Source organism: Paraburkholderia sp. DHOC27 (genome assembly GCF_003429005.1).
Taxonomy (GTDB): Bacteria; Pseudomonadota; Gammaproteobacteria; order Burkholderiales; family Burkholderiaceae; genus Paraburkholderia.
Map to the genome: position 1 here is coordinate 57,672 of NZ_QVQV01000002.1, position 230,686 is coordinate 288,357.

Annotated in this window: 175 protein-coding genes, 3 tRNA genes and 2 pseudogenes (2 of these 180 only partly in view); 74 read left to right on the plus strand and 106 right to left on the minus strand. The window is 63.1% G+C overall.

The features are described 5' to 3' along the window. Nucleotides 1-291, plus strand: partial view of an MFS transporter gene (locus D0B32_RS08645; RefSeq protein WP_117333563.1) — the 3' end only. It extends 972 nt beyond the left edge of the window; 291 of the gene's 1,263 nt are visible here — the last part of the coding sequence; its start codon lies beyond the left edge, outside the window; its stop codon occupies nucleotides 289-291. 111 nt (nucleotides 292-402) lie between these two features. Here the strand turns inward: D0B32_RS08645 and D0B32_RS08650 are convergent, their stop codons facing one another. From D0B32_RS08650 to D0B32_RS08660, 3 genes are all read right to left on the minus strand, one after another. After that, nucleotides 403-1,260: an ATP-binding cassette domain-containing protein gene (locus tag D0B32_RS08650; protein ID WP_117333564.1), complete on the minus strand. Its 858-nt coding sequence runs from the start codon at nucleotides 1,258-1,260 to the stop codon at nucleotides 403-405. Further along, nucleotides 1,257-2,237: an ABC transporter permease gene (locus D0B32_RS08655; protein ID WP_117333565.1), complete on the minus strand. Its 981-nt coding sequence runs from the start codon at nucleotides 2,235-2,237 to the stop codon at nucleotides 1,257-1,259. Before D0B32_RS08655 ends, D0B32_RS08650 begins: the two co-directional genes overlap by 4 nt. A gap of 71 nt (nucleotides 2,238-2,308) precedes the next feature. Next, a complete protein-coding gene (locus D0B32_RS08660; protein ID WP_117333566.1) occupies nucleotides 2,309-3,346 on the minus strand; it encodes a sugar ABC transporter substrate-binding protein in 1,038 nt (345 codons plus the stop codon). Nucleotides 3,347-3,478: 132 nt separating this feature from the next. Between D0B32_RS08660 and D0B32_RS08665 the strand changes: the two genes are divergently transcribed. After that, entirely contained in the window at nucleotides 3,479-4,516 is a 1,038-nt protein-coding gene (locus D0B32_RS08665) for a LacI family DNA-binding transcriptional regulator (RefSeq protein ID WP_117333567.1), read from the plus strand. Here the strand turns inward: D0B32_RS08665 and D0B32_RS08670 are convergent. From D0B32_RS08670 to D0B32_RS08690, 5 genes are all read right to left on the minus strand, one after another. Further along, a complete protein-coding gene (locus tag D0B32_RS08670) occupies nucleotides 4,482-5,381 on the minus strand; it encodes a sugar phosphate isomerase/epimerase (protein WP_259294943.1) in 900 nt (299 codons plus the stop codon). The genes D0B32_RS08665 and D0B32_RS08670 overlap by 35 nt on opposite strands. Then, a complete protein-coding gene (locus D0B32_RS08675; RefSeq protein WP_117333568.1) occupies nucleotides 5,378-6,631 on the minus strand; it encodes an NAD(P)/FAD-dependent oxidoreductase in 1,254 nt (417 codons plus the stop codon). The genes D0B32_RS08670 and D0B32_RS08675 overlap by 4 nt, the downstream gene beginning before the upstream one ends. Further along, on the minus strand, nucleotides 6,628-7,002 hold the full coding sequence (locus tag D0B32_RS08680; protein WP_117333569.1) for a non-heme iron oxygenase ferredoxin subunit: 375 nt from the start codon (nucleotides 7,000-7,002) through the stop codon (nucleotides 6,628-6,630). Before D0B32_RS08680 ends, D0B32_RS08675 begins: the two co-directional genes overlap by 4 nt. 59 nt (nucleotides 7,003-7,061) lie before the next feature. After that, nucleotides 7,062-8,129, minus strand: coding sequence for a fatty acid desaturase family protein (locus D0B32_RS08685; protein WP_117333570.1), 1,068 nt, complete (start codon nucleotides 8,127-8,129; stop codon nucleotides 7,062-7,064). Between the two features lie 557 nt (nucleotides 8,130-8,686). Continuing rightward, nucleotides 8,687-9,454: a tetratricopeptide repeat protein gene (locus tag D0B32_RS08690; RefSeq protein ID WP_117333571.1), complete on the minus strand. Its 768-nt coding sequence runs from the start codon at nucleotides 9,452-9,454 to the stop codon at nucleotides 8,687-8,689. Nucleotides 9,455-9,844: 390 nt separating this feature from the next. Between D0B32_RS08690 and D0B32_RS08695 the strand changes: the two genes are divergently transcribed. Continuing rightward, complete coding sequence (locus D0B32_RS08695; RefSeq protein ID WP_117333572.1) at nucleotides 9,845-11,011, plus strand: porin; 1,167 nt, start codon at nucleotides 9,845-9,847, stop codon at nucleotides 11,009-11,011. Nucleotides 11,012-11,013: 2 nt separating this feature from the next. Beyond that, the gene (locus D0B32_RS08700) at nucleotides 11,014-12,945 is read left to right on the plus strand and encodes a tetratricopeptide repeat protein (protein ID WP_147329508.1); all 1,932 of its coding nucleotides are present in this window, start codon (nucleotides 11,014-11,016) and stop codon (nucleotides 12,943-12,945) included. A gap of 5 nt (nucleotides 12,946-12,950) precedes the next feature. Here the strand turns inward: D0B32_RS08700 and D0B32_RS08705 are convergent, their stop codons facing one another. Genes D0B32_RS08705 through nirB form a run of 3 tightly spaced genes read right to left on the minus strand, consistent with a single transcriptional unit; the run spans nucleotide 12,951 to nucleotide 20,169 of the window. Beyond that, nucleotides 12,951-17,228, minus strand: a complete 4,278-nt coding sequence (locus D0B32_RS08705; RefSeq protein WP_117334134.1) for a bifunctional nitrate reductase/sulfite reductase flavoprotein subunit alpha — start codon at nucleotides 17,226-17,228, stop codon at nucleotides 12,951-12,953. After that, the gene (nirD, locus tag D0B32_RS08710) at nucleotides 17,225-17,572 is read right to left on the minus strand and encodes a nitrite reductase small subunit NirD (RefSeq protein WP_117334135.1); all 348 of its coding nucleotides are present in this window, start codon (nucleotides 17,570-17,572) and stop codon (nucleotides 17,225-17,227) included. The genes D0B32_RS08705 and nirD overlap by 4 nt, the downstream gene beginning before the upstream one ends. Nucleotides 17,573-17,619: 47 nt before the next feature. Beyond that, nucleotides 17,620-20,169: a nitrite reductase large subunit NirB gene (gene nirB / locus D0B32_RS08715; protein WP_117333574.1), complete on the minus strand. Its 2,550-nt coding sequence runs from the start codon at nucleotides 20,167-20,169 to the stop codon at nucleotides 17,620-17,622. Between the two features lie 704 nt (nucleotides 20,170-20,873). On the opposite strand from nirB, the gene D0B32_RS32250 reads away from it, so the two are divergent. The 3 genes from D0B32_RS32250 to D0B32_RS08730 all read left to right on the plus strand — a co-directional run bounded on the left by D0B32_RS32250 (nucleotide 20,874) and on the right by D0B32_RS08730 (nucleotide 22,538). After that, nucleotides 20,874-21,425, plus strand: a complete 552-nt coding sequence (locus D0B32_RS32250; protein WP_147329509.1) for a hypothetical protein — start codon at nucleotides 20,874-20,876, stop codon at nucleotides 21,423-21,425. 377 nt (nucleotides 21,426-21,802) lie between these two features. Beyond that, complete coding sequence (locus D0B32_RS32885) at nucleotides 21,803-22,069, plus strand: glycoside hydrolase family protein (RefSeq protein WP_259294944.1); 267 nt, start codon at nucleotides 21,803-21,805, stop codon at nucleotides 22,067-22,069. Further along, entirely contained in the window at nucleotides 22,053-22,538 is a 486-nt protein-coding gene (locus D0B32_RS08730) for a lysozyme inhibitor LprI family protein (RefSeq protein WP_117333576.1), read from the plus strand. Before D0B32_RS32885 ends, D0B32_RS08730 begins: the two co-directional genes overlap by 17 nt. Before the next feature lie 438 nt (nucleotides 22,539-22,976). Here D0B32_RS08730 and D0B32_RS08740 read toward each other — a convergent pair whose 3' ends face one another. Further along, nucleotides 22,977-24,377, minus strand: a complete 1,401-nt coding sequence (locus D0B32_RS08740) for an MFS transporter (RefSeq protein WP_117333577.1) — start codon at nucleotides 24,375-24,377, stop codon at nucleotides 22,977-22,979. 781 nt (nucleotides 24,378-25,158) lie between these two features. On the opposite strand from D0B32_RS08740, the gene D0B32_RS08745 reads away from it, so the two are divergent. Continuing rightward, complete coding sequence (locus tag D0B32_RS08745) at nucleotides 25,159-26,664, plus strand: MDR family MFS transporter (protein WP_117333578.1); 1,506 nt, start codon at nucleotides 25,159-25,161, stop codon at nucleotides 26,662-26,664. A 289-nt stretch (nucleotides 26,665-26,953) separates the two neighbouring features. Beyond that, nucleotides 26,954-27,691 carry a methyltransferase domain-containing protein gene (locus D0B32_RS08750; protein WP_117333579.1) on the plus strand — a complete coding sequence of 246 codons (738 nt, stop codon included), beginning with the start codon at nucleotides 26,954-26,956 and terminating at the stop codon, nucleotides 27,689-27,691. Nucleotides 27,692-28,192: 501 nt separating this feature from the next. Here the strand turns inward: D0B32_RS08750 and D0B32_RS32255 are convergent. Next, complete coding sequence (locus D0B32_RS32255) at nucleotides 28,193-28,375, minus strand: hypothetical protein (protein ID WP_147329510.1); 183 nt, start codon at nucleotides 28,373-28,375, stop codon at nucleotides 28,193-28,195. A gap of 3 nt (nucleotides 28,376-28,378) precedes the next feature. Here D0B32_RS32255 and D0B32_RS08755 point away from each other — a divergent pair, with 3 nt between their 5' ends. The 3 genes from D0B32_RS08755 (at nucleotide 28,379) to D0B32_RS08765 (ending at nucleotide 31,289) form a co-directional block, all read left to right on the plus strand. After that, nucleotides 28,379-28,945 carry an acyloxyacyl hydrolase gene (locus tag D0B32_RS08755; protein ID WP_117334136.1) on the plus strand — a complete coding sequence of 189 codons (567 nt, stop codon included), beginning with the start codon at nucleotides 28,379-28,381 and terminating at the stop codon, nucleotides 28,943-28,945. Nucleotides 28,946-29,243: 298 nt separating this feature from the next. Further along, nucleotides 29,244-29,609 carry a hypothetical protein gene (locus D0B32_RS08760; RefSeq protein WP_117334137.1) on the plus strand — a complete coding sequence of 122 codons (366 nt, stop codon included), beginning with the start codon at nucleotides 29,244-29,246 and terminating at the stop codon, nucleotides 29,607-29,609. 348 nt (nucleotides 29,610-29,957) lie between these two features. Further along, nucleotides 29,958-31,289, plus strand: coding sequence for a TAXI family TRAP transporter solute-binding subunit (locus D0B32_RS08765; protein ID WP_117333580.1), 1,332 nt, complete (start codon nucleotides 29,958-29,960; stop codon nucleotides 31,287-31,289). A gap of 27 nt (nucleotides 31,290-31,316) precedes the next feature. Here the strand turns inward: D0B32_RS08765 and D0B32_RS08770 are convergent, their stop codons facing one another. Next, a complete protein-coding gene (locus D0B32_RS08770) occupies nucleotides 31,317-31,517 on the minus strand; it encodes a hypothetical protein (RefSeq protein WP_147329511.1) in 201 nt (66 codons plus the stop codon). A gap of 520 nt (nucleotides 31,518-32,037) precedes the next feature. On the opposite strand from D0B32_RS08770, the gene D0B32_RS08775 reads away from it, so the two are divergent. The 4 genes from D0B32_RS08775 to D0B32_RS08790 are packed head-to-tail and all read left to right on the plus strand — an operon-like array spanning nucleotide 32,038 to nucleotide 41,507. Beyond that, the gene (locus D0B32_RS08775; RefSeq protein ID WP_117333582.1) at nucleotides 32,038-33,387 is read left to right on the plus strand and encodes an efflux RND transporter periplasmic adaptor subunit; all 1,350 of its coding nucleotides are present in this window, start codon (nucleotides 32,038-32,040) and stop codon (nucleotides 33,385-33,387) included. 18 nt (nucleotides 33,388-33,405) lie between these two features. Next, the gene (locus D0B32_RS08780; RefSeq protein WP_117333583.1) at nucleotides 33,406-36,576 is read left to right on the plus strand and encodes an efflux RND transporter permease subunit; all 3,171 of its coding nucleotides are present in this window, start codon (nucleotides 33,406-33,408) and stop codon (nucleotides 36,574-36,576) included. Further along, on the plus strand, nucleotides 36,573-39,905 hold the full coding sequence (locus D0B32_RS08785; protein ID WP_117333584.1) for an efflux RND transporter permease subunit: 3,333 nt from the start codon (nucleotides 36,573-36,575) through the stop codon (nucleotides 39,903-39,905). Before D0B32_RS08780 ends, D0B32_RS08785 begins: the two co-directional genes overlap by 4 nt. A gap of 6 nt (nucleotides 39,906-39,911) precedes the next feature. Continuing rightward, complete coding sequence (locus D0B32_RS08790; RefSeq protein ID WP_404935538.1) at nucleotides 39,912-41,507, plus strand: efflux transporter outer membrane subunit; 1,596 nt, start codon at nucleotides 39,912-39,914, stop codon at nucleotides 41,505-41,507. Here the strand turns inward: D0B32_RS08790 and D0B32_RS08795 are convergent. Together D0B32_RS08795 and D0B32_RS08800 are read right to left on the minus strand one after the other, a co-directional pair. Then, nucleotides 41,497-42,192: an HD domain-containing protein gene (locus tag D0B32_RS08795; RefSeq protein ID WP_117333585.1), complete on the minus strand. Its 696-nt coding sequence runs from the start codon at nucleotides 42,190-42,192 to the stop codon at nucleotides 41,497-41,499. The two genes, D0B32_RS08790 and D0B32_RS08795, sit on opposite strands and share 11 nt — an antisense overlap. 127 nt (nucleotides 42,193-42,319) lie before the next feature. Next, nucleotides 42,320-42,577, minus strand: coding sequence for a hypothetical protein (locus tag D0B32_RS08800; protein WP_117333586.1), 258 nt, complete (start codon nucleotides 42,575-42,577; stop codon nucleotides 42,320-42,322). A 363-nt stretch (nucleotides 42,578-42,940) separates the two neighbouring features. On the opposite strand from D0B32_RS08800, the gene D0B32_RS08805 reads away from it, so the two are divergent. Together D0B32_RS08805 and katG are read left to right on the plus strand one after the other, a co-directional pair. Continuing rightward, complete coding sequence (locus D0B32_RS08805; RefSeq protein ID WP_117333587.1) at nucleotides 42,941-43,417, plus strand: OsmC family protein; 477 nt, start codon at nucleotides 42,941-42,943, stop codon at nucleotides 43,415-43,417. 334 nt (nucleotides 43,418-43,751) lie between these two features. Continuing rightward, nucleotides 43,752-46,013 carry a catalase/peroxidase HPI gene (gene katG / locus D0B32_RS08810; RefSeq protein WP_117333588.1) on the plus strand — a complete coding sequence of 754 codons (2,262 nt, stop codon included), beginning with the start codon at nucleotides 43,752-43,754 and terminating at the stop codon, nucleotides 46,011-46,013. 116 nt (nucleotides 46,014-46,129) lie between these two features. Here the strand turns inward: katG and D0B32_RS08815 are convergent, their stop codons facing one another. From D0B32_RS08815 to D0B32_RS08825, 3 genes are all read right to left on the minus strand, one after another. Next, nucleotides 46,130-46,813, minus strand: coding sequence for a lytic transglycosylase domain-containing protein (locus D0B32_RS08815; protein WP_117333589.1), 684 nt, complete (start codon nucleotides 46,811-46,813; stop codon nucleotides 46,130-46,132). Between the two features lie 549 nt (nucleotides 46,814-47,362). After that, the gene (locus tag D0B32_RS08820; RefSeq protein WP_147329512.1) at nucleotides 47,363-48,958 is read right to left on the minus strand and encodes a hypothetical protein; all 1,596 of its coding nucleotides are present in this window, start codon (nucleotides 48,956-48,958) and stop codon (nucleotides 47,363-47,365) included. 519 nt (nucleotides 48,959-49,477) lie between these two features. Beyond that, nucleotides 49,478-50,593, minus strand: coding sequence for an NAD(P)/FAD-dependent oxidoreductase (locus D0B32_RS08825; RefSeq protein ID WP_117333591.1), 1,116 nt, complete (start codon nucleotides 50,591-50,593; stop codon nucleotides 49,478-49,480). A 255-nt stretch (nucleotides 50,594-50,848) separates the two neighbouring features. Between D0B32_RS08825 and D0B32_RS08830 the strand changes: the two genes are divergently transcribed. Further along, nucleotides 50,849-51,541, plus strand: a complete 693-nt coding sequence (locus D0B32_RS08830) for a TetR/AcrR family transcriptional regulator (protein WP_117333592.1) — start codon at nucleotides 50,849-50,851, stop codon at nucleotides 51,539-51,541. A gap of 35 nt (nucleotides 51,542-51,576) precedes the next feature. Here D0B32_RS08830 and D0B32_RS08835 read toward each other — a convergent pair whose 3' ends face one another. The 3 genes from D0B32_RS08835 to rsgA form a co-directional block, all read right to left on the minus strand. Continuing rightward, entirely contained in the window at nucleotides 51,577-53,235 is a 1,659-nt protein-coding gene (locus D0B32_RS08835) for a ShlB/FhaC/HecB family hemolysin secretion/activation protein (protein ID WP_181969762.1), read from the minus strand. Nucleotides 53,236-53,354: 119 nt separating this feature from the next. Next, complete coding sequence (locus tag D0B32_RS08840) at nucleotides 53,355-62,642, minus strand: YDG domain-containing protein (protein ID WP_181969763.1); 9,288 nt, start codon at nucleotides 62,640-62,642, stop codon at nucleotides 53,355-53,357. 514 nt (nucleotides 62,643-63,156) lie between these two features. Then, entirely contained in the window at nucleotides 63,157-64,245 is a 1,089-nt protein-coding gene (rsgA, locus tag D0B32_RS08845) for a ribosome small subunit-dependent GTPase A (RefSeq protein ID WP_117333595.1), read from the minus strand. A gap of 760 nt (nucleotides 64,246-65,005) precedes the next feature. On the opposite strand from rsgA, the gene D0B32_RS08855 reads away from it, so the two are divergent. The 5 genes from D0B32_RS08855 to D0B32_RS08875 all read left to right on the plus strand — a co-directional run bounded on the left by D0B32_RS08855 (nucleotide 65,006) and on the right by D0B32_RS08875 (nucleotide 69,906). Further along, on the plus strand, nucleotides 65,006-65,494 hold the full coding sequence (locus D0B32_RS08855; RefSeq protein WP_117333597.1) for a GNAT family N-acetyltransferase: 489 nt from the start codon (nucleotides 65,006-65,008) through the stop codon (nucleotides 65,492-65,494). A 254-nt stretch (nucleotides 65,495-65,748) separates the two neighbouring features. Continuing rightward, a complete protein-coding gene (locus D0B32_RS08860; RefSeq protein ID WP_117334139.1) occupies nucleotides 65,749-67,194 on the plus strand; it encodes an NAD-dependent succinate-semialdehyde dehydrogenase in 1,446 nt (481 codons plus the stop codon). Between the two features lie 240 nt (nucleotides 67,195-67,434). Then, nucleotides 67,435-67,887 (plus strand): MarR family winged helix-turn-helix transcriptional regulator, encoded by a 453-nt coding sequence (locus D0B32_RS08865; RefSeq protein ID WP_117333598.1) that lies wholly within the window; start codon nucleotides 67,435-67,437, stop codon nucleotides 67,885-67,887. Nucleotides 67,888-68,018: 131 nt separating this feature from the next. Next, nucleotides 68,019-68,582: an isochorismatase family protein gene (locus D0B32_RS08870; protein ID WP_117333599.1), complete on the plus strand. Its 564-nt coding sequence runs from the start codon at nucleotides 68,019-68,021 to the stop codon at nucleotides 68,580-68,582. Between the two features lie 40 nt (nucleotides 68,583-68,622). Further along, the gene (locus D0B32_RS08875) at nucleotides 68,623-69,906 is read left to right on the plus strand and encodes an MFS transporter (RefSeq protein WP_117333600.1); all 1,284 of its coding nucleotides are present in this window, start codon (nucleotides 68,623-68,625) and stop codon (nucleotides 69,904-69,906) included. Here the strand turns inward: D0B32_RS08875 and D0B32_RS08880 are convergent. After that, complete coding sequence (locus tag D0B32_RS08880; protein WP_117333601.1) at nucleotides 69,903-70,820, minus strand: LysR family transcriptional regulator; 918 nt, start codon at nucleotides 70,818-70,820, stop codon at nucleotides 69,903-69,905. The genes D0B32_RS08875 and D0B32_RS08880 overlap by 4 nt on opposite strands. A 25-nt stretch (nucleotides 70,821-70,845) precedes the next feature. Continuing rightward, nucleotides 70,846-75,939 carry a response regulator gene (locus D0B32_RS08885; protein ID WP_117333602.1) on the minus strand — a complete coding sequence of 1,698 codons (5,094 nt, stop codon included), beginning with the start codon at nucleotides 75,937-75,939 and terminating at the stop codon, nucleotides 70,846-70,848. A gap of 314 nt (nucleotides 75,940-76,253) precedes the next feature. Between D0B32_RS08885 and D0B32_RS08890 the strand changes: the two genes are divergently transcribed. After that, the gene (locus tag D0B32_RS08890; RefSeq protein WP_117333603.1) at nucleotides 76,254-76,571 is read left to right on the plus strand and encodes a thioredoxin family protein; all 318 of its coding nucleotides are present in this window, start codon (nucleotides 76,254-76,256) and stop codon (nucleotides 76,569-76,571) included. A 233-nt stretch (nucleotides 76,572-76,804) separates the two neighbouring features. Here the strand turns inward: D0B32_RS08890 and D0B32_RS08895 are convergent, their stop codons facing one another. After that, on the minus strand, nucleotides 76,805-79,597 hold the full coding sequence (locus D0B32_RS08895; RefSeq protein WP_117333604.1) for an ATP-dependent Clp protease ATP-binding subunit: 2,793 nt from the start codon (nucleotides 79,595-79,597) through the stop codon (nucleotides 76,805-76,807). Between the two features lie 388 nt (nucleotides 79,598-79,985). After that, nucleotides 79,986-80,366 (minus strand): TraR/DksA family transcriptional regulator, encoded by a 381-nt coding sequence (locus D0B32_RS08900; RefSeq protein WP_117333605.1) that lies wholly within the window; start codon nucleotides 80,364-80,366, stop codon nucleotides 79,986-79,988. 246 nt (nucleotides 80,367-80,612) lie between these two features. Between D0B32_RS08900 and D0B32_RS08905 the strand changes: the two genes are divergently transcribed. Further along, the gene (locus tag D0B32_RS08905; RefSeq protein WP_117333606.1) at nucleotides 80,613-80,927 is read left to right on the plus strand and encodes a DUF6566 family protein; all 315 of its coding nucleotides are present in this window, start codon (nucleotides 80,613-80,615) and stop codon (nucleotides 80,925-80,927) included. A 315-nt stretch (nucleotides 80,928-81,242) separates the two neighbouring features. After that, the gene (locus tag D0B32_RS08910; protein ID WP_181969764.1) at nucleotides 81,243-82,988 is read left to right on the plus strand and encodes an NPCBM/NEW2 domain-containing protein; all 1,746 of its coding nucleotides are present in this window, start codon (nucleotides 81,243-81,245) and stop codon (nucleotides 82,986-82,988) included. Between the two features lie 119 nt (nucleotides 82,989-83,107). Here the strand turns inward: D0B32_RS08910 and D0B32_RS08915 are convergent, their stop codons facing one another. Next, nucleotides 83,108-83,362, minus strand: a complete 255-nt coding sequence (locus tag D0B32_RS08915; protein ID WP_117333608.1) for a hypothetical protein — start codon at nucleotides 83,360-83,362, stop codon at nucleotides 83,108-83,110. Nucleotides 83,363-83,776: 414 nt separating this feature from the next. Between D0B32_RS08915 and D0B32_RS08920 the strand changes: the two genes are divergently transcribed. After that, entirely contained in the window at nucleotides 83,777-84,148 is a 372-nt protein-coding gene (locus D0B32_RS08920; protein ID WP_117333609.1) for a hypothetical protein, read from the plus strand. Nucleotides 84,149-84,223: 75 nt separating this feature from the next. Here the strand turns inward: D0B32_RS08920 and D0B32_RS08925 are convergent, their stop codons facing one another. Continuing rightward, entirely contained in the window at nucleotides 84,224-85,462 is a 1,239-nt protein-coding gene (locus D0B32_RS08925; protein ID WP_181969765.1) for an alpha/beta hydrolase, read from the minus strand. A 134-nt stretch (nucleotides 85,463-85,596) separates the two neighbouring features. Continuing rightward, entirely contained in the window at nucleotides 85,597-86,301 is a 705-nt protein-coding gene (locus D0B32_RS08930; protein WP_117333610.1) for a Crp/Fnr family transcriptional regulator, read from the minus strand. Between the two features lie 138 nt (nucleotides 86,302-86,439). Here D0B32_RS08930 and D0B32_RS08935 point away from each other — a divergent pair, with 138 nt between their 5' ends. After that, a complete protein-coding gene (locus tag D0B32_RS08935) occupies nucleotides 86,440-87,204 on the plus strand; it encodes a class II aldolase/adducin family protein (protein ID WP_117333611.1) in 765 nt (254 codons plus the stop codon). A 101-nt stretch (nucleotides 87,205-87,305) separates the two neighbouring features. Continuing rightward, nucleotides 87,306-88,349 (plus strand): 2-dehydropantoate 2-reductase, encoded by a 1,044-nt coding sequence (locus D0B32_RS08940; protein WP_117333612.1) that lies wholly within the window; start codon nucleotides 87,306-87,308, stop codon nucleotides 88,347-88,349. Here D0B32_RS08940 and D0B32_RS08945 read toward each other — a convergent pair. After that, on the minus strand, nucleotides 88,322-89,020 hold the full coding sequence (locus tag D0B32_RS08945) for a glutathione S-transferase C-terminal domain-containing protein (RefSeq protein WP_117333613.1): 699 nt from the start codon (nucleotides 89,018-89,020) through the stop codon (nucleotides 88,322-88,324). The two genes, D0B32_RS08940 and D0B32_RS08945, sit on opposite strands and share 28 nt — an antisense overlap. 118 nt (nucleotides 89,021-89,138) lie before the next feature. Here D0B32_RS08945 and D0B32_RS08950 point away from each other — a divergent pair, with 118 nt between their 5' ends. Continuing rightward, nucleotides 89,139-89,861, plus strand: a complete 723-nt coding sequence (locus D0B32_RS08950) for a hypothetical protein (protein ID WP_117334140.1) — start codon at nucleotides 89,139-89,141, stop codon at nucleotides 89,859-89,861. A gap of 58 nt (nucleotides 89,862-89,919) precedes the next feature. On the opposite strand, the gene bla is transcribed toward D0B32_RS08950, so the two are convergent. Both bla and D0B32_RS08960 read right to left on the minus strand, forming a co-directional pair. Beyond that, entirely contained in the window at nucleotides 89,920-90,855 is a 936-nt protein-coding gene (gene bla, locus D0B32_RS08955) for a class A beta-lactamase (RefSeq protein ID WP_117333614.1), read from the minus strand. Nucleotides 90,856-90,910: 55 nt separating this feature from the next. Beyond that, complete coding sequence (locus D0B32_RS08960) at nucleotides 90,911-91,771, minus strand: LysR family transcriptional regulator (RefSeq protein WP_117333615.1); 861 nt, start codon at nucleotides 91,769-91,771, stop codon at nucleotides 90,911-90,913. 128 nt (nucleotides 91,772-91,899) lie between these two features. On the opposite strand from D0B32_RS08960, the pseudogene mdtD reads away from it, so the two are divergent. Beyond that, nucleotides 91,900-93,351: pseudogene (mdtD, locus tag D0B32_RS08965) on the plus strand (multidrug transporter subunit MdtD); the annotation flags it as partial. Between the two features lie 30 nt (nucleotides 93,352-93,381). Here mdtD and D0B32_RS08970 read toward each other — a convergent pair. The 3 genes from D0B32_RS08970 to D0B32_RS08980 all read right to left on the minus strand — a co-directional run bounded on the left by D0B32_RS08970 (nucleotide 93,382) and on the right by D0B32_RS08980 (nucleotide 97,990). Further along, the gene (locus tag D0B32_RS08970; RefSeq protein ID WP_117333617.1) at nucleotides 93,382-96,555 is read right to left on the minus strand and encodes an EAL domain-containing protein; all 3,174 of its coding nucleotides are present in this window, start codon (nucleotides 96,553-96,555) and stop codon (nucleotides 93,382-93,384) included. Further along, the gene (locus D0B32_RS08975) at nucleotides 96,552-97,370 is read right to left on the minus strand and encodes an ABC transporter substrate-binding protein (RefSeq protein ID WP_117333618.1); all 819 of its coding nucleotides are present in this window, start codon (nucleotides 97,368-97,370) and stop codon (nucleotides 96,552-96,554) included. Before D0B32_RS08975 ends, D0B32_RS08970 begins: the two co-directional genes overlap by 4 nt. 473 nt (nucleotides 97,371-97,843) lie before the next feature. Beyond that, the gene (locus D0B32_RS08980; RefSeq protein WP_117333619.1) at nucleotides 97,844-97,990 is read right to left on the minus strand and encodes a DUF3096 domain-containing protein; all 147 of its coding nucleotides are present in this window, start codon (nucleotides 97,988-97,990) and stop codon (nucleotides 97,844-97,846) included. Nucleotides 97,991-98,160: 170 nt separating this feature from the next. Here D0B32_RS08980 and D0B32_RS08985 point away from each other — a divergent pair, with 170 nt between their 5' ends. Further along, nucleotides 98,161-99,075 (plus strand): LysR family transcriptional regulator, encoded by a 915-nt coding sequence (locus tag D0B32_RS08985; protein ID WP_117333620.1) that lies wholly within the window; start codon nucleotides 98,161-98,163, stop codon nucleotides 99,073-99,075. Nucleotides 99,076-99,189: 114 nt separating this feature from the next. Here D0B32_RS08985 and D0B32_RS08990 read toward each other — a convergent pair whose 3' ends face one another. Next, on the minus strand, nucleotides 99,190-99,441 hold the full coding sequence (locus D0B32_RS08990; RefSeq protein ID WP_117333621.1) for a DUF1488 domain-containing protein: 252 nt from the start codon (nucleotides 99,439-99,441) through the stop codon (nucleotides 99,190-99,192). Between the two features lie 396 nt (nucleotides 99,442-99,837). On the opposite strand from D0B32_RS08990, the gene D0B32_RS08995 reads away from it, so the two are divergent. Then, nucleotides 99,838-100,785 (plus strand): SH3 domain-containing protein, encoded by a 948-nt coding sequence (locus D0B32_RS08995; RefSeq protein WP_117333622.1) that lies wholly within the window; start codon nucleotides 99,838-99,840, stop codon nucleotides 100,783-100,785. 25 nt (nucleotides 100,786-100,810) lie between these two features. Then, entirely contained in the window at nucleotides 100,811-101,350 is a 540-nt protein-coding gene (locus tag D0B32_RS09000) for an ankyrin repeat domain-containing protein (RefSeq protein ID WP_117333623.1), read from the plus strand. A gap of 145 nt (nucleotides 101,351-101,495) precedes the next feature. Here D0B32_RS09000 and D0B32_RS09005 read toward each other — a convergent pair. The 5 genes and pseudogenes from D0B32_RS09005 to D0B32_RS09025 all read right to left on the minus strand — a co-directional run. Further along, nucleotides 101,496-102,143: pseudogene (locus D0B32_RS09005) on the minus strand (glycosyltransferase); the annotation flags it as partial. Beyond that, complete coding sequence (locus D0B32_RS09010) at nucleotides 102,140-102,739, minus strand: SAM-dependent methyltransferase (RefSeq protein ID WP_117333625.1); 600 nt, start codon at nucleotides 102,737-102,739, stop codon at nucleotides 102,140-102,142. The pseudogene D0B32_RS09005 and the gene D0B32_RS09010, both read right to left, overlap by 4 nt. Nucleotides 102,740-102,797: 58 nt before the next feature. After that, on the minus strand, nucleotides 102,798-104,051 hold the full coding sequence (locus tag D0B32_RS09015; RefSeq protein ID WP_259294946.1) for an acyl-CoA dehydrogenase: 1,254 nt from the start codon (nucleotides 104,049-104,051) through the stop codon (nucleotides 102,798-102,800). Between the two features lie 316 nt (nucleotides 104,052-104,367). Then, entirely contained in the window at nucleotides 104,368-105,585 is a 1,218-nt protein-coding gene (locus D0B32_RS09020; RefSeq protein ID WP_117333626.1) for an acetate/propionate family kinase, read from the minus strand. A gap of 4 nt (nucleotides 105,586-105,589) precedes the next feature. Next, nucleotides 105,590-107,992 carry a phosphoketolase gene (locus D0B32_RS09025; protein ID WP_117333627.1) on the minus strand — a complete coding sequence of 801 codons (2,403 nt, stop codon included), beginning with the start codon at nucleotides 107,990-107,992 and terminating at the stop codon, nucleotides 105,590-105,592. Between the two features lie 411 nt (nucleotides 107,993-108,403). Here D0B32_RS09025 and D0B32_RS09030 point away from each other — a divergent pair, with 411 nt between their 5' ends. Further along, nucleotides 108,404-108,694, plus strand: a complete 291-nt coding sequence (locus tag D0B32_RS09030) for a nucleotidyltransferase family protein (protein WP_117334142.1) — start codon at nucleotides 108,404-108,406, stop codon at nucleotides 108,692-108,694. A 77-nt stretch (nucleotides 108,695-108,771) separates the two neighbouring features. Here D0B32_RS09030 and D0B32_RS09035 read toward each other — a convergent pair whose 3' ends face one another. Both D0B32_RS09035 and D0B32_RS09040 read right to left on the minus strand, forming a co-directional pair. Continuing rightward, nucleotides 108,772-109,443 (minus strand): HAD family hydrolase, encoded by a 672-nt coding sequence (locus D0B32_RS09035; protein WP_117333628.1) that lies wholly within the window; start codon nucleotides 109,441-109,443, stop codon nucleotides 108,772-108,774. Between the two features lie 662 nt (nucleotides 109,444-110,105). Next, on the minus strand, nucleotides 110,106-111,080 hold the full coding sequence (locus tag D0B32_RS09040) for a MerR family transcriptional regulator (RefSeq protein ID WP_181969766.1): 975 nt from the start codon (nucleotides 111,078-111,080) through the stop codon (nucleotides 110,106-110,108). Between the two features lie 813 nt (nucleotides 111,081-111,893). Between D0B32_RS09040 and D0B32_RS32490 the strand changes: the two genes are divergently transcribed. Further along, on the plus strand, nucleotides 111,894-112,052 hold the full coding sequence (locus D0B32_RS32490; RefSeq protein WP_181969767.1) for a hypothetical protein: 159 nt from the start codon (nucleotides 111,894-111,896) through the stop codon (nucleotides 112,050-112,052). Nucleotides 112,053-112,126: 74 nt separating this feature from the next. Here D0B32_RS32490 and D0B32_RS09045 read toward each other — a convergent pair whose 3' ends face one another. Both D0B32_RS09045 and D0B32_RS09050 read right to left on the minus strand, forming a co-directional pair. Further along, nucleotides 112,127-113,029, minus strand: a complete 903-nt coding sequence (locus tag D0B32_RS09045; protein WP_117333630.1) for an MOSC domain-containing protein — start codon at nucleotides 113,027-113,029, stop codon at nucleotides 112,127-112,129. 100 nt (nucleotides 113,030-113,129) lie between these two features. After that, nucleotides 113,130-113,711, minus strand: a complete 582-nt coding sequence (locus tag D0B32_RS09050; protein WP_181969768.1) for a cytochrome b — start codon at nucleotides 113,709-113,711, stop codon at nucleotides 113,130-113,132. A 240-nt stretch (nucleotides 113,712-113,951) separates the two neighbouring features. On the opposite strand from D0B32_RS09050, the gene D0B32_RS09055 reads away from it, so the two are divergent. From D0B32_RS09055 to D0B32_RS09065, 3 genes are all read left to right on the plus strand, one after another. After that, complete coding sequence (locus D0B32_RS09055; RefSeq protein WP_117333632.1) at nucleotides 113,952-114,359, plus strand: heme-binding protein; 408 nt, start codon at nucleotides 113,952-113,954, stop codon at nucleotides 114,357-114,359. A gap of 131 nt (nucleotides 114,360-114,490) precedes the next feature. Beyond that, nucleotides 114,491-116,665: a malate synthase G gene (locus D0B32_RS09060; RefSeq protein ID WP_117333633.1), complete on the plus strand. Its 2,175-nt coding sequence runs from the start codon at nucleotides 114,491-114,493 to the stop codon at nucleotides 116,663-116,665. Between the two features lie 39 nt (nucleotides 116,666-116,704). Next, complete coding sequence (locus D0B32_RS09065) at nucleotides 116,705-117,361, plus strand: phosphoribosyltransferase (protein WP_117333634.1); 657 nt, start codon at nucleotides 116,705-116,707, stop codon at nucleotides 117,359-117,361. Here the strand turns inward: D0B32_RS09065 and galU are convergent. Together galU and D0B32_RS32495 are read right to left on the minus strand one after the other, a co-directional pair. Beyond that, nucleotides 117,342-118,235, minus strand: coding sequence for a UTP--glucose-1-phosphate uridylyltransferase GalU (gene galU, locus D0B32_RS09070; protein ID WP_117334143.1), 894 nt, complete (start codon nucleotides 118,233-118,235; stop codon nucleotides 117,342-117,344). The genes D0B32_RS09065 and galU overlap by 20 nt on opposite strands. 159 nt (nucleotides 118,236-118,394) lie before the next feature. Continuing rightward, complete coding sequence (locus D0B32_RS32495) at nucleotides 118,395-118,550, minus strand: hypothetical protein (RefSeq protein WP_181969769.1); 156 nt, start codon at nucleotides 118,548-118,550, stop codon at nucleotides 118,395-118,397. Between the two features lie 272 nt (nucleotides 118,551-118,822). Here D0B32_RS32495 and D0B32_RS09075 point away from each other — a divergent pair, with 272 nt between their 5' ends. Further along, the gene (locus D0B32_RS09075; RefSeq protein WP_117333635.1) at nucleotides 118,823-120,046 is read left to right on the plus strand and encodes an acyltransferase; all 1,224 of its coding nucleotides are present in this window, start codon (nucleotides 118,823-118,825) and stop codon (nucleotides 120,044-120,046) included. Nucleotides 120,047-120,250: 204 nt separating this feature from the next. Here the strand turns inward: D0B32_RS09075 and D0B32_RS09080 are convergent, their stop codons facing one another. The 3 genes from D0B32_RS09080 to D0B32_RS09090 form a co-directional block, all read right to left on the minus strand. Continuing rightward, complete coding sequence (locus D0B32_RS09080) at nucleotides 120,251-122,770, minus strand: glycosyltransferase family 4 protein (RefSeq protein ID WP_117333636.1); 2,520 nt, start codon at nucleotides 122,768-122,770, stop codon at nucleotides 120,251-120,253. Further along, nucleotides 122,767-124,233 (minus strand): oligosaccharide flippase family protein, encoded by a 1,467-nt coding sequence (locus tag D0B32_RS09085; RefSeq protein ID WP_117333637.1) that lies wholly within the window; start codon nucleotides 124,231-124,233, stop codon nucleotides 122,767-122,769. The genes D0B32_RS09080 and D0B32_RS09085 overlap by 4 nt, the downstream gene beginning before the upstream one ends. A 244-nt stretch (nucleotides 124,234-124,477) precedes the next feature. Beyond that, nucleotides 124,478-126,685, minus strand: a complete 2,208-nt coding sequence (locus tag D0B32_RS09090) for a hypothetical protein (protein ID WP_404935539.1) — start codon at nucleotides 126,683-126,685, stop codon at nucleotides 124,478-124,480. A gap of 498 nt (nucleotides 126,686-127,183) precedes the next feature. Here D0B32_RS09090 and D0B32_RS09095 point away from each other — a divergent pair, with 498 nt between their 5' ends. The 4 genes from D0B32_RS09095 to ppk2 all read left to right on the plus strand — a co-directional run bounded on the left by D0B32_RS09095 (nucleotide 127,184) and on the right by ppk2 (nucleotide 131,183). Continuing rightward, nucleotides 127,184-128,329 (plus strand): acyltransferase, encoded by a 1,146-nt coding sequence (locus D0B32_RS09095; protein WP_117333638.1) that lies wholly within the window; start codon nucleotides 127,184-127,186, stop codon nucleotides 128,327-128,329. Nucleotides 128,330-128,342: 13 nt separating this feature from the next. After that, a complete protein-coding gene (gene gmd, locus D0B32_RS09100) occupies nucleotides 128,343-129,386 on the plus strand; it encodes a GDP-mannose 4,6-dehydratase (protein WP_117333639.1) in 1,044 nt (347 codons plus the stop codon). A 260-nt stretch (nucleotides 129,387-129,646) separates the two neighbouring features. Beyond that, nucleotides 129,647-129,901 carry a YdcH family protein gene (locus D0B32_RS09105; RefSeq protein ID WP_117333640.1) on the plus strand — a complete coding sequence of 85 codons (255 nt, stop codon included), beginning with the start codon at nucleotides 129,647-129,649 and terminating at the stop codon, nucleotides 129,899-129,901. A gap of 250 nt (nucleotides 129,902-130,151) precedes the next feature. Continuing rightward, complete coding sequence (ppk2, locus tag D0B32_RS09110; protein WP_117334145.1) at nucleotides 130,152-131,183, plus strand: polyphosphate kinase 2; 1,032 nt, start codon at nucleotides 130,152-130,154, stop codon at nucleotides 131,181-131,183. Nucleotides 131,184-131,277: 94 nt separating this feature from the next. Here the strand turns inward: ppk2 and D0B32_RS09115 are convergent, their stop codons facing one another. The 10 genes from D0B32_RS09115 to D0B32_RS09160 form a co-directional block, all read right to left on the minus strand. Beyond that, nucleotides 131,278-132,444 carry a glycosyltransferase family 4 protein gene (locus D0B32_RS09115; RefSeq protein ID WP_117333641.1) on the minus strand — a complete coding sequence of 389 codons (1,167 nt, stop codon included), beginning with the start codon at nucleotides 132,442-132,444 and terminating at the stop codon, nucleotides 131,278-131,280. Then, nucleotides 132,441-133,799: a glycosyltransferase family 4 protein gene (locus tag D0B32_RS09120; RefSeq protein WP_117333642.1), complete on the minus strand. Its 1,359-nt coding sequence runs from the start codon at nucleotides 133,797-133,799 to the stop codon at nucleotides 132,441-132,443. The genes D0B32_RS09115 and D0B32_RS09120 overlap by 4 nt, the downstream gene beginning before the upstream one ends. Then, nucleotides 133,800-135,308: a glucose-6-phosphate isomerase gene (locus D0B32_RS09125; protein ID WP_117333643.1), complete on the minus strand. Its 1,509-nt coding sequence runs from the start codon at nucleotides 135,306-135,308 to the stop codon at nucleotides 133,800-133,802. Between the two features lie 3 nt (nucleotides 135,309-135,311). Next, nucleotides 135,312-136,457 carry a glycosyltransferase family 4 protein gene (locus D0B32_RS09130; protein ID WP_117333644.1) on the minus strand — a complete coding sequence of 382 codons (1,146 nt, stop codon included), beginning with the start codon at nucleotides 136,455-136,457 and terminating at the stop codon, nucleotides 135,312-135,314. 65 nt (nucleotides 136,458-136,522) lie between these two features. Continuing rightward, entirely contained in the window at nucleotides 136,523-137,446 is a 924-nt protein-coding gene (locus D0B32_RS09135; RefSeq protein WP_117333645.1) for a glycosyltransferase family 2 protein, read from the minus strand. A 98-nt stretch (nucleotides 137,447-137,544) separates the two neighbouring features. Beyond that, on the minus strand, nucleotides 137,545-139,743 hold the full coding sequence (locus tag D0B32_RS09140) for a polysaccharide biosynthesis tyrosine autokinase (protein WP_117333646.1): 2,199 nt from the start codon (nucleotides 139,741-139,743) through the stop codon (nucleotides 137,545-137,547). A 102-nt stretch (nucleotides 139,744-139,845) separates the two neighbouring features. Continuing rightward, complete coding sequence (locus D0B32_RS09145; RefSeq protein WP_117333647.1) at nucleotides 139,846-141,084, minus strand: polysaccharide biosynthesis/export family protein; 1,239 nt, start codon at nucleotides 141,082-141,084, stop codon at nucleotides 139,846-139,848. Continuing rightward, entirely contained in the window at nucleotides 141,078-141,554 is a 477-nt protein-coding gene (locus D0B32_RS09150; RefSeq protein ID WP_117333648.1) for a low molecular weight protein-tyrosine-phosphatase, read from the minus strand. Before D0B32_RS09150 ends, D0B32_RS09145 begins: the two co-directional genes overlap by 7 nt. 22 nt (nucleotides 141,555-141,576) lie before the next feature. Further along, nucleotides 141,577-143,034 carry a UDP-glucose/GDP-mannose dehydrogenase family protein gene (locus tag D0B32_RS09155; protein ID WP_117333649.1) on the minus strand — a complete coding sequence of 486 codons (1,458 nt, stop codon included), beginning with the start codon at nucleotides 143,032-143,034 and terminating at the stop codon, nucleotides 141,577-141,579. A 60-nt stretch (nucleotides 143,035-143,094) separates the two neighbouring features. Further along, nucleotides 143,095-144,501 carry an undecaprenyl-phosphate glucose phosphotransferase gene (locus D0B32_RS09160; RefSeq protein ID WP_117333650.1) on the minus strand — a complete coding sequence of 469 codons (1,407 nt, stop codon included), beginning with the start codon at nucleotides 144,499-144,501 and terminating at the stop codon, nucleotides 143,095-143,097. A gap of 606 nt (nucleotides 144,502-145,107) precedes the next feature. On the opposite strand from D0B32_RS09160, the gene D0B32_RS09165 reads away from it, so the two are divergent. Beyond that, nucleotides 145,108-146,685 (plus strand): mannose-1-phosphate guanylyltransferase/mannose-6-phosphate isomerase, encoded by a 1,578-nt coding sequence (locus tag D0B32_RS09165; protein ID WP_117333651.1) that lies wholly within the window; start codon nucleotides 145,108-145,110, stop codon nucleotides 146,683-146,685. A gap of 98 nt (nucleotides 146,686-146,783) precedes the next feature. On the opposite strand, the gene D0B32_RS09170 is transcribed toward D0B32_RS09165, so the two are convergent. Both D0B32_RS09170 and D0B32_RS09175 read right to left on the minus strand, forming a co-directional pair. Continuing rightward, nucleotides 146,784-147,953 (minus strand): transposase, encoded by a 1,170-nt coding sequence (locus D0B32_RS09170; RefSeq protein ID WP_117333652.1) that lies wholly within the window; start codon nucleotides 147,951-147,953, stop codon nucleotides 146,784-146,786. Nucleotides 147,954-148,507: 554 nt separating this feature from the next. Next, entirely contained in the window at nucleotides 148,508-148,804 is a 297-nt protein-coding gene (locus D0B32_RS09175) for a YciI-like protein (protein ID WP_117334146.1), read from the minus strand. 598 nt (nucleotides 148,805-149,402) lie between these two features. Between D0B32_RS09175 and D0B32_RS09180 the strand changes: the two genes are divergently transcribed. From D0B32_RS09180 to D0B32_RS09190, 3 genes are all read left to right on the plus strand, one after another. Further along, nucleotides 149,403-149,693 carry a PsiF family protein gene (locus D0B32_RS09180; RefSeq protein ID WP_117333653.1) on the plus strand — a complete coding sequence of 97 codons (291 nt, stop codon included), beginning with the start codon at nucleotides 149,403-149,405 and terminating at the stop codon, nucleotides 149,691-149,693. A 202-nt stretch (nucleotides 149,694-149,895) separates the two neighbouring features. Beyond that, nucleotides 149,896-150,342 carry a hypothetical protein gene (locus D0B32_RS09185; RefSeq protein ID WP_117333654.1) on the plus strand — a complete coding sequence of 149 codons (447 nt, stop codon included), beginning with the start codon at nucleotides 149,896-149,898 and terminating at the stop codon, nucleotides 150,340-150,342. A 411-nt stretch (nucleotides 150,343-150,753) separates the two neighbouring features. Continuing rightward, the gene (locus D0B32_RS09190) at nucleotides 150,754-151,341 is read left to right on the plus strand and encodes a YSC84-related protein (RefSeq protein WP_117333655.1); all 588 of its coding nucleotides are present in this window, start codon (nucleotides 150,754-150,756) and stop codon (nucleotides 151,339-151,341) included. 250 nt (nucleotides 151,342-151,591) lie between these two features. Here the strand turns inward: D0B32_RS09190 and D0B32_RS09195 are convergent, their stop codons facing one another. From D0B32_RS09195 to mltG, 10 genes are all read right to left on the minus strand, one after another. Beyond that, nucleotides 151,592-152,680 carry a glycosyltransferase family 4 protein gene (locus tag D0B32_RS09195; RefSeq protein ID WP_117333656.1) on the minus strand — a complete coding sequence of 363 codons (1,089 nt, stop codon included), beginning with the start codon at nucleotides 152,678-152,680 and terminating at the stop codon, nucleotides 151,592-151,594. A 313-nt stretch (nucleotides 152,681-152,993) separates the two neighbouring features. Next, nucleotides 152,994-154,175, minus strand: coding sequence for an AAA family ATPase (locus D0B32_RS09200; protein ID WP_117333657.1), 1,182 nt, complete (start codon nucleotides 154,173-154,175; stop codon nucleotides 152,994-152,996). A 154-nt stretch (nucleotides 154,176-154,329) separates the two neighbouring features. Continuing rightward, nucleotides 154,330-155,742 (minus strand): alpha,alpha-trehalose-phosphate synthase (UDP-forming), encoded by a 1,413-nt coding sequence (gene otsA / locus D0B32_RS09205; RefSeq protein ID WP_117333658.1) that lies wholly within the window; start codon nucleotides 155,740-155,742, stop codon nucleotides 154,330-154,332. Between the two features lie 71 nt (nucleotides 155,743-155,813). Continuing rightward, nucleotides 155,814-156,170, minus strand: coding sequence for a Rap1a/Tai family immunity protein (locus tag D0B32_RS09210; protein WP_117333659.1), 357 nt, complete (start codon nucleotides 156,168-156,170; stop codon nucleotides 155,814-155,816). Between the two features lie 136 nt (nucleotides 156,171-156,306). Beyond that, complete coding sequence (locus D0B32_RS09215) at nucleotides 156,307-156,972, minus strand: ankyrin repeat domain-containing protein (RefSeq protein ID WP_117334147.1); 666 nt, start codon at nucleotides 156,970-156,972, stop codon at nucleotides 156,307-156,309. Between the two features lie 235 nt (nucleotides 156,973-157,207). Further along, nucleotides 157,208-158,008 (minus strand): TatD family hydrolase, encoded by an 801-nt coding sequence (locus tag D0B32_RS09220; protein ID WP_117333660.1) that lies wholly within the window; start codon nucleotides 158,006-158,008, stop codon nucleotides 157,208-157,210. Between the two features lie 157 nt (nucleotides 158,009-158,165). Further along, the gene (locus tag D0B32_RS09225) at nucleotides 158,166-158,675 is read right to left on the minus strand and encodes a GNAT family N-acetyltransferase (protein WP_117333661.1); all 510 of its coding nucleotides are present in this window, start codon (nucleotides 158,673-158,675) and stop codon (nucleotides 158,166-158,168) included. 152 nt (nucleotides 158,676-158,827) lie between these two features. Continuing rightward, nucleotides 158,828-159,862 (minus strand): DNA polymerase III subunit delta', encoded by a 1,035-nt coding sequence (locus tag D0B32_RS09230; RefSeq protein ID WP_117333662.1) that lies wholly within the window; start codon nucleotides 159,860-159,862, stop codon nucleotides 158,828-158,830. Nucleotides 159,863-159,992: 130 nt separating this feature from the next. After that, nucleotides 159,993-160,613 (minus strand): dTMP kinase, encoded by a 621-nt coding sequence (gene tmk / locus D0B32_RS09235; protein ID WP_117333663.1) that lies wholly within the window; start codon nucleotides 160,611-160,613, stop codon nucleotides 159,993-159,995. Continuing rightward, nucleotides 160,613-161,623 (minus strand): endolytic transglycosylase MltG, encoded by a 1,011-nt coding sequence (gene mltG, locus D0B32_RS09240; RefSeq protein ID WP_117333664.1) that lies wholly within the window; start codon nucleotides 161,621-161,623, stop codon nucleotides 160,613-160,615. The genes tmk and mltG overlap by 1 nt, the downstream gene beginning before the upstream one ends. A 77-nt stretch (nucleotides 161,624-161,700) precedes the next feature. Between mltG and D0B32_RS09245 the strand changes: the two genes are divergently transcribed. Both D0B32_RS09245 and D0B32_RS09250 read left to right on the plus strand, forming a co-directional pair. Next, nucleotides 161,701-162,753: a folate-binding protein YgfZ gene (locus D0B32_RS09245; protein WP_117333665.1), complete on the plus strand. Its 1,053-nt coding sequence runs from the start codon at nucleotides 161,701-161,703 to the stop codon at nucleotides 162,751-162,753. Between the two features lie 60 nt (nucleotides 162,754-162,813). After that, nucleotides 162,814-163,674 carry an NRDE family protein gene (locus tag D0B32_RS09250; RefSeq protein ID WP_117333666.1) on the plus strand — a complete coding sequence of 287 codons (861 nt, stop codon included), beginning with the start codon at nucleotides 162,814-162,816 and terminating at the stop codon, nucleotides 163,672-163,674. A gap of 48 nt (nucleotides 163,675-163,722) precedes the next feature. Here the strand turns inward: D0B32_RS09250 and D0B32_RS09255 are convergent, their stop codons facing one another. The 9 genes from D0B32_RS09255 to D0B32_RS09295 form a co-directional block, all read right to left on the minus strand. After that, on the minus strand, nucleotides 163,723-164,685 hold the full coding sequence (locus D0B32_RS09255) for an alpha/beta hydrolase (protein WP_117334148.1): 963 nt from the start codon (nucleotides 164,683-164,685) through the stop codon (nucleotides 163,723-163,725). Nucleotides 164,686-164,774: 89 nt separating this feature from the next. Further along, nucleotides 164,775-165,650 carry an SDR family oxidoreductase gene (locus D0B32_RS09260; protein ID WP_117333667.1) on the minus strand — a complete coding sequence of 292 codons (876 nt, stop codon included), beginning with the start codon at nucleotides 165,648-165,650 and terminating at the stop codon, nucleotides 164,775-164,777. A gap of 92 nt (nucleotides 165,651-165,742) precedes the next feature. Beyond that, nucleotides 165,743-166,741 (minus strand): NADP-dependent oxidoreductase, encoded by a 999-nt coding sequence (locus D0B32_RS09265; protein ID WP_117334149.1) that lies wholly within the window; start codon nucleotides 166,739-166,741, stop codon nucleotides 165,743-165,745. Nucleotides 166,742-166,857: 116 nt separating this feature from the next. Further along, nucleotides 166,858-167,310 carry a PaaI family thioesterase gene (locus D0B32_RS09270; RefSeq protein WP_117334150.1) on the minus strand — a complete coding sequence of 151 codons (453 nt, stop codon included), beginning with the start codon at nucleotides 167,308-167,310 and terminating at the stop codon, nucleotides 166,858-166,860. A gap of 126 nt (nucleotides 167,311-167,436) precedes the next feature. Next, nucleotides 167,437-167,739 (minus strand): Dabb family protein, encoded by a 303-nt coding sequence (locus tag D0B32_RS09275; protein WP_181969787.1) that lies wholly within the window; start codon nucleotides 167,737-167,739, stop codon nucleotides 167,437-167,439. A 278-nt stretch (nucleotides 167,740-168,017) separates the two neighbouring features. Further along, complete coding sequence (locus D0B32_RS09280; protein ID WP_117333668.1) at nucleotides 168,018-168,815, minus strand: BPSS1780 family membrane protein; 798 nt, start codon at nucleotides 168,813-168,815, stop codon at nucleotides 168,018-168,020. A gap of 119 nt (nucleotides 168,816-168,934) precedes the next feature. Then, the gene (locus tag D0B32_RS09285) at nucleotides 168,935-170,104 is read right to left on the minus strand and encodes a DUF1700 domain-containing protein (protein WP_117333669.1); all 1,170 of its coding nucleotides are present in this window, start codon (nucleotides 170,102-170,104) and stop codon (nucleotides 168,935-168,937) included. Beyond that, nucleotides 170,101-170,442, minus strand: coding sequence for a PadR family transcriptional regulator (locus D0B32_RS09290; protein ID WP_117333670.1), 342 nt, complete (start codon nucleotides 170,440-170,442; stop codon nucleotides 170,101-170,103). Before D0B32_RS09290 ends, D0B32_RS09285 begins: the two co-directional genes overlap by 4 nt. A gap of 100 nt (nucleotides 170,443-170,542) precedes the next feature. Then, nucleotides 170,543-171,460 (minus strand): LysR family transcriptional regulator, encoded by a 918-nt coding sequence (locus tag D0B32_RS09295; protein ID WP_404935540.1) that lies wholly within the window; start codon nucleotides 171,458-171,460, stop codon nucleotides 170,543-170,545. A gap of 163 nt (nucleotides 171,461-171,623) precedes the next feature. Here D0B32_RS09295 and D0B32_RS09300 point away from each other — a divergent pair, with 163 nt between their 5' ends. After that, entirely contained in the window at nucleotides 171,624-172,610 is a 987-nt protein-coding gene (locus tag D0B32_RS09300; protein ID WP_117333672.1) for a zinc-dependent alcohol dehydrogenase family protein, read from the plus strand. A gap of 9 nt (nucleotides 172,611-172,619) precedes the next feature. Here the strand turns inward: D0B32_RS09300 and D0B32_RS09305 are convergent, their stop codons facing one another. From D0B32_RS09305 to D0B32_RS09325, 5 genes are all read right to left on the minus strand, one after another. After that, complete coding sequence (locus D0B32_RS09305) at nucleotides 172,620-173,210, minus strand: YSC84-related protein (RefSeq protein ID WP_117333673.1); 591 nt, start codon at nucleotides 173,208-173,210, stop codon at nucleotides 172,620-172,622. A 315-nt stretch (nucleotides 173,211-173,525) separates the two neighbouring features. Continuing rightward, a complete protein-coding gene (locus tag D0B32_RS09310; protein WP_117333674.1) occupies nucleotides 173,526-174,704 on the minus strand; it encodes an acetyl-CoA C-acyltransferase in 1,179 nt (392 codons plus the stop codon). 149 nt (nucleotides 174,705-174,853) lie between these two features. Then, complete coding sequence (gene pncA, locus D0B32_RS09315) at nucleotides 174,854-175,480, minus strand: bifunctional nicotinamidase/pyrazinamidase (RefSeq protein ID WP_117333675.1); 627 nt, start codon at nucleotides 175,478-175,480, stop codon at nucleotides 174,854-174,856. A 111-nt stretch (nucleotides 175,481-175,591) separates the two neighbouring features. After that, nucleotides 175,592-177,676, minus strand: coding sequence for a 3-hydroxyacyl-CoA dehydrogenase NAD-binding domain-containing protein (locus tag D0B32_RS09320; RefSeq protein ID WP_117333676.1), 2,085 nt, complete (start codon nucleotides 177,674-177,676; stop codon nucleotides 175,592-175,594). 224 nt (nucleotides 177,677-177,900) lie between these two features. Next, nucleotides 177,901-179,547, minus strand: a complete 1,647-nt coding sequence (locus D0B32_RS09325; RefSeq protein ID WP_117333677.1) for a 3-(methylthio)propionyl-CoA ligase — start codon at nucleotides 179,545-179,547, stop codon at nucleotides 177,901-177,903. Between the two features lie 227 nt (nucleotides 179,548-179,774). Between D0B32_RS09325 and D0B32_RS09330 the strand changes: the two genes are divergently transcribed. The 5 genes from D0B32_RS09330 (at nucleotide 179,775) to D0B32_RS09350 (ending at nucleotide 183,658) form a co-directional block, all read left to right on the plus strand. After that, nucleotides 179,775-181,331: a YdiU family protein gene (locus D0B32_RS09330; RefSeq protein ID WP_117333678.1), complete on the plus strand. Its 1,557-nt coding sequence runs from the start codon at nucleotides 179,775-179,777 to the stop codon at nucleotides 181,329-181,331. Nucleotides 181,332-181,459: 128 nt separating this feature from the next. Continuing rightward, nucleotides 181,460-181,879: a peptide-methionine (R)-S-oxide reductase MsrB gene (gene msrB / locus D0B32_RS09335; RefSeq protein ID WP_117333679.1), complete on the plus strand. Its 420-nt coding sequence runs from the start codon at nucleotides 181,460-181,462 to the stop codon at nucleotides 181,877-181,879. 133 nt (nucleotides 181,880-182,012) lie between these two features. Then, nucleotides 182,013-182,546, plus strand: coding sequence for a septation protein A (locus tag D0B32_RS09340; protein WP_117333680.1), 534 nt, complete (start codon nucleotides 182,013-182,015; stop codon nucleotides 182,544-182,546). Nucleotides 182,547-182,553: 7 nt separating this feature from the next. Continuing rightward, the gene (locus tag D0B32_RS09345; protein ID WP_117333681.1) at nucleotides 182,554-182,868 is read left to right on the plus strand and encodes a BolA family transcriptional regulator; all 315 of its coding nucleotides are present in this window, start codon (nucleotides 182,554-182,556) and stop codon (nucleotides 182,866-182,868) included. A 10-nt stretch (nucleotides 182,869-182,878) separates the two neighbouring features. Then, the gene (locus tag D0B32_RS09350; protein ID WP_117333682.1) at nucleotides 182,879-183,658 is read left to right on the plus strand and encodes a peptidylprolyl isomerase; all 780 of its coding nucleotides are present in this window, start codon (nucleotides 182,879-182,881) and stop codon (nucleotides 183,656-183,658) included. A gap of 148 nt (nucleotides 183,659-183,806) precedes the next feature. On the opposite strand, the gene purL is transcribed toward D0B32_RS09350, so the two are convergent. Beyond that, nucleotides 183,807-187,916 (minus strand): phosphoribosylformylglycinamidine synthase, encoded by a 4,110-nt coding sequence (gene purL, locus D0B32_RS09355; RefSeq protein WP_117333683.1) that lies wholly within the window; start codon nucleotides 187,914-187,916, stop codon nucleotides 183,807-183,809. 294 nt (nucleotides 187,917-188,210) lie between these two features. Here purL and D0B32_RS09360 point away from each other — a divergent pair, with 294 nt between their 5' ends. The 3 genes from D0B32_RS09360 (at nucleotide 188,211) to pgi (ending at nucleotide 193,165) form a co-directional block, all read left to right on the plus strand. Then, nucleotides 188,211-189,512 (plus strand): FAD-dependent oxidoreductase, encoded by a 1,302-nt coding sequence (locus tag D0B32_RS09360; protein WP_117333684.1) that lies wholly within the window; start codon nucleotides 188,211-188,213, stop codon nucleotides 189,510-189,512. 192 nt (nucleotides 189,513-189,704) lie between these two features. Continuing rightward, entirely contained in the window at nucleotides 189,705-191,315 is a 1,611-nt protein-coding gene (locus D0B32_RS09365) for an NAD(P)H-hydrate dehydratase (protein ID WP_117333685.1), read from the plus strand. 227 nt (nucleotides 191,316-191,542) lie between these two features. Beyond that, nucleotides 191,543-193,165 carry a glucose-6-phosphate isomerase gene (pgi, locus tag D0B32_RS09370; RefSeq protein WP_117333686.1) on the plus strand — a complete coding sequence of 541 codons (1,623 nt, stop codon included), beginning with the start codon at nucleotides 191,543-191,545 and terminating at the stop codon, nucleotides 193,163-193,165. Between the two features lie 269 nt (nucleotides 193,166-193,434). Here pgi and D0B32_RS09375 read toward each other — a convergent pair whose 3' ends face one another. Continuing rightward, the gene (locus D0B32_RS09375; RefSeq protein ID WP_117333687.1) at nucleotides 193,435-194,127 is read right to left on the minus strand and encodes an ABC transporter ATP-binding protein; all 693 of its coding nucleotides are present in this window, start codon (nucleotides 194,125-194,127) and stop codon (nucleotides 193,435-193,437) included. Between D0B32_RS09375 and D0B32_RS09380 the strand changes: the two genes are divergently transcribed. Continuing rightward, nucleotides 194,126-194,806, plus strand: coding sequence for an arylesterase (locus tag D0B32_RS09380; RefSeq protein WP_117333688.1), 681 nt, complete (start codon nucleotides 194,126-194,128; stop codon nucleotides 194,804-194,806). The genes D0B32_RS09375 and D0B32_RS09380 overlap by 2 nt on opposite strands. 114 nt (nucleotides 194,807-194,920) lie before the next feature. Then, complete coding sequence (locus tag D0B32_RS09385; RefSeq protein ID WP_117333689.1) at nucleotides 194,921-195,259, plus strand: hypothetical protein; 339 nt, start codon at nucleotides 194,921-194,923, stop codon at nucleotides 195,257-195,259. A 177-nt stretch (nucleotides 195,260-195,436) separates the two neighbouring features. Here D0B32_RS09385 and D0B32_RS09390 read toward each other — a convergent pair whose 3' ends face one another. The 8 genes from D0B32_RS09390 to tig all read right to left on the minus strand — a co-directional run bounded on the left by D0B32_RS09390 (nucleotide 195,437) and on the right by tig (nucleotide 204,697). Continuing rightward, nucleotides 195,437-197,371 carry a SurA N-terminal domain-containing protein gene (locus D0B32_RS09390; RefSeq protein ID WP_117333690.1) on the minus strand — a complete coding sequence of 645 codons (1,935 nt, stop codon included), beginning with the start codon at nucleotides 197,369-197,371 and terminating at the stop codon, nucleotides 195,437-195,439. A gap of 85 nt (nucleotides 197,372-197,456) precedes the next feature. Further along, nucleotides 197,457-197,533 (minus strand) — tRNA-Asp (locus D0B32_RS09395). Between the two features lie 36 nt (nucleotides 197,534-197,569). Then, nucleotides 197,570-197,645, minus strand: a tRNA-Val gene (locus D0B32_RS09400). Nucleotides 197,646-197,817: 172 nt separating this feature from the next. After that, nucleotides 197,818-198,090 (minus strand): HU family DNA-binding protein, encoded by a 273-nt coding sequence (locus D0B32_RS09405; protein WP_117333691.1) that lies wholly within the window; start codon nucleotides 198,088-198,090, stop codon nucleotides 197,818-197,820. 364 nt (nucleotides 198,091-198,454) lie between these two features. Next, nucleotides 198,455-200,872, minus strand: a complete 2,418-nt coding sequence (lon, locus tag D0B32_RS09410; RefSeq protein WP_117333692.1) for an endopeptidase La — start codon at nucleotides 200,870-200,872, stop codon at nucleotides 198,455-198,457. A gap of 183 nt (nucleotides 200,873-201,055) precedes the next feature. After that, the gene (gene clpX, locus D0B32_RS09415) at nucleotides 201,056-202,327 is read right to left on the minus strand and encodes an ATP-dependent Clp protease ATP-binding subunit ClpX (RefSeq protein ID WP_117333693.1); all 1,272 of its coding nucleotides are present in this window, start codon (nucleotides 202,325-202,327) and stop codon (nucleotides 201,056-201,058) included. A 201-nt stretch (nucleotides 202,328-202,528) separates the two neighbouring features. Continuing rightward, nucleotides 202,529-203,182 carry an ATP-dependent Clp endopeptidase proteolytic subunit ClpP gene (clpP, locus tag D0B32_RS09420; protein WP_117333694.1) on the minus strand — a complete coding sequence of 218 codons (654 nt, stop codon included), beginning with the start codon at nucleotides 203,180-203,182 and terminating at the stop codon, nucleotides 202,529-202,531. A 165-nt stretch (nucleotides 203,183-203,347) separates the two neighbouring features. Beyond that, nucleotides 203,348-204,697, minus strand: a complete 1,350-nt coding sequence (tig, locus tag D0B32_RS09425; RefSeq protein WP_117333695.1) for a trigger factor — start codon at nucleotides 204,695-204,697, stop codon at nucleotides 203,348-203,350. Between the two features lie 465 nt (nucleotides 204,698-205,162). Here tig and D0B32_RS09430 point away from each other — a divergent pair, with 465 nt between their 5' ends. Continuing rightward, complete coding sequence (locus D0B32_RS09430) at nucleotides 205,163-206,308, plus strand: glycerate kinase (protein WP_117333696.1); 1,146 nt, start codon at nucleotides 205,163-205,165, stop codon at nucleotides 206,306-206,308. 65 nt (nucleotides 206,309-206,373) lie between these two features. Beyond that, entirely contained in the window at nucleotides 206,374-206,826 is a 453-nt protein-coding gene (locus tag D0B32_RS09435) for a MarR family winged helix-turn-helix transcriptional regulator (protein ID WP_117333697.1), read from the plus strand. A gap of 158 nt (nucleotides 206,827-206,984) precedes the next feature. On the opposite strand, the gene D0B32_RS09440 is transcribed toward D0B32_RS09435, so the two are convergent. Both D0B32_RS09440 and D0B32_RS09445 read right to left on the minus strand, forming a co-directional pair. After that, on the minus strand, nucleotides 206,985-207,971 hold the full coding sequence (locus D0B32_RS09440; protein WP_117333698.1) for a 2-dehydropantoate 2-reductase: 987 nt from the start codon (nucleotides 207,969-207,971) through the stop codon (nucleotides 206,985-206,987). A 124-nt stretch (nucleotides 207,972-208,095) separates the two neighbouring features. Next, nucleotides 208,096-208,929, minus strand: a complete 834-nt coding sequence (locus tag D0B32_RS09445; RefSeq protein ID WP_117333699.1) for a squalene/phytoene synthase family protein — start codon at nucleotides 208,927-208,929, stop codon at nucleotides 208,096-208,098. Between the two features lie 231 nt (nucleotides 208,930-209,160). Here D0B32_RS09445 and D0B32_RS09450 point away from each other — a divergent pair. Then, nucleotides 209,161-209,247 (plus strand) — tRNA-Leu (locus D0B32_RS09450). 87 nt (nucleotides 209,248-209,334) lie between these two features. Here the strand turns inward: D0B32_RS09450 and D0B32_RS09455 are convergent. The 3 genes from D0B32_RS09455 to D0B32_RS09465 form a co-directional block, all read right to left on the minus strand. Beyond that, complete coding sequence (locus tag D0B32_RS09455; RefSeq protein ID WP_117333700.1) at nucleotides 209,335-210,570, minus strand: DUF1501 domain-containing protein; 1,236 nt, start codon at nucleotides 210,568-210,570, stop codon at nucleotides 209,335-209,337. Nucleotides 210,571-210,598: 28 nt separating this feature from the next. Continuing rightward, the gene (locus tag D0B32_RS09460; RefSeq protein ID WP_117334152.1) at nucleotides 210,599-212,068 is read right to left on the minus strand and encodes a DUF1800 family protein; all 1,470 of its coding nucleotides are present in this window, start codon (nucleotides 212,066-212,068) and stop codon (nucleotides 210,599-210,601) included. A gap of 383 nt (nucleotides 212,069-212,451) precedes the next feature. Next, nucleotides 212,452-212,784, minus strand: coding sequence for a hypothetical protein (locus tag D0B32_RS09465; protein ID WP_117333701.1), 333 nt, complete (start codon nucleotides 212,782-212,784; stop codon nucleotides 212,452-212,454). Between the two features lie 228 nt (nucleotides 212,785-213,012). Between D0B32_RS09465 and ompR the strand changes: the two genes are divergently transcribed. The 4 genes from ompR to D0B32_RS09485 all read left to right on the plus strand — a co-directional run bounded on the left by ompR (nucleotide 213,013) and on the right by D0B32_RS09485 (nucleotide 216,637). After that, nucleotides 213,013-213,747, plus strand: a complete 735-nt coding sequence (gene ompR / locus D0B32_RS09470; protein ID WP_006048917.1) for a two-component system response regulator OmpR — start codon at nucleotides 213,013-213,015, stop codon at nucleotides 213,745-213,747. Between the two features lie 44 nt (nucleotides 213,748-213,791). Continuing rightward, the gene (locus D0B32_RS09475) at nucleotides 213,792-215,141 is read left to right on the plus strand and encodes an ATP-binding protein (protein ID WP_117333702.1); all 1,350 of its coding nucleotides are present in this window, start codon (nucleotides 213,792-213,794) and stop codon (nucleotides 215,139-215,141) included. 347 nt (nucleotides 215,142-215,488) lie between these two features. Continuing rightward, entirely contained in the window at nucleotides 215,489-216,037 is a 549-nt protein-coding gene (locus D0B32_RS09480) for a peroxiredoxin (protein ID WP_117333703.1), read from the plus strand. A 75-nt stretch (nucleotides 216,038-216,112) separates the two neighbouring features. Next, on the plus strand, nucleotides 216,113-216,637 hold the full coding sequence (locus D0B32_RS09485; protein WP_117333704.1) for a carboxymuconolactone decarboxylase family protein: 525 nt from the start codon (nucleotides 216,113-216,115) through the stop codon (nucleotides 216,635-216,637). 851 nt (nucleotides 216,638-217,488) lie between these two features. Here D0B32_RS09485 and ispF read toward each other — a convergent pair. Both ispF and ispD read right to left on the minus strand, forming a co-directional pair. After that, complete coding sequence (ispF, locus tag D0B32_RS09495) at nucleotides 217,489-217,968, minus strand: 2-C-methyl-D-erythritol 2,4-cyclodiphosphate synthase (protein WP_117333705.1); 480 nt, start codon at nucleotides 217,966-217,968, stop codon at nucleotides 217,489-217,491. A 61-nt stretch (nucleotides 217,969-218,029) separates the two neighbouring features. Next, on the minus strand, nucleotides 218,030-218,740 hold the full coding sequence (gene ispD / locus D0B32_RS09500) for a 2-C-methyl-D-erythritol 4-phosphate cytidylyltransferase (protein WP_117333706.1): 711 nt from the start codon (nucleotides 218,738-218,740) through the stop codon (nucleotides 218,030-218,032). A gap of 122 nt (nucleotides 218,741-218,862) precedes the next feature. Here ispD and mfd point away from each other — a divergent pair, with 122 nt between their 5' ends. The 4 genes from mfd (at nucleotide 218,863) to mscL (ending at nucleotide 225,451) form a co-directional block, all read left to right on the plus strand. After that, nucleotides 218,863-222,342 (plus strand): transcription-repair coupling factor, encoded by a 3,480-nt coding sequence (gene mfd / locus D0B32_RS09505; RefSeq protein WP_117333707.1) that lies wholly within the window; start codon nucleotides 218,863-218,865, stop codon nucleotides 222,340-222,342. Nucleotides 222,343-222,499: 157 nt separating this feature from the next. Beyond that, the gene (gene argE / locus D0B32_RS09510) at nucleotides 222,500-223,747 is read left to right on the plus strand and encodes an acetylornithine deacetylase (RefSeq protein ID WP_117333708.1); all 1,248 of its coding nucleotides are present in this window, start codon (nucleotides 222,500-222,502) and stop codon (nucleotides 223,745-223,747) included. A 131-nt stretch (nucleotides 223,748-223,878) separates the two neighbouring features. Then, entirely contained in the window at nucleotides 223,879-224,901 is a 1,023-nt protein-coding gene (locus tag D0B32_RS09515) for a threonine/serine dehydratase (protein ID WP_117333709.1), read from the plus strand. Nucleotides 224,902-225,004: 103 nt separating this feature from the next. Then, nucleotides 225,005-225,451 carry a large conductance mechanosensitive channel protein MscL gene (gene mscL / locus D0B32_RS09520; protein ID WP_117333710.1) on the plus strand — a complete coding sequence of 149 codons (447 nt, stop codon included), beginning with the start codon at nucleotides 225,005-225,007 and terminating at the stop codon, nucleotides 225,449-225,451. A gap of 87 nt (nucleotides 225,452-225,538) precedes the next feature. Here the strand turns inward: mscL and D0B32_RS09525 are convergent, their stop codons facing one another. The 3 genes from D0B32_RS09525 to D0B32_RS33105 form a co-directional block, all read right to left on the minus strand. After that, nucleotides 225,539-227,527 carry a response regulator gene (locus D0B32_RS09525; RefSeq protein ID WP_117333711.1) on the minus strand — a complete coding sequence of 663 codons (1,989 nt, stop codon included), beginning with the start codon at nucleotides 227,525-227,527 and terminating at the stop codon, nucleotides 225,539-225,541. An 89-nt stretch (nucleotides 227,528-227,616) separates the two neighbouring features. Then, entirely contained in the window at nucleotides 227,617-228,096 is a 480-nt protein-coding gene (locus D0B32_RS09530) for a response regulator (RefSeq protein ID WP_117333712.1), read from the minus strand. A 191-nt stretch (nucleotides 228,097-228,287) separates the two neighbouring features. Then, nucleotides 228,288-229,919 carry an ATP-binding protein gene (locus tag D0B32_RS33105; protein WP_117333713.1) on the minus strand — a complete coding sequence of 544 codons (1,632 nt, stop codon included), beginning with the start codon at nucleotides 229,917-229,919 and terminating at the stop codon, nucleotides 228,288-228,290. A gap of 465 nt (nucleotides 229,920-230,384) precedes the next feature. Between D0B32_RS33105 and D0B32_RS09545 the strand changes: the two genes are divergently transcribed. Continuing rightward, nucleotides 230,385-230,686, plus strand: partial view of a hypothetical protein gene (locus tag D0B32_RS09545; protein ID WP_117333715.1) — the 5' portion only. The gene runs 196 nt beyond the window's last position; only the first 302 of its 498 coding nucleotides appear in the window; the start codon lies at nucleotides 230,385-230,387; its stop codon lies off the right edge, out of view.

Below are 230,686 nucleotides of genomic sequence, written 5' to 3' on the forward strand. Positions count from 1 at the left end.
CAGGCCTTCGTCGTCGCATGGTGGCAACTGGCGGCGCTGCGCGTGCTGATGGGGATGACGCTCGCCGGGTTGCTGCCGTCCATCGCCAAGCTGGCGCGTCAATCGGTGGACGAAAGCAAGACCGGACAGATGCTGGGCTATCTGCAGTCCGCGCAGTTCAGCGGCCAGGTGGTCGGGCCGGTGATCGGCGGACAGATCGGCGTGATGTTCGGACTCGACGCCGTGTTCTTCGCCACCGGCACGCTGCTGGTGGCATGCGCCGGCCTCGCGCAGTGGGCGCGAAGCCGGTAGGCGTTGTAGTTGCGATGTGTTGCTATAACGGTGCTCTTGCCGCCACCGCTGTGAGCACCGTCGTGACCATCGTCGAGACCATCGTCGAGACCGCAACCGCAAACGCCCCACTCAAAGCAGTTCAGTGACCTCTTCGATCGAGGTCTCACTCACGGCTTTGTCCAGCACCACTTCACCGCGTGCCATTGCCACGATCCGGTCGCACGAATGAAACACGTGCTGCAGGTTGTGGCTGATGAAGATACCCGTCACGCCCTGCGCCGACAGACCGCGCACGAAGCCGATCACCTTGTCGGTCTCCTTAACCGAAAGATGATTGGTCGGCTCATCGAGAATCAGCAGCCGCGACTTGAAGTGCATCGCGCGAGCAATCGCCACGCCCTGCCGCTGACCGCCTGAGAGTTCGCCGAGCAGCGCGTCGGCGGAGCGCAGATGCAGATCCACATTGGCGAGCGCAATCTCCGCATCGCGGCTCATGCGCGCCTGATTCATCGGCCCAATGCCGCACAGCGAAAAACGCAGCGGCTCGCGGCCAATGAACAGATTACGTGCAATGGAGAGCGTCGGCACCAGTGAGTTGTGCTGATGAATCGTCTCGATGCCAAGCTCCATCGCCTGCTTCGGCGAGCCGATCTGCACGCGCCGCCCTTCGAACATGATCTCGCCCTCGTCGGGCCGGTGCACGCCGGAGAGAATCTTGATCAGCGTGGATTTGCCCGCGCCATTATCGCCGAGCAGTCCCACCACCTCACCGCGGCGAAAATCCAGGCTGACGCCCTTCAACGCATGCACACCCGAGTACCACTTGTGCAGATTGCGCACGCCGACCAGCACCGGCGCAGCGTGTGCACCGGCGTGTGCCTGGGTTGGCGATGCGGCGTCGGCGTGCGTGGCTAACCCGGCGGCCGGCGCGCTGAAGCCGGCAGCGAAAGAATCGGAAGCGAGTCCAGCGGAAGAGGCCCGGTTCATAGTTGCACCTTCATTCGGCGCGCCGTGCGGCGCATCCATGCATTGGCGACGACCGCGATGATCGTCAGGGCGCCGACGGCGAACTTGAACCAGTTCGCGTCGACCTGGGTGAGCACGAGGCCATTGTCGATCACGCGGATCAGCAGCGCGCCGACCACCGCGCCCAGCACGTTGCCTATCCCGCCAGACAGTGCCGTGCCGCCGATCACCGCCGCCGCGACCGCCTGCAGTTCCATGCCGTCGCCGATGGAAGGCAGCGGCGTGCCGAGCCGGAACACCTGGATCATGCCGGCGAAACCCGCCAGCATCGCGCACTGCACGAAGCAGAACAGCTTCACGCGACGCGCCGGCACCCCGCTCGACACCGACGCCTCCAGAAAACCGCCGGTTGCCTTGATCCAGTTGCCGAGATTGGTGGCCGAGAGCAGCAACGCAGCCAGTGCGCCGATGCCGAGGAACCAGAAGAACGACGCGCGAAACAGGCCAGCGGGACCAATGAAACGCGTGAACAGCTCGATCGGCATATGGCCGGTGGGCAGGCTCGGTGGAAAGCCGCCGCTTGCCACCACCGTCAGCGAACGGACGATGAACAGCATGCCGAGCGTCGTGATGAAACTCGGTATGTTGAACATCAGCGTAATCACGCCGTTGGCAAGACCGATGCCGGCCGCGATCGCAAGGCCGATTGGCAGCGCGATCCAGAACGGCACGCCGGCATTCACCAGCAGCGTGATGGTCATGGGCGTCAGTGCGAATACCGAGCCCACCGACAGATCGAACTCGCCGCAGATCATCAGCAAGGTCACGCCAATCGCCACCAGTCCCGCTTCCGGCAGCACGCCCAGAATGCCGCGCAGATTTTCGGCGCTCAGGAACGCCGACTCCGAGCGCACCTGGAAGATCGCCACCAGCACGACCAGCAGAACCACACCGGCCAGCTCCGGTTTCTGCAAATAGATTTTCAACAGCTTTTTCACGTCAGCCTCCAGCAGTGAATGCACGCCATCCCGTCAGGACCTGCCCGTTCGCCACACACGCTACGGCCGCGCTAGCGCATGCCGCGCTCGGACAGCGCCAGCACGCCCGCGGCCTGTGGCGGCGTGACGATGGCGTCGCCGGTGTTGACGTCAGCCGGTGCGAGGCCAGCCGTCTTCGCCAGATAGACTTCCATCACCGGCAAAAAGCCCTGCATGTACGGCTGCTGATCCACTTCTGCCTGGATGTAGCCGGCCTTCATCATGTCGAGCACCTGCGGCACGATGTCGAAGCCCGCCAGCAGCACCTTGCCGGGCGGCACGCCGCGATCTTTCAGCACGTGTGCCACGGAGGCATGAAAGAAGCCCGTATCGAAGTACGCCGTGGTGTCCGGATGTGCGGTGAGGTAAGCGCCCACGCGGTCCCCCGTCACCGACAGATCGGTGCCGGAATCAATGCGGTCCACGGTGAGCTTGCGCGTGGGGTTGGCGCGCTTCCAGTCGTCGAGGCCATCCATCACGCCCTTGGCACGTTGTTCGGACCAGTTCTGTCCTGGCGCGCTGACGCCGATCAGCACCCGCACCGGGCCGTCCTTGGGAAACTTCGCGCTCAGTTCATGCGCCAGATTGCGCCCCGCCGGCACGAAGTTCTGGCCGATGAACGCCTCGCGTTGCGCGGCGCCCGCCGCACCGCCGCTCTGGTCCACGTTGAACGCAATCACCATCACGTTCTTGCTGCGTGCGTCGTTGATCATTGGCGTGAGCGCCTTGTCGTCGACGATGGTAGTCAGGATCGCGTCAGGCTTGCGGGCGAGTGCCGTCTGGAAGTTCGAGCTTTGCTGTTCGATCGAGCCGTCGTTCTGCGTGAAGACCATCTGGCAATGCGCCTGCACTTTGGCGCAGGCATCGTCGAAGCCTTTTTTCACGGCCTGCCAGAACGAGTTGGTGGCGGCGCCATGCGTGAGCATCACGATGTTCAACGGCTGCCCCGTGTCCGCGGCCACACTGGTATTGACGAGGCCGAACAGCAACGCCGCGCCGCACGCGGCCGCCGTTATCCAGCCAGCCCGCTGGGCGCCCTGAGCGCCGGACTTGTGGGATTTCGCATTCATCTCCTGACTCCTTGTGGTTATCGCGGACCATGCAGTCCACGCTTGATATCGCGCCGGTCTTGATGCGATCATGCAGCCGACGTCGTCGCCCACGCGCTCACACCCTTCACCTCTCGCGAGTCCTTCTTATCGATGTCGTCCAGTTCGCAACGTAAAACCAGCATGGCGGATGTCGCCAAAGCCGCGGGCGTCAGCGAGGCCACTGTCGATCGCGTCCTCAACGGACGCGGCGGCGTGGCACGCGACAAGGAAGCGCGGGTGCTGGAGTGGGCGCGCAAGCTGAAACTCGACCGCGCGCTCGGTGCGGTGCCCGCGCGCTGGCTGCGTATCGCCATCCTCATGCAGCAGCCTGCAGCGCCCTACTTCGTGAGCCTGAAACGCGGCTTCGAACTCGCGCAGCAGTCGTTCGAGGCCCAGCGCGCCATCTGCGCGGTCACCTACTTCGACAATCTCGACCCCGCGTGCATCGTCAACACGATCCATCGCGCCACGCAGAAGGCGGACGCGCTGGTGATGGTGGCCTACGAACATCCGGATATCAGCGCGGCAGTGCGCAAGCTGAGTCCGACCATTCCCGTGATTACCGTGGCCAGCGATCTGCCCGGCACCGGGCGGCTCGCTTACGTCGGCATCGACAATCGCGGCGCGGGCCGGGTGGCCGGCGAGCTGATGGGACGCTTTCTCGGCGACGCCGGCGGAAAGGTGCTCGTCATCACAGGCATGCATGATTTCCTCGCGCACGAAGAGCGTGAAAACGGCTTCCGTTCGGTACTGCGACGCTGGTTTCCGCGCTGCGATATCGTCGAAACCGTCGAAAGCCTCGAACGGCCCGAACGCACCGAACGTCTGACACGTGACGCGTTTGCCCGCTATCCGGACCTGCGCGGCATCTACAACATCTCGGTTGGCGACGAGGGCATCAGCGCGGCGCTTCATGCGCTCAACCGGGCCCGCTCCACCGTGCTGATCGGCCATGAAATCAATCAGCTTTCCCGGCGCCTGCTGATGGACGGCACGCTCGACGCCGTGATCGACCAGAACCCGGTGGCCGAGGCCATGCGTTCAGTAGAACTGATCTTGCGGCACTATCATCGGGAGCCCGGGGCGGCACCGCCTCAACAGATACCCGTTACCGTTATCCTGCGCGAGAACCTGCCGCCTGAAGAGTGACGGCGGCTTGCTCGCGCTCTTGACACCGCTGTTGCCAAACCTCCTGCCACACCTCACGAATCCAGTCGCGCATCAGCAGGGACTCCTGCCAGCGGTCCGTCGTATCGTTGCCGTCGCGGCCAATGATCGCGTACGGCTTCGGACCCAGTTCGCAGGTGAAGGTCAGGCTGTCGTTCGCGCCGGCACGTTCGCACCACGAGGCGAAGCCATAGCGCCACCAGTCGAGAAACAGATCAACCCACATGCGGTGCGGCGCGAACGACAACTCAATCTGTACCTGTTCGCGGCTCGCCACGCGGCCATGAAACGCCCACGACGCATCCAGGATGCGGTGCATCAGCGCGTGATTCTCGGCTGAGACCGGCCACGCAAATTCACGTCCGACGAGGTAATGCGAAATATCGCCGAGCAGCTTGAGATCGGGCCGCGCATCGAGCAGATCGAGCGTGAAATACAGGTCGGTGGTCATGCGATCGCGATGCGTTTCGATGTACACCGGAAAGTCCACCTGTTCCGCGAGGCGCGTCCAGCCGTCGAGCAACGTCAGCGCTTCATTCAGCGTGCGTGGGCGCACATCGGGTTGCAGATCGATGTGGTGCACGCCCGATTCCGTGGCGTTTTCCAGCACCGGTTGCAGATCGTCGATGCTGCGCGGAAAGCATTGGCCTTCGGCATCGAGTCCGTGCGTCTTGCGCAACGCCGCGAGTTGCCTGACTGCATCGCGGTGGGTGTAATCGGCGCTGACGCCGTCGAAATGCGCGTCGGCGATCATCTGCAGGTTCGCTTCGAGCGAGCGTTCGAAGCCGTCCGTGTAGCGCCGCTCCATCGCCCACATGGACTGGAACACCAGCAAGCGTTGGCTCATAGCGCCTCCGCCGTGAGCAGCGACTTCAGTTTCGCCGAGCGGTCCGCGAGCAGCGCGGGCTCGACACGGGCGCGGCGCGCAATCAATTCCTGTGCGACCCGTACTTCTCGCGCAATTTCCCCTGTCTGACCGACACCACTGGCGCCGACCAGAATGCCGTCGCGATCCAGCGCAAAAAATACTCGGGATGCCGAACCAGTTTCGCGCACCACACTGGTGGTACCGAAGGCGGGCATGCCGGCAATCTGGATGGTCATGTCGTACTGGTCGGACCAGAACCACGGCACGGCGGAATAGGTCTCGCCGTATTCGAGCATGTTGCGAGCGACGACCCGCGCATGATCTTCCGCGTTCTTCCAGCATTCGAGCCGGATGCGGCGCCGGAACAGGCGGTGCGGAAACGAGCACACGTCGCCGGCCGCGAAAATGTACGGGTCGTTGGTGCGCAGCGTATCGTCGACGGCGATGCCGTCCGCCACGTCGATGCCCGCCGCTTCGGCAAGCGCGGTACGTGGCGTCACGCCGATGCCGACCACCACCGCGTCGCATTCCACCGTCGTGCCGTCCGCGAGTTTGAGGCCGGTCACACGCGACTCACCGAGCACACGATCCACCTGCACCGCAAAGCGCACCGTTACGCCCATCTGCCGATGCCGTTCCACCAGATAACCAGCCACCACTTCCGGCACCGCCCGCATCAACGCACGCGAAGCCGCCTCGATCACCACGACTTCACAGCCGCGTGCGATGGCAGTGGCCGCGATTTCCAGGCCGATGAAACCCGCGCCGACCACGGCGATGCGTTTGCCGGGCGCCAGTTCATCGACGATCGCCAACGCATCGGGCACGCCGCGCAGCACATGCACGCCAGGCAGCGTCGAACCCGGCACGGTCAGGCGACGCGGTTGCGAGCCGGTGGCAATCAGCAGGCGCCGGTACGAGACCGAGCGGCCCTCGCCTAACATCACGCGGCGTTCCACGCGGTCAATTGCGGTAACGGCTGAATCGACGCGCAGATCGATGCGGTTGTCGCGGTAGAAGGCCTCGTCATACAGCGCACATTGCGCGGCGGTCTTTTGTCCGAGCAGCACGCCTTTCGAGAGCGGCGGCCGGTCGTAAGGCGCGAGGCCTTCGTTACCCAGCAGCGTAATTTCGCCGTCCCAGCCGTTCTCGCGCAGCGCCTGCGCGGTGCGCGCGCCGCACTGGCCCGCGCCGACAATCACCATCGCGCCATGTTCAGCGGTTTTCATGCGGCATTCCTGGTAGCGTCCTTGCCGGCACCTTCAGCGGTGGCCGGCAGGCCGATCAGCACGCGCTGTCCCTCTACACGCACCGGATAGGTTTTGAGCTTGACGCACACGGGTGGGCTGAGCGGTTTGCCGCTGATGATGTCGAAGCGTCCCTGATGCAGCGGACACTCGATCTCGCCGTTCACGACGAAGCCGTCCGCAAGATGCGCCTGCTCGTGCGTGCACCAGCCGTCCGAGGCGTGAAAGCCCTTCGCCAGCCGGTACACCGCGTAGCTCGCGCCTTCGTGATCGAAGCGCAGCACGTCTTCTTCGTCGATGTCGTCGGTTGCACACGCAACGACCCACTTCGTGTTGTCGGATTCGACTGCCACGATGCCTCCAGATAGACCAGAAAGGATAGTTAAAGCGTTCGGCGCAAAGCGTGCCGCGATTACGTGCTTGGCTGCGCGGTGAAGTTCGGCTGCGAGCCGGATGCGGACTCAGGCAAGGTACGCTGGATCACGTGCGCCGGATCACGCCGCTGTCTCCACAACGCCGGGATCATCTCGCGGTACGTCGCATAGAGGCTCGGATAAGCCGGCGGCAACTGATCCTTGATGGCGTCGTGCAGACGCGGCAAGGCATGGAACGGCACCATCGGCAGCAGATGATGCTCGAGGTGATAGTTCATGTTCAGGTACAGGAAGCGGAACACCGGGTTGATATACACAGTGCGCGTGTTGAGCCGGTGGTCCTTCACGTTGACGCCAAGCCCCGCGTGCTGCGTGAGTCCCAGCAGTTGATGCAGCCAGCCGCCGTAGAAGCGCGGCGTCCACACGAACATCAGCGGCAGGAAGCTGTGCAGGTAGACGGCGAGCACGATGGTGGCCACGATCACCGCCAGATAGATGCGCGACGACCAGATCATCTTCGGCTTTTCGCTGGCGGGCAGGAACGCTTCGGTCGCGGCGTCGATACGGCCAAACGCGTGACGGATCGTCTTGCGGATTTCGGCCACGCCGCCAATCAACGCGAAGAAGTCGAAGAAGATGGGCAGCACCTGCGTGGGACGCGCCACCTGAATCTCCGGGTCGCGTTCCTGGAAGTACGTATGCGTGTGATGGCGCGCATGACTCCAGCGCCACCAGTAGGCCTCGCGGATCGTCATGAACGACGACAGGTGATAGAACGCGTCGTTGAGCCAGCGCGTCTTGAACGGCGTGCCGTGCGCGAGTTCATGCCAGCGCGCGTCGCTCGACGAATAGATCGTGCCGTAGACGAAAAACGCCGGCACGGCCCACCATGTTCCCCACGTCAACCCCGCCACCACGCCCGAGGCAATCAGCAGCACGAGCCACAGGGCGAAATTGCGCAGGCCCTCGGCGTCGCTGCGTTTCATCAGTTCCTTGAGGACAGCACGCGGAATGCGCGGCTGATACCACTGTTCGCTGATGCGATCGTCGAACGTCTCGTCTGTCAGGCCGGGTTTGAACGTGCCGGGCGGGGGCGTCGATGACATGCTTGTCTCCTGTCGACCGATGCTGGCGCTTGGCACGCCAGTCACCGGCTCCGATCTTGTGCAAGGCGGTCTGCTCTCGCGTGCGGGCCGCCGTGTGAGTGACCCGGCGGTGAACGCCGCGGGTTGGATCAAACAGTACTTGATCGACCGTCTTTCGGCATCGTCAGAATTGATGGGATTCCATCAATGCCGGACGCTGGTTTACGCCTGGATTCGCGTTGCGCGAACTGGCCGTGCGAGGGTGAGCGCGCTCATCAAGCCGCTCATCAACCGTCAGGTAGCGCCAAATCTCCCGTGCGTTCTCGCCATTTGCCCTCTGATGGGGCACAGATGTGTGCGAAACAGCGCTTTCGGGGTAATTACGGCTGGCTAAGCTTGCCTCGCGATGCGCTCACCCCGATGCGCGTCGTGTTTTGCTCCTTCGCGTGCCCGCCCGTCTCCGCGGGCATCTTTTTTGGGCGTCCGGTTTTGTCTTTGGATCGTTTCGGACACCCAACTTCGTGGTCATGCTTTTGCCGCTCTGAACGTGCGCGACGTCTACGGATGGGCAGATCGCGTCACGACCGCGAACTCATTCCCGCCAACGCCGCTTGCGCCCGCTCGAGCCATTCACGGTTGTGCTCACGCGCGTGACGCGGCCAATGCCGGGCATCCTGGGTGATATCCGCATACAGGCTGCGGGCGCGTTCACGATCCGCCGTGTCGGGCTGCGCTGCGAGCCAGTCGGCAAACAGGCAGCGCGGCGCGGCATCGCTCGCGCAGCTCAGAGCCTGCTCGAATGCGGCACGTGTGCCGGCTGAACCGAGGGCGGCCTGCGTGCGTGCATAGAGCAAGGCCGGTTCCGGTTGCTGACGGGTCTCCCTGTGCGCGGCAAACAGCGCGTTCAACGTGGTGTCCGCGGCTGCGCTATCGCCCGTGGCGAATTGCGCACGCGCGAGACCCATCAGCACGGCAGGGTCGGTCGCGAACGGTCCCTGTGCAGCGTACTGATAGTGCTCCAATGCCTCACGCGCCTCGCCTGCCTCCAGCAACGCTGCGCCAAGACGCAGGCGATGCTGGACCGTGGGCGCGCGATCGAAGTCGGCGCGTGCCTCGCGCACCGCGCGATTCGGATCGACCCATTGCGTAATCGCACGCGTCGCTGCGCGTCCGCCGCGCGACTGACGCAGGCTCGGCAAATAAATGGCGAAGAAATAAACGACGCTGCCGAGTAAAGGAAAAATAAACAACAGCAGTAGCCAGTACATGTTCTGGCCCGTGCGTACCGCGTGCACAGCGAAAAAGATCGCAATGATGACGTGAAAACCGATTCCCAGATATGGCATACAGATTCGACCCGAGGTCCCAGATAGACAGGGGCCGGGCGCAATCGGCGCCCGCCCCTGCGTTTGTCCAAGCCGTGATCGTAAACGATCCGCCGTGCGGATTTGCAATCCATCAGTGCCCGTGCATTGGAAAATGAATCTGCCAATGAATTCGCCCGGCCTGCATGCTTCGCCCACATGGAGTTTTTTTACGCTCTACAATTGCACTGGCCGATGTGGCGTGCGAGCGACGATGCGCTCCACGAGCTGCATCGACACATGTGTCGACCCACTATATGCAAGGTATCCCGCACCCAACGAACCCGTGTGTTCGCGCGCGGATACCGCTTTTCAGGCAACGCTTTCGCGTGATCCTCTCGTAGCCTTTGCTCAATCACGGAGCTTACAAGAATGAAAAAATCACTACTGGCCATCGCCCTCACCGGTGTCTATGCCCTCTCGGCGCACGCACAAAGCAGCGTGACGCTGTACGGCCTGATCGATACCGGCCTCGTCTACACCAACAACCAGGGCGGTCACTCCAACTGGCAGGAAAACAGCAGTTCGACGCAGAACACGGTGTTCGGGCTGAAGGGCTCCGAAGATCTGGGCGGCGGACTGCATGCGATCTTCAAGCTGGAACAAGGCTTCAACCTGAACAACGGCAGTGAAGCGTTCCCCGGCGACGGCTTCGGCTCGCAGGTATGGGTCGGGCTGCAAAGCGACCCGTACGGGACCGTGACGCTGGGCCGCCAGTTCGACGTGCTCAACGACCTGCTCGGCCCGCTCACCGCTGAAAGCAACACATGGGGCGGCAATCTCGCGGCGCATCCGTTCGAAAACGACAACCTCGCCGCCGATTCCGTGGTGCTCAACAACATGGTCAAGTACGCGAGTCCGGAGTGGCACGGCGTGACGTTCGAGGGCATGTACTCGTTCAGCAATGCCGCGGGCGGCTTCGCGAACAATCGCGCGTACGGGTTTGCCGCGTCGTTCTCGCAAGGTCCGCTGAATCTCGCGGGCGGCTATCTGCAGTTCAACAATGCAGGTGGCGGCGTACTCGGCACCAACAACAACGGTGCGATCTCGCAGAACGACGGCAGCGCGGACTTCGTCGCGCAGCGTCAGCGCATCTGGGGCGCGGGCGGCAATTACACCTTCGGCCCGGCCACCGTGGGTCTGGTCTGGAGCCACACGCAGATCGACGACATGGCGAGCGTGTTCTCGTTCGGTCTCGGCAACTATTTGCCGCTCGGCGGCACGCTGCGGCTCGACAACTACGAAGTGAACGCCAAGTACGCGCTCACGCAGGCCTTGACGGTGTCCGGCTCGTATACCTTCACCAACGGCGCGTATGGCGACGGTGCCACGAGCGCGTCGCCCATCTGGAACTCGGTCATGCTCCAGACGGATTACTCGCTCAGCAAACGCACGGACGTCTACCTCGAAGGGGTTTATCAGCACGTGCATGGTGCGCCGGCCGGCTCGATTCTGGATGATGCGATGATCAATACGCTGTCGCCTTCGTCGACCAATTCACAACTTGCGGTCACCGTGGGGCTGCGTCACGTATTTTGAGCGTGCCCTCGTCTCCCGTGTCTCTGGACGCCGCGTCGCAGGCGCATCAACTGATGTTGCAGGGCGCGGCCTGTTATCAGGCCGGCCAGCGTGAGCAGGCCCACGCGCTCTGCAAGGAAGCGTTGCGGATCGCGCCGCGCTGTTTCGAGGCACTGCTGTTGCTGGCGTTTATCGCGCTGCATGACGGCGATCCGCACGCGTCCATTGAGTGGATCAACCAGGCCATCGCGCTTAACGATCGCCATGCGGACGCGTATTTTCTTCGCGGTGAGGCCGAGCAGCGGCTCGGGCACTATCAGGCTGCTGCAGCGAGCTATGACACCGTGCTCGCGCTCAACCCCGCGTACGCCGAGGCGTTGAATAATCGCGGTAACGTGCATCTTTCGCTCGGCCTTCTCGAGCGGGCATTGGAAAGTTTCGCTCGCGCCATTGCCTTGAAACCGGTGCAGGCGTCCTTCCATAACAACCAGGGGTTAGCGTTCAAGGCGCTGGGGCAGCATGACCGCGCCATTGCCTGCTTCGAGCGTACGCTCGACCTGCAGCACGATTACGGCCTCGCGTATTTCAATCGAGGTCTTTCGCTCTTCGCCGTCGGCAAGTTTGCCGAAGCGGCCGCGAGCCACGCCAAAGCGCTGAGTGTGATGCCGGATCACGCGGCGTCGCATTGGGGCCTAGCGGACGCCCTGCGCGCGCTGGGCGAGTACGAAGCCGCACTGGCTTCCTACGATCGTGCGCTTTCGCTCGATCCCGGCAACGCAGATGTCCTCAACAATCGCGGCCTCGCGCTGCATTACTCGGGTGCGCATGCGCTTGCGTTAGCGGACTACGACGCAGCGCTCCACCTGAATCCGCATCATGCAGATGCCTTTTGTAATCGCGGCATGGCGCTCGATGCGCTAGGGCGTCACCACGACGCCCTCACCGCCTACGACGCCGCGCTCGCGCTCACGCCCGAGCATGCGGTGGCGCAATTCAACCGCGCGCTTTGTCATCTCACGCTAGGCAACTATGAAGATGGTTGGCGCGCATACGAATCACGCTGGAAAACCGAGCAACTTCGCACGTCTCGGTTGCGTTGCGTGCAGCCGCTCTGGACCGGCAAGGAAGCGCTGCATGGCAAGCGCATTCTGCTGCACGCGGAACAAGGACTCGGCGATAGCCTGCAATTCTGCCGCTATATCCCGCTGGTGAGCGCGCTGGGCGCACAGGTGTTCGTGCAGGTTCAGGCCCCGCTGGTCTCGCTGCTTCAACAGATGGACGGTGTGGCGCAAGTGATTGCACAAGGCGAGCCGTTGCCCGCGTTCGATCTGCACTGCCCGTTGATGAGCTTGCCCCTGGCGTTCGGAACCACGCTCGATTCGATTCCGCGCCCTTCGCGTTACCTCTCGCCATCGCAGGCCCTTTCTGATGTATGGGCTGAGCCACTCGGCCCGCGTGGCTTGCCTCGCGTCGGCCTGGTCTGGGCCGGCGCACCGCATGTTTCGTGCGCCGTGCAGCGGCCGGTCGATCAACGACGCTCCATCCCACTGGAAAAATTCGCGGCATTGCGCGGCCTCGACGCGCAGTTCTACAGCCTGCAAAAAGGCGCGGCCGCAGTCGCACAGTTACGCGCGCTGGAAAGTGGCAAATGGGGCGGGCCGCCCCTCGTCGATCTCACCGCCAGTCTGAACGACTTCGAAGACACCGCCGCGCTGATCGATCAACTCGATCTGGTGATCTCCGTGGATACCTCAGTGGCACACCTGGCGGGCGCGCTCGGCAAGTCCGTGTGGCTGCTCAATCGCTTCGACACGTGCTGGCGCTGGTTGAATGCCGGCGATCATAGTCCGTGGTACCCGTCCATGCAGATTTTCCGTCAGCGGGCGGCTGGCGAATGGGACGATGTCATCGCCCGTGTCTACGCGCAATTGCAGCGCTTCGTCGCAGACGCTTGAACGCTTCAATACACATCCCGCACATAGCGCTTGTCACGCGCCAGGCGGTTCACGTACTCGGCGGCCCGCTCTTCGCTCATGCCGCCGTGTGTCGCCACCGCGGCTTTCAGCGCTGCATCGACATCCTTCGCCATGCGGCTCGCGTCACCGCAAACATAGAAGTACGCGCCCTCTTCGAGCCATGCCCACAATTGCGCCCCCTGCTCGCGCATGCGGTCCTGCACGTAGACCTTCTCGGCCTGATCGCGTGAAAAGGCCAGATCGAGCCGCGTGAGCAAGCCGTTTGCGTGCATCGTCTCCAGTTCGTCGCGGTAGTAAAAGTCCGTGGCGCGATGTTGCTCGCCGAACAACAACCAGTTGCGTCCCGTGTCGCCGCGCGCCTGGCGTTCATGCAAAAAGCCCCTGAAGGGCGCAACGCCCGTGCCCGGTCCCACCATGATCATGGGCGCGGCGCCGCTGCGCGGTGGCCGGAAATGAGTGGACTTCTGCACGAACACAGGCACGCTCACGTCACCGGCGCGATCTGCGAGAAACGTGGACGACACGCCTTTACGCTGACGCCGGCCGTTGTTGTAGCGAACCGCGGCCACCGTCAGATGCACTTCGCCTTCATGCGCCTTGGGGCTCGACGCGATCGAGTAGAGCCGTGGCTGCAGGCGCTTCAGCGTGCCAAGCAATTCCGGCGCGGACAGATGTGCGGGAAACTCATGCAGCACGTCGGCTAACTGCTGGCCCCACAGCCATTTCTTCAGGTCGGCCTTGCGCTCTTCGGTGAGCAAAGTGCCGAGCGCGCCATTGGTGCTGCGCGCTGCAATCAACGCCAATGCTTCGACACTGGGACGGGCAATTTCATAGTGCTTGCTGAGTGCATCGGAGAGCGGCATGTCACCCACGCCGCTCACGTTGACCACCGTTTCCGTAGCGAGCCCGCTCAAACCGATCAGTTCGTCGACGAGTTCAGGACAGTTGCTCGGCCACACGCCGAGCGCATCGCCCGCTTCGTATTCGAGGCCGGAATCGGCGGTGGACAGCGAAAAATAGCGCGTGTCTTTGGTCGCGCCTTGCTTGTTCAGCCGCAGATTCGTCACGAGACGTGAAGCGGCGGGACGCGCTTTGGTGGGGAATGCGGTGGGCGATGCCACGGTCACGGCTGCGGCCGATGCACCATGCGACGTGCCCGGCGTCCGCGCCGGCAGCACAGCGGGAATCATCCCTTCGGCAGGCACTTCGTGCAGCGCTGCGTCCTCTTCCTTGATGCGCGCAATGACGCGTTCGAGCCAGGCATCGGCGGCGGGCTGAAAATCGGTGTCGCAATCCTGACGTGGCAACAAACGCTGCGCGCCCTGCTCCGCGAGACGCGCGTCGAGAGTGCGGCCGTGTCCGCAGAACTCATCGTAATTGCGATCGCCAAACGCCAGCACGGCATAACGCAGATCGTCGAGACGCGGCGCATTCGCTGCCTTCAGCGAGGTCCAGAAACCCATGCCGTTGTCGGGGGCGTCACCATCGCCGAAGGTGCTCGTCATCAACAGCACGTATTGCGCTTTGGCGAGCGTAGCAACGTCGTAATCCTCCATGCAGGCCGTGCGGATTTCGAAACCGGACTCCAGCAACTGCATGGCATATCGCTCGGTCAGCGATTCGATGTTGCCAGTTTGCGAGGCCCACAGCAGCAAAACCTTCGGACGTGTGTGAGCAATCCGTACTGTCGATGCCGCGACGCTTTCCGTCGTCAATGACGATGCTGAAGCCACGCTGGCCGAGGCACGGCTATAGAGCCCCGCGAGCATCCCATCGAACCAGAGCCGCGTGCTGGCTGCCAGCGGCGCGGACAACGGCATGACCGGCACACCGTCCAGGGTGGCATCGTTTGAGCGCAGCGCGCTGATAAAGCCTGATACATAGGCCTTTTCTGCTTCGTTGAGAACCGGCGCGGGCTGCGCCGGCATGCCGAGTAAGGTGGCGAGCGCGTCGATGCGGGACATAACCGTTTCCTGATGCGAACCGGCGGACGCTGCATGAAATGCCGCCACCGGTTGGGGGTCTACCTGCGCTGCGATCGTAGTGAGGTCGTCCAGCACCGCAAGCGGTTCGGGCGCGACGCGGCTCAGCGCGACCGCGCAGAATTTGAGTTCGGGCTGCTGCGAGATCGGATCGACGGCGTCGCTCGTCACCGCATTGATGCAGAGGTCCTCGCCGAATACGTCGTTCCAGTGCATCGGCGCAAAGCACGAACCGGCCCGCACCCGATCGGTCACGACGGCCGGCAAAATCGCGCGGCCGCGGCGTGAGCGCACTTCGACGCGATCCTTGGCCTCGATGCCAAGCGCCGCAGCGTCTTCCGGATGAATCTCGACGAACGGCCGCGGATTCAGCTTGTTGAGCATCGCGACCTTGCCCGTCTTCGTCATGGTGTGCCATTGATGCTGCAGGCGTCCCGTGTTCAGCACGATGGGAAACTCGCGCACAGGCATCTCCGCCGGATCCACGTGCGGGCGCGCGAAGAAAATCGCTTTGCCGGATGCGGTCGGAAATGTCAGCGCCGGGCGCACACCGTCGGGCGTTTCCCTGAGCGTTTGACTCACGCCATCGTTCAGATAACGCAGCGGATTGCGGTCAAGTTGAGCGTCCGGCGCATCCGGCGATTCCGGTGAATTCGGTGCACAAGGCCATTGCAACGGCGTGTCGCGCAGACGTGCATAGCTTGCGCCGCGCAGGTCGTAGCCGGTCCTGGGGTTCGTCGCACGCGTGATCTCGGCGAAAACCTCTTCCGCCGACTCATAACTGAACGCATCCGCGAAACCCATTGCGCAAGCGACGCGCGCGATGATCTGCCAGTCGGGCAGCGCCGCGCCTGCCGGTTCGATGGCCTTTTGCATGAGCGTCAGATTGCGCTCGGAGTTGATCATCACGCCTTCGGCCTCGGCCCACAATGCGCCGGGCAGCAGGACATCCGCGTAGCGATTGGTTTCCGTGTCGAGAAACGCGTCCTGCGCGATGACGAGTTCTGCCGCCTGCAAGCCGGCAATGACGTTCTGCCGGTTCGCGACGCTCGCGACCGGGTTGGTACAGATGATCCAGCATGCCTTGATGGCGCCGCCCGCCATGCGTGTGAACAGGTCGATGGTGCCCTGCCCGCTTTCGGCGCGCAGCGTGCCAGGCGCGATGCCCCACAGGTCTTCGACAAAAGCCCGATCTTCCGCGACCAGCACGGAGCGCTGACCCGGCAGGCCCGGCCCCATGTAACCCATTTCGCGGCCGCCCATCGCGTTGGGTTGGCCCGTGAGCGAAAACGGTCCGCTGCCAGGGCGACATATTTTGCCGGTGGCAAGGTGCAGATTGCAGATGGCGTTGGTATTCCACGTACCGTGTGTGCTCTGGTTCAGGCCCATCGTCCAGCAGCTCATCCACTCGGGCGCATTGCCGATCCATTGTGCAGCAGTACGAATCGACTCTTCCGACAAGCCCGTTATAGCGGCGACCTTGTCGGGCGAGTAGTCGTCGAGAAACGCGGGCATTGCGTCCCAGCCTTCGGTGTACGTCGCGATGAAATCCGCATCCGTGTGGCCGTTTTTGTGCAGCAGATGCAGCAGGCCGTTCAGCAATGCCAGGTCGGTGCCCGGTTTGATCTGCAGGAACAGGTCGGATTTCTCGGCGGTGGTGTTGCGGCGCGGGTCCACCACGATCAGTTTGGCACCGGCCTTCACGCGGTCCATCATGCGCAGATACAGGATCGGATGACAGTCGGCCATGTTGGCGCCGATCACGAAGAACACGTCGGCCTTGTCGAAATCCTGATAGGAACCCGGCGGGCCATCCGCGCCCAGCGAGAGCTTGTAGCCGCTGCCCGCGCTCGCCATGCACAGGCGCGAATTCGATTCGATCTGATTGGTGCGGACAAAGCCCTTGGCGAGCTTGTTGACGAGATACTGTGCCTCGATGGACATCTGCCCGGAAACGTAAAACGACAACGCGTCGGGACCGTGTGTATCGAGCAACGCGCGCAGCCGCCGGCCGGTGTTGGCGATGGCTTCGTCCACCGGCAGCGGCAACGGATCGCTATGACGTTCGCGGCGCTGAAACGCGCCTTCGAGACGCCCCGACTTGCGCAGCGCGACGTGTGCCGATGAGCCCTTGGTGCACAGCCGTCCAAAGTTGGTGGGATGCTCCTTGTCGCCGGAGATCTTCACCACCTGGCCGTCTTCGACTTGCAGCACCATGCCGCAGCCCACGCCGCAGTAGGGGCACACCGTCTTCACGCTGGCGCTGCCCGTGCCGTTCATGCCGCGATCCACACCTGTCCGTCCTTGACCTGCGCGGCAAACGCATGCACGGAGTGCTCCGGGGCTTCGAGACACTCGCCCGTACGCAGATCGAAATGCTGCTTGTAGATCGGCGAGGCGACCACGATACGTTCGCCGAGATTGCCGATCAAGCCGCGCGAGAGCACCGCCGCGTGCGAGCAGGGATCGTAGTTGTCGATCGCGTATACCTGCGGCTCCTCGGCCACGACGTTAAATACCGCGACCTGTCTGCCGTTGACGAGCGCGCACACGCCCGTGTTGGGCACGATGTCCTCGAGCGCACAGACCGGCACCCACGCGGGCGGAATTCGATCGTTGTTCATGCTGGCTTCCTTGATTTTGCTGGCTTGATACGGTGACGACGCGACGCTCAAACGGTTTCGGCGACCACCGCAACCGGGAACGGCTTTGCGGCCTGCCGCTCTTCCGGCGTCGCGGGACGGATCTGACCGCGTTCCTCGACGAAGGTGACGTTCTCGTCGGTCTGTTCACTGTTGACGAAGTGACGGAAGCGCTTGCGGGTTTCCGGATCGGTCACGGCCTTCTTCCACTCGCATTCGTAGGTGTCGACCACCTGCTGCATCTCCGCTTCCAGTTCAGCCGCGAGTCCGAGCCTGTCGTTCACCACGACATCGATCAGGTATTCCAGACCGCCTTCGAGGTTGTCGCGCCATACGCTGGTGCGTTGCAGACGGTCAGCGGTGCGCACGTAAAACATCAGCACGCGGTCGATGTAACGCACCAGCGTGTCGCGGTCCAGATCCGCGGCCAGCAGTTCCGCGTGACGCGGCTTCATGCCGCCATTGCCGCACACGTAGAGATTCCAGCCCTTTTCCGTGGCGATGATGCCGATATCCTTGCCCTGCGCTTCCGCGCATTCACGCGTGCAGCCCGACACGCCGAACTTGATCTTGTGTGGCGAACGCAGGCCCTTGTAGCGGTTTTCGAGTGCGACAGCGAGCCCGACGGAATCGCCCACACCGTAGCGGCACCATGTCGAGCCGACGCACGACTTCACCGTGCGCAGCGATTTGCCATACGCGTGGCCCGATTCGAAGCCCGCGGCAATCAGTTCTTCCCAGATCAGCGGCAACTGATCGACGCGTGCGCCGAACAGATCGACGCGCTGACCGCCGGTGATCTTCGTATAGAGGCCGTACTTCTTCGCCACCTGGCCTACCGCGATCAAGCCTTCCGGCGTTACTTCACCGCCCGGCATGCGCGGCACCACGGAATAGGTGCCGTCGCGCTGGATGTTGGCGAGGTAGTAATCGTTCGAATCCTGCAGGCTGGCATGTTCTTTCTTCAGCACGAACTCGTTCCAGCACGACGCCAGAATGCTTGCCGTGACCGGCTTGCAGATATCGCAGCCCAGACCGCGCCCGTGTTTTTCGAGCAGTTCACTGAACGTCTTGATGCGCTCGACACGCACCATGTGATACAGCTCCTGACGCGAAAACGGGAAATGCTCGCAGACGTGGTTGTTGACCGCCATGCCCTGCTTCTTCATTTCGGCTTTCATCACCTGCGTGACGAGCGGCACGCAGCCGCCGCACGAGGTTCCCGCACAGGTGGTGCTCTTGAGTGCGCCGATACTCGTTGCACCGGCGCCGACCGCTGCGCAGATCGCCCCTTTGGAGACGTTGTTGCACGAGCAGATCTGCGCGGTATCGGGCAGCGCGTCGACGCCGAGGCCGGGTTTGGCCTTGCCGTCACCGGCGGGCAGAATGAGGAATTCCGGCGCCTCCGGCAGGTCGATGCGGTTCAACATCATTTGCAGCAAGGTGCCGTATTCTGTCGCGTCGCCCACCATCACCGCGCCGAGCAACTGCTTGCCGCATTCGGATACCACCAGCTTTTTGTAGACCTGTTTGCGTTCGTCGCTGAACTGGAAGGTGCGGCTGCCTGGCGTCTTGCCATGCGCATCGCCGATGCTCGCCACGTCCACGCCCATCAGCTTGAGCTTGGTGCTCATGTCGGCGCCAGCGAAGGCCGCTTCGTCGCCAAGCAGTTGCTTCGCCGTGATACGCGCCATGTCGTAGCCTGGCGCAACGAGGCCGTACACCATGCCATTCCATGCAGCGCATTCGCCGATGGCGTAGATGTCGGGGTCGCTGGTGCGGCAGGTATCGTCGATGGCGATGCCGCCGCGCGGGCCGAGATCGAGACCGCAGGCGCGCGCGATTTCATCACGTGGACGAATGCCGGCTGAGAACACGATCATGTCGGTGTCGAGATGCGAGCCGTCCGCGAATTGCATGCGGTGCGTGCCAGCTTCACCGTCGACGATCTCCAGCGTCTGCTTGCCGGTATGCACCTGTACGCCAAGTTCTTCGATCTTGCTGCGCAGAATGCGGCCGCCGCCGTCATCCACCTGTACGGCCATCAAACGCGGCGCGAATTCCACGACGTGCGCAGCGAGGCCCATATCGCGCAGCGCTTTCGCGCACTCGAGGCCGAGCAGACCACCGCCAACGACAACGCCCGTCTTCGCCTGCGCGCCGCAGGCCTGCATGGCTTCGAGATCTTCGATGGTGCGGTAGACGAAGCAGTCGCGGCGGTCATTGCCCTTGATGGGTGGCACGAATGGCGACGAGCCGGTGGCGAGCACGAGCTTGTCGTAGGAGAGCGTTTCGCCAGTGGAGATGCTCACCGTGCGCGCGGCGCGGTCGATCGCGATTGCCTTGGCATTCAGCTTTAGCAGGACGTTTTCGCGGTCGAAGAAACCTGGTTTGACAAGCGAGAGATCGGCGGCGGATTTGCCGGAAAAGAATTCGGACAGGTGCACGCGGTCGTAAGCGGGGCGCGGTTCTTCGCATAGCACCGTGACGTGTAGCGCTGCGTGCGCCTGTTCGTCGTCCATCAGGCACTCCAGAAGCTTGTGGCCAACCATGCCGTGGCCAATCACCACTACGTTCATGATGTTCTTTCCTTCCTGGGAGGCTGTTGGATTTGACATTGCTGTGGGCTCTGCGCTTTTCGTTCGGCAAATAAAAAGCGTCCCGTTGCGGTCCAGTCGTTTTTCGTTGACTGGATGCTCGGGGACGCCGTTGTCCTTTGGTGATGCTGTGTTGCTGCTGGCTGTTGCTGTTTGTTGCTTGCGCTTGCGCGCGTGGATCGTCGTTGATCCGGTTGGTCGTGTTTGTTAATGCAAGGGGTGTGCCAGTTACCTCAGTTTGTGTTGAGGCTCGGTGTGGATTGCGTTAGGCGGTATTGACCGCGGTTTGCAGGCGGTTTTTGTGATGCTGTTTGATGCGCGATGGCACTTGAGTGGTGCCCCGGGGCACCTGGTTCGTGCGCTTTGTCTTTACCTCGGATATCGGACTAGTCCGATGTACACCCGCGCTGCATATCTCTAATCATTCTGACTAGCGTTGGCAACGCCTGACGCGCGACGCCGGTCGTTTTCGTGGCCGGCCGTCAAATCGACTCCGGGAGACAAGAAATGTCGGATCAGAATGAACCAAAACGCAATCTATACACATCCGCAACGTCAGGCTCGCACACAGTACGTCGCGTTCAGGCCACTCGAACAGCTAGTGGCCTACGCTGCGACCAAAGCACTCATCCCCGCACGGATAAGCCGGTAAGTGAGCCCCGGACGCGCGTCGAAGGAAAGGCAGCATGATCCGGATTTTTCTTGCCAAAGGGGATCGGGCTGGTGAAGCGGAAATCATCCAGGGACTGAGTTCAGTCACTTGTTCCAATCCACCTCCAACCGTACAGATCGCCACGCTTGGCATGCAAACGTATTGCAGAGCCTGCAGACAGGTCGGCTACATCGCACCACGCGGGCCGCGCAGGCCCGGGACAGCACCGAACGGAAAGCAATGGGCATTAAGCGGTGACGTCAATATATGTGGATGTATGCCCGAGCCGGTTTTCTATCCCGCCGGAGAACGCCGTTTGGCCATGAGTTTTACTTCGGAGGAAGTGGCAGCGCTCATGGCTCCGCCTGGAACATCCGCCGAGCAGGTCCTCACGCCCCGCACCCATGACGAACAGTTCACGTTACTGGACGCAAACCATAAGGCGTTAGCACACACCTACTACACCATTGGCAAATCTGATGGATCACTGGTCCACGGGGTCACGGATAGCAAAGGCGTAACGGCCCGTCACAAAACGATTGGCGCGCAGACCATCGCGATTTATCTCGGGCACCGCGAACCGTAAGTCTCGGTCGGCTTGACAAGGTGACTGACCTTGGATGGCGCGTGTAATGAATCACAACTTCATTCTTTGCCGCATAGAACAGATATGACCGATCCACTTCACCAATGTATAACCAATACAGACCCGAATTCGAATCTTGCTGTCTATACACGGCGTTACTGCAAGCCATGGCGGATTTCGGAGAGCGGTGTCATATTCCTCGAAGGCTGGGAACAGTTTAGTGCATCAATGTATGACAGAGACGGCAGCGCGTTGGGCAACGCAACTGTTGGATATGGGCATCTAGTGCATGTCGGGAAGATCTCCGGGGCGGTGTCAGAAAAGCCTTTCAAAGCGGTATATCTGAATCGCAAGCAGAGAATCTGCTTAGAGAAGATTTGGCGTGGGCGGAAATCACAATCAACAGCAAAGTCGCCGTTCCCTTGTTTCAGTTCGAATACGACGCTTTAGCATGCTTCATGTATAACCTGCAGCACCACGGCGATGGCCTCCTCGACTTCGTCAATACGGGTGACTACGACAATGTGGGCAACAAGATGAGGCGGTACGCAACGTCGAAGGGGCACGTCGTCAAAGGTTTGCTTAAGCGGCGTCACCGTGAGGCGGAAATGTTTGAAGCGGGGATCTATGATTCGTCACACTAGATTTCTGTATTTGCTCGCTCTACTCCCTGTCTTTTCGATTGCGAAGACTGTGTATTCGGGAGAGTTCGACTACCACTATTTCAAGTCTCCTGAAGCGTATTTTTCCGGACGCACGGCGGCGGAGGTCGCACGTATGTGTAACTCAGGTGAGCACGCAAGCAACGATGATTTAGCGCAGTGCTCACATCTGAAGTTCAACAAAACCAGTAGGCGGCTCGAAAGCAATCTCAAGGCGGTACGTATGAAAAACGCGAGTGTCGACAAGTCGCTTAGAGCGAGTGGTAACCCGCAGGCGTCGCCGTTCTTCGAAAAGGCGCAGAGTGCCTGGGAAGCATACCGCGACAACGAGTGTTATAGCGAAACGTACGCGATGGGTGGCGCCGCTGAGCGGGAAATATTCTTTTGGGAGTGTATGGCGAGTATTACTGATAGCCGCGTGAAAGAACTCGATCAGTTGTTGACGAATTGATCGATCATTACTGGCGTTCCGCGTACCGTATAGGATGGGCAATGTTTCTTTGTGCATTTTTTTACTTCGCCGCGGCGATCGGCTTCGGGCACTAACGAGGTCGGATGTTCTTTTTGCCGGCGGTGCTTCTTGATACGCTGCGTCTCTTGGTGTTCTCTTGTTGGCCTTTCCCTGTTTTCTTATCGGTGCGCTTGTGTTGCCCCTGTGCGGGGCGGCACCTACTTTCTTTGCCGCCGCAAAGAAAGTAGGCAAAGAAAGCGGGCTCACACCGCCAGTGCTTAGATAGCCACCTCTGTTTATAAAACTTAGTGGTCCGAACACAAGACCTGTTCTCGCACTCTATGCGTTTATGACAAGGCCGTCATCCGCTCCAGCGTTGCGCTGCGCGCCCCGCCGTTGGGCATAACCGTTCGTGGTCCTCGCACCACACCATTCCCCTCACGCATTCCCATCCACCCGTACCGCCGCGGGTTGCATCGCGCCCGTCGCCACCATCGCCTCTGGCGGTAGCGCCCACGCCATCCAGCGTGTGCGATGCAGGACCACCAGTGCAAAGGCAAGCGCCGCTATCGCGCCAAAAGTTGCGAAGCCCATCTGGTAGCTGCCTGTGCTCTCCTTCGCCATGCCCATGATCACCGGCAAATAGAAGCCGCCAATTCCCCCCGCGGCGCCAATGATCCCTGACATCAAGCCTGTCTTGCCCTTCCAGCGCTGTGGCACCAGCTGGAACGTCGCGCCGTTGCCCAGTCCAAAGCACAGATACGTGGCCACCAGCAACGCGATGCCGGCCGGCAGCGGTGGCATCCACGCGGCAAACGCGAAATCGCACAGTGAAATGCCCGCCAGCAAGATCACCAACGCTCGCACGCCCGAGATGCGGTCGGCGATCAGGCCACCCAGCGGACGCACCAGTGCACCCGTAAATGCAAGCATCGACATGAAAAGACCGGCCTCCAGTTTGGGCAACTGATACAGCGAAATCAGCAGCGTCGTCACGTACGACGACATGCCCACGAAACCGCCAAACGTAATGCTGTAAATCAGCATCACCACCCACGTGTCGCTCTCGGCCAGCACGCTGCGGTAATGCTTCGGCAGCACTGCGATGGCAAGCAGTGCACCCAGCACCGGCAGAAGCAGCACGCCTGTCTTGCCGCCGCCAAACACGCCTGCGTGCACGGCCAGCACCAGCACGATCAATCCTGCCAGGGTCACGAAGAAGCTGCGGAACGCGCGCGGGGCGCTGCCTGATTTCGGACCCAGATCCTTTGCCCAGAAGAACAACGCTACTGCGGCCAGCCCCAGCAGCGGCAAGGCTGCGCCTGCGGCCTTCGCCCAGCCGAAGTGATCGGCGATGCCCGGGAACATGAAGCCGTCCAGCACCGCGCCGATGTTGCCCGCGGCTGCGAGTCCCAGCACCAGGCCCTGCACCTTCGGCGGATAGTTGCTGCCGGCCATCGGCAGCGCCACCGCGAAACTCGCGCCGCCCACGCCAAGGAAGACGCCCAGCACCAGCAGCATCACGTAGGACGGCGCGACCGGTGAGAGCGGCAGCACGATCGACGGCAGCGCCGACAGCGCCACGCCCATCAACGCAATGCGCCGGCCGTCGTACGCCTGGTACAGATTGCCGAGCGTCACGCGCAGGATCGCCGCACCCAGCACCGGCACCGCGACGAGGAAGCCCAGCTCCGCCGGCGACATCGCGATGTCCTTGTGGATAAACGGCGCAAGCGGGCCGAACATCACCCACACGGTGAAGCCCGTGTCGAAGTACAGGAAACACGCCAGCAACGCACGCCAGTTGCCGGCGGTCAGCGAATTCAAAAGATGTTTCATGGGTCTCTCGCAGCGGTGAAAACCAGGCGCAAAAAAAAGCGTCCCGAGTGCCCACGCCCCACCTCTCATGCCCAGGTGTGCGTGTGGTACTCGGGACGCCGTTGTCCCTGCGGGTCGTCTTGTCCAGACGCCCCATCAAGATTCGATACGCTGAGGCCGTCGTTGACCTCGCTGCGTTCTAATGCAATAGGTATGCCATCGCGCCTCGCGTCGCCCTGCAAAGTCATGCAATTCGCGCCTGCTTCGTGCGCCGTTGCGGCGCGAAGGAATTACATGAGACGCTCGGCAAACGCTGGCGGTATAAGGCGTCACGCGGCGCCGACCTGCATAGAAACGAAGGCCGTTTCGCCTCCCGCAAAAAAATCGTACGTCGCCACAACAGACCCTTGGGGCGCCCGTGAACCTCATCGCCAATACGCGTGACAAGGCGCGATTGCGGCGCGTCGATGAATTGACTTGGTGCAAGTGCGTGGTGCGCCGCACCATGTTCTGGCACGCCCAGGAGCGGGCTTCATTCCACGCTGCGCCCATATCCCTCGTGACGGTGGGGTCAAGCAGGCTTTCGAACGGCGCGGTAACATCCGCGCTGTCACATCCGATCCCGCGCTAAAGCGCCACCGCGCCAGCAGCGCGCCGCATGACCGGAACGCCGTGCCCACGATGCCGGCGGTGAGCGTCGACGCTTCGCGCCGAATCGGTCCGTGGTATCCCCGCGGTATCCCGTCATACCTGAACGCGGCTCGAAGAAGCCGCGCGACACTCTCCTACCCTGCAAAACTGCATGTCACACCATCCAAAGACAGTTCGGCCTCTCGTAATCGCCTCGGTCATGGCTTCCATGGCGATGGTCGCCATCGAGGCAACCATCGTCTCCACCGCCATGCCGCAGATCGTCACGCAACTCGGCGGCCTGCATCTGTATAGCTGGGTGTTCTCGTCGTTCCTGCTCGCGCAAACCGCGATGACGGTGGTGTTCGGCAAGCTCGCCGATCTGTATGGCCGCAAACCGGTGGTGCTGATCGGCATTGCGATCTTCCTCGTGGGTTCGCTGCTCGCGGGCTTCGCCTGGTCGATGCCGGCCATGATCGTGTTCCGTCTGATCCAGGGGGTCGGCGCGGGCGCGATCCAGCCGGTGACACTGACCATCGTCGGCGACCTGTACCCCGCCCGTGAGCGCGGCAAGATCCAGGGCTATCTGGCGAGCGTCTGGGCCATCGCGGCCGTGGTCGGGCCGATGGCGGGCGGCCTCCTGATCCGCGACCTGTCGTGGGCGTGGATCTTCTGGATCAATATCCCCATTGGCCTTTTGTCGGCTGCGGGCTTCATGGTTTATCTGCACGAGCACGGCAAGCACCAGCGGCCTTCCATCGATCTGGCCGGCGCCGCGCTCTTCACGGTCTCGATCGGCGCGCTGATGATGGGCCTCACCGACGCCGGCGAATCCAGCAACGCACTGGTGCTGTTCGAGTTTGGCCTGTTCGTCGTCACGGGCGTGCTGTTCGTGCTGCAGGAACGCCGCGCCGCCGATCCGATGATTTCGTTCGCGCTGTGGGGTCATCGTCCCATCGCCGCGAGCAACGTCGCGACGGTGCTGTCCGGCATGGCGCTGATGGGCCTGACGAGTTTCCTGCCCATGTACGTGCAGGGCGTGCTGGGCCGCTCACCGGTGGTGGCGGGCCTCGCGCTGACCATGATGATGGTGGGCTGGCCGAGCGGCGCGACCTTCGCCGCGCGTTCGCTGCACCGGCTCGGCCTGCGCCGTACGTTGATCGGCGGCAGCCTGTTCCTGCCGCTCGGCGCCATCTTCTTCGCGACGCTCAATCCGCAAAGCACGCCGCTTGCAGCCGGCATCGGTTCGCTGATCATGGGTCTCGGCATGGGCATCGTCAGTGTCAGCTCGCTCATCCTGATCCAGGAAATCGTCCAGCCGTCCGAGCGCGGCAGTGCGACAGCGTCCAATCTGTTCTCGCGTAATCTGGGCAGCACGCTCGGCGCGGCCATGTTCGGCGCCGTGCTGAACTATGGGCTCGCGCACTCGTCGCGGCTCGCCGCCGTCACCTCCGATCAACTCCGGCAGATCCTCGACGCCACGCCCGGCAGCGCCGCTGCCAGCGCCGCCAGCAATCCGGCCACGGCGGCCGCCGTGCGCTTCGTGCTGCATCAGTCGTTACATCTGACCTTTGCGTCGATCCTCGTGATCTCCGTGATCTCGGTCGGCGCGCTGCTGATGGTGCCCGCCATCAAGCTCGGCCCGGCGCAGCCTGCCTCGGCGAACTCGGGGGCTTGACCGAGGCTCGGCAACTAGCCTGGGCCAGCCTGGCAATAAACCGCACCCGCAAGCCTGGCAAATTAAGGCGGTAAATAAGGACCGCAACCAGGCGTTGTTATTGCGCATCAGGACGGTGCGGCGCGCGCTTTACGATTACCCAACGCGCCGGCCGCCTCGAGCTTGACCAGCCTTTGTCCCTGGGCGCCGCTGCTTTTCTGCTGACCAGGGATGGCTAACATCGCCAAGTATCTGGCGCACAAACACTAAGTTCCGCGATTGCGAAACGGGGTCCAACCCGGCACCCTGAATGCGCCGTGCCTTTCGCGCGGCTGACACTGTGGCAATCCAGGGGACTAGAACAATGCGCGATATTTCCTACGAAGAACAAACAGTCAACGCGCCAAATCCGTTGGCGCGATTCGCTCACCGCACCCGCATGGTGGTAGCGCTGGACCTCGCAATCCAGGCCTGCCCCGAACACGCCACGGTGCTCGATTTCGGCGCGGGCCCCGGACTCTTCCTGCATACCCTCGGTCAGGCACGCCGCGACGTGCATCTGATCGGCCACGATCCGTTTGTCGCCTCCGGCTTTCCGGAGATCAAGTACGCCGACTCGTTCAACCGTATCGACGACACCTCCGTCGACGTGCTCACCGCCTTCGAGGTGTGCGAGCACCTCTACCCGCAAGAGATCGATCAACTGCTCGAGGACGCCTCGCGCGTCATGAAGCCCAACGCCACGCTGATCATTTCGGTGCCGATCATGTACGGCGTCGCGGTGATCCCCAAGGTGCTCAACTGGATGGTGCGTCATCGTAAATCGAAGACTGAATACAGCGTGCCGGAGATCCTGCAGTCGGCCATCGGCACCCGTGTGTCGCGGCCGGAGAATCCGCGCGGCACGCACAAGGGCTTCGACTTCCGCGAGTTGCGCGACACGGTCGAGCAGCGCTTCACGGTCTCGGCCGTGCGCCACAGCCCCGTCAAGTGGCTGCCCTGGTGGCTAAGCTCCCAGTACTTCATGATCTGCCGCAAGGCGGCCTAGCCGCCGCGTTTCGCTACGCCAGCACTCGCTACCTACCGCCGCAGAGTATTGCGGCGGTTTGCTTTTCGGCGTGCGGGCCGTATGTGCGATGTCATGCGAGCCGCTTTTAGCACCTTCTTTGGCGGCTGGTTTAGCGCCCTCGCCCGGCGGCTAGTCGGCGCCTGGGCAGTGCCTAAGACAGCGGCCCGTTTAGCCACCGTTCAGCGATTGGCTTAGTGCGCATTTCACGCCGCATTTCACGCTGCGCTGAACGGGCTGTTCGGTGGCGGCCTGGTCGCTCCGTCGCGGCGATTCAATGGCCCTCTAGCGACGCCACAAGCTCGCCTTCGACGCTGCCTCAAGCGGTTCGCCCAGCGCTCCACGCACCGCGGCTACCCGGGCATCCGCTTTGCTAAAGCACGTCGGCGACGCGCTTCACGCTGCTCTTCGAACCTTGCGTATGGCAACGCCCGTTACGGAAATGTGCATGTTCCGTGCAGACAGTTGCTGAATCTGACATAGTCATTTCTCGCGGCAAGCATTTGCGCTGCGGGCGGTCGGCTCTAACTTTGTACGCCGTTTTGTCTGACCCATTGCCACCAGCAACGGGCAGCGCCGGCAAAAACCATCGGAGACACTTTCGACGGCAAAAACAACATGCAAAGCGTTTCCTTCAATAAACAAACCAATAAAGTTGTCGGACACTTCATGCACCCAAAACCATCCACCCTAAAAGCAAACACGTTGCGCGTCCTCCTTGTTGGCGCGCTTTGCCTCGGTTCCGCCTGCGCCCGCGCCGACCAGTTCGGTGTCCAGTTCGCCGGGGGCGTCGCGGATCACGACATCAAGAAAGCCGACCTCGGCCTCGTCTGGGATCCGGGTCTCAGCTGGTGGGAACTCGGCGGCTACCACTTCACGGTGGTCGGCGAGGCGCACGCGGCCTACTGGGACATCCGCGAAGACCACGCCGCGCATCCGGACATCTGGGAATTCGGCCTGACGCCGGTGTTCCGTTTCATCAAGAGCAGCGGCTGGTTCCGGCCGTATGTGGAAGCCGGCGTGGGCATACGGTTCCTGTCACACGTGCGCGAGACCGACGACCGCACCTTCTCGACCTCGTTCCAGTTCGCCGACATGGTCGGGATCGGCGCGCAGTTCGGCTCGCATCAGCAGTATCAGGGCGGCTTCCGCTTCCAGCACATCTCGAACGCCAGCATCAAGGACCCCAATCCGGGGGAGAACTTCAGCGAAATTTACGTGCAGTACAACTTCTGATGGCGGGGTGCGCGCGGCCGTTTGCGGCGCGAAAGATCGGCGTGGATCACGGCCAGCAATCCGGCTATCAATCGGGCTGCCGACCAGGCTACGAACCCGGCCACCAAAGCGGCCATCAACGCGGCCCGGTTTAGGCTCAGTAACAACACGTGTTCCGCATTATGGCAAACGCGTGATATGGTTGAGTTGCATCAAAGAAACGGCTCATGAGCCGCTTGACGGGCCATTCCGCGAGGGATAGCGCGCCTGGTGGTTCGCCCCCATGAGTCGCACGCAACTCATCGTAGAGAGCCTCGACATGAGTGATGTACGCCTCCATCTGAGCCCACGCGATCGCGTGGAACTGCTTTGCTGGCTCACCTGTGGGAGCCTTGGCGCCTATTACCTGAACGAGACCTGGCCAGAACCTTCCTTTCACGTCCAGACCGCGCACAAGTGGCTGGACCGCCACTTACGGGAAGCGGACTGGCTGAGCGTGGCGCGCCTCTCGGCCCTGGCGCTGGAAATTGCCAACCGGCACGCACGTTTTGTCGAAACGGACTGGGCTCGCGACGCCGTCGAAGAAATCATCGACACCGACGATCTCAACTTTCAGGCGCGGCTGGTCCTGCAGGTGCTGACCGACTGCGAACGCGCGCTGGCGGACAAACGCATCGCCGACTGAGTCGACTGAGCGGCGATCCTCCGGGGCGACGGCAGGACGGCAGGCGGTGCGGGGGATGACGGGACGGGTGCGCCGCGCGCGCAGCCGGTGCCGCGCCTCTGCGTCTGCGTCTGCGTCTGCGTCTGCGGTTGCGGTTGCCTCTGCGTCTGTGTCAGCGTCTGCATCCGCGCATGCGGCGTGTCCTGCCTGCGCCCCGACGCTTGCAGTGTCGCTCACACACGGCACGGAGTTGATCAGGGATGCTGATCAATTTCCGCGCAAGAACGCGCATCAGACCACACACCACGGTGCACACCTGAACCGCCTCGCACCCCATACAATAAGCCCCGCCATCCGAACGGAGCCTCCATGAAACATCCGCGTCCGCGTCCCCCGCAGTTTTCCGGCGAGCACTCGCACGCCGACCTGCGTGATCTGACCTTGACGTTCGCACCCATCGCGGTGCTGGTGGTGGTCGTGGTGACGCTGATCGTCTGGCTTGTGAATCCGGCGCCGCCGCGCACCATCGTCATGAGCGCCGGGCCTCACGACAGTTCCTTCCTGCTCGCGGCCAATCAGTACAAGACCATCCTGGCGCGCAACGGCATCACCCTCAAGGTGCTCGAGTCCGACGGCTCGCTACAGAATCTGCGCCGCCTGCTCGATCCCAAACAGCATGTGGATATCGCGCTCGTGCAAGGCGGCGTGTCGGACGGTCTGCCTGTTACGTCGCTGATGTCGCTTGGCAGCGTGTTCTACGATCCGCTGGTGGTGTTTTATCGCGGCAGCGGCATCAACGGCCTCGCGCAACTGGAAGGCAAGCGCATCGCAGTGGGCCGCGAAGGCAGCGGCACGCGCGAACTGGCGCTCAAGCTGCTGGAGGCGAACGGCATCCGGCCTGGCGGCGACACCCCGCTGCTGCCGTACGACGGCCTGCAGGCCGCCACCGCGCTGGTCTCGGGGCAAGTGGACGCGGCCCTGCTGAACGGCGATTCGGCCACCCGCGCGCTGATGCTGCGTCTGTTGCGCGTGCCCGGCGTTTCGGTGATGAACTTCGACGAAGCCGCCGCCTATACGCGGCTCTTTCCCTATCTGGACGAAATCGATCTGCCGCCCGGCGTGCTCGATCTCAAACACCGCATCCCGCCCGACACCATCCACCTGATCAGCCCGATCGTGGAAATCGTCGCCCGCAGCGACCTGCATCCGGCCATCTCCGATCTGCTGATCGAAGCCGCCCAGGAAATCCACGGGACGCCCGGCCTGCTGCAACACGCCGACCAGTTCCCCAACCTCACCCCGCGCGAATATCCGATCAGTGAAGACGCGCAGCGTTACTACAAGACCGGTAAGAGTCTCCTGTACCGCAGCCTGCCGTTCTGGATTGCCAGTGTCGTGGACCGCACGCTGGTCCTGCTGGTGCCGCTCGCCGTTCTGCTGGTGCCGGGCCTGCGCCTGCTGCCGGCGCTTTACCGCTGGCGGGTCCGCTCGCGCATCTACCGCTTTTATGGCTCGCTGATCGCCATCGAACGCGAGGCGCTGAAGAATCCGACGCCGCAGGAACGTAAAGTGCTATTCGGAGAACTCGATCAGATCGAAGCGGCCTTGAACGAGTTGCGCATGCCGCTGGCGTACGCGGACGCGTTTTACGTTTTGCGGGAGCACGTGGGGTTCGTGCGGGCGCGTCTGATGGAAGAATAAAGCACAGGCAAAAAGCGTCACGCGGCGTCATGCACGCGTGATCCAATAATGACTCGACAACCACAGTCTTTCGATATGCTTACGAATAATCCGGCTGCTGAACATGGCAGAAATGTCAGCCTCGATGCCGTGAAACGCGCGCCCTGCCTTACTTTGCGCCTGAAGCGTTACTGAACTTTGCACAGCGCCCTCGTCGTAATCCACGGTAATCTGATTACGGTTTGTCATGTCCGGAAATCGGGGCGCGCACATTACACTGCACCGCATGACTCATTATTCCAATCGTCGGGCGCCTTGTCTGGTCGCGCCACGCTACTACGCTACGCTGCCTTGCCTCGCCATCTCCGCGGATTTGCGTGGCTCGCCACACGCTGTCCGGATGCCGATCGGGACGGCAGCCGGCACGCACTGCCAGCAACGCGCCGTCATGTCAACGAAGGCGTCGCATGGTGACAAGTCGCGCGAAACGTGGCAATTTTCCGCAGTTGTGTGCGGAGCAAGTGTGTCCGAAGCGAAGCGCGCGGCAAGCGGGTCGAGATCGACTTGCGACTCGACCCGCAGTTCAACCCGCCTTCGCACGAATGTCGTACTTAAGCTGCGCGTCAGGCGCGGACCGAGAGAATAGAACCAGAAACACCCCACATGGCAGGCGAACTGCCAGTCCGGGCGGGGCAGCGCCGCGCATGATCTGCGCCGGGCCAACCCAACAATTCCTAACAGCACACCCGTCTAGTTTTCGGAGATTCATATGAGCGAAGCCGTGTCCAAGCAGCCCAGGCGCTCCCGTGGCAGGATCATCCTGCTCGTCATCGTGCTGGCGCTGGTCGCGATAGTGGTCATCCACCTGCTTCGCCAGAAGAAGCCCGCTCCCAAGGCGGCGCCGCAAGTCGTCACGGTCGCCGCGGCCTTCAACGGACCGATGCCGGTGGTCCTGAACGAACTGGGCACGGTCACGCCGATCGCTACCGTGACGGTGCTGCCGCAGCTGAGCGGCTACCTCACCGCGGTAGGCTATCAGGAAGGCCAGGAGGTCAAGAAGGGGCAATTCCTCGCCCAGATCGACCCGCGCCAGTATCAGATCTCCAAACAGCAGGCGCAGGCGCAACTGGCCAAAGACCAGGCATCGCTCGCCCAGGCGCGCTCCGACCTCGCGCGCTACACCGAGCTGAACCAGCACAAGTCGATTGCCGAGCAGACCTTCGCCGACCAGCAGTTCCTCGTGCAGCAGGACGAAGCCGCGGTCAAGTCGGATCTGGCGAACATCGCCCAGTTCGATCTGGACCTCGCCTATTGCCACATCACGGCGCCGGTTTCCGGACGCGTGGGTCTGCGTCTGGTCGATCCGGGCAACTATGTGACGGCATCGTCCTCGCCCGGCATCGTGGTGATCACCACCGTCAAGCCGACCACCGTGCAGTTCACCGTGCCGCAAGACTCGCTCGGCTCCGTCATGCAGCGTCTCGGCACGGGCGCCTCGCTGCCCGTCACCGCGTATAGCAGCGACAACAGCAAGCAGATCGCCACCGGCACGCTGTACGCCGTCAGCAACCAGATGGCCACGGCCACCGGCACGGTGACCCTGCGGGCCACCTTCGCGAACGACGACGAAGCGCTGTTCCCGAACGAATTCGTCAACATCAAGCTGCTGGTGGACACCATGCAGAACGCGGTGCTGGTGCCGACCCCGGCCGTGCAGACCGGCGCGCCGGGCGACTATGTGTACCTCGTCAACAGCAACGACACGGTCTCCGTGCACAAGATCACCATTGGACCGAGCGACGGCAAGAACACTGTCGTGCTGTCCGGTCTCGTGGCCGGCAACACGGTCGTCACCGACGGCATGGACCGCCTGAACGACGGCGCTTCGATCAAGCCCGCCCCGGCCAAAGCGGCTTCCGGTGCAGCGCCCGCTTCGGCGCCGGGCGCCACGCCGGATGCCGCTTCAGGAACGTCCGAAGCCTCCAGCACGGCGGCCGCCGCCGCGCAAGCCGCGCCCGCTTCGGCGGATGCCGCCAGCGCCACGCCCGCCCATCACAAACATGCCCACGGCGGCGCCTCGGGCGCAGCCGCTGCCTCGGCAGCTTCCGACGCATCGTAGCCGCAGACCGACGCGCCAATGAATATCTCCCGTCTGTTCATTCTCAGGCCAGTCGCCACGCTGCTGCTGATGATCGCCCTCGTGCTGGTGGGCCTCGTCGCGGTACGCGTGCTGCCGGTCTCGTCCCTGCCCAACGTCGACTATCCGACCATCCAGGTGCAGACCTTCTATCCGGGCGCGAGCCCGGACGTGATGGCCACCACCGTCACCGCGCCGCTCGAGGTGCAACTGGGTGAGATTCCCGGCTTGCAGCAGATGACCTCGTCCAGCTCGGACGGCGCCTCGGTCATCACGCTGCAGTTCGATCTCTCGCTGAACCTCGACGTCGCCGAGCAGAACGTCCAGCAGGCCATCAACGCCTCCAACAGCTACCTGCCGAGCGGCCTGCCCGCGCCGCCGACCTACGCCAAGGTCAACCCGGCCGACCAGCCTATCCTGACGCTCGCGGTCACCTCGAAGTCGATGTCGCTGACCCAGCTTCAGGACACCGCCAACAACCGCCTCGGCACCAAGATTTCCGAAGTCTCAGGCGTGGGTCTCGTGACCACGGCCGGCGGCAACGTGCCCGCCATCCGCGTGGAAGCGGACCCGCAGAAGCTCGCCGCCTACGGCCTGAACATCGACGATCTGCGCACCCTGCTCAGCTACGTCAACGTCAGTCAGCCGAAGGGCAATTTCGACGGTCCCGACCTCGACTACACCATCAACGGCAACGACCAGATCTCGGATCCGAAAGACTATCTGAACACGGTCATCGCCTATCAGAACGGCGCGCCGGTGTTCATGCGCGACGTGGCCCGTGTCACCTCCGCGGCGCAGGACGTCGAACAGGGCGCGTGGTACAACGGCACGCCCGCGATCGTGCTGAACGTGCAGCGCCAGCCGGGCGCCAACGTGATCGCCACCGTCAACCAGATCATGAAGCAGTTGCCGCAGCTCGAAGCCACGCTGCCGGCCGGCATGAAGGTCACGGTGGTGTCGGACAGTACCGGCGTGATCCGTTCGTCGGTGCGCGACGCAGCGTTCGAACTGATTCTCGCCATCGTGCTGGTGGTGGCGGTGATCTTCGTGTTCCTGCGCAACGTGCCGGCCACGCTGATTCCGAGCGTTTCGGTGCCGGTCTCGCTGATCGGCACGCTGGCGGTGATGTACCAGCTCAACTACTCCATCGACAACCTCTCGCTGATGGCGCTCATCATCGCCACCGGCTTCGTGGTGGACGACTCGATCGTGATGATCGAGAACATCGTGCGCTATCTGGAGGAAGGCAAGACGCCGCTCGAAGCAGCGCTGGAAGGCGCCGGGCAGATCGGCTTCACGATTCTGTCGCTCACCATTTCGCTGATCGCCGTGCTGATTCCGCTGCTCTTCATGGGCGGCGTGATCGGGCGTCTGTTCAGCGAGTTCGCGGTGACGCTCGCGGTCACCATCGTGATCTCGGCGGTGGTATCGCTGACGGTCGTGCCCATGCTGTGCGCGCGCATGCTGCGCGCCCAGGCCGAGCGCCATCCCAGCCGTTTTGAGCGCATCAGCGAAGGCCTTTTCGACAAGACCCTCAACGCCTATGAACGCGGCCTCGAATGGGTGCTGGATCACCAGGTCCTCACGCTGGTGGTGTTCGTCGGCACGCTGGTGCTGACCGGCTTCCTGTATGTGGCGATTCCGAAAGGCCTGTTCCCGGTGCAGGACGTCGGGGTGATCGAAGGCATCAGCGTGGCCGACAACTCGGTCTCGTACTCGGCGATGGTGAACCGCCAGGCAGCACTCGCCGACGTGATCCTGAAAGATCCGGACGTGACCTCGCTCACGTCATACGTGGGCATTGACGGCATCAACACGACGCTCAACAACGGCCGCTTTCTGATCAACCTGCGCGACAAGGACAAACGCTCGCTGACGGCGCAGGAAATTGCCCGCCGCCTGCAGAACGAAGTCGCCAAGGTGCCCGGCATCCGGCTCTACATGCAGCCTGAGCAGGATCTGACGCTCGACACCACCGTCTCGCCGAACCAGTACAAGTTCGTGCTGCGCGGCCCGAGCCAGGAGGCGTTCAACCAGTACGTGCCGGCGCTGATCGACAAGATGAAGCAGATTCCGTCGATCACGGACGTGCAGAGCGACATGAACACCAACGGCAACAGCGTGTACGTGGAGGTCAACCGGCAACTCGCCGCGCGCTACGGCATTACGCCCGCCACGATCGACAACGCGCTGTACGACGCGCTCGGCCAGCGCATCGTCTCGACCATCTTCCAGCAGTCCGACCAGTACCGCGTGATCCTGGTGGCCAAGCCCGAGACCCTGCCCACCGTGCAGTCGCTCGGCAACCTGTATCTGCCGAGCCAGACCAGCACTAGTGGTCAGGTGCCGCTCGCGGGCATCGCCAAGATCAGCATCACGAAATCGCCGCTGGTGATCAGCCACCTTGCGCAGTTCCCGGCCGTCACGATCTCGTTCAACCTGGCCGAAGGCGCCTCGCTCAGCACGGCGGTGGACCGCATCAACAAGGCCGAGGCGAGCGTGAAGCTGCCGCCGTCCATCACCTCGTCGTTCCAGGGCGCCGCGCAGGCCTTCGAGGATTCGCTCTCGAGCGAGGTGTATCTGCTGATCGCCGCGCTGGTGGCCGTGTATATCGTGCTGGGCGTGCTGTACGAGAGCTTCATCCATCCGGTGACGATTCTCTCCACGCTGCCCTCGGCGGGTATCGGCGCCCTGCTCGCGCTGATGATCGCCGGCAGCGACCTGGACGTGATCGGCATTATCGGCATCGTGCTGCTGATCGGTATCGTCAAGAAGAACGCCATCATGATGGTGGACTTCGCGCTGGATGCCGAACGCAATCACGGCAAGCCGCCGCGTGAGGCCATCTTCCAGGCGTCGCTGCTGCGCTTCCGGCCGATTCTGATGACGACGCTCGCCGCCATGCTCGGCGCCCTGCCGATGCTGCTCGGCACCGGCACGGGTTCGGAACTGCGCCGCCCGCTCGGTCTGGCGATCATCGGCGGTCTGACCTTGAGCCAGATGCTCACGCTGTTCACCACGCCGGTGATCTATCTGTTCTTCGACCGCATGGCGCAGCGCGTGAGCCGCTGGCGTCAGCGCCGCGCGGGTAACTCGGGAAATTCGGGTAACACGGGCGGTCCGGGTAGCGCAGGCACTCCAGGCACCACCCCGGAGGAAACGCCTTGAATATCTCGGCGCTCTTCATCCGGCGGCCGGTGGCGACCACGCTGCTGGCCATTGCGATCCTGATCTCCGGCGCGCTCGCGTACTTCCGCCTGCCCGTCGCTCCGCTGCCCAACATCGCCTTTCCGGTGATCGTGGTGCAGGCGCAGATGGCCGGCGCGAGCCCGGACATCATGGCGTCCACCGTGGCCGAACCGCTCGAACGGCGGCTCGGCACGATTGCCGACGTCGCGGAACTGACTTCGATCAGCTACGTGGGCATGTCGATGATCGTGGTGGAATTCGGCCTGAACCGTGACATCAACGGTGCGGCGCGCGACGTCGAAGCGGCCATTCAGGCGGCCCGCGCCGACCTGCCCACCACGCTGCGCAGCAATCCGACCTATCGCCAGTACAACCCGGCCGACGCGCCGATCATGGTGCTCGCGCTCACCTCGGACACGCTCACCAAGGCGCAGCTGTACGACTCCGCGGATTCGGTGATCCAGCAGCAGCTCTCGCAGGTGAACGGCGTGGGCCAGATCACGCTGGGCGGCGGCGCGCTGCCGTCGGTGCGGGTGGAATTGCAGCCGGGCAAACTGAACAGCTACGGTATCGGCATGGAGGACGTGCGCGCGGCGATCAGCGCGGCCAATGCCGACAGTGCCAAGGGCCACCTCGACGAAGGTGGCCAGCGCTACGTGGTGCTCTCCAACGACCAGATCACCAAGGCAAAACCCTACCGCGATCTCGTGATCGCGTACCGCAACGGCGCGCCGGTGATGCTGAAAGACGTCGCCCAGGTGAGGGATTCGAACGAAAACATCCGCAACGCCGGGCTTTATAACGCCAAATCCGCGGTGCTGGTGATCGTCTATCCGATGCCGGGCAGCAACGTCGTGAGCACCGTCGACCAGATCCACAAGGTGTTGCCCGCCATCGAAGCCACCTTGCCGAGCAGCGTGCATATCGGCGTGGCGATCGACCGCTCGCAATCGGTGCGTGCCTCCGTGGCCGATACCGAACGCACGCTGTTCATCGCCGTGCTGCTGGTGGTGGGCGTGGTGTTCGTCTTCCTGCAATCGCCGCGCGCCACGCTGATCCCGGCGGTCGCGCTGCCGCTGTCGATTGTCGGCACCTTCGGACCGATGTATCTGCTCGGCTACAGCATCGACAACCTTTCGCTGATGGCGCTCACCATCGGCACCGGCTTCGTGGTCGACGATGCGGTGGTGGTGCTGGAGAACATCGTCCGCCATCTGGAACTGGGCCTGAGTCCGAAAGAAGCGGCGCTCAAAGGCAGTGGCGAAGTGGGCTTCACGGTGATCTCGATGAGCCTCTCGCTGATCGCGGTGTTCCTGCCCATTCTGTTGATGCCGGGCATCGTCGGGCTGCTGTTCCATGAGTTCGCGGTGGTGCTGTCCATCGCGATCCTGATCTCGCTGGTGATCTCGCTCACGGTCACGCCGGCCATGTGCGCTTACGTGCTGAGCCGCGAGAGCACCATGCATTCGAGTTCGCGCTGGGCCATGTGGGTCGAGCGCATGTTCGAGCGTTTCAAGAACGCCTACTCGCGCTCGCTCACTGCCGTGCTCGATCACTCGCTGCTGGTCATCCTGCTGCTGATCGGCCTGCTGGTGGGCAACGTGTTCCTCGCGCGTTTATTGCCCGCCACCTTCTTTCCGGAGCAGGACACTGGCATCCTGATCGGCCAGATCATTGCCGACCAGAGCATCTCCTTCCCGGCAATGGAGAAGAAGCTCGCGCAGTTGCAGCAGATCGTGCAGAAAGATCCGGCCGTGCAGTCCGTGGCCGGCTTCACCGGCGGCCGCGCGCTCAATACGGCGAACGTGTTCGTCGAACTGAAGCCGCTCGCCGAGCGGCACGCCACCGCCACCGAAGTCGTCAACCGTCTGCGACCGAAGCTCAACGCCGTCTCCGGCGCGCGGCTCTTCATGCAGGCGCAGCAGGATCTGCGCATTGGCGGGCGGCAGTCGGCAGCCGAGTATCAGTACACGTTGACGAGCGACGATTCCACCGCGCTCTTCGCATGGACGCCCAAGCTCGTCGCCGCGCTCAACAAGCAACGCGCCACGCTGGTGGACGTGAACTCGGACCTGCAGCAAAACGGTCTGCAAACCTATATGACGTTCGACCGTACCACGGCCGCACGCTACGGCTTTGCACCGAACCAGATCGACAGTGTGCTGTACGACGCGTTCGGCCAGCGCACGGTCTCGACCATCTACAACGCGCTCAACCAGTACTTCGTAGTGATGGAAGTGGCGCCGGACTACTGGCAGTATCCGGAGTCGCAGGACCAGATCTATCTGAGCACGGCGGCGGGTAACGCTTCGGGCGCCAAGCAGACGCAGATGCCGGGCGGCACGGTCTCGGGCGTGACGGCGCCCACGGCGATAAGCAGCGCGTCGAGCACGTCGAGCAGTACCAATACGCTCAATTCCGATGCCGTTGCCAACCAGGCCACCAACAGCATTTCCAACAGCAAGGGCAGCAGTTCGAGCGGCAGCGCGGACAGTACCGCCGCCGAAACGATGGTGCCGCTGAGGGTGCTGTCGCGCAGCGTCAACAGCCACACGGCCACCCAGGTGAACCACCAGAGCGGACTCGTGGCCGCGACGATCTCGTTCAACCTGCCGGCGGGCGGCTCGCTCAGCAAGGCCGGTCAGGCGATCACCGACACCGAGCGGGAGATCGGCATGCCGGCCAGCATCCATGGCGCATTCGCCGGCGCGGCGCAGGCATACGCGCAGTCGATGGGCACGATTCCGCTGCTGATTCTGGCCGCGCTCGTGGTGGTGTATATCGTGCTCGGCGTGCTGTACGAAAGCTCGATTCACCCGCTGACGATTCTTTCCACGCTGCCCTCGGCCGGTATCGGCGCCACGCTTGCGCTGCTGATCTTCGGCACGCCGTTCTCGGTGATCGCGATGATCGGCATCATCCTGCTCATCGGTATCGTCAAGAAGAACGGGATCATGATGGTGGACGTGGCGATCCAGTTGCAGCGCAGCGAAAAGATGCCCGCCAAGGAAGCGATTCACGCTGCCGCCGTGGTGCGTCTGCGGCCTATCATGATGACAACGGCGGCTGCCGTGCTCGGCGCGGTGCCGCTTGCCATCGGCATCGGCCAGGGCGCCTCGCTGCGTCAGCCGCTCGGTATCACCGTGATGGGCGGCCTGATCCTGAGCCAGGTCTTTACGCTCTACACCACGCCGGTGATCTACCTGTACCTCGACCGCTTGCGCGCCAAGCTCGTCGGCTGGTCCGCCAACTTGCCGTGGAACCGGCAAGACGAACAACCGGGGCAACACCCGCGGCAACCGGAATAAGAAGGCATGAAGATGAAGATTTCCCGCACACCGCTGGCCGCCGCGCTCACCTTGCTGATGAGCGGTTGCATGGTCGGCCCGGACTATCACCGCCCGCCCGTCCAGGTGCCGGCCACCTACAAGGAACTGCCGGGCTGGACCCAGGCCGAGCCGGCCGCGACCGCCCCCAAGGGCGACTGGTGGACCGGCTTCAACGATCCGTTGCTGAACGAACTGGAACCGCAGGTGGTGATCTCCAACCAGACCGTGCGGCAGGACTACGCGAACTACGAGGAAGCGCTGGCTGAAGTGCGGGTGGCACGCGCGAGCCTGTTTCCGACCATCGGCGTGACCGGCTCGGCGACGCGCGCACGCAGTTCCACGGGCAGCCTCAGCAGCAGCAATGCGAATTTCGGCAACTTCCAGCGGATCAACAATTCGGGTTCGCTGGAAGGCAGCCTGAATTGGGATCTGGACGTATGGGGCGAAGTGCGCCGCACCATCGAAGAAAATGCCGCGACCGCCGAGGCCAGCGAGGCGACGCTCGCCAACGCCACGCTGTCGGAACAGATCGCGCTCGCCACGGCGGTGATCGACCTGCGCGTGAGCGACGCGAACATCGATCTGCTGACGCAGACCGTCGCCGCTTACCAGCACTTTCTGAGCGTGGTGTCCGATCAGGACAAGGCCGGCACCATCGCGCCGTCCGATGTGATCACCGCCCGCACGCAACTGGAAACGGCGCAGGCCAACCTGATCAACCTCGGCGTGGCGCGCGCGAAGTACGCGCACGCGATTGCGGTGCTGGTGGGCAAGAATCCGGAAGACCTCGACATTCCACACAGCACTACCATGCCGTCGCTGCCGTCGATTCCGGTGGGCGTGCCATCCACGATCCTGGAGCGGCGGCCCGACATCGCCACCGCCGAGCGGCAGATGGCCGCGCAGAATGCAGCCATCGGCGTCGCCGTGGCGGCCTATTACCCGACCATCTCGCTGTCGGCGCTGGACGGCTTCACGCAATCGCCGCTGTCGGGCCTCCTGCACGCGGCCAACTACGTGTGGTCGCTGGGCGGTTCGGCAAGCGAAACGATTTTCGACGGCGGCGCGCGCAGCGGCCAGGTCGCGGCGGCCAAGGCAGCGTATGACGCAGCGGTGGCCAACTATCGCGGCACCGTGCTGGGAGCCTTCCAGAACGTGGAGGACGACCTGTCGGGCCTGCGCATTCTGGCCGAGCAGGCCGACGCCTTGCAGCGCGCCGTGACGGACGCCACGCGCGGCACCGAGATCGCCTTCAACGAATACCAGGCCGGCACCGTGGACTACACCACCGTCGCCACCGCGCAGACCACGCAGTTGAGCAACCAGCAGACGGCGTTGAACGTGCAGGAGGAACGTCTCGTGGATGCCGCCAACCTGATCGGCGATCTGGGCGGCGGCTGGTCGGCGAGCAGTCTGCACGACGCGCGCCATCCGGAGCGCGCCGCCAGGGCTGCGAGCGACGCCGCCGCGAGCGGTGCGGCGGTGGCGAGTGCGGTGCCAACCGCGGCGGCGAGCGATGCGAATGCCGCGAGTGCGGGCAATGCGGGGAGCGCATCGCCCAGCCAGCCGGTTACGCCTTAGTGCTATCCGCGCAGCCGCAGCCGGCGCCATGCGCGTGGCCGGCGTGGCTGTCGTCCCATGCCGAGCCAAGGATGATCTGGCAGAAGTTCAGGCGCTTGTAGTTCGGATCGCGCAGTTCGAGCACATCGGCCTTCACGTTGCCGAAGGTCGTTTCCGGCTTCTTGATGGTGCCCTGCGCGAAGGCGTCGATGATGCCGTTCTTGAAGTCTTTCTCACGCGGATGCGCCGCCACCACCTGGATGCGCTGCTCCTCGCTGAAGTCGTGATACGCGAGGCCCAGCACGTCCATCTCCACCCCTGCCGTAACCAGCGCCACGACCGGCTTCATATGCTCGGGGACGCCCGGTGTCGTATGCAGCGCGATCGACGCCCACACCTGTTCGATGTCGTAGTCGTTCACGCCGTACTGGGTGAGGAAGTCGCGCGCCGCGTTGGCGCCGTCCACTTCGAAACGGTTCGTCTTGCTGCTGTAGGCGTCGATCAGACCCATGTCATGGAACATGGCGCCAATGTACAGCAGCTCCGGATCGTACTTGAGCTGCTTGCGTTCGCCTGCGAGCGCGCCGAACAGAAACACGCGGCGCGAGTGGTTGTACAGCAGATCGGGTTCGGTGTCGCGCACGAGTTCCGTGGCGGCGCGCGCCATGATGCTGTCGGGGATCTTGATTCCGGCGATGCTGGTCATTTCGGGTTCCTTATTAATGGCAATGAAGCGAGTCAATGGATCGGCAATTGTTCAAGGGCAAATCATTCGGGTCGTGCAATGGGCCGCGTTGCGGCGCTTATGTGTCCGTGCGATGCAGCCTCGCGGGTCAGGTGAAAAAGCCCGGCGAGATGGCGTCGCTGGCGGGGAAAGTCTGCATCAGTGAATCGTCGAGCAGCCACTCCTGATGCGCGCGCTCGGCTTCGCTCATGACAACGGGATGACTGACAAGTTGACTGGCGAGCACAACACCTGTATGCGTGCTCCCGGCGTGAATGACGGGTCTGGCGGGCTGATTCATGGCGTCCTCCAAGTTCGTGTCGATGAAGGCAGTATTGGCCAACCGGGCTTCGTGGACAATCGACATGAACCGCTGATCCGTGCCAACTTTACGCGGTTTCCTGCCGGGAGGTCGTAAAACGGTCCGCGCGTCCGCCGCGTTTTCCGGCCCTGCAAGCGCGCGTTGCCGCGTCTGCCGTTTCATCGGTTCGACGTATCAGGTCAGACATGAGCGTGGCCGTCAGCTTGTTGCGATTTCGCGCACTGCCGCGCGCCGCGAGGCGTCGGCACCGCCCTCACCCGCCCAACCCGGCACGCAAACGATGTGATAATCCAGGCTCCTCACTCTGGGCAGCCGCCATGCCCTCATGCGGTACTGAGCGCCGGCGTGCACGGGACAGGCACCGGCAACCTTCGGCAAACTTCGGCAAAACACGAACAGGAGCGTGGCATGGCACATGGCGAGCACAAGTACCCGGTTTGCGTGCAGTGGACCGGTAATCGCGGCACCGGCACTTCTGGATACCGCGACTACGGACGCGATCACGTGATCCGCGCCGGTAGCAAGCCCGAGATCCCAGGCTCATCGGACCCCGCCTTTCTTGGCGACGCCACCCGCTGGAATCCGGAAGATCTGCTCGTCGCTGCGGCCTCGGCGTGTCACAAGCTCTGGTATCTGCATCTGTGCGCCGATGCGGGTATCGCCGTGCTGGAGTATGTCGATCATGCGGAAGGCACGATGCTCGACCGCGGGCAGCCCGGACACTTCTCGCAGATCGTGCTGCGCCCGCACGTGACAGTGCGCGCCGGTGACGACCGCGAGCTGGCAATGCGTCTGCATCACGCGGCGCACGAGCAGTGCTACATCGCCAACTCCGTCAATTTTCCGATTCTCTGCGAGCCCACCGTCGAAACGCTGCACGCCTGAATTCAGCGCCGGGCCCCGCTGTGAGCGGGCGTGGCAGTCTGCGGGCAAGGATCAGCGGGTTTGTTGCACAATGAGCGTGGCGAGTGGGACGAGTGCAACGAGTTTGCGAGGCGTGGCAGCTATAGGCGCGCACTATCGCGGGCATTGCCAGAATCGCGTTCAATTGATGCGCAGCGTGCACTATATTTTTAGTCGCGCCGTGGCGCGCACCGTCAACCAACATCATGTGATTTTTCGCAGGCCGTCAGCCCCTTGACATTGCAGCAGTGCAACATCCAGGCCTGCACCCAAGAGTAGAACAACAGGTGGGAACGTCCTCTCAAGGAGATAACGCATGTCAGACGAAGCAAAGTGCCCGTTCAATCATGCCGCCGGCGGCGGCACGACCAATCGTGACTGGTGGCCGCAGCAGTTGCGGCTCGATCTGCTCAGCCAGCACTCCAGCAAATCCAATCCGCTCGACGAGAGCTTCAATTACGCCGAGGCGTTCAAGAGCCTCGATCTCGCCGCGGTGAAGAAAGACCTCGCCGCGCTGATGACCGATTCGCAGGACTGGTGGCCCGCGGACTTCGGCCACTACGGCCCGCTGTTTATCCGCATGGCCTGGCATAGCGCCGGCACCTATCGCATCGGCGACGGCCGCGGCGGCGCCGGGCGCGGCCAGCAGCGTTTTGCGCCGCTCAATAGCTGGCCGGACAACGTCAGCCTCGACAAGGCGCGCCGCCTGCTATGGCCGATCAAGCAGAAATACGGCCAGAAGCTGTCGTGGGCCGACCTGCTGATTCTCACTGGCAACGTCGCGCTCGAAACAATGGGCTTCAAGACCTTTGGCTTCGGCGGCGGCCGCGAGGATACGTGGGAACCGGATCAGGACGTGTACTGGGGCACGGAAAAGACATGGCTGGGCGGTGACGTCCGCTACGGCAAGGGCGCGGCGGGCGATAACGAGGACGGCGGCGTGATCGTCGCGGACGAAGAAAAACACGGCGAGGAAGTGAGCCGGGACGATGGCGGACGTAACCTCGAAAATCCGCTCGGCGCGGTGCAGATGGGTCTGATCTACGTGAACCCGGAAGGACCGGACGGCAATCCCGACCCGGTGGCGGCGGCACACGACATTCGCGAGACGTTCGGCCGTATGGCCATGAACGACGAAGAAACGGTCGCGCTGATCGCGGGCGGCCACACGTTCGGCAAGACGCACGGCGCGGGTCCGGCGGACAACGTCGGCCCGGAACCGGAAGCAGCCGATCTGGAAAACCAGGGGCTGGGCTGGAAAAACAGCTTTGGCACCGGCAAGGGTGGCGACACCATCACGAGCGGCCTGGAAGTCACGTGGACCAATACGCCGACGAAATGGGGCAATGGCTTCTTCGAAAACCTTTTCAGGTTTGAATGGGAATTGACCAAGAGCCCGGCCGGCGCGAATCAGTGGGTGGCGAAAGGCGCGGACGCCACCGTGCCGCACGCCCATGACCCGTCGAAGAAGCTGCACCCGACGATGCTCACCACCGATCTGTCGCTGCGCTTCGATCCCGCTTACGAGAAGATTTCGCGGCGCTTCCTCGAGAATCCCGACCAGCTCGCCGACGCATTTGCACGCGCGTGGTTCAAGCTGACCCATCGCGACATGGGACCGCGCGTACGCTATCTCGGCCCGGAAGTGCCCGCCGAAGAACTGCTGTGGCAAGACCCGATTCCGGCGGTCGATCACCCGCTGGTCGACGAGAAAGACGTCGCTGCGCTCAAGCAGAAAATTCTGGCCACGGGGCTGACGGTCCCTGAACTGGTTTCGACGGCGTGGGCCTCGGCCTCCACGTTCCGCGGCTCGGACAAGCGCGGCGGCGCCAACGGTGCGCGCATCCGTCTTGCGCCGCAAAAGGACTGGGCCGTCAACCAGCCGCAACAACTCGCGAAGGTGCTGAAGGCGCTGGAAGGCGTGCAAGCCGAGTTCAACGGCGCACAGTCGGGCGGCAAGAAGATTTCGCTGGCCGACCTGATCGTGCTGGGCGGCAGTGCCGGCATCGAGAAGGCGGCGAAAGACGCCGGCCATCAGGTGAGCGTGCCCTTCACGCCCGGCCGGATGGATGCCTCGCAGGAGCAGACCGACGTGGAATCGGTCGGTGCACTCGAACCGTATGCCGATGGCTTCCGCAACTATCTGAAGGCGAAATACAAGGTGCCGGCGGAGGCGCTGTTGATCGACAAGGCGCAGTTGCTGACGCTCAGCGCGCCCGAGATGACGGCGCTGATCGGCGGATTGCGCGTGCTGGACGTGCACGCGGGGCAAAATCCGCACAGCGTCTTCACCAAGCGGCCAGGCACGCTCACCAACGACTTCTTCCGCAATCTGCTCGACATGCGCATGGAGTGGAAGCCGGCTTCGGCGGCTCGCGAGTCGTTCGAAGGGCGTGACCGCAAGGGCGGCGAAGTGCAGTGGACCGGCAGCCGGGTCGACCTGGTGTTCGGCTCACATGCACAACTGCGGGCGCTGGGCGAGGTCTATGCCAGCGAGGACGGGCAGGAGAAATTCGTGCGCGACTTCGTGGCAGCATGGGTGAAGGTGATGGAGCTGGACCGCTTCGATCTGAAGTGATGTAGACGCGGTCCCGTCGGGGTTTTGTTCCGATGGGACCGCCTTTTGTCTTAGAGAGTGCCAAGAGAGACTAGCGTGACGGCTGAGTCTGTCGGGAAGTCCCCCTATCAATCTGCTCAGAGACATTGCGCTATACCCCAAGACTGAAAAGCTGGCTGAAAGTAATAGAGGATTTTTGGTGAATATTCGACATTCTCGCGTTGGCTTTCCGGCTTGATGCCTGGGTTGATTGGTCCTGCGATGGTCCAGGATCCCGGCTTTGACGCGAGGGCTTGCCTCTCAAGCACGTATTTCAAGCCGCCGTTATAAGCAGAGAGCGTGAAGTGCCAGTGGTCGCACTCGGTGTCGAAACGCTTCAATTGGTCGTGAAGATACCAGTCATACCAAACCCCCGCGCGCAAACTCCAGAGGGGGTCAAGCGGCTGAGCCTGCCCTAGTTTTCCAGCTACGGCCGCCCACTCTGCGGTCTTCGGCATGAATTGCATCAGTCCAAGCGCGCCCGCAGGCGAGACTGCATTTGCGCTGAAGCGACTCTCTTGCATGATCTGGCCGGCGATAACTGGCACCGGCGACCCAACTCCGAAGCGGAAATTGACCTCACGTATAAGCGACCCGCGAATTTGAAGCGCGAATGCAGGCGGGGTTACAAAAGCGGCCGCCGGCAGCGTCGCTTCCGTGCATTGGGGCTGCAATGATATCGCGAGGAGCGCTGCCGCAAGCAGTTGGCGAGCAACACCGCTTCGCTCGTCGATCAAGGCAAGGCGAGCGCTTGACGCTTCCGGAAAGCCTGCTGCTCTCATAGCCCTAGGGAGCCAGCGATGATGACGGAACCCATCACGAGTGCTCTTCCTAACATGTCACCAAGTGAAGGATTACTGCTCACGCGGCCGAGCGCATGGCGTGATATCCAATAGCCAATGAAAGCGAGAGTTGTTACGTGACCGAACTTATATAGGGTGGTCTGGATCAAGGGTTGTTGCGGCCCGAACGTCCATGACAGCGCATAAAATACCAGGCCGAAGCATAGCCAAACGATCATCCTAAGGCGGTCTGCCAATGATCCCGGCGGATATTGCGGAGGACCGCTGTTCTGTGGAGGTGGATTGCTAGTTAATTCATTTGGTGTACTCATGATTTTCCTCGGAATTTTCTTGAGTCTGTCGTTATCGGTTTAACCCTACACTCCTTCTGCCGAACGCGCGAAACCCACACGTTGTGCTGATCGAGACCGACATTCACCCGGAGCGTCCAGAGATATTGGCGCTTCTTCCACTCAATACGCTATCTGAGTTCGCTAAACCAGAAAAGTCAGTGCGTATGGGCGAGTGACATCAATGTTTTGACATTCCCTACACTGGCTTCTCTCGAGTTGCGATTGTGAATCGGCGCCTACGATGCAGGTTCCATCTAAGGGTTGATGCGTTCTGCTGCAACCACACGTTAGGTTTTGGATCCGCGCCGACCGGATCCACGTCGCGCGGCCTGACGGATGGAAAAATCGAATGCACGATGCGATCTACGAACTCGAAAAACTTGTCTGACGCATAACCTGCTACAAATGCCAAACCTAGTGGTGAAACACCGGCTCCGCCGCGGACAATGTCACTAAATAAACCAATCGAAATCCCGACAATGACTGCGGTGGTTATATGCGCGCGATTCGCCACCTTCGAGTACTCTGGATGGAACAAGTGAGAAACTGTATCCGATCTCAATTTTCGCAAAATAGAAGCGCATGCGCCTAGCGCCGCATATAAAATTGGCAGCAAAAAACCAGTAATTGAGCCAACAAAAGAAAGTATTATGTCGCGCGAATACATCGCCATTGCCCGAATATCCTGATACACTGAGATTTTTTGGAATCCTTGCTTAACTGTATCTTCAGGAATGGTTCGTTTCTTCTTGTCTGGAGTCATCCCTAGATCGAATAACGGCAAGTCGATTTCCAACGCACGCCGAATATGCTCCGGGTCACACTGCCAATCGCTTTGCTTTCCTGCGCACCCAAGCACTGCATAGCGATTGCTCACACTTCCCCAGTCATCACCCCAATCCTTTCCGAGAAACAGATGACCAACTGCATTGGGAATACGGAAAAGAAACTGACCTATCCCTCTCGCACGATTTACGTCAGAGTACAGCTGGCGATTATTGGTTGCGAATTTTTGTAGATCCTCTTTAATCGCTACTGCCTCCTGAGAATTTTGCATTTGAACTAAGATCTCCGGAGTCGCGCCTCCGTCTAGCTGGATGATTTGTGCATCGTATGCCTGCAATTGGTTGTGCAGCGTCATCGCAATGGGATCGTTCAACGAAACAACATGCGAGATGTCATGCGAAATTTGTTCTACTATAAACAGTAAACAAGAAAGCGTTAGTACCAGAGCGGTCACGACTCCAGTGGCTATACTGTAGTTGCGGATAGCTTTCCGGGCACCTTTTCTTGCCTCGAGGCTGACAGCCTCCGGCTCTAACGGCAATATCGAATCACACATACGCTTCATTGCGCCATAGAAATCGGCCTCGATTTTCGTGTTCCATCGCAATGCTCGCTGAGCAGCCCGTGCTGCTGACAAGATCTGCAAATCATTTTTTTCTACTCGCTTGCCAGTTTGAGACGCATGCGAAACGACCCCGTAACAAAGTCTAATATCTGATGCCACCTCTTCATTTGGGTAAGGAACACCAGCAGTGATCCTGCTGATCGCACCGTAGAGCGATTTTTCCGCACTGGGGGAAAATTCGCCATTTTCCAGAGAAGTATGCGCTTTCCTCACTGTTCTTACATCCGCAGGCGAAAGATTTACACCAATTTGAGCGGCGTATGATATGAGCAGCATGCCTCGCGCGACATCGTCCTTCACTGTCCAGGAAGCGTTCTCCAATGGCGGAATCCGTTCATTGTTTGCAAGATGTTGGCTAACATTCTCAGCAGAATCGTCCACTGCCACCTCCACTTTGGGAATTCGATAATTCTTCCAAGAACGTCAACCCTAATTCAGTTGCATGATGCAGCCAAGGTGCGAATCCTCGATCCTCCCGGGATTCGTTCATTCTTCTTCTAAGCACAACTTTCACCGATGCTTGAACGATACGCAAATCTTGATGAGCGGCACAGGACTTTCAAGCATGTCTGCGTGTGCGATGTTTGAATATAAAAATTCTGTTCGGTTGGTTATAGCCTAATAAATTAGCTTTCTTCAGACAAAGTGCCATTTTTATCGGCGCTCATCGCGTTAGTGAATTGAAGATCGGATGGCCGAATTGACTGTAGCTCATCCTTTATCGCTCACTCGAAGGTGGAAAGCCAAACGCAATTCAAAGTGCCTTTTAATTATATTTTCAAATAAAATTATGCTTTATATGTTCAAGGCCTCCCTATTAACTCCGCCAATCCCCTCACGACAGCGATACCGAGAGGGCGGGAGTATTGCAATCGGCTCGTCACCAGGTCGGCAATCATCTCAACTCAAGTACCCCCGCGCCGCCGCATACCCCTCGTTCAACATCCAGTGACTGAAGCGCGCGTATTCCCGCGCATACGTCTGTGCATCACGCGCTATTTCCACCGCGTAGGCCAGTTCCCGCACCTGCGTATAGTGGGGAATCCGATTCGCTTCATAGGCGGCCAGCGCTGACGCGAGCGATGCATGCTTGCGCAACGCCCGCACCAGCACGGTCACGTCCTCCACACCCAGCGTCCCCCCGGCCGAGATATGCGGCGACAACGCATGCGCCGCATCGCCGACGAGTACCACGCGCTGCGAGGTCCAGCGCGGCAGCGCGGGCACGACCATGATCGGGTTATGCAGGATCTGATCTTCTGGCGTCCGCTCGATCAGCTTGACGAGCGGATCGTTCCAGCCGTTGTCGTTCAGCAGCGCGGCGCGTTTCAACGCCTCTTCCTTTTTCGTACCCGAGGGCTCGACGCTATCGAACTGGTTCACCATCCACACCACCTGATTGCCATAAGTGCGTGTGTAGCCGCCGCGTGTACCCTGATGCCCGACCGTCAATACGCTACCTGCCTCGGGTTCGTCGCCGGCGGGTAGCATGCCGCGCCACACGTGATGCCCCGCGTGCGCCCGTGCCGCGGAACCCGGCAGCAGTTGTGCACGTACCGCCGAGTACGCGCCGTCCGCGCCGATCAACAAATCTGCCTGCTCAACCGTGCCGTCGCTCAGCGTTGCGGTGACATGGTCCGCGTGCTCCTCGAAGGCCAGCACTCTCGCGTTCAGGCGAATGTTTTCGGAGCCGAGCGCCTGCGCGAGCCGACGATTGAGTTCGGGGCGTGGCAGCAACTGAAACTCGTGGTCCGCCGCATCGTAGCCAGGTGCCCGGTGGGGCTGCCCGGCGGCATCGAAGAACCAGGTTTCGACGGACGTACCGATCGCCGAGAGCGCGTCGCCCACGCCGAATTCGGCAAACACGTCGAGCGCATTGCGCCACAGTCCAATTGCCGCCCCCGCCGCGCGAATTTCCGTGGCCTGCTCCACCACGACCACCTCCCAACCTACCGCCTTGAATGCGATGCCAGCCGTGAGTCCGACGATCCCGCCGCCTGCAATGATGACGCGCATGATTTCACTCCTCGCGGCCGCCCAGGTTTGCCAGACTCGGCGGCCGCAACGCCGGGTCCTGATCAGGTAAGGTCCGCCAGCACTTTTCTGGCTGGAGAACATGGGTGAAATTTTATGAGTCATCGCTCATATTCACTACTCGCTTTCGCAGTCATGCTCGGCAGCGGCACCGAGGTAAGATGTACACGGTATGCAATCTGATTTCGTCATCACGCGAAGCCTCCTTCCATAAAAAGCTCACATTTTCTCAACCCAATGAGCCGTTCCGATCCCTCGCAGAAAGCGAAGCGAACCCCTCGTCGCGCCGCCGCGAAAACCAGCGGCGTCGCGAAGAACGACCGTCATGAAGCCCTGCACCCTCGCAAACTGCCGCGTCAGGAACGCGCTGCGGCGACCGTCGCGGCCATTCTCGAAGCAGCGGCGAACATTCTGGAGACCGGCGGTTTCGATGCCTATACGACCAATGCCATCGCCGAACGCGCCGGCGCGAGCATCGGTTCGCTGTACCAGTACTTTCCCAACAAGACCGCGCTGACGCGTGCGCTCATCGCGCGCGAAGACGCAGCACTGCTGCGCGATCTCGTGCAGTTACTCGAACGGCCTCATGGGCCGGACCGCTTGCGTGAACTGATTCGTATCGCGGTGGCGCATCAGTTGCGGCGGCCGGTGCTTGCGCGTTTGCTTGATGTCGAAGAAGCGCGGCTCCCGCCGGGCGACGAGGCGCGCAATCTCGACGACATGCGCCTGGCGATTTTTCGCCACTGTCTGGGTGAGGAGCTGCTTGCCCGCGATCCTTATGTGGTGCAAGACCTGTTCGCGATCATCCACGCGTTGGTGGACGCAGCCGGACAACGCGGCGAAGTGGACGAGAGGATGCTGGCGAAGCGGGTCGAACGGGCCGTGTTCGGTTACGTGGGTACGTTTGATCGCGACGCGGGGAAGACCTAAGCGGCAACTCGCGTCATGCAAGTTCGCTGTCGCGTTCAAAACCCCTTCTGCAACTGCGCCCAGAAACGCACCTTGCTGCTGTCGATCCCCGCCGCGTCCGGTGCGGCGCCGAGCGGCGTCGCGAGACTCAGGTTCATTACCCACGCATGCGGCGCCGACCAATGCAAGCCCACGCCGATACTGCTCAGCCTGAAGCTGTTGGGCCCTGTCACGAAGGTGGTTTTGTACACCTCCAGATGACCGCTATCGACAAACAACGCGGCCTGCCACGGTCCCGGCAATACGGGGATGCTGAAGTCGTGGCGGAATTCGGCGGTGGCGAGATTGCCTTGCGCGCCGGAAAGCGCGCCGACGTCATAGCCGCGCACGGTGGTGGGCCCGCCCAGATAAAACTGCTCGGACGTATCGAGGTTGCGATTGGCGAACTGGCCGAGGAGCGCGAAATACAGCGCGTTGGTGGTGTTCAGTTGTTGCAGCCGCGAAATGGACAGATCGTATTTGGTGTAGCTGCCCTGCGTGTGCGGACCGATGCTGTCGATGAACTCGGCCAATGCATCGTCGAACCACACATGTCCATATGTGGTGCTCACGCTCATGTTGGTGATGCCGGTCCGGTCGCGTTGATCTCCGGCCAGCGTGCCGGTCCATGAGCCCGTGTGTCGATTGTTCTCTACCGAAACAATGTCGATATCGTCGTGCAGTTGCCGGTGATCGTATTCGACCTGCCCATACAGGTTGTACGCGGTGTTGCGAATCAGCGGCTGCGACAGGTTGATACTTTCCACCACGGCGGTGCCGTGTGCCTCCAGATTAGACAGGCCGTTGCCCAGGTGATACTCCAGCCCGGAAATCGCCGCCTCCACGGTGGTGCCCTGCCCGTTCAGCAGATAGCGATATCCCGCACGCCCATACGTCATGTCGTGCCCCGAGGTGAGCGCGCTGAGATCGAGCACGTCGCCCTGATGAAACAGTCCGTTGATATCGAAGTCGCCGCCCACCCGAACGCGATCCGTATAGCGGTTGCCGTAATCGTCCACGCTTGCCACGCCGGTATAGCGCTGCGCCGAGGTGACATCTACGTTCAGGTCCGAAGTGCCGGCCGCGGCGCCAGGACCGAGCACGGAGTTAACCACGGCGCCTGGGATATCGGACATCAACAGCAGGCTGCGCTCCAGCATGAATTCGCTGACCTGCTGGCCCGGTTGCAGCGGCGCGAGCGTCGCATTCAGCGGCCGGTCGGACACCGCGCTGTCGTTGTGCAGCGTGACCGCGCCATATTTGGCCTCCAGCACCGCAACGCGCACCACGCCATCGTGCAGCGTCTGCGCCGGCACATAGGCGCGATCGAGCGGATAGCCATGCGCGTGATACGCCTGGGTGATGCGGTCGGCCAGTGCATCGAGATCGTCGAGCGTGAGGTTTTTGCCTTCGCCGGAGGCCACCAAGGCATGCAGCGTGTCCGTAGGAATCAGCGTGTTGCCGCTGATCTCGATGCTGCGCACCGGGAACGTTTCCGTGCTGCCCGAAGGGCTCGCGTTCTGCTGCTGGATGTTGAGCGGCAGATTCGACGAGGGCGCCGCCTGCGGATTGGGCGGCTGCGTTTCGCGCAGCAGTTGCCCGCTGTCAGGTACTGAGGGGATGCGCACCTGAGCCTGCGCGAGCGAAGCGCCGAGCGCGAGCATCAGAACGATCACAACTTCGAAACCAAACGAAAGACCAGACCAGAGACCGACCCGAAGCCGCATTAGAAACCCCCGCGCCGCTTTTGCGCGCCGAGGCTGCGTGGATGAAGGAACCAAGCGCGCGGATCGGCTCATGGGCCCGCATCCGCCGGAAGCCTCACTCCGCCCTGGATCACGGTGAGTCCAAGACCTGGATGAAAGTCTGCGGGAATGCGATTGCGTGGCATCGCGCTGTCCTTGGGTTGCCGGTTGCCAGTGTAGATACCTGTGTCATCCTGATTGGCCACACCGTACGGCGTCTCGACGCCTTCCGGTTGCAGCAGGCTCTGCGTTTGCGCGAGGCCGCTCACCGTGACGCCGGTGCCCGATTCCTGGAAGCCGGATTGCGCGAGACCCAACAGCGGGCCGCCCACGCCTGGGCTGGTAATGTTCGCGGCCGTGAGGGCCGATGTGTTGAATACGTAGTCCTGTGCATTGGCGCCGCTGTCCGAAATGCCGGTCACGGTAACGGGTTTGCCGTTACCCACGTCCGGATTCGAAAAATCCGCCGCGCCGTAGCTGAACTGCAGCTTGTCGCCCGCGAGGATACCGTTGCTGGTCAGTGTGACGATATCGCTGTCGTTGCCGTCGTAGACCTTGCTGGTGCCCGTCGCCGTCACTGTAATGGGCAGCGGCGTGATGTTGGCGGTCGTCGTAGCCGTGCTGTTGAGCAGCGTGTAATTGCCTGCGTCAGCGCCGCGCTCGCTGATGCCGCCCACGGCCACGCTGATACCGTTGGCGGCGTTGCTGTCCGCAAAACTCGCGGACATGCTGCTGAAATTCACCTGATCGCCCGGCACCACGCCTGCGCTGCTGAGCGTCACCGTTGCGAGCGTCGTGCCGTCGTAGACCTTGTCGTTGCCGGTCGCATTCACCAGAATGCCGAGCGGCGTAATACTGGCGGTCAGCCCGGTGGGTTGCAGCAGAATGTAGTTGCCGGCATCGGCGCCACTGATGGTCATCGCGGTCGTCACGGGCTTGTTGCTGCCCACGTTCTTGTTGTTGAAGGTGCCGGCCGTGGCGTTGCCGAGCGTCACCGCGTCCTGCCCGAACAGACCAGACAGCGTGGCCCCGCTCAAGCCCGCGACGGTGGTGCCGTCGTACACGCGATTGCTTGCGGTAGTGCCCACCACGCTCAGCAGCGCCGGGTTGATGCTCACCCAGTCGGTGCCACCCGTCAGCGTGTAATTGCTGGCGAGCGTCGCGCCATTGCCGCTCAGCGTGAAGCCGCTGAGACCATCGGCGGCAAAACTCACTTCGTTGCCTACGTTCCTGCTCGAGAGCGTTCCCGCTCCACCGAGTGCCAGCGTTTCACCATTCACCCCGCTCAGCGTGCCGTTGTTGCCGAACAGATTCGCGTTGGCGGCGCTCGTGCCGTCATAGGCGCGTGACGCGGTCAGGTTGAGCACGGAAGGCGTGATATTGGCGCTCGCCGTGGCGGCCGTGCCGAACGTGTAGTTGCCCAGATCCGCCCCGCTGCCGCTGATGCCCGTCACCGTGATGGGGATACCGTTGCCCGCATTCGCCGTGCTGAAGCTGGCCGCGCTATCCGTGAAGGTGAGCGAATCGCCGGGGATGATGCCGCTGCTGTTCAAACTCACGCCCGCAGTGGTCGTGCCGTCGTAGACCTTGTTCTGCCCCGTCGCAGTCACGGTGATGGCGAGCGGCGTAATCGTCACCCAGTCCGTGCCGCCCGCGAAGGTGTAATTGCTGGCGAGCGCCGTGCCGTTGCCCGTCAACGTGAGGCCGCTCGTGCCGCTCGCTGCAAACGGCTGCTGTGTGCCGACGTTCTTCGTCGTGAGCGTGCCCGTGCCGCTCAGCGTCAGCGTTTCGCCATTCACGCCAGTGAGCACGCCGTTGCTGCCGAACAGACTGGCGGACGCACTGGTCGTGCCGTCGTACACCCGCGTGCCGGTGAGGCTGAGAATCGCCGGCGTGATGTTGGCGCTGCCAGTGGCTGTCGTGCTGAAGGTGTAATTGGCCAGATCCGCACCGCTGCCCGTGATGCCCGTCACGGTGATCGGGATGCCGTTGCCCGCGTTCGGCGTGTTGAAACTGGCGGCGGTATCGGTGAAGGTCAGCGCGTCGCCGGGCAACGCGCCGCTGCCGCTCAGCGTGACAGCCGCGGTCGTGTTGCCGTCATACACCTTGTTCTGGCCCGTCACCGTCACGGTGATGGCAAGCGGCGTGATCGTCACCCAGTCCATGCCGCCCACGAAGGTGTAGTTGCTGGCGAGCGCGGAGCCGTTACCCGTCAGCGTATAGCCGTTCAGTCCGTTGACCGCGAAAGGCTGCTGCGTGCCGACGTTTTTCGTCGAGAGCGTACCGTTGCCGCGCAAGGTCAACGTCTGACCATCGACGCCTGTCAGCACGCCGTCATTGCCGAACACGCTCGCAGCCGCGCCCGTGGTGCCGTCGTACACCCGCGCGCCCGTCAGATTGAGAATGGCCGGCGCGATGTTGGCGCTCGTCGTGGCCGTGGTATTGAAGGTGTAATTGCCCAGCCCCGTGCCGGTGCCGCTAATACCGCTCACGGTAATCGGCACAGCGGTACCAACGTTCGGGGTACTGAAGTTCGCCGCGCTCTCCGTGAAGCTCAGCGAATCGCCAGGCAGCACGCCGTTACTGCTCAAGCTCACGCCCGCGGTGGTGGTGCCGTCGTATACCTTGCTTTGCCCCGTCGCGCTCACGATGATGGCCAGCGGCGTGATGCTCGCGGTGAGACCAGCGGGCTGCACGATCACATAGTTGCCCGCGTCCGTGCCGCTGATCGTCATGCCGGTGCTGACGGCGATATTGTTACCCACGTTCTTGCTGGCAAACGTGCCGGTGGTGTCGATACCCAGCGTGACGTTGTCGATGGATAGCACGCCCTGCAAGGTCGAACCGCTGAGCGTGGCCACCGTATTGCCGTTGTAGACCTTGTTGCCCGCAACGGTACCCAGCACCGTCAAGGTGGCGGGCGTGATGGTGACCCAGTCCGTGCCGCCTGCGAAGGTGTAGTTGCTGGCGAGCGCCGTCCCGTTACCGCTCAGCGTGAAACCGTTCAGGCCGTTGACCGCGAATGCCTGTTGCGTGCCGACGTTTTTGGTGGACAGTGTGCCGCTGCCGCCGAGCGTCAGCGTTTCACCGTTGACGCCCGTGAGCACGCCGTCATTGCCGAACAGCGCCGCACCCGCGCCGGTGGTGGCGTCGTAGACGCGCGTGGCGGTGAGATTGAGGATGGCGGGCGTGATATTCGCGCTGGCCGCCGCGGCGTTGTTGAGCAGTGTGTAGTTGCCTGCGTCGGTGCCGGCATCCGCGATGCCTGTCACGCTGATCGGCACCGCTGTGCCCACGTTCGGCGAACTGAAGCGCGCTCCGGTATCCGTGAACGTCACGCGGTCGCCGGCCACGAGGCCGCTGCTGCTCAACGTGACGCCCGCCGTAGTGGTGCCGTCATAGACCTTGTTGATGCCGGTAGCCGTCACGCTGATGGCGAGCGGCAGAATGCTCGCGCTGAGGCCTGCCGGTTGCACGACGAGGTAATTGCCGGCGTCCGCGCCGTTGAGGGTCATCGCCGTGCTCACGGCAATGTTGTTGCCGACGTTCTTGCTGGCGAACGTGCCGGTGGTGTCGTTACCCAGCGTAACGGCATCCGTGCCCAGCACGCCCTGCAACGTAGCGCCGCTCAGCGTTGCCGCCGTGGTGCCGTCGTAGATCTTGTTCGAGGCGGCGGTGCCGCTCACCGTCAGGATGGCGGGCGTAATCGTGACCCAGTCCATGCCGCCAACCAGCGTGTAATTGCTGGCCGTTGCGCCATTGTTGCCCGTCAGCGTAAAGCCGTTCAGGCCATTGACGGCGAACGGCTGCTGCGTGCCGACGTTTTTGCTGGCGAGCGTGCCACTGTCGCTCAAGGTGAGCGTTTCGCCGTCGACGCCGCTCAGCACGCCGCCATTGCCGAACAGCGTCGCGGCAGCACCCGTGGTGGTGTCATACACGCGCGTGCTGGTCAGATTGAGTACGTCTGGCGTGATGTTGGCCTGGGTGGTGGCCGTGGTGTTGGTGAGCGTGTAGTTGCCCGCGTCGGCGCCGGTGCCCGCAATGCCCGTCACCGAGATCGGAATGCCGGTGCCCACGTTCGAGGTGCTGAAATTGGCGCCCGTGTCCGTGAAGCTCACGCTGTCGCCGGGGATTACGCCGCTGCTGCTCAGCGTCACGCCGGCCGTGGTCGTGCCGCTGTACGACTTGTCCTGCCCGCTCGCGCTCACCGTGATGGCAAGCGGCGCGATGCTGGCGGTGAGACCCACCGGCTGCAGGATGATGTAGTTGCTCGCATCCGTGCCGCTGATGGTCATGCTGGTGCTGACCGCAATGCCGTTGCCGGCGTTCTTGCTGGCGAAGGTGCCGCTCGTCGCATTGCCGAGCGTCACGGCATCCGTACCCAGCACGCCGGTCAGCGTGGCGCCGCTCACCGTGGCGGCCGTGCTGCCGTCGTAGGTCTTGCTCGCGGCCGTGGCGCCGCTCACGCTCAGCGTGGCAGGCGTGATGGTGACCCAGTCCGTGCCGCCCACGAAGGTGTAGTTGCTCGCCACCGCGCCGTTGTTGCCGGTCAACGTGAAGCCGTTCAGTCCACCGGCGGCGAACGGCTGCTGATTGCCAACGTTTTTCGTGGTGAGCGTACCGCTGCCGCTCAAGGTCAATGTCTGTCCGTCGATGCCGCTCAACACGCCGCCATTGCCGAACAGGGTCGCGGCGGCCCCGGTCGTGCTGTCGTAAACGCGCGTGCCCGTTAGGTTAATGACACGCGGCGTGATCACTCCCTGATCGCCGGTCGCCGTGGTCGGCAAGCTGTAGTTGGAAAGATTGGTGCCCGCGTTGGCGAGAAAATCCGAAATGACCAGCGCGGACGTGAGGCCGAGCCCGGTGCCGGCGTTAGCGGTCGTATAGCTCGCGCCCGACTGCTGCGGCACCGTCGCGCCCTGCCCGTTCACGAAACCGCTGAGCACGTAATTCTGGGCCGTAAGCGTGGCGGTCGTGTCGCCGTCGTACAGCTTGGTGGGCGTGCCGGTGATCACCGCCGTGATCGGAGCTGGCGTGATGCTGGCAGTGAGTCCCGCCGGTTGCGTCAGCATGTAGTTACCCGCCGATGCCCCGCCAAGGGTAAAGCCGCCAACCGTCACGCTCAGGCCGCTCCCCACGTTGGCGGTGCGAAACTGCGCGGCAGCGCCGGTTTCGCTGAAGCTCACGCTGTCACTGCCGAGCACGCCGTTGAGCACGCCATTGCTGGTGTTCAGCGTCGCGGCGGTGGTGGCGTCGTAGACCTTGTTGTTGGCGACGATGCCCGTCAACGTCAACGGTGCCGGCGTGATGTTGGCCGAAAGCCCGCTGACGGGCTGCAACGCGTAATTCGCAAACGCGCTACCCGCAATCGAGAAGCCGCCGGCCGTGACCGCAATGCCATTGCCCACGTTCGCCTGGGCGAAGGTGCCGGTGTTCGAGGTGGTCAGCGTGACCTTGCCCACGTCCGTGGAGACCAGCCCGGCGAGTCCCGCTGACGCCACGTTGAGCGTGTCGCTGGTGGTCGTGTCGTACACCTTGCTGGTGGCATAGACGCCCGTGATGAACAGGGGCGCCTGCAAGATGGTGCCGGCACCGCTTGCCGAACTGGCGAGCACGTAGTTGCTCAGCAGCGTGCCGGTGTTTGCCACGTAGTTGCCGTTGGTGAGATTGCCGCTCACCGCCTCGGCGCCCGCGTTGGCGCTCGCGTAGGCGAACGGCGTGGTGGCGTTGATCTGCGCGCCCTCGCCCGGCACGAAACCGTTGATCTGGAAGTTGCCGGGGTTCAGGGCCACCGTGGTCGTGCCGTTGTAGACCTTGGTCGGATTGTTGATGATCGATACCGACAATGGCGCGGGCAAGATCGTGCCGGTGCCGAAGGCCACGACCGGGAACGTGTAGTTGTTCAGATTGGTGCCCGCGCCGGCGGTGAAATCGGCCTCGGACAAGTTCGCCGACACCGGTTGCAGTCCCACGTTCTTCGAACCGTACTGGCCGCTGACGGACTGATTCACCGTTGCGCTGTCCGAGCCGACGAAGCCGCTCAGCGTGAAGTTGGCAGGCGCGAGCGTGGCCACGGTGGTGCCGTCGTAGACCTTGGTGGGATTGCCGGTAATGGCGGCGCTCAAGGTTCCCGTCAGGGCAGCCCGCGTGATGGTGCCTACGCCGGCCATCGTGGTGGGCAGGATGTAGTTCGACAACAGGGTGCCCGCGCCCGCCTGATAGTCGGCTGCGCCCAGCGCCGCGGAGACGCCCTGCACGCCCGCGTTGGCGCTGTCGTAGGTCCCGGCGGTCTGCGTGACCGTCATGCTCTGGTTGCCGATCAGGCCGCTCAGCGCATAGTTCGCGGGGCTGAGCGTGGCGGCGGCGGTGCCATCGAAGGTTTTGGTAGGATTGCCAACCAACATGCCAGTCAGCGGAGCCGGGGTGATCGTGCCGGTGCCGACCGCTGTGGTCGAAATGGTGTAGTTGGAGAGTGCGGTGCCGGGGTTCGGCGTCAGGTCCGACGACTCGAAGCTGACCGTGACGCCGATGCCCGAACCGGCGTTGGGTGTGGCGTAAGAAGCCGCGCTCGCCTGTGACACCGTTGCCCCCTGGCCGCCGACGAATCCGCTCACCGTCATATCCGCGGGCGACAGCGCGAGCGCGGTCGTGCCGTCATAGACCTTGGTGGGATTGCCGGACACGCCGATCACCAGCGCGGCCGGTGTGATGCTGGCGGTGATCCCGGTGGGCTGTGTGAACGCGTAGTTGCGCGCCGCCGTGCCCGACAGCGTGAAGCCGCTCACCGTCACGGGCAGATTGTTGCCCACGTTCGACTGGCTGAAGGTGCCGCTCGCCCCCGCGCCAGACAAGCTGACGTTGCCCGCGTCACCCGGCACCAGACCGGACAGCGCGGCAGCGCTGAGATTCAGCGTGGCCGCGTTGGTTGCGTCATAGACCTTGTTACTGGCGGTGGCGCCGCTTACCGTGAGCGCCTTGGGTGTGATGTCGGCGGAGAGCCCCGCGAAACTGGCCGGCGAGATGAAATAGTCGGCGGCCTTCGTGCCCGTCAAGCCGCCGCCGCTCACCGCCACCGCGATATCGTTGCCCGCGTTCGGCGACGTGAAGGCCGCCATCAGACTGGCCAGATTCAGCGCGACCGTCCCGGCATCCTGCGCCAGCACGCCGAACAACGCGCCCGCTGAAGTATTCAGGCTCGCGGCCGTGGTGCCGTCATAGGTTTTGTCGTTGGCCAGCACGCCGGTAATGATGAGCGGCGCGGGCGTGATGGTGCCAGGTCCCGTGGCCGTCTTCGGCAAGATGTAGTTGGCGAGATTGGTGTTGGTGTTCGCATTGAAGTTCGACGCGGTCAGCGGCGCCGACACGGTTTGCGTGCCCGCATCCACGCTGGCGTAAGCGACGCCGCCAGGCGGATTGAGCGTGGCGCCCTGACCGGCGACGAAACCCGTCACGGTGTAATTCGCGCTCGTCAGACTGGCGGTGGTGGTGTCGTTGTAGACCTTGGTGGGATCGCCGACGATGGTGGCCGTCAACGGCGCGGGCGTGATGACGCCGATCGACGCCGTGACCGGCGCACCCGCCAGCCTGTAGCCGAACACCGGGATAGTGCCGCCTGCATCCGTCAAGGTGATGGCCGCGATGTTCGCGGGCGAGCTCACGCCGATGCCCGAGCCCGCATTCGCGTTCGCATAGCTGCCCGTTGCGGTGGCGATCGTGTTGCCGTTGACCAGACCCGTCGTGGTGAAATTCGCGCCCGTCAGGCTCGCCGTGGTGGTGCCGTCGTAGACTTTGGTGACGGTGCCCGTCAAACCGGTAATGCTGAGGGTGGGCGCGAGGCTGTAGAGAAAGCCGTTGCCGGATGCAGCGGGCGCGGTGGTCGCGCTCGTTGAATACGTTGCGTTGTACTGAATGAAATCTGGAACGATCCCCCCTGCGGTATCCAGTGCTGGATTGCTGGAATAGATGAGCCACGGTGCCGTGGTGCCGGTCGAGACCGCGCCACTGCCGGCGTTGTTGACGAAGTTGCCCGCGGTGGCCAGCGTCACGCCCGCGCCGCCCTTGATCGAGCCACCGGCGGCGATGGTCAGGTTGCTGCCGGCCGCATCCATCGTCACGCTGCCTGCGCCCGTGACGGGTGCATTGACGTTGATCGCGTTGAAGGCCTGCAAGGTGAGATTCGCTGCGGCGCTGCTCCAGGTGATCGGCGCGTCGACGTTGATGTCACCCGCCCCTGCGCTTTGCGTGCCCACGCCGGTGGCACCAGTGGCCGTGGTCTGCTCGGTCACGCTGGTGCCGCCGTCGAGCGTGCTGGAGAGGGTGGCGGCCGCAGTGGGGTCGATGGTGAGATCGGTAGGATCGACCAGCCAGGTGCCGGCTTTGCCATGTGGCGCGCTGGCCGTAATCTGCGCGCCGTCCGCGACACTGAAATGGGCCGCCGAGGTTTCGATGGCGCCACCATTGCCGCCGTTCGGTGCACTGGCGTCGAGTTTGCCGCCCACGTCCACAGTACCCGCCGTCATGCCGCCGAGCAGCGTAATCGTGCCGCCGTGATTCTGCACCGTCTGCGCCTGGATCACGCCGCTATTGTTGACGAGACTCGCCATCACGGCATCTTTGGCCCCGGCGCTCATCAACACATCACCGCCGTCCGCCACAATCAACTGGCGATTCTCGGCCAGGTTGTCGAGCGTGCTCTGATCGACACTCAGATGCAGCAGTTGATTGCCGCTGAACGTGAGCGTCATGGCACTGCCGCCGGCCAGCGCAACGGTGCCCAGATGTGCGCTGATCGTGCCTTGATTGGAGACCTGATTGCCGAGCAAGGCGACATACCCGCCAGTGGCCGCCGTAATTGCCCCCTGGTTGACCACACTGCCCTTGCCTGACCCGGCGAACGTGCGGCTGCTCGAACCCAGCGCGCTGTCGGCGACATCGAGCGTGGACGCGACGAGGCCACCCACGTTCACCGATGCACCAGGGCCGAACAGCACGCCATTGGGATTGATGAGCCAGACCTGGCCGTTTGCGTTCAGGTGTCCGAAGATATTGCTGGCCGTGTTGCCCAGTATGCGATTGACAGCGATTGAGCCCGCGCCGGGTTGCACGAAGGTGACGGTCTGGTTCGGCGCAAGATTGAAACTCTGCCAGCTTAGCGACAGCGTGGGCGTGCCCTGCTGAATGGTCGTGCTGTTGCCCGCTTGCGTGATATGTCCGGAGCCGGCCGTGATCTGGCCGCCCGTGGGGCCCGCTGCCTGCGCGAACTCGCAGACACCGAGTGCGAGCAGCAGCGCACAAGGCCAACTGTGCTGACGCAGACACAGCCACACAGCGAGCGGCAAGCTCAGACACGAACTCCGGTGCGAACTGCGATCGAAGCGATGTACATTCCTCGGGCCCGACAACACATCATGTCGGGCCGGGTCCGCGCTGGAATCCCACTTCAGACAGGCGGGGTTCCGTCTCATCCGAGAAGGATGGCTCACGAGTCGATACCCCTAACATTGGGTACGCGCCAGGCGTTTTAATCATGCCAAAGGTGCGTGCAATCCTCATCGCAGAGCCGCGCCTTTGAGCCTCAGTGTCTTTAGTATTAGCAGACGATACAAGTTGTGCATAGAAGTTTCGAATTTTTTCGAACCGCAAAACAACGCAGCAGATTGACGCTTTGCCGATATCGCTGAGCGCGACGAGCCGATGAACAGGAATTGAAATGGATGCAGCAACCTGCAGAAAACTGCTGCAAATAACGCTCCATTTCAATCGTCACGCGCTTGCGCGAAGCTCATGGCATTGCTTCGCAGTGCAACATTTCTTTCTGCGCCGCATGAGTCATTCAATGCGATACAACGCGTTTCATTTCGGTTCCCTTTCAAACCGTTCGCGACTGATGCGTCGCGCGGCACGCTGCTTGCCTTCGTCACGCTGGCGTCGCTGTGCGGCTTGCTTGTCGTCGAAGAAGGCCGCTTCACGTTGCAGCTTTCGATACGAACTCAGGCGTCTCGCTGACAGACGCCCTTCATCGAGCGCCAGCGCGATTGCGCATCCCGCTTCGCCGTTGTGACCACAGTTGCGAAACGCGCATTGCCGCATCAACTGCGTCACGTCCTCGAAGGCATCGTGCAGACTGTCCTCATCGGCTGTCACGCCGACGCTGCGTATGCCCGGTGTGTCGATGATCACGCCACGCCCTGGTAGCACGAAGAGCGAACGGCTGGTGGTGGTATGCGCGCCACGCGCGCCCTTGGCGCTGACGGCGAGCGTCGACTGTCGCTGGGTACCGATCAGCGCATTGACGATGGAGCTTTTACCGACGCCCGATGAGCCCACCAGCACGCAGGTCTCACCCTCGTGCAACAGCGCCTCGAGCGGTGTGATGCCGCGCGCTGCGTGAGACTCGCTCACGGTGCTCACCACGCATAGCGGGATGCCATGACCGAGTTCGGCGATCTGCTCGATGTACGTGCTGTGCTCGTCCACCAGATCGGCCTTGTTGAGCACGAGCACCGGCGCAATGCGGTTGACCCGTGCCAGCAGCAGGTAACGTTCGAGGCGCGACAGGTTGAACTCGTCGGTACATGAGGTGACGATAAAGAGCTTGTCTACGTTGGCTGCCAATAACTGCGCGCGGGCCTGTGTGCCCTCCTCGCTATGACTGCGCTGAAAACAGGTGGCGCGCTCCAGCATATCGACGAATTCCACCTCGCCCGTGGCGGTGGGAAGGCCGAGAATCCAGTCGCCGATAATCGGCATGCGCGGACTCTTGCGGGCGAACACGAGCCTGAAGTGACCGGCTTCGCCCGCTGGCTGCTGCGGGTTCTCGCCGGAAACGACGAAGCGCAAGCCGAAATCCTCGACGACGCGATACGGCTGTCCGATGCCATAGCGCTCCGCCTGTTCTGAAAAGAAATTGTTGAAACCCAGTTGCTTAAGTGATCGAGACACGATTGATAGTTCCTTGACGAAAGAAAGGCTAACCACGACGTGCTGGCGACGTTGGCAATGGACGTGTCGACGCCCGCTGCCCGCACGTTCCGTGCGCAACGTTATTGATAAGCATGCCGAATCGTTATGCCTGAGGTGGTTCACGCAACGCGTGATGCAAACGTGCAAGGCATGCCTGGCCCGCGAACCGTTCGTCTGGTTTCAGACGCGGTTAGCTTGCATCAGGATGCTCAGGCCATAGCGGGAATCAGCGCGGATGGCGCTGCAAGAGACGGGGCGGACCATGCGACAGGCGAAAGACACGCGCGGCAGCCACGCGGCCGGAACAGGCGCGCGTGCCGTAGTGACGCGTCAGGCCTGAAAAGCCTGACGTATAAGGCGAAATGGAGAGATAAAGGCTAGCGCGGCTTTCGGGCGCGTGTGCAGCTTCGCGAAGCGGATTCGATTCGAGCGTGATCATGGTCCCATTGCATGGAAGGATTCAGGAGAAGCGTGCTTGACGTGATGAAATGAAGCGCTTTCATAGCCATACCTCCTGATTGCAATGAGTGGACCTGGGTGGACCCTGGCGGGTCGGTGGGTCAGATGCCGAAGATGCTTCGTTGATGAGACGTATCAACAAGCAACGTATCAACAAGGCGACCCATGATAGCGGAGAACAAAACGCTGGCGCGAAGAATCTGGCGTGTTGTGGTGTGCAAGCAACCGCACCACTGCCCGTAAAATGCCGGAACCTCATTCACTGTGCGACCCCTACGCCATGTCCATCAGAGACCAGATTAGAGACCAGATCAGAGAACGTAGCGAAGCAGACAACGCGGTACTGCTCGACATCTGGCACCGCGCCGTACACGCCACTCATACGTTCCTCGGCGAAGCCGTGATCGCCGAAATCTATCCGAAGGTTCGCGACGTGTATCTGCCCAGCGTCCCGGTGTGGGTCTACGAAGCGGAAGATGGCCGTGTCGCCGGCTTCATCGGCGTGACCGGGAACCACGTCGAAATGCTGTTCGTCGACCCGGTGTATTTCGGTCGAGGCATCGGCACGGCGCTGCTCGATCATGTGAAGGCACGTCACCTCGCGCAGGGTCACGCCAACGGTCATGCGCCGCTGAGCGTCGACGTCAACGAACATAATCACCAAGCGCATTCGTTTTACCGCCGCTACGGCTTCACGGATGTCAGCCGTTCGGCAACCGATCCCGCCGGCCGGCCCTTTCCGATCATCCGCATGGCGTGGCAACCGTGACACCCGCCGCGTCGGACCATTGAACCGCCTCGTGCACTGCATGCACTTCATGTCCCTCGCGACCTGCGCCGCGGCAGCCGCCGATGCCGATCGGCACAATCGGCTAAGATATTAAGGATCAGCAGTTCATTTCCGTCCGCCACGCGGTGCCACTGCACGAAGCTGATCAAGCCACCCTGCAGCCAGTGCACATGCACGCAAGCCGCTACGCGCTCACGGCGGTCGGCCGTCTTTCGCAATCAGAGGAACCCAGCATGGCTACATCCAGCTATACCGATACCCGTCTCCTGATCAACAACGAGTGGTGCGACGCCGCCAGCGGCAAGACCATCGAGGTCCTCAACCCGGCGACCGGCAAGCCCATCGGCAAGGTCGCGCACGCCGGCACCGCCGATCTGGACCGCGCCCTCGCCGCCGCGCAGAAAGGCTTCGAAGCGTGGCGCAAGGTGCCCGCCAACGAACGCGCGGCCACCATGCGCAAGGCCGCGGCGCTGGTTCGTGAGCGTGCCTCGGACATCGCCCGTCTGATGACGCTGGAGCAAGGCAAGCCGTTCGGCGAAGCACGTATCGAAGTGCTCTCCGCCGCCGACATCATCGAGTGGTTCGCCGACGAAGGCCGCCGCGTGTACGGACGCGTCGTGCCGCCGCGTAACATCGCAGCGCAGCAACTGGTGCTGAAAGAGCCGATCGGACCGGTCGCCGCCTTCACGCCGTGGAATTTCCCGGTCAACCAGGTGGTGCGCAAGTTAAGCGCGGCGCTCACGTGCGGCTGCTCGTTCCTCGTCAAGGCACCGGAAGAAACCCCGGCTTCGCCTGCCGCGTTGCTACAGGCTTTTGTCGAAGCCGGCGTGCCGCCCGGCACGGTGGGCCTCGTGTTCGGCGATCCCGCTGAAATCTCCAACTACCTGATCCCGCACCCGATCATCCGCAAGGTGACCTTTACGGGTTCGACGCCAGTCGGCAAACAACTGGCTGCGCTCGCCGGCACGCATATGAAGCGCGCCACGATGGAGCTGGGCGGTCACGCGCCGGTCATCGTCGCGGAAGACGCCGACGTCACGCTGGCGGTCAAGGCCGCCGGCGCCGCGAAGTTCCGCAACGCGGGCCAGGTCTGCATTTCGCCGACCCGTTTCCTCGTTCACAACAGCATCCGCGAAGCCTTCACCGAGGCGCTCGTCAAGCATGCGGAAAGCCTCAAGCTGGGTGACGGCCTCACCGAAGGCACGACGCTTGGGCCGCTCGCCAACGCGCGCCGTCTGACGGCAATGGCCAAGGTGCTCGACAACGCCCGCGCCACCGGCGCGACGGTCGCCACGGGCGGCGAGCGCGTGGGCAGCGAAGGCAACTTCTTCGCGCCCACGGTGCTGACCAACGTGTCGCTCGAAGCGGACGTCTTCAACAACGAGCCGTTCGGTCCGGTCGCAGCCATTCGTGGCTTCGACAAGCTGGAAGACGCCATCGCGGAAGCGAACCGCCTGCCGTACGGTCTTGCGGGTTATGCGTTCACGAAGTCGTTCACCAACGTGCACATGCTGTCGCAACAGCTCGAAGTCGGCATGCTGTGGATCAACCAGCCTGCTACGCCGACGCCGGAAATGCCGTTCGGCGGCGTGAAGGATTCGGGCTATGGTTCGGAAGGCGGACCGGAAGCGCTCGAAGCGTACCTGGTCACGAAGTCGGTGACGGTGATGACGACCTGACGCTGCGTTAAAGCAGCAGCGTCCGCTGTCATGAAGATGTATAGCGTGGCCCCATGTGGGGCCACTTTTTTTTTCGCGGCACGCGTGGTGAAACCTCGTGCATGGACCACGGGTCCGGCGCTTTTTAAGCATTCACTTGACAGCCGCGCAGTTACGAAGGTAACCTTAGCAGGTAGCCTTCATAGTTTACACGTGGTTTACATCCACGTGGTTTGCAGTGAATCAGCGTGAGGTCCCACCATGAGCGAAATCCCGAGCAATACCGACGTGGCCCGCATCACGGCGCTCGCAGGCGAGTTGCGCGTCGTGGTCGGTCAGTTGAAGCGGCGTCTGCGCGAGCAGTCCAATCTCGGCGACCTCTCGTGGACCCAGTTGCGCGTGCTGTCGCGGCTCGATCGTGAGGGCCCCGCCACTGTCACCGCGCTCGCCCGCGCCGAAGGCATCCGTCCGCAATCAATGGGTGAAACCGTCGCCGCGCTCAAGGCCGTGGGCTTTGTCAGCGGCAAGCCCGATCCCAACGACGGCCGGCAAACCGTACTGTCACTCACGCCGGCCTGCGTCAAGGCAATCAAGAGCGGTCGTGCGGCGAATGACGACTGGTTGTCGAAGGCAATCAGCGCGCGGCTCGAAGCATCCGAACAGGAACAGCTCGCCGCCGCCATCGAACTGCTCAAACGCATCATTGCAACCTGATCCGCCACCGCCTGCATTCACCCGCGTGCATTCATACGCTGGCGGCCACCCTCGAGCAATCCCGAGCCGCGCATACGCAAGCGGCCCATCCAGACCTCTCGTCGCAGCACTCTCACCTGAAGGAGATTCTCATGGCAGTCACTACCCTCGATCCGAACACCGCCCTCATCGTCATCGACCTGCAAAAAGGCATTCTCGCGCTGCCCACCGCGCATCCCACGGGTCCTGTCGTGGAGCAGGCGGCTACCGTGCTCGACGCGTTCCGCAAGCGTCATCTGCCGGTCGTGCTGGTGAACGTGGCAGGCGTGGCGCCGGGCCGCAATGAGCAACCGCGCAGCACGCACGGCTTCCCCGCTGACTGGGCCGATCTCGCGCCTGAACTGAAGCAGCAGGCCGACGACCATCTGGTCACGAAGCACACCTGGGGCGCGTTCACCAACACCGACCTCGAGCAATATTTGAAGAGCAAGGGCGTGACACAGGTCGTGATCGTCGGCGTCGCCACCAGCATTGGCGTGGAATCCACGGCACGTTACGCGTCGGAACTGGGCTTGAACATCACGCTCGCCGTCGACGCGATGACCGACCTGAACGCGGACGCGCATCACAACTCCATCACGCGGATTTTCCCGCGCCTCGGCGAGACCGGCACGACGCGTGAAGTGCTCGATCTGCTGGAAAAAACCCACGCATGATGAACGCGGCGAGCCTGCCTGCGCGCAAGGAAACCCACCGGTGACAGGCACCTTCCGGTCACTGCGCGGCTTCAACTACCGGGTGTGGGCGGCGGGCGCGCTCGTGTCCAACGTCGGCACCTGGATGCAGCGCACGGCGCAGGACTGGCTCGTCCTCACCGAACTGACGCACCGGAACGCCACCGCGGTGGGCATCGTGATGGCGTTGCAGTTCGGTCCCATGCTGCTCCTCTTGCCGCTGACCGGCTACGCCGCCGATCACCTCAACCGCCGCAAGCTGCTACTGGTCACCCAGGCCACGATGGGCGCGCTCGCGCTCGGTCTGGGCGTGCTCACGCTGAGCGGCCTCGTGCAGTTGTGGCACGTGTATGTGTTTGCGTTTTTGCTCGGCTGCGTGAGCGCATTCGATTCGCCCGCGCGTCAGACCTTCGTGGTCGAACTGGTCGGCGAAGACGATCTCTCCAACGCCGTGGCGCTCAACTCCACGTCGTTCAACGCGGGGCGCATGATCGGCCCGGCGGTGGCCGGCGTGTTGATCGCTTCGGTGGGCACCGGCTGGGTGTTCCTGATCAACGCGCTCTCGTTTGCCGCCGTGCTCGGCTCGCTGAAGCTTTTGCGCGTCGAGGCGCTGCATCATCGGCTCACCGCGAGCCGTGGCCGTAGCGGTTTTATCGATGGCTTTCGTTATGTGCTGAAGCGGCCCGACCTGAAAGCGCTGCTACTGATGCTGTTCCTGATCGGCACCTTCGGACTCAACTTCCCGATCTTCATTTCCACCATGTCAGTCACGGCATTTCATGCCGGCGCGAGTCAGTACGGACTCCTGACCTCGACGATGGCAGTCGGCTCGGTCACGGGTGCCTTGCTGGCCGCGCGCCGCGCAAGGCCGCACATCGGCCTGCTGCTGGTGAGCGCGACGCTGTTTGGCTGCGGTTGCACGCTGGCGGCCTGCATGCCCACCTACGTGCTGTTCGGCGTGACGCTGACCATGATCGGCATCTGCACGCAAACCTTCACGACGTCCACCAACAGCCTGGTCCAGCTCTCCACCGAACCCGCCATGCGCGGACGGGTGGTGGCCATCCTGCTCGCCATCGCCTTGGGCGGCACGCCGCTGGGTGCGCCGATCGTCGGCTGGGTGGCCGATCATTTCGGACCGCGCTGGGCACTGGCGGTGGGCGCAGCCTCGGGCTTCGCGGCCGCGCTGGTCGGGATTCACTACCTCAGGAAATACCGCAATCTGCAGGTGCGATGGGAAGACGGCTGGGTGCGGGTAAGCCTCGATGCGCCCGCTCCGCTCAGCCCGCTCAATCCGCTCTCCTAGTCCTGCTCGCCGCCCAGATCCGGGTGCGCTTTCGCCAGCTCGGTCACCCAATCGGTGAAGGCGCGCACGCGTGAACTCAGATTGCGCCGGTGCGGATAGACGATCGACAGCGGCGTGGACGGAATCGCGTACGAGGTGAGAATCTCGCGCAATTCACCGCGCTCGATCATGTCCGCCACCATGAAGCGCGACGGCTGGATGATGCCGTAGCCGAGCGCGCCCGCCGTGATGTAGACCGTGCCGTCGTTGACCGCCAGTGCGCCGTTGATCGGCACCTTGACGATCTCGCCATCCACCTCGTATTCGAACGGAAAGGTCTTGCCGCTGCGCGCCGAGACATAGTTGACCGCGCGATGCTGCTGCAGATCGTCGAGCGTGGCCGGCGTGCCATGCGCGTCGAGATACGCAGGCGACGCACAGGTGGTGATGCGCGAGTTGCCGATGCGCCGCGCCACGAGACTCGACTCTTCGAGCGTACCCATGCGGATCACGCAGTCCACGCCGTCCTGGATCAGATCGATGTTGCGGTCCGCGAGTCCAAGACGCACGTCGATATGCGGAAACTTTGCGTAGAAGTCGCCGAGCGCCGGCAACAGCAGCGCCTTGGCGAGCGTGCCGGAGGTGTCCACGCGGATCGTGCCGGTCGGGCTCTGGCGCTTGTTCGACAGCGACGACTCCGCATCCGAGATCTCCGAAAGAATGCTCACGCAACGTTCGTAGTACACCGCGCCGTCCTCGGTCACACTCACCTGCCGCGTGGTGCGGTTCAAAAGCCGCACGCCGACGTGCTGCTCGAGCCCCTGGATCAGATTGCTCACCGAGCCGCGCGGCAGGTCGAGCAGCTCCGCCGCCTTCGAGAAGCTGTTGGTTTCCACCACGCGCGTGAACACTTCCATGGCCTGCAGGCGGTCCATACGGCAATTCCTTATCGATCAGGGTTTAAAGAGGTCGCGGGGCTGCGCGCGTCAACAGATTGACGAGCGTCTGCGGATCATAAGGCTTGCGCAGCGAGGTTGCCTCGGGCAGCGCAGCCCGTTGCGCCGGTGTCAGCACGAGATCGTAGCCCGACAGAAACACCACCGGCAAATGTGAACGGAAACGGCAGGCGTCGATGGCGAGTTCGACACCCGAGCGTCCGGCGAGACCCACGTCCGTCAGCAGCACGTCGATGGTTTCCTCGCCCAGCACGCGCAGCGCCTGGGCTTCGTCCTCGGCTTCGAAGATCGTCAGCCCGAAGGTGCGCAACAGTTCGGCGGTGCTCAGGCGCACCAGTTCGTCGTCTTCGACGTAGAGGATGCGCAGGTTTGCGGTCGTCGTGGCCTCGACGGTGTCCTTGTCCAGGGCGGACGCCGACCGTGCACCGGAAGCGTCAGCAGCAGCCGCGTGATCGCGTGTATCGCGCCCTGCTGCCTCATCCTCGTCCACCTGCCCGCCTTGCCGCCGCAGCACGTGCCGGACCTTGCGCGCCAGCGCCTCGTACGTATAAGGCTTGCTCAGCAGTTCGATGCCCTCGTCCAGCCGCCCCGCATGCACGATGGCGTTGTCGGTATAGCCGGAGGTGAACAGCACCGCCACCTCGGGCAAGCGCTCGCGAGCCTTGCGTGCCAGCTCGGGACTGCGCAACGGGCCTGGCATGACCACGTCGGTGAACAGCAGATCGATCGGCACGCCGCTTTCCACGATGGCGAGCGCGCTTTGCGCGTCTTTCGCCTTCAGCACGCGGTAGCCGAGATCGCTCAACATCTCCACCACCGTCGAGCGCACGTCCTCGTCGTCCTCCACCACCAGCACCGTTTCGTTGCCGCCCCGGAACGGCCCGGCATCCACCAGCGTTTCCAGGTCCTCTTCCTGGCGCACGCGCGGCAGATAAAGCCGCACCGTGGTGCCATGCCCCGGCTCGCTGTAGATCTTCACGTGGCCGCCCGACTGCTTGACGAAGCCATACACCATGCTGAGCCCGAGCCCCGTGCCCTGACCTTCCGGCTTGGTCGTGAAGAACGGTTCGAAGGCGCGTTCGCGCACGTCGGGCGGCATGCCCGTGCCGGTATCGGTCAGTGCCAGCATCACGTACTGGCCCGGTGTCACGTCCGCGTTGCGCTGCGCGTAGACATCGTCGAGCGAGGCGTTGCCGGCTTCCATCGTGAGACGGCCGTGGCCGCGCATGGCGTCACGCGCGTTGATGGCCAGATTGAGCAGCGCGTTTTCGACCTGGAACGGATCGATCAGCGTATTCCACAGCCCGCCTGAGACCACGGTTTCGATCTCGATGCCGTCGCCCAGCGCGCGGCGGAACATGTCGTCGAGGCCGCGAATGAAACGGCCGAGATTGACCACTTTCGGCGCGAGCGGTTGGCGTCGTCCAAAGGCCAGCAACTGTGAAGCGAGGTTCGCGCCGCGCGCCACCCCGGCGAGCGCATTGCGCACCCGCTGCCCGGCAATGCCGTCGCCCGCCACGTCCTTGGCGAGCAGTTGCAGATTGCCGCCGATCACCTGCAGCAGATTGTTGAAGTCATGCGCCACGCCGCCGGTCAGCTTGCCGATCGACTCCATCTTCTGCGCCATGCGCAGCGCTTCCTCGGCGTGTTGCAGGGCTTCGGTGGTCTCCTTGTCGGCGGTGATGTCGCGCCCCACGCCGTGGATGAGCCCCGTGCCCGGATCGAGCGACACGGTCCACGCCACCCAGCGCCACGCGCCGTCCACCCGCCGCAGACGCGTCTCGTAGCGCACCGGCGTGCCGGTGCGGCGCAGGCGGTCCAGATACGCGGTGACCACGGCGATGCCGTTTTCATCCAGCAACTCCATGTACGAATGCGTGAGCAGCCATTGCGTCGAATAGCCGAGCGTGGCGCTCCACGATGGACTGATGCGTTGCAGCCGGCCTTCGAAGTCGCCCACCGCAAGCAGATCCTCGCTCAGTTCCCACAGACGGTTGCGGTCGGCAACCGCTTCGGTGACGCGCCGCTCGAGCGTCTCGTTCAGATCCCGCAAGGCGCTCTGCGCCTTGGTGCGTTCGGCGATCTCGTTCTGCGCGGCCTGATAGAGCCGCGCGTTGTCGATGGCAATCGCGGCCTGCGCCGCGATCCCGGTCACGATGCGCTCGGCGCGCAGATCGAAAACGCCGGCCTGAGGATGACCGAACAGCAGACCGCCGAGCACCTTGCCCGTGCGCGAAATGACGGGCGCGGCGAGATAGCTGCGCACGGGCGGATGGCCGGGCGGCATGCCGTGATGGGGTGCGGCCTGACCATAGCGCGGATCTTTGGTGACGTCGTCGATCCGCACGATGGCCTCGCCATTGAAGGTGGGACCGAACAGGACCGTATTGCGCGGCATGGGCAGCGCGGCGAACGCGTCTTTGGCCGCGCCGGACAGCGTGTACAGCCGATAGCTGCCTTCTTCGTCGTCCTGCACGTTGTAGAAAAACGAGCCGAGCGCGGCGCCCGTGAGTTCCGTGGCGGCGTCCGTTACGATCTGCACCGCGCGGCTCAGATCGAGTTCCGCGGAGACCGCCTTGCCGATCCGGTTGAGGATTTCGAGCGTGCGTGATTCTTCGCGCAGCGTGCGCTCGGTGGCGCGCCGCAGCCGCGCGAGATGCAGATTGCCCGCCACCCGCGCCAGCAATTCACGGGCGGAAAACGGCTTGGTCAGATAGTCGTCCGCGCCGGATTCCAGACCGCCCACGCGTGCTTCTTCGCCCGCGCGCGCCGACAGCAGCAGCACCGGCGTCTCGCGCAGCATGGGGTCGTCGCGCAGCGCGCGCAGCATGCCGAAACCGTCGAGGCGCGGCATCATCACGTCCGAGACGATCAGGTCGGGCGGCGCGGCCCGCGCGGCATCGAGCGCGGCCTGGCCGTCTATCGCGACGCTGACCTCATGGCCCGCCTGACGCAGAATGCGGCGCATGTAATCGCGCAGGTCGGCGTTGTCGTCCACCACCAGCACGCGGCCCGTGACCTGCGCCGAGGCGCGGCCTGCGGTGATGTCGGCATGTGCCTCGTGTGCATCCTCAGCGGTTGACGCGGCATCGAACCACGCCTGCGGCTCGTCGTATTCCGCTTCCCCCAGCTCTTCAGCGTGGCCCTCTGCCGCAGGAATCCAGCGGCGCGCCGCATCCACGTAGGCCTGCGCGTGACGGCTGGTGGCGGGTTGCACGAGCGCCACACTCGCTGCCGTCTGTGCTGCTGCCTGGGTGACCCCTTGCCCCACCTGCCCCGCTTCCACCGGCGCGGACAGCGCGTCGGGCGCCGGCAACCTCACGATGAAGCAGCTGCCCGCACCCAGCTCGCTCGTCACGCTGAGGGTGCCGCCATGCAGCTTGACCAGTTCCTGCACCATCGCGAGCCCGATGCCGCTGCCTTCGACCGAACGCCCCGGCGAGCCCGCCACGCGGTGAAAACGTTCGAACACCCGGCCGACTTCGTCGGGCGCGATGCCGATGCCGGTGTCCGCCACGCTCATCTCGATGCCGCCGTCCTGGGTCGCGCGCACACTCACCGTGATCGAGCCGGTGAAGGTGAACTTGAACGCGTTCGACAGCAGATTCATCACGACCTTTTCCCACATCTCGCGATCCACCTGCGCGATCAAGGGACGCGCATCGCAATCGATCACGAGTTGCAGGCCCACCGTTTCGATCGCCGAGCGAAACAGCGCGGCAAGCTCGGTGGTGAAAGTGGCCACGTCGGTGGGCTGCGGGTTGATCTGAAAACGGCCCGCCTCGATGCGCGAAAAATCGAGCAGCGCATTGACCAGTTTCAGCAGACGCAGTCCATTGCGATGCGTGATTTCGAGCAGGTTGCGGTCGGCTTGAGCGCGCGTGCTGCGCGCATCCGGCCCGTCAGCTTCGTCGCGCTCATCACGCTCGTCACGCTCAAGCGGCCGCGCCAGCATTTCTTCGAGCGGCCCCAGCATCAGCGTGAGCGGGGTGCGGAATTCATGGCTGATGTTGGAGAAGAACGTGGTCTTGGCGCGGTCGATTTCCGCCAGCGCTTCGGCGCGCCGCCGCTCTTCCTCGTAGGCATTCGCGTAGGCAATCGCCGCGCCGATCTGCCCGGCCACCAGATTCAGGAAAGCCCGATAGCTCTCGTCGAACAGACGGCACGGATTCAACGCCACCACCAGCACGCCACCGCGCGCGGCTTCGCCACCTGGTGTGACCGGCAGCACCACCGCCTGGGCCGGTTCGAGATGCCACGGACCGCTCGGCAAACCCGCGCCGAAGCGCTGCGCCAGATGCGTGACGAGCTGCGGCGTCTGGGTTCGCAGCACCTCGGCAAACGGCCAGCAGGGGTCATGCGCGGCGTGCATCGCAGTGGGCGCGGCCGGATGGCCCGGTGCAATGCCGCTCGCGCCCGCCAGCGTCACCTCGGCGCTGCCGGGCTCGGCGAGATACAGCAGCGCAAACGGTAGATCACGTGGATTGGTAGCCAAAGCACGGGCGCTCGCCTCGCACACGTCGCTCCAGACACGCGCGTCCGCGGTGGCGGCGGCCAGTTCGCGCAGCAGCATGATCTGCCGCTCACCCATGACGCGCGCCGTGTCGTCGCTATTGGCGCAGATGATGCCGCCGGGGCTGCCGTCGTCATCGGGAATCGGGCTATAGGAGAACGTGTAATAGGTCTCCTCGGGAAAGCCGTTGCGCTCCATGACGAGGAACTTCTGTTCGACGAAGGTGCCCTCGCCGCCGCTCAGGGCCGTGGCGAGCAGCGGTGCGATGTCGTTCCAGATTTCGTGCCACACGACCTCGGTTGGCTGGCCGAGCGCCACCGGGTGCTTGCCGCCGATGATCGACTTGTAGGGGTCGTTGTAGAAGTACAGGAGTTCCTTGCCCCAGCCGATCCAGATGGGCTGGCGCGAGGTGAGCATGATGCGGATCGCGGTCTTGAGTCCCTGTGGCCAGTTTTCCGGCGCGCCAATCGAGGTCGAACTCCAGTCGAAGGCACGGATCAGCGCTCCCATTTCGCCGCCGCCGGCGAGGAACGTCGTATTCAGACTGGCGCGCAACGCGTCAGCCGTTGAACTGTCCGGCTTCATCCCCGCACTCTCCTCGACATGAATACCCTGGATTGGGCTGGTCTCACCTGATGTTGCGTGGTCTCGCGCCCTCTGGCCGGCTACGTCCGCGCGGTGCGCCGCACAAGCCTGACGTGCTCAGCCGGATCGCGGACCAGCAACGCAATTGTGCGAGATTTTCGCACGCAATGCGTGCGCTGAGCGACTCGAGCGAGCGTATTCACGCATTGCGTTGCGCGGACGTGGCGGCGCGCAGCGCTGCCGGCGCAAGCGTGCGCAAGCCGGCCAGGCCGATTTCCGTTACATTGAAGGCGTTATCCTGTACGAAATCCGCCATGACCACCCCCTATGCCACCACCGCGCCCACGCGGGCCGAAGTCGATGCCCTTGCGGGCGCAACGGTCCTCGAATTCGGCACCGACTGGTGCGGCTACTGCCGCGGCGCACAATCCGTGATCGGCGAGGCATTCGCTGCGCACGAGGCGCTCCGTCATCTGAAGATCGAGGACGGTCCCGGCCGGCCGCTCGGCCGTTCATTCAAGGTCAAACTCTGGCCGACGCTGATTTTTCTGCGCGATGGCGTCGAAGTGGCGCGCGTCGTGCGGCCTACGGAGGCCGAGCCGCTTAGAGAGGGGTTGAACGCGCTGGCTTGAGGTGATGGCGGCGCTGCTCAGGGCTGGTAGTGCGGTTGGGCATGTGGTCATGAATGCGCGCAATGAAACGCCAGCAAATTCGTATCGTCGTAAGACGCATGCGCGTGCACACCGGTAGATTTTGCGGCGGCCGGTGTATGGCAACTTCGTATGGCAGCTTTGAATGGCAGCTTCGCGAACTGCGCACGTAGAGAACAAGACGTGAGCCGGTGCACGGCTCACGCCCTCGTCCATCAGGAACCCGCTTTTTCTGTGCTTTCCGAGTGCGCCGCGTCGCCGGTAGCCTTTTTCTTCGAGCGGCCGCTCGCGCGTTTCGGCTTGGCCGGCGCTTCGGCTTCGACCTTGTCGAACTTCACCTGCTCAGCTTCCTTGTCGTAGGAGATGTCGACGGTATCGCCCGATTGCAGACGATTGCCGAGAATCTCCTTCGCCAGCCGCGTTTCCAGTTCCTGGCGGATCTGCCGTTTCAGCTCGCGCGCGCCGAACTCGGGGCGATAGCCGGCGTCGGCAAGATGATCGACCAACGACGGTGCCATCTTCAGCGTGATGTCCTGCGCAGCCGCGGTGCGCTCGACACGGCCGAGCTGAATCTCCACGATCGAACGGATGTTCTCGCGCGAGAGCCCGTGAAATACGATGATCTCGTCGATCCGGTTGAGGAACTCGGGCCGGAAGTGGCCCTTGAGCACGCCCATCAACTGCTCGCGCAGCGCCTTCTCGGACTCGCGCTCGGCCTCGGGCTTTTCGAGGTTGTCCATGATGAGCGACGCGCCGAGATTGCTGGTGGCAATGATGACGGTGTTGCTGAAGTCCACCACGCGGCCCTTGCCGTCTGTCAGGCGGCCGTCGTCGAACACCTGTAGCAGCACGTTGCTCACATCCGGATGCGCCTTTTCGATCTCATCGAGCAGGATCACGCTATACGGACGCCGCCGTACGCGCTCGGTGAGCTGACCGCCCTCGTCGTAGCCCACGTAGCCCGGCGGCGCGCCGATCAGCCGCGCAACCGCGTGGCGTTCCATATATTCGGACATGTCGATGCGGATCACCGCCTGCTCGTCGCCGAACACCGTTTCGGCCAGCGCCTTGGCCAGCTCCGTCTTGCCGACGCCGGTGGGTCCAAGAAACAGGAAAGTCGCGATAGGCCGGTTGGCCTGCCCGAGTCCCGCGCGTGACAGGCGCACGGCGTCGCTCACCGCGATCACCGCGTCCTCCTGGCCGATCACGCGCTCGCGCAGTTTGTCCTCCATGTCCATCAGCTTTTGCCGCTCTTCCTGAGTCAACTCCGTGACAGGAATGCCCGTGAGACGCGACACCACTTCTGCGATTGACGCCACCGTGACTTCGAGCGTTTCCGAGCCCGTTTTGCGCTGCCATTCTTCGACACGCTCGTCGAGCGTGGTCTGCTTTTCGCCGATGCGTTCCTCGAACTTCTTCGCTTCGTCGTAGCGCTTGCGCGAGGACGCGTAATCCTGCTCGCGCCGCAACTGCGCGATCTCGGCTTCGAGTTCCTGGATGTCCGCCGGTCGCGAGGTCGCGCCGATGCGCACGCGCGCGGCCGCCTGATCGATCAGGTCGATCGCCTTGTCCGGCAAAAAGCGCGAAGTGATGTAACGGTCCGACATTTCAGCGGCCGCCACGAATGCATCGTCGGCGAAGGTCACCTGATGATGCGCTTCGAGCTTGTCGCGCAGACCGCGCAGGATGACGATGGTCTGCTCCACCGTGGGCTCCGGCACGAGCACCGGCTGAAAGCGTCGTTCCAGCGCGGCATCTTTTTCGATGTACTTCTGATACTCGTTCAAGGTGGTGGCGCCGATCAGGCTCAATTCACCGCGTGCGAGCGCCGGCTTCAGCACATTGGCGATATCGAGGCCGCCTTCGCCGCCGCCTTGCCCCGCGCCCACGATGGTGTGCAGTTCGTCGATAAAGAGAATCAGTTCATCCTGGCGCGCGGTCACTTCGTCGATCAACTGCTTGGCGCGCTCCTCGAATTCGCCGCGATATTTCGCGCCGGCCACCATCGAGTTGATGTTGACTTCGACCAGCCGCTTGTTGCGCAGATTTTCCGGCACGTCGTCATTGACGATACGTTGCGCGAGCCCTTCGACGATCGCGGTCTTGCCCACCCCAGGTTCACCGATCAACACAGGGTTGTTTTTCTTGCGCCGCGCCAGCACTTCGATCGTGCTTTCGATTTCCTGTGCACGTCCCAGCACCGGATCGAGCTTGCCCTGGCGCGCCATCGCCGTGAGATCGCGGCCGAATTTATCGAGCGTGGGCGTGCCGGTGGGCGTATCGACGCGGCCATCTTCCGCGCCTTTGCCCACCACCTTGACCACCTTCTGCCGCAGCGCTTCGGCAGTGACGCCATATTTCTTCAGCAAGGCCCCCGCGATGCTGTCGGGCACCGCCGCCAGACCGATCAACAGGTGCTCGGGGCCGACATACGAGTGGCCCAGATCGCGCGACGCCTGGAAGGCATATTGAAAGACTTTCTTCATGCGCGGCGAGATGGTCATCTTTTCGATCGGCGTACTGGCATCGCCCGCGCCGTTGCCCTTGCCTTTCTGCGCGTGTTGATCGATATACGCCTTGATGTCCTGCGGCGAGAGTTTCAGTTCCTTGAGCAGGGCGGCACATACGTCGGTATCCGCCAGCACGTACAGCAGATGCTCTGTGTCGAGTTCATGACGGCCGAGTTCGTGAGCCTTTTCCGCCGCACGCTGCAGCAGTTCCAGCGTCTGCTCGCTGAATGCATCGGTTACGTTGACCGACTCACGCGGCAGCTCGGCGGCAAATTCGCCCTCCTCTGCATCGTCGTCGTGGGCGCCGTGCATGTCGCCAAAGAAACGCGACAGACCGCCGCCTAACAGGGAGTCGAAAGGATTCACCATGCTCTGGTGACGCATCAACTGACGGTAGTCGTAGTCGCAGATCGACATCGTTTTTCGCTCACCGTTTTGCACGACGGTGACACGGGCGACGGCGGGACGGGCATTACAGATTTCGCAGAGGGCGGGCATCGTAGATTCACCTTATCAGTTCAGACAGCCGATTTTCAAAGGTTCTCCAAACGCTAGGGACGCAGGCGCGTCAGTGGCGAACGCCGCGGTGCCGCCACGCACGACAGACTGCTCGCTGCCGCGCGACGCAGACCGCGGATTCGCATGCCTGCATTGCGTGTGCAGGCATCGGTGTCGCCTCGCAATGAGCGCACGATCACGCTGACACGCGGGCGAGTTTTAAATTCTATGAACGAATTGCGCAGACCGGAACATTGAATTTTCCGATCCCTGATAACGATGCAATCGCCCATCAGTCATGTCGCTCTTTCCGTACTGCTCGTTGCCGCCTATCCGTGCGCCTGTTCGCGTGTTTGCCTGTGCGCATGTGCGCCTCTCCCGCTCCCTTTCACTTACCTGTTTCGCGGCGACTCTGTTCTGCAACGGTATAGATCGCTTCCGGCGCAACCTCGAGGCGAGCCTTGGGAATCGGATCACCGCTTTCATCCGAGAAACCGTAGGTGCCCTCGTCGATCTTCTGCAACGCACGCTCGATGTCGGCCACGCGCTGATCGTTCACGTCGTGCAGCGCCTGGTCGATTTCCTTCTGCGCCGACCCCTGGGCCTCCTCTTCGAACTCGTGGGCCTCGTCGCCGTGCTCCTCTTCCTGAGTGCGCTCGTCAGCAAACGTACTCTCCTCGCCACCCAGCAACTGCTTGCGCATGGCCTCCAGACGCTGGCGTTGCTGCGCGATGAACTGCTCACTCAATTCGTCGTGTTGCCCGGACATGGTTGTCTACCTCGACTTGATCCGCTCTACGCGTGAATGCGGCTGCCAGCGCCGCGCCAGTCGTCATCATGCTCCCAGTTTCTGCCACACGCGATTCCTCCGACTACAGGGAACGTGAAAAGACCGCGCCCAGGCCGTCATGCGCACGACTGCAACGAAGATGGCGCTGCCGCTGCGCGAAAATTGCGGCATGATAATGCTCGGACGAACGACACGCACTCGCGCGACGCTGCCAAGGAGAACACCATGTCTGCCTCTTCGGTTTTTTACGGCGAATTTGAAATCATCGTAAGACCTGAACAAAACAAGCTCGGCGCCTGGATTGCCGAGGTGAGCGTGCGGCGCGGCGATCAATCCATCGTCGATGTGCTGCCAAGAACGGTGCAGCCGGAGTGGCTCAACGAAGACGAGGCCACACGGGACGGAGTGGAATGGGGGCGCCGCTACATCGACCGCGAATTCAACTCGCCGCAATCGCGCTCATGGGTTGCCGAGCGCGCGCACGCCGAAACGTGGTTTCGCGACGAAGAGGAAGGACGGACCCCCAAGTCCGAAGATTAGCGAGCCGGTCGAACCTGCCGACCCCGCCCGTGCGTAATCGCGCGGGTGGCGTGCAATCAGAATAAATTACGCTATCCTGATCATTTGCATGCTGCGTCGCAGCGCGCCGCGTGTGGCTGTACTGCGTGGCTGTACTGCGTGGCTGTACTGCGTGGCTGCGCGGTACGGATGTCGTGCCGGGGCTCCTACTATGTGGCACCGGCTCAGGGAGATTGATTCGCGTTCCGGCGAGGTCTAGGCTTGATCCATAAGTTGGGGGTGCACATCCCCACGATATGCGAGGGCGCAGACACCCTTCGCATGGGAGACAGGATCATGCGTGCGCGATCGACATTCAGGGCACTCCTGAATTTTCTCCTGCTCACTCTGAGCGTCGCCCTCGCCGGTTGCGGCGGCGGCGTGAACAGTCCGGGCGCGATCTCCAACGGCCAGCCGGATCCCGGCATTGCCCTCACGCAAGTGCGCTTCAAGACGCCGCCGCTCGGCTGGAATTCGTGGAATACGTTTGGCTGCAAGGACACGGAAGCGATCATCAAATCCGTCGCCGATGCAATTGCGTCGAACGGCATGGCCGCGGCGGGCTATCAGTACGTGACCGTCGACGACTGCTGGGTAGGCGGCCGCAATGCCACCACGGGCCAGTTGTATTCCAACGCCACGACCTTTCCCGATGGCATCGCGGCCCTCGCCGCCTATGTGCATGGCAAGGGCCTGAAATTCGGCCTCTACACGTCAGGCGGCACCAATACCTGCGCGGGTCTCGCGCACGGCACGCGGCCGCCCTCCTATCCGCCGGGTGTCGGCGCGGGGAGCCTCGGTCACGAGAGCGTCGATGCGCAGACCTTCGCGAACTGGGGCGTCGATTACATCAAACTGGATTACTGCGGCGGCAGTCTCACGGCATTTCCCGCCATGCGTGCGGGCATCGCTGCAACCGGCCGTACCATGTTCCTGAGCATCAACCCGTATAGCGCCAACACGACGCTGCCCACCAACTTCGCCTCTGACGGCACGCTCTATGTACCGGCCTACGCTGACATGTCGCGCATCTCGCAGGACATCTCCGCGAAATTCACTTCGGTGACCTCGATCATCGACACCAGCGCAGCGGACGTGGCGTGGGCCGTGCCCGGCTATTTCAACGACATGGACATGCTCGAAGTGGGCAACGGCATGACGCAGGACCAGGACACCGCGCACTTCATCATGTGGTCGATCATGTCGAGCGGGCTCAATGCCGGTAACGACGTGCGCAGCCAGAGTGCCGCGACGCAAGCCCTGCTCACCAATGCGAACGTGATCGCAGTGAACCAGGACGCACTCGCACTGCAGGCCGTGCTGGACACGGCAGACAGCGCGGGATCGCTACAGGTGTGGACTAAACCGCTCGCCACCACCGGCACGCGCGCGGTCGCGTTCCTGAATCGCGGCGCCACGGCTGCTCCGATCACGGTGAACTTTGCGAATCTCGGACTGAGCGGCCCGGTGCAGGCCACCAATGTGCTGACGGGCGCGAGTCTCGGTACTGTCACGCAGAGCCTCACGCAAACGGTCCCTGCCACCGGCGCCGTGCTGGTGAAACTGACGGGCACGGACCCGGTTGCCAGTAATGGGCCGCTCGCGCTGCAAAGCTGGGTCTGGTCCGCGGTGCAGTCGGGCAACGTCGCCGTCAAGGTGTTTCCGAACGGCTCGCCTTTGCCGACCGGTGCCACCGCAACGGGCGCGGTGGTCGTGCATGGCGTGAGCTACATCGACGGGTTGACCGTCAATGCACCCGCGCAACTCGTGTACCGGCTGAATGGAAAATGTACGACCTTCCAGAGCGATATCGGGCTCGACGCCGCGGCGCAAGGCGGCGGCACGGTCGACTACCAGGTGTGGGCCGATAACGTCGAACTCTACGATAGCGGGCTCGTCGCCAACGCAACGCCCATCAAGACGGTGAAGGTCAGCGTGGCGGGACGCAACACGCTGCGTCTCGTGATCACGGATGGCGCAGATGGCGTGACGAACGACGTCGCGGATTGGGCGAACCCGAGTCTCGCGTGTTCGTCGAGTTGAGGTAGAAGGTTAAGGCAGCGTGCTCACCCCTGCGTGCACGCTATTGCGTGATGTTGCCTGCTACCTGACGACGGCGTTATCGCTGGATGCCGCTTTCACGCGGCTCGGTGTAGCCTGGTTCAAGCGGCGGCGAGAATCGGCTCGAGCAGCGACTCAAACGCCTCACGCCGTTCCTTGTTCTTCGCCGAATAAGCTTCGGTCCAGGCGCGCACCACGGCGGCCTGCTGCGCAAGCGGCAAACGTCTGAACATTTCCGCGCCGAAGGTGCGGATAAAATCATCGCCATGCAGTTGCGAAATCGCGTCTTCCGACAACAGATCCCCTGGTGCGTGCGGGCTCACCCGCCTGCCGTCTACGAAAAAACTGAGTGCCATTTTTTTATCCCTCCCCGTGGGTAATGACGAGATAATAATCTCAAAAAATTATTAATAAACATGCGATCGCGAGAAACATTACTCTAAAGAAAGCTCGTCTTTCACTGAACTATACGGGCCGGATGGGAGCGCCTTCTGTGCGCTGGGACTCATGCTGGACGGGCGTTTGTCGCGTACGCACCACATCCGCTCACGATCATTCGGAAGGCTAAATAAGGGACACCTGGGAACCCGAAACAACCCCGTTTCATCCTCGCCTTACAGGTAATAATGGCCGATATGTAGCGTGATTTTTTGTGGTTTGAAACGGCAGTTCGGCATAAAGCCGCGTCTTTAATCTGCCGTAATCAAGTCACAGGGCCGCTCGCGTTCCTTCACGACGCGCCGGCCCCGGACCTTTTCTGGGAGTCGATCATGAGCTACCTGCGCGCTGCGAGTCACGCCACCCGTTACGTCTGCTTTTTCCTCTTTTCATCCGCGGTGTTTGTGCTGTGGGCGTCGCTGGCTGCGGGGGCCGGCTTCTTCCTGCTGCGCTTGCCGGATGTCTGGGCAAACCATATCAACGACGAGAATTCCCGCTACGTGATCATGTCCGTCACCGTATATGCGCTGATTCTCGGCGCGCTCTTCATGATTTTTGCCGCAGGGGCCATCGCCCGCCTCGCGTATGCCGTGATCGCAGCACGTACCCTGTTCGTTCATCTGCGCGAAAACCGTGACGTACGCCGCACGCGCCGCGACGCGGTGCCGGCAGTTGGCCTGCACGCCGCGCGGCATTCGTCGTGACGCCGCGATCTGGCGGCGTTGAATGCGTTCAAACCGGCGTTTTATGATTGATCGCTGGCCGGCGCAGTGTCTGGCTTACTGAGGCGCAGCGCTTTCGTTGGGCCCGGTTTGAACCGCCGGCGAGGGTTGCGCCACTCCAGTTGATTGCGCTGCCTGCGGCGAATCGGTCGACGGGGTCGCCTGCGGCGGCTGCGTGGAATCGCAGCCTTGCCGGTCGAACAGTGCGGCCATGCCACACGCCGAGGCGAACATGCGTGAACTACTATGCCCGACCCCGGGCACCTCCAGTACGCGCTGGGTGAAATTCGTTTCGTCCTGCGAACGAAGATATGCGACGAAGTTGAGACCCCGCGAGAGGCGTGTCGGTCCTTCAGCCTCGCCCGCGCAAGAACGATCCAGTTCCGGCTGATTCGGATCGGTATCTTCCAGCCCCAGCAGGTAGACGATATTCTGCGCGAGGTAATGCTGCTCGATCTTCCCGGGCGAGACCGGTTGCTCGACATAAGGCGGCAGATCGCCATTCAGGCCATATTCCCATTGCTCTGCTTTCGCGCACGACGCAGCCCTGGTTGCGACCGGCCGCTTTGCGTCGAAGTACAGATACGAAGATGGATTGGCCACCACGTAATGGATGCCGATGCCACGCGCCGCGAGCGGCGCCTGCCCATGCCCCACCGCCGCGTAGCGCTGCACGAACTGGCCGCCGGCCGAATGCCCGGCGAGCACCACGAGTTTGAGTGATGGAAAGAGCGTCTTGTCGGCGAGCCGCGCGAAAATCGTATCGACGACGCTGAAGGAACTGATCGACGCGGGGCCTTGCGCGTCGTAGCCGGTTTTCCAGCCATCGGCGCTCCAGTGCAGCGTGTTCGCTGGCAACGCGTGGGCGGCGATATCCGCGGCAATCAGAAATTGCGGCGTGATGACGATGGCATCCTGCGCGGCGACGCCCGCGTGAGCGGCCGCGCGCTCGCCCGAGTTCAGATCGCGCCGCGACCAGCCGTGAATGACGATCACCGCGCGTGTCACGTCGGGCCGTGGCGTCGACCAGTCGCGCGAGACGTCAATCGGCACCACGCCGTTGCCCGCCGCTGTCGAAATCTCCAGCCGGCCATCCTGGATGACAGGCACCGGCTTGCGCACGGCCGCGCTCGCGCCATCGGCGGCCGGCGCGCTCTCGGCGAGCACCGGCACGCCTTGCAGCAAGACGCCTGCAAGGAAAACGGCAGCGTAATGAAGGCAGACGGTCGAGGCAAGCGCCTGTGTGGTGCGGCGGACGATGTTCCGCGTCCATGAGAGAGCAGACAAGATGGGCATGGTTCGAATCGCAGACGGCAGGGATAGGTGTTTAACGTAGCGCGTGCGCAAATCCGTCGCGAGGGTGCCAGATTTTTGTTCTCAGCGCGGAAGGCCGCACCAGGCTCACACGTCAGGCCCACATCCAGTCCACCTCAGCGATCGAGCTCACCAAGACTCGCGGCGCGCAGCCGGTCGAAATCCAGAATCGCAATTTCCCCGGATTTCAGGCTGACGATCTGTTGACTCTCGAGGTTCCTCAACAACTGATTAGTGGTCTGCCGCGTGAGCGACACCATCGAGGCGAGACTGTCCTGCGAGAGCCTGATCCTGCTCTGCGCCGCGTTCAGACCGCCATAGCCGCCGGCGATCACCAGCAGACGGTTGGCCACGCGCTGCGCCGCCGGCAACAGCGTGATTGCTTCGGTATTCTCGAAGGAGATGCGCAGCCGCTGCGCCATCAGCAGCGCAAAGTCGCGCCAGTAACGCGGCGTCGCCTCGAGCAGGCTTTTGAGCGCAGACTCGGGCACATGCAGCAACAGCGTGCGGCTCACGGCGCTGGCGTTGTTGGGACGCGGCAGTCCATCGAAGAGTGAGATCTCGCCCACCCATGCCGTCGGTCCAAGTATCGCCAGCAAGGCTTCCTTGCCGTCCGCGCCGACCGTGCCAATGGCGAGCGCCCCGCCCAGCACCGCGTAGAGGCCCACGGAGGGATCGCCGCGGCGATACAGGAACTCGCCCCGCTCCAGCGTGACGAGGCTGGCGTGGCTCACCAGGTAGTCCCGCAGTTCGACGGGCAGGCTCTGGAACCACGGAGTTGTTTCGAGTTGTGAGCGGTAGCGCTGCTGGCTGGATTGCATGAACGGGATCGACCTGTCGGGTATCCGACAGATTTTAGACGGGTTGGCGCACATGATGAGGGCTCGCCTCTGACCCACAGGACAGAGCCCACGACCCTGGTTGTTCCCTGCCTTGAACCACGATTAAGGAGTGTCGAGATGGCCTCATCCGATTTCAGTCTGAAGCACGACGTATCGCCCGCCGAATGGGAAGCGCGCGTGAATCTCGCAGCCGCGTATCGCCTCGTTGCGCTGTTTGGCTGGGACGACCTGGTGTTTACCCATATCTCGGCGCGGGTGCCCGGTCCCGATCATCACTTCCTGATCAATCCCTACGGCTTGATGTTCGACGAGATCACCGCGTCTTCGCTGGTCAAGATCGGGCTCGACGGTCACAAGGTGGCCGATTCGCCCTATGAGGTCAACCCGGCCGGCTTCACGATCCATAGCGCCGTGCATGCCGCCCGCGAAGACGCGCTGTGCGTGATGCACACGCATTCGGTAAACGGCGTGGCCGTGTCGGCGCAGCAAGCGGGTTTGCTGCCGCTCTCGCAGCAGTCGCTCGGCGTGCTGGCGTCGCTCGGGTATCACGATTACGAAGGCATTGCCCTCAACGAAGCCGAGAAGCCGCGCCTCGTGCGCGACCTTGGCAGCAACACCTACCTCATGCTGCGCAACCACGGTCTGCTGACCGTCGGCGCATCGCCGGCCGATGCCTTCGTCGCGATGTACTTCTTCGAAGCGGCCTGCATGATCCAGGTGCGGGCGCAATCGGGCGGCGGCAAGCTGACGCCGATCCCGCAGGAAATCCTCGCCGGCATCAAGGAACAGATCCGCACGGTGACGAGCGGCGGCGCGGGCAAACTGGTCTGGCCGGGGCTGCTGCGCCGGCTCGACCGGCGTAATCCGGGCTACGCGGACTAACGCGCCGTGCCCGTGCACACCCGTGACTGCTTTGCGAAGTGGCCGCGTTTTTCGCATCGCTGCGGCGCGCACAACATTGCTTAGGTAACCTGAGAAACAGTATGGCAAAGATCTTCATCTATGGCGCCGGCTCGATTGGCTGTTATGTCGGCGGACGTCTGCTGGCTGGCGGCAGCGACGTCAGTTTCATTGGACGCGCACGCATTGCCGCTCAGTTGCGTGAGCAAGGCATCACGCTGTCGCGCCATGACGAGAGCCGCTGGCATGTCTCGCCGGAACGCATCGACGTTTCCACGGAAGCCGCCAGCGCCGCCGCAGCCGATCTCGTGCTCGTCACCGTGAAGTCGGCCGCCACGCCGACGGCGGCGGCGGAACTGGCCCGCGTGCTGCGGCCGGGCACGATCGTGGTGAGCTTCCAGAATGGTGTCGGCAATGCCGAGGTGTTGCGCGCCGCGTTGCCGCAACACACCGTGCTGGAGGGCATGGTGCCGTTCAACGTGATCGAACGCGGCGCGGGTGGTTTTCACCAGGGCTCGGCGGGCGAACTCGAAATCCGTCACACACCCGCCATGCAGCGCTTTGCCGACGAGTTTCGCAATGCAGGTTTGCCGCTCACGCAACACGCTGACATGCTGCCGGTGCAATGGGCGAAGCTGCTGCTCAATCTCAACAACGCCATCAACGCGCTCGCTAACCGGCCCTTGAAAGAGGAACTCTCGCAACGCGCGTATCGGCTCTGCCTCGCAATGGCGCAGAGGGAAGCGCTCGGCTTGCTGAAACGCGCGGGCATCAAGCCCGTCAAGGTGACACCGCTGCCCACCTCGTGGATACCGCGTGTGCTCAGCGTGCCGGATGCGGTGTTCGAACGGCTCGGCCGCGCCATGCTGACCATCGACCCGCTGGCGCGTTCATCCATGTCCGACGATCTGGCCGCGGGACGCGCCACCGAGATCGACTGGATCAACGGCGAAGTCGTCAAACTCGCGCAGCGTCTGGGCCACGCGGCGCCGGTCAACCAGCGTCTGTGCGAACTCGTGCGGCAAGCCGAAGGCAGCGCGGAACGGCCTTCGTGGTCGGGTGAAGCGCTGCTGGCCGAACTGCGCGCCGCCGCAGGTAGCTATGCACGTCCGTTGATGCGCGCATGAATCGCCTCGCAATGGCGCACCAGCGCGGGACGTGACAGCACGTACTGCTTCAGGGGCGTGTCGATCTGGTAGTAGTAGATGTTGGCGATAAATCCATAGATGGCGGCATCCACCGCCGTGGGCTGCGCGCCGAACACGAAGCCGTCGTCGCCCAGCAGATCGGCAACCACACGCAGATCGTCCGTCCCTCGCGCATAGACCTGCTCGGGTTCGTAACGGCCAATGCCCTGATAGTGATAGCGCTGACGGTTGTACTCGCGCGCCGCCTCCAGATCACTTGCGCTCACCTCGGCGTGCGTCGAAAGAATCGCGTCGCGAAACGCTGGCCAGAAACGCTCGTCCCGCCAACGTGAATAGCTCATGCACCAGTACAGGTCGTCGAGCGTGCGGCGCACCAGCAAATCCAGATTCAGTTGTCCTGCTGAAAGCGCGCTGTCGATACGCAGATCGTAGGCGCTCTTCAGATGCGCGATGATGCGGTCGCTATCGCCGATCGTGGTGGCGCCATCCACCAGATACGGCAACTGTCCACGCGGCGCATGACTGGTATCGAGAATGTGCTGATGTTCGAATGGAAGACCGCACAGCCGCATGAACGCGAATACCTTGAGACCGAACGGATTGTTGTCGGCCACGCCGAACAGGTCAGGGTAAGAATAAAGCGTCAGCATGGGCTCTCCTCGCCAGTGAAATGTCCGGACCTTGCAAAACCTGCGCACAGTGAGCGGCGCGCGCAATCGTTACAATGCGCCAGATGCATTCTCCTCTGAACGGCAACGCGTGCAAGACATACTGACCTCATGGTTCTGGAGCGGCGAGACCCTGCGCAGCCGCTCGGTGAGCGACATCGTGCTCTCGGCCACGCTCGACATCCCCATGCCGCCGGCCTCGGTACTCACCGACTGGCAACGCGAGACATCCACCCACATGATGCTGGAGGTGGGCGACGTCGAAGCGATGCCCCTCGCCCGCACCCTGATGCGCTGGAAAGACTACGCGTCCTGCGTGCGGGCCGCTGCTGACTGGACACGCTCGCTGGCGCTCCCCGGAATGCTCGACTCGGCCGAGGTCGCGCTCATGGCGTGCCGCGGTGCGCGTTATCACCATGACGCCGGCCAGTACGGTGGCGCAGCCTTCTGCAATCTGTTTCTCAGCGAGGACAAGGGGCTCGACGTACATTTTCCCGCGCTCGACCTGCGCATTCCTCTGACGCGTGGCACAGCGCTGATCTTCGATACGGCCCAGCCTCATGCCGTGATCCAGCGTCACAGCACGCGTTTCGATGCAGCGCAGTTCGCGCCTCAAGCTGACCTTACGCAGATCTTCCTGACCTGGGAACTGCCCATTGAAAGTGCAATGTTGAGCGGCGCGTTAGGCGTGCGCTTCGATGTCGCCGCGCCCTCCTCACCAACGCATCCAGACGACGAGCAGGTCTGGCTGAACGGCGAGCCGGTGACGCTGTGCCCCGAATCGGGCCGCTGGCTGCGCGCGGATCGGTCCTCGTCCGGTTGAACGGATCGAGCCGACGCGCCGCGGTGGCCCGTTCAGAAAGCAGCGTGCAACGCCTGTATCAGCCAAGCGCCGCCGCGACAATCTTCGCCGCTTCCGCAATCACCTGATCGTTTGGCTGCGCGTTGGCGTCACTGTTCGTGTGATAGACCGCGAGGATCACCGGCTTGCGGCCAGGCGGCCAGAGAATGGCGAGGTCGTTGCCCGTGCCGTAGTCGCCCGTGCCAGTCTTGTCGCCCACTTGCCAGCCCGCGGGCACGCCCGCTGCGATCCGCTTCGTGCCGGTCGTGTTGCCGCGCAACCATGTTTGCAGCGTCTCGCGCAATGCCGCCGGCAAGGCGTCGCCGAGCGTCAGCACCTGGAGCGCATGGGCCATTGCGGCCGGCGTCGCGGTATCGCGCGGGTCGCCGGGGATGGCGTCGTTCAACGCCGTTTCCCAGCGGTCGAGCCGGAATTCATCGACGCCGATCGAATGCGCGAACGAAGTCACACCAGACGGACCGCCCGCCTGCGCGATCAACATGTTTGCCGCGGTGTTGTCGCTGTACTGCAGCGCCGCGCGACACAGTTCTTCAATGGTCATGCCATCCGCAACATGTTTCTCGCTGATCGGCGAATAGTGCACGACTTCCTTTTGCGAGTACTTGATGCGCCGTTTCAGCAGCCCTTCGTTGCGCTCGCTCATCGTGAGGATTGCGCCGGCCAGGATCACCTTGAAGGTGCTGCAAAACGGAAAGCGCTCGCTCTCGCGATACATGATGCGCGCACCGTTGCCGGTATCCAGCGCGTACACGCCGAGGCGTCCACCGAAAGTGCCTTCGAGTTGTGCGAAGCGGGCTGCGTTGGGATTGGCGCTGGGGTTCGCATTTGCGGTGGCGTTCGCATTTGCGTTGGCACCTGCGGAGGCACTATCAGCGGCACGGGCCTGCACCGCGAGCGATAGCGGCAACGCGGCGGCGGCCAGCAACCATGAACGGCGACTGCTTGAATACGTCATGTGTTTTCTCTTCTCCATCTAAAGGGTGACACGCGCGGCCAGGCACAACGCAACGCTACTCGCCAATCCACGAACCCCGCAGATCGCTGTCATGCAGCAGTTGCAGCAACGTTCCGGCAGGACGGCTCAAGCGTCGGGCCGCGAGCGCAATGAACTCCACGTCCGGCAGGTTCGGCAGACTGGCGCTATTGACCGGCGGCGCCAGCCCACGCCCCGCCACGTACTGCGGCCGTACGGTGATGCCGAGTCCCGCCCGCGCCGCCGCGATACAGCCCGAATGACTGCTGCTCGTGCAGACCACCTGCCAGCTAAAGCCGGCTTCCGCGAGCGCATCCAGCACCACCGCGCGAGTCACGCTCGGTTCCGCGAGCAGGATCAACGGCAATGGCTGTGACAGATCAACCAGCGTGCCAGTTCGCGCCAACCACTCCAGACGACCGGTAAACAGCGGCACGCCGCGCCGGTCGCCGAGCCGACGCTTGCCGACCAGCAGGTCGATCGCGCCTTCTTCCAGCAGTTCGTAGAGCTTGCCGGTCATGCCGATGGTGATCTCCAGCTCGACGTCCGGGTGTGCGTTGCGAAACGCCGCCAGCACCGTGGGTAGCGGCCCGAGCGCGACATCGTCGGAGGAGCCGAGGCGCACGCGCCCTTTCAGGCGCGGGGCGCGAAACTGCGATTCGGCGCGGGAGAGCGCCTGCAGGATGATACTGGCGTGCGCGAGCATGGCCTCACCGTCGGCGGTCATGGCCAGCGAATGGGTGTCGCGCACGAAGAGCCGCCGCCCCACTTCTTCTTCGAGGCGGCGCACGTGTTCGCTCACGCTCGACTGCGTGAGTCCGAGGCGCCGCCCGGCTTCGGTAAAGCTATGGCAGGCGGCCACGGTGGCAAAGGTCTTGAGCCAGACAGGATTGAGCATCGCGCATTGTTATCGGCAACGGCGATAACAGTCAATATCCCTAGTGGGGTTCCCGATTGACGAAGATGTCAATATGATGGCGAGATCGAACCATTTTTTAGCCGCACCACCCCGCTTATAGCTCATGACGAAAACGTCGTCGCGCGAGCCGGGCCCGCGCCGCTTGCCGGGAAGTTCACATGAGTAAGGATTCAAGTCAGACCGCGTTACTGTGGATCGTCGCCGCCGGCTTTTTCATGCAGTCGCTCGACACCACCATCGTCAATACGGCGTTGCCCTCCATCGCGCACAGCCTGAACGAGCGGCCACTGGCCATGCAGCCGGTCATCGTCGCCTACACGCTCACCATGGCGATGCTCACGCCCGCCTCCGGCTGGCTCGCCGACCGCTTCGGCACGCGCCGCGTCTATTTCGCCGCCATCCTGATCTTCGTGCTCGGCTCGCTGTGCTGCGCGAGTTCGCATACTTTGGGACAGTTGATCATCGCGCGCGTGCTGCAGGGCGTGGGCGGCTCGATGCTGCTGCCCATCGGGCGCCTCGCGGTGCTGCGCAGTGTGTCGGGCGAGCAGTACGTGTCGGCGCTGGCGTTCATTTCGGTGGCGGGACAGGTCGGGCCGATCGTCGGCCCGACACTGGGCGGCTGGTTCGTGGAGGCCGTTACGTGGCACTGGATCTTTCTGATCAACGTGCCGATCGGCGCGATTGGTCTGTTCGCGGTGCATCGCTATTTGCCGCGCAGCACCAGCACGACCGCGCCGCCTTTCGACGTGATCGGTTGCGCGCTGCTGTCCCTGTGCATGATCGCGTTTTCGCTCGCCGTGGAAACGCCGGTGCAGACGCATCGGGCCGCCTGGTCGAGCGGGCTGTTCGTGCTCGGGCTGGCCGCCGCGCTCGCCTACATCCCCTACGCGCACCGTCGCACGAATCCGCTGTTCAAGCTGCGTCTTTTTAGCGAACCCAATTTCAGCGTTGGGCTGATCGGCAATCTGGTGTGCCGTATCGGCTCCAGCGCCGTGCCGTTTCTCGTGCCGCTCTTGATGCAGTTGCAACTCGGCTACACGCCGCTGCATTCCGGCATGATGATGCTCCCCGCAGCGCTCGCCGGCACGGTTGCCAAGCGCTGGATCGCGCCGCTGATCCGCCGCTATGGCTACGACACCTTCCTGCTGGTGAACACGGTGATCGTCGGCTCGGCTATCGTCGCCTTCGCGCTGATCTCACGCGGCACGCCAGTCGCGCTCGAAATCGTGGTGCTGGCCCTCTTCGGCGCGGCCAACTCCATGCAGTTCGCGGCCATGAACAGCGTGACGCTCAAAGGGCTTTCGCACGAGGACGCGGGCAGCGGCAACAGTCTCTTTTCGATGGTGCAGATGCTGGCGATGGGCCTCGGCGTCTCCATCAGCGGCGGCCTCGTGAATCTGTTCACCGCGCAACTGGATTCGGCGGCCACCGGCTTCCGGCTCAGCTTCATTTGCGTGGGCGTGATTACGCTGGTGTCGGCCCTGGTGTTTCGCCGGCTCGACGTCACGCCGCCCACGGTTGCGCCCGTGGGCCGTACGGCGACTGAAAGCGGCCGTTGATGGGCGGCGCCAGGCGTTGCCTGGGCGCCGCTAGTCGATCACATCGCTCACGTCGTTCAGATTGGCCGCTTCGCTCATGTCGGTCATGGCGCTGATCGCGTCGAGCGCGCGGCGCGCTTCGACCTCGCGGAAGTACGTCTCGAAGCCTTCCACCGGCAGCGGCCGGCAGAAATAGTAGCCCTGATACGCATGACAGCCTTGCGCGGCGAGGAAGTCGCGTTGCGCGGCCGTCTCCACGCCCTCCGCAATCACCCCGAGCCCGAGGCTCTGCGCCAGCGCGACGATGGTGCGGGCGATGGCGGCGTCGTTGGGGTCCACCAGCACATCGCGCACGAACGAACGGTCGATCTTCAACTGGTTGAGCGGCAACAGCTTCAGGTACGACAGCGACGAATAGCCCGTGCCGAAGTCGTCCAGTGAAAACACCACGCCGTGCGCCTTGAGCGCGGCCATTTTCCGCGCCACGTCCTGGGCGTTGTCCACCAGCACGCTTTCGGTCAACTCCAGTTTCAGCCGGTCGGGACGCGCCCCCGTGCGCGCCAGCACGGACAGCACTTTCTCCACGAAATCGGCTTCGCGGAACTGCTGGATGCTGACGTTGACGGCGATGCTCAACTCCGCCATGTCGGGCCGCGTCGCCCAGATTGCCAGTTGTGCGCAGGCCGCTTCGAGCACCCAGCCGCCCAGCGCGACGATCAAACCGGTCTCTTCGGCGAGCGGAATGAAATCGACCGGCGCCACGGTGCCACGCAACGGATGCTGCCAGCGCACCAGCGCTTCGGCACCCGTGGTGCGGTCGCCGTCGATCTGCGGCTGATAGTGCAGCAAGAACTGGTTGGCCTCGATGGCATGCCGCAGCGCCGCTTCCAGCGCGGCGCGCTCCACCACCACGGTCTGCATGTCCGGATCGAAGAAGCACACCGCATTGCGGCCACGCTCCTTGGACTTGTACATCGCCAGATCGGCCTGCTTCAGCAGTTCGTCCATGGAAGCCTGATGGCCGCTGAACACGGTCGCCCCGATACTGGCGGTGCTGCGATATTCGAGTTCGCCCAATTGATAAGGCATCCCAAGCACCTGCAACAGCTTCTCGCCGAGCGCTTCGGTCTGCCGAGCCGCTTCGTGATGATTTTCGTTGAGACTGCCGAGCACCACCACGAATTCGTCACCGCCCACCCGCGCCACGGTGTCGCTCTCCAGCACGCTCGCGGCGAGGCGCTGCGCCACCTGTTGCAACAACAGATCGCCCTTGTCGTGGCCGAGCGTGTCGTTGAGCGTCTTGAAGTGATCGAGGTCGATGAACAGCACCGCGCCGCACGCCTCGCTGCGCGCACTTGCCGTGATGGCCTGCATCAAACGGTCGAGCAGCAGCGTGCGGTTCGGCAGACGGGTCAGCGCGTCGTAGAACGCCAGTTCGCGGATGCGCTCTTCGGCAATCTTGCGCTCGGTGATGTCGTGGTGCGTGCCCACGTAGTGACTGACGATGCCGTCCTCGCCCATCACCGCCGAAATGGCCAGCCACTTCGGATACACGTCGCCGTTCTTGCGGCGCCCCCAGATTTCGCCCTGCCAGCCGCCCGAACGATGAATCGACTCCCACATCTCGCGGAAGAACGCTTCGTCGTGTCGTCCCGACTTGAGCACACGCGGCGTCAGGCCGACGATTTCCTCCGCGCTGTAGCCGGTGCATTCGGTGAAGGCGGAATTGACGCGCAGGATGGTGGCGCTCGCGTCGGTGATCATCATCGGTTCGAGCGAATCGAAGGCGACCGCGGCAATGCGCAACTCGGCTTCCACCTGTTTGCGCTCGGTGATATCGCGCCCGCTGGTGCGAAAGCCGATGCAATCGCCCTTCGCATCGTTGATCGGCACCCACGAAACCGATAACCAGACGAGCGAGCCATCCTTGCGCACGCAACGGAATTCCAGGTCGTCGCCGCGAAAGCCCTGGCTGCCTTTGAGAAATTCCGGCGCCACGCGCGGCAGGTCTTCCGGATAAATCAGCGTACGTGCGAAGTCCGGCATGGCCATGCACTCTTCGACGGTATAGCCGATATAGTGCTCCACCGAAGGATTGATCCAGCGCGGCTTGCCGTCCGGTCCCCACCACACTTCCCAGTTGACAGTGCAGTCGGCAATGGCGCGGAATTTCTCCTCGCTTTCGCGCAGATCGCGCGTCATCTTCGAGGCGAGCCGCATCGCGCGTCCACGGCCGGTCATCATCAGCCAGGTGAGCAAGGTGAGCAGCAGGCTCAGGCCCGTCCCCGCGCTCGCGATCAACCACTCGGCGTTACGGCCGAAACGCGCCTTGAAGGCGTCGCCGGCGCACATCGAGAGCGTCCAGTCATGGCCGCCCACCACCAGATATTCGTTGGCCGAAATGATCGCCGGCAGGCTCGGATGCCGCGCTTCGCCGCTGCGGTACAGCAACGACGATTCGGCGTTGCCCACGCCATCGAACATGGCAAGCGTCAGGCCGGGCGGCTCCTCGCCGTACAGGCTGGCGATCACGTCGCGCATGCGAAACGACGCATACACCCAGCCGACCAGATGCGCGCGGCGCTGCTCGACCGTGTCCTGCGGTTGATGTTGCGCATAGATGGGCAGATACATGACGAAGCCCGGATGGGCCACGGGGGCGGTATCGACCGACAGGCGCACCTTGCCGGAAATGGTCGCCATGCCCGAATCGCGCGCCTGCTCCATCGCGCGCCGCCGCACCGGATCGGCCCAGCCGTCGAAGCCGAGCGCAGCGCGATTCAGGCCAATGTTCGGCTCGCGCTGGATGACCGGCGCATAGTCGTCGCGTGGGCCAGGCGGGCGGATCGCGTAGCCTGGCTCGCCCTGCTTGCGCATCGCATCCACATGTGCGGCGACCTGCGCAGCCGGCACCCACTGCTCCACGCCAATAGCCTGAATGCCGGAGAAATTGGCGTCGAGATCGAGCGTGTTGACGTAGCCGCGAAAGCGTTCGCGATCCATGCCGCCGGTGGTGGTGAAGAGACTCTGCACGCCGCGCAGCAGCAGTTCATAGGTGCCCATGCGCTGTTCGACCCGGCCCACGGCATCGCCCAGCAGATAGTCGAACTGGGTCTGCAATTCGTTGCGGGCCGCGATGCGCTCGTGATCCCATACGGCCCACGTCACGCCGAGCGACGCGCATAGAACCAGCAGCGGCAGCAGAATCAGGCGCGGCCAGTTCACGGCGGCGGCTGGAAATCGACCATCGATTCGACGAGGTCGGGATTGAAATACTTCGCGAAGATACGGCGTACCGTGCCGTCGGCGCGCATCTGGTTGACGAGCGCACGCCACTTGTCGCGCTCCGTTGCGGACAGGGCCCGCTTCGACATGATCAGACCGTGTGGCACGGCCGGATCGTTGAATTCGACGATGGTGGTGACGTCGCGGATCTTCTTGTCGTCGATGGCGGGATAATCGAACGGCTCGATGATCATCCCCTGGATGCGTTTGCTGAGGAGCGCCTGGTAAAGCGGCTCGATGCCGCCCGCCTGGCTCACGCGATTCTCGGCAGCCAGCGTGTCGACCAGATGGTTGGCCGAATCGCTATAGCGGAAACTGCGGATCACGCCGAGCTGGAACTCGTCGTTGTGCTCGAAATCGGCGAGCTGGCGGATACCCGAATCCTTGCGAACCAGCAGGTAGAACTTGTCGCTGAAGTACCAGGCGAACGACGCATACTCTTCGCGTTCGGCGTTGGTGATACCTGAGAGACTAAAGTCGAGCGCGCCGGACTCGATCAGTTTCCAGATGCGCTGGCGCGACATCAGGCTCACCTTGATCTGGCAACCGCTGCGGCGCGCCAGTTCGTCGGCGAAGTCCTTGTCGATGCCTGAGTCGGTATCGACCGAATACAGCAGGCCGTGATCGTGCAGCGCGAGCGTGAACGGCCGCGAGCAGTCGGGGCCGGCCGCAAACGCGGTATTCGTCCAACCGGCCACGCCAGCGGTCACGCCAATCAGCGCGAGCAGCAGACCGCCAAGGCTACGTCGAATCACAGGGTCTCCAGCGAAGAATGTGAGGGAGCTACGAGCTTCTGTACGGCAACTGCGGGGAACGGCAAGGCAACCGCCGGGCAACCACAAAGCTACGGAACGGCAAACCTGGCACGACAAGCGGTAAAAGCGCGCCGCCTTGTGGCCCGGCGCGCCCATCTACCCACGGCGCATGGCTGGCGGCGCCATCGCTGACGCACTTTGCCCAGAAGCGCCCTACTGGTTATCGGCCGCGCGGGGGGATTCTTTAGTTCAGGCAAGCCGGACATCGCGTGATGCGATGCAGCATCCCCTCTATCACTTCGACCGCTGAGCGGTTTTACCTCGACGGCGGGAGATTAGCATGATCGAAATTCGCCGGGCCGAAGACCCTGGAATCACAACGCGAGGTGCGCAGGCGGGAACGCTGAGGCACGCGGCAGCGCGTGCCTCAGCGTTGCAGGCAGAAACTGATAAAAACTGCCGGGCCGATTCGATCAGTGGATATGGTCGCCGAACAGACCCAGCAGACCAATGATGATCAGATACAGCGCCACGATGAAATTGAGCAGGCGCGGCACCACGAGGATCAGGATGCCGGCGATCAGCGCTACGAGCGGGCCCACGTTCGTCACGATATGCATGGTTTGTTCTCCTTGTATTGAATGCGGAAAGTGCGGCGAAACCTCGAAAGGCTCAGATGGCCGGAGCAATCGTCATGCCCGGTTACCTAGTGTAGTCGCATCCTCGCGGCCTCGTCATGGTCATTTCGCGTTAGCATGAACGGGCTGCCATTCATGCTAAAGGGACATTCATGCCATTTGACGAACGCATGCTGAACGGAATGGGTGTGTTGACCGCGATCGTCGATAGCGGCAGTTTTGCCGCGGCCGGTGAAGCGCTCGATATGTCGCAATCCGGCGTAAGCCGTTCGATCGCGCGGCTCGAAACGCGTCTTGGCATTCGTCTGTTTGATCGCACCACGCGCTCGGTCACGCTCACCGACGAAGGCCGGCGCTTCTACGAGCAGATCGTGCCGCTGCTGGGCGGCCTCGAAGAAGCGGCGGCTTCGGCGGCCCACGGCGCGACGGCCGTGCGTGGCCGTTTGCGCGTGACCATCGATCCGTTCTTTTCGCGTCTCGTGCTCGGCCCGCGCCTGGGCGCGTTCATCGACCAGCATCCCGATCTGCAACTCGAACTGGTGACGCGCGACACGCTGGGCGATATGGTGGCCGACGGCTTCGACCTCGCAATCCGCTTTGGCGAGCCGCGTGCCTCGACGCTGATTGCCCGCAAGCTGCTCGACACGCGCATCCTCACGGTGGCGGCGCCCTCGTATCTGAAGAAGCATGGCCACCCCGTCGCACCGGCGGATCTGGAAAGCGGCAAGCACGTGTGCATCAAGTTTCGCGATCCCGAAACCGGCTATCCCTACGAGTGGGAATTTCATCGCGGCCGCAAGCGGGTGGTGATCAAACCGCAGGGACGCTTGACGGTGAACGATGTCGGCACGCTGCACAGCGCCTGCGTGGCGGGCCAGGGCGTGGCGCAGTTTCTCGAACTGGGCGCCGAAGCGCTGCTCGCGCAAGGCAAGGTCAAGGAGCTGTTTCCGGACTGGGGCGACGAACTGTATCCGTTGTATGCGCTCTACCCGTCGCGGCATCACCCGCCCGCCAAGGTGCGGGCGTTTTTCGATTTCATCGTGTCACTGACGGGCGAGACGCGCTGACGGACGATTACGAAAAAGTAACCGGCGCTACGCACGATGACAGACCGCGAACGCAAAACGGGGCGCGCACAGTACGCACATGGCAGCGTGCCGGCGCATGAGGCAACGAGCGTCTCAGGAAATCGTGTAGCGATTCTGCGGACCACCCGAATACAATCCGCGCGCGAGACGCAGAATCTGCTCGCGATGCTGGTCGAACGCCGCGAGCACCGCTGGTTCGTCGATGCCGCTGCCTGGACTCAGGTTGGACAAAACACTGTCGTTGACGGTGAAGGCAATCTCGCGGGCGTTGTCGTAGCCCCAGAAACACACGCAGTGGCGCGCTGCGTCGTAGCTGCGGCTCGGGTTGGGAAAGTTCAGTTCCATACGCTGCTCCTCACGCGAGTGATGCGGATTTGATTCGGGGCTTTGTTTTGCTGCTTCGTTCAATGCCTTCGCTATGCGGCCTTGATTTCACCGTCGTGGTTTCGACGATGCGCCTTGCGCGCGGCTGCGGTCAAGGACTGGTTTGTAAGCGGTAGGGATGGCTCCAACGCGGTTGCTGAATCCGCGGCCGGACGACCGTTATCGCACTGCCGCGCGGCGATGGCTGCGCGTGCTTCAGCCACCTCGCTCGTGGCCGGCGGTTGTTACTTCCCGTCACGATTTCAACGGCCAGGCAACAATGTGGCAGCGCCGCATCTGCTAACCTGAACGCAGCTCGATCACCGCGCGACTACAGCGCTCCGATCCTTTAAAAGCGCTTTTCAAGGCGCGACTTTCATGCTGCTCAAGACCAACGCAACCCGAACCCTCACTCGTGCCGCCCTTGCCTCGTTGCTCGCGCTGCCGTGCTTCGCCTTCGCCCAGGTGCAGGCCTACACGAATCAGCCCGTCAATCTGATGGCGGGCCCCGACGACAGCTATCCGGTCGTCACCGGCCTCGGTCCCAATCAACCGCTCACGGTGATGGGCTGCGTCAGTGACTATTCGTGGTGCGACGTGGCGCTGGACGATCTGCGTGGCTGGATCTATGGCGACGCGATCAACTATCCGTACGAAGGCAATTACGTCCCGCTGCCGAGCTACGGTGCAGTGATCGGTTTGCCGGTGGTGGTGTTCTCGATAGACTCCTACTGGGGCCGCTATTATCAGGGCCGTCCGTGGTATGGCGATCGTGACCGCTGGCGCAACGAGCCGCCGCATGGCAATCCGCCGCCGCATCCACCGGGCGGCGGGTATGGCGGACATCCGCCGCCCCCGCAAGGCGGTCAGCCGGTGTATCGTCCACAGACGAGCCCGATCATGCCGCCGCGTGGTCCGCAGGGACAACAGCCGCCGCAGTATGGGCGGCCGCCGGAACAGGGTCAGCCGCAGCAGGGTTATGGTCGTCCTCCTGAGCAGGGTCAGCCGCAGCAGGGTTATGGCCGTGCTCCTGAGCAGGGACAGCCGCAGCAAGGGTATGGTCGTCCGCCTGAGCAGGGTCAGCCGCAGCAAGGGTATGGCCGCCCGCCGGTGCAGGGTCAGCCGCAAGCTCAGTACGGCCATCCGCCGGTGCAGGGACAACCGCAGGGGCAAATGCAGGCTCAGCCGCAGGGCCGCCCCATGCAGCCGCAGCAACCGCAGTACTCGCGGCCGCCGGCGCAGCCTCAGGCGCGTCCGCAGCCACAGGGTCAACCGCAAGGCCGCGGTGAGCCGAATCAGGGACATCGGGATCAGCCGCAAAACTGATCCTCCTCAACGCACGGAGCATGACGTGAACGACGACCTCAAGCCTTCTGCAACGGAGCCACGCAAGGAGCTCGACCCGGATCTGGTCGAACTCGCGCGCGAAGTGTTCGACCTCGCGCGGCGTGGCGACGCCAGCATGCTGGCCGCCGTGATCGACAAGGGCGTGCCGCCCAACCTGCGCAACGAGAAAGGCGACAGTCTGCTGATGCTGGCCAGCTACCACGGCCATGCGGACGCGGTCCGTACGCTGATCGAGCGCGGCGCCGACCCTGACCTGCGCAACGACAACGGACAAACTCCCATTGCCGGAGCGGCGTTCAAGGGCTTCGAAACGGTGGTGGAGACGCTGCTTGCGCACGGCGCCAATGTGGAAGGCGCGTCACCGGATGGCCGCACCGCGTTGATGATCGCGGCGATGTTCAATCGCACTGCGATCGTCGATCTGCTGCTTGCGCACGGCGCCAATCCCGCGGCGCGCGACGCCAGCGGCGTCACTCCGCTTGACGCCGCCAACCGCATGGGCGCGCCCGACACGCCCGCGCAACTCACGAAGGCTCAGTCCTGAGGCGGCCTTCGCGTTCCTGCGCAGCGCTGAGCGTGTCGATGGTGTCGACGGTATCCATGGTTTCGATGACCCTGGCGGTCTCGACTGCCTCGAACGGCTGAAGCGACTCGCGCGTCTGACGTGCTTCCGGCGCGCGATCGAGTCTCGCCGCCCATCCCGACAGCGTGTCGCCAAAGCCACCGCGTGCGCGGCTCGCACCGCGCGCGCTCGTGACCACCCGCGGCGCCGCGCTCCATGCCACCCGTGCGCCGGTTTCGACCAGACGCTCGACCAGCGCCACGTCCTCGCTACAGGCCAGCGGCGCGAAACCCCCTGCCCGTTCATACGCCGTTGCCGCTACGCCGAGGTTCGCGCCGTGCACATGCTGATGGCCGTCGGCATCCACGTAGGTCTGGCGAAAATAGTCGCGCACGTGCTGCGGATGTCCGCTCCAGTCATCGACGCAGATCGAGCCGCACACCGCATCGGCGCCGAGCGCCAGCTGTGCGGCGAGCCATCCCGCCGAGACGCGGCTGTCGGCATCCGTGAACGCGAGCCAGCGCGCGCCGTTGTCGAGCAGATGCCGTGCACCGGCTGCGCGCGCCATGCCGACATTGCGCGCCCGCAACGCGAGGGTTTCGATACCGAAGCTGCGCGCGATAGCCGCACTGCGATCCGTACAGGCATCCAGCACGACGACGATCTGCACCGGCTCATCCGCCAACGCTTCGGCGTGGCTCGCTGCGATGATCGACGCGAGGCAATGCGCGAGCAGCGCCTCTTCGTTATGGACGGGAATCACGACGCCTATCATGCCAACCCCTCGTTTTCAGCCACCGAGCGCGCGTCGCGCGTCCATACATCGAGCAGCATGTCGGCATCTTCGTAGCGGGCGAGCCGAGTGAGCCCACAGCGTGCATCGAGCAACGCATGTACCTGCGCGGCGGTTTGCGGCGCTTCGTCGAACGCGCGGCGCCAATGACAGGCGAGCAAGGTGCCGTCCTGCGCCAGCGAGCGCGACACGCACGCGCACACCCCTTCGAGATCCGCATCGGCCAGGTAATACGCCACCTCGCTCAAGACGATCAGGTCGAATTGCGTGGCGGGCCAGTCATGCGGCACGCTGCGGCGTTCGACGCGCACGTTCGGCAGTTCCGCAACGCGCGTTCTGGCGAGTTCTACGGCCGTTTCGTTGAGATCCGCAGCGAGCAGCCGGTCGCAACGCAAGGCGAGTTGCGCGGACAGTTCGCCATTCGCGCAGCCGGGCTCGAACGCATGGCGATAGCGTTCACGCGGCAACATGGCCAGTGTGAGCAGGCGTTTGCGGCGCTCGTACCAGCGCTTGCGAAAACCCCAGGGGTCATCGCCCTCGGCGTAAAGCGCGTCGAAATAGCTTTCTGTCGATGTCATGGCGAACCTTGTTTGACGCGCAACCTGACGCAAACTGAGCGCAACCTGAGCGCAAACCTCAAAGCGCCCACCCGCCGCGCCCCTCTTTGAGCAGTGCTTCGCCAAGCGCAGCCAGATCGCGCTCCGCATGACTCTGCCGCAGGAACACGGCTAGATCCGCCATCGCGCGCGCGAAGCGTTGATTGCGGCACAGCGGCGCGGCGCCAAGCGCGCGTCCGGCGTGATGCATCACTTCAGTAGCAGCGGCTTCCACCGCGAGACGCGCGCGCATGGCTGTGATCTGATGGTCAGCGCCTGGGTTGGCGTCGATCTGTGCGGCGCTCGCCCGCAGCACTTCGGCAGCACCGGTCAACGCGATATCCACCTCGCCCAGATGCGCGTGTCGATGTGCGTCGGGGCGCTTCGTGACAGCGTCGGCCAGCATTCCCGCGATACCCGCAGCCGCGCCGTACCAGCACGCGGCGATGCCTGCGCCGCCCTGCCAGAAACCGGGACGACCGACATAGGCACCGCGTGCGCCGACCTGCGATGCGGGCGTGCCGTCGAAGTGGACGTCGCCGCTTTGCGTCGCGCGCATCCCGACGGCCTGCCACGGTGCGGTCGAAATCGAAACCGATGACTGCTTCAGCGCCACCGCCGCGAGGATCGGCTGATCGTCGAGCCATGCGGTGACGAGCGTGTGACTCACGACACGCGCGCCGGAGCACCAGGCTTTGGTGCCGTTCAGTTGCAATGCTGCGCCACGGTCGCCGTCACGCACACGTGTGGCGATCAAGCGTGCGTCGGGGGCTTCCGCGGCCCATACGCCCCAAGTCTGCGGCGCGGTCTGCCTGGCGTTTGTGTCGGGCTGCGATGCGTGTTCTGGGTGTGGCTGGTTTGCCTGATGTACCTGCATGGCGTCGGCCTGCTGAGGCAATCCCAGTGAGCCGCCTCGCGCACCGCCTAGCTCCGCGAGAATCGCCAGCGCATCCGTGTGGCCTTCGAACAGTTTCACGAGGCCCAGATCGCGCGCCGCGACGGCAGCAAGAAGGCGCCAGCGCAGCAACGTATCACCACTGCCTGGCAGTGGCAGTCGATCGTAACCACGCTCGATCAGTTGCCTCAGGACCTCGCCCAACGCGAGCGGATCCTCCGCATCGAAAGCGATCTCGGAGAGGAAAGTGTCGAGGGTGTCCAGCGCTGCGAGCGCGGTCACTGGATTTTTTACCGAGTCCTGATGAATTGTCCCGTCAGGAAGCGCGGTGTGAATGCCACGCTTGTCGTCGCGCGGCGTAGAGACGTGGTCCGCTGCACGCACAGGGGTATCGAGCATCTGGCCTCCCTTGACCGCATGGCTTGATCGCGCGGCGATCGATTCGCCGCGGCGCTGACCATCTTCGAGCAAGGGGTGTGCCGCGCGACGCGTGAATGCCACGCGGGCAGCAGAAAAACACGAGAAAAACGCAAGAAACCGCCGGAGTCGGGCGTGACTGGTTGGAACGGGTCGGAATGGATTTGATGAAGAACGGCGCGGGTTAAATGCGCCGTGGAGGCCAGGTGAGAATCGGGCGAGCCAGGGTGTGCCCTTGATAAGCGTGCAATAAACGCTAAATGAATCCCACCCTGACACCCAACCGCCCGCCCGCAATTCAGCTAGAAGACTGCAGCAACGCGCGGCAATGACGTGCGATCTGCCGCTCTTCTTCCGTATGCAACGTCCGCACCTTGCCGGCCGGATCATCCACGCGCAGGCCGAGAAACTCCAGTCCGGCGCACACGCGTCGACGCACCTCGGCGCTGTGCTCGCCGATACCGCCCGCGAACACCAGCAAGTCGATGCCGCCCAGCAATGCCGCGTAGGCGCCCACGTATTTGCGCACCGCCGTGGCGAAGGCATCCACGGCAAGTTCGGCGTGCTGATCGCCTGCCGCGCAGCGTTTCACCAGTGCCTGCATGTCGCCTTCGCCTTCCGTGAAGCCGGTGAGACCGCTCTGGTGGTTCAGCAGCGTTTCGAGTTTGTCCGCGTCGAGCCCTTCGGTGCGCATCAGATACAGCAGCACGCCCGGATCGAGATCGCCGCTGCGCGTGGCCATCGGGATACCGCCCGTCGGGGTCAGGCCCATCGACGTATGCACGCTGACGCCATCGCGCAACGCGCACAGACTCGAACCATTGCCCAGATGCGCAAACACGGCGCGCGCGGGCAGCTCGGCCCCGAGTTGCCGCACCAATGATTCGTACGACAAACCATGAAAGCCATAGCGGATCACACCGGCCTCGGCGTAACGGCGCGGCAGCGGCAACTGCGCCGCAACCGGCGGCAAGGTCCGGTGAAAGGCGGTGTCGAAACAGGCGAATTGCAGCGCGTCGTCGAAGGTCTTGCTGGCCTGGTCGATGAGGGCCAGCGCGGGCGGAATATGCAGGGGCGCGAAGTGGACCGCGTCCTCCAGCTGTTTGCGGACAGCAGGCGTGATGCGCTGATGGTCCCTGAGATGCGGACCGCCATGCACCACGCGGTGGCCCACCGCCACCGGCCGCGCATGCCCGTGCTGCGCGAGTATCTCGGCCAGCTTGTGCAGCGCCTCGGTTTGCGACTGCAGGGTGTGATCCGTCTGCAACAGCACCTTGCCATCACCGGACTTCACCTGAAGCCGGCCATCCGCGCGACCGATGCCCTCGGCGCTGCCTTCCAGCAGAAGCGCTTCGTCGCTGGAATCGCTGGAATCGGGCGCGCTCGCAGCACCGTTAGCGGATCGCTCCGGCTGCCCGGCGCTGAACAACCCGAACTTGAGCGACGACGACCCGCTGTTCAGCACCAGGATGGTCTGCGGACCGGATGAGTTGCGCGCGTGAGCGGTGTCGGACATTGCGTCACCCCGTCCATGTCCAGTTGCGGATCTCGTCCCGGTCGATGCCCTCTTCGTGCGCATACGCAAGCTGCTCGATGATCTGGCCGCGCAGCCATTCCTTCGTGTGATCGCCCACGCCGCGCAGACCAGGCACCCGTTCGATCACGTCGATGGCGAGCGAAAAGCGATCCACCTGGTTGATGATCGCCAGTTCGAGTGGCGTGTTGATGTTGCCTTTCTCGTGATAGCCGTGCACGTGCAGATTCTCGTGATTGGCGCGCTTGTAGGTGAGCTTGTGCACCAGCGACGCGTACGAGTGGAAATTGAAGATCACCGGCTTGTCGGCCGTGAACAGCGAATTGAAATCGCGGTCCGACAGGCCGTGCGGATGCTCGGTATCGGGCATCAGGCGGAACAGGTCCACCACGTTGACGAAGCGGATCTTCAGCGCGGGAAACTTCTCTTTAAGAATCTGCACGGCGGCGAGCGACTCCATCGTCGGAATATCGCCGGCGCAGGCCATGACGACGTCCGGCTCGGTGCCGTGGTCCGTGGAAGCCCAGTCCCAGATGCCAATGCCCTTCGTGCAATGCGTGACGGCCGCGTCCATATCCAGGTACTGCAGATGCGGCTGCTTGTCGGCCACGATCACGTTGACGTAATCGCGTGAACGCAGACAGTGATCGGCCACGCTCAACAGGCAATTGGCGTCGGGCGGCAAGTAGATGCGCACCACGTTCGGGCTTTTGTTGGTGACGACGTCGAGAAAACCGGGGTCCTGATGGGTGAAGCCGTTGTGATCCTGACGCCACACCAGCGACGTGATCAATAGATTGATGGATGGCACCGGCTGACGCCATCTGAGTTCGAGCTTCGATTTTTCCAGCCACTTGGCGTGCTGGTTGAACATCGAATCGATCACGTGCACGAAGGCTTCGTAGGTGGCGAACAAGCCGTGACGGCCGGTAAGCACGTAGCCTTCGAACCAGCCTTCGAGCGTGTGCTCGCTCAGCATTTCCATGACCCGGCCGTCGACGGACAAATCGCCGCCATCGGCATCGCTCGGTTCGGTTTCCGCGAGCCAGGTTTTTTCCGAGGCTTCGTAGATTGCGGTCAGCTTGTTGCTGGCCGTTTCATCCGGACCGAACACGCGAAACTGATCCATGTTCCGGCGCATTACTTCGCACAGGAAGCGGCCCAGCACTTCCGTGGGCGAGGTATAGCTTGCCGCCGGCGTGGCGACCTCGATGCCGAATTCGCGGAACGGCGGCATGTCCAGCGCCTTGCACAACAGCCCGCCATTCGCGTGCGGATTGGCGCTGATGCGGCGTGCACCGAGCGGTGCCATCTCACGCAGTTCGGCAACGAGGCGACCTTTTTCGTCGAACAGGTCCTCGGGGCCGTACCGCTTCATCCATTCTTCGACCAGTTTGAGACTCGCCTCATTGGTGGCCGGATCGAGAACCGGCACCTGATGCGCGCGCCAGGAGCCTTCCACCTTGTGACCGTCGACCTCTTTCGGACCGGTCCAGCCTTTCGGCGAACGCAGCACGATCATCGGCCAGCGCGGACGTCCGGCGTCACCGCTCGAGCGTGCTTTTTGCTGGATGGCGCGGATTTCGCCGATGCAATGCTCGAGCGTCGCGGCCATTTTCTGATGCATCGGCTCGTGCTCGTCGCCTTCGACGAAATACGGCTCGTGGCCATAACCCCTTAGCAGCGATTCGAGTTCGTCACGCGGGATGCGCGCCAGAATGGTCGGATTGGCGATCTTGTAGCCATTCAGATGCAGCACCGGCAGCACTGCGCCGTCGCGGATCGGATTGAGAAACTTGTTCGAATGCCACGAGGTGGCGAGCGGCCCGGTCTCCGCTTCGCCGTCGCCCACCATCACGGTGACGATCAGGTCGGGGTTGTCGAATGCGGCACCATAGCCATGCGAAAGGCTGTAACCCAGTTCGCCGCCTTCGTGAATCGAGCCGGGCGTTTCCGGCGTGCAGTGCGAACCAATGCCGCCGGGAAACGAGAACTGGCGGAAAAAGCGCAGCATGCCGGCTTCGTCCTCGCTGCGGTCCGGATAGATTTCCGAGTAGCGTCCTTCCAGATAGCTGCTGGCGAGCGTGGCCGGCGCCCCATGCCCAGGGCCGGCAATATAGACCACGTTCAGATCGAGCTTCTTGATGAGGCGATTCAGATGCACCAGCAAAAAGCTCTGCCCCGGATCCGAGCCCCAGTGTCCGAGCAGGCGCCGTTTGAAGTGCTCGGGCTTGAGCGGCTCGCGCAGCAACGGGTTGGCGCGCAGGTAGATCATGCCGGCCGCCAGGTAGTTGCAGGCGTTCCAGTAGCGTTGCATCTTGCGCAGGGTGTCGGGATCCAGCGGCGCCTGGTTGAGGGATTCGGGGAGATTCGAACGGGTTTCGGCCATCGGGTCACTCCATGATATGGATTGCCGGCGCGCCTCGTGGCGCGCGAAACATGCGGGATAACGCAAGAGACGGCGCGGGCGGACGTTCGCAGGGCGACGCACCCGCCGGGTGATTCATCGAACGGTCATCAATGACATGGTCGCGGGCGCAGACGACGATTTCGTGTCAAACGGGACGTGAAGCGTGTTGCAGAGCTTGCTGTGAAACTTGCTGTGAAGCGTGTTGCCAAGCGCGTGACGGTTCTGCGCGCGGCCACAAGGCTACAAGAGCAGCAGATATCGTGCCTTGATCAGAAGCGGCGAATGAGTGGACGGGTGAATGTGCAATCTGCCGGTCTTTCCAGTGGAACGACCTCAAAACTTTATACTCGCGTACCCGTCCCCTCAATGATGTTGGTCAAGAGGAAGTTCATGCGACCGTCTGTTGCACTGGAGATGAAGCGCACCGCAGTACGCGAAGCGGTGAGCCGCTTTCACGTAGAAAATCTGCGCGTCTTTGGGTCCGCTTTGCACGGGACCGACGAGGAAGGCAGCGATCTGGATCTGCTGGTCGATGCGCTGCCTGGCACCACGTTATTCGACCTTGGCGGCTTGCAGGAACAACTGGAGACTTTGCTCGGCGTGCGGGTCGATCTGCTGACACCAGCAGATCTCCCCACGCGGTTTCGGGCCAGTGTACTCGCAGAGGCGAAACCTGTTTGACTGGGAACCGGCTGCGCGATGAGTTCGACCCAATGCAGCGGGCCGCGACGGACCCGCCATCGCGCAGCCTGCTACCACTACGCCGTCAGCGCCTCCAGACTCATGGTAGCCAGCTCACCAATGTGCTCCACCGTCACATCCGCTGAAGGATACGTCGTCAGCGCGACCGGATCGTGCGCGTAGTGCCCCTGGCGCGGAAACACCGTTTTCAGGCGCGCCTTCCAGATCTCTTTCATCGCAGCCAGGATGCGCAGCTTGTCGTCGATCATCACGTAGCGCCGCGCCGGATAGCGCTGCTCCACCTCGCCCAGCATCTGTTCCTTGTGCACGTAGATCAGCACGCGGCCTTCCACCGCGTCCCACAGCCCGGCCTGCTTGATTTTGCGCGGCTGGAACACCACGTCGCCATCGGACAGGATCACCGTGGGCCCGAGCGTGCGCAGACGCGCCAGCGCGTCGAGCGCGCCGGGGAACACGCGGGTGGGGAACGGGTAGTCGATCAGGAACGACGACATCAACATCAGCCGGGTATCGCACTGCCGCTCCAGCCGGTAACGTTGCAAGGCCCCCAGATAATCCGCGTAGCCGAGTTCGCTGCGCAGGGTTTCGAAAATTTCCCAATACCGGTTGCTGCTCGTGGTGCCGAACTGTTCGGTCAGATGGGTGCGCAAATCCGCCACCACGTGATCGTTGTCCAGCAGGGTATTGTCGACATCGAGCAGGAATACGATTTCTTCAGGCGCGCTCATACGATGAATTCCTCCACAAGCGGTTGCAATGGCGGGTGTGTTGGCGGTTGTCGGTGCGACTGGCTTGATGATACCCGCGGACGGCCGAAGACGCCGCTTTCGTGGACAAGCCCGCGTCAGCCGGAAGCGCAGCGGCGAGCGGAGACGCCAGTCAGTTGAATGCCAGCAAGGGAATGTGCAGGAGGAAAATGCTAAGCGCTCCGAAGCAATTATCGGTCCGTCAATGGAGTGTGGAAGCGCATTGCCGCGTTGAGCGTACAGAAATAACGGCAGGGATCAGGCCTGGAAAAAACGACGGCAAATTGACAGGAAGCAACCGCCCCGACCAGGCACCGCAGAAAGACGCTGTAGAAAAGATGCCCCAAAAAAGATGCGCGCTCCCGGCAGCCGACATGGGGGCGCGCACTTCAGTAAAGCAGAACGGCCCGCGGATCGGGGACATCCGTTGCAAGGCCACTCCGCCTTGTTAGCGTAGGCCGGTCCGCGAGAACTGCAAAGCGTTAAATCTGCTTCAAGAGTGACTCATCGGCGCCGGTTCACATAGGCCGGCTCACTTGTGGCCACCTGCCTGCGACGACTCGAAACAACCCGATTCACGTGCATCGCATCCTCGGCCTGACAATGTGATACGCCGCTATTCAGCCCCTCGCCTTCCCGCGCGATCAGGTTTCCTCAGGCGCCCACCGCTCCTCACGCGCCACCCGCTCGAGCGCCAGTTCGAACATCGCGCGGGCGCGGTTGGCAATCTCCGCCAGGTAGCGATGCAACGCGGCATCGGCGGGCGAACGTGACTGGCAATCGTCGCTGTACTGCTCGAAGGCCGACAGTTGCCGCACCAGATCCGCGAGGTGCCGCGGACACTCGCAGGCAATCGTCGATGAGCGCCCCGCAATGGCCGCGAGGGTCTCGTCCGAATAGCGGCGCGGCGTGCGGGCATAGGTCTCGAGGGCATCACGTGGCTGCTGCTGCGGCGACAGATCGTGCAAGACCTGCAACGCCTGATTCTTCTCCAGCGGTTCGCGATACACCCGCACGCCCGCGTGACGCAACGAACTCACCCCATGCTCCGTGCCGAACGCGTACACCACCGCCATGACCTTGGCATGCCATTTTTCGCCAAGCGCAAGCACGGCCTGCACCGCATCGTCCTGCAACGACGCCACGTGGATCACCAGCGCATCTGTCTTCAGATCGTGCGCCCTCGCATCCTGCAGGTCGTCGAAAACCGTCAGGCGTGGCTGGGTGGCGGATTGCAGTTGCGGCAGATCGCTACGCAGACGGCGCGCGAGGGCCGTGCCGACGATCACCAGGGTCGATTCCGAATCCTTCTCTGCAGGGTCAGGGGGAAAGGCCGCCTCGGCGTACGTCAGCGCGAGGCGGTCGAGTTGATCCAGTTCGAGCCGGGCAATCGAGCCAATGGCGTGACCGCGCTCCACAAGTTTCTTCAGCAGCACCAGCCGCCGCACATCCTGCGATGAATACAGACGCTGGCCCGACGGCGTCTTGGGCGGCGAGACCACACCGTAGCGCCGCTCCCAGATACGCAGCGTGGTGACCGGCATGCGCGCGAGGCGCGCCGCCGCACCGCTCCGATAACACGGGAGTTGGGCCTTGTCTTCGTCTTCAGTTGGTGTCATGGATGAAGCCATCTTGATACACGATAGTTCTATGCAAAGCGCGTCACGTCATCAATACAGGGTGCCTCTGACGCGCAAATGAGTCACACATGAAAAAGTATAGGCGGCAAAACAGAAACATAAACATGACAAATCGAATATTTACCGAGTCAGTTTCGCTTCATCTCCATTCAACGTTTTGCGTATTTTTTCTGGAATGGTGCGAGTGGGAAAAGCGGCGCGACCCTGCGCGGTCTCTATCTGCGTGCGAGCGCGCGTGGCGAGTCAAGGCGTGCACGCTCGACACCATTGGCGGGAATCACGTTAAGTGCAGTGAGCCGGACGTGGCTCTGATGTGATGGCCTCGCATCGAGGCCCGATGCGGCGGCGTCAAAAGAAAGGCCCGGCATAGGGCCGGGCCTGCAAAGGTCGCGCCGAGGCGGAGCCAAGGGCAACTGGACGTTACTGACAACATACACACGGACTATGTCGAAACCTTGATCGGAGGGGAGGCCGACCAAAGCGCGAGACACGGATCCAATGTATTGACCGTAACTTAAAGCAGCCTTAAGAGACGCCACAAAATGAAAATGCGAGAAAAACTGCGGCGCAACTACGAAGCGATGACGGGGCGACTACGCGGCCCGATTCTTACGCGGCGGCACCCGGCCCTCGTGGCCTACCCCACTCCTCATTGTGGTTTAAGCTTGGCGGCATATCCTCCAGACGCTGTGGTGACCTGTCTTCGTGGCCACCTACGCCGATGCGCAGCGCTGTCGCATCGCACACATGGCCTGCCTGGATGCGGCCCCACGCCTTGAATGAACGAGGATCATGAAAGAATATGAAAGCCCGGGACCGGCCACGGTCTCAACCGCACGCCGTGCGCCTTCGTCGAGCCTGATGGTATGGGTCGTGGTACTGACGTTGCCCATCACCATTATCGCGCTAGGCATCGCCTTCGAAATCTTTGGGCTGCTATTGCGCGCGTAGGGTCAATGACGGGGTAACAACCGCATCGACGCCGATGCAACGGCGGCGCTGCGCCGTCGCTGCATCAAAAACATCTAGTCGCCGAAGCTCAATTCGGCGTCGACCGTTTGGCCCAGTGCAAGCACGGCGCCCTCGCCTGCGGCAACGATCGCGTTCTGGCCGAACGTCAACGCACCGTCGAGCCGCGCATTGCCTCGATACGTTGCCATCGTATCCAGCGGTTCGTTCGGCCAGTCGGCATGGGGCGCGCCGGTTGCCTGATCGATGGTGGGAATCGGACAGCGCGCGCACGGCTTGATCAGGTTCAACTGCACCGCGCGTTCGCCACTTGTCGCGCGCGCCGCTTCGATGCCATCCCATGCCTGGATCGTGACCTGCTCCACGTAGTCCTCCTCGTATGCATCGAGCCCGCCAATCACCAGATTGGGCCGGAAGCGGTTCATCGGAATGGACGGCGCTCCCTTGCCGGTGAGCCGCGTGTTGAGGTCGTCGAGCGAGGACTCGCCGATCACCAGCAGCGGGAACCCATCGGAGAACTGCGCCGTAGCCGCGATGCCACCGGTCCAGCGCGCGTCGGCCGGACGCGGCACGGAGGGATCGAAGCGCACGAGGCGCGCCGCTTCGCCAAGAAAGCTCGAAAACCAGCCAGCGGCTTCCGGCCCGGTATCGAATGCCTGCACGGTGTCGTCCCAGATGCTCACGGTGACGTTTTGCATCGACGCGGTGCTCTCGATTGCGAGTGGCGTGCGCAACGCGGCCATGCCTGGCGCCGACAGGATCAGGTCGTGCTCGTCCAGCGCGACCTCGACGAGCGCAAGACGCGCGTGGCTACGCTGCGTCAGCATGCGGCCGGCCGGATTGGTCACCATCCAGTTGCGGTCGTATTCGAGCCCGGTGGGCAACAGCCGCACCTCGCTCACGGCTATCCCGCCGCACGATTTGACCGGATAGACGTAAAGAGCGCTGATGGAAGGCATGGCAAAGACCGGGCGAGAAGAGACGAAATGAGACGAAATGGGACGAAATGACAGACCGAAAACCGATTGTAAGTCACCCCGCGCCCGGACAAAAAACGCCTCAGCGCTTGCCTGCCCGTCCCGTCATGCGGCCCAGAATGTCCACCCGCTGGATCAACTGGTGATACACCACCGCCAGCACGTGCCCCGCGATCAGCACGTAAGTCAGGTAGGCCAGCAGCCCGTGAATGCGTGAGCCCAGATGACCGAGCGCCTTGTCCTGCGGCACCACGGCGGGCACCTGAAACAGCCAGAACCAGTTCACCGGATGGCCGCCGCCATACGAATTGATGTAGCCGCTGATCGGCATGGCGAACAGGATCAGATACAGCAGCCCGTGACCGATGTGCGCGAGGGTTTGTTCGAAGGCCGGAATACTTTGCGGCAACGGCGGCGCGCTGCCCGCGAGCCGCGTGACCACGCGAATCAGCGTCAGCAGCAGCACCGTCAGCCCGATGGACTTGTGCAGGTTCACCCAGTTGCCGCGCGACGGATCATGGCGGTCCATGCTCGTCATGTACCACGCGAGCGGAATCACCACGAACATGCAGAGCGCGGTCAGCCAGTGCAGCACGCGCAAGGTGGCGCTGTAGGTTGGACTGGCGGACGGCAGCGCTGAAATGGATTGCGAGGTGCGGGACATGATGGACGCCTTGCGAAGTCGGACATCACAGAGTGGCACAAAAAACGGCCGGTGGGCCATTGGCAAATCACCGGCAATTATTAAGCACGGTTACATCCCGACGACGATCCAGACAAGGTCCGATCCACGCCCAGCAAGGCTGCCTGCGATTTCCGCCTCACGCTCAGGCCGCTTGGACGTAAAATTAGCGACCGTGTCTGTCAAAGCTTCATTACTTTCACCTGTACAGGAAAATTCATTATGCTGACGAAATCCGTGTTGAGCGTTGCCGAAACCACGCAGATTCTCGCTGCCGCGCGAGCCGAGGCCGAGAAGAACGCATGGCCCGTCACGATTGCGGTCGTCGATGATGGTGGCCATCTGCTCAGTCTGCTGCGCCTCGACGGCTGTGCACCGATTGGTGCGTACATCGCCACGGAGAAAGCCCGCACCTCCGCACTCGGGCGGCGTGAATCGAAGCAATACGAAGACATGATCAACGGCGGCCGCACCGCGTTTCTGAGCGCGCCGGTGCTGTCGGGCACGCTGGAAGGCGGCGTGCCGGTGATCGTCGACGGCCAGGTGATCGGCGCAGTGGGTGTGTCCGGCGTGAAGGCGGATCAGGACGCGCAGATCGCCAAGGCGGGCGCCGCCGCGCTCAACGGTTGATACCGCAGCCACGGTAAAGCAACCGCTCGAAGCACGCGCCTTGAAGCACAGCCTCTAAGCACAGCATCGAAGTACAGCATGACCAGGCCGATGACCCCACATCGGCCCAGCCAACATAGATGGAGCAGTCCATGACTCAGACGACCAAGGCAGGCGGACTGCAGGTAGCCGCGAATCTCTTCCAGTTTGTCGAACAGGAGGCCCTGCCGGGCACCGGTGTCGACAGCGACGCATTCTGGAACGGGTTCGGCGCGCTCGTGCACGACCTCGCCCCGAAGAACCGCGCGCTGCTGGCCGAGCGCGACCGCCTGCAAACCGAACTCGATCAATGGCACCGCGCGCATCCCGGCCCGGTGCGCGACCTCGCCGCCTACCGCAGCTTCCTCGAAAGCATCGGCTATATCGTGCCGGTGCCCGCCAAGGTGAGCGCCACGACCGACCACGTGGACCGCGAGATTGCCGAGCAGGCTGGCCCGCAACTGGTGGTGCCGCTGTCCAACCAGCGTTATGCACTCAACGCCGCCAATGCGCGTTGGGGCAGCCTGTACGACGCGCTGTACGGCACCGACGCCATTCCCGACACCGACGGCGCTGCAAAGCAGGCCGCCTTCAACCCCGTGCGCGGCGAGCGCGTGATCGCGCGGGCGCGTGCCTTCCTCGATCAGGCGGCGCCGCTCGCAAGCGGCTCGCACGTGGATGCCACGCGCTACAGCGTCGAAGACGGCAAACTGGTGGTGACGTTCAAGAGCGGCAGCAGCGTACTGAAAACGCCGGCGCAGTTCATCGGCTATCAAGGCGAAGCGGGCGCGCCCTCCGCCGTGCTGCTCAAGCACAACGGCCTGCACTTCGAAATCCAGATCGACGCCAGCGACTCGATCGGCAAGACCGACAGCGCGCACGTCAAGGACGTGCTGATGGAAGCGGCGGTGAGCACGATCATCGACTGCGAAGACTCGGTGGCCGCCGTCGACGCGGACGACAAGGTCCAGCTCTATCGCAACTGGCTCGGTCTGATGAACGGCGATCTCACGGAAGAGGTCACCAAGAACGGCAAGACCTTCACGCGCCGCCTCAACGCGGATCGCGAATACACCGGCGCGGACGGCGCGAACGTGAAACTGCACGGCCGCTCGCTGCTGTTCATCCGCAACGTGGGTCACCTGATGACCAACCCGGCGGTGCTCGATCGCGACGGCAACGAAATTCCGGAAGGGATTCTCGATGCCGTCATCACCACGCTGTGCGCGCTGCACGACCGTCAGCACAAGCTCAACTCGCGCACCGGCTCGATCTACATCGTCAAGCCGAAGATGCACGGCCCGGCTGAAGTCGCGTTTGCGAGCGAGCTGTTTGCACGCGTCGAAGACCTGCTCGGGCTCGAACGCAATGCGATCAAGATGGGCATCATGGACGAGGAACGCCGTACCAGCGTGAACCTCGCCGCCTGTATCGCGCAGGCCTCGGAGCGTGTCGCGTTCATCAACACCGGCTTTCTCGACCGCACCGGCGACGAGATGCATACCGCCATGGAAGCGGGCCCGATGCTGCGCAAGGGCGACATGAAATCCACCGCGTGGATCAGCGCCTACGAGCGCAGCAACGTGCTGGTGGGTCTGGCTGCGGGCCTGCGTGGCCGCGCGCAGATCGGCAAGGGCATGTGGGCCATGCCGGATCTGATGCACGCCATGCTGGAACAGAAAATCGCTCATCCGAAGGCCGGCGCCAACACCGCGTGGGTGCCCTCGCCCACCGCCGCCACGCTGCATGCGTTGCACTACCATCAGGTGGACGTGCAGGCGGTGCAAAAGGAACTGGAAAAGATCGACCTGGCGAGCGTGCGCGACGAACTGCTCGACGGTCTGCTGACCATTCCGGTGGTCGAAGCCGCGAAGTGGAGCGACGACGAGATCCGCCAGGAAGTCGAAAACAACGCACAGGGCATTCTCGGCTACGTGGTGCGCTGGGTGGATCAGGGCGTGGGTTGCTCGAAGGTGCCGGACATCAACAACGTCGGCTTGATGGAAGACCGCGCCACGCTGCGCATTTCCAGCCAGCACATCGCGAACTGGCTGTACCACGGCGTCGTCACGCGTGAACTGGTGCAGGAGACTTTCGAGCGCATGGCGAAGGTGGTGGATCAGCAGAATGCGGGCGACCCGCACTATCAGCCGATGGCGCCCAACTTCGACGCGTCGCTCGCCTTCAAGGCCGCCTGTGCGCTGGTGTACGAAGGCCGTCAGCAGCCAAGCGGCTACACCGAGCCGTTGCTCCACAAGTTCCGGCTCGAGGTAAAGAAGGCGTCCTGACCGGGGCCGCCGGGGTCATCGCGTGGGAGGTCGCTAGTCATGGACCGCATCTTTGCGAATCGAACGGAAGCCGGCCGCGCGCTCGCGCGGCATCTGCGTGCTTATGCAAAACGCCCTGACGTGGTGGTGCTCGCACTGCCGCCCGGGGGCGTGCCGGTGGCCTGGGAAGTGGCCGCCGCGCTGGAGGCGCCGCTCGATCTGTTGATGGTGCGCAAGCTCGGGGTGCCCTGGCAGGAAGAACTGGCGATGGGCGCGCTGGCCTCGGGTGGTGCGCTTTACGTGGACCATGCGCTGATGCGCGAAGCTGCGGTCGGCGAGCCCGAATTTGCTCAGGCACTCGCTGCCGCACGGCTCGAACTGGCGCGGCGCGAAATCCTGTACCGCGCGGCTCGACCGGCGGTGGACGTAACAGCGCGCGTCGCCATCGTGGTGGATGACGGCATGGCCACGGGTGCCACGCTGCTCGCCGCGGTGCGCGCCCTGCGCGGCCACGCGCCGGCGAAAATCGTGGCGGCGCTGCCGGTTGCGCCGCACGATGCCCGCGCAAGACTCGGCGACGCCATCGACGAATTCGTCTGTGTGATGACGCCGCGAGTCTTTTTCAGCGTTGGGCAGTTCTACGACGACTTCGCCGAAACCACCGACGACGACGTACGCGCGCTGCTGGCCTCAGCGTTCAGGCCGCCGCAGCCGTGAGATGCAGCGGCAGATAGCTCTGCAGATACGCCTCGAAATCCGCTTTCACTTCCGGATGACGCAGCGCGAATTCCACCGTCGCCTTCAGGTAGCCCAGCTTGCTGCCGCAATCGAAGCGCGTGCCGAAGTAGCGATAAGCCAGCACCTGTTCTTCGCTCAGCAGCGACTCCAGCGCGTCGGTCAGTTGCAGTTCGCCGCCCGCGCCCGGCTTGAGCGCGCGGATATGCTTGAAGATGGTCGGCATCAGCACATAGCGGCCCACCACGCCGAGATTGGACGGCGCGTCGCTCGGCGCCGGCTTTTCGACGATACCCGACAGCTTGATCACGTCCTCTTCCCACTCGCGTCCGTCCACCACGCCGTACGAACGGCTGTCCTCCCGCGCGATGGTTTCCACGCCCACCACCGAGCTGTGATAGTGATTGAAGACGTTGACGAGCTGCTTCATGACCGGCTGCGTGCTGTGCAGCAGGTCGTCCGCGAGAATCACGGCGAACGGGCTGTCGCCCACCAGCTTTTCCGCGCACATCACGGCGTGACCGAGACCGAGTGCCTCGGCCTGGCGCACGTAAAAACAGTCGACGTTCGCGGGCTTGATGCTGCGAACGAGTTCGAGCAGTTGCGCCTTGCCGCGCGCTTCCAGTTCCGACTCGATCTCATAGGACTTGTCGAAGTGATCCTCGATGGCGCGCTTGCTGCGGCCCGTCACGAAGATCATTTCGGTGATGCCGGCCGCGATGGCCTCTTCCACGGCGTACTGGATCAGAGGCTTGTCGACGATGGGCAGCATTTCCTTGGGGCTTGCCTTGGTGGCCGGCAGGAACCGTGTCCCGAGACCCGCCACGGGAAATACGGCTTTAGTGACTTTCAGCATGGTATGCATTCCCACATCGGTTGTTGAACAGGTGTAATTCGCCTCGCGGACGGCGAACGGGTCCGCTACAGATGTTCCTGAAAGCTGATCTAGCCTTCGATAAAAATTAAACGCAGACTTTTAAAAAAATCTCTCTGGTTCTGGCTGATTCATTCGGAATTAAATCGCCTCCTCCTCGCCCTCATCGGCAGGCGGCATTCTGGCGGGATTGATCCGCACACGGCCAATGGGCTCGTTGCGCAACGCCTCACGGTAGGCCGACGCGGCCACCAGAATCAGGAGCACGGCAATGCCGGCGAGCAGATGCAGGTTCATGACTCCACCTCGGGTCAGAAGAATCAGAGCATCAAACTACCATGAAAAAAACGGTAAATAATTCGTCGCATGAATCACAAACGCATTGATAAAAATGCGCAATAAATCTCATACCACCGGGGCAACAGGCGGAGAATTTTTATTCAATTATTTACGCTCGCACTGCACTAGGATGGCCGTGCGGCTGCACATGCGTTCTTCGAGGCATTCAGGCAACGCATGTTGCGTCACGCCGCGTCACCAGCCCCTCACCTGTATGGAAAGGACCGCGTATGAGCGACCCCGCCTTCGATCCGAGCCGCGCCTCCCTGCCGTTTCACACGCACCCGCAGCGCACAGCGCGCACGGAGCGGGTCGAAACACGCGCGGACGCCGCCGGCAAGGAACACGTCATCGACGCCATGCGCGGGTTCGCCGCGCTGCTCGTCGCGTATTTTCATTGCCGCCAGGTCGTGTGGGTGGGCATGCAGAGCTTCCACGCAAGCGTCGGTCATGCGCTCAGTCTGAACGCCATCGCGGCGTATCTGACCTTCCCGATCGCATGGGGCTCGGCTGGCGTGCCGATTTTTTTCGTCATCAGCGGCTACTGCATTCATCGCGGCGCGGCATTCAAGCTCGCGAGCGACCCGGCGTACCGGCTCGACAACACCAATTTCTGGGCGCGGCGTTTTGCGCGCATCTATCCGGTGCTGCTCGCGGCGTTGCTGCTGACCTTCGCGCTCGACTGGGCCAGCCTGCATCTGCCGCCGGTCAATCACAAGGTGCGTGAGATTGGGCTGCACGCGTTCCTTGTCAACCTGTTTTCGCTGCAAGGCGTGGCGGGCAAGACCTACGGCTCGAATGGCGCGCTCTGGACGCTGTCGCTCGAAGTGCAGTTCTATGTGATCTATCCATTGCTGTTTGCCTTGCGGCGGCGCATCGGCATGAACTGGGTGCTCGCCATCGTGGGGCTCGTCAATCTCGTCTCGGCCTACGCGCTCGAACGTCACGACATCCAGTTCTTCACTTCGTACTGGTTTTCGTGGACCCTCGGTGCGTGGATCGCGGACGCCAAGGCGCGTGCGGCCGTTTCGAAGCAAGCGGCACGGCCCGCCTCCGTGTGGTGGTACGCGGTCGCAGCGGGTCTCGTTGCGGCGGGCTGCGTGGCCTTTCACTTCGGTCAGTACGGTGCGTTTCAATTGTGGGCACTGGGTTTTGCGTTCTATCTGTACAAGGCGCTCGAGCGTCGCACGGCGGCTTCGTGGCTTTCCGCCGGATTGTCGCGCTTTGGCGACTTCAGCTTTTCGCTGTATCTGATCCACTTGCCTATCTTCGTGCTGCTGTCGTCGCTGCTGTATCGCTCGGCCTTGCAGATGTCGATCTGGCCGTCGTTCGGTTTCATGCTGGTCGCGATCCCGGTGGCGTATCTGTTCTATCGGCTGGTCGAATTGCCGGCCATGCAATGGTCCGCGAGTTTGAAGCCCAAGAACCGGCGCGTCGCTTCTCTAAACGGCTGACACGCAACAACGCATGGCCGCGGTGCGAGGACGGCACGTCAACAACAGAAACGGGTCCCTCGCGTCTTTGTTTTACACAGCGGCTGTTTGACGTGAACGACGCATCAACCCGTCAGCACAAAAGTTAAAGGCCGCGGTGCCGTCCTGTAAGGGACATCACCGCGGCCTTTTTGCCTGTTGCCGCGAGGCTTGCTCGGGAAAGGATTACCCCGCCACCACGCCGTTCAGGATACGCGCCACGCCATCCACGTAATTGGCGGCGCCAAAGCGATTCAACGCCGTGCGATAGCCGTTGTTCACCAGCCGCTCGCGTAGTTCGCCGTTCGAGCGCAGTTCGGCCAGCGTATCGGCGAGTGTATGCGCATCACCCGGCGTGCACAGCAGGCCGTTCTCGTGATCGTCGATGATCTCCAGCACGCCACCCGCGCGCGACGCCACCACCGGCCGCTGCGCCAGCATCCCTTCCACGATCACCCGGCCAAACGGCTCCGGTGTAATGGACGTGTGCACCACGGCATCCACTGCGCACATGCAGGCCGCGATATCGTGCTGAAAACCGAGGAAATGCACGCGGTCACCGAGTCCGTGCTTCGCCACGAAGGCGCGCAACTCGACCTCGTAAGCGTCCTCGCCGAAAAGCGGCGCGCCCACCAGCACGGCATGCATATGCGGGTTGAGCACCATCGCTTCGAGCAGCACGTGTTGCCCCTTCCAGCGCGCGAGGCGGCTAAACGAGCCCGCGAGAAACGCGTCCTGCGGCAGATTCAGGCGCGCGCGCAAGGTGGCTTGCGGGACGTGACGCAGGGCGTCGAAGGCATCCGAAGGGATGCCGTTGAACACCACGTCGATCCGTTTCGCGTCGAAACCGGTCAACTCGGAAAATGCCTTGGCGGACGCGGCGGAATTCGCGATCACATGCGCGAGACCGAGCCGCGCGCACCATTTGATGATCTGCAACTGCTTCGCGCCGAAATGCTCCGCGCTGACGATATCGCGCAGATGCCACACCACGGGCCGCCGCGCGAGCCGCCCGGCGATGGCGCCAATCACCATCGCGCGCTGCGTGTTGGCGTACAGCACATCAGCCGTACGTGCACGCGCGACCGTGGCGCGCACCAGCGCCGCCACGCCCTTGAGCGCCTGCCCAAGCGGCGGCGTGCCGCCCTGCTTGCGCACTTCGCGCAACGCGCCGGAATCCAGCACGCGCACGTTCACGCCAGCCGTGTCGAGCGCGGTACGAAACGGGCCGTCGTCGAACAGCACGACTTCGATGCGCGAGCGCAACGCCTTCACGATCTCCAGCAACGATAATTCCGCGCCGCCAAGTACGCCGCTTTGGTCGAGCGCCAGAATGCGGGGCGCGTGTGAGGCGGCAGACTTCTCAGCAGGTTGACGTAAGGTCTGAGGCAACGCGTCTGCCACCGCTCCTGCCACCGCTTCTGCCACATACGGTTCGAACGCAGGCAACATCGCGCCCTGCATCGCCGGCACAGCGGCGCGTACATGGGCAAAGAAACGCTCGCGAAAACGCGCGGTGGAAAAACGTTCGGCATTCGCGCGGCAATCTTTGGCGGCGAAGCTGCCGGCATGCGAGTCGAACGCTTCAACGGCGGCGATGATCGACTCGGCGCGTTGTTCATCGAAAAACATGCCAGTGGGCCGTGGGTCCGACAAATCGCGCACAGTCTCCAACGCCCCGCCCTTGCCATACGCAATCACGGGCGTGCCGCAAGCCTGCGCCTCCACCACCGAAATGCCGAAGTCCTCCTCGGCCGCGAACACGAAGGCCTTCGCGCGCTGCATATGATCCTGCAGCACCTTGAACGGCTGATAACCCATGATCTGCACATTCGCCGACGCCTTGGCGCGGATCTTCTGCATATCCGGTCCATCTCCGATCACGACGAGACGCCGCTGCGGCATGCGCGCGAACGCTTCCACGATCAGATCGATCTTCTTGTACGGCACCATGCGCGACGCCGTCAGATAGAAGTCGTCCTTTTGCTCGTGCAACGCGAACGCGTCGACATCGACCGGCGGGAAAATGACCTGCGCCTCGCGCTGATAGACCTTGCGGATACGCCGCGCGATGAACTCCGAATTGGCCACGAAGGTGTCCACGGAGTTCGAGGTGCGGATATCCCAGTTGCGCATGTAATGCAAAATCATCCGCGCGAGCGCCGACTTCGGCCCGCTGGTGAGCTTCGACTGCTGAAGATACTGATGCTGCAAATCCCACGCATAGCGGATCGGCGAATGCACGTAGCTGATGTGCACCTGGTCAGGCCCGGTCAGCACGCCTTTGGCCACCGCGTGACTGCTCGAAATGACTACGTCGTAGGCCGAGACGTCTAGCTGTTCGATCGCGATCGGCATCAACGGCAGATAGGCGCGGTATTTCGTGCGCGCCTTCGGCAGCTTCTGGATAAACGAGGTGGTCACCGGTTTGCCGCGCAGAAAGCTGCGGTCCTCCAGAAAGTCGACCACGCTAAACAGATCGGCATCCGGAAAGCACGCGACGATCTGTTCCAGCACGCGCTCGGCACCCGCGTAGGTGACGAGCCAGTCGTGCACGATTGCCACCCGCACCTGCTTGCCTGCGGGCGGCACGCGGCGCGGTGGGGTTTCGCGTGCCGGTGGCGTAACCAGCGCAGCGGGCAATTGATCCAGCGCGCTGCGCTGAGCCGGCACCAGCACGGCTTCGTCCATGACTTCCTGGTTCATGCGCTCTTCCTCGGATTCAGTCGCAGCAGCAGCGAACGCGCAAGATCGCGCAAAGCGGGCGTGGTCGTGATCGACCACGCGAGATTGAGAGCCGCCACCAGCGAACCTGCGGCGACGGCCAGCGAAAGTGTGGGTACGAGTGCGGCGAGCCACAGACTCGCCAGCAGAAACACCAGATGCGCGAGCATGTCGAGCGCGATGGGCCGGGCGCGGATAGACGAGAAGCGCAGCAGCACGCCGTAGTCGAACAAGGCGCGGCCCGCGACGGCCACGGCAGCACCCGTCAGCCCGAAGTGACCGATGCCGAACCACAACGCAGCGGCAAAGAGCGGCAGTTCGAACACGCCCACCCGCGCCGCAACTGCGGGATTGACCTGCGACTGGATCATGATGCGCGTGACGTTGGCCTGCCCGACGAGCCATACCGAGATGATCAGCATGCGACCCACCGGTGCCGCAACGGTGGCGATCTCGTCGCCCACCCACAGATGCAGGAACGGCCCGAGCACGAACATCGCGCCGAGCGTCACCGGCGTGAAGGCGGCATTCAGAAACTCGAGGGACTGCTGCGTGATCAGGTCCGCGTGCTCGCGTCCCACGGCGGACAGGCGCGGAAACAGCGTGCGCACCAGCGCGGTCGGCACGATGTTCAGACGCGTGACGAGGTTTTGCGGCACCGTATAGAACGTCACGAAGCGCGCGCCAAGACCCGTGCCGAGAAAGACCTTGTCGAGCGAATCGGCCACCATCGTCGTGACGCTGGCCACCAGCATCCAGCCGCCGAAGTTGAAGAGCCCTTTCGCCACCCCCAGTTGCGGTGGCAACACCTTGCGAATGCCCAGCACCTTGAACGACGACCAGCCGAGCATGGCCGCCGCGATCAGCCGCGCCACCACGGCGGCGGCCAGCACGTTTTGCAGGCTCGGTCCCATCAGCCAGGCCGCGCCGAGCGGCAACAACTGGAAAATGAAGGTGCCGATGGTCTGGTTGGTGTTATAGATGCCGAAGCGTTCAGCGCCGTTGATCGCCCCGGCGAATACCCACGAGACGTTGGCAATGGGAATTGCAATGGCGAGCCACGGCAGCGCCATGTAGACCTCGTGCTGCAAGGCCGGTGTCACACGCGTGAAGTACGCGGTGTAAAGAAACGCGCCAAAATAAATGATCAGGCCACCCACCACACCCGTCACCAGATTGAGCCAGGTGGCGCTCCAGAAAACGCGTGCGCTTTCGTCCGCATCGTTCGAGGCGAGTGCCTTCGAAATATGATTCTGTGCGGCCATGCTCATGCCGAGATCGAGAATCGAGAAATAGCCGATCAAGGTCCAGACGAGCGCAATCACGCCGTAACGTTCGACACCCAGCAAGCGGATATACGATGGCACGGTGACGAGCGAAACGAAGGTGGGCAGTACGAGCCCAAAGAAGTTGATCGCTACGTTCCTGAGTATGCTTTTGTCCATCGGATGCCTTTTGAGTCAGAGGGGCGTGGCTTGCCGCAAGCGTTGCAGCACGTTGCAATGTGTCGTCATGCGACCGGCCGTGCCCAGGATTGCGCTTCGAGTAAAGCACGTAAAAAATGCGTTTCGCCGCTCAAAAATCGACAGAAAAATAATTCGCATCACTACGCACGCAGACCTGTATGCGGTGTTTCGTCACCGTGCATGCAACGCCGTGCAATGCCGCACGTCGTGCCGCAGCGCTTCCTCAAGCCGGCTTCCAGCGGTACATCATTACCTTGCCGCGCGCGTCCTCTTCGACGAATACCAGGTACTCGCCGTTGCTGCGCCGATACGCGCTGATGCCGTTGGGCACGTCCACCCAGCCCGACGCCTGACCCACTTCGGGACCGGCCCGGATCACGCCCACTTCCTTGCCGCTGTCCTTGTCGTACACATGCACGGCGCCGACCGCTTCGACCGTAAACACGTACTGTCCTTCGACGGTCATGCCAATCGTCGTCTGCACGGGTTTGGCCTCGGGGTCCCACGGCAGCGCGAGCGTGTAGCGCGCAACCGGCTTGCCGCTCGACCAGTGGTCGTAGCGCACCAGCACCCGCCCTACCTCTTTCCAGAAGCCGCTCACGGGTGGTGCGTCAGTCGTATAGCCGCTCACGTATAGCGTGTCGGTGTCGGGTACATAGATGGCGCGGCGCAGTTCGCTGAACGGCTGCGGCATCGCGTAGGAAGTCATGTCCGTATAGGCGTAAAGCGGATTGCCGTGCGCATCGAGGCCGCCAAAATGCAGGCGGCGGATGCCTTTGGTGTCGCTCGTGTGCCAGATGTCGCCGGCCGTATCCACCCACCAGCCCCAGCCGCCCGCGAGCTTCGTGCCGCTGGTGTTCAGCGTGAAGCCGTCGCTATCGAAGCGGCCGTCGCCGTGCACGTCGCGCCAGATCCAGTCGCCGCCCGGCGGCGCGTTTGGCACCTGCGCGACAGGACGCTCACGCCCGGCGATCAGGCCTGATGGAATCGCGGTCTCGCCGTCGTGCGCGGCATCGAAGCGGTAGATCTTCAGGTGATCGGAATACATGTCGGTCAGGTAAAGGAAGGTGTGTCCCTTCAACTGACGCGCCATCGGCAAGCCGGGCCACTGGTCCGTGTGAAAGACGGGGTCGTCTGGGTACTTGAAGCGGTTCGACAGAAAGCCCGCGTATTTCCAGTCCTGCCCGGCGGGTTTCGTCAGGTCCAGTTCGAAGCGCTTGTTGCCGGTATAGACGCTGTCAGGCCGCGCCGGATCGATCCACGCGCCGTCGACGAACAACAGCCCTTGCACCTGCCAGTTCTGCTTGCCATCGGGCGCGTAGCTTTCGAGCGTGGCGCCAAGACCCGCGCCGATGGGTGCGTAACGTGGACCGATGCCGTTGCCCGCCACGTAGACGTTGCCGCGTGCATCCACGCCCACGCCGGTCAACCCGTTGAAGCGGCGCGGGCCAGGCTGGCCGGCCACGCCCGAGAAAATGCCGCCACGCTCGCCCAGCGTGCCGTCAGCGACATAGGCGCCATTGCGCTTCGAGAAAAACAACACCTGCTGACGCGGACCGTTATCCGCGACCAGCACGCGGCCTTGCGTATCGAGCGCGATGTCGACCGGCACCGCATCGTCGGGCAGCGGCAGCGTGTCGCCGAGCAACTGACCGCTCGCCGAATAATGGGCCACGTGAGGCGTTTTATCGCTTTGCGTGCCGGTGAGCACCCACAGCGTGCCGTCCGTGGCGAGCGCCAGCTTGCCCGGTTCGTGCACACTCCAGGTAGTCTTTCTCTGCATGGATTCCGCGTCGAACACCTCGATACGGTTCTGCGTGGTGTTCGCGGCGTAGAGCGTAGTGTCGCTCGCCGCGAGTCCGTTGATGTCGGCGTGCGTGCCGGTGGGCACTTCGTTCATCATCAGGAAGGCGGCAGCGAGTTGCGCATGCGGGTCTGTTGCGCCATGTACCGACGCATTGGCGATCCCCGCAGGCGGCTGAAACAGCGCACCCAGTTTGGGATTGCTTATCTGCCGCCGCGAAATGCCGAACCACTGCTGGCCTTTTTCCGGCCAGATGCCCTGCCCGACGAGGCGGCCCTTTTCGTTACCCACGGAGACGGCCAGATATACATAACGATGGTTCAAGGCGATCGCATTGCCGCCCGCTGTGCCCCAGCCATGCGTGCCGCCCGCAAAGCCCAGCATCTTGCCGTTCTGATACGTGCTGGCTTCCGCGCCGCTTTCGTCCCACGGCGCGTTGGTGTAGACCTTGCCGTCGGGTGTGACGGCAATTGCCGTGATATTGATCTGCGTCCAGCTACCGTCGCCATAGCCAAAGGTATTGCCGATCCAGGCCGTCTGCGCATTCAGCGCCGTTTCGGCCGAAGCGGCGCTCGCGGCGAGGCAGGCAAGCGCAACCATCCAGGTCGCGAAGATGGGACGCACCAAGGTGTTCCTCCAGTCAGGGCCAGCCGCATCGCGTGGCGCGCATGCACAGGCGAAAGTCGATGAGGTGGCCGCAATGGCACAGGGACGGGGTCATGCAGCGGGAGATCGGGCAGCCGGCGCATCGCCTGACCGCGCGCACGCCGCTTCGCATTCACCGCCCGCACATTAAGCGGGAAATTGGCCCTGACGAAAATCGAAAATAATTCAAAAATATTCCGCAAATAAAGCGCAGAAAATCCACGGCTTTCTTGTAGCCAATGCCTCCGGATTACGCCTGAATTAAGCCCGAATTTCTTTTCGACACGTCGCGCCGCGCTGTTGTATTTGTTCATTTCATTCGCGTTTTTCGCCGATTTCTTTTCCCTAGAATGAACCGTCATCGCCATTGCGCGTTCGTAGCGCCGCCGTATCCAGCGCGAGCGAACCCGCGTCGATGGCATGCCCATGCCGCACACGCCTTCGTTTGACGGCCCACCCGTTGCTCACCGTGGATGGTTCATGACTGCACGTGTACTGCCTGCCCCGCCTTCTCCTTCCCGCCGCATCGTGCAGCTCGACGGTCTGCGGGCGATCGCCGTGCTGGCGGTGTTCGCGCAACACGCATTGGGTGCGCCGTTATGGATGGGCGTCGATCTGTTTTTCGTGCTGAGCGGCTTTCTGATTACCGGCATCCTGCTCGAACGTAAAGCGCGCGAGCAATCGTATTTCAGTTACTTCTACGCGCGTCGTGCGCGCCGCATCCTGCCGCCGTATCTGCTGCTGATGGCGGTGTCGTCCGTGCTGTTCGGCTTTGGCTGGGCGAAGCATTGGGAGTGGTACGCGTTCTTCGCGACCAACATTGGCGATGCACTTGGTCAGAGCGGACACGAGAGCCTGAATGTGCTGTGGTCGCTCGCGGTGGAAGAGCAGTTCTACATTGTCTGGCCGTTCGTGATCCTGCTGCTGCCCGAACGCGTGCTCGGCTGGGTGGCCGCCGCCTCGATCGTTCTCGTGCCCGTGCTGCGCGCCGTGGCGACGCCGTGGTTCGCGACCTACTGGCCGATCTATTACCTGACGCCGTTCCGCATGGACCTGCTGGCGGCCGGCGCCTTGCTGGCGGTGGCCGTGCGGCGCGATCCAGAGGCCTTGCAGCCGTTCCGGCCGCTGGCCATGCTCGGCTGCATCGTGGCGCTCGCCGTGCTGGCGTGGCTGCATCTGCACTATCCGCGTTTTCGCGCTGAAAATACGCCGCTTTCGAATGCCGCGCTGTATAGCGTCTCGCTGGTGCTCTGCACGTCCATCGTCGTCATTGCGTTGCAAAGCAAGGGCATCGTCAAGCGGCTGCTGTCGCATCCGGTGCTCGTGTATATCGGCACGATCAGCTACACCGTCTATCTGGTTCATCTGAGCATCCTCTACGCGCTGTGGACGCTGGTGCCGCTGCCTATGAACCGCTATGCCAGCGCCGCCTGCGCGCTGGCGCTCACGCTGGTCTATGCCAGCGTCACGTGGTTCGTGTTCGAAAAGCGCCTGATTCATGGCACGGCGTCACGCCGGCCGCACCCGGCCGCGCCGCGTGCTGGTGCCGCACATATCGCGCATACGGCACATACGGCACATACCGCGCAGACCACCCAGACTTTTTCTCCCCCTCCCTTACCTTGACCCAAGGCAACCTATGAGCACTCAACGCAAAGCGATCATCACCGGCGTGTCCGGCCAGGACGGTGCATATCTGGCGAAACTGTTGCTCGACAAGGGCTATCAGGTGACTGGCACGTATCGGCGCACCAGCTCCGTCAATTTCTGGCGCATGGACGAACTGGGCATTACGGGCCATCCGAATCTGCGCCTCGTGGAGCACGATCTGACCGACTTCGGTTCGACGCTGCGTCTGCTGGCAGGCGTCGAGGCCGACGAACTGTACAACCTCGCCGCACAGAGTTTCGTGGGCGTGTCGTTCGACCAGCCGGTGACGACGGCCGAAGTGACCGGCATTGGCGCCTTGAACCTGCTCGAAGGCATCCGCATTCTGAGCCCCAAAACGCGCTACTACCAGGCATCGACTTCGGAGATGTTCGGCAAGGTGCAGGCGGTGCCGCAGCGCGAGGACACGCCCTTCTATCCGCGCAGCCCGTATGGCGTGGCCAAACTGTTCGCGCACTGGACGACCATCAACTATCGCGAGTCGTACGGACTCTTTGCCAGCAGCGGGATTCTGTTCAATCACGAATCGCCGTTGCGTGGCCGTGAGTTCGTCACGCGCAAGATCACCGATACGGTCGCCAAGATCAAACTCGGCAAGCAGGATGCGCTGGAACTCGGCAATCTGGACGCGAAGCGCGACTGGGGCTTTGCGCTGGAATACGTGGAAGGCATGTGGCGCATGCTGCAGGCGCGTGAACCGGATACCTATGTGCTCGCCACCAACCGCACCGAAACGGTCCGCGATTTCGTGCGTATGGCGTTTCGGGCGGCCGGTTATCAGCTGGAATGGTCGGGCAAGGAAGAGCGCGAAATCGGCATCAACGTGGCTACCGGAAAGACGCTGGTGCGCGTGAATCCGAAGTTCTATCGCCCGGCGGAAGTGGACCTGCTGATCGGTTGCGCGGATAAAGCGCGCGAGAAGCTCGGCTGGCAGCCGCAGACCACCCTCGAACAGTTGTGCCAGATGATGGTCGCCGCGGATATTGCGCGCAATCAGGATCGCGAGACGTTTTAGGCTAATCGTTAAGGCGCGCGGCGGTGGTCATGTGGGGCGGCCCGCCGCGCGCCTTTTGATGGGTTGGTTGTGTGCGCTGTTTCTCGTTGTTTTCGTTGTGCTCGTTGTGCTCGTTCCCTGCGTGCAATGCGTGTGCGTGACTTTGATGGTAGCCACTTAAATCCGCATCGCCCTGATGCGCGTCAAGCGGCTCGATACCTGGCAGTGCAAAAATAACGACTCCAGAAGGCGTTAGCCTTCGCCTCACAAGGAGCGCCAGAATGTTTCCCGAGTATCGTGACCTGATCTCCCGCCTCAAGACTCAAGACGCCCACTTCTCCCGCCTGTTCGAGCGCCACAACGAACTCGACCATCAGATCCACAATATGGAAACCGGCGTCACGCCGACCAACAGCAGCGCCATCGACACCCTCAAACGGGAAAAACTCAAGTTGAAAGATCAGCTTTACGCGGTGTTGCGTAAGGCTGCAGCGGCAGGGTCCGATTCGGCGGACGCAGCGGACGCGGTTGCCTGAGGGCGAGACACGTTCGCGCGCTTCGTTCGCTTCGTTCGCGCTTCGTCCACTTACCGTCGGCTTTTCGTTCGCTCATCTTTCATACGGAGTCTCCCCTTTGGTATCACGAGAACAATCACGCCCACACGCACCACAGCACGCGTCGTCACACGAACCGCGCAACGAAGCGCAGCACGCCGCCCCGCACGCCTCACTGCACGAGCGCGACGCCGCCAACGCACCGGTGCGCCGCGCTGCACAAGGCGACGTCATGAGCGGCCATTCGCCGCTCGCCGCCGAGCGCAAGGAAACCGGTCACGCCGTTCAGGCCGCCAACGAGTTGATCGCCAACAGCATGCAAGACGCTCTGGCGAGCCAGGGCACCCAGCAACCCGCGGCGCTCATCGACACCGTGCGTGCCTTGATGGGCGGCCTCTCGCCGGACGAAACCAGCGCCTTGCGCACACTGCTGTTCGAAGGCAATCCGGCCACGTGGCACGCCGGCAGCAGCCGTCACCCGGATGACGAACTGTCACCCGCGCTGCGCGAAGGCGGCTATCCCTACCGCAATCTGATGTCGCGCCGTGCCTATGAAAAGCAGAAATACCGGCTGCAAGTCGAACTATTGAAGCTGCAGGCGTGGGTGCGCGAGACCGGCCAACGCGTCGTGATCCTGTTCGAAGGGCGCGACGCCGCCGGCAAGGGGGGCACCATCAAGCGTTTCATGGAGCATCTGAATCCGCGCGGCGCGCGTGTCGTGGCGCTGGAAAAGCCCAGCGACTCGGAACGCGGCCAATGGTACTTTCAGCGCTATGTGCAGCATTTGCCCACGGCCGGTGAAATCGTACTGTTCGACCGTTCCTGGTACAACCGGGCCGGCGTCGAGCGCGTGATGAACTTCTGCACGCCGCACGAATACGACGCCTTCATGCAGCAGGTGCCCGAGTTCGAGCGGCATCTGGCGCGCAGCGGCACGCATATCATCAAGTTCTGGTTCTCGGTAAGCCGTGAAGAGCAACGCCGCCGCTTCAAGGAACGCGAGGTTCATCCGCTCAAGCAGTGGAAGCTAAGCCCGGTGGATCTCGCCTCACTGGACAAGTGGGACGAGTACACGCAAGCCAAGGAAGCCATGTTCGCGCACACCGACACGGCGGACGCCCCCTGGACCGTGATCCGCTCCGATTGCAAGAAGCGCGCACGCCTGAACGCCCTGCGTTACATCCTGCACAAACTGCCGTACGCGAACCGCGAGTTGAACGTGATTGGGCCGGTGGACCCGCTGATCGTCGGACGGGCCATGTGACCCGTCCGCGGTGTCGTCAGTGGCGGCGTCCGCGGTGTCGTCCGCGGTGTCGTGAGTGTTGTCCGCTGTGTTGTTCACACCACCGCCCACGGCTTCAATGCAGACTGCCCGCCGCAATCGCCTCTTCATAGACACGTGCAACCCGCCTCGCGATCACCGCATTGTCGAAGTGATCGCGCGCATAGGCATAGCAGGCGTCGGCGTCGGGCAGTTTCAGCTTGCCGCTGAGCGCGGCGCCGAGCCCGTCCGCTATCGCCGCTGCGCCGGTGGCCGGCAACACCAGATCCGACGACAGCCCCGCCACCGCTTCGGGCAAACCACCCACCGGCGTGACGAGCACCGGCGTGCCCGAGGCCAGCGATTCCACGGTGATCAAACCGAAGCCCTCCAGAGCCACGGTCGGCACCACGCTGATCGTCGCGGCGCGATACAGTGCGGCCAGGTGCTGATCGGGCACGAAGCCCAGCAGCTTCACGTTGTCCTGGAGACCCGCTTCGTTGATGCGCGTCTGCAACTCGCCCTCCAGCCGTCCCTTGCCCGCAATCAACAGCAGCACATCGGGCACACGGCGCTTGAGCAGCTTCACCGCGTCGATCAGGTCCTCCAGCCCCATGCGGCGCACGAGCCGCCGCACCGCCAGCACGATCGGTCGACCTTGCGGCAGTTGCAGCTTAAGACGTGCTTCGGCGGGTGTGATCGGCAGATTGAATTGCTCCACGTTCACGCAACCCGGCACCACGCGAATCCGCTCCGGCGAGATGCCGTAGCGCGCCGTGAGAATCTTGCCGAATGCGTCGGACAACACGATCAAGCGCGATGAGCGCGCATACACCGCCTGCTCCAGATAACGCTTGGCGCGCTGCCCGAGCGAATCCGCGCCTTCCACGTGACTTTCGTCGGCCCACGGTCCCTGAAAATGCGAAACCTGCGGAATGCCGCGCGTCACATCCAGACCCGGGAACGTATAGAGCGCGAAGTGCGACGAGATCACATCAGGCCGCTCGCTGCCAATCTCGCGACGCAGCGCGCGGCGCGCGGCCATCAAACGCAGCGGCAACGATTGCGCTGCCGAGCCAAAGCCCTGGATCGCTCCGCCGGTGTCCTGGGCCACGCGCGGCGAGCCCGCCACCACGCCGCGCACCGCGACGCCCGCACCCGGCAGCGCGCCCACCAGCGAGTAGTACATGCGGTCGAGGCCACCGGCCCGTTCCGGAAACCAGTGCATGCCGATTTGCAACGATTTGATAGCGGCCGAGGTCATGGTCGTGTCCCTGTAGTGGCGTTGTTAATGGCGTGGTTAATGGCGTGAGCGTTCGTGTAGAAATCTGCGTAGGAATACGCGAGCTTCTGCATCCGGTTTTGACTGCGGCGCGGCTGCTGCATCAGATCGCGTCCCTGATATTCGAGACCCTTGCCGCCCGCCAGCGCGTTCGGCCGGAGCGATTCGGCGCCCGCCGGTGCATCCACGCGTCGCCGGTCTTCCTTGTGTCCCGCAAGCTGCCGGTACAGCGCAATGTATTGCGCGGCCATGCGTGCCCAGCCGAAACGCGTGGCCAGTTCGTTGGCCGCCACGCCCATCGCGCGGCGTGCATCGTCGGCACCGGCGAGCCGGGCGACGGCTGCGGCCAGCGCGGTGGGATCGTCCGGATCGTCGAGCACGATGCCGCACTCCGGCGTGATGATCTCGGCGCCGCCCGCTGTCTTTGCCGTGACGACCGGCAAGCCGGCCGCCATCGCTTCGAGCAGCGAGAGGCTCATCGCCTCGTAGCGCGACGGAAACACGAAGGCATCGACGGAGTGCATCAGCACCGGCATCTCCTTGACGAGCCCGAGAAAATGCACGCGCGACTCGATCCCGAGAGCACGTGCTTCCTCCGGATACGGACTGCCCGGCAGATAACCCGCCACAGCGATATGCACGTGCTCGGGCAACTGGCACAGCGCCTTGAGCACCGTGCCCAGGTTCTTGCGCGGCGTGCGCAGATCGCCCACGAACAGCAGCAGGAATGCATCGGCCGGCAGCTTGAAGCGGCTGCGATCGCCGGTGGCGGCGGCGAAGCCCTGCGTATCGACGCCGTTGTAGATCACGTCGACACGATTGCGCGGCGTGAGACCGATGGCGCGGATTTCATCGGCCACCTTCTGCGAGACCGCGGTGATCACCCGCGAGCGCCGGTAGGCCCAGCGTTCGAGCCACGCGTTCGCCCGCGTGTAGACGAACTGATAGGCCGACCACACGCCCTTGGTCAGACCGAACGGGTAGTAGCGGCTGCCGAACCAGCCGCTATGCACGAAGTGCGCGGTGTTCACATCGGCGGGTACCCAGCTGATGAAGCCGTTCACATGCAGCACGTCGTAGGCGTGGCGATTGCGGCGCAACCACAGCGCGCTCTTCAACGCGAACACCTGCTGACGCAACAGATTGGTCGGCCACCAGCGGCCGATTTTCATCGGCACCCAGCGTACGTTGGGATGCGCCAGCAGTTCGGGCGCCACGTGTGACGCGACCAGCGTCACCGCGATGCCTTCGTCGAGGGCGGCACGCGCAATCTCGTGGTTGACGCGTCCCTGGCCGTCGTTATGGCGCACGACGTGCGTGACAATCGCGACTCTCAATCAGGTGCCTCCGTGCAGAATGAACTCACGCGCGCGATTCAGCTTTTGCCAGTGCGCCGCGGAGAGGATCGAAAAAAGACTCATGAAAAGCAGCAGTCCGCCAGTGCCTACCAGCGAATTGGTGAACACCAGCATCGTGACGATGGCGAGCCCGAGGCTAATGGACGCCGACACGAACTTGTCGTTGCGCAGCTTGAACGAGGCCAGCAGCGCGCGCACCAGCAGCCAGCCAATGCCGGACAGATACAGCAGCGTGCCGGGCCAGCCGAGCACGAACGGAATGTTCATCACACCACTGTCGAAGTTGCCGTATTGGCCCAACTGGCCGCCGTCGTTCGAGAGCTTCGTGGAGGTGCCCGTCGCGCCCATGCCTTCGCCGGACACGTCGGTGAAGGCCTTCTGCGCGAAGCTCGCGTAGAACGCATTGCGGGCCGCATAGCTTTGATCGTCCTTGAGATTGACGATGCTGTTCAGGCGCGTCTGCATACGCTCGGCCACCGGTCCCACCGCGAGCAAGGGTACGCACAAGCCGGCCAGCAACACCGCGCTGCCGATAATGCGCAGCCGCACCTTGTTGTTCGATTTGACCAGCTGGATCAGCAGCGCGACGACCCAGCCGCCCCACGTCGAGCGCACGAGGCTCAGTCCGAAAGAGAGAAAGCCGAGCGCGGCGGCGACCCAGCGCACCCGATGATTCGCGGCCATCACGTAGACCATCGCGCCCATCATCGCGAATGCGAACGGGCCGGACGAGTTCATCGTGCTGAAGACGCGCACGCCCATCGGCACCGGATCGCCCTGCGAGTTCATCTGCGAGCCGAGCATCCACAGCGCGTCCCACGCCGGCATGATGGCGAATTGCACCACGCCGTAGCCGCCCATCACCAGCATCCCCCAGATGAAGGTGTTGATGATGGTCTCGCGATACGCCGGGTAATTGCGCGTGTTCGCCATGATGTGAAAGCCGATCAGGATCGGATAGAGCCAGTTGGCGAGGTCATACGTGGCGGCGAGCGGCCCGCTCGACGCAATGCCCACCATGTAACCGTAGGCGAGTCCCGCGAGGATCAGCAGCACCGGCAGGCCACGCCGTTGCGCGAGCACCGGATAGTGCCGCACCAGCGAGAGACCGCTGATCATCGTGACCGCCAGCGGCGCGACCTGGATGAGACTGGTGGGCGTGAACGCGCCTTTGGACCAGTCCGCGAGACGCCGCACTTCCGGGCTCAGAAACCACAGCCACCACATGAAGCCGACATAGCGCGCCGGACTGCGGAAATACAGCCACAGGCCGGTCATGATGGCGAGCACCGGAAACGCCAGCGTCAAGACGGTGCCCTGGTGTGCGAGCACCAGCAGCGCGGTCAGCAACCACAGCATGGCAGGCGGCGCCCATTCCATCGGATCGCTGGCGAGGCGGCGCGCGGCATCGCTCACAGCGCCGCGCGCCCCTTTTGCGCCTGCTGCCCCTGGTGCCCCCGGTGTAGCGGCGCGCATGATCGAGCTCATCCGTTACAGCCCTCCGCGCGACTGGCGCGGCGCGCGTGCAGCCAGCGCATCGTCGGCGCGGCGTCCGCGTGGTGACGCGCGACGGCGCAACAGGTCTTCGGTGATCCGCACGTGCTGCATGGCGAACTGGCGGGTGGTCAGATCGCGCGACAGCAGTTCTTCGCTCGCCACCTGCGCCTGGGCTAGCGCAGCGTCGGGCGCGGCGACCAGCTTGTCCACAGCGTCGCGCAATGCCGGTGCATTGAACGGCGGCACATAGGACGCGGCACGATGCGAGAAGTAATCGTCGAGGCCGCCCACATCGGTGACCACCATCGGCTTGCCGAGCGCGGCCGCTTCGAGCATCACCGTAATGCCGGAGGCGTGCGAGTTCGGCCGCAGCGGCACCAGCACGAGATCGGCCCAGTCGTAGAGTTCGCGGGCTTTTTTCAGGCCCGCTGCGGGGGCGATCTCGACATTCGCGGCGCGCAGCTTCGCGGGAATGCGGCGGCGCGTGGCGATCCGCACGCTGTAGCGCGCGTCGTTGCCAAACGCCTTGATGAGCGTGTCCCAGTCACGGTCGCGATCGTTGCCAATCGCCGCAATCCGCACCGGACCATGCGCCTGCCAGGCGTGCGGGCGTTGCGGCGGAAAATCGCCGGTGTTCAGACCGTAATACACGTGAGTCGCCTTGCGGCCAAAATACTGTTCGCACAACTGGGCGTTTTCGCTGGCGAGCGTCGTCAGCACGTCGGCGCGCGCAATCAGCTTGCGATACACCCAGCGGCGCAGCAAGCCATAGCTTTGCCATTTGTCGAGCAGCCACACGCTTTGCGCCAGCAACAACGGGGGTGCGCTGGCGCGGCCGTTCAGCAACAGCAGCAGCGCCACGGACAGATACTCCTGCTCCGTATGCGTCCAGATCACGTCCGAGCGCAGAATCTCCGCGCGATTGCGCACGGTGTGAATCAGGTCGAAGCCGAGCGCCGCTTTCAGCGCGCGGCGCACGAGCCGCACCGGCGCGCTTTCGCGGGCGTCCTGCGAATAGGTCAAGGCGAACTGCTCCGACTCGGCGTGATGGTAGCCATACAGGCAGCCAATCTCGTCGCCCTTGCGATAAAAGCGCGGATCGGCGCCGTAAAACAGATGAACGTGGACGTTCGTAGTCACTCAGGCACTCCCGTCTACCAGTTAGAAGATGCGTCGATGCGGAGCATGGGGTTCGTAACGACGGCTCAGGACAGCGCCCTTCGCGCTTCATGCGCGCCCGTGCGCACCGCGCGCCAGCGCGGCAGCTTCGCGCCCGCCTGGCGCGTCAGCAGCGCCAGCACCACGTGCGCCATGCCCGGATACACGCGCGTGCCGACCAGCGTGTACCACCACCACGCGGCCTCGCGGCGCAGCGGCGGCAGGTGGTCGCGCAGGATCAGATGCAGGTTGTAGGCGGCATTGCGCACGGCGGTGAGGGTCTGCGCGTCGCGGCGGTCGTCGTCGAAGCGTTCGGCGGGGAAATGGTCCACCGCCACGTGCGGGTCATAGACCAGCTTCCAGCCGGCGTTTTTCACGCTCATGCTGAAGGCCATGTCGTTATGCACCTGGGCGCCCGCGCCACGCAGACGCGCGTCGAAGCGGATCGTGCGGATCGCCTCGCGCCGGTAGCTCATGTTGGCGCCCTTGAGCAGGTCCACTTCGCGCGCTTCGCCCACGCCAAGATGGTGATTGCCGATGATCTTGCCCGACGGCGTGAGCTTGCCCACCAGCGGCCGCTCGCCATTCAGCACGCGGCCTTTCTGATGCACCCAGTCGCGTCCGCCGAGCGCGCCCAGCCGTGGGTCGCCCGAAAATGCCGCGGCGATCCGCTCGACCCAGTCCGCGTGCGGCGCGGCGTCGTCGTCGGTGATGGCGATCACGTCGCCAGTCGCCGCATCGAGACCGCGGTTGAGCGCGGCCACCTGGCCCGGCGCATCGACGCGCGCCACCGCGAGGCGCAGGTTGCCGCGCACCGTCGGATCACGCAGGCACAGATGCGTGGCTGCATCGTCGGGACGGGCCACCACCACCACTTCGTCCGGCGCGCGCGTCTGCCGTTGCAGCGCGGTCAGGCAGCGCGCCAGATCGTCGGGGCGGCGGAAGGTAGGAACCAGTACGGTCACTTTCATCGCTCAGTCTCCTCAATTAGCGGTCCGTGCGCGCTGCGTGGCGCATGCACGGACCCGGTTGGCTCGGCACTCGTGAACTCGAACTCATGCAGTCAAACTCAGGCGCTCAGGTATTCCTGCACGGCGGCGTAGCCACGGTCGTAGCCGCCGCGCGCACGCTGCGGCATCGCATTGAAGATGCCGCCCTGCACGTGGACGCCGGCCGCCTGCAAGCGCTTCAGCGAATCGGCGATTTCCGCTTCGTTGTGCTGACCCGAACGCATCACGAAGAAGGTCGAGGCTGCGCAGGCGCCGATGATCGAGGCATCGGTCACGGCCAGCACCGGCGGCGTGTCGATCAGGATCACGTCGTAGCGTTTGGCGAGACCGTCGAGGTATTGATGCAGCCGTGGCGACATCAGCAGTTCCGACGGATTGGGCGGACGCTGGCCGCACGAGATGAAGCTGAGCCCGTCGATGCTGGTGGGACGGATCGCCTCTTCCAGCGAAATCTGTCCGCTCAACAATTCGGACAGTCCGTTGACCGCCGCGCCGCCCACGTAGCGCTCGAGTGCGCCGCGCCGCATGTCGCCGTCGATCATCAGCACGCGCTTGCCGGAATGCGCGAGCAGCACCGCGAGGTTGACCGTCAGAAAGCTCTTGCCGACGCCGGGCATCGGCCCCGTCAACATGACGATACGATTGCGCGCGTCCATCATCGTGAACTGCATGGCGGTGCGCAGACTGCGCAGGCTTTCGATGCAGACGTCCTTGGGCCGCGCGTCGGCCAGCACCGAACGCAGACGGTTGCCGCCGCGTTCGAACGAATGCTCGAGCACGGCCTGCTCAGTAGAAAGCGGCACCAGACCGAAGATCGGCAGATGGAACATGCGCTCGACGCGCTCCGGATCATCGATACCCTTGAACAGATTGCGGCGCAGGAACACGAAACCGGTGCCCGCAATCAACCCGAGAATCACGGCCGCCGAGAGGATCAGCATTTTCTTCGGCTTGACCGGCGTGCCCGGCCGCATGGCCAGATCGACCATGTGCACGTTGCCGCCCGTTCCCGCGCGCTGCACCGACAACTCCTGAATGCGGTTCAACAGGAGTACGTAGATGTCTTCGGCAACCTTCGCGTCGCGCTGCAACTGCACGGCCTTCACTTCCGTGGCGGGCAGATTGCGGAAGCGGTCGCTGTATTTGTCGCGCTGGGTTTGCAGTTCGGTCATCTGTTCGCGCGCCGCCTTGATGAGCGGGTGCTCGTCGCCATAGCGCTCTTCGAGCGAAGCGATCTGCAGGCGTTGCGCGGAAATCTGCTGCTCGTACTGGATGCTGCCTTCCAGATAGACCTTCGCTTCGTCGCTCGCGTCGATCGAACCGGACTGCCGCTGATACTCGGTGAGCGCGGCTTCGGCGCGTTCGAGATCGGACTTCAGACGCGGCTCTTCACTCTTCAGGAAATCGAGCATGCGGTTGGCGTCCGACTGCTTGGCCGCCGTGTGCTCCTGCAGGTACGACTCGGCGAGCGCATTGGCGACCTGCGCCGCGTGCGCCGGGTCCTTGTCTTCCAGCGAGATCTGGATCACGCCGGTCTGCTTGCCCTGCTCTTCCACCTTGATGCCGGACTGGAATGCGGTGATCGCGTCCAGCTCATTGGCGCGCATTACGGTGAACTGCGTGCCCGGTCGTGCGATCAACTGCTTGACGAGCATCGTCACGCCGCCGCCCTGCGCGGTCTGTCCGACCTGGCCGCGCAACAGCAGCGCGCCGTTTGCCGCGCGCAGTTCGTACTCCGTGCCAGAGAGCACGGTGAGGCGCATTTTCTGACCTTCGAGCGCGGGCACGACTTCGACGGAGTCGATGTCCGCCACTTCGCCGCCCCATGCATAGCTCGTGAGACCGAGCCACGGATGCGACGGCACGCCCGGTGTGGCGAGCCGCGCGGCGATGCTGCCGAGCAGCGGAATCGTCTTCGGCTCCACGCTGAAATTCAGCTTGAGCTGCTGGACCACCGGTCCGACTACGCCGCGGCTCTGGATGATGGCAATTTCCGCATCCGTGGGCAGCGACGTCTGGCCGCTCGAAATCATCGCGCCCGTCTGCGTTTGCGTGAGCGCCTGCGAGGTGTTGTCGGACGGCTCGACGCGCACATACGCATCCGCCGAATACACCGGCTTGGCGATATAGCAGTAGAGCCCGGCCATCACGACGATTGTCAGCGCGATGGCGATGAGCCACCAGATGTCGTCGAGAATCACCTGTAGCAGTTGACCGAGGACGACGTCCTCTTCTTCGGTCCTGGCCGGTATGGCCATGTGTGGAGTCATGTGTGTGCTCACAATTCGATCCCGGTTGGGTCGCCTCGGGCAGTGCGCCGCATGTGTCGTGCGACGCACTGCCGTTGGCGGATCAGGCGCCTAGCGCGTGAGTTCCTTCAGATAGAACAGCGATTCCAGCGACGGCAGCACTTGCTGGACGACCCGGTTGAAGGTGGTCGACGCCGAGGTGCCGACATAGACCACGTCCAGCGGTTGCAACTGGAAGCGCGAGGACAACATGATCGAGTCGGGCTGCGTCAGATCGAGGCGGTACACCTCGGGCTTGTAAGGGTGGTCGGGGCTGTCCTTGAAGCCGCGCATCACGTAGATCTGGCGCGGATTGGCGTCGGTGTCGAGCAGACCCGTGGCCTGCGTCAGCGCGTCGGCAATGGTCAGACGGCCGCGCAGCATCGAAAGCGTCTGCGGCGTTTTGACTTCGCCGAGAATGAACACGCGGCTGTCCACGCGGTCCGGCACGTTGACGATGTCGCCGGCCTGCAAGAGCACGTTTTGCGTGGTGTCGCCACGGTCGAGCAGACTGTCGGCATCGAGCACGTACAGCTTGTTGTTGCGCGTGAGGCGCACGCGCTGGATATCGGCAATCTCCGTGCTGCCGCCCGAGCGCGTGATTGCGTCGAGCAGCGTCAGCGGCACGTCGCTGATGGCGAGCGGCCCCGGCGATTTCACTTCGCCGGTTACCTGCACCTTCTGGCTGCGGAACGACAGCACCCGCACGTCCACCTGCGGATTGCGGATATACGGCAGAAGGCGCGCGGCGAGTTCGTTACGCACATCGCCGACGGTGCGGCCCGCCACGCGAATGTGACCGACGAACGGGAAATAGATCGTGCCGTCGGGCGCGACGGTCTGGCCATACGGATCGGCTTGCCCAGGCAACGCCGTGGTGTACGGCTGCTGCACGGCGCCGGCCAGCGTCTGCGTGGTGTTGTCGCCGGTGGAGAGCGTGCTGCCGTTCGGCGTGGTCAGCTCCGGGTGATCCCACACGGTGATGCCGAGAATGTCCTGCGGCGCGACACGATAAAGGTACTGCGACGGATCGCTGAATTTGCCGGGCGGGAGCGCAGGCTGCTGGGCCGCCGCCTGTTGCGCCTGCTGGAGGATCAGATCGGCGTCGATCGGGTGCACCGCGTAGCTTTGCGCCGGCTTGCCCGGCGCGTCCTCTTTGAGCGAGGACGTGTCGAGGTTGTAGCCGGGTGCGATTGCGCATGCCGTCAACAGCGTGGTCAACAGCACTGGCAGAAACTTTGGCACAAGCTTTGGCACAAGCTTTGGTAAAAGCGCAGGCCATCGCGCAGCAAGTTTTTTTCGTTTCAGCATAGTTTGTCCAGCCATCCCATGACCAGGTGTTCGATGAGCGCGAAACTCTCGCGATACGCGGTTTCCGCGCCGCCATAGGGGTCAGCCACGTCCTGGCCGTCCCACTGGCCCAGTGGATAAACCTTGCCGCGTGAAGTCGGCTCGAGCGCCTCGACGGCCTGCACCTGACTGCGTTCGGTGACCAGCACGAGGTCGGCATCGCGCACGATCTGCCGGTTCAGCCGCCGCGCCTGATGCCGGTCCGGCGTGATGCCGCGCTCGGTCAGCAGACGCTGCATCACCGGGTCCATGCCGTAGCCGTTCACAGCACGGATGCCGGCCGAGTGGAACCTGATCGTCCGTGGCGCCGCAGCGGCGGCGCGATTGCGGGCCACCGCCGCGGTGCGCGCGTGCTGCGCCTTGAACAGCATTTCGGCAGCGGGCGAACGGCACACGTTGGCGTGGCAGACGATCAGAACGTTGTCGAACATAGGCGCTCTCCTTCGTTGCGACTCAGCGTGCCAGCGCCGCGTCGGACGTGGCGTGCTGCGGCTCGGCGGCGCCGTTCTGCGCTGCCGCCGTCTGCGGGGCCGTGATGCCCTCACGGCGCGCCGGCTGACGGCCGATGGCGTGATACTCGATGCCGAGTTCGCTCAACGCTTCCGGTTCGTACAGGTTGCGGCCGTCGAAAATCAGCGGCGTGCGCAGATGCTGCTTCAGGCTGTCGAAATCCGGGCTCTTGAAGACCTTCCACTCGGTGAGGATCACCAGTGCATCGGCGCCGCGCGCTACGTCCATTTCATCGCTCTCGAACGTGAGGCGCGCATGTTGATGCGGCACGTCCTGCAGATCGAGCGCGAACACGCGGCGCGCTTCGTCCACGGCCACCGGGTCGTAGGCTTTCACGCGTGCGCCGCGCTTGAGCAGTTCCGCGATCAGCGGACGGCTCGGCGCTTCGCGCATGTCGTCGGTATTCGGCTTGAAGGCGAGCCCCCATACGCCGAAGGTGCGGCCGGACAGATCGTCGCCAAGACGCTCGACGATCTTGTGCGCGAGGATCTTCTTCTGCGCTTCGTTGACGGCTTCCACCGCTTCGAGAATGCGCAGGCTTTGCTGACGTTCGACGGCGGTGTTGATGAGCGCCTGCACGTCCTTCGGAAAACACGAGCCGCCATAGCCGCAGCCCGCGTACAGGAAGTCGTAGCCGATGCGCGGATCGGAACCGATGCCGCGCCGCACCGCTTCGATGTCGGCACCCACGCGATCCGCCAGATTGGCGAGTTCATTCATGAACGAGATGCGCGTGGCGAGCATGGCGTTGGCCGCGTACTTGGTGAATTCGGCCGAGCGCACGTCCATGTACAGCGTGCGTTCGCGATTGCGGTTGAACGGTGCGTAGAGACGCTTCATCACCTCGCGCGCTTTCTCACCCGGCACGTCTTCGTCGCAACCCAGCACGATGCGATCGGGCCGCGTGAAGTCTTCGACCGCAGCACCCTCTTTCAGGAACTCTGGATTCGACACCACCGAGAACATGTGCTGCGCGTCGCGCGCCGCCAGCTCTTCGGCGATCGCTTCGCGCACGCGCACCGCCGTGCCGACCGGCACCGTCGATTTATCGACGATCACCTTGTAGCCGTTCATATGGCGGCCAATGTTGCGCGCAGCAGCGAGCACGTATTGCAGATCGGCCGAGCCGTCTTCGTCCGAAGGCGTGCCGACGGCGATGAACTGGATCTCGCCGTGCGCCACGGAAGCGGCGACGTCGGTCGTAAACTTCAGGCGCCCCGCCTTGCGGTTGCGCGCGATGATCTCCTGCAGGCCCGGCTCATGAATCGGCACACCGCCCTGGTTCAGCACGTCGATCTTGCGCTGATCGAGGTCGAGACACAGCACGTCGTTGCCGATGTCAGCAAGACAGGCGCCCGTCACGAGGCCCACATAGCCGGTACCAATGATCGTCAGGTTCATGAATTACACCTCGGAGATTTGAAGGTTCTAAAAACAGGGCACGCTGCGTTGCACGCGCGCTCAATACGCATTGCTTCCCACGAAGCCCTTCCACAGCGTCAGCATGACGATCTTGAGGTCGAGTCCGAAGGTCCAGTTCTGCATGTAGTAGAGATCGAGCTTCACGCGTCCCATCATCTTTTCGATGCGGTCGGTTTCGCCGCGATAGCCGTTGATCTGCGCCCATCCGGTGATGCCAGGCTTGATGCGGTAACGGTGCATGTAGCCCTTCACCAGATCCTTGTAGATGTCGTCGTGTTCGAGCGCATGCGGACGCGGCCCCACCACCGACATCTCGCCGCGCAGCACATTGATAAACTGCGGCAGCTCGTCGAGACTGGTGCGGCGCAGGAAGGCGCCCACGGCGGTGATGCGCGGATCCCGACGCGTGGCCTGAGTGATCTTGCCGCTCTCTTCCTTGTGCACGCGCATGGAGCGGAACTTGTAGATCTCGAACTGGTTGCCGTCTATACCCTTGCGCTTCTGGCGGAAGAACACCGGCCCCGGCGACGACAGCTTCACCAGCACCGCGATCACCAGCAGCAGCGGCGCGAGTGCGGTCAATGCAGCAAGCGCGAACAGGCGGTCGAAGATGCGCTTGGGCAGCACGCGCAGATCGGTGATCGGCGAAGCGGCCAGGTTGATGGCGGGCACGCCGAGCAGATCGACCATGGGCTGGCTGAACAGCGTCAGGCTGCGCACGTCGGGAATGAAGCGGATATTCACGAAGTCGTTGCGCAGTTCCATCACGAAGCGGTGGATGGTCTTTTCCTTCGAGATCGGCAAGGCCAGCCACAGTTCGCGAATCGCACGCTGCCGCACGAGCTGGATCATCGCCGCGAAGTCGCGCTCCACCGGCACGCCGCCAATGGCCGGCGCATCGCTGGGTTCGGACGCTGCGCGCGGTGTATCGGCGGCGCCGTCCTCCTCGTACACCACCAGCGGGCTGAAGCCCGCTTCGGGACGGCTGCGCATCTGCTCGATCAGAAACTTGCCGTACGGCGCGCTGCCCACGATGGCGACGCCCTTGTGATTGAAACCTTCGCGACGCAGCCGCTTCAGGATCGTGTAGACCAGCGTCTTGCTGACCATCAGCAGCGCAATCACGGCGAGCGCCCAGTAACCAAGCCAGAGTCGCGACAGCAGCTCCGAGCGGTGCAGGCTGAAGCTGATCAATACGCCAGTGGTTTCCACCACCAGCCAGCCGCACGACACGCGAAACAGCAGATCGACGAGCGGCTTGCCGCGCCACGACAGATAGACACCCAGCGCGGGAAAGAACACCACCACCAGCAGGCAGTCGAACGCCAGCGACATGCTCTGCATGTCGTCCAGCCACACCCAGCGTCCGTCGTGCACGGCCGCTGCAACCAGGGCGCCCAGGGCGACCATGGCGATGTCGATGATTCTCGATAGAACGCTCAGCATGCGCTGCACCTCAGTTCGTCAGTCAAGTTCCATCCGTGTAGTAAGCGGAGGTCCGCACCGTGTGAAACCGGGCATCACGCATTCGTTGCGCATTGGCTGGTCATAACACCTGGCTAATGCGCCGGATCGTCACTTGCGCTTAAAGCCGCTCGCTAATCCGAATGCGTGATTACCCGCACAGGCTAGATAAGGCGGCATTAAAATTCGCACTGCAACATCGGAAAAATGCACAAAATTTAATGGGCGGAATTTTTGAATTTTTAGGGAATTTTTTCGGTAATTATTACTTGATTTGGGGCGATTTGTGACGCTGATGAAGCCATCGAACCGCGCCGCTGAGCGCTTTTTGTAAAAGGCTTGCAGCCTGGTCTGCTACCCTTCGTCTCACGCGCTGCCGCGCTTGCCTTGCATGGTCCGTAGCGCGCCGATTTTTTGCGGATTATTTTTTCTTTTCCCATGAAACAAATAATTCTTTTTTAAGGCTTTCAAGCGCATTTTTCAGCAGGCGTGTTATTTATTTTCAGGACCCGCCATTTATCCCGCTTTTATTGGCTATTTACGCCGTGATACAACTCGATCTACTCAACCAGCCTCGAGGAGATCACCATGACAGCAACGGTCACGGCGTCCGACGCCGACGTCCGCTCTGACGCCGCCGCATCGCTGAACGTCAAGCTGAAGGTTCATCCCGTGATTCTTGCGGGCGGCTCCGGTACACGTTTGTGGCCGATGTCGCGCGAGCAGTATCCGAAGCAACTGATTGGTCTGCTCGGCGAGGATTCATTGCTGCAGTCCACGACGCGCCGCCTCGACACGCTCGATGCCGGTCATCCGCTCGCGGAACAACTGATCGTGGTGGCCAACGAAGAGCACCGCTTCACCACCGCCGAACAATTGCGCAAGAGCGGCAAGGCGAGCCGTCTGATCCTCGAACCGGTGGGCCGCGATACGGCGCCGGCCTTGACGGCGGCTGCGCTTACGATTGCCGCTGAAGATAGCGACGGCATCATGGTGGTGATGCCCGCCGATCACGCGGTGGTGGATGTCGACGCGTTTCACGCGGCCGTGGCGGCCGGTGTGCAGTACGCACGCGACGGTCATATCGTCACGATGGGCATCGTGCCGACCCATGCGGAAACCGGCTACGGCTACATCCGGCTCGGCACGCCGATCAGCCGCGCAGGTCTGGCTGAAGGCGTGAATTCGCATGAAAGCGATGCGGACGATGCCGGCACGCAGCAACCGGGCACGGCTCACCGGCTCGACCGCTTCGTCGAAAAGCCGCATCTGGAACTCGCGCAGCGTTACATCGAATCTAAGGAGTACTGGTGGAATAGCGGCATCTTCATCATGCGCGCGTCCACGTGGCTGGTAGCGATCCGCCATTTTCAGCCGGCCATTTTCGATGCCTGCGCCGAGGCCCATGCAAACGGCCAGGCGGACGGCGATTTCTTCCGCTTGCAACGCGCGGCATTTAGCGCATCCCCGTCCAACTCGATCGACTATGCCGTCATGGAGCAACTGGGCAACGATCCGTCCGTGGCGACGGGTGTGGTGGTGCCGCTGCGCGCGGGCTGGTCGGATGTGGGCTCATGGGATGCGATCTGGCAGATCCTGCCAAAAGACGGCGCGAACAACGTGGGTCGCGGCAACGTGATGTTCGAAGGCTCGGGCTCCACGTTCGCGCATTCGGAAGGACGCCTGATTGCCTGCGTGGGCACGCATGATCTCGTGGTGGTGGAAACCGCCGACGCGGTACTGGTTGCCGACAAATCGCGCGTGCAGGACGTCAAGAAGATCGTCGGCCGGATTCGCGCCGATGGCGGCGCACTGGCGGCGAACCATCGCAAGGTGCATCGGCCGTGGGGACATTACGATTCCGTGGATAGCGGCGAGCGTTTCCAGGTCAAGCGCATCGTGGTGAATCCGGGCGCGCGTCTGTCGCTGCAAATGCATCATCACCGCGCCGAGCACTGGATCGTGGTGCGCGGCACGGCGCTCGTCACGCGCGGCGAAGAGCGGCTGATTCTGTCCGAAAACGAATCGGCCTATATCCCGCTCGGCACGACCCACCGTCTCGAGAATCCTGGCAAGATGCCGCTGGAGATTATCGAAGTGCAGTCGGGGTCTTACCTCGGCGAAGACGACATCGTGCGCTTCGACGACAAGTACGGACGGCAGTAAACACGCGAAGATGGGCCGCTGCGAAGCGGCCCATCTTCCGGTTCATCGTTTAGCGCATCAGGTACGGTTCGTCGGACACGCAAGCGCAGTGGAGACGTTCAGCCGACGTGCGAGATGAACTCCGTTATCAGCGGATACCGCTCGCCCACGCTGTCTCCCGCCGCGTCTGCCGGATAGCGGCGCAACGGCGTCCGTATTGCGCTAACCGACGCATTCAGCGGTCCACCCAGCACGTCGCTTATCGCCGCGCTCATGCCGGCGACCAAGGCGCTGCTCCTTGCCACATTCAGCGAGCCATGCCCCGCCGCGTTCATCGAATGCGCGTTGGCTGCGGGCGGCGCATCGGCATGCACCCCGGCCGAACTCACCGTCACCGTATTCGGCATGGTGCGCACACTCGGCAGCGGCCGTGAGTACGCGGTGTGGGCCGGCGCATTGGATGCCGCGGCGTCCACCGTGCGGCATTGCCGGTCGATCCATTGCTGGGCCCATTCCAGCGCGTAGTCCTGCGCCGCGTTCGGTTCGTCGAAACGCGGCCCCACCAGACCCGAACGCTCGACTCGCCGGCCGTCTTTTTCGATTTCCGCCCAGGCGCGGAACATCGCGTTCGGCACCCGCTCGGCCGCCACATAAATGACGTAATCGCGGTGCGCAAACGTTTGCGTGCCACGCCCAGCAAGGCTCATGGGTAACGAACCACGTGCTCCCCTCGGGTACTCGCGCTGCTGCGCGCCACCAGAAACCAGTGCCGCCGAGCTGACAGACTCGGGACGCAGCGGTTCGGCAGAGGCGGGAGCGCCGGACAACTGGCGGGTCATGTCGGCGAGCGGATCGAGCGAGCGCAGAGCCGGGCGCGCGCCGGCTGGCGACTGCCACGACTCGGGGCTTTTCCAGCTGACGCCACGCGGGCTGTCGTCGCGCGCGCTCACGGCGACGGGCTGCGGCGCGGGTTTGGCGGCGACGGGTGGCGACGCTTCGGGCACGTAGACGAACGTACGGCCGGCTTGCGTCAGGAGACGAACCATCTCGGCGAGCGTGCCGTCCTGCTGCCATTCCTCGAAACGGCGGCGGCACGTCGGGCCCGACGGATAGCGGCCCGGCAGCTTCGACCAGGGTTCACCTGTCGAAAGAATCCATAGGACGGCGTTCGCCACGATGCGCGGATCGGCACGCGGCCGGCCCCGTCTGTTCAGACGGACTGCCGGCTCGTCGGACACGAGCCCCACCAGCAGCACCCACTCGTCATTGCTTAGCTCATCGAAAAACATGCGGTTCTCCACACAGCCTTGGCCGGGCTGCGGCGTTGGACAGTCACGAATTCAGCGTGCGCGATTCATGTAGTGTCCGCGGTTGCACAATTATGTATTTTCGTTCAGGCCGGATCGAGACATTCGCACAGGACTAGTGCGAGCGTTCCCCACCGCGAAGCACAAAACGTGGTCTCACTCGTGCATTGGAGAAATTGTGCACGAAGCATACCATCGCCAGGGTTTGTATGAATATGGCAAACCCGCTTGTTACGGATGGAAACAAACTTGTGGCTAGCGCAGTGTTGGTTTTTGAATTGCCATAGCGGAAATTCACGCCGCCGTAACATGCGCAATGTCCATCGCGCCACCCGTTGAATTGCAATGGCGCGCTAATTCGCCGTAAAGCGCGCAAAGAATTTCTTATTCTTTTTTTTCATTCTTTTATGGCGTGGCAGCGTCTCGCTTGCGCCACGGCGCGAATGCGCACCGTAGCGTCACTGCCGCGCCCGCGGCACGGGCTGCCTTTGCCGTAACTGCGATGCGCCGGCAGAGGGCGATGCTTGCACGCGCATCTATCGCACCGGATTCGCGGCCTGCTCGCCCACCACGGTTTTCCACGGCCTGACCCGCCAGCGCTTGACGAGACCTTCGCGTACATACGGATCCGCCTGGACGAAGGCTTCCGCTGCGGCGGGTGTGTCGCCCTTGAACAACAGCACGGCGGTATCGGCCGGCTCGTCGAGGGCACCGCCCAGCAGTAATTCGCCGCGCCCGGCCGCGCCCCATGCCAGCTTCAGATGCTCGTCGCGCCACGCTGCGCGCCGTTCCAGATAGTCATCGCACAGGTCGTACATCAGTAGATAGTGCATGGTCATGTCCCACTCCTTTTCTCGACAAAACATTCAATGACGCAATTGCGGCGGTGGTCGATTATTACATTTATTACGCAATTTCCGATGCGGGCTTTTTCCGTTGCCGATTGCTGCTTCGCGTTGCGTTTCCAATGCGTTGGCTATGCGTTTCCAATACATTGGCTCTGGGTTGATTAGCAAGCCTCACTGTCCCTTCCTCTTGCGGGCATGAGCCAATGGTGTCATGCCGAATGCTTAAGGCATCTGGGGGATTTCTTTTCGGATTTCAATTGGGATTCCATAGCATCGTCCAAAGCGCTTTCCCGTCACTTTCCACGCGCTTTCCAATAGAGCCGCACAATCCTTCTTCCAGTCGGCCATTGGCATGGCATGCGCATAACGCGGGCGGGGGCATTCAGTCATACGACACAAACCCGCGCAGTGCCCAAGGAAGACCCGGCGAAATCTCGGGGAAACCCCGCCCCGCCGGCTGTCAACCGGCTGACAACGTGGTCCGTTTTGACATACAGTCTGGCCATAATCGTGCCGGCGACAGAGGCTGCGACGCCTGGTTGTACCACGTCCAACAACAGTTTCACCACCGATGGAGTGTCCCATGAAGATCCAATCCGCAATCGCTGCCGTCGTCCTCGGCGCTGTACTGGCCACCCCCGCGTTCGCTGACAATAGCCAGCAGTCGAAGATGACCGTCTGTAACAAGCAGGCCGGCGACAAGAAAGGCGACGACCGCAAGGCCTTCATGAAGTCGTGTCTGTCGAGCGCGCAGCCGGACGCGAAGCCGATGACCCAGCAGGAAAAGATGAAGGCGTGCAACGTCCAGGCCGGTGACAAGAAGGGCGACGATCGCAAGGCCTTCATGAAGACCTGCCTCAGCAACAAGAGCTAAAGCCGTCCGTTGTCGAATGCCGGCGGATCGTCGATCCGCCGCTCTCTCCCGCCGTTGCGCCCTTCTCCCCAGCTTTCACGTCCATTCGCCCGAAGCGCCGGTTTTCTTCTATGATGGCTGCGGAGACGGCCCATTACAAAAAATGCTGCCCATCGGGCCGCCATCTTGTCGTTGATGCCTTGGGCATCGAACGGAGGCAAGGATGGTATGGAGACACAAGAACCGCTGGTTCAGGCGGTGGCTGGTCGTCATCGTCTTTTGGGCGGTGCCGGTCGCGATCGTCGCCGTGCGCGAGATCCAGGAGGAGATGGCCTACAACGCCGTCGACCTGGACCGCTCACTGACCACGTGGAACTTGACTGACGCGCAACGCGCCGCGGGTGCCGCCGCGCGCTGCCACGGCGACCCCGACGAGGCGCGCGCCGCCGGCTGCCCGGCCGACGTGCTGAGTGCCAACGCCCCCCGCCAGCAGGAAGCCCGCGACGAATACGCGTTGCGCCGCACCACGCTGTTCGCCTATCTGTGGCACGCCTTCGTCGGCTACTGGATCGTGCCGGCCGCCGTGCTGTTTCTGATCGGCGCGCTGATTGGCGGAGTTCGCCGGGCACTGCGCCGTCCGCCGCCCGTCAAGAGCACGCCGAACCAGTGACGAGGCGCACCACCCTGGCGGACGCTGCGACTCGTGAGTGTTGCGTTCACGCCATCAATCGACGCCCTCGAACACACTTTCACGTTTATTACGTCGGGGACGTCGATGCGTCGAATCGGTAAAAACAACTCAATTTCGGGCACCTCTGAGTGGGCTTGAACGCTAGTGAAAAACCGGGGCGCCACCGGCAACAGGGTTGAAAAAAGCATGTCCGGGCGCTGTCGCGAAGCACTTTGCGTTCGGTCAATATTACTCATCACGAACCTTGCGGTTCGCCGCAAACCCCCGTCCCACAAGGGTTTTCGGCAACTTGGCGAACACACGTTGTGAGTCTGCGTGTGATATAACTGAGCACGCAACCCGGCTAAGCACACGAGAGGTTGCGCCCAGGAACCATGATGGAGAAAAACGATGCAAAGACGAAACTTCATGCTGAAGACTACCGCTGCTCTCGCTTTCGGAGGACTCGTACTCGCTGGCTGCACCACGTCGTCTGGTACCCCGGATAACGCCGCGACCAATATGTCGAAGCGGCAGTCGATCGACGCGAGCGTCGACGGCACGATGTCGCGCCTCTTCCAGACGGTGCCCGGGTCGCGTGAGCTCGTGTCGAAGGCGCGTGGCGTGCTGGTGTTCCCGTCGGTCATTCAGGCTGGCCTGATCGTGGGCGGCCAGTATGGCGAAGGCTCGCTGAAGGTGGGCGGCAGCACGGTGGGCTACTACAGCACGGTGTCGGGCTCGTTCGGGCTGCAGGCCGGCGCGCAGTCGAAGGCGATCATCTTCCTGTTCATGACACAGGACGCGCTCGACAAATTCCGCAATACGGATGGCTGGTCGGCCGGCGGCGACGCTTCGGTCGCCCTCGTGAAGATGGGCGCCAATGGCGCGATCGACACCACCACGGCCACCGCGCCGGTGGAAGTGTTCGTGATGACCAACGCCGGCCTGATGGGCGACATCTCCATCAATGGCACCAAGGTCTCGCGTCTGAAGATCTAACTGCGAGCCCGCGTCGATGCAGGCTGGCGCGGTCAGGCCAGCGGCATTGGCGCAAGCATTGGGTTAGATGTTGGCGCAGACGGTCAGGCATCGGTCCTGGGCCTCGCGGCGAGAGGCTCGACATCAGGAACTGGATGTTTCCGCGGCTAGCTCTGTCCTCACGATCAGGCTTGCCGGTTAGCTGGAAACAGAAACGGCAGTGCGCCATGCACTGCCGTTTTTTTTGCGCTCGCCCGCTCACATGGCGGCGTCAGCGCGGCGTCGTGGTCGTGGTGGTGGTGGCCGTATCAATCACCTTGAAGCGCGAGCGCTTCTGCGCGCGGATCACTGACTGATAGGCGTCCACGTACTGCTGCGCCATGCGGTGCGAGGTAAAGCGTTCCTCGAAGCGTCGGCGCACGCCCGCACGCGGCACCCTGTGCAGCCGGTTCACGGCTGCCACGGCGCCGATCTCGTCCTCGACGATGAAGCCCGTCACGCCGTCTTCCAGCACCTCCGGCACCGCGCCGCGATTAAAGGCGATCACCGGCGTGCCACATGCCATCGCCTCGATCATCACGAGGCCGAACGGTTCCGGCCAGTCGATCGGGAACAGCAGCGCATGTGCGCCCGAGAGAAATTCAGCCTTCTGGTCATCGGCAATCTCGCCAATGAATTCGACATACGGCAAATCCAGCAACGGCCGGATGTCGCGCTCGAAGTATTCGCGGTCGGCCTCGTCGACCTTCGCCGCGATCCGGATGGGCAAGCCGCAGCGCCCCGCGATGCGAATTGCCGTATCCACGCGTTTTTCCGGCGAGATACGCCCGAGAAAGGCGAGGTAACGTTGCTCCACCGGCTGCGGCGTGTACAGCTTCTCCGGTAGCCCGTGATACACGGTAGTGAGCCAGCGCGCCTGCGGCAGCGGCTGACGCTGCGAGTTGGAAATGGAGATCACCGGCGCCGTGTTGAACGTGTCGAACACGGGCTGCTGTTCCGGCAGATCGAGCCGTCCGTGCAGGGTCGTGACGAACGGCGTGTCCTGCCGTTTGAAGACCGAGAACGAGTAGTAGTCCATGTGAAAGTGCAGCACGTCGAACGATTCCGCCTGGCGGCGTACCAGTTCCATCAGCAGCATGTGCGGAGCGATCCGGTCGCGAATGCCTGGGTCGAGGCGCAGCGCGCGTGGCCACACGGCTTCGAGCTTCGCGCTCGTGATGGAATCGCCGCTGGCAAACAGCGTGACGTCGTGGCCGAGTTCGACCAGCGCCTCCGTGATATACGACACGACGCGCTCCGTCCCGCCGTACAGCTTGGGCGGCACCGATTCGGTCAAAGGGGCGATCTGGGCAATTCTCATCGTATGTCTCCGTGAACCTGACGCGTGGGCCGTTCCACTACGTGCGCCAGCGCCGGGCGCCGCGCAAACCCCGTGTATGAATGGCGCCCGAGTATGCCAGCGCCCCTGCCGCGAAGCAACGCGGCGGCTGCGCAATCAGCGTGGCGCCTTGTGCGGCATCAGCTTACGCAGCTTCCTTGAGTTTGATTATTGCGGATTACCCGTCGCGAAGCCCGATACCTTTCATTTGCTCTACGCTGTTACAGTCAGGAAACATCCGTGCGCAAGCGGTTACCTGGCGCTGCGGCGCAGCATTCGGGGGTGCCGCCCCAACTCACCGTGATGGCCATTTCCACGCGGGCATGTCGAGTTCATCCACGCCGACGATGCGCGTCGCGCCCAACTCCTTTTCCAGCACGATGGACTGGCTGTCGCGCTCGCGCTCCAGCGCCGCGATCAGACGCGCCGCGTGCGACACCACCAGCACCTGCGAATGGGCCGAAGCCGCTGCAATCAGGCGCGCCAGCGCCGCCAGCAGATCGGGATGCAAACTCGTTTCCGGTTCGTTCAACACCAGCAGCGCGGGCGGCCGCGGCGTCAACAGGGCCGCCACCAGCAGCAGATAGCGCAGCGTGCCGTCGGATAGCTCCGCCGCCTTGAGCGGCCTCAGCAGCCCATGCTGATACATCACGACTTCGAAGCGGCCATCCAGATTGGTGATCTCGATGCGCGAGCCAGGAAAGGCGTCGTCGATGGCCGCATCGAGCGCGGCGGGATCGCCGATTTCGCGGATGGTCTGCAAGGCGGCGGCGAGATCCGCGCCGTCGTTGCTCAGCACCGGTGTATGCGTGCCGATCTGCGGTTGCCGCACGGGCGAGTCGCTGTCGGTGCGGAAATGGTCGTAGAAGCGCCACGAGCGAATCGTCTCGCGCACCGCGATCATCTCCGGCGCGGTGCGCGGGTCGGAGAACTCGGTCATCATGCTGTCGAAACTGGCCACCGGCTGCGCGATGGTCTGCCATTCGCCGCTGTCGTCACGCGTGCGCATCGATGCGCCCTGACGGTCCACCAGCAGCGCCGAGGGACGCAGCAGCGGGCCGTTCCAGATGCACTCGCGCTTGATGATGGGGTCGAGGGAGAACTTCGTGCGCTTGTCAGCAGGACGCAAATCCGGCGCGGGCAGGCCGAGGTCGATTGCATAACCGAATTCATCGCCCGCGAAGCCGAGGCGCAGGCTCACGGGCTCGCTGCGGCGCGTGCCCTGCACCGGATCTTCGCCCGTCAGCATGCCGCGCGAAAAGCGCTCGGGGCCGGCCCATAAGGTCGACGGCAGACCGCCCTCGCGGGCCAGCGACGGTATCACCCCGCCGCGCGCGGTTTCCGCCAGCAGCCGCAGCGCGCGATACACATTGGACTTGCCGCTGCCGTTAGGCCCCGTGACGAGATTGAGGCGGCCAAGCGGCGCGATGAAGTCGCGCAAAGACCGATAGTGGGCGATGGCGAGCGTCGTCAGCATTGAGTAGTCCCTGGCGCTTCGTTCCGCGCTTTCCACGGCGTTGCCCGCAAGGCGATAGCGCGTGCTGTAACCGGCGCGGCGCGTCTTACTTGTGCCACCAAACGCATCATTCCCTGCCTCGTTTCCTGCATCACCTCGACCATCCCTTCACCCCTCACGCCCTTCCCGTTTTGCGCACCGGCACGCTGCGCAAATCATGCAGGAACGTGTCTCGCCATACGCCGAGATCGTTCTTGCGCAGCGCCTCCATGTTGATCTCATGCCGTCGCTGCCGCGCTTCGAGAGGCATGGACAGCGCGCGCTGCAAGGCCTCGCACATCCCCACCGCGTCATGCGGATTCACCAGCAGCGCGCCGCTCAGTTCCGCCGCCGCGCCGGCGAAGATGGACAGAACCAGCACGCCGGGATCGTCCGGATTCTGCGCAGCCACGTACTCCTTGGCAACCAGGTTCATGCCATCGTGCAACGGCGTGACGAAGCCGATCTGCGACTCGCGAAACAGCGACATCAGCTTCCAGCGGTCGTAGCGCTGGTTCAGATAGCGGATCGGCGTGTAGTCGAGGCCCGAATAGCGGCCGTTGATTCGCCCTGCTTCATATTCGAGGTCCTGACGAATCTGCTGATAGGTCGCGACATCCGAACGCGTGGGCGGCGCAATCTGCACCAGCGTGACGTTGCCGCGCCACTCCGGCGAGCGCTCCAGCAGATGTTCGAAGGCACGAAACCGTTCCACCAGCCCCTTCGAATAGTCTAGCCGGTCCACGCTCATGATCAGCTTGCGGCCCTCCAGACTTTGCTTCAGGTCAAGCACGTGCTGACGGCTTTCGTAGCGCTCGGCCTGCTCGGCGATCTCATCCGGAAACACGCCGATGCGGTACACGCCCGTGCGCAGCTTGCGGCCGAACGCTTCCGCTTCGCTCTTGCCGTCGCCGGTGGTGGAGACGCGGCCGCGCGCGTGGCGCACCAGGTAGTCGTGGAAAGCGAGTTCGTCGGTGGCAGTCTGAAAACCCAGCAGGTCGTAGCAGCACAGCGACTTCACCAGTTCTTCGTGCGGCGGGATGTTGAGCAGGATCTGCGGAGCGGGAAACGGAATATGCAGGAAGAAGCCGATGCGATTCGTCACGCCTTCCGCGCGTAGACTTTCGGCAAAGGGGATGAGGTGATAGTCGTGTACCCAGATCACATCATCGGGTTCGAGCAGTTTGATGAGACGATGCGCGAGCCACGCATTGACGCGCCGGTAGCCGGCGTACTCCTCGCGCTCGTAGCGCGCGAGATCATTGCGGTAATGGAACACCGGCCACAGCGTGGCGTTCGAAAAGCCGCGGTAGTACTGGTCGTAGTCCTTGCGCGTGAGGCCAACGGTGGCGAAGGTCACCGCGCCGTCCTGCTCCAGCGTGGGGCCGGCATTGGCCACGGTCTCGCTGACCACGTCGCCGCTCCAGCCAAACCACACGCCACCCGCGTCCTTCAGCGCGCCGAACACGCCAACGGCGAGGCCGCCCGCCGATCCTTTGGTTTCGGTCGGCGTTGCGACCCGATTCGACACGACGACCAAGCGGCCCATGACTGCTGCCCTCCTCGCTGTGGATGACGCCTGCTGCTCGATGGCCGGCCTGCGTCCAGCGTCAAGCCAGCCTAGTCACTACTGCGGCACGGAAAGGCTTTGCCGAGACCCAGCGAGATCGCCGTGCTGGCGTTGTAGCCGGCGGCGTTCGGCGTTTCCGCGATGTACTTGCGCACCGCGTCCGTCAGTTGTTGCGAGCGGGCGTCGGGCGGCAGGCAAAAATATTGACCCACACGCGGACCGGTCGTTCCGCCAATTGCGTCAATGGTGTTGTAGATGCCGTCCGCCGCGCCTTCTATGTACGCCCCGCATGCGCTTCGTGAGGCCACGTCTGTTTTCTCGCACAGCTTGTTGAGGTCGCCCGCCGTGAACGCGGCTGCCGTGAGCGGTACGGCGAGTGCGCTGGCGCAAATCAAAACCCGCAGCATGGTGATCCTTCCAGGTAATTATCGAGCGGTCTGATGCCGCATGGAAACGGCGCATCCCGAAGTGCGCCGTGACCGTTATTCTGCACTGTTTTACGGTGTGCGCGGCACACCGTCTGGCTTACTTCTGCGGCTGTTTTTACTTCTGCGGCTGTTGTTGCGATTGTTGCGGCTGTTGCTGCGATTGTTGCATTCTGGCCGTCAAACCTTCGACCACATCGGGCGCCTTGTAGTGTTTGGCGAAGTCGAGCGCGTTCAGGCCGATCTGGTTTTTCACGTTCAGGTCCGCGCCGTTGTCGAGCAGCAGCTTGACCGTGGACACATGGTTGCCACGCGCGGCCATCATCAGCGGCGTGGTGCCGTTGGGTGAGCCGGCATCCACATAGGCCGAATGATCGAGCAGCAGCTTGACCACATCATCGTGACCGTTGGCTGCGGCGTAGTGCAGCGGCGCCCAGCCCTTCTTGTTGACCTCGGCGTCCTTCGAGATCAGCAACTGCACCATCGGCACGTCGCCGTTCAGCGCGGCCAGCATCATGGCGTTTTCGCCGGCCTTGTCTTCGATCTCGATGTTGGTCTTCGGATTGGCCACCAATGCGGCCGCCACCTGCTCCGATTTCTCGCGCGCCGCGAGCACCAGCAACGGCATGCCCTGGTCGTCGGTCATGTTGGGGTCCATGCCGTTCGCGAGCTGCTTGTTCACTTCCTTGATGTCGTCGAACTTGACGGCCTTGATCATGGTGTCGGCCGGGGTGGCGTGCGCGGGCACTGCCACCAGCGCTGCGCAGGCGAAACCGCTCGCCATTGCCACACGGGTCAAGCTGCGGCGCAGCGCCGAACGTCCACGAGCCGCTTGCGCGAGGAACGATACCGCGGAGGAAAACAGCGAAAACGCCGCGAAAGCCGCCCGGGCGTGCTCGTGGGTCGAATCGAGAGGTGAATCGAGGGGTGAATCAAACTGTGAAGCGTGCGTCAGTTCATTGCTCATAATTGGCTTTAGGAATCGTCCCTATCCTGTTGATTATACTCAGTATCAACATTCACACGCCAGCGGGCGCGGGAATCTTGAAGAGCCGGAAGAAGTTCGCGGTGGTGGCCGCGGCCAGCGCCGCATCCGGCATCTCGCGTTGTTGCGCGATGAAGCGTCCGACATAACTTACGTACGCAGGTTCATTCGGCTTGCCCCGATACGGCACCGGCGCCAGATACGGCGAATCGGTTTCGATCAGCAAACGCTCGAGCGGCACGCGCCGCGCGACGTCCTGAACCTCGGTCGCGCTCTTGAACGTGACGATACCCGATAGCGAAATGTAAAAATTCTGCGCGAGTGCCTGTTCGGCGATGGCCCACGGCTCGGTGAAGCAGTGCATCACACCGCCGGGTCCGCTGGCTCCACCGGCCCGCTCCTCGGCCATGATCCGCAAAGTGTCTTCCGACGACGAGCGGGTGTGGATGATGAGCGGTTTGCCAGTGGCATGCGCCGCGCGGATGTGGGTGCGAAAGCGCTCGCGCTGCCATTCCATGTCCGCAATGGTGCGGCCTTCCAGACGGTAGTAGTCAAGGCCGGTCTCGCCGATGGCGACCACCTTGGGGTGTTCGGCCAGCTCGACCAGTTCGGCCACGCTCGGCTCCTGCGCGTCCTCGTGGTCCGGATGCACGCCCACGGACGCATACACGTTGTCGTACGCCTCGGCCACGGCCAGCACCGAGGGCAAGCTTTCGAGGTCCACGGACACGCACAGCGCATGCGTGACCGAATGGCTGCGCATGTTCTTGATCACCTGTGGCAGGCGGTCGCCGAGGCCTTCGAAATTGATGTGGCAGTGAGAATCGACAAACATGGTGATGTCCTGCAATGAATCGGATGAGGGTTCGAGGTGGTTATGCAAGCCTGCGTGTCCGAAGGCGCGTTGCCTGTTTCAGCGCACCACGCTCAATGCCTTGCGCTGTGCCTTTCAGCATGGATTTCAGCGCGTGTTCCAGCTACCAGCCCGGCTTTTACGCGCGCGCGGTGTCGAGCCGCAAGCCCAGAATGACCAGGTCACGCTCGATGCCGTCCAGCACCGCCACGCGCGGCAAGGTCCCCCAGGCGGTAAAGCCGAAGTGACGGAAGAGCCGCATGCTCGCTTCATTGTGGCCGAAAACAAAGCCCAATACCGTGTCGATGCCGAGTCCCGGCGCAGCCGCCAGCGCAGCGGTCAGCAGTTGCTTGCCGAGCCCCTTGCCGCGCGCGCGCTCGTCCAGATAGATGCTCACTTCGGCAGTGCGCAGATAGGCCGGGCGTCCATAGAAATCGGAAAAGCTCAGCCACGCGATCACCTGGCCGGCGTCTTCCACCACCCACAGCGGGCGCTTGTGCGGCCCATGCGCGTGAAACCAGGCAAGGCGGCTTTCGACGCTCACCGGCTCCAGGTCGGCGGTCACGAGGCGCGACGGCACCGTGGAGTTATAGATGGCGACGATGGCAGGCAGGTCGTCGAGGGTAGCGTCGCGGTACGAAAGGCTCATGGTGTTCTGTGGATCAAACGTGAATGACGAAGGCAAAGGTGTACGAGCGGTTCAAACGGGCTGCGGGTGCTGGTGGCCGCGAGTGGCCCTGAGTGGCCACCAGCGGTTGCGAGCGGTTAAAGGCAGTCGCGAAGACCAGCTACGCAATCCTCTCACCCAAACAGCGCGCGATAACCAATAAACAGTTCTTCAAAGACGAGCCGGGCGTTGAGCGGATGATTTTCGACCGCCCGCTGGCGCGTCACTGTCTTGATGAAGCGGGCAAAGGCACTGGCATCGGCCTCCCCAGCGCAGCGGGCCAGCGCACTCGCGGCCTGCGGAAAGTAGCGCGGCGTGCCGGCCGTGCGTTGCGCGAGCAGATCGTACAGCCAGCGCTGCAACCAGCCCAGCACGAGCGGCACGGGCAGTTTTTGCAGCGTCTCGGCGCACGCAAAGGCGTCGCAGTTCGCACCGGCGGCGAGTTGCTTGAGGGTCCAGTCACGCAGCGCGCGGTTGTCGTCGCTGGCGAGCGCAAGTGCGGCGAGCGGCGCGCCGCCTGCTTCGGCGAGCAGTGCCGGCGCCTCGGCCACGCCTTGCGCGGTGAGCCAGGCGGTGGCGACGTCCGCCGCCGGTGCCGTCATCGGCCATTGGCGGCAGCGGCTGATGATGGTGGGCAACAGCCGGTCGATGCGAGCCGACACCAGCAGGAACACCACACCCGCGGGCGGCTCCTCGAGGGTCTTCAGCAAGGCGTTGGCCGCGGCGACATTGAGCGCCTCGGCCGGCGCCAGCACGACCACCCGCGCACCACCACGGTGCGAGCCGACGCCGCAGAAATCCAGCAGCGCCCGCACCTGTTCGATCTTGATTTCCTTGCTGGGGGTTTTGGTCTTCTTGCCCTCGTCGGCGTCAGCCTTGTCCGCCTTTTCGTCGGCAGCCGTGTTCAGGCCCGCTTCGGCCGCGAGCGCCTCGGGCACCACGATCCGGTAATCCGGATGATTGCCCTGCACGAACCAGGTACAGGCCGCGCAGGCGCCGCACGGCTCGCCGTTGTCGCGCTGTGCCTCGCACAGCAGCCCTTGCGCGAGGTGCTGCGCAAAGCGCAGTTTGCCGATGCCCGCCTGCCCATGCAGCAGCAACGCATGCGGCCAGTGCGCGCGCAACTGTTGCAGACGGTTCCAGTCATCGGCTTGCCACGGATAAATCATTGTTTGTCTTTTAAATCAATGGATTGAAGGCGATCTTTAAAGCACTCTATGCGATTTGCCGAGACTCTTGACCCAAGCCACGCAAGCGCCGCTGCAAAGCGTCATGAGCCGCGCTTATATTTCTTGAAAATCATAACGTTGAGATCAAATCCTCAAGTCGTTTCTGAATTTCGGGGATGCTCTGCGAAGAGTCAATGATAACGAACCGGTACGGCGCCTCTTCCGCCCGGCGCAGATATTCGGCGCGCGTGCGGGTGAAAAATGCATCCGACTCGCTCTCGAAGCGGTCCGGTTCACGGGTCGCGCTGCGCCGCTCGCTCGCCGTGTCCGGCGGGATGTCGAACAGCAGCGTCAGATCCGGCTGGAAACCGCCCTGCACCCAGCGCTCCAGCGCTTCGAGCTTGTCGCGCGGCAAGCCGCGGCCGCCGCCCTGGTAGGCGAAGGTGGCATCGGTGAAGCGGTCCGAGAGCACCCAGTCGCCCCGCGCGAGCGCCGGCTCGATCACTTCGGCCAGATGCTCGCGGCGCGCGGCGAACATCAGCAGCGCCTCGGTTTCGAGATCCATCTTCTGATGCAGGAGGATTTCGCGCAGCGACTCGCCGAGACCCGTGCCGCCCGGCTCGCGCGTCATGACGACCGAGCGGCCGCCCGCGGCGATGTGTTGTTCGAGGCGCTCGCGAAACCACGCGAGATGGGTGGTCTTGCCCGCGCCGTCAATGCCTTCGAACGTGATGAATTTGCCCCGCGCCATCATTGTCCTCGGATGTATTTGTCGACGGCCTTGTTGTGATCGCCGAGCGTGTCAGAAAAAATGCTGCTGCCGTCGCCGCGCGACACGAAGTACAGCGCGGTGCTTTGGGCTGGATTGAGCGCCGCCTGCAGCGACGCCACCCCCGGTAGTGAGATCGGCGTTGGCGGCAAGCCCATCCGGGTATAGGTATTGTAGGGAGTGTCCGCCAGCAGATCGCGCTTGCGCAGATGCCCCGTATAGCCGTCGCCCATGCCGTAGATTACGGTGGGATCGGTTTGCAGCGGCATGCCCACGCGCAGCCGGTTGGCGAACACGGCGGCCACCATCGGCCGGTCCGAAGGCTTGCCGGTTTCCTTTTCGATGATCGAAGCCATCGTCAACGCGTCATACGGTGTCTTGTACGGCAGACCCGGCGCACGCCCGAGCCACGCCTCGTCGAGCCGCTCGCGCATCAGATGATAGGCGCGGCGATACACGTCGAGGTCGCTGGTGTTCTTGTCGAACAGGTACGTGTCCGGGAAGAACAGCCCTTCGCCGTTGCCGATCGAAGCCTCCGGCGCGCCGATCGCGCTCAGCACGTCGGCGTCGCTCATCCCCGCCGTGTCGTGCTTGAGCGCGGGGTTGGCATCCAGCTCCGCGCGCATGTGTTTGAAGGTCCAGCCTTCGATGATGGTCGCCACGTATTCGTTGACGTCGCCGCGCGCGAGCTTCTGCAACACCTCGTAAGGCGTCACGCCGCTCTTGAATTCGTAGTTGCCGGACTTGAGCTGGCTTTGCAGGCCGAGCAGGCGCGTCATGATGACGAACAGTTCCGCTTCGACCGGCACGCCGCCGCGATTCAGTTGCAGGGTGACGCTGCGCAGGCTGCTATGGGGTTTGACGGTGACGTCGAGTTGCGGCGGGCTCAGATCGAGCGGGGCGTTGGCCCAGTGATATCCACCAGCAATAGCAGCTCCGGCCAGCGCCACGACAACGGTGCCGGCAATGAGACATTTCTTCAGAAGGGACATGGAAACATGCGTGTGTTGAAGTCCATATAATACTTGTTTGCCCTAGCTAAAGTCAGAATTGACTGCTCTGTGAATCCATGACTGCACCGCTCGCATCTGCTTCCGGCCCTGCCGCCGCTGCCGCACCGGCCACGCTCCCTCTGCTGGCGCGTCCCGCGCGCGAGGAATTCGACGCTGTCAGCGGGTCCGGCGCGTACATGTTGCTCACGCAGTTCGGCGTGATCGACGCGAACGGCGACGACGCGGCCAGCTTCCTGCACGGCCAGCTCACCAACGACACCCAGCATCTGGATGCGGCCAGCGCACGCCTGTCGGGCTACTGTTCGCCCAAGGGGCGTCTGCTGGCGTCGTTTCTGAGCTGGCGCAGCGGCGAGACGATCCGCCTGCTGTTGTCGAAAGACGTGCAGGCCGCTGTGCAGAAGCGCCTCTCCATGTTCGTGCTGCGCGCCAAGGCGAAGCTCACGGACGCGAGCAGCGAGCTGGCGGTCGTGGGGCTGGCCGGTGACGTGCGCAAGGCGCTCTCGGGCGTGTTCGATGCACTGCCCGACGGCGTGCATGTGAAGGTGGACGCGCCGGCGGGTTCGCTGATCCGCGTACCGGATGCGCTCGGCAAGCTGCGCTATCTGTGGATCGGGCCGAAGGCAGAAGTCGAAGCACGTCTGCCGCAACTGGATGGCAAGCTCGCGCGCGTGTCGGCGGCGGTGTGGGACTGGCTAGACATTCGGGCCGGCGAGCCGCGCATCACCCAGCCGGTGGTCGAGCAGTTCGTCCCGCAGATGGTCAACTTCGACGTGCTGGGTGGCGTGAATTTCCGCAAGGGCTGCTATCCGGGGCAAGAGGTCGTGGCGCGCAGCCAGTATCGCGGCACCATCAAGCGGCGCGCCTCGCTTGCCAACGTGGCCGGTGAACTGGACACCGTGAAGGCCGGCGCGGAACTGTTCCACTCCGATGATCCGGGGCAGCCTTGCGGCATGGTGGTCAATGCGGCCTCAGCGCCGGAAGGCGGCGTGGACGTGCTGGTCGAGGTGAAGCTCGCGGCGCTGACCAGTGGCTCGATTCACCTGGGCGCAGCCGACGGACCGGCCCTGACCTTCCTGCCGCTGCCGTACGCGCTGCCGGCCGAGGTCTGATTCACGAGCGGCCGTGCGCCGCTCTCCCTGCTGCATGCCGCCCCGGGAGATTGCCCCTCGATGTGTCTGATCGTTTTCGACTGGCGGCCCGACGCGCTCGACGCTCCGCTCTTCACGCTGGCCGCCAATCGCGACGAATTCTTCCGCCGCACGGCCGAGCCGATGCACTGGTGGTCCGACGCGCCGGGTGTGCTGGCCGGACGCGATCTGGTGGGCGGCGGCGCGTGGCTCGGCATGACGCGCGGCGGCCGTTTCGCCGCGCTGACGAACTACCGCGCGCCGCACGAGATGCGTGCCGATGCGCCGACCCGTGGCACGCTGGTGAGCAACTGGCTGACAGGTGCGCTCTCCACACCGGATGTGCCACTCGATTCGCCGCTGGCTTATCTCGAGCGGGTGGCGCGCGATGGCGCGATCTACAACGGCTTCAATCTGTTGATCGGCGACTGGTCGCGCCGTGAACTCGCCTGGTACTGCAACCGGTCGTCCGCTGCACCGACGCTGCTCGAAAGCGGCACGCACGGCATCTCCAATGCGGTGCTCGACACGGCCTGGCCCAAGCTCGTGCGCAAGCGCGCCGAGTTGCGCGCACTGCTCGAAGGCGACGCCCTTGCGCCGCTCGAAAGCCTCGTTGACCTGATGCGCGACCCGCGCCTTGCGCGCGACGATGAGTTGCCATCCACCGGAATTCCGCTGGAACGCGAGCGGGTGTTGTCGGCGGCGTTTATCGAATCGCCGGAGTACGGCACGCGCGGCACGACTGCGTTGCGCGTGCTGGCCGGTGGCAAAGATGAGTCCGACGCCGCGGGCAGCGCGACCCTGCGCGCGTCGGTGCTCGAACGCAGCGATGACAACGGCTCGCATCGCGTGGTGCGGCCGGGCAATTTCGAGCGCAGCTTCGCGTTCAAGATCGAAGGCTGAGCGGCGAGCGTTTGCTGCGAGCGCCTTCAGCGCTGCGCACTCTTGCGGTCACTCCATCCCGAACGCCACGCGCAAGGCCCTTGCCGCGTCGGCGTGGGCCTTCGCGACATCCGGCACGAAGCCGCCCATCTTGAAGAACTCGTGGATCATGCCCGCGTAGCAGGTGAACGTAACCTCGTTGCCCGCCGCGCGCAGTTTCTGCGCGTACGCCTCGCCCTCGTCGCTGAGCGGATCGTATTGCGCGGTCGCAATCCACGCGGGTGCGACGCCCGCAAAATCCGGCGCGCCACGCGTGCCGTCGAGCGGCGCGAAACGCCAGTCCTCGCGATCATCGGCATTGCGCAGATATTGCTCGAAGAACCACTGGATGGTTTGCCCCGACAGCAGATACCCCTCGGCGAGCCTCGCATGCGACGCGCTCTCTTGATAGCGGCTCACGCCAGGATAGATCAGCATCTGCAAAGCGAGCCTGGGCAAGCCGGCGTCGCGCGCCAGCACCGCGCAGACCGTCGCCAGCGTGCCGCCTGCACTGTCGCCGCCTAGCGCGATGCGCGCGGCGTCGACGCCGTACAACGAGGCATTCGCGTGCAGCCACGCGAGGGCGTCGAAGGCATCGTCGACGGCAGTGGGAAAGCGATGTTCCGGCGCGAGACGGTAATCGACGGACAGCACGACGCATTGTCCATCGCGCGCGAACATCCGGCACAACGCGTCGTGCGTCGCAACGCTGCCCACCGTGAAGCCGCCGCCGTGGTAGTAGATCAGCGCGGGCGCCGGTTCTGCCCAGCTCGGCTCGGCCGGCTGATACATCCGCACGCGGATGGTCGAGCCGTCGCGCGTGGGTACGGTGAGATCTTCGACGGCGAACATCGGCGCCGACGCAATCTCGAGAATCGGCGCGCTGCGCTCGTACGACGCGCGCGCCTGCTGCGCGGTGAGGGTGTGATACGGCGGACGGTTGGCCCGCTCGATCAACTCGAGCACCTGCTCGATTTTCGGATTCAGCGGCATCATGCTTCGGGCGGCGTCACAGCGCCGTGCGTGGATGATTGAGCGCCGTATGATGCCACGGACTCAGGCCGTGGCATGACGGCACGCACTCATGCCTTCGTCTCCGCTTTCACCTCCGGCTTGAGCGAGAGCGGATCCGTTGGATTACGTTGCAGTTCGATATCCTCATTACGCAGATGCACGGTGGGCAGGATGGCGGGATGCGTGAGGATATAAAAGCGCCCTGCTTCGATCGCCTCGAAGGTTTTCTGCGCCACGTCCGCGGCGCTCAGCTTGCCCGACTGCACGGCGCGCTGCAATTGCTTGCCGGCAGCCAGTTGCGAGCGGGTCGGCGCAGCGTCGTTGCGCAAGCTGCCGGGACGTGCACGCTCGGCATCGGCGATGCCAGTCGGCACAAAGGCCGGACACAGCAGCGAACAGCCCACCGGCGCGCCCACGCTTTGCAGGTCGTGATAAAGCGTCTCCGTGAGCGACACCACCGCATGCTTCGACGCGTTATAGACCCCCATCGCGGGAGGCGACAACAGCCCCGCCACGGATGCCGTATTGACGATGTGCGCCGGTTCGTTCTGGCGCAGCATGATCGGCGTGAAGACCCGCACGCCGTGCGCGACGCCCATCACGTTGACGCCGAACACCCACGCCCAGTCGTTCGCGCTGCTTTCCCACAGCAGGCCGCCCGAGCCGACGCCGGCGTTATTGAACAACAGGTGGATCTTGCCGAAGGCGTCGAGGGCCGCGTGCGCGAGGGCCTCGACCTGACTGGCATCGGAGACGTCGGTGGGGACGCCGATCGCATCGGCGCCGGTCGCGCGCAAAGCCTCGACGGTTTGCGCGAGCGCGCTGGCATCGACATCGGCCAGCACCAGCTTCATGCCGAGCGCCGCGCCCCTGTCTGCGAAAGCGCGGCCAAATCCGCTCGCCGCGCCGGTGGTCACCGCCACTTTGCCTTCAAACTGGAACATCGAGTGTCTCCGCTGATTGATTGTTTTGGGTGATGCGTGAAATCAGGAATCCGCTTCGTCACGCGGGCGCGCGCTTCGCGCGCCCAACGCCATCAAATCAGCTTGACCAGTTGCTTGCCGAAGTTCTTGCCCTTGAGCAAGCCGATAAACGCTTGCGGCGCCTGCTCGATGCCTTCCGCGACACTCTCGCGGTAGTGCAACTGCTTCTGCGCGACCAGCGTGCCAAGTTCAGTCAGCGCTTCGGGCCACACGTCCGGATGTTCGCTGACGATAAAGCCCTGCACCAATAGACGCTGCGTCAGCAGCAACGCAGGATGCTTGAGCGGCAACGGTTGACCGTCGTAGCTCGCGATCATGCCGCACAGCGCGATGCGACCAAACGCGTTCATCCGCGCGAGCGTCACGTCGAGCACTTCGCCGCCGACATTCTCGAAGTAGCCATCCACGCCATCCGGCGTCACCGCCTTCAGGTCTTGATAGAGATTGCCGGCCTTGTAGTCGACGCACGCATCGAAGCCGAGATGTTCGACCACGTAACGGCATTTGTCCGCGCCGCCGGCGATGCCGACTGCCCGCGCGCCTGCGCGCTTCGCCAGTTGGCCGACCACACCGCCTACCGCGCCGCTCGCCGCGCTCACCACGACGGTCTCACCGGCGCGCGGCGCGATGATCTTGTTCAAACCGTACCAGCCGGTGACGCCCGGCATGCCCACCGCGCCCAGATACGCCGAGAGCGGAATATGCGTCGCGTCGACCTTGCGGACACCAGCGCCATCGGACGTGCCGAACTCCTGCCAGCCGAACATGGCGACCACCTTGTCGCCTACCGCGAATTTCGGATGCTTCGATTCGACCACTTCACCGACCGTCCCGCCAATCATCACCTGATCGAGCGGCTGCGGCGCCGCGTACGACTTGCTGTCGTTCATGCGACCACGCATGTACGGGTCCAGCGACATATAGTGATTGCGCACGCGGAAGTGTCCGTCGGCGAGCGGTTCGAGCGGCGCTTCCACGAGCCTGAAATTGCTGGGCGAAGCCGCGCCTTCAGGACGTGAAGCCAGTACCCATTGCCGGTTGATCTGAGTCATGTTGAGCGTCTCCATTGTTTGATCTGCATCTGTGTTGGGGGTCCGGGTCAGACCCAGGTGCGCGACGTGCCCCACATGCATGGCGTGCGTGCCGGGCGCACGTCGCGTCCTGCACTTCAGCCGTCGCTTGGACCGGGTTTCGCGGACGGGTCGCTGCGCAGGCGCTGTTGCGTCACCTCGCGGCCCACGGCCAGACGACGCATGTACTTGAAGGTGCCGAGCGCCTTGGCCACGAAGTGGCCCTCGCTGTCGCGGATCTCGCCTTCGCAGTAGGCCATTGTCGTGGAGCGGTGCAGCACGCGCGCGGTGGCGCGCAACTCGCCGCGACCGGGCTGCATGAAGTTCACCTTCATCTCCACCGTGACGACACCCACACCATCGCCCGCCAGGCTGCGAGCCGCCATGGCGAGCGCGACGTCGGCTAGCGTCATCGTGACACCGCCGTGCGCGACAGCCCAGGTGTTCATGTGATTCGCGGCGAGCGGCAGCACGACTTCGCTGGCGCCGTCGGCCGCGGAAACGAGGTGCACGCCGAGATTGTCGACGAACGGGCTTTCGAGGACCGGCAGCGCATTGGTGGCGGCTGCGCGTTCGGTGCGCTCAGTGCGGTCCGCGGGTTCGCTCTGCGCCATGGCGGACGGGTCCGCAGCGGGCGCGCCGGGGCGCCCTTTCAGCGAATTACTCATCGACGTGCTTCAGGCGAAATAATCGACGCACTGGCGAGCTTCACGTACCGCGCCGACGAATACCTTGAGCTTTTCGTGGGTGGGATGAACCTGGTAGGCGTCGAGGGCTGCCTTGTCGGCGAAGTCGGAGACGAGCACGACGTCATAGTTGGATTCGAGGCCTTCGCCGGCCAGACCGACATCCATACTCAGAATGCCCGGCACGATGTCGCGGCACGCTTCGAGCATCGCTTTCATCTTCACGGCGTTTTCGGCGCGGCTCGCGCCCTCGGCCGTTTCCTTCAACTTCCACATCACAATGTGTCGAATCACAGTCTTCACCTTCGTTGGGTTGTGCAGGCCTTTACGATAACCGATCACCGCTGCTTTTGCCTTGCGGCGCTGCGCGGCCGCACGCGGCAATCGTCACGATGATCGCGCTGGCGACGCGGCATGCGTGCTGCCATGCCAGCGTAGCCACGATGATAAACCCGTCAACCCTGCGGCCGAAGTACAAGCCACGAAGTTCGTCTGTTGCGACTACATGAAACCTGTTCCCTGTTCAGGCCAATTCAGCTTGCCAATTCAGCAGGCCAACCCCGCAGGCCAGTTCAGCGCCCGATGAACACATCGCGATACGCGCCGTAGAGCGACAGCAGCGGCACGGCGGTCAGGACCGGCGTCAGCACGAGAGCGCGCAGAGCGAGCGGCACCATCGGCGCGAGCAGCACGGCCACCGTGACGATCACGAAGTAGACCAGCGTGGCCGGCCAGTTGCGTGCGGCACCGCTCAGGCTTTCGAGCATCGCGTCATGAGGAGTCATGTCGTGCAGCATCACGAGCGCCGGAGCGAAGCATGCCGAGGCGATCGCGACAGCGAAGATCGACGCGCCGAGCAGCGATTCCAGTACGCCGCGCACGCCCTGCTCCCCGCCGTAGACAATGGAAACGAAGTGCTGGCCGCTTGCCGTGACGGAAGATTGCAGCGACACATGGAAGGTCGCCAGTAACACCACATAGCCGATCGCGACGATCGCCGCGCCATACAGTCCGATCACGCACAGCGCGTTGCTGCGCCGTCCGAGTGTGGCCAACAGTTCGCGCAGCGACACCGTTTCGCCCTTGCTGGCGGCATCCTGCGCGACCATCAGGGCACCCACTACCACCGGAGCGAGCAGCACGGCGAGCGGCCGCAGCAATGGCAGCATGCCGAACAGCGTCGCGCAATCGGCGCTGATCAACAGCACGCTCAGCCACAGCACGGGCTGCTGGGCGAGCGCACGGCAGCCGCTCGCGAGCCATTCGACGATATGCAGCGGATTGACTTCCCTGCCACCGGCAAACGGCAATACCGGCACTTGATGGAGACGGCTTCCCTTGGAAACGTCGCGCAGATATTCGGTGTTCATGATGAGATCCTTAGCAATAGCGAAAGTGAGGTTCTTACTGCCGGGCTGTTCGGTGCTGCAATGTTCGGTGCTGCAATGTTCGGTGCTGCGTGTTCGGTGCTACAGACACGTTGTTTTTCTCAGGACGTCTGCCCGCGGTCGAGGCTCGCGGAGATGACGTCGAACTGCCGTTTCACGTAACGCGACACCGCGCGCCAGGTCACGCGGGTCAACCAGATGCACAGCAGGAGGCCAATCACGCCAACCGGGAACATCACAACGGCGTAGGTGTATTCGCTCTTCGATGCCTTGACGTGGATCACATCGCGGCCATCGTCGATATTCACGCCGCTGCTGCCGATGTCCACCGAGTCCGTGCCGCTATGCACCGTCATGTGTTTCGAGTGGCCGTTGCCGTCCTGTTCCACCTTGACGTTGTCGCCGTCGTCGCTCGATACGTCCCACACCATCGAGCCGTCCTTGCCGGAACGCGACACGGACACGCGGTTGTCGTCGTCATCCTTCAGGTCGAGCGCCACCACGTCGTCGCGGGCGATGCTCCACGTGCCGTCGCTGTTTTTCGTCAGCATGTGGCGCGCGTCCTCGGAGGTGCTCTCGAACTTGAGCTTGCCGTCCTCGTTCTTGGACATTTCGATGGCGCCCGAACGCGTCACCAGCGAAAGCTTGCTGCCTTCCTGCAGATCGAACACGAAGCGGTTGCCGACGATCTTCAGGTCTTTCAGATTGCCCGGTGCGTCGTCGCTGTCGTTGTCGTCATCGTCGTTTGCGGCCTGTGCGGTGGATGCCCCCGCTGCCGCACTTGCCGATGCGCCGCTTGCCGCCACCTGCGGACGCTTTTCCGACTCGCTGCTGCTGAAACTGAACGGCAACGCATCACGCGCGGTCTTGCCGAAAAAGTGATGGCTGCTCAACGCGATCACGCCGACCAGTCCTGCGATGGTGAGCGCGCTCGATACGACGTAGCCGATGGTCAGCAGCATCAGGTAGATCATGAACGGCACCAGCAGCAGCACGTTCAGGAGACCAAGGCCCGAGATCGACACGATCACGCGGATCAGGTTGCCCACCGAGCGGCGGTCCTGCCACTGACGGTAATTCGCCTGCGCCTTCAGTTCGCGGGCCAGCTTGACCGGGTCGCCCAGCGCGGCGATCACGTCTTCCTCACGACGCCCGGCGGCCAGGCCGTCGCCGATGTACTCGTGATAGTCCGCAATGATTTCATCGACCGCCTGCTTCGGCAGACTGCTCAGCTCCCGGCGCAGCGTCTCAATGAATACGTCCTGCTTCATGGGTTGTCCCCTGTTTCTGTTTTGTTGCCGGGTTGCTGCAGCACGCCGTTGACTTCGTCCACGAAACTGCGCCACTCGTCTTCCATTTCAAGCAAGCTGCGGCGGCCCTGGCCGGTCAGCGAGTAATACTTGCGCGGCGGCCCGGAGTTCGATTCCACCAGGTACGTCGAGACCCAGGCTTCGGCCTGCAGACGACGCATCAGCGGGTAAATCGTCCCTTCGCTGATTTCCATCGTTTCCGCCAGCGTCGATACCAGCTCGTAGGCGTAGCTGTCCCCGCGAGCGAGGACGGCCAGCACACACATGTCGAGCGTTCCTTTTTTTAACTGCGTTTTCATCTAAGTCCACGGTTGTAGTGTGCGTTGCAAGGTACCGTGCTATGCACTGTCACCGGTCGGAGTTGCAGCCGCGGTGGCCATGACCGAAATATAGCAACCCCTACTGTTTTATGCAAGGTACTGTTTTATGCACGCGTCCCAGCCGCTCATTCAGAAGCTCATTCAGCCGCCCCCCCAGCGCCCCGATCGTGATATCCAGCAGCGCCCGCAGACGCGCGACGCGCCGCAGATCGCGGTGATAGCCGAGCCAGACGTCCCGTCCCGGCGGCGCTTCGCCGAGATCGATACGCCGCAGCCCCGCCGTGCTGTCCCCCAGCAGACACGGCAGCACGGCGAAGCCGCCGCCTTCGGCGCACATGCGCGCCTGCGCGCCGCGATTGTTGCTGCCGAAGGCAATCCGCGCGTTCGGCAGCATGTGCTTCACCCATTCCACGTCCGGTAGCGTGCCGAATGCGCTGTCCATGCTGATGATGTCGAAGCCCTCCCCGTCGCCCGCTCGCGGTGCGACGAGGTCCAGCCGGCCATAGAGCGCGTAGTCCATACGCATCAACTTGCGCTGGATGACGTCGGGCTCTTCAAACGGCGTGATGCGGAACGCCAGGTCCGTTTCGCGGCGGGCGAGATTGTAGGGGCGCGAATCCGTGACCAGCTCCAGTGACACGCCCCGATGTTGCGCGAGAAAGCGCGCGAACACGGGTGTCAACACGTGCACACCGAACCAGTCCGACGACGACACGCGCAACAGACCGGTCAGTCTGGCGTCCGTGCCGGCCAGCGCCCGCGTAAAGCCCAGCGCTTCCTCTTCCATCCGTTCGGCATGAGCAAGGACCGCGGCGCCCTCGTCGGTCAGCACGAAGCCGTCGCGCGTGCGCTGAAACAGCGCGTTGCCGACCGCCTCCTCCAGCGCCCGCAGACGCCGGCCCATGGTCGGCTGGGTTTGCCCGATCTGACGCGCAGCCGCGCCCAGCGTGCCGCAGCGGGCAATCGCCAGAAACACACGGACGTCACTCCATTCCATCGCTCGCTCAGTCATTTTTGTTTGATTATCATTCTGATTCTTTGATGTACATGCATTTACGCATGATACAAGATGGATGCGTGGCCTCGTTGCATCAACGGCTCATCACACGATAGATCCGCTCCCAAACCGGATTGATCTCCAACCGAAAAAGGCACCCATCATGTCCATGCAGGCACTCGTTCTCAACCGCTACCACGGTCCTTTGGAACTGACCGAGGTGTCGATGCCGCGTCCCGCGCGCGGTCAGGTACTGGTGCGGATCGCAGCGAGCGGACTGAATCCGCTCGACACCAAGATCCGCGCCGGCGCCGCTGAGCACGCCAAGCACCCGTTGCCGCTGGTGCTTGGAATCGACATGGCCGGCGTGGTCGCGGAAGTCGGCCCAGGCGTCACTGCGTTCGAGGTGGGTGACGAGGTGTATGGCATGACGGGCGGCGTCGGTGGCATTCAGGGTTCGCTTGCGCAGTACGCAGCCGTCGACGCCGATCTGCTCGCGCTCAAACCCGCCAATCTGTCGATGCGTGAAGCCGCCGCATTGCCCCTCGCGTTCATCACGTCGTATTCGGGCATCGTCGATCGGGCGCGCGTCGAAGCAGGCCAGACGGTGCTGGTTCAGGGCGGTGCGGGCGGCGTGGGCAGCGTGTCGGTGCAACTGGCGCGCGCGCTTGGTGCGCAGGTCTTTGCGACGGCCAGCTCGCGCGATCAAAGCCTGATCGCCGCGTGGGACGCGACGGCAATCGACTATCGGACCCAGAGCGTCGAGCAATACGTCGCGGCGCACACGCACGGCAAAGGCTTCGATGTGGTGGTGGACACGGTGGGCGGCACGACGCTCGATGCATCGTTCGCCGCCGTCAAACATTTCGGCCACGTGGTCAGCGCGTTGGGCTGGGGCACGCATACGCTCGCGCCGCTGTCGTTTCGCGAGGCGAGCTATTCGGGCGTGTTCACGCTGTATCCCCTGCTCACGGGCGAGAATCGCGCGCACCACGGCGCCATGCTACGGGAAGCCACGCGGCTCGCCGAAGCGGGACAGTTGAAACCGCGTCTTGATCCGAGCCGGTTTGATCTGGCTTCGGCGGAGTCGGCCTACGAGGCTCTGACGAGCGGCACGGCGCGCGGCAAGGTCGTGGTGGACGTGGTGTGATGCCCCTCGTCAAATCAACAGCCGCGACACCTTGGTCCCTTCCAGCGAAATGCCCGCCATCAACCCCGCGTTGGTCATCACGAACGCGACCACCGGGCTCATCGCCGTGGACGTATCCAGGTTGCCATTCGCGCCGATCTTCGCGAGCGCGACGGTGGCATCCGCGCCGGCCGCCCAGCCCTGGCTCTGCGTAAAGCGCCCGAGCGCCTCTTCCGTCAGGAAGGCGAACACCATCGCCTTGGATTGCGCGCCGATCTGCAGCCCGAACGAACCGGCGACTGTGCTGTAGTAGCCCGTCGTCTGCCCGTCGACACGCAAGCCGCCCTGCCCGTACTGTCCGCCAAACCAGAAGCCGGCCGAGAACACCGACGGAAACACCAGCACGCCGCGTGCTTTCGCGAGGATTTCCTGCGAGCCGTTCACAGTGGATTGCAGACGGGTCAGCGTCGAATCGATGCCGGCGTTGATGATGTTGCGCTGTTGTGCGTTGTCCTCGGCGGTCTCTCCCGAACCGAGCGGTGTCGTCGTACAGCCACCGAGCGTGAGTCCGCTCGCCGCCAGCAGCACGCTGGTGCCGGTAATGAATTGACGTCGATGCATCGTCGCTTTCCTATGAAGAGTGAGTGAGATGAGACCCGCTAACACCACTGCGTGACAAAGCGTTGTACGGCATTGAAATCCGTTTTGCGTTCATCTGCAACCGTTTCATTGGCATTTGCGCCAACCCGTGTTGAAGCTTCGCGTGTTGAGTTGCGATTGCCGCCCGCTTCATACGAAAAGCTCACGCGACAAGGCGCGTAAACGCCAAGCGGGCGCAAGCCGGAAACGACGTTTTCACATCGCCCCAACCTGCGCCCGCTCTTCATAGTGCACTGCCGCGTCAACGACAGTCTCTAACGCGTCCCTCACTCACCCTCAAACGATTTCGAACAGCCCCGCTGCGCCCTGGCCGCCGCCGATGCACATCGTCACCACCACCAGCTTCGCGCCGCGCCGCTTGCCTTCGATCAGCGCATGGCCGGTCAGACGCGCACCCGACACACCGTACGGGTGGCCCACCGCAATCGCGCCGCCGTTTACGTTGAGCCGGTCTTGCGGAATGCCGAGCTTGTCCGCGCAATACAGCACCTGCACGGCGAAGGCCTCGTTGAGTTCCCACAGGTCGATGTCCTCGACCTTCAGGCCGGCTTGCTTGAGCAGCTTAGGCACCGCGAACACCGGACCAATGCCCATCTCATCCGGCTCGCAACCGGCCACCGCGAAACCGCGGAAGATGCCGAGCGGCTGCAGGCCTTCGCGTTCCGCGACCTTGGCGTTCATCACCACGCACGCCGATGCGCCATCCGAAAACTGGCTCGCGTTACCGGCCGTGATCACGCCGCCTGGCAGCGCCGTGCGAATCTTCGCGACGCCTTCGAGCGTGGTATCCGCGCGGATGCCTTCGTCGGCGGCGATCGTCACTTCCTTCGTGAAGAGACGCCCGCTCGCTTTGTCCGCGACGCCGGCAAGCACTGTCATCGGCACGATCTCGTCGTTGAACTTGCCGGCTTCCTGGGCTGCGGCCGCGCGTTGCTGCGAGCGCACGCCGTATTCGTCCTGACGATCCTTCGAAATCGAATAGCGTTTGGCGACGTTCTCGGCGGTCTGCAGCATCGACCAGTAGATCTCGGGCTTGTTCTGGTTGAGCCAGCCCTCGAACATCATGTGGCGGTTCATTTCGTTTTGCACACACGAGATGGACTCCACCCCGCCCGCCACGAACACATCGCCCTCACCGGCAATCACGCGCTGCGCGGCGAGCGCAATGGTTTGCAGGCCCGACGAGCAGAAGCGGTTGACGGTCATGCCCGGTACGCTGACCGGCAGGCCGGCGCGCAAGGCGATCTGGCGTGCGATATTGCCGCCGGTCGCGCCTTCGGGATTCGCACAGCCCATGATCACGTCTTCGACGCGCGCCGGATCGAGCCGGGCGCGCTCCACTGCGGCGTGCGTCACGTGGCCGCCGAGCGTTGCACCGTGGGTCATGTTGAAGGCGCCGCGCCACGATTTGGCGAGGGCCGTGCGGGCGGTCGATACGATTACGGCGTCAGTCATGCATGTCTCCTGCTTCCAATGTTAAGTGGGGTGCGCGGCGTGCCCGGTAAGCAGCAATCCTTGCCGTCAAGCTGACCGGGAAGCGCTGGCGTCGTAGAGGCATGAGGTGGTTCAGGCAAGCTCAGCCCGAAGTCCCGTGCCCTACCCGCTTACGCTTCGAGATCCGCGGCCTGCACGCGCTCGACACCCGCTGCGAGCAGATCGCGCCACGCTGCCGCGAGCGACCCGTTGAGATCGATGGCGCGGGTTGCGTCCTCGATCAGTGCAACTTCAAATCCTGCCGTGCGCGCATCGAGTGCCGACCACGCGACGCAATAGTCCGTCGCAAGGCCACAGCACCAGACGCGCCGCACGCCGGTTTCGCGCAGATAGCCCGCGAGACCCGTCGGCGTTTTACGATCGGCTTCGAGAAAGGCCGAGTAGCTGTCCACCTGCACGTGATGTCCTTTACGAATCACGGCACGCGCATGCGGAATGTCGAGCCCGGCATGCAAGGCGGCGCCCGCTGTGTTCTGCACGCAGTGGGTGGGCCACAGCACCTGCTCGCCATACGGCAACGTGAGCATCTCGAAGGGCTTGCGCCCTGGGTGATTGGCGGCGAACGAAACGTGCGAGGCCGGATGCCAGTCCTGCGTCAGCACCACGTGACTGAAACCGCGCGCAAGGCGGTTGATCACCGGCACGACTTCGTCGCCGTGCGCCACGCCGAGCGCGCCGTCCGGCATGAAATCGTTCTGCACGTCGATGACCAGCAACACCTCGTCGGCGTTTCTCATCACGTCCTCTCGCCCATTTCGCTCATCTCACTCGCTCGCCCAACTTGCCCGCATCTCGGTGCCGCGCGTTCGCCGCGGCGTCTGCCATCCGCCGCTCAGCCAATCAGCCGCTTAGCCGTTAAACCCGCGGCCTTCGCCAGCCAGTTTCGCAATGCTCGGCGCAAGCTGCCACGCGTCGCCGTTCGGCCGCGCGGCATAGCCGCGAATCGCCCGCTCGACGTTGTAGAGGCCCACCGTATCCGCGTAGAGCATCGGGCCGCCGCGCCACAGCGGGAAGCCGTAGCCGGTCAGATACACCATGTCGATATCCGAGGCCTTCGACGCAATGCCCTCTTCGAGAATCTTCGCGCCTTCGTTGGCGAGCGCGAACACCAGCCGTTCGACGATCTCTTCGTCGCTGATCTTGCGACGCTGCGTGCCCGCTTCCTGCGAAAACGCGACGATCATCTCGTCCACCAGCTTCGACGGATACGCGGTGCGATCGCCGGCTTTGTAGTCGTACCAGCCGCCGCCGGTCTTTTGCCCGAAGCGGCCCGTCTCGCACAGACGATCGGCGATCTTCGAGTAATGCATGTCCGGATGTTCCTGATAGCGACGCTTGCGGATCGCCCAGCCAATGTCGTTACCGGCGAGATCGCTCATGCGGAACGGGCCCATCGCAAAGCCGAATTTCTCGATCGCCTTGTCGACCTGCGCGGGCAATGCGCCTTCTTCCAGCATGAAAAGCGCCTGACGGATGTACTGCTCGATCATGCGATTGCCGATGAAGCCGTCGCACACGCCCGACACCACCGCCGTCTTCTTGATCTTCTTCGCCAGTTGCATGACGGTGGCGAGCACGTCCTTGGCCGTATGCTTGCCGCGCACCACTTCGAGCAGCTTCATCACGTTGGCCGGGCTGAAGAAGTGCATGCCCACCACGTCCTGCGGACGCTTCGTGAACGCGGCGATCTTGTCGACATCCAGCGTGGAGGTGTTGGACGCGAGAATGGCACCCGCTTTCGCGACTTCATCGAGTTGCTTGAACACCTGTTCCTTCACGCCGAGTTCTTCGAACACGGCTTCGACGATCAGATCGGCCTGCTTCAGATCGTCGTAGGAGAGCGTGGGCGTGAGCAACGCCATGCGCTGTTCGAGCACCTCGGGCTTCAGCTTGCCCTTCTTCACCGTTGCTTCGTAGTTCTTGCGAATCGTTGCGATGCCACGGTCGAGTGCTTCCTGCTTCGTTTCGAGCAGCGTGACCGGCAGGCCCGCGTTGAGGAAGTTCATCGCGATACCGCCGCCCATCGTACCGGCGCCAATCACCGCAACCTGTTTGATCTCGCGTACCGGCGTATCGGAGGGCACATCGGGAATCTTGCTCGCAGCGCGTTCGCCGAAAAACGCGTGACGCAGCGCGCGGCTTTCCGGCGTCTGCACCAGCGCCACGAAGCATTCGCGTTCGAACGCGAGCCCCTTGTCGAAGCCGTTCTTCACGCCGAACTCGACGGCGTCGATGCACTTGTGCGGCGCCGGATAGTTCTTCGCGATCGCCGCGACGCTGTTGCGCGCGAACTGGATGAAGCCTTCCGCATTCGGATGTTCGATCTTGCGATCACGCACCTTCGGATGCGGACCGCTCGCGCCGCCCACCTTGCGGGCGAACGCGAGCGCGGCTTCGGCCAGATCGCCTTCGACGACGGCGTCGAACAGGCCCGACTCGGCCAGCTTCTCCGACATTACCGGCGCGCCCGCGACGATCATGTTGAGCGCCGCTTCGAGGCCGATGGCGCGCGGCAGACGCTGCGTGCCACCCGCACCCGGCAGAATGCCGAGCTTCACTTCCGGCAAGGCGATCTGCGCACCGCGCGCGGCGAGGCGGTAATGCGCGCCGAGCGCGAGTTCCAGACCGCCGCCCATCGCGACGCTGTGGATCGCCGCCACGACCGGCTTCGCGCTGCTTTCGACGGCCTTGATGACCGTGTGCAGCGTGGGTTCCTGAGTGGCTTTGGGGGTATTGAATTCGGTGATGTCCGCGCCGCCCGAGAAGGCTTTGCCGGCACCCGTCAAGACGATGGCCTTGACGGCCGGATCGTTTTGCGCGCGCGCAAGCCCTTCGACGATGCCGGCTCGTGTCGACAGACCGAGCCCGTTGACCGGGGGATTGTTCAGCGTGATGACGGCCACGCCGTCATGAGTCGTATAGTCCACTGCCATCTGCCTGCCTCCATGCGGTGAGGCGGCGCATGACGCGCCGCCTGTGCCGGTTCATTGTCCGACATTTCCGGGTCAGCAAGCAGAATACACAAAAAAGCACGCTCGTTCAATTTATAGCGTAAAAGGGTTTCCCCTGGGTGTTCGTGCCGCGCAGTTTCACAGGACGCCGAGGTATCGCGCCCTGCGCTTTCGAACCAGCATGCGTGGGTTCAAGACAGTGCGTTTCAGACAGCACGCTCCACGGCACCCGGCAGCACGTGATCGCGAAACATCTCGCGCAGCCGCAGTTTTTGCAGCTTGCCGGTGGCGGTGTGCGGCAGTTCATCGACGAACACCACGTCGTCGGGAATCCACCATTTCGCCACCTTGCCCTGGTAGAACGCGAGCAGTTCCTCGCGCGTCACCTGGGCGTCCTTGCGCTTGACCACCACCAGCAGCGGCCGCTCGGTCCACTTCGGATGCGAGCAGGCAATGCAGGCAGCTTCGGCCACGGCGGGATGCGCGATGGCCACGTTCTCGACCTCGATCGAGCTGATCCATTCGCCACCCGACTTGATCACGTCCTTGCTGCGATCGGTGATGTTGAGGAAGCCGTCCTTGTCGATGGTCGCGACGTCGCCGGTCGGAAACCAGCCGTCGACGAGCGGCGAGTCGTCCTTGCGGAAATACCGGTCGATCACCCACGGGCCGCGCACGTGCAGATCGCCGAACGCGACGCCATCCCACGGCAGATCGCGGCCCTCCGCGTCGACGATCTTCATGTCCACGCCGAAGATCACGTGGCCCTGCTTTTCGCGCAGCTTGCGCTGCTCGTCCGGCGTGCGCTGCGCCTGTTCCCATGACAGGGTGGCGAGCGTGCCGAGCGGCGACATCTCGGTCATGCCCCAGGCGTGAATCACGCGCACGCCGTAGTCTTCCTGGAAGATACGCAGCATGGCAGGCGGACAGGCCGAGCCGCCCACCACCATGCGGTTCAGCGAGGAAAACCGTACACCCGCCTGCTTCATGTAGGTGAGCAAGCCGAGCCAGACCGTGGGCACGCCCGCAGTACACGTCACGCGCTCGCTTTCGATCAGCTCGTACAGCGACTTGCCGTCGAGGTCCTTGCCGGGAAACACCAGACGCGTGCCGCCCAGCGGCGCGGCGTGCGGAATGCCCCACGCGTTCACATGGAACATCGGTACCACGGGCAGCACGGAATCGCTCGAGGAAAAGCTCATCGCGTCGGGCATCGAGGCGCCGAATGCATGCAGCACGGTGGAACGATGCGAGTACAGCGCGCCCTTCGGATTGCCGGTCGTGCCGGACGTGTAGCAAAGATACGAGGCGCTGCGCTCGTCGAGCACGGGCCAATCGTATGCGCCATCCTGCGCGGCCAGCAGCGTTTCGTAGCAGAGCACGGGCGTGTCCATCTGCGGCAGATGCGCCTCGTCGGTCAGCGCAATCCAGCCGCGTACCTTCGGACACTGCGGTGCGAGGCTATCCACGAGGGCGGCGAACGTGATGTCGAACAGCACGTAGCTGTCGTCCGCGTGATTGATGATGTAGGCGATCTGGTCCGTGAAGAGCCGCGGATTGATGGTGTGGCATACCGCGCCGAAACCGGCCGTACCGTAGTACGCCTCAAGGTGCCGGTAGCCGCACCAGGCGAGCGTGGCGATCCGCTCGCCGGGCTGCACGCCGAGCGCAATCAGCGCCTGTGCCAGTTGTTTCGCGCGCTGTTCGCAATCGCGGTAGGTGTAGCGATGCACGTCCCCTTCGATACGCCGCGACACGATCTCCGTTGCGCCAAAATGCCGTGCGGCATGCGCAAGCAGCGAAGATACGTTGAGCGGCACATCCATCATCTGCCCCAGCAGCGGCGTCGTCATATAAGCGCGTCTCCTCGCTTTCGCTTGTCATGGATTACAGACTGGTTGCGGCCCGCGTTCGTGGCTGTGTTCGTCGCCGCCTTCGTGGCCGCGTTTGTGGCCACGTCCGTGGCTGCGTTTATGGGCGCATTGGCAGCCTGATGCAGCACCGCAGGCACCGTGCGCCGGCCCGCCAGCAGCGCCGCGGGCGCCGACTTACAATATCGGTTAATCCAGAGGCGCTCAATATGTCGTTTTCCCCAAGCATTTCCGGCCTGACGGGCCCGGTGGCGGCGCTTGCCGACGCCCTCGGCACGACGCGCGAAGGCGCGTTTGCACAACTCGGCAGCGTCTTCATGACCCGCCTGCCAGCCGCGCCGCTGAGCGCGCCCTATGTGGTGGGGTTCTCGCCAGACACGGCTGCCCTGCTCGGTTTCGATGCCGCGCTCGCACAAGACCCCGCGTTCGCCGAATTCTTTTCCGGCAACACCACACGTGACTGGCCCGCCGAGTCGATGCCATATGCGTCGGTGTATTCAGGACACCAGTTCGGTGTGTGGGCCGGTCAGCTCGGCGATGGACGCGCGCTCGGCCTCGGCGAGATCGAACACGACGGCACGCGTTACGAACTGCAACTCAAGGGCGCGGGACGTACGCCCTATTCACGCATGGGCGACGGACGCGCGGTGCTGCGCTCCTCGATCCGCGAATATCTGTGTTCGGAGGCCATGCATCATCTCGGCATTCCCACCACGCGGGCGCTGTGCGTGATCGGCTCCGATCAGGCGGTGCGGCGCGAAGAAGTGGAAACGGCGGCGGTGGTCACGCGAGTGGCGCCGAGCTTCGTGCGCTTTGGCCATTTCGAACACTTCTATTCGAACGACCGCGTCGATGCCTTGCAGGCGCTCGCCGATCACGTCATCGAGCGTTTCTATCCGCAATGCAAGGAAAGCGACGATCCGTATCTGGCGCTGCTGGAGACGGCGGTGCAATCCACGGCGGACCTGCTCGCGCAATGGCAGGCGGTCGGCTTTTGCCACGGCGTGATGAACACGGACAACATGTCGATCCTCGGGCTCACCATCGACTACGGTCCGTTCGGCTTCATGGATGGCTTCGACGCGAGCTACATCTGCAATCACTCCGATTCGCAAGGCCGCTACGCGTACCGGATGCAGCCGCAGATCGCCTACTGGAATCTCTTCTGCCTCGCCCAGGGTTTGTTGCCGCTGCTCGGCCAGCAGCACGACGAAAACGTGCGCGGCGAGCAGGCAGTGAAAGATGCGCAGCGTGTGCTGGAAGGTTTCAAAGACCGCTTCGCACCCGCACTCGAACGCCTGATGCGTGCCAAGCTCGGCCTGCAGACCGAGCGCGCAGGCGACGACGCGCTCGTCAACCGGCTCTTCGAAGTGATGCAGGCCAACCGCGCGGATTTCACACTGACGTTCCGTCATCTGGCGCGGGTTTCGAAGCACGATGCGAGCGGCGACAGCAGCGTTCGTGACCTGTTTCTGGATCGCGCCGCCTGCGATGCATGGCTGAACGACTATCGTGCGCGGCTGTCCGAAGAAACGCTCGACGACGCGGCGCGTGCCGTTGCAATGAACCGCGTGAACCCCAAATACATTCTCCGCAATCACCTCGCAGAGACCGCGATCCGACGGGCGCGGGAAAAGGATTTTTCGGAAGTCGAGCGCCTTGCAACTGTCTTGCGCCGCCCTTTCGACGAACAGCCGGACTACGAAGCGTATGCCGCGCTGCCGCCCGATTGGGCGAGTTCGCTGGAAGTCAGTTGCTCTTCGTGAAAGACGCCGGCAAAAACCGCTGCAAAAGCGCCCTTTGCGCCGCGTTCCGAAGCTGAATGCTTGCAAGCCGGTCCGGTGCCAACCGGACCGCCCCAAAAACCAGACCGAGATAGAGACAGGATACGACCATGAGTTCAGACGACACCAAAACCGCTGCCCCCGCCTTGCAGAAAGACGACGCCGAATGGCGCAAGCAACTTTCGGACATCGAATATCAGGTTACGCGTCACGCCGCCACCGAACGTCCGTTCACCGGGCGCTACCACGATCACTGGGACCGCGGCATCTATGACTGCGTCTGCTGTGGCACGCCGCTGTTCGAATCGGACACCAAGTTCGACGCCGGTTGCGGTTGGCCCAGCTACTTCAAGCCGATCAACGGCGAAGTGATCGCGGAGAAAACCGATCGCACACACGGCATGCTGCGTATCGAAGTGCAGTGCAAGAACTGCGGCGCGCATCTGGGCCACGTGTTCGAGGACGGCCCGGCGCCCACTGGACTTCGCTACTGCATCAATTCGGCTGCGTTACAATTCGAGCCCAAGTAACGCTCCGCGCGGGACGAGACGAGCGGTGCCGCCGGCTGGCGCGCCGCCCTCCCGTCATACAAAATACTTATCCCGCTTGCGCGACGGCGTCCGGCACTGTCTACCCTGCTCCTTAATCAGCCCCGCCCAGATAATGAAATTCCTGTTCGATCTGTTTCCGATCATCCTGTTTTTCGTCGCGTTCAAGATATGGGGCATTTTCACGGCGACGGCCGTGGCTATCGTCGCCACGCTGGTGCAGATCGCGTGGGTGGCGTTCCGCCATCGCAAGGTCGATCCAATGCTGTGGGTGAGTCTCGGTGTCGTCACGGTATTCGGCGGCGCTACGCTCGTGCTGCACAACGACACCTTCATCAAGTGGAAACCCACGGTGCTCTACTGGGCGTTTTCGGTCGCGCTGATCGTCTCGCAACTGGCGTTCAACAAGAACCTGATCGAAGCCATGATGGGCAAACAGATCACGCTGCCGCATCGCACGTGGAGCCAGCTGAGCGTGGTGTGGGCGGTGTTCTTCGTGCTGCTCGGCCTGCTCAACCTGTTCGTTGCGTATCACTTCTCAACCGACGCCTGGGTCAACTTCAAGCTGTTCGGCGCAACCGGCTGCCTCGTGGTGTTCATCGTCGGCCAGAGCCTGTGGTTGTCGAAATACATGAAAGAGGAAGAGTGAGCGAATCATGAGCGACGACACCTTCCTGCACGCCTCGCCTGCCGAGCGCATGGCCTTGATCGAAACGCGCCTGAGCGCCGCGCTTGCGCCACTGACTTCCATCACCGTGCGCGACGATAGCGCCCAGCATGCGGGGCACGCCGGCGCCTCCGCGGGCGGTCATTACAGCGTCACGATCGTGGCCGCTGCATTCGCCGGCAAGCCCCGCGTGGCGCGGCACCGCTTGGTGTATGATGCGCTGGCCGATGCCATGCAGCGCGGCATTCACGCCCTCGCAATCACGGCATACACGCCCGAAGAATTCGATTTGCAGTCCCGTTAGGAAACTTCCGATGACCTTGAAGAAAACCCGCCTCTGGGTATTGCTGGCCGCTTTTGCGGCTGCGCCTGCGTTTGCACAGAACATCGCCGTGGTGAACGGCACGCCGATTCCGAAAGCACGCGTCGATGCGCTCGTCGATCAACTGGTCCATCAGGGTCAGCAGGATTCGCCGCAGTTGCAGGCCGCCGTGCGTGAAGAGCTGATCAACCGTGAAATCCTGATGCAGGAAGCGGCTCGCCGTGGCATCCCCACGCGTCCGGACGTCAAGGCGCAAGTCGCCGTGGCCCAGCAGACCGTGGTGCTGCGCGCACTGATCGAGGACTACCTGAAGAACAATCAACCGACCGACGAAGAAATCAAGGCGCGCTATGACGCATTGGTGAAGGACGCGGGCGGCAAGGAATATCACCTGCATCACATCCTCGTGGACAACGAGCAGCAAGCCAAGGATCTGATCGCGAAGATCAAGGCCGGCGCGAGCTTCGAAGATCTCGCCAAGCAATACTCGAAGGACCCGGGATCGGGCAAGAATGGCGGCGACCTCGACTGGTCGGATCCGAAGGCTTACGTGCCGGAATTCGCTGCTGCTGCCGAGAAGCTGCAGAAAGGTCAGATGACGGATACGCCGGTGCATACGCAATTCGGCTGGCACATCATCCGTCTCGACGACACGCGTGCGATCACCCCGCCGCCGCTCGAACAGGTGCGTCCGCAGATCGTCCAGCAGATCCAGCAGGAGAAGCTGCAGGCGTACGAGGAAAGCTTGCGCAAGAACGCGAAGATTCAGTGAATGGGATGGGCGCTGTCATGAACCGCGTGTTCTGACTGGCGCTTAACCTCACGAATCACGAAGCTTTCGCTGGCGCGCTCACTGCGACGCCGCCAACAAAAAAGCCGCCCTGAATGGGCGGCTTTTTTGCGTCTACAGCGTGGGACTTTTATCCCAACCAGCGGCGTGCGTTCTGGAACACGCGCATCCACGGGCTGCCGTCGTTCTCCTGCCAACCCTGCGGATGCCAGCTCATCTGCACCGTGCGATGCACGCGCTCGGTGTGCGGCATCAGCACCGTGAAGCGCCCGTCCGGCGTCGTGACGGACGTGATGCCGTCCGGCGAGCCGTTCGGATTGAACGGATACTGCCCGGTTGCCTGACCGCGGTGATCGACGAAGCGCATCGCCACCGCCACCTTCGACGCATCGCCCTGCTGCGAGAAATTGGCGAAGCCTTCACCGTGCGCCACGGCCACCGGAATGCGCGAGCCTTCCATGCCGTTGAAGAAGATCGACGGCGACTGCTGCACTTCGACCAGCGAGAAGCGCGCTTCGAATTTCTCCGACTTGTTGCGCGTGAACTTCGGCCACGCTTCTGCACCCGGGATCATCGACGCGAGGCTGCTCATCATCTGACAGCCGTTGCAGATACCGAGCGCGAAGGTGTCGCTGCGGCCGAAGAAGGCCGCGAACATGTCGGCCAGTTGCGCGTTGAAGCGAATCGTCTTCGCCCAGCCTTCGCCGGCACCCAGCACGTCACCGTACGAGAAGCCGCCGCAGGCCACTGCACCGGCGAAATCCGCGAGCGTTGCGCGGCCCGCCAGCAGATCGCTCATGTGCACGTCATAGGCATCGAAGCCGGCGCGATCAAACGCATACGCCGTTTCCAGATGCGAGTTGACGCCCTGCTCGCGCAGGATCGCCACACGCGGACGTGCACCCTTGCCGATGAACGGCGCGGCCACGTCCTGTGCCGGATCGAAGCTCAGATGCGGCGTGATGCCCGGGTCGGCGGCGTCCAGCAGCACGTCGTATTCAGCATCGGCACACGCCGGGTTGTCGCGCAGACGCGCGATACGCCAGCTCACTTCGCTCCACGCGCGTTGCAGTTCGGTACGCGGCGCTTCGTAGATCTTCTTCGCGTCGCGATAGATTTCGATGGTGTCGCGGTCGTTGGTCTTGCCGATCACATGCGAGCATGCTGACAGACCGTGCTCACGCAACGCGCCCAGCACCAGATCGCGGTCCTCGGCACGCACCTGAATCACCGCGCCCAGTTCCTCGTTGAAGAGCGCGCGAATCGTGCGGTCTTCGCGGCGGCCGCTGGTCTGCTTGGCCCAGTCTTTGGCGTCGCCGTAATCGGATTCGTGGTTCGGATCGAGCGTCAGCATGTCCACATTCAGCGACACGCCTACGTGACCGGCAAACGCCATTTCGCAGACCGTCGCCCACAGGCCGCCGTCCGAGCGGTCGTGGTAGGCGAGCAGCTTGCCGTCGCTGTTGAGCGCCTGAATGGCGGCGAAGAAACGCTTGAGATCTTCGGGATCGTCGACGTCAGGCGTCACATCGCCAACCTGCTGCGTGACCTGCGCAAGAATACTGCCCGCGAGACGATGCTTGCCGCGGCCCAGGTCAATGGCGATCAGCACGGTGTCACCGGCTGAATCGGCACGGCGCAGTTGCGGCGTGAGATGGCCGCGCACGTCTTCGACCGGCGCGAACGCGGAGATGATCAGCGAGACCGGCGCGACCACTTCCTTCGCGACACCCTGGTCTTCCCACTTGGTCCGCATGGAGAGCGAATCCTTGCCCACCGGAATGCTGATGCCCAGCGCCGGACACAGTTCCATGCCGATGGCCTTGACCGTGTCGTACAGCGCGGCGTCTTCCCCCGCGCTGCCGCACGCAGCCATCCAGTTGGCCGACAGCTTCAGCTTGTCGAGCGACGCGATGGGCGCCGCGGCAATGTTCGTGACCGCCTCGCCGACCGCCATGCGGCCCGACGCCGGCGCGTCGATCACGGCGAGCGGCGTGCGCTCGGCCATCGTCATCGCTTCGCCGCGGAAACCGGCGTAGTCCATCGTGGTGATCGCCACGTCGGCCACCGGCACCTGCCACGGGCCGACCATCTGGTCGCGCGCGGTCGTGCCGCCCACCGAGCGGTCGCCAATCGTAATCAGGAACGACTTGCTTGCCACCGTAGGATGACGCAGCACGCTCACGGCGACTTCCGACAGCGCGATACCCGTGACATCCACCGGCAGCAGCGTGGTGGCCACACGCGTGACGTCGCGGTGCATGCGCGGTGCCTTGCCGAGCAGCACTTCCATCGGCATGTCGACCGGCTGATGCGCGGCGTCGGCGGGCTGTTCGGTGTCGATCAGCTTCAGTTGACGTTCGTTGGTCGCCGTACCGATCACGGCAAACGGGCAACGCTCGCGCTCGCAGATGGCCTGGAATTCGGCCAGATCGGCGGGCGCAATGGCCAGTACGTAACGCTCCTGCGCTTCGTTCGACCAGATTTCGCGCGGCGACAAACCGCTCTCTTCCAACTGGATCTTGCGCAGTTCGAAAATGGCGCCCTTGCTCGCACCATCCACCACTTCCGGGAACGCATTGGACAAACCGCCCGCGCCCACGTCGTGGATGCTCAGGATGGGATTCTTCGCGCCGAGCTGCCAGCACGCGTTGATCACTTCCTGCGCGCGCCGCTCGATTTCCGGATTGCCGCGCTGGACTGAATCGAAGTCGAGTTCAGCGGTGTTGGTGCCGGTGGCCATCGAGCTGGCCGCGCCGCCGCCCATGCCGATGCGCATGCCCGGACCGCCGATCTGGATCAGCAGCGAGCCTTCCGGCAGATCGTGCTTGTGAGTGTGCTGGTCCGAAATATTGCCGATGCCGCCGGCGATCATGATCGGCTTGTGATACCCGCGCACGCGGCCGCCGACGTTCTGTTCGTAAGCACGGAAATAGCCGCCCAGATTGGGCCGGCCAAATTCGTTGTTGAAGGCCGCGCCGCCGAGCGGCCCGTCGATCATGATCTGCAGCGGCGAGGCGATGCGGTCCGGACGGCCGTAGATCTGCTGCTCGTCGGCCGGGTTGCGATGGCCGACCGGCTGCAAGGTATCGCGGGCGTTTTCCCAGCTTTCACGGGCGTCCGGCAAGTCGAGGTTCGACACGGTGAAGCCCGCCAGGCCCGCCTTCGGACGCGCGCCACGACCGGTCGCGCCTTCGTCGCGGATTTCGCCGCCCGCGCCAGTTGCCGCGCCAGGGAACGGCGAGATCGCCGTGGGGTGGTTGTGTGTCTCCACCTTCATCAGCGTGTGGGTCAATTCCACGTGGCGAGCGTAGTGCTCTTCCAGTGCTTTGGCGCCGCCCGCCTGGGTGGTCTGCGACGTCTGCGAGGCCTGGTCCAGCTTGCGCGGGAACCAGCGCTCGGCGTCGCCGCCGGCCATGATCGCCGAGTTATCCGAGTAGGCGACGATCGTGCCTTGCGGATTCAGCTTCTCGGTGTTGCGGATCATGTTGAACAACGAGATGTCCTGCTTCTCGCCGTCGATGGTCCATTCGGCGTTGAAAATCTTGTGACGACAGTGCTCGCTGTTGGCCTGCGCAAACATCATCAGTTCGACATCGGTCGGGTTGCGGCCGAGCTTCGTGAACGCATCCACCAGGTAGTCGATTTCGTCGTCGGCCAGCGCGAGGCCCAGTTCCGTGTTGGCGCCTTCCAGCGCGGCGCGGCCGTTGGCCAGCACGTCCACGGTTTGCAGCGGTTTGGCCGGCAGTTCGTCGAACAGATGCATGGCGTGGTCACGCGAAGGCGCCACGCTCTCGGTCATGCGGTCGTGCAGCGCGGCGATCACAGCGGCGCGCGCTTCGTCGGACAGCGCCTTCTTGCCGCCCAGCAAACCGCTCTTCAACGTCACCGTATATTCGATGCCGCGCTCGATGCGGCGCACGTGCGTGAGACCGCAGTGATGGGCGATGTCCGTCGCCTTGCTGGCCCACGGCGACACCGTGCCGAAACGCGGGACCACGAGGAAGGTTTCAGCCGTGCCGCGCTCCTTGACTTCCGCGAACGGGTCGCCGTAGTGCATCAGCGCTTCGATCTTCGCGCTGTCTTCCGCGCCAAGCGGCGCCTGCGCGTTCACGAAGTGCAGATACTGGCCGCGGACGCCGGTGATATTGGCGTCGATGCGGGTGAGCGTATCGAGCAGGCGGGTTTGACGGAAATCGGATAGGGCCGAAGCGCCGGGGAAACACGAGAAGTGGGCCATGGACTTGACGTTGCGTCTGTGAGTCGCGCGTGCGGGCGACGTGAGGCGAAAGGAAGTCGGAGATTATACCCCGGGAAGGCCTTCCAGCGCCCTGCTGCGTGAGCGCCGGGCGCTGCCTGAAACGCCCGCGCGCGGCGCTTTTTACGGCACCGAGGCCCGCGCGTGAGCCCCATTTGGCTGCTATCATTCGCCCTTTCATCAGATCGGTGCAGCCGGCTTCGCGCAGGCGCCGCCTGTCACGCATACGGGGAAACGCAGCTCGAACGCGCGTTTCACCCGCAAAACGAATCAAACATGGATGTCATTGTCATTGGCGGCGGAATCGTCGGTGTCGCCACCGCTTACCAACTGCGTGCAGCAGGCCACCGGGTGTGCGTCGTCGAACGCTACGCGACCGTTGCCCAGGGCGCGACCTATGGCAACGGCGGCACGATCCTGCCCACCCCGCTCGACGTCTGGTTCGGGCCGACCTTCATGCACAGCCGCCAGGGCGCGAAAAGCGGCGTGATTCGCAAGAGCGGGTTCAACAGCGCCGTGCGCGGCTTCGAGCGTCAACTGGCGGCATTGCAGGAGCCCGAGGCATTCAGCCGGCAGTATGGGCTGCTGCGGCCGCTGATCGAAAGCTCGCGCGACGCGATGACCGACATCGAAAGCCGCCTCGGCCTCGAATTCGAACAGTCGCAAGGCGTGCTGTATCTGACCCGCACGGCACAGGAATGGGCGCAGACGCAGCCCGCACTCGAACTGCTGCGGCAATTCGAAGTGCCGCACCACGTATTCACGGCGGCAGAATGCGCGGCCTTCGAGCACTCGGTCCCGACCGACCCCGACTTCGCCGGCGGCGTGCTGTTCGACCAGGAGCGCACCGCCAATTGCCCGCTCTTCACCAAGCTCATCAAGCAGACGCTCGATACGCAAGGCGGCGTCACCTTCATGCTGAACCGCGAAGTCGCGGCGATCCGTCTGGATGGGCAGCGCGCTGCTGTCGAACTGGCGCCGCGTCTGGGCGAAGTGACCTCGACGCGTGAAGTGGACGTCATCAACGCCGACGCGATCGTGGTCGCTGCGGGCGTGGGCTCGTTGCCGCTGCTCGAACGGCTGGGCATGCGCGTGCCGCTGCATCCGCTGCGTCTGCACACGCTGTCCGCACCGATCGCGCATGAGGAATGCACGCCGCATGTGGCGGTGGTCGACGCCGTCAAGCGCATCACCGTCACCCGCATGAATCACCGCCTGCGCATTGCCGGCGGCGCGGTGCTGCAACCCGCCAACCAGACCGACAAGGTGTTGCCCGAAGCCGTGACCAAGGACGCGCTCGCGCTGCTTGGTCAGGCCACGCACGACTGGATTCCGGGCGCGGCCAAGATCTCCGCGGCGCTCTCGTGGGACGGCGTGAAGCTGCTGTCACCGGATGGCCTGCCGCTGGTCGGCAATGCCGTGCATCCACGGCTCTTCGTCAACGTCGGGCTGGGGCCGGCGGGCTGGGGCCTCGCCTGTGGGGCCGCGAAGCTGGTGGCCGATCTGGTCAGCGGCGTCACGCCGGATCTGCCGGAAGACACGCTCGCCGCGCTGCGGCCGGAGCGGTTTCGCGGTTGAGGCGCGCGGTTGAGGCGTAGTGGCGCGTCATTGCACGTCATTGCGCGTCATTGCGTTTCGTCGCGCGGGCTGTCTCGCGCGTCCTCTCGCAGGTGTGATCGGGCGTCCTGCCTCGCGCGTATCCTCTATCCGCACTACCATGACGGTTCCAGGCCCTCGCTCCCGTCAGGGCCGCTCCCCCGACGCTGCCCCATGACCGACGCCACGTCTGCTGCTGCCGCTGAAAATCCCGTTCTCCTCAATACGCACGAACGTGCGCTCGCGCTCCTGAGCGTCGCGGATCTGCGCGCGCTCGAACACGATGCCGCCGCTGGCTTGCCGCCCCACACCTTGATGGCGCGCGCCGGACACGCTGCCGTCCAGTTTCTGAAAGAGCAACTGACGCAAGCCGATGCCGATGACCCTGATGCCGTGGTCACGAGCCGGGCCGGCCAGCCGGTCTGGATCGTCGCCGGTCCCGGCAACAACGGCGGCGATGCGCTGGTGGTCGCCGCCGGCTTGCGCCGCGCCGGCTTCGAAGTGGAAGTCTGCATGCCGGTGGAAGTCAAACCGGACGACGCCCGCTGGGCGCTCGGCGAGGCACGCGCGGCCGGCGTGACGATCAACACGGCCCCGCCCGCCTCGTTCGACCGCTATAGCTGGCTGGTGGACGGCATGTTCGGCATTGGCCTCGCGCGCCCGCTCGACGGCCTCTTCGCCACCCTCGCCCAGGCCCTGACGCAGCGCGCCAAACGCCACGGCCGCGTGCTGGCGCTCGACGTGCCAAGCGGCCTCGACAGCGACACCGGCAACGTGGTCGGCGGCGGCGCTGCCGTGCGTGCAACCCATACCGTGACCTTCATCGGCGCGAAGCCGGGGCTCTTCATGGCCTCCGGCCGCGATCTGGCGGGCGCCGTCACTGTGGCGCCGATCGGCGTGGATACCAGCGCCCGGCAAGCGGTGCTGCTCAACGCGCCCGCCCTGTTCTCACCGTATCTGCCGCCGCGCGATTTTTCGACCAACAAGGGCACCTTCGGCAGCCTCGCGGTGGTCGGCGGCGCCACCGGCATGTGCGGCGCGCCGATCCTCGCGGCGCGCGCCGCGCTGCACACGGGCGCAGGCAAAATCCACGTCGCGCTGCTCGGCAGCGGCGCGCCGCCTTACGATCCGCCGCATCCGGAATTGATGCTGCATGCCATCGACGACCTGCCGCTCGACAAGATGGACGCCCTCGCGATTGGCTGCGGCATGGGCGACGGCGAGCGCGCCATCAAGGTGCTCGACGACGTGTTGCCGCTCGACGTCCCCAAGCTGCTAGATGCGGACGCCCTCAACCTGATCGCCGCCAATGCTGCGCTGGCCGGCAAGGTGGCCGCACGCGGCGCGCGCAGCGACCCTTGCGTGCTGACGCCGCATCCGCTCGAAGCGGCGCGCCTCGCCGGTTCCGATACGCCGACCATCCAGCGCGACCGGCTCGCCGCCGCGCGCGCTCTCTCGGCGCGCTTTGCCAGCGTCATCGTGCTGAAAGGCACGGGCACGGTGATCGCCGCGCCGGATGGACGCATCACCGTCAATCCGACCGGCAACTCGGGGCTTGCCACCGGCGGCACCGGCGACGTGCTGGGCGGCATCATCGGCGCGCTGTTGGCGCAACGGCTGCCACCCTATGAGGCGGCGCTGGCGGGCGTCTATCTGCACGGCCTTGCGGCCGATACGCTGTCCGCGCAAGGCAACGGCCCCGCCGGCCTGACTGCCGGCGAACTCGCGCCGATGGTGCGGACCCTGCTGAACCGGATGTTCTATCCGGCTGCGTCACCCGGTTGACACAAGCCGCGGCGACGGCGCATGGCCGCCTGGAGGCGCCACACGTCTCGCTATCTGGGCAGCCTGCTCGCTTCACTGCCGCGCGCGCGCCAAGACCGCTATACTGGAAAACCACGCTGTCCGGCCGGAAATCCGTGCGAATTCGAGCCCCGGCAGCGTGTCAGAACATCCCCCGGCTGCGCCTCGCGCACTGCCTTCCATTCGTGCCTTTCGTTAGACGGACGATCATGACATTGAGCTACCTACCCTCCTGGTCCTCGCTGCAAGCCCATTACGACAAGATCCACGATGAGCATATGCGCGACTGGTTCACGCCTGCGAACGATCCCGCGCCGACCCGTGCCGAGCGCTTCGCGTTCGCCGGCGGCGGTCTCGCGGCCGACTTCTCGAAGAACCGCATCAAGGACGAAACCCTCAAGCTGCTGGTGCAAGTGGCACGTGAAGCCGGCGTCGAGAAACGTCGCGACGCGATGTTCGCGGGCGAAATCGTCAACCCGACCGAAGGACGCGCGGTGCTCCACACGGCGCTGCGTTCGAGCGATCCGAAGTCGCCGTTCCACGCTCAGGTGATGGCCGAGCGCGCCAAGATGGCCGCGTTCGCGGACAAGGTGCGCAACGGCGAATGGACCGGCTACACGGGCAAGCGGATTCGCCATGTGGTGAACATCGGCATTGGCGGTTCGGACCTCGGTCCGAAGATGGTCGTGAACGCACTGCATCACCTCGCCTCGCCGGAACTCAAGAGCTACTTCGTGTCGAATGTGGACGGCGCCGATCTGTACCGCGTGATGCAGCAGGTCGATCCGGAAGAAACGCTCGTGATCGTCGTCTCCAAGACCTTCACGACGCTCGAAACCATGACCAACGCGCACTCCATGCGTGACTGGTTCATCGAAAAGGGCTGCCCGGAAAACGAACTGCACAAGCACTTCGTGGGCGTGTCGTCCAACACGGCCGAAGTGGTCAAGTTCGGCATTGCGAAGGAAAACATCTTCGAGATGTGGGAATGGGTGGGCGGCCGCTATTCGCTGTGGTCGGCGGTCGGCTTGTCGATCGTCATCGCGATTGGCCCGAAGCAGTTCGACGAGCTGCTGGCCGGCGCCGAAGAGATGGACAAGCACTTCCGCGACGCGCCGCTCGAGCACAATCTGCCGGTGCTGCTCGGCATGATCGGCATCTGGTATCGCAACTTCTTCGGCTCGCAAAGCTATCTGGTGGCGCCGTATTCGGAAGCGATGCACTACCTGCCGTCATACCTGCAACAGCTGGAGATGGAGAGCAACGGCAAGTCCGCGCGGCTCGACGGCAAGATGGTCGATTATCCGACCGCCGCCGTCACGTGGGGCGAGCCGGGTACCAATGGTCAGCACGCGTTCTTCCAGATGCTGCACCAAGGTCCGACGATCGTGCCGATCGACTTCATCGCCGTGCTCACGCCGGAGCATCCGCTGGTGAGCCATCATCCGAAGCTGCTGGCCAACTGCTTCGCGCAGAGCGAAGCGCTGATGCTCGGCCGCACGCTGGAAGAAGCGAAGAAGGTAGCGGGCCCGGACAAGCCGGAGCTCGCCCCGGCTCTCGTCTTCCCTGGCAACCGCCCCACCAGCACGCTGATTCTCGAGGCGCTCACGGCGCGCTCGCTCGGCGCGCTGATCGCACTGTACGAGCACAAGGTGCTGGTGCAAGGCACCGTGTGGGATATCAACTCGTTCGATCAGTGGGGCGTCGAGTTGGGCAAGATCCTCGGCAAGGTCGTCGAGGCCGACATCACGGCTGCGAACACGGATGCGGGCAAGCATGATTCGTCGACCTCTGCGTTGATCGCACGGGCGCGGGCCGCGTTGAAACGCTGAGTTTTGCGCGCCTGATGAGGGTTAGGTTCTGGGGATGACGCGCACGGATTGATCTTTGGTAGTGCGCTGGATGTCAAGGAAGCGGGTCGCTCAGGCGGCCCGCTTTTTTTTGTGGGTGTTTTGATTGACTGCGTTTGAATGCGTTTAATGCGGCGGGCTGTTTCTGCCTGCAAAAGGGGTTTGTTCTGAGCGGGGTTCTGCTCTCAACAGGCATTTGCCCGCACCACGCTATTGCCGGCGCGTGGCTTTGTCCGCGCTTCCGGTCACGCTTACGCCGTGACCAGCCGCCCTGCCTCAATCGTCACCGTGGCATCACAACGTCGGGCCAGTTCGATGTCGTGCGTGACGAGAATCAACGTGGCGCCGTTCGCGCGATTCATCTGGAACATGAGGTCGATCACCGCGTGTCCCGTTGCGGCGTCGAGACTGCCGGTAGGCTCGTCGGCGAACAGGATGGCCGGATGCGTGACGAAGGCGCGTGCGAGCGCGACGCGCTGCTGCTCGCCGCCCGACAGCAGCTTGGGGTAATGGCGCGTGCGTTGCCCGAGCCCGACCTGGTCGAGCAGACCACGCGCGCGGGCCGCAGCATCGCGCGACGACACGCCGCCCTGCAACTCCAGCGGCAAGGTCACATTCTCGAGCGCGGTGAGATGCGGCATCAATTGAAACGACTGGAACACGAAGCCCACCGAGCCATTGCGCAGCGCGGCACGCTGGTCTTCGTTCAACTGCGTGAGTTCCTGGCCGAGCAGCCGAACCGACCCGGAGGTCGCGCTGTCCAAACCTGCGAGCAAGCCGAGCAGCGTAGACTTGCCCGACCCGGATGCACCGACGATTGCAACGCTGCTGCCGCCTTCGATGGAAAGGTCGATATCATCGAGAATCGTCAGTTCCCCCGTTGCATCCTTAACCCTCTTACACAACCCCCGCACTTCGATGACTGGATCAGTTTTCTTTTGCATGGTGAAGCGTAGGTTGAAAGTGCGCCTGGCTGCGCTGAATGCATCGTTCGGACTCATGCTGCTCGCCGCGTCGATACCGTTGACCGTGCATGCGGCCGACACCCCCGAGGCGGCCCGACCTGTAATCGTGGTGCTCGGCGACAGCATCTCCGCCGAGTACGGCTTACCGCGTGATTCCGGCTGGGTGGCCTTGATGCGTCAACGTCTGGCCGGCGAGCGTCTCGATTATAGCGTTGCGAATGCAAGCATCAGCGGCGACACCACGAGCGGCGGACGCGCCCGCATGCCGGAACTGATGCAGCGGCTCAAACCCAGCATCGTGATCGTCGAACTGGGCGCCAACGACGCACTGCGTGGCGTGCCGCTCGCGACCACCGAAGACAATCTGCGCACGATCATCGAACAGGCCCAGCAAGGTCATGCGAAGGTCGTGCTGGTCGGCATGTACGTGCCGCCTAATTACGGCCCCGACTACACGCAAAAGTTCCACGGTCTCTATGGGCAACTGGCACAACAGTTTCATGTGCAACTCGTGCCGTTCCTCCTTGCTGGCATAGCGGATAAGCCGGAGATGTTCCAGGCCGATCAGATGCACCCGAACCAGCAGGCACAAACCGTGCTGCTCGACAACGTGTGGCCGACACTGAAACCACTGCTGCATACCGCTTCCCCTCACTGACAAGCCCTTACATCTTGTTTCCAACAACGGGGAACGCGTGCAGCAAGTGTCGTTCTGACACTTTCGCGAACGCGAAACCCGGCTCAATTTTGAGCGATTTTGTGAGGAGATGACGTGAAATACCTACCGATTATCGCTTTGACCGTTGCAATTTCCGCCTGTGCCGGACAGCCGCCCGCCGGCGTGCAGTCCGTTGGACAGAGCCAGCAGCCGCCCAAGGCGGTTTCCCAATGTATCGCCCAGAAATGGGCTGACGCCTCGCAACAGCAGGTGGTTTCGCAAGACACGCTGGCCAATGACCAGGGCATGGACGTGTATGTTCCGGGTCAACAACCGCCTAACGGCGCGGCCGCCGTGGTGCGCCCGGGCAACGGCACGGGTTCGTGGGTCGGTTATCGCGCGGGAGCCGCTTCTGGTGGCGATGCCACCGGTGCGATCAGCGGTTGTCTGTAAGACTATTCCGCTGAGCAGCTAGCCGACGGTTGGCGAGCTGGATGAAAAAAACCCCGCATTTGCGGGGTTTTTTCGTTTCAGGCATCCTGGCTTCAGGTGCGCTGATTGGTTAGTTTGTTCAGGTGGCCTGATTGCTTTGCCTTATTGATCAAGTTAGTGACCAACTCAGTGATCAACTTATTGATCACCGCCCGGCTGGCCCGCGTCTAGCGAACCATAAAACTTCACCTTCGAGCGGGCACGCAGCGCGTCGATATACGCGGTCATCTCCGATTGCGCTTCGACCTGCGCGATCTGCTGTTGCGCAGCGGTCAGACGCTGCGGATCGATGGGCGCGCCGGGCAGCACGGCATTGACACGATAGATCGCATAGCCGTCATCACCCAGATCGACGCCGACGTAGGCGGGCAACTTTTGCCCGTTCGCCTTGTAGATCGCGCTCAATGCGGCAGGCGGCAATCCCTGTGCGTCGTTGCGCGAAACCTTCACCGGTGCGGCAAACCCAGTGGTTGCATTCGACTTCTGCAATTCAGCCAGTTTCGCGACGCCATCCTTGTGCGCCATTTCGTCGGCTTGCACGGCGATGACCTTCTGACGCACGGCGTCCTTGACGACATCCAGCGGCGGCACGGCGGCCGGCTTGAAGTCCGTCACGTGTGCCGCGATGAGCGTGTTGCTGCCCACGTCGATGGCTTGCGTATTGTTGCGAGCCTGTGCCGAGTCGTTCGCGAACACCGCGCTCAGGAACTTCGGATTGTTCAACGGGCTCGTGGGCGGCAAACCGGTGTTGGGTTGCGGCGTGACGGTGGCCGTCTGGATCTGCAGCTTGTACTTGTCGGCCGCTGGCTGCAAGCTCTTCGCCTTCTCGTAGACCAGCGAGGTGAAGCCGTCGGAGTCGTCGCTGAACTGCTTGGCCGCCATTTGCGCCGTCAGGTCTTTCGCGATCGCATCCTTCACCGTGTCGAACGGCTGCGTAACGGACGGCTTCACGTCCGTCGCCTTCAGGATCAGATAGCCCACGTCGGTCGTCACCACGTCGCTGATTTCGTCCTTCTTCAGCTTGAACGCAGCATCGTCGAACGCCGGACCGCCTGCCATCATCTTCGGACCGAAGTAGCCCAGATCGCCGCCCTTCGATGCCGAGGCCGGATCCTGCGAACTCTGCTCGGCGATCTTGCCGAAGTCATCCGGATGCGCCTTCACCTGTGCAAGCAACGCGTCGGCCTTCTGCTTCGCAGCCGTCTTGTCCGCCGCGCTCGCATTCGGCGCGACGGAAACGAGGATCAGGCTCGCGCGCATCTGCGGTGCGGTCTGATAGTGTGCGATGTTCTCGTCGTAGTACTTCTTCAGATCGGCGTCGCCCGGCTGAATGGCTGCGGCGAGCGTGGCCGGTGACAACACCAGGTACTGAATCGAGGCCGTGGCCGGCGTCGCGAAGTCGTTGCGATGCGCATCGTAGTAGGCCTGCAACTGCGCATCCGTGGGCTGCACTTTCGACGCATAGTCATGCGGATTGAACGCGAGGCTCTGCACTTCGCGCTGCTGCTCCGACAGGTCCGTCAGATGCTGCGCGAGCGTCTTCGACGTGAAGGCACTGCCCTCGATGCTGCCCGGCAACTGTTGCGTCGCCAACGTGTAACGCACGCGCTCGTCATACTGATCGGGCGTCATGCCCTGCATGGCGAGCAGTTCCTTGTAGCGATTCACATCAATGGAACCGTCAGGATTCTTGAGCGATGAAATGACCGGGTCGCTCAACAACGTGCGACGCACCGCATCGTCCGACGCCGTCAGATGCAGACGCTGCGTTTCGTCAGCGAGCACGCGCTGCTCGATCAAACCATCGAGCATTTCCTTGCGACGCTCCGGCGTATCGAACGACTTCATGTCGAACTGGGCGCCGAGCATTTGACGCGCACGGTCCAGCTGTTGACGCATCGCGTCGTCGTATGCGACACGCGTGATCTTGTGACCGTTGACGCTGGCGACGTTGGCGCTCTCGTCAAAGAAGCCACGGAAGCCCTGGATACCGACAAAACCCAACCCCGGCACGATGACGAGGATGAGCATGAACATCATCAGGCGTTTGTGATTGCGAAAGAAATCGAGCATGCGTAAGGATGCCAAAAACGGAACGCCCGATCTTACAACAGCGGGCAATAAAAAAGGCGAACCGGAGTTCGCCTTTCAAGGATACTGGCGGAGTGGACGGGACTCGAACCCGCGACCCCCGGCGTGACAGGCCGGTATTCTAACCGACTGAACTACCACTCCTTCTACTACGCTTGTGCTGCGTGCCGAACCGGAAGCTGGTGGGTGCTGAGAGGCTCGAACTCCCGACCTACGCCTTGTAAGGGCGCCGCTCTACCAACTGAGCTAAGCACCCGCTTCGCGATTCCGCTTATTGATCCTGCTTATTGATCCTGCTTATTGATCCTGCCTACTACCTGATGCTACTTGAGTGACGCGTTATTCAGAGCCGCGATTCAGACAGTTATTTCAAACCTATCCGATTCAATTAGCCTTGAAAACCGTCGCACCCTTATGCAGCAAGTCGATTAGTTTAGCGCATCTTTTAGCGCTTTGCCAGGCCTAAATTTGGGCACTTTCGCTGCCTTGATCTTGATCGCTGCGCCGGTGCGCGGATTGCGACCCGTGCGCGCAGTGCGCTTGCCAACCGCGAACGTGCCGAAGCCAACCAGTGTGACCGAACCACCCTTCTTCAACGCGCCTTTCACTCCACCGATCACGGCATCCAGTGCGCGCCCTGCTGCCGCTTTCGAAATGTCGGCTTCTTGCGCGATGTGATCGATCAAATCCGTTTTATTCATTCCAACCCCCGAGAATGTCATTGGGCAATCGTGATGGCGCTTGAGTGCGCCGGGTATTCATGCAGCACGGCCTTAGCGCCGGGCGAACTCATTAGAATGGGCCGAAACCCTTGTGTCAAGCGGGGTTGCGCCGGATTAGAGGGAGTGTGAAAGACGCCATTGATGACAAAATATTGCGGCTGGGCGCGGCGCAAACGTATCACTGCGCGAGTACGACGCCTGAAGTTCAAAAGGTGGGAAAACGCCCGCGTCCCGGCACGATTCGCATGACCGAACGGGCGTGAATAAAAACCAGAAAAGCAAAGAAAAACCCGCGGACAGAGCCGCGGGTTTGGGTCATGCACACACTGACGTGTCGGGTTGCTTAATGCTTCACGACGTCCGTTGCTGCGTCTTTGCCCGGTTCAGCTGCAACCGGTGTCGCCTTCGGTTCTTCTTCCGGCAACGCCTCGGGCACACGCTCGAGCGCCAGTTCCAGCACCTTGTCGATCCAGCGGACCGGCACGATCTCGATCGCGTTCTTCACGTTGTCCGGAATCTCCGTCAAGTCCTTGACGTTTTCTTCCGGGATCAGCACGAGCTTGATGCCGCCGCGATGCGCCGCGAGCAACTTCTCTTTCAGACCGCCGATGGGCAGCACTTCACCACGCAACGTGATTTCACCCGTCATGGCGACATCAGCGCGCACCGGAATACCGGTCAGCACCGACACCAGCGCGGTGGTCATTGCGATACCGGCGGACGGGCCGTCCTTCGGCGTCGCACCTTCCGGCACGTGGATGTGAATGTCCTGCTTCTCGAACGCTTCGTCCTTGACACCCAGACGGCGCGAACGCGAACGAACCACCGAGCGTGCTGCCTCGACCGATTCCTTCATCACGTCGCCGAGCGAACCGGTGCGAATCACGTTGCCCTTACCCGGCATCACCGCAGCTTCGATGGTCAGCAGATCGCCGCCCACTTCCGTCCACGCGAGACCCGTGACCTGGCCCACCTGATTTTCCTTCGCAGCCAGACCGAAGTCGTACTTGCGCACGCCGAGGAAGGTGTCGAGATTGCTGCCGTCGACCTTCACCGCGCCCGCCGCCTTCTTCAGCAGAAGCATCTTCACGACCTTGCGGCAGATCTTCGAGATTTCACGCTCGAGCGAACGCACGCCCGCTTCACGCGTGTAGTAACGAATGATGTCGCGAATTGCCGTTTCAGTGACATCGACCTCGCCATCCTTGAGGCCGTTGTTCTTCTTCTGCTTCGGCAACAGGTAGCGTTGCGCGATGCTGACCTTCTCGTCTTCCGTGTAACCCGACAGACGGATCACTTCCATCCGGTCGAGCAGCGGCGGCGGAATGTTCAGCGAGTTCGACGTCGCCACGAACATCACGTCCGACAGATCGAAGTCGACTTCGACGTAGTGGTCAGCGAACGTATGGTTCTGTTCCGGATCGAGCACTTCCAGCAAGGCCGACGACGGATCGCCGCGGAAATCCTGGCCCATCTTGTCGACTTCGTCGAGCAGGAAGAGCGGATTGCGCACGCCGACCTTGGTCAGGCTTTGCAGGATCTTGCCGGGCATCGAACCGATGTAGGTCCGACGGTGGCCGCGAATCTCGGCCTCGTCGCGCACGCCACCGAGTGCCATACGCACGAACTTGCGATTCGTTGCGCGTGCAATCGATTGACCCAGCGACGTCTTGCCAACACCCGGAGGCCCAACGAGGCACAGGATCGGCGCCTTGACCTTGTCCACGCGTTGCTGGACCGCAAGATATTCGAGAATCCGTTCCTTGACTTTCTCGAGGCCGAAGTGGTCTTCGTCGAGCACGCGTTCCGCATTCGAGAGGTCGTTGTTGACCTTGCTCTTCTTGCGCCACGGCAGGCCGATCAGCGTGTCGATGTAGTTGCGCACGACAGTGGCTTCAGCCGACATCGGCGACATCAGCTTGAGCTTCTTCAGCTCGGCGTCGGCCTTCTTCTTGGCTTCCTTCGGCATGCGCGCGGCCGTGATGCGCTTCTCGAGTTCTTCGAGATCCGCACCTTCTTCGCCTTCGCCCAGTTCCTTCTGGATCGCCTTGACCTGCTCGTTCAGGTAGTACTCGCGCTGGCTCTTCTCCATCTGGCGTTTCACACGCCCACGGATGCGCTTTTCCACCTGCAGGATGTCGATCTCGGCTTCGAGTTGCGCGAGCAGATGCTCGAGACGCTCGATGACCGGGAACATCTCGAGGATGTGTTGCTTCTGGTCGAGCTTGAGCGGCAGATGTGCCGCGATCGTGTCGGCCAGACGGCCGGCTTCGTCGATGCCGGAAAGCGACGTCAGAATTTCCGGCGGGATCTTCTTGTTCAGCTTCACGTACTGGTCGAACTGCGACACGATCGCGCGGCGCAGCGCTTCAGTTTCGGCGCTGTCGGCGTGGTCGGGTTCGAGCGGCATGACTTCGCACGAAAACTGCGTTTCCTGTTCTTCAATGGAAAGCGTCTTCGCGCGCTGCAGACCTTCGACGAGCACCTTCACAGTGCCGTCAGGCAGCTTGAGCATTTGCAGGATGTTGGCAATACACCCTACTTCGTACATGTCCTTTTCGGTCGGCTCATCTTTGGCAGCCGTCTTTTGGGCGACGAGCATGATGTGCTTGCCGCCTTCCATTGCTGCTTCGAGAGCCTTGATCGACTTCGGGCGGCCTACGAAGAGCGGAATCACCATGTGCGGGAATACGACTACATCACGCAGCGGGAGCAGCGGGAGCGTAGTGCGTTCCGGCGGAAGGAGTTGGGTTCCTGACATTTCATTTCCCCATGAGTGGTATCAGTTCGTTCGATAGGTGAGGCCTGCAAAAACGATTACAAGGCCTCCGCGTGTGGGAAAAGTTCAGTGACTCCAAAGGAAACACAACCATCCTAACCCAAGATAAACAAAAAAGCCGTTCACGTTGCCATGAACGGCTTTTTTTGCAAAAGCTTTAGCCGATCAATTCGAACCCGCGACCTTGGGCGCGTCTTCGTAGATCAGCAGCGGCTTGCCGTCGCCGTCGATCACGTTGTCGTCGATGATGACCTTGCTCACGCCTTTCATCGCCGGCAGTTCGTACATGACGTCAAGCAAAGCCTGTTCCAGGATCGAGCGCAGACCGCGTGCCCCCGTCTTGCGACGAATGGCCTTGCGCGCGACCGCCTGCAACGCAGCGGGACGGATCTCGAGTTCAACGCGTTCCATGTTGAACAGCTTGTGGTACTGCTTGACGAGCGCGTTCTTCGGCTCGACGAGAATCTTCATCAGCGCCGCTTCGTCGAGCTTGCCGAGCGTGGCCACCACCGGCAGACGGCCGATCAGCTCAGGGATCAAACCGAACTTGATCAGGTCTTCAGGCTCCACTTCGCGCAGCACTTCGCCGGCGTCGCGGTCCTGCTTGCTCTTCACGCTGGCCCCAAAACCAATGCCGGTCTTTTCCGTGCGGTCGACGATGACCTTTTCGAGGCCGTCGAACGCGCCGCCACAGATGAACAGGATGTTGGTGGTGTCGACCTGGATGAAGTCCTGATTCGGGTGCTTGCGGCCGCCTTGCGGCGGCACCGACGCCATCGTGCCTTCCACCAGCTTCAGCAACGCCTGCTGCACGCCTTCGCCCGACACGTCGCGCGTAATGGACGGGTTGTCCGACTTACGGCTGATCTTGTCGATTTCGTCGATGTAGACGATGCCGCGCTGGGCCTTGTCCACTTCGTAGTTGCAGTTCTGCAGGAGCTTCTGAATGATGTTTTCGACGTCTTCGCCGACGTAGCCGGCTTCCGTCAACGTGGTGGCGTCAGCAATGACGAACGGCACGTTCAGCAGCCGCGCGAGCGTCTGGGCGAGCAAGGTCTTGCCGGAGCCGGTCGGGCCGATCAGCAGGATGTTGCTCTTGGACAGCTCGATTTCGTCTTTCTTGTCGAGGTGCTTGAGGCGCTTGTAGTGGTTGTACACCGCCACTGCGAGAATCTTCTTCGCACGTTCCTGACCGATCACGTACTGGTCGAGAATTTCGCGGATTTCCTGCGGGCTCGGCAGATCGGACTTGGACAGCCCCGCCTCGATGCCCGCGCCTGCAGCCTCGTCGCGGATGATTTCGTTGCACAGGTCGATACATTCATCGCAGATGAAGACCGACGGGCCCGCAATCAGCTTCTTGACCTCATGCTGGCTCTTGCCGCAAAACGAGCAATACAACAGCTTTTCGCTGTTAGAACCTTTCTTGTCCGCCATAGATGTATAAGCCTCCGGACACTCGATTACATAATACGCCGTTTGCCCCGGCCCCGCAGACGGGGCCCTGAGCAAAAGCTGTGACGGCGCTTGCCGCAGGCGCTCGGACGAGTCTGATTATTTCACAACATGCCTGCCGCCGTTTTTGCCCTCAATAAAAACACCCGAGGAGGCACTCTATTGGGGCAAAAACGCACCAGATCATGGACGCTTGTGCAGCACCTGGTCGACGAGACCGTAAGCCTGGGCATCGTCGCCGGACATGAAGTTGTCACGGTCGGTGTCACGGGCGATACGCTCGACCGGTTGGCCGGTGTGGTGAGCGAGCAGCTGGTTCAGACGTTCCTTGAGGTACAGGATTTCACGCGCCTGAATCTCGATGTCCGACGCCTGGCCGCGTGCGCCGCCCAGCGGCTGGTGGATCATCACGCGCGCATTCGGCAGCGCAAAACGCTTGCCCTTCGCGCCGGATGCCAGCAGGAACGCGCCCATGCTGGCCGCGAGCCCCATGCACAGCGTCGACACGTCCGGCTTGATGAACTGCATCGTGTCGTAAATCGCCATACCGGCCGAAACCGAACCGCCGGGGCTGTTGATGTAGAAGCTGATGTCCTTGTCCGGATTTTCGCTTTCGAGGAACAACAACTGCGCAACGACGAGGTTAGCCGTCTGGTCGTTCACTTCGCCGACCAGAAACACCACGCGCTCTTTCAGGAGGCGCGAATAGATGTCGTACGAGCGCTCGCCGCGACCGCTCGTTTCCACGACGATCGGCACCAGTCCGAGCGCCTGCGCTTCGAGATCCCGCGACGACTGGGAGGTCAACGTGTCCAGCATTTGAGCGCGAAAGGTCATGCAATAGATCCTTGTCTGGGAATATTTATCAGTACCGGACAGGTAAGTACGGCAACGCAGTATTCAAGTGCGCAAACGGCCAACGCAACCCAGAATAGACACGTAGCACGGAAAAACGGCGTGCGGGCCGTCGCTACGACAGCCGGCACGCCGTTGCAGCGACGCTTACGCTTGCTGCGCCGTTGCGCTTGCCAGCTCTTCGAAGCTCACTTCCTTGTCCGTTACCTTGGCCTTGCTGAGGACGAAATCGACGACGTTGGCTTCAACGACGTACGCTTCCATTTCGGCAAGGCGCTGCTGGTTCGAATAATACCAGCGGACGACTTCCTTCGGGTCCTCATAGCTTTTTGCGAACTCGTCGACTTCAGCACGAATCTGCTCCGGCTTGGCCTGCAGTTCGTTGGCCTTGACCAGCTCGGCCAGCACGAGGCCCAGCTTCACGCGACGCTCAGCCTGTTCCTTGAACATTTCAGCCGGGATCGGCGCGTCAGCGGCGTTCGGCACGCCACGTTGCGTCAGGTCCTGACGGGCCATTTCGACCAGACGCTCCTGATCCTGTTCGATCAGCGCGTTCGGCACGTCGAGTTCCGAAATCTTCAGGAGCGCGTCCATCACCTGATTCTTGACGATGGATTGCGTGCGGCGCTTTGCTTCGCGCTCGAGGTTGTCCTTGATCTCAGCGCGCATCTTCACCAGATCGCCGTCTTCGATACCGAGGGACTTGGCAAACTCACCGTCGATTTCCGGCAGGTGCGCCCACTCGATCTTCTTCATCGTGATGGTGAACTGCGCGGTCTTGCCGGCCACGTCCTTGCCGTGGTAGTCAGCCGGGAATGCCAGATCGAATTCCTTCGAGTCGCCGACCTTCAGGCCGAGCGCTGCCTTTTCGAATTCCGGCAGCATGCGGCCTTCGCCCAGCACGAACGCGAAGTCGTCAGCGCTGCCGCCCTGGAACACTTCACCTTCGATCTTGCCGACGAAGTCGACCGTCACGCGGTCGCCGTCTTTCGCTGCGGTGTCCGCACCGCCGTCGCCATGCTCGCCGGCTTCACCGCGCGCGTGGAAATGCACGCGCTGCTTGCGCAGGATGTCCAGCGTGCGGTCGATTTCCGCTTCGCTGATGGTAGTCGTGGTGCGCTCGATTTCAGCCGTGGCGACGTCGCCCAGCTTGACTTCCGGATACACCTCGAAGGTTGCGTCGAAAGCGTAGTCGCCTTCTGCTGCGTCGACCTTCGGCGCAAAGCTCGGCTGACCGGCCACGCGCAGGTTCTCAGCGCGGCTGATGTCGAAGAATTCCTTGCCGACCTTGTCGCTCAGCACTTCGGCTTCCACCTGGCCCGAATACTGTTGCGTGACCATCTTGAGCGGCACCTTGCCCGGGCGGAAACCCGGCATGCGCACGTTCTTCGCGAGTTGGCGGATACGCGAATCCACTTCCTTCTGCACGGCATCCTTCGGCAGGGAAATCGTGACGCGGCGTTCGAGCTTGCCGAGGTTTTCAACAACGTTAGCCATGGCTTCAATCGTCCTAAAATTATTCGAGCGAATCAGTTATCTTCTGCGTGCCGCCTTTCGATGTCGCTTCGCATCGATCGGGCGCCTGCGCCGCGGGCTTGCAGGCCACCGGCGGCACGGTTTGGGGCTAAAGAGCCGAATATTTTAGCAAACTATTCGCGCGCCTAGCCGGGATTCGATGTTTCGCGCCCATTTTTGTCCCTTTTCCGGCCGTTTGACTGCCTTCCTGCGCGGTTTGCCCGCAGTTTGGCCGCACTGCGCCCGCAGTCCACCAACGGGCTGGTCGCAATCAGGCTGCGCCTTGCCCGCGTCTCGCGCTCTACCTCGCGTGCTTCTGTTCTGCCATGCCCGCTATGCCGTTCGCTATATTCAGCCGCGGGCAGCATGCTGATAAGCTAGCGAACGCGCTCGGACCACATCTCGCGCGCACTGCCATCGCAACGATTCCAACCATCAAGAGACACCATGCCGAACCCGTCGTCCGCGCCCGTCGTCGTCATTGCTCCTGACTCTTTTAAAGGTTCGCTTAGCGCCGAGCAGGTGGCGCAAGCCATTGCCGCCGGCGTGACACGCGCGCGCCCCGACGCCACGGTACGCCTGTGCCCAATGGCCGACGGCGGCGAAGGCACGCTGGACGCCATGCTCACGAGCGGCGGCGAGCGGCGCATGCTCAGCGTACGCGGCGCGGCCGGTCCGGTGCGCGATGCCGCCACCGGTTTGCTGGCCGACGGCAGTGCGATTGTCGAGACTGCGGAGATCGTCGGCATTACGGACCCCGTGGGCATGGGCGTGCCGGTGGAAGCGCGCAGTTCGCGCGGCATGGGCGAAGCGATTCGCGCGCTGCTCGACACCGGCGTACGGCGCTTCTTCGTCGCGCTTGGCGGCAGCAGCACGAATGACGGCGGCGCAGGTCTGCTGGTCGGGCTTGGCCTGAAGCTGTTCGACGCGCAGGACCAGCAACTCGAGCCGACCCCGGAACAGCTGGCGCGTCTTGCCCGGGTGGATGTCACCCAACTCGATGCGCGCCTCGCCGAGACATCGTTCGTGGGCATGTCCGACGTCAACAATCCGCTCACCGGCGAACACGGCGCAACCGCGGTGTTCGGGCCGCAAAAAGGCGTGAAGCCGGACCAGGTAGCCTCGGTAGATGCAGCCCTTGCCCGCTTTGCCGATCTGCTCGAACCCGCGCTCAAGCGCACCGCGCGCGATGAACCGGGTGCGGGCGCCGCCGGTGGACTCGGTTTCGCGCTGGCCATGCTCGGCGCCCAGTTCGAGCCGGGCGCGGAAACGGTCGCGCGTGAGGTCGGCCTCGATGCGGCGCTCGCCGGCGCGGATTGGCTCATCACCGGCGAAGGCCGCTCCGACGTGCAGACCCTGCACGGCAAGGCACCCTTCATCGCATGCGCCCATGCGCGCGCCGCAGGCGTGCCTACGACGCTGTTATCGGGCGGCGTGGATGCTGCCGCCCTGCCGCGACTCGCCGAACACTTCAGCGGCTGCTTCTCGCCGGCTCCGGGACCGATCACGCTCGAGGTCGCGATCCGCGACGCAGCTCGACTGCTCACCAACGAAGCGGAACAATTGACCCGGCTGAAATACGGCGTGCGTTGACCGGTGCGGCGGTTGCGGCAACAATCAGAACGCCACGACCGCTTTCACCTACGACCGGGACGACCATGAAGGCCTCCGCCAAAGCCGGACTCGAGCAGTTTCTGACCTATCGCCTGCATGTGTTGAACAAACTCGCTGAACGCGGCATCGGAGAACGCTATCAGGAGAAGCTCGGCGTGACGTTGCCGGAAGCGCGCGTGATTGCGTCGGTTGGCTCGTTTGGTCCGTTTTCGATCATGGATCTGGCGCGCCATGCAAACCTCGACAAGAGCCAGGCAAGCCGCGCCGCTGAAGCGCTGATCAAGCAGGGGCTCGTGCAACGCGAGGCCAGCGAGGTCGATGGGCGCGTCGTATTGATTTCGCTCACCGTCGAAGGACGCGCGCTGTATCGTAAGGTGATGCCGATCGCCCGCAAGTGGAATACCGATCTGTTCGATTGTCTCGATGAAGATGAACAGGCTGCGTTGGGTGCCGCGCTCGATCGCATCATCGAAAGCGTGCAGGCGCGCACGGGTTGAGGCTGCGCGCGGCGCATCATCACGGCGAGCCGAAATTTGTTACGTCGTGGCTTCGATACGGCACTCCACTGCTGTGAGTTCTGCGTGACACGCGCAGCAATCACGCCCTCACCTGTTGCCAGCCGCTACTATCAGACGCAACACGCCACGAACCACCCTCAAAGCCCGCTATTCGCCGCACGCTGTCGCAACAACCCCAGCACCGCGTCGCAGAACGGCGTCGGCACATCCAGCTTGCGGCCCAGTTCGGGGAACACGCCGAGGATCGGCTCGATTTCGAGCGGACGCCCCGCTTCGAAATCCTGCAGCATCGAGGTACGGAAGGCACCCAGCCTGCGCGTGACTTCGACGCGTTGGGGCGCTGTCATTCCTGTCGACAGACCAAGGCGCGCGCCAATGGCCTCCGCCTCCTCCATCATCCGCAAGACGAGCGCATGCGTGAGCGGATCGTCGAGAAGCCGGTCCGCCGTCGAACCCGTCAACGCGCTCAACGGATTCATGTTCATGTTGCCCCACAGCTTGGCCCAGATTTCCCCGCGAATCTCGCCGCTGGATTCGACCTCGAAGCCACCTTCCTGCAAGGCCGCTGCGAATACGTTCGCGGGCTCGGCCAGCAACGCGGACGGCGCGCCGACGATCAGGCGATTGCCACGGCCGCGTCGGATGACGCCTGGCGCATCCGTGGACGACGACAGATGCACCACGCAGCCAATGGAGCGCGCCGGCGGCAATGCAGCCGACACCACGCCGCCGGGATCGACCGCCTCGATGATCTGATGCGCGGGTCCGCCCGTCGCGTCGTGCAGAAACCACCACGGCAAGCCATTCATCGCGGCCACGATGACCGTGTCCGGTCCGATCAACGGCGCGAGGCTCGTCGCAATCGCCGGCAACGCCTGGGCCTTGAGCGCGAGCACCACGAAGTCCTGCACGCCGAGCACGGCGGGATCGCTTTGCGCGTCAACGAGCGCGACGGTTTCGCGCTCGCCGTCGACGATCCGGATACCGTCCGCACGAATCGCGTCGAGCGTTTTGCCGCGCGCGAGCACGCTGACTGCGTGCCCCGCCCGCGCGAGCGCAGCGGCCATTAGCCCGCCGATCGCGCCGGCTCCGACCACCGTGGTCCGCACTGGTTGAACGTTCATCTATGCCTCACTCTTCGAAAGTCAGATCAGGGTGCGGGGTGCACGCATCAGCAAGGTTCGTTGCGCCTGCAACCAGCTCGCCAACCAGTTGAACCCGCAAAACGTCCACAGTCATCCCAACGCGCTAGCGCTGCCGCGCCGCCCGCCACGCGATCCACAGCTTGCGCACCGGCGTCAACGCAATACGCTGATGCAGCACGTGATACCCATCCCGTTCGATCTCGTCGAGCAGTGCCAGCGCGAGCGCACCGAGCGCGCGCAAGGTGCGCTGCGCGCGACGTTCAGCGGCCGGTATGCCGGCAAGAGCGGCGGTGATCGCCTCGCGTGCGCGCTTTGTCTGAAAGCGCATCAATTCAGTGAATGCGTCGCTATATTTGCGGTTGATCACATCTGCCGCCGTCACGTTGAAACGCTGCATCTCGTCGATGGGAACGTAGATGCGGCCATGACGCGCGTCGTTGCCGAGATCCGCAATCAACTGGGCCTGCAACAACGCCTCGCCCAACGGCGCAGCCCAGGCGCTCGCCTGTTGCGGGTCAGTGGCCGTCGCGCGCGCCACCAGTGCCGCGAAACTGCCGCCCACCCCTTGCAGATAGCGGCGCAAATTCGGGTAGTCGAGGTAGCGAGCCTGGTCGAGATCCATTTCGAAACCGGCCAGCAGCGTTTGCAATGCCGGATACTCCGCGGACACGTTAGGCAGATACGCCGCCAACGCCTTTGATACCGGATGCGACGGCTCACCCGCGGCGAGCGCGGCGAGTTCCTTTTGCCACCAGGCGAGCTTGGTGCGGCCGATAGTCGGGTCACTGGTCTCCTTCACCGTCTCTTCCAGTTCGCGACGTAGCGCGAACAGGGCGGTCAGGAGCGGCTGGCGCGCCGCGGACGCCTGGCGCAGCGCGTAGTAGCTGCTCGAGCCGGGAGGCGCCGCCTTCTGCTGGCAATATTCGTCGAAATTCACTTGAATGGAGTGTGGGGGTGACGCAGTGGATGCACGGCCTAGTCGCCGTGCGGACGATAGCCAAAAATTGTAGCATCGACATGCAAAGCGCAAATGCAGACAAGCGCAAATCAATCGGTTAGAATCTCGCGCTTACGCTTTCGGGCGCTTGTCGGGCCGGTGGTTTTGCGGTCTGCGGCGGCTGCGGGCGAGCCAGACATCGGGTATCGCGCATACGCGCTTTGTCCGGCTGCGAGGATGGCGAAATTGGTAGACGCACCAGGTTTAGGTCCTGACGCCAGCAATGGTGTAGGGGTTCGAGTCCCCTTCCTCGCACCACGTATTTGAAAACCCCGCCGGCTACTTTCCGGCGGGGTTTTTGTTTTTTGCAGCGCCGCTGCGTCGGGCAACGGCGCAATGAAACGCCTAAGCCCGCAGCAAGGGCATAGGCTCGAAACGCTGCTGCAACACCGCTGTCGCATCCAGCCCCCACCAGGGGCCCAACACGGTTGCATACAGTTGACGGAAGTCGACGCCCACCGGCAGGTTGCCGCTGCCGTCAAGTTGAGTCAGCACCGGCGGCGCGCCGTACAGGCCGCCGCGCACCCGCCCGCCCATCACGAAGTGCGGCGCAACTGTGCCGTGATCGGTGCCGTTGCTCTGGTTCTCGCGCGGACGCCGGCCGAACTCCGCGTACGTCATCACGAGCGTGTCATTCCAGCGGCCGAGTTCGACCAGCGCAGCCTTGAGCGACACAAATCCCTCCGCCAGTTGCTTGAGCAGCGCCGCCTGCTGACCCGGCTGATTCTGGTGCGTATCGAAGCCATTCAAGGTCAGGCGAATCACCGCCACGCCCTGCCCGTTCACTGGCGCGCCCTGCGGCGTGTCGCCCGCGGCCAGCACCTGCATGGCGGTCTTGATGGACGCGCCGAACGCGCCGGGCGCAAAGCTCGTCTTGAGCGGAAACTGCCCTTCACGCGGACGCAGACGGTCGGCCGCTTTCACGATGTCGTTCTCGACATCCAGAATATGCGCAAGCTCGGGATTGCGTTCATGCAACGAAACCGGCGTGGCCAGGCGCGCAGCCTTCACGAATTGCGCCGGATTCACCAGCGCAATGGCACGCGCGCCATTGGCAAGCGGTCCCATTTCAGCACTGCCAATCACCACGCCGTCAGCGGCAAAACCCGGCGGCACCGCGTGCTGCGCGAACGCACGCGTGAGCCATCCCTCGCGCAGATATTGATCAGAACGTGAAGCGGTGTCCCAGATCTCGATGGAGCGAAAGTGCGACAGGTTCGGTTGCGCATAGCTGACGCCTTGCACGATGGCCAGTTGCTGGCTCTGCCAGAGCGGCATGAGCGGTTGCAGTGACGGATGCAGGGCCGTGCGCTCGTCGAGCTGGATCACCTGCTCGCGTTTGAGGCCGATGTTCTTGCGCAGCGCGTAATAAGTGGGATCGGCATACGGAATCACGGTATTCAAACCGTCGTTGCCGCCCTTCAGCTCCACGAGGATCAGCAGATTGTCGTAGCCACGACTGCGCATGGCGGCATCTGCTGGACTCAGCCCAGACTGCTGCGGCTGCGCGGACTGCGCGGCGAACGCGCGCGGCAACCACAGCGCAGCGCCTGCTATCGAAAGGAAGTCGCGCCGTTTCATGCTGCACCTCGTGCGGGTTGGACGCTCATCACTTCAACTGAAAAGCCGGATCCATCAACAACGCCTCCAGATAGGCGCTGCCGGTCGAGTCGGTTTCGATGGCGTCGACCGGCGTGATCGGCAGCACGGCATGCTGCAACTGCAATTCCGCGGACAGCCCCGGCTTCGCCGCCGGCGCGGTGTGATACTGGGCAAGCCAGGCGTCGATATCGAAGCGTACGCCACCCTGTCCGGCATGAGCCATCGCGCGCCGCAGCATCGCCGCACCTTGTGCGTTCTCGCGCACACCAGGCTGGCTCATAGCGGACGATGGCCGCTTCGCCCCAGCCGCTTCAGTGGCACGGAACAACTGCTCGACGAACTGCTTGCGGGCCAGCAGCGTGGAGCTGTTGATCCAGTTCTCGCCGCCTGGCCAGCCCTTCACATTGGGCGGATAGAACAGGTTCTCGCCGAGCGTGCGCATCTCACCGGCAAACGGCGCGGTGTTGTCGTAGCTGATATCGAATGCGCGCAGCGTGCCCACCACGAACTCCGCAGGCGACTTCACCAGCGTGCCACGATTTTCTTCGTCCCAGAACGCGTCGCTCAGAAATAGGCCGCGCAGTGCTACCTTTGTCTCATAGTGACTAGCACGAAAGCGCTCGGCGATGGGCGCAATGGCGGCGGCATCCGGCGTATCGGAGACGAACTCACGCCACAATTCAGCGGTGATGAAGTTAGCGGTCTCGGGACGGGCGAGCAGGATGTCGAGCACCTGATCGCCGTCGAACGGCCCGCTCTCGCCCAGCACGGTTTTGACGCCGTCATCGTGCTGGTTCGCGCGCCACACGTAAGCGAGGCTGTCGGGGTCGAGACTCCAGCCGGTGTAGGCACGCGCGGCCTCGGACACGTCCCGTTGCGAATAATGGCCCTCGCCCAAGGTGAACAGCTCCATCACCTCGCGTGCGAAATTCTCGTTGGGTTTGCCCTTGCGATTGCCCGCGCCATCGAGGTACTGCAGCATCGCCGGGTCTTTGGCCACCTCGTGCAACAGCTCGCCGAAGTTGCCCAACGCCTCGCGCCGCAGCAGCATGTTCTGTTGCGCCATCAACTGCGGATAACCCACCTTGTCCTGTGCCGAGGTGAAGTGGTTGTGCCACAAGAGCGTCATGCGCTCGGTCAGCGGCGACGGCGTGCTTGCCATTTCACGCACCCACCATGCACGCAGTTCGTCATAACGCTGATTGCGCAGACGTTGTTCGGCCTGACGCTGATCGTCGGTCCATGCCTTGCGTTCATCGCGCGTCGGGACGGGTTCGAGCACCCATGCGGGCATCGGCGTGGCAGCCTCGGTACGGGTTGCCGCGAGCACCTTGTCGACTGCCTGCTCGCGCGTCAGGCCGATGTACTGCGCAAGCTCGGCGTTGTCCGGTGCAAAGCCGGTGCGTGTGAGGAAAAAGCGGGCGTCGTCGGCGTCGAGGAGGGTTTGCGAGGCATCGTCCTGCGTGACGGCGGGCATCTTGTGCACGGTCTCGCGTACATGGTGTGTCTGGTGTTTTGCGGGCTGTTGGGTGACGGCGCCTGGTGCCGCTTGCGTGACGTCAGCCGAAGACGGCGCGGCAAAGGCCCGCGTTTCGAAACCCACTGGCAGCACTGCCGCCGCCATCAGCAGCGTCGCCTTTGCGCTTCGAATCAACGTGAGCGATGCACTCATCTTCGGTTATCCGTGTCCGGCTGATGGGCGCGCATCCGCGAATGCCTACGCGTCTCCCTGATGACGGCTCAACGGCAGATTGAACGCAAAAGTTGACGGGGGAAGTGCAACCAAATTTTTCACGCGGATAGCCGCGCCGCCGCCGCCGTCGCAAAGGAACGATCTGGCGAGCAGGAACCGAACTACGCCTAGCGCTTGTACAGCTCGCGCACGGCGTCTTCGATGTGCTGGCGCAGCAGGCGCCGCTCTTCCGGTGTCATGTGACCGTCGCGGCGGCGTTGATCGAGGTCGGGGGGAACTGCGGTGCGCATCATGACGTCTGATGCAGGGTGGTCGGCGATGGGATCATGCGGTTGCCGGGACGGTTTGGTGCCGCGATAGCGCGGCACGCGAGGACTCGATGCCCGATCGTCAGAGGACTGTGCATGGGCGAGCGTAGGGCCTAATGTGGCCGTGAGTGTGCCGGCCACTGCCAGCGCAATCACGCTAAGGCGCACATTCGGCCAAACCCCTCCCTTCATCTTGTTCCCTTCGTGGTGCGGCAACCGGATACCCTAAATGCGTGTACAAACCCCGAGAAGTGCCGGGTACGTGAATTTTAATCGAGTGAAGTATCCACCGAACAGCCGCATTCCGTAAAGCAGTCTACGCGTCGAGCCTTTACGCCGCGCCACACACCGGGTAAATTTTGTAACCGACTGTAACCCACAAATTGGTGCAAACTAGCATCACTTTGTAATCGCGCTAAGATGCCGACCATGGAAACCAAAAACCCTTCAAAAATCCTCGTCGTCGATGACGATCCGCGTCTGCGCGATCTGCTACGCCGCTACCTCGGTGAACAGGGCTTCAATGTCTACGTCGCCGAAAACGCGCCGTCCATGAACAAGCTCTGGGTGCGTGAACGCTTCGACCTGCTGGTGCTCGATCTGATGCTGCCCGGCGAGGACGGCCTGTCCATCTGCCGGCGTCTGCGTGGCAGCAACGACCGCACGCCGATCATCATGCTGACGGCCAAGGGTGAAGACGTGGACCGTATCGTCGGCCTCGAAATGGGCGCGGACGACTACCTGCCGAAGCCGTTCAATCCGCGCGAACTGGTGGCCCGCATTCATGCGGTGCTGCGCCGTCAGTCGCCGTCCGAACTGCCGGGCGCACCGTCCGAGACCACCGAGGTTTTCGAGTTCGGCGAGTTCGCGCTGAACCTGGCCACCCGCACGCTGACCAAGGCCGGCCAGGAAATCCCCTTGACCACGGGTGAATTTTCGGTGCTGAAGGTGTTCGCACGGCATCCCCGTCAGCCGCTCTCGCGTGAAAAGCTGATGGAACTGGCGCGCGGCCGTGAATACGAAGTGTTCGACCGTAGCCTCGACGTGCAGATTTCGCGGCTGCGCAAGCTCATCGAACCGGACCCGGGCAGCCCGCGCTTCATCCAGACCGTCTGGGGCCTGGGCTACGTGTTCATTCCTGACGGCGCTGCCTGAGTTTGCTCGCGCTTTCCGTTTTTGCTTCCAGATAAGAAGGGCCCATGCGGATCGACCGGCGCCTCCTGACGCTCGCGTTCGGTGGCCTTTTCTGGCGGACCTTTCTGTTGATCGCGCTGCTGATCGCGGTCAGCCTCGCCGCGTGGTTCCAGAGCTTCCGCGTGATCGAACGCGAGCCGCGCGCGCAGCGCGTGGCGCTGCAACTGGTTGCCATCGTCAAGCTCACGCGTACCGCACTCCTCTATTCCGATCCCGACCTGCGGCGCGCGCTGCTGCAGGATCTGGAGAGCAATGAAGGGGTGCGCGTGTACCCGCGCGAAACCACGGACAAATACAAGCTCCAGCCGGACGAGTCGCTCAACCGCCTGATCGAGCATGACATTCGCGGACGCCTTGGCGACGACACCGTCATCGCGCAGAGCGTCAACGATATTCCCGGCGTGTGGATCAGCTTCAAGATCGATGACGACGACTATTGGGTCGCGCTCGATCGCGATCAGCTCGACAACGCCACCGGCCTGCAATGGGCCGGCTGGGGCGTGTTTGCGCTGGCGCTGTCGCTGTTCGGCGCGGCCTTCATCACGAGTCTGGTGAACCGGCCGTTCGCCCGGCTGGCAATGGCCGCACGCAAGGTGGGTTCGGGGCAGTCGCCGGAACCGCTGCCCGAGCGCGGCATGGGTGTCGCCGCCGAAACCAACCGCAGCTTCAACCAGATGGTGCAGGACCTCGAACAGCTCGAAGCGGACCGCGCGCTAATGCTGGCCGGCATCTCGCACGACCTGCGTACGCCGCTCGCACGTTTGCGGCTCGAAACCGAAATGAGCCCGTCGGATCAGAGCACCAAGGACGCGATGGTCGATGACATCGAACAGATGGACATGATCATCGGCCGCTTCCTCGATTACGCGCGTCCGGTGCAAAGAGTCCCGGAACCCGTGGACCTTTCGGTGATCGCAGGAGAACTGGCGGCGCGTATGTCGTCAGAAGACGGCATGCGACTGATCACGCGGCTGGCGCCGTCCGCGGTGATCGAGGCGGACGAGACGGACATGCGCCGCGTGATCGGCAATCTGCTGGAGAACGCGCGCAAGTACGGGCTGAGCGAAGGTGACGGCATCCCGCACGTGATTCTGGAGACGCGGGTCTCGCATTCGCGGGTCGAACTCTCCGTCGTCGATGAGGGCCCCGGCATTCCCGAGGACCAGCTCGCGCTGGTGACGCGCCCGTTCTACCGGGTCGACACCGCGCGCACGCAGGCGAATGGCACAGGCCTCGGCATGGCCATCGTGCAGCGTCTGGTGGGCCGCTACCGCGGCGGGCTGCGGCTACGCAACCGGACGCCGGGTCCGGGGCTCGAAGTGACGATCGAGTTTCCACTCGCGCGGGGCACCTGAGCCGCTGTCGGGTCGCACTTCCCTTCAGGGCGTACCGCCGTGTGTGCCGTGCGCCCGGCTCACTTAGCTGTCCTTGGCTGGCGCTTCCCGGACCAGCCGCGCCTACCCAGGATTGCCGCAGCGCATCAGTCTGCGCAATATCCCATTTGCTAAAACGCCGCGAGCAGTGACAGATAAATCGACTATCGGTGCGGTGAAGAAAAACTATCCACAGTGTTAGTTAAAAACTATTGATGCGATGCATCAATAGAGTTATACTGGTTTCCGTGTAACGCAATCGTTACAGCGAGCAGGTAGCTTGAACAAGCTGTTTTACCCACTCATTGGCAACTTCAGGAGTATTCCGCATGAAAACCGTTGGCGACAAACTCGAAGCGTTCACAGTCACCGCAGCCAAGCCGGGCTTTAACAATCACGAAGAAAATGGCGTGTCGGCGTTCGAAGAGATCACCGAACAGTCGTTCCCGGGCAAGTGGAAAATCATTTATTTCTACCCGAAGGATTTCACCTTCGTGTGCCCGACGGAAATCGTGGAATTCGGCAAGCTGACGAACGATTTCGCTGAGCGCGATGCAGTTCTGCTGGGTGGCAGCGTCGACAATGAATTCGTGAAGCTGGCATGGCGCCGTGAACACAAGGACCTGAGCAAGCTGAACCACTATGCGTTCGGCGACGTGAAGGGCGAGCTGATCGACCAGCTCGGCGTGCGCGACAAGGAAGCTGGCGTGGCACTGCGCGCCACGTTCATCGTCGACCCGGACAACACGATCCAGCACGTTTCGGTGAACAACCTGAACGTCGGCCGCAACCCGGAAGAAGTGCTGCGTATTCTGGACGGTCTGCAAACGGACGAACTGTGCCCGTGCAACCGTGCAGTTGGCGGCGCAACGCTGTAAGCATTGCAGTCGGAAGCCCGCTAAGCTTGAAAGAGCCGGCGGGCTTTTTTATCGACACACTGATAGGAGATATCAATGGAATTCTTGTCTTCGATTAAAGCACTTGTTCCCGACTATGCTAAAGACATCCGTTTGAATCTGGATGGCACGATTGCGCGTTCGTCGCTGGAAGGCACGGACGCAGTGGGTGTGGCGCTGGCGGCGGCATTTGCGGCGAAGAGTTCGGTGCTGGTGGAGACGATCCGCAATGCTGGCGTGCTGAGTCCCGAGGAAGTCAACGGCGCGCTGACGGCTGCTGCGTTGATGGGGATGAATAACGTCTGGTATCCGTATGTCGAGATGACCGACAGCGCGGATTTGAAATCGCAGCCGGCGGGTTTGCGGATGAATGCTTATGCGTCGCATGGTGGTGTGGATAAGCGACGGTTTGAAATGTATGCATTGGCGGCTTCCATTATTGGCAAGTGCCATTTTTGTGTGAAATCACATTTTGATACGCTTGTGGCTGAGGGGATGAGTTCCACTCAGCTTCGGGATGTGGGGCGCATTGCTGCTGTGGTTAACGCTGTCGCGTTGGTTGTGGCGGCTGAGGGGAAATAAAGGTTTTGGTTTTTGCGGCGCGCCGCGGGGCTCTTTCTTTTTTCTGATTTGATGGGTCTTGGTTTTTTGTTCTTGGCCTTTCCTTGCTTTCTTATTGGTCTATTTGCGTCGCCCCTGTGCGGGGCGGCACCTACTTTTCTTTGCCGCCGCAAAGAAAAGTAGGCAAAAGAAAGCGGGCTCACACCGCCAGCTCGTAGGTGTCTCCCTCGCCACTCCCGCGGTATTGGTCCGAGACGAGATGGTCCCCCGTACCTTCCACGTTCGTGACCAGGCCGTCATCCGCTCCAGCGTCGCGCTCCGCGCCCCGCCGGCGGGCATAACCTCCCCCAGCACGCATCGCGTTCATGCGCGCCCGCAACAGTCACTCAAAGCATCCGCAGCTCCGCCGTTAGGAATGCAGATAATCGCAGCCCGCTCCCCGAGATACCGGTGCACTCACGCATGCCGCGCGGCGCCGGCTCGACAAGCGCAGCCATTCTTATGGCTTTGCGTGTGCGGCGACATCACGCTTTCCGCTGCTGACCCCAGGGTGCGAACCCGACCGCGACGCACGTAGTGCGGAGTGGGATGAATGACTGCTGTGCCACGAAGGGGGAAACTGTGAGGGGCGGCCTCGTCTCGGACCAATACCGCGGGAGCGGCGAGGGAGACACCTACAGGCTGGCGGTGTGAGCCCGCTTTCTTTGCTTACTTTCTTTGCGGCGGCAAAGAAAGTGAGTGCCGCCCCGCACAGGGGCAACACAAATAGACCAATAAGAATTCAAGGAAAGGCCAAAAAGAAAGCAAGAAAAGGCCAAAGAAAAACACAAGAAAAAGCCAGAAAAACAAAACCGCGCCGCAGGCAAAAAAAATCACAAACCTTTAATCAAAACCACAGCCTGCGCCTCAATCCCTTCCCCTCTCCCAAGATACCCCAACTTCTCATTAGTCTTAGCCTTGACATTAACCTTATCCAGCGACAGCTGCAAATCCTCAGCAATAACAACCCGCATAGCCTCGATATGAGGCGACAGTTTGGGCGCCTGCGCAATCACCGTACTATCCACATTCACCACAGAAAACCCAGCCTGCCTCACGCGCGCAAGACATTCCCGCAATAAAACCCGGCTATCCACTCCCGCAAACTTCGCATCGGAATCAGAAAAATGCCGCCCGATATCCCCCAGCGCGGCCGCGCCGAACAGCGCATCGGTAATCGCATGCAGCAACACATCGGCATCCGAATGCCCCAGCAGTCCGCGATCATACGGAATCGTCACGCCACCAATAATGAGCGGCCGCCCCGGCACCAGCGCGTGCACGTCATACCCCTGCCCGATTCTGAAATCCATAGCCTGAAATCCGTTATCAACCGTTATCGACAATTAGCAAAAAGACAAAAACGCATGACGCTCAGGAAGCCGCCGGCCGGCAAAGAATCGCCTCGGCCAGATCGAAATCTTCCGGGTAAGTGACCTTGAAGTTGCGCAAGCTGCCCTGCACCAGCAGCGGCACATGACCCAGCCATTCAATCGCGCTCGCTTCGTCCGTCAGGTCATGGCCCGCCTGCTGCGCGCTCAGAATCGCCTCGCGCAACATGCCAATCCGGAACATCTGCGGCGTCTGCGCCTGCCACAAGCCGTCGCGCTGCTCGGTGCGGGCAATCCGTCCGCCACTGTCCGGCGCGATGCGCTTTAACGTATCCGCGACCGGCAATGCCATGATGCCGCCCACCTTGTCGTCCTTCAGCGCCCCCGTCAACGAGCGGATCAACGACGGTGTGATGCCCGGCCGCGCGGCGTCGTGGACCAGTACCCAGTCGTTATCGTGCGCGCCGAATTCGCTCAGCGCATGCAGTCCGTTCAGCACCGACGCCTGGCGCGAAGCCCCGCCACAGCGGCTTACGGCAAAGCGCAGGCCGCCAAACCGGCGGGCGTCGAAATGCTGGTCGTCAGGGGCGATCACCAGCAGTGTCTGGGCAAATTCACTGCAGGCATCAAACGCGGCAAGGGAGAAATGCAAAAGGTCGCGACCGGCGACGGTGCGGTATTGCTTGGGCATGGTGGCGCCGGATCGGCTGCCGGTGCCTGCGCACGGAATCAAAGCAAAAAGGCGTGAAGTCACTGGGGCGGACGCCGCGAAGTAAAAGTAAAGGACGGATTTTATAATAGCTGCTTCGCATACACGTCACGACGCGCGTAAACTTGCGGCTCACGTGTGATCCAACGGCCGCTCTCCCCCCCTTTATGCCAGACATCGCCGCATCTTCGCAGTCCACCCCGCCGGTCGCCCTCGTCAAGGCCGGTCAGCGTTTTGCCTTCGACGGCACGCACGGCTCGGCCGACGCCCTGCTGATCGCCCGCTACCACCTCGCCTACCGCGAGCAGGTGCCGCTGCTCGCCGTCGTCTGCGCCAGCGCGGTGGACGCCCAGCGTCTGTCGCAGGAAATCAGCTTCTTTGCGCCCGAAGCCCGGGTGCGTCTGCTGCCCGACTGGGAAACGCTGCCTTACGATACTTTCTCGCCGCACCAGGATCTGGTCTCCGAGCGCCTTGCCACCCTGCACGATCTCGGCGAGGGCCGCTGCGACATCCTGCTGGTACCCGCTACCACGGCGCTGTACCGCATGCCGCCCGCCTCTTTCATGGCGGCGTACACGTTTTCGTTCTCGCAGGGCGAGCGCCTCGACGAGACCAAGCTGAAGGCGCAGTTGACGCTCGCTGGCTATGAACACGTCAGCCAGGTCGTGCGCCCGGGTGAATACTGCGTGCGCGGTTCGCTGCTCGACCTGTTCCCGATGGGCTCGCCGCTGCCTTACCGGATCGACCTGTTCGACGATCAGGTGGACTCGATCCGCGCCTTCGACCCCGACACGCAGCGCAGCCTGTACCCGGTGAAGGACGTGCGCCTGCTGCCGGGCCGCGAATTCCCCTTCGACGAAGCCGCCCGCACCGCCTTCCGCAGCCGCTGGCGCGAAGTCTTCGAAGGCGACCCGAGCCGCGCGTCGATCTACAAGGACATTGGCAACGGTGTGCCGTCCGCCGGCATCGAGTATTACCTGCCGCTCTTCTTCGAGGAAACGGCGACCCTGTTCCACTATCTGCCGGCCGACGCGCAACTCGCGTTCGTCGGCGATCTGGATGCCGCCATCCGCCGCTTCACGAATGACACGAAGCAGCGCCACAACTTTCTCTCGCACGATCGCGACCGTCCCATCCTCGAACCGCAGCGGCTGTTCCTCTCGGACGAGGATTTCTTCACGCTCGCCAAGCCGTTCGCGCGCCTCGTGCTACCCGGCAACGCAGGCGGTGGCTGGGCCACGCCGCTGCCGGATCTCGCCATTGACCGTCACGCGGAAGACCCGATCGCGGCGTTGCGCCTCTATCTCGACACCACGCCCAACCGTGTGCTGTTCGCCGCCGAGTCGGCCGGCCGGCGCGAAACGCTGCTGCAATTGCTGGCCGACAATCATCTGCGGCCTTCGTCGAGCGACAGCTTCAACGACTGGCTGACCAGCGACGCCCGTTTCTCGCTCGGCGTCGCGCCGCTTTCGAACGGCTTCGCGGTGCCCGCCGAAGGCATCGCGATCCTGACGGAGACCGAACTCTACGGTCCACTCGCTCGCCGCGCGGGACGCCGTCGCCAGGAACAGGCGAGCAACGTCGATTCGATGGTGCGCGACCTGTCCGAGTTGAAGGTGGGCGACCCGGTCGTGCATTCGCAACACGGTATTGGCCGCTACATGGGTCTCGTGACGATGGACCTCGGCGAAGGCGAAACCGAGTTCCTGCACCTCGAATACGCAGGCGAGAGCAAGCTGTACGTGCCGGTTGCGCAATTGCACGTTATTTCGCGCTACAGCGGCGCGGATCCGGAAAGCGCGCCGCTGCATTCACTCGGCTCCGGCCAGTGGGAAAAAGCCAAACGCAAAGCCGCTCAACAGATTCGCGATACAGCAGCCGAGCTGCTCAACCTGTATGCGCGCCGCGCCGCGCGCGAAGGTTTTGCCTTCAAACTCGACCCGCGCGATTACGTGAAATTTGCGGAAAGCTTCGGCTTCGAGGAAACCCCGGACCAGGCCGCGGCGATTGCCGCCGTGATCGGCGACATGACGAGCGGCAAGCCGATGGACCGTCTCGTGTGCGGCGACGTCGGTTTTGGCAAAACGGAAGTCGCGCTGCGCGCCGCCTTCATCGCCGTGATGGGCGGCAAGCAGGTCGCTCTGCTCTCGCCCACCACGCTGCTCGCCGAGCAACATACGCAGACCTTCACGGACCGCTTCTCCGACTGGCCCGTGCGTATCGCCGAGCTGTCACGCTTCAAGTCGACCAAGGAAGTCAACGCGGCGATCCAGCAGATCAACGAAGGCACGGTCGATATCGTGATCGGCACGCACAAGCTGCTGTCTTCGGACGTGCAGTTCAAGCGGCTCGGTCTCGTCATCATCGACGAAGAGCATCGCTTCGGTGTACGTCAGAAGGAAGCCTTGAAAGCGCTGCGCGCCGAAGTCGATGTGCTCACGCTCACGGCCACGCCGATTCCGCGTACGCTCGGCATGGCGCTCGAAGGTCTGCGCGATTTCTCCGTGATCGCCACCGCGCCGCAGAAGCGACTCGCCATCAAAACTTTCGTGCGCCGTGAGGAAGACGGCGTGATCCGCGAAGCCATGCTGCGCGAACTGAAGCGCGGCGGTCAGGTGTACTTCCTGCACAACGAAGTGGAGACCATCGAGAATCGCCGCCAGATGCTCGAAGCGTTGGTGCCCGAGGCGCGCATTGCGGTTGCGCACGGTCAGATGCACGAGCGCGAACTCGAACGCGTGATGCGCGATTTCGTGGCGCAACGGGCCAACGTGCTGCTGTGTACGACGATTATCGAAACCGGCATCGACGTGCCGAGCGCCAACACGATCCTGATTCACCGCGCCGACAAATTCGGCCTCGCACAGTTGCACCAGTTGCGTGGCCGGGTGGGCCGTTCGCATCACCAGGCGTACTCGTATCTGCTCGTGCATGATCCGCAGGGGCTCACCAAGCAGGCGCAGCGCCGTCTCGAAGCCATCCAGCAGATGGAAGAACTCGGCTCGGGCTTCTATCTGGCCATGCACGACCTCGAAATTCGCGGCACGGGTGAAGTGCTCGGCGACAAGCAATCTGGCGAAATCCAGGAGATCGGCTTCCAGCTCTACACCGACATGCTCAACGACGCCGTGAAAGCGCTGAAGGAAGGCAAGGAGCCCGATCTCACCTCGCCGCTCGCGGCCACCACCGAGATCAATCTGCACGCGCCCGCCATTCTGCCGGCCGATTACTGCGGCGACGTGCAGGAACGGCTGTCGCTCTACAAGCGTCTCGCAAACTGCGAACACAACGATTCGATCGACGGCATTCAGGAGGAACTGATCGACCGATTCGGCAAGTTGCCGCCGCAGGCGCATGCGCTGGTGGAAACGCATCGCTTGCGGCTCGCGGCGAAACCGCTGGGCATTTCGAAGATCGACGCCGGCGAAGCGGTGATTGGTCTGCAATTCATCCCCAATCCGCCGGTGGACGCAATGCGTATCATCGAGATGGTGCAGAAACACAAGCACATCAAACTGGCGGGTCAGGACAAACTGCGCATCGAGACTCGCAGCCCGGACCTCGCCGTGCGCGTGGCGACCGTCAAGGAAACCTTGCGGGCGCTCGGCACGCCAACCCGTGGTACGGCTGCGGCCGCGGCACGTTAGGCGTCGGCGCTGTGTCGATCAAAAAGGGGCGCCGTCGTGCGCCCCTTTTTGTTGCGCCGCGCAAGCGGTGCGTTTCCGGTGCGGTCTGCGCTAGATGCTTTGGCCCGTCAGCGGGTTTTTGGGTATGATCGAAAGACTTAAAAGCTGGAGTCTTGTCATGTCCCACGTCGCTGATTCAGCGCGTCCCACGCAAACGCCTGCCGCACAAAACGCCTCTAGCGCCTCATCATCCCCCGCTTCGCTCCCTTGGGTGACACGCCTCGTCGCCATGGATACGGTGAGCCGTAATCCGAATCTCGGCCTCATCGAAACGGTGCGCGACGAACTGAAAACGCTCGGCATCGAAGCCACGCTCACGCACGACGACAGCGGCAAATGGGCCAATCTGTTCGCCACGATTCCCGCGCACGACGGTGAAACGAATGGCGGTATCGTGCTCTCGGGCCATACGGATGTGGTGCCGGTCGACGGTCAGCAATGGGACAGCGACCCATTCAAACCGGAAGTGCGCGGCGAGCAACTGTTTGGCCGCGGCACCTGCGACATGAAAGGCTTCATCGGCGCGGCCCTCACGCTCGTGCCGCAAATGCAGCGCACGAAACTCGCCCGACCCATTCACCTCGCGCTCTCGTTCGACGAGGAAGTGGGCTGCGTGGGCGCACCGCTGATGATCGCGGATCTGCTCAAACGCGGCATCAAGCCGGATGGCTGCATCGTCGGCGAGCCGACCAGCATGCGCCCGGTCATCGCGCACAAGGGCATCAATACGTACCAGTGCTGCGTGCGCGGCCAGGCGGCGCATTCGTCGCTCACGCCAAAGGGGCTGAACGCCATCGAATACGCGGCGCGCCTCATCTGCCATATCCGCGATATCGCCGACCAGTTCCGTGAACAGGGTCCGTTCGACGAACTCTACGACGTGCCCTTTACCACGGCACAGACCAGCACGATCCAGGGTGGCAACGCCATCAATACGGTGCCGGCCGAATGCCGCTTCCAGTTCGAATTTCGCAATCTGCCCACGCTCGACCCTGAGCCGATCTTCGCGCGCATCGAGCAATACGCGCGTGAAACGCTGTTGCCGAAGATGCTGCGTGAGCACGCCAATGCCGCAATCGAATTTTCGAAGATCGCGGCAGCGCCGGGGCTCGATTCGTCTGAGCAGGCCGCGATCACGCAACTGGTGCGCGCGCTCACGGCCGATCAGGATAAGCGCAAGGTCGCGTACGGCACCGAAGCGGGCCTGTTCTCGCTGGCGGGCGTGCCGACCATCGTGTGCGGGCCGGGCGACATCCAGCAGGCTCATAAGGCCAACGAATTTGTCGCGCTCGAGCAACTCGTGGCCTGCGAGCGTTTTCTCGGCAAGTTCATCCACAGCATGTCGGTAGAGGCACAGGCGCACTGAATTAGAGTGCGCACGTGGGTGCAAAGGGCGCCTCATTGAACCGGATTCTGGCAAGCTGAATCAACGCAATCGCAATGAACTGCATAGGCTGGTTTGACTCCAACTGACAAAGGATTCGCGCTCACCTCATCATGTCCACCGCCACGCCGCAGCACACCGACCACACCATCGACGGCGAGCCGATTCCTACGCTCGACGACATCGCCTCGCAGCACTTCGCGCTGACACCGTGGGTGGCCCGTACCCCGGTGTTCGACAAGCTCGATTTCCCGTCGCTCGAAGGCACGGTGGTGAACTTCAAGTTCGAGCTGCTGCAGGCAAGCGGCAGCTTCAAGGCGCGTGGCGCGTTCACCAATCTGCTGGCGCTGGACGAAGCGCAACGCAGCGCGGGGGTCACCTGTGTCTCGGGCGGCAACCACGCGGTGGCGGTCGCGTACGCGGCCATGCGTCTCGGCATTAGCGTGAAGGTTGTGCTGTTCCGCTCCGCCAATCCAGCACGTGTTGCGTTGTGTCGCCAATATGGCGCTGAGATCGTGATAGCGGACGGCAACGCTGAAGCCTTCGAGATGGTCCGTCGCATCGAGGCTGAAGAAGGCCGCTACTTCGTGCATCCGTTCAACGGCTATCGCACGGTGCTGGGTACTTCGACGCTCGGCTACGAATGGGCCACGCAGACGCCGGACCTCGATGCAGTGATCGTACCCATCGGCGGCGGCGGGCTCGCGGCAGGCGTGTCCACGGCCTTGCGCCTCGCCAACCCGCGCGTGCATGTTTACGGTGTCGAGCCCGACGGCTCGGACGCCATGAGCAAGAGCTTCGCCGCCAATCACACCATCAAGATGGGCCACATGTTCAGCATCGCCGACTCGCTGATGGCCCCGCACACCGAACAGTACAGCTACGAACTGTGCCGCCGTCACATCGACAGTATCGTGACGATCTCGGACAATCAGATGCGCTCAGCCATGCTGACGCTCTTCACACAGTTGAAGCTCGCCGTCGAACCGGCCTGCGCGGCGGCCACCGCTGCCTTGCTCGGGCCGCTGCGTGAAACCCTGCAAGGCAAGCGCGTCGGCGTGTTGCTGTGTGGCACGAATATCGACCCGGTCAGCTTTGCTACTCATATAGAACGGGCTCGCGCGCTCGGGTCATAGTTTCCGCGCCGTTCGCCGATTCGGGGCAATGACCCCAAAAGCACTACCCTAGACTCCTGACGTTGGCTATCATGGCCCCATCGACTTCACGGAGGACTCCCTTATGAGCATGGTCAAGGAATTCAAGGAATTTGCCCTCAAAGGCAATGTGATGGACCTCGCGGTCGGCGTGATCATCGGCGGTGCGTTCTCCACCATTGTCAATTCGATCGTCAAAGACCTGATCATGCCGGTGGTGGGTCTCGCAACCGGCGGCCTCGACTTCTCCAACCAGTTCATCCGTCTCGGCGCCATTCCGCCGAGCTTCAAGGGCAGTCCCGAGTCATACAAGGATCTGCAAACCGCCGGCGTGGCCGTATTCGGTTACGGCTCCTTCATTACGGTGCTGATCAACTTCCTGATCCTGGCCTTCATCATTTTCCTGATGGTCAAGTTCATCAACAATCTGCGCAAGCCGGAACCGGCGCCGCCGGCCCCGCCCGCTCCCACGCCGGAAGACGTGCTGCTGCTGCGTGAGATTCGTGATTCGTTGAAGAGCACACCGCGTTAAGCGACTTTCAGGGCGCTTTGACAAAAACGAAGGCCTGCTACGTGATGCTACGTAGCAGGCCTTTTTGTTGGCGCAGATTACTTCGCACTACGCGGAATCCGCGCCTTCTGGTTTTTCAGCCTTCACGCTGGCCGCGCTTTCAATCAACTGTTCGAGCTGACTGAAATTGACCGGCTTGGTGAGATGTGACGTGAATCCGGCCGCAAGGCAGCGGCGCACGTCTTCATCCGTACCGAAGCCCGTCAAGGCGACAGCGGGCACGTCCGAGTGCTCGCGAAAGGCTTTGACGAAATCGAGCCCCGTACCGTCCGGTAGCCCGACGTCGCTCACCACCAGATCGAAGGTGGCCGACTGCGTGGCGGCGAGCGCGTCGTCCACGCGGCCCACCACCGTGACCTCATGACCCATGCCGCGAATCAGTTGCGCCATCACCTCCGCGGTATCCACGTGGTCTTCGATCAGCAGAATGGTCAGCGAACTGTCCGGGCGCCCCGCCGCCGGCGCTGCCGTCACCGGCTGGCTAAGCGGCCTGGCCGCGGTTGGCAGCGTGATGGTGAAAGTCGCGCCGCAATGCGCGCCGGGACTCTGCGCGCTCACCGTGCCGCCATGCACGTCCGTGAGCGCCTTGGTGATGGCGAGGCCAAGCCCTAGTCCACCAAATTGCCGCGTCATGTTCTGGTTGCCCTGCTCGAACGCGTTGAAGAGCTTGCCGATCTGCTCGGGCTCGATGCCGATGCCGGTGTCCTCCACCGAAATCTGCACGTGCATGCGCTCATCACGCGTGCGCACGTAGATGTGGCCGCCATCGGGCGTGAACTTGGCGGCGTTGCGAATCAGGTTCCACAACATCTGCTGCAGCCGGGCGCGATCGGCGAGCACGTAGTGATGCTCGGCCGCCTTGTCGACGTGGACGTCCTGCTGCTTGACCTGAATCTCGCTGCGGAACAGTTCCAGCACGCTGTCGATCACGTCGTGCACGTCCACCGTTTCCAGTGACAGACGCAGCTTGCCGTTGGCCACGCGCGTGAGATCGAGCAGATCGTCGATCAGGCGCGCCTCCAGTTCCACATTGCGGCGGATCATCAGCACGCACGAGCGGGCCTGCTCCGGCAGCCCGGCAATCAGTTCGAGCAGTTGCGCGCCGGCCAGCACCGGCGTGAGCGGCGTGCGCAGTTCATGCGAGAGCATCGCAAGAAAGCGGTCCTTGGCGCGATTGGCTTCTTCTGCGGTGAGACGCGCGGCCTGCTCGGAGGCGAGCAGCCGCTCGCGCTCTTCGATTGCTTCACGCTGCGAATGAATGTCCGTGCAACTGCCGAACCACTTGCTGACCGCGCCGTTGGCATCGCGCATCGGCACGATGCGCACGTCGAACCAGCGGTACGCGCCGTCGTAACGACGAATGCGCAGTTCATGACGATAGTCGTCCGCGCCGCTTCGCACCGCTTTCAGCCATGACTGACGGATCTCCTCGCGGTCATCCGCGTGAACCGCGTCGAGCCAGGCGAGGCCGAGTGAATGCGCTTCGTCGAGGCCCGTGTATTCGAGCCACTGCTTCGAGAGGAAGTCACACTCGCCGCTCGCTGCGCAGGTGAGAACCAGGTGCGGCAGCGCTTCCGACAGATTGCGATAGTGCTGCTCGCGATCGCGCAGCAGCGCGGCATCGTCGGAGGCTTTTTGCAGGCGAATCTGCGACAAAACCCGTTCAACTGCCTCCGGCAGGTAGTCGAGGTAATCGCCGGATTTCGGCACCACATCGGACACGCCGGCGCGCAAGGCCTCGATGACGCGCGACTCGTCGGTGAAACCGGTCACGAGGATGGCGGGAATCCGCACGCCCTCCGCGCGCAGGCGGCGAAAGAAATCGAGCCCGGTCTCCGCGCCGTTGAGCTGATAGTCGAGCACCAGCAGATCGGGCGCGCTCGCGGCAATGCTCGCGCGCGCGTCCGCCACGCTCGAGCAGGTGGCGACGCGACTCCCCACGCGCATCAGCGATTTGCGCGCGAGCCGCAGAATGCCTTCGTCGTCATCGACGACGAGCACATAGGCCGCCGGGGGCAAGGTAACGTCTTCGGACATGCTGACTCTGGTTAACTAAAGGTCTCTCGCGGGCTTGCAGCTTCCGTCATTTGCGCGGGGTCACGCAGGCGACATTTTCAGACTATGTCTCATGAGCGCGCCAACGGCTGACCGGGTGGCAGCTTCACCACTTGCAGGAAGAACCCGAGGCGGCGCACCGCCTCGATGAATGCGTCATATTCGACTGGCTTCGTTATATAAACGTTGCAGCCGAGTTCATAGCAACGTTCGATTTCACGCGGATCGTCCGTGGTGGTCAACACCACCACCGGCACGGCCGTCGTGGCGGGCGCCGCTTTCAGACGCCGCAGCACCTCGAAGCCGTCCACGCGCGGCATTTTCAGGTCCAGCAGCACGACGAAATTCGACAGGTTCTGGCGCGGCGGATACTGCCCGGCCGGCCCACCGCCCGGCGGGTCGCCGAAGAAATAGTCGAGCGCTTCCTGGCCATCGGCAAAGCGGATAAAGCTGTTGGAGATGCCCGCGCGACGCAGATTGCGTTCAACCAGTGTCGCATGGCCGTCGTCATCCTCGATCAGTACGATGCTGACCGATTCCCCATGTTTCATGACGCCTCCGTACCCGCGCTGCGCGGGCGCCTCGTCGTTAGTGATTGGCTTCGGTTGCTGGTGCGTTTGTCGTTGCGTTGATATTTGCGTTGATAGTTGCGTTGCTGCCTGCCTTCATTGTGCCTCGGCTTCGCCTCGACCGGCAGCGGCGCTTGCAGGCCGCATCGTGCGGGCCGCGAACCGCGCCGTGCTCAGAGCCGCGCCGGTTGCTCCGGCAGCACGACAAAAAACGTCGAGCCGGCGCCTTCAGCCGATTCCACCCACACCCGTCCGCCATGCCGCTCGACCGAGCGGCGCACCAGCGCGAGCCCGACGCCGTCACCTTCGGCCACCGCGCCATGCAGACGCTGGAACGCGCGAAACACCTTCGACAGATAAGCCGCGGGAATGCCGAGTCCATTGTCGCGCACGTAATAGGTGCGCGTGCGCGCCGGTGGCGGACCGTCCGTGAAGCTAAGTGCCGTGCGCTCAGGCTCAGGTTCGGGCTCGCAGGCACCGATTTCGATGCGCCCCACCCGCGTCGGGTCGAGAAAATTCAGCGCATTGCCGATCAGATTGCCGAAGATCTGCTCGATCGCGCCGGGGTCGCCCCAGGCGGGCGGCAATTCGCGTACGGTAATCACGGCGCCGCGCGCCTCGATGGTGGACGCCATCGCATCGACCACCCGCGCCACGATCCGGCCAATGCTGACGCGCTGCCACTGATATTCGAGCCGCCCGGCGCGCGAAATCCGCAACAGCGCCTCGATGATCGCTGCAGCACGCGTCACAGCGATGCGCAGATAATGCAGCGACTCGCGCACGTCGCCGTCGAGCACCCGGGTCATGCGTTGCCGTTCGTGCTCGGGCAACTGGGCGGCCTCGATGGTGCCGCGCAACTCATCACAGGATACCTGCAGCTCCTTTGAAAAACCTTGCAGGTTGACGAGCGGCGAGCGCAAATCGTGGGACACGCTGTAGATGAACATCTCGTTGTCCTGGGTCTCCTGGCGCAACTCCTCGTTGACTCCCGCCAGTTCCCGGGCACGCGCTTCGAGCCGCGCCTTCAGCACCGCCTGCTCCTGCTCCGCGCTACGCAGGCGGGCGCCGGTCTGATGCAGCACCGCGTCGAGCGCGGCGATCTCGTCGTTACCGGAAAGCGGCTCAGAGAGCGGGCGGCCGTGACCGAGACGCGCGGCATTCTCGGTCAGCACCCGGAAGCGGCGACCAATGCTGCGCGCAAACACCAGCGCCGAGGCGCCCCAGACCAGCATCGAGCCGATCACCGCAGCAATCAGCGCGTATTGCTGACGCTCGCGCGTGTGCGCCAGCGACGCGCTGCGCTGCGCGTCCAGGTGGGTTTCCGCGTCGACGAACGCGTCGAGCTCGTCACGAAAGTGCGCGATTTCGCTCGGCACCGCCTCGCCTTCGCGCGCGGCGAAGGCGCTCATGTTGTGCCCTTCGTGCAAGGCGCGGGCAATCGCGTTGGCTTCGGCGCGGTAGGCGTCGACCGCTGCGCGCATGCGCTGTAGACGCGCGGCCTGCGGCGGGGTGTCCTGCACCAGTTGCTCGAGCTTCGCGAGCCGGTCGCCCAGATCGACCCACGCCATATGCCGCTCGATGAAAACCGGATCGCCCACCACCAGCGCCGTGCGCACCCGCGCGCCCTCGTGCAGCAGCGGGTCGATGATCGAGGACGATTCGTAGAGGATGTGCTTGCTGTCGGCGACCCAGCGCGCGGCCTGGGCGGTTTCCTGCTGGGTGTCGAAGACGATCCCGAGCAGCGCCAGCTCGATCACGCTGGGCACCGCAATCAGCAGGAGACCTTTGGTGAAGAGTTTCATGTTCGCCTGGCAGTGTGTCCGGTCGCGCGAAGATAAGTTGTTGTTGGATGCGTACAGGAAAAAGCGCAGGCTAAACCACACTGCCCAGGCGCTGTCTCGCGCGCCACGCAAGGTCAGCGAGCCGGGCCACCGGGACCGCGGGGCCCGCCGGGACGGCCTTTGCGAGAACGGGGCCATTATCGACGCGAACCGGCGTTAATTCAATCTGCCTCAATGGAAGCGCTGGCGCACATAAAAATGACTTTTTTTTAATGACAGGGCGCTCCGTTGAGCGGCGCGTGCGACTATTATTGAGACGGAAGGTTGGAGACATGGGCTGGGGATGCGAAAGCGCGCGGCAAGGCGATTCGGCACGATTCGTGCGGATGGGTGTGAGGCAGACTGATCGTCGAATCACCGTGAATCTGGCATTTTCGTATGCTATAAAAGATCGACGTGCGGCGGCGCGAAGCCGGGAGTGGTCGCATGAGGACGCTGCGTTTCTTGCAATTCTTTTTCAGGCGAATTTTTATGTCCTTCCCGAAAAAGCGTAGGCGCGCGAAGGCGGACGGCGATGAGTCGTTCCTCGCGGTGCTACGGCATTTCAGGCCGTTCGGCCAGCTCGACACCAAGATTGCGAGAGCGCGCGCCCAGGACGAACCCGTGCTCTATGCGCACGTGCTGCCTGGCCTCGACGTGCTACTGTGCAGCGTGCGCGGGGCGCAGCCGCCCTATCCTGCCCCTTCTGAGCTACGTCGGCGCTGCATCGAGTCGATCGCCAATGCGCT

Bases quoted from the DNA above. Each gene is read 5' to 3' on its own strand.
- D0B32_RS08650 (WP_117333564.1), bottom strand. From the start codon at position 1,260: ATGAACCGGGCCTCTTCCGCTGGACTCGCTTCCGATTCTTTCGCTGCC.
- D0B32_RS08660 (WP_117333566.1), bottom strand. From the start codon at position 3,346: ATGAATGCGAAATCCCACAAGTCCGGCGCTCAGGGCGCCCAGCGGGCT.
- D0B32_RS08665 (WP_117333567.1), top strand. From the start codon at position 3,479: ATGTCGTCCAGTTCGCAACGTAAAACCAGCATGGCGGATGTCGCCAAA.
- D0B32_RS08670 (WP_259294943.1), bottom strand. From the start codon at position 5,381: ATGAGCCAACGCTTGCTGGTGTTCCAGTCCATGTGGGCGATGGAGCGG.
- D0B32_RS08675 (WP_117333568.1), bottom strand. From the start codon at position 6,631: ATGAAAACCGCTGAACATGGCGCGATGGTGATTGTCGGCGCGGGCCAG.
- D0B32_RS08685 (WP_117333570.1), bottom strand. From the start codon at position 8,129: ATGTCATCGACGCCCCCGCCCGGCACGTTCAAACCCGGCCTGACAGAC.
- D0B32_RS08690 (WP_117333571.1), bottom strand. From the start codon at position 9,454: ATGCCATATCTGGGAATCGGTTTTCACGTCATCATTGCGATCTTTTTC.
- D0B32_RS08695 (WP_117333572.1), top strand. From the start codon at position 9,845: ATGAAAAAATCACTACTGGCCATCGCCCTCACCGGTGTCTATGCCCTC.
- D0B32_RS08705 (WP_117334134.1), bottom strand. From the start codon at position 17,228: ATGAACGGCACGGGCAGCGCCAGCGTGAAGACGGTGTGCCCCTACTGC.
- nirD (WP_117334135.1), bottom strand. From the start codon at position 17,572: ATGAACAACGATCGAATTCCGCCCGCGTGGGTGCCGGTCTGTGCGCTC.
- nirB (WP_117333574.1), bottom strand. From the start codon at position 20,169: ATGAACGTAGTGGTGATTGGCCACGGCATGGTTGGCCACAAGCTTCTG.
- D0B32_RS32250 (WP_147329509.1), top strand. From the start codon at position 20,874: ATGATCCGGATTTTTCTTGCCAAAGGGGATCGGGCTGGTGAAGCGGAA.
- D0B32_RS08730 (WP_117333576.1), top strand. From the start codon at position 22,053: ATGATTCGTCACACTAGATTTCTGTATTTGCTCGCTCTACTCCCTGTC.
- D0B32_RS08740 (WP_117333577.1), bottom strand. From the start codon at position 24,377: ATGAAACATCTTTTGAATTCGCTGACCGCCGGCAACTGGCGTGCGTTG.
- D0B32_RS08745 (WP_117333578.1), top strand. From the start codon at position 25,159: ATGTCACACCATCCAAAGACAGTTCGGCCTCTCGTAATCGCCTCGGTC.
- D0B32_RS08750 (WP_117333579.1), top strand. From the start codon at position 26,954: ATGCGCCGTGCCTTTCGCGCGGCTGACACTGTGGCAATCCAGGGGACT.
- D0B32_RS08755 (WP_117334136.1), top strand. From the start codon at position 28,379: ATGCACCCAAAACCATCCACCCTAAAAGCAAACACGTTGCGCGTCCTC.
- D0B32_RS08760 (WP_117334137.1), top strand. From the start codon at position 29,244: ATGAGTGATGTACGCCTCCATCTGAGCCCACGCGATCGCGTGGAACTG.
- D0B32_RS08765 (WP_117333580.1), top strand. From the start codon at position 29,958: ATGAAACATCCGCGTCCGCGTCCCCCGCAGTTTTCCGGCGAGCACTCG.
- D0B32_RS08770 (WP_147329511.1), bottom strand. From the start codon at position 31,517: ATGACAAACCGTAATCAGATTACCGTGGATTACGACGAGGGCGCTGTG.
- D0B32_RS08775 (WP_117333582.1), top strand. From the start codon at position 32,038: ATGAGCGAAGCCGTGTCCAAGCAGCCCAGGCGCTCCCGTGGCAGGATC.
- D0B32_RS08780 (WP_117333583.1), top strand. From the start codon at position 33,406: ATGAATATCTCCCGTCTGTTCATTCTCAGGCCAGTCGCCACGCTGCTG.
- D0B32_RS08790 (WP_404935538.1), top strand. From the start codon at position 39,912: ATGAAGATGAAGATTTCCCGCACACCGCTGGCCGCCGCGCTCACCTTG.
- D0B32_RS08795 (WP_117333585.1), bottom strand. From the start codon at position 42,192: ATGACCAGCATCGCCGGAATCAAGATCCCCGACAGCATCATGGCGCGC.
- D0B32_RS08800 (WP_117333586.1), bottom strand. From the start codon at position 42,577: ATGTCGATTGTCCACGAAGCCCGGTTGGCCAATACTGCCTTCATCGAC.
- D0B32_RS08805 (WP_117333587.1), top strand. From the start codon at position 42,941: ATGGCACATGGCGAGCACAAGTACCCGGTTTGCGTGCAGTGGACCGGT.
- katG (WP_117333588.1), top strand. From the start codon at position 43,752: ATGTCAGACGAAGCAAAGTGCCCGTTCAATCATGCCGCCGGCGGCGGC.
- D0B32_RS08815 (WP_117333589.1), bottom strand. From the start codon at position 46,813: ATGAGAGCAGCAGGCTTTCCGGAAGCGTCAAGCGCTCGCCTTGCCTTG.
- D0B32_RS08825 (WP_117333591.1), bottom strand. From the start codon at position 50,593: ATGCGCGTCATCATTGCAGGCGGCGGGATCGTCGGACTCACGGCTGGC.
- D0B32_RS08830 (WP_117333592.1), top strand. From the start codon at position 50,849: ATGAGCCGTTCCGATCCCTCGCAGAAAGCGAAGCGAACCCCTCGTCGC.
- D0B32_RS08855 (WP_117333597.1), top strand. From the start codon at position 65,006: ATGTCCATCAGAGACCAGATTAGAGACCAGATCAGAGAACGTAGCGAA.
- D0B32_RS08860 (WP_117334139.1), top strand. From the start codon at position 65,749: ATGGCTACATCCAGCTATACCGATACCCGTCTCCTGATCAACAACGAG.
- D0B32_RS08865 (WP_117333598.1), top strand. From the start codon at position 67,435: ATGAGCGAAATCCCGAGCAATACCGACGTGGCCCGCATCACGGCGCTC.
- D0B32_RS08870 (WP_117333599.1), top strand. From the start codon at position 68,019: ATGGCAGTCACTACCCTCGATCCGAACACCGCCCTCATCGTCATCGAC.
- D0B32_RS08880 (WP_117333601.1), bottom strand. From the start codon at position 70,820: ATGGACCGCCTGCAGGCCATGGAAGTGTTCACGCGCGTGGTGGAAACC.
- D0B32_RS08885 (WP_117333602.1), bottom strand. From the start codon at position 75,939: ATGAAGCCGGACAGTTCAACGGCTGACGCGTTGCGCGCCAGTCTGAAT.
- D0B32_RS08890 (WP_117333603.1), top strand. From the start codon at position 76,254: ATGACCACCCCCTATGCCACCACCGCGCCCACGCGGGCCGAAGTCGAT.
- D0B32_RS08895 (WP_117333604.1), bottom strand. From the start codon at position 79,597: ATGCCCGCCCTCTGCGAAATCTGTAATGCCCGTCCCGCCGTCGCCCGT.
- D0B32_RS08900 (WP_117333605.1), bottom strand. From the start codon at position 80,366: ATGTCCGGGCAACACGACGAATTGAGTGAGCAGTTCATCGCGCAGCAA.
- D0B32_RS08905 (WP_117333606.1), top strand. From the start codon at position 80,613: ATGTCTGCCTCTTCGGTTTTTTACGGCGAATTTGAAATCATCGTAAGA.
- D0B32_RS08910 (WP_181969764.1), top strand. From the start codon at position 81,243: ATGCGTGCGCGATCGACATTCAGGGCACTCCTGAATTTTCTCCTGCTC.
- D0B32_RS08915 (WP_117333608.1), bottom strand. From the start codon at position 83,362: ATGGCACTCAGTTTTTTCGTAGACGGCAGGCGGGTGAGCCCGCACGCA.
- D0B32_RS08920 (WP_117333609.1), top strand. From the start codon at position 83,777: ATGAGCTACCTGCGCGCTGCGAGTCACGCCACCCGTTACGTCTGCTTT.
- D0B32_RS08925 (WP_181969765.1), bottom strand. From the start codon at position 85,462: ATGCCCATCTTGTCTGCTCTCTCATGGACGCGGAACATCGTCCGCCGC.
- D0B32_RS08930 (WP_117333610.1), bottom strand. From the start codon at position 86,301: ATGCAATCCAGCCAGCAGCGCTACCGCTCACAACTCGAAACAACTCCG.
- D0B32_RS08935 (WP_117333611.1), top strand. From the start codon at position 86,440: ATGGCCTCATCCGATTTCAGTCTGAAGCACGACGTATCGCCCGCCGAA.
- D0B32_RS08940 (WP_117333612.1), top strand. From the start codon at position 87,306: ATGGCAAAGATCTTCATCTATGGCGCCGGCTCGATTGGCTGTTATGTC.
- D0B32_RS08945 (WP_117333613.1), bottom strand. From the start codon at position 89,020: ATGCTGACGCTTTATTCTTACCCTGACCTGTTCGGCGTGGCCGACAAC.
- bla (WP_117333614.1), bottom strand. From the start codon at position 90,855: ATGACGTATTCAAGCAGTCGCCGTTCATGGTTGCTGGCCGCCGCCGCG.
- D0B32_RS08960 (WP_117333615.1), bottom strand. From the start codon at position 91,771: ATGCTCAATCCTGTCTGGCTCAAGACCTTTGCCACCGTGGCCGCCTGC.
- D0B32_RS08980 (WP_117333619.1), bottom strand. From the start codon at position 97,990: ATGCATATCGTGACGAACGTGGGCCCGCTCGTAGCGCTGATCGCCGGC.
- D0B32_RS08985 (WP_117333620.1), top strand. From the start codon at position 98,161: ATGCCATTTGACGAACGCATGCTGAACGGAATGGGTGTGTTGACCGCG.
- D0B32_RS08990 (WP_117333621.1), bottom strand. From the start codon at position 99,441: ATGGAACTGAACTTTCCCAACCCGAGCCGCAGCTACGACGCAGCGCGC.
- D0B32_RS08995 (WP_117333622.1), top strand. From the start codon at position 99,838: ATGCTGCTCAAGACCAACGCAACCCGAACCCTCACTCGTGCCGCCCTT.
- D0B32_RS09010 (WP_117333625.1), bottom strand. From the start codon at position 102,739: ATGACATCGACAGAAAGCTATTTCGACGCGCTTTACGCCGAGGGCGAT.
- D0B32_RS09015 (WP_259294946.1), bottom strand. From the start codon at position 104,051: ATGCTCGATACCCCTGTGCGTGCAGCGGACCACGTCTCTACGCCGCGC.
- D0B32_RS09020 (WP_117333626.1), bottom strand. From the start codon at position 105,585: ATGTCCGACACCGCTCACGCGCGCAACTCATCCGGTCCGCAGACCATC.
- D0B32_RS09025 (WP_117333627.1), bottom strand. From the start codon at position 107,992: ATGGCCGAAACCCGTTCGAATCTCCCCGAATCCCTCAACCAGGCGCCG.
- D0B32_RS09030 (WP_117334142.1), top strand. From the start codon at position 108,404: ATGCGACCGTCTGTTGCACTGGAGATGAAGCGCACCGCAGTACGCGAA.
- D0B32_RS09035 (WP_117333628.1), bottom strand. From the start codon at position 109,443: ATGAGCGCGCCTGAAGAAATCGTATTCCTGCTCGATGTCGACAATACC.
- D0B32_RS09040 (WP_181969766.1), bottom strand. From the start codon at position 111,080: ATGACACCAACTGAAGACGAAGACAAGGCCCAACTCCCGTGTTATCGG.
- D0B32_RS32490 (WP_181969767.1), top strand. From the start codon at position 111,894: ATGAAAGAATATGAAAGCCCGGGACCGGCCACGGTCTCAACCGCACGC.
- D0B32_RS09045 (WP_117333630.1), bottom strand. From the start codon at position 113,029: ATGCCTTCCATCAGCGCTCTTTACGTCTATCCGGTCAAATCGTGCGGC.
- D0B32_RS09050 (WP_181969768.1), bottom strand. From the start codon at position 113,711: ATGTCCCGCACCTCGCAATCCATTTCAGCGCTGCCGTCCGCCAGTCCA.
- D0B32_RS09055 (WP_117333632.1), top strand. From the start codon at position 113,952: ATGCTGACGAAATCCGTGTTGAGCGTTGCCGAAACCACGCAGATTCTC.
- D0B32_RS09060 (WP_117333633.1), top strand. From the start codon at position 114,491: ATGACTCAGACGACCAAGGCAGGCGGACTGCAGGTAGCCGCGAATCTC.
- D0B32_RS09065 (WP_117333634.1), top strand. From the start codon at position 116,705: ATGGACCGCATCTTTGCGAATCGAACGGAAGCCGGCCGCGCGCTCGCG.
- galU (WP_117334143.1), bottom strand. From the start codon at position 118,235: ATGCTGAAAGTCACTAAAGCCGTATTTCCCGTGGCGGGTCTCGGGACA.
- D0B32_RS32495 (WP_181969769.1), bottom strand. From the start codon at position 118,550: ATGAACCTGCATCTGCTCGCCGGCATTGCCGTGCTCCTGATTCTGGTG.
- D0B32_RS09075 (WP_117333635.1), top strand. From the start codon at position 118,823: ATGAGCGACCCCGCCTTCGATCCGAGCCGCGCCTCCCTGCCGTTTCAC.
- D0B32_RS09080 (WP_117333636.1), bottom strand. From the start codon at position 122,770: ATGAACCAGGAAGTCATGGACGAAGCCGTGCTGGTGCCGGCTCAGCGC.
- D0B32_RS09085 (WP_117333637.1), bottom strand. From the start codon at position 124,233: ATGGACAAAAGCATACTCAGGAACGTAGCGATCAACTTCTTTGGGCTC.
- D0B32_RS09095 (WP_117333638.1), top strand. From the start codon at position 127,184: ATGACTGCACGTGTACTGCCTGCCCCGCCTTCTCCTTCCCGCCGCATC.
- gmd (WP_117333639.1), top strand. From the start codon at position 128,343: ATGAGCACTCAACGCAAAGCGATCATCACCGGCGTGTCCGGCCAGGAC.
- D0B32_RS09105 (WP_117333640.1), top strand. From the start codon at position 129,647: ATGTTTCCCGAGTATCGTGACCTGATCTCCCGCCTCAAGACTCAAGAC.
- ppk2 (WP_117334145.1), top strand. From the start codon at position 130,152: ATGAGCGGCCATTCGCCGCTCGCCGCCGAGCGCAAGGAAACCGGTCAC.
- D0B32_RS09115 (WP_117333641.1), bottom strand. From the start codon at position 132,444: ATGACCTCGGCCGCTATCAAATCGTTGCAAATCGGCATGCACTGGTTT.
- D0B32_RS09125 (WP_117333643.1), bottom strand. From the start codon at position 135,308: ATGAGCTCGATCATGCGCGCCGCTACACCGGGGGCACCAGGGGCAGCA.
- D0B32_RS09135 (WP_117333645.1), bottom strand. From the start codon at position 137,446: ATGAAAGTGACCGTACTGGTTCCTACCTTCCGCCGCCCCGACGATCTG.
- D0B32_RS09140 (WP_117333646.1), bottom strand. From the start codon at position 139,743: ATGGCCATACCGGCCAGGACCGAAGAAGAGGACGTCGTCCTCGGTCAA.
- D0B32_RS09145 (WP_117333647.1), bottom strand. From the start codon at position 141,084: ATGCTGAAACGAAAAAAACTTGCTGCGCGATGGCCTGCGCTTTTACCA.
- D0B32_RS09150 (WP_117333648.1), bottom strand. From the start codon at position 141,554: ATGTTCGACAACGTTCTGATCGTCTGCCACGCCAACGTGTGCCGTTCG.
- D0B32_RS09155 (WP_117333649.1), bottom strand. From the start codon at position 143,034: ATGAACCTGACGATCATTGGTACCGGCTATGTGGGCCTCGTGACGGGC.
- D0B32_RS09160 (WP_117333650.1), bottom strand. From the start codon at position 144,501: ATGCTGAGCGTTCTATCGAGAATCATCGACATCGCCATGGTCGCCCTG.
- D0B32_RS09165 (WP_117333651.1), top strand. From the start codon at position 145,108: ATGACAGCAACGGTCACGGCGTCCGACGCCGACGTCCGCTCTGACGCC.
- D0B32_RS09170 (WP_117333652.1), bottom strand. From the start codon at position 147,953: ATGTTTTTCGATGAGCTAAGCAATGACGAGTGGGTGCTGCTGGTGGGG.
- D0B32_RS09175 (WP_117334146.1), bottom strand. From the start codon at position 148,804: ATGCACTATCTACTGATGTACGACCTGTGCGATGACTATCTGGAACGG.
- D0B32_RS09180 (WP_117333653.1), top strand. From the start codon at position 149,403: ATGAAGATCCAATCCGCAATCGCTGCCGTCGTCCTCGGCGCTGTACTG.
- D0B32_RS09185 (WP_117333654.1), top strand. From the start codon at position 149,896: ATGGTATGGAGACACAAGAACCGCTGGTTCAGGCGGTGGCTGGTCGTC.
- D0B32_RS09190 (WP_117333655.1), top strand. From the start codon at position 150,754: ATGCAAAGACGAAACTTCATGCTGAAGACTACCGCTGCTCTCGCTTTC.
- D0B32_RS09195 (WP_117333656.1), bottom strand. From the start codon at position 152,680: ATGAGAATTGCCCAGATCGCCCCTTTGACCGAATCGGTGCCGCCCAAG.
- D0B32_RS09200 (WP_117333657.1), bottom strand. From the start codon at position 154,175: ATGCTGACGACGCTCGCCATCGCCCACTATCGGTCTTTGCGCGACTTC.
- otsA (WP_117333658.1), bottom strand. From the start codon at position 155,742: ATGGGCCGCTTGGTCGTCGTGTCGAATCGGGTCGCAACGCCGACCGAA.
- D0B32_RS09210 (WP_117333659.1), bottom strand. From the start codon at position 156,170: ATGCTGCGGGTTTTGATTTGCGCCAGCGCACTCGCCGTACCGCTCACG.
- D0B32_RS09215 (WP_117334147.1), bottom strand. From the start codon at position 156,972: ATGGCGAGCGGTTTCGCCTGCGCAGCGCTGGTGGCAGTGCCCGCGCAC.
- D0B32_RS09220 (WP_117333660.1), bottom strand. From the start codon at position 158,008: ATGTTTGTCGATTCTCACTGCCACATCAATTTCGAAGGCCTCGGCGAC.
- D0B32_RS09225 (WP_117333661.1), bottom strand. From the start codon at position 158,675: ATGAGCCTTTCGTACCGCGACGCTACCCTCGACGACCTGCCTGCCATC.
- D0B32_RS09230 (WP_117333662.1), bottom strand. From the start codon at position 159,862: ATGATTTATCCGTGGCAAGCCGATGACTGGAACCGTCTGCAACAGTTG.
- tmk (WP_117333663.1), bottom strand. From the start codon at position 160,613: ATGGCGCGGGGCAAATTCATCACGTTCGAAGGCATTGACGGCGCGGGC.
- mltG (WP_117333664.1), bottom strand. From the start codon at position 161,623: ATGTCCCTTCTGAAGAAATGTCTCATTGCCGGCACCGTTGTCGTGGCG.
- D0B32_RS09245 (WP_117333665.1), top strand. From the start codon at position 161,701: ATGACTGCACCGCTCGCATCTGCTTCCGGCCCTGCCGCCGCTGCCGCA.
- D0B32_RS09250 (WP_117333666.1), top strand. From the start codon at position 162,814: ATGTGTCTGATCGTTTTCGACTGGCGGCCCGACGCGCTCGACGCTCCG.
- D0B32_RS09255 (WP_117334148.1), bottom strand. From the start codon at position 164,685: ATGCCGCTGAATCCGAAAATCGAGCAGGTGCTCGAGTTGATCGAGCGG.
- D0B32_RS09260 (WP_117333667.1), bottom strand. From the start codon at position 165,650: ATGTTCCAGTTTGAAGGCAAAGTGGCGGTGACCACCGGCGCGGCGAGC.
- D0B32_RS09265 (WP_117334149.1), bottom strand. From the start codon at position 166,741: ATGACTCAGATCAACCGGCAATGGGTACTGGCTTCACGTCCTGAAGGC.
- D0B32_RS09280 (WP_117333668.1), bottom strand. From the start codon at position 168,815: ATGAACACCGAATATCTGCGCGACGTTTCCAAGGGAAGCCGTCTCCAT.
- D0B32_RS09285 (WP_117333669.1), bottom strand. From the start codon at position 170,104: ATGAAGCAGGACGTATTCATTGAGACGCTGCGCCGGGAGCTGAGCAGT.
- D0B32_RS09290 (WP_117333670.1), bottom strand. From the start codon at position 170,442: ATGAAAACGCAGTTAAAAAAAGGAACGCTCGACATGTGTGTGCTGGCC.
- D0B32_RS09295 (WP_404935540.1), bottom strand. From the start codon at position 171,460: ATGGAATGGAGTGACGTCCGTGTGTTTCTGGCGATTGCCCGCTGCGGC.
- D0B32_RS09300 (WP_117333672.1), top strand. From the start codon at position 171,624: ATGTCCATGCAGGCACTCGTTCTCAACCGCTACCACGGTCCTTTGGAA.
- D0B32_RS09305 (WP_117333673.1), bottom strand. From the start codon at position 173,210: ATGCATCGACGTCAATTCATTACCGGCACCAGCGTGCTGCTGGCGGCG.
- D0B32_RS09310 (WP_117333674.1), bottom strand. From the start codon at position 174,704: ATGACTGACGCCGTAATCGTATCGACCGCCCGCACGGCCCTCGCCAAA.
- pncA (WP_117333675.1), bottom strand. From the start codon at position 175,480: ATGAGAAACGCCGACGAGGTGTTGCTGGTCATCGACGTGCAGAACGAT.
- D0B32_RS09320 (WP_117333676.1), bottom strand. From the start codon at position 177,676: ATGGCAGTGGACTATACGACTCATGACGGCGTGGCCGTCATCACGCTG.
- D0B32_RS09325 (WP_117333677.1), bottom strand. From the start codon at position 179,547: ATGACGACGCCGCTGCTGGGGCAGATGATGGATGTGCCGCTCAACGTA.
- D0B32_RS09330 (WP_117333678.1), top strand. From the start codon at position 179,775: ATGTCGTTTTCCCCAAGCATTTCCGGCCTGACGGGCCCGGTGGCGGCG.
- msrB (WP_117333679.1), top strand. From the start codon at position 181,460: ATGAGTTCAGACGACACCAAAACCGCTGCCCCCGCCTTGCAGAAAGAC.
- D0B32_RS09340 (WP_117333680.1), top strand. From the start codon at position 182,013: ATGAAATTCCTGTTCGATCTGTTTCCGATCATCCTGTTTTTCGTCGCG.
- D0B32_RS09345 (WP_117333681.1), top strand. From the start codon at position 182,554: ATGAGCGACGACACCTTCCTGCACGCCTCGCCTGCCGAGCGCATGGCC.
- D0B32_RS09350 (WP_117333682.1), top strand. From the start codon at position 182,879: ATGACCTTGAAGAAAACCCGCCTCTGGGTATTGCTGGCCGCTTTTGCG.
- purL (WP_117333683.1), bottom strand. From the start codon at position 187,916: ATGGCCCACTTCTCGTGTTTCCCCGGCGCTTCGGCCCTATCCGATTTC.
- D0B32_RS09360 (WP_117333684.1), top strand. From the start codon at position 188,211: ATGGATGTCATTGTCATTGGCGGCGGAATCGTCGGTGTCGCCACCGCT.
- D0B32_RS09365 (WP_117333685.1), top strand. From the start codon at position 189,705: ATGACCGACGCCACGTCTGCTGCTGCCGCTGAAAATCCCGTTCTCCTC.
- pgi (WP_117333686.1), top strand. From the start codon at position 191,543: ATGACATTGAGCTACCTACCCTCCTGGTCCTCGCTGCAAGCCCATTAC.
- D0B32_RS09380 (WP_117333688.1), top strand. From the start codon at position 194,126: ATGGTGAAGCGTAGGTTGAAAGTGCGCCTGGCTGCGCTGAATGCATCG.
- D0B32_RS09375 (WP_117333687.1), bottom strand. From the start codon at position 194,127: ATGCAAAAGAAAACTGATCCAGTCATCGAAGTGCGGGGGTTGTGTAAG.
- D0B32_RS09390 (WP_117333690.1), bottom strand. From the start codon at position 197,371: ATGCTCGATTTCTTTCGCAATCACAAACGCCTGATGATGTTCATGCTC.
- D0B32_RS09405 (WP_117333691.1), bottom strand. From the start codon at position 198,090: ATGAATAAAACGGATTTGATCGATCACATCGCGCAAGAAGCCGACATT.
- lon (WP_117333692.1), bottom strand. From the start codon at position 200,872: ATGTCAGGAACCCAACTCCTTCCGCCGGAACGCACTACGCTCCCGCTG.
- clpX (WP_117333693.1), bottom strand. From the start codon at position 202,327: ATGGCGGACAAGAAAGGTTCTAACAGCGAAAAGCTGTTGTATTGCTCG.
- clpP (WP_117333694.1), bottom strand. From the start codon at position 203,182: ATGACCTTTCGCGCTCAAATGCTGGACACGTTGACCTCCCAGTCGTCG.
- tig (WP_117333695.1), bottom strand. From the start codon at position 204,697: ATGGCTAACGTTGTTGAAAACCTCGGCAAGCTCGAACGCCGCGTCACG.
- D0B32_RS09430 (WP_117333696.1), top strand. From the start codon at position 205,163: ATGCCGAACCCGTCGTCCGCGCCCGTCGTCGTCATTGCTCCTGACTCT.
- D0B32_RS09435 (WP_117333697.1), top strand. From the start codon at position 206,374: ATGAAGGCCTCCGCCAAAGCCGGACTCGAGCAGTTTCTGACCTATCGC.
- D0B32_RS09440 (WP_117333698.1), bottom strand. From the start codon at position 207,971: ATGAACGTTCAACCAGTGCGGACCACGGTGGTCGGAGCCGGCGCGATC.
- D0B32_RS09455 (WP_117333700.1), bottom strand. From the start codon at position 210,570: ATGAAACGGCGCGACTTCCTTTCGATAGCAGGCGCTGCGCTGTGGTTG.
- D0B32_RS09460 (WP_117334152.1), bottom strand. From the start codon at position 212,068: ATGCCCGCCGTCACGCAGGACGATGCCTCGCAAACCCTCCTCGACGCC.
- D0B32_RS09465 (WP_117333701.1), bottom strand. From the start codon at position 212,784: ATGAAGGGAGGGGTTTGGCCGAATGTGCGCCTTAGCGTGATTGCGCTG.
- ompR (WP_006048917.1), top strand. From the start codon at position 213,013: ATGCCGACCATGGAAACCAAAAACCCTTCAAAAATCCTCGTCGTCGAT.
- D0B32_RS09475 (WP_117333702.1), top strand. From the start codon at position 213,792: ATGCGGATCGACCGGCGCCTCCTGACGCTCGCGTTCGGTGGCCTTTTC.
- D0B32_RS09480 (WP_117333703.1), top strand. From the start codon at position 215,489: ATGAAAACCGTTGGCGACAAACTCGAAGCGTTCACAGTCACCGCAGCC.
- D0B32_RS09485 (WP_117333704.1), top strand. From the start codon at position 216,113: ATGGAATTCTTGTCTTCGATTAAAGCACTTGTTCCCGACTATGCTAAA.
- ispF (WP_117333705.1), bottom strand. From the start codon at position 217,968: ATGGATTTCAGAATCGGGCAGGGGTATGACGTGCACGCGCTGGTGCCG.
- mfd (WP_117333707.1), top strand. From the start codon at position 218,863: ATGCCAGACATCGCCGCATCTTCGCAGTCCACCCCGCCGGTCGCCCTC.
- argE (WP_117333708.1), top strand. From the start codon at position 222,500: ATGTCCCACGTCGCTGATTCAGCGCGTCCCACGCAAACGCCTGCCGCA.
- D0B32_RS09515 (WP_117333709.1), top strand. From the start codon at position 223,879: ATGTCCACCGCCACGCCGCAGCACACCGACCACACCATCGACGGCGAG.
- mscL (WP_117333710.1), top strand. From the start codon at position 225,005: ATGAGCATGGTCAAGGAATTCAAGGAATTTGCCCTCAAAGGCAATGTG.
- D0B32_RS09525 (WP_117333711.1), bottom strand. From the start codon at position 227,527: ATGTCCGAAGACGTTACCTTGCCCCCGGCGGCCTATGTGCTCGTCGTC.
- D0B32_RS09530 (WP_117333712.1), bottom strand. From the start codon at position 228,096: ATGAAACATGGGGAATCGGTCAGCATCGTACTGATCGAGGATGACGAC.
- D0B32_RS33105 (WP_117333713.1), bottom strand. From the start codon at position 229,919: ATGAAACTCTTCACCAAAGGTCTCCTGCTGATTGCGGTGCCCAGCGTG.